Genomic DNA, 196074 nt, shown 5'->3' on the forward strand with positions numbered 1-196074 from the left:
GAATACAAGGACGACCTCGTCCTGTGCGTCCACAACTTCTCCCGCTTCGCCCAACCCACCGAACTCGACCTCAGCGCCTTCAACGGCAGGCATCCCGTCGAGCTGATCGGCGGGGTCCGCTTCCCCGCCATCGGTGAACTCCCCTATCTGCTGACCCTCGCGGGCCACGGCTTCTACTGGTTCCGGCTCCGCCGCGCGGTGGCCCCCAGCATCATCAGGCGTGCCTGACCGCGCCCCGTTCATCCCGGCCAAGTGCCCCGCAAAGACCGCCTGTCCCTGAAAGGACGTGTCGCCATGCAGCAGACCGCGCCGCACCGTCCGAGCGGCCTCGGCCCCGCTCCGCTGCTCACCTCGCTCGCCGAGCTGCTGCGCGCATGGCTGCCACGGCAGCGCTGGTTCGCGGGCAAGGGCCGCCCCGTCACGGATCTGACGCTGGTGTCGACGACCGAGCTGTACCCGGGGTGCCTGCACCTCCTGGTCCGCACCGAACACTTCGCGCTGCCCGCCCACGGCGGCACCGCCGCTCCGCCGCCGGACGACTGCTACCAGCTGCTCCTGGGCGTGGGGAAGGCCCTGCCGCCCAGCCTGGCGCACGCCGTCATCGGGCGCCCGAGCGCGGGTCCGCTCGCCGATCTGGTCGTGTACGACGCCCTCCACGACCCCAAGGCGGCGGGGATGCTGCTGGAGCGGCTGCGCACGCCGGGAACCGCCGGCCCCCTGCGGTTCGAACGCGACCCGCGGGTCGAGGTGCCCGGCGGGCTCACCCCGCGCCTCCTGGACGCCGAACAGTCCAACTCCTCGCTGGTGTACGGGGATTCGTTCATCCTCAAGGTCTTCCGCCGCGTCCAGAGCGGCATCAACCCGGACCTGGAGGTCCCGTCGGCGCTCGCCAGGCAGGGCTGCACCCGGGTCCCCGCCCCCGCCGCCTGGATCCGGACCTCGCACCCGCGCGAGGCCACGCTCGGAGTGCTCCAGCCGTTCCTGCGCGAGGCCGACGACGGCTGGACCCTGGCGCTCCAGTCCCTCACCTCGGGACGGGAGTTCACCGACGAGGCGTACGAACTGGGGCGCGCCACCGCGGAGGTGCATCTCGCCCTGGCCACCGCCTTCCCCGTCGACGCGCCGAGCCGACGCCAGAACCGGCGGCTCGCGGAGGGCATGACCGAGCGGCTCGACGCCGCCGCGCGCTCCGTGCCCGAACTGCGGCCGTACGCGTCCGGGCTGCGGTCCGCCTTCGACACGCTCGCCGCCCTCGACCCGGCGGTCCGTCCCGCCCAGCGCATCCACGGTGACCTGCACCTCGGACAGGTACTGCGGGCCGGCCGGGAGTGGTCGGTCATCGACTTCGAGGGTGAGCCGGCCCGCCCGCTCGCCGAGCGCCGCCGCGTGCAGTCGCCCATACGGGATGTCGCGGGCATGCTGCGCTCCTTCGACTATGCCGCCCGGTCCCGCCACCCGTGGCGTCCGCAGTGGGCGCTTCGGTGCCGGGAGTCCTTCTGCGCCGGTTACGCCGCCGAGGCGGCATGGGACCCGCGCGACGAGCTTGAACTGCTGCGCGCCTACGAGACCGACCGGGCCGTGTACGAAGTGCTGTACGAGGCCCGGCACCGCCCCGACTGGCTGCCCGTGCCCATGGCCGCGGTCGAACGACTCGCGGAAGGCGGCTGAGATGCGCAGGGCGACGATCCCCACCGATGTTCCCCATCCCCTTGAGGAGGCTGAAGCCGTGACAGTCCGCACCGCATCGGTCGGCGTTCGGCCGGCCCCTTCGCTCGACGCGTCGATCGACGTCTCACTGGACCCGACCGACCGGGCACGCCTGTTGTCGGGCGCCCACCACGATCCGCACGCGCTGCTCGGCGCGCACCCGGTCGCGGACGGCGTCCTGTTCCGCGCGCTGCGCCCGCACGCCCAGGCCGTGGCCGTGCTGGTGAACGGGCAGCGCAGTGAGCTGGAGGACATCGGTGACGGGCTCTTCTCCGGCGTACTGCCGCTCGACACGATCCCCGAGTACACGCTGTCGGTCACGTACTCGGGCGCGGAGCTCGAGGTCCAGGACCCGTACCGCTTCCTGCCCGCGCTCGGCAGACTCGATCTGCATCTGATCCACGAAGGGCGCCACGAGGAACTGTGGAGGGCCCTGGGCGCCCACCCGATGATCCACGAAGGGGTCGCCGGCACCCGCTTCACCGTGTGGGCGCCGAACGCCCAAGGGGTCAGGGTCTGCGGGGAGTTCTGCCACTGGGACGGCTCCGCGGGATTTCCGATGCGCTCGCTCGGCGCCAGTGGGGTGTGGGAGCTCTTCCTCCCCGGGATGGGCGAGGGTGAGCTCTACAAGTTCGACATCACCCGGCCCGACGGCTCCCGGACCCTGCGCGCGGACCCGATGGCCCGGCGCACCGAGGTCCCGCCCAACACGTCATCGATCGTCACGGCGTCGTCCCATACGTGGGAGGACACCGACTGGATGGCGGACCGGGGCTCACGTGCGGTGCACGAGGCGCCGTTCTCGGTCTACGAGATCCACCTCGCCTCCTGGCGACCAGGCCTGACGTACCGTCAACTCGCGGAGCAGCTCCCCGCGTACGTCTCCGACCTCGGCTTCACCCACGTGCAGTTCATGGCGGTGGCGGAGCATCCCTTCGGCGGGTCGTGGGGCTACCAGGTCACCGGCTTCTACGCCCCGACCGCCCGCCTCGGCACCCCCGACGACTTCAAGTACCTCGTCGACGCCCTGCACCGGGCCGGCATCGGCGTCCTCATGGACTGGGTCCCCGCGCACTTCCCGCGCGACGACTGGGCATTGGCCGAGTTCGACGGACGCCCCCTCTACGAGCACGAGGACCCGCTGCGCGCCGCCCACCCCGACTGGGGCACCCTCGAGTTCGACTACGGACGCCGCGAGGTCCGCAACTTCCTCGTCGCCAACGCCACCTACTGGTGCGAGGAGTTCCACATCGACGGCCTGCGCGTCGACGCCGTCGCCTCCATGCTCTACCTCGACTACTCCCGCGAAGCCGGCCAGTGGACCCCCAACGAACACGGCGGGCGCGACAACCCGGACGCCGTCGCCTTCCTCCAGGAGATGAACGCCACCGTCTACCGCCGCAACCCCGGCGTCGTCACCATCGCCGAGGAGTCCACCGCCTGGGACGGTGTCACCCGCCCGACCTCGGAGGGCGGCCTCGGCTTCGGGCTGAAGTGGAACATGGGCTGGATGCACGACTCACTCGAGTACGTGCAGCACGAGCCGATCCACCGCAAGTACCACCACAACGAGATGACGTTCTCGATGATGTACGCCTACAGCGAGAACTACGTCCTGCCGATCTCGCACGACGAGGTCGTGCACGGCAAGCGCTCGCTCGTCTCCAAGATGCCCGGCGACTGGTGGCAGCAGCGCGCCACCCTGCGCGCCTACCTCGCCTTCATGTGGGCCCACCCCGGCAAGCAACTCCTCTTCATGGGGCAGGAGTTCGCCCAGGGCGATGAGTGGGACGAAGCGCACGGACCCGACTGGTGGCTCCTCGACCCCGCCTACGGCGCCGAGCCCGGCCACCGGGGCGTCCAGGATCTCGTCCGTGATCTGAACGCCGTCTACCGCGACGAGGCCGCCCTCTGGGAACGCGACACCGACCCGTCCGGCTTCACCTGGATCGTCGGCGACGCCGCCGACGACAACGTCTTCGCCTTCATGCGCCACGCCGCCGACGGCACCCCGCTTCTCGCCGTCACCCACTTCTCCCCCGCGGTCCGCCACGACTACCTCATCGGCGTTCCCGAGGACATCCCCACCTGGCAGGAAGTCCTCAACACCGACTCCCTGCGCTACGGCGGCAGCGACGTCACCAACCCCGACCCGCTCAAAGCCGAACCCCACCCCACCCACGGCCGGCCCGCGGGCATCCGGCTCACCCTCCCACCGCTCGCCACCATCTGGCTCCGCCCCGCGTAGGGCATGCCCCTACACCCAGGGCGGCGGGCCCTCGGGAACGAGCTGGTGGACATCGAAGAGAACCGCCGACTCGACACCGAGGGCCGGACCGCCCATTCCCGCGGCCCAGGTGAGGAACGGCCGGGGTTCGAAGGCACCGGCGCCGAGGCCCTTGGTGTACTCGGCGTGGGCCTCCAGCGAGGCGATCCCCCGCTCCAAGGCGTCGCCCGTGACGTCCACGGCGTGGGTGGGCCGCTCGGGGCCCGCGAAGCACACCATGCGAATCCCGTTCCAGGGTTCGAGCCCCTCTTCGGCCAGTTCCGGGAAGATCCATCGGTTGCCCGCGTCCCGTGCCGCGTCCAGGGTGGCCAGGCCCACCGCACGGTGGTCCGCCTGGTTGGTGAGGCCGCCGATCATACGTACGGTGAACGCGCCCGACACCACGATCTCGGGCCGGAGACGGCGCATCGCCCGCACGATCTCACGCCGCAGGGCGGGCCCGTACTCGACGACGCCGTCGCGGTGATCGAGGAACTCGACCGTGTCGACGCCGACCTCACGGGCCCCGGCCCGCTCCTCCGCCTCCCGCAGCGGCGCCGCCCGGTCCGGGTGCAGGCTGTCGATGCCGGCTTCGCCACGGGTCGCCAGCAGGTAGGTGACGCTCTTGCCCTGCGCGGTCCAGCGGGCGACGGCGCACGCGGTGCCGTACTCGATGTCGTCCGGGTGGGCGGCCACGGCCAGACATCGCTGCCAGTCCTCCGGGAGTGCGGGAAGCGAGGGGTCGCCCGCGGCGCCCGGTTTGTCCTGTGTGGGATTCATGCACCAGATGATGACGTGACACACGCCGTCGCCGACAGAGGCGCGAGGAGGCCCTTTCCGCACGCCGGTGCACGCCACACCGAACCCCGCGCGGTCGGCCCCGGGTGAATCGCCGCGTGAATGCCCGCGTGAGCACCGCTGCCGCTTTCGCGCCAATGACCACCCCCCTGGTTCCAGCCCTCCGCGTCGTGATGAAGTTGGTGCGCTCACACCGCAAAGGAGATCTCTCGTGACCGGCGCTTCTCTTCCCTGGACCCATTCACCAGTCAAGGTCGGGCTCGTCGGCGCCGGGCCATGGGCGCGCGGCGTGCACGCGCGCGTGCTCGCCGCCGGACCCGAGACGCAGCTGACCGCGGTGTGGGCGCGCCGCGCCGAGGCGGCCCAGGAGACGGCCGCGCCCTACGGAGCCGAGGTCGTCGCGAGCTTCGAGGAGCTGCTCGACACCTGCGAAGCGGTCGCCTTCGCGGTTCCACCCTTCGTCCAGGCGGAACTCGCCTGTCGTGCCGCCGCGGCCGGCAAGGCGCTGCTGCTGGAGAAGCCGCTCGCGATGGACCTGCCGTCCGCGCAACGTCTCGTGGACGCCGTCGACACGGCGGGCGTCGTCTCCCAGGTCGTCCTGACGAGTCGTTACAACCCGGCCACCCGGCGGTTCCTGGCGGCGGCCCGGAGCGTCGAGGCCGTTGGAGCCCGGGCGTGCATGGTGACCGGCGCCTTCCTCGGCGGCGAGTTCGCGACGCCCTGGCGCCTCGAACACGGGGCGCTGCTGGACCTCGGACCGCACGTTCTCGACCTGCTCGACGCGGCGATGGGGCCCATCGTGCGGGTGCGCGGCACCGGAGACCCTCGCCGTTGGATCGAGCTCACCTGCGAACACGCGAGCGGTGCGGTGAGCCAGGCCTCGCTGTCGGGATCGGTGAACGTCGAGAACGGCATCACCCGGATCGAGCTGTTCGGCCCGCATCCCGAGCTCGTGTACGACGGCGCCGACATCGACCACGAGGAGAGCCTGCCCGTGCTGCGCCGGGAGTTCGCCACCGCCGTACGCACGGGCAAGTCAGGTGAGCTCGACGTGCACCGCGGACTCCACCTTCAGACCCTGATGGCCCAGGCGATGGAGGGATAGGCGGCAGCCGGGCTCACAGGGCGACGCCGTTCAGGCGAAAGGGCGCGCGGGGACGAGTGGTCGCCTCGGCGGCTGTCGACAAGACACCTGTGAGACTGCCCCGGATCGCTCCCATGCTCGCCACCCCCGGCGTCCTGCCGCCCGCCGCGCAGGACGATCGGTGGGCGTACGAGACCAAGCACGACGGCCAGCGTGCCGTGATCTATCTGCCCGGGGACGGCAGCGTCGTACTGCGTGCGCGGTCGGGGGAGGACATCACGACCGCGTACCCGGAACTCGGTGCGCTGGGCGGCGCCCTCGGCGAGACGCCGGCGATCCTGGACGGTGAGGTGCTGGTCCTGGACGAGCAGGGCCGCGGCGACTTCCAGCTCCTGCAGTCCCGTATGGGGCTGGCCCGGTCCCCCGCCAAGGCCGCCCAGCGCGCGGCGCGGACACCCGCGCACCTCGTCCTCTTCGACGTCATGCGGCTGCGGGACGACCTGACCTCACTCGCGTACGTCCGGCGGCGGCGGGCGCTGGAGGGGCTCGCTCTCAGCGGGCCGTTCTGGTCGACGCCGACCGCGCTCGTCGGACACGGGGACCTGGCTCTGCGGGCGACGAGCGAGAGCGGCCTGGAGGGGCTGGTGTGCAAGCGGCTGGACTCGGTGTACGAGCCGGGGGTGCGCTCACGCGCCTGGATCAAGATTCGCAACGTACGGGCCGTCGATGTCATCGTCGGCGGCTGGGTTCCCGGCCGAGGGCGGCTGTCCGGGCTGCCCGGCGCCGTGCTCGTGGGGATGCGTCACGCGGGGCGGCTGCGCTATGCCGGGAGTGTGGGGACCGGCTGGAGCGAGGCCGAGCGGTCGGAACTCGCCGGGCTGCTGCGAGCCGCCGAGACCGACACCTGTCCTTTCGACGGCGTCCCCCCGGTGAGCGGTGCCCGCTGGGTGTCGCCCCGGCTCGTCGGCGAGGTCCGCTACAGCACCTTCACGAGAGCCGGGCTGCTGCGACAGCCTTCGTGGCTGCGCCTCCGGCCCGACCTGGCTCCCAAGGACTCGGCGGCTGATCTTCCCTGAGGGCGGCGTCCGGGCTCACACCCGGTCCGAACCCTCCGGGCCGGTGCCGCCGCTGTCGCGACCGGAGCCGGCGCCCCAGCGCCGCCGGTTCTGGTCGTCGGCGTGCTTGCTCCCCGAAGCGTGCATCTGGGTCGGCTTGAGCCGCTCGCTCTCGTTCGCGGCGTGCGGCACCTCGTCCGGTTCCCGCCGTTCCCGCATCTCATGGGTCGGACCGGACGGAGGAAGAGTGGGCTGTTCTTCCGGTGTGGGCCGCGGCGGCTCCTGGCCCCGCACCTTGATGCCCAGCCGGACGGCCCAGATGAGGCCGGCGACGATGATGAGCCCCCCGATGAAAGCCGCGCCCGCCTTCATCGTCCCGCTCGCCGCAATGAGTTCGTAGCTCGCCGTGTTCATTTTGCTCGGGTACCCGCAATAGCGGTGAAAAATCCGCGGAGTACTCCGTTCGGCGACGCACGATCAGCCATATTCCGTCGAAATTCCGTCGAACGCTCTTATTCGCCGAAAGCGCTGTCTCTACCAGGGCCGGTGCGCGACCGCTCCGAACATCGTCACCGACATGTGCAGCGCTCCCCGCTCGGCGGCCTCCGTGATGTCCAGGTACAGGAGGTCGCGCTGTGCCTCGGTGATGAGTTCGCGGCGTACGGCGGAGTCGCCCAGCATGCGGATCAGTGGCCAGGCCACGGAGGTGTGGTCCTGGAGGAGCGCCTGTGATCCGCGGTCGTCGATCACCAGTCCGGCGGCCGTCAGCCGGCCGACCAGTTTGCGTCCGGAGTAGGGATCCGCCGCCGCGTCCAGCGCGCCCGAGGTGATCGCCGCGACGATCTCGGGGTCGCCGGGGTGCAGGATCGTGGTCGCCCAGTCGGTGTCGAGGAGAGCGACACGGCCGCCGGGGCGCAGCACCCGCGCGATCTCGGCGACGGCCTTCTCCGGCTCCAGGAGGTGCTGGAGGACCCGCTCGCACCACACGATGTCGACCGAGGAGTCGGGCAGGTGCAGGGTGAGCGCGTCGCCGTCCACGAAACGGGCCTGGCTGCCGGTCTCGACCGCGCGCTGCTCGGCGACCATACGGAGCCCGGCGTTCGGCTCGATGCCCAGCACCTCGCCGTACGGGGCGACGGCGGCCGCCAGTGCCTGGGTCTGCGATCCGGTGCCCGCGCCGATGTCGATCGCACGCTCGCCGGGGCGGGCGGCGACCGCGGTGTGCGCCCACGCGCGCAACCGCCCGACGCCGTCGTTCGTGTCCTGGGCGTCCAGGGCCGCCACCAGCCGTGCGACGCTCTCGACGGTGATGTTGCGCGCGTGGAAGTCCGAGGTAGGTCTTGTGTCCCCCATGGCGGTCACTCTATGACCAATCCGGGGAGCTCCGCGGTCAGATCGTGTAACGCCTCAGAGCCGGTGTGGCCGTGGCCAGCACGAGCGTGGCGGCGATCACCAGCAGCCCGCCGCCCACGACGGCGGCCCGGGCCCCGAAGAGCGAGCCCGCGGTGCCGTGCAGGACGTCGGCGAGACGGGGGCCGCCCGCGACGACGACGGTGAACACGCCCTGCATACGGCCGCGCATCTCGTCGGTCGCGGCGGAGAGCAGGATCGCCCCGCGGAAGACCATGGACACCATGTCGGCGACTCCGGCCGCGGCGAGGAAGGCCACCGCCGCCCAGAGACTGGTGCTCAGCCCGAACCCGGTGATGGCGGCTCCCCAGGCCACCACCGCGGCGATGACCATCAGTCCGTGCCGGCGGATCCGGGAGAACGTGCCCGAGGACAGGCCGCCGAGCACCGCGCCGATGGGGATCGCCGCGAAGAGCAGGCCGAGCGCGAGGCCTTCGCCGTAGGGAGCGAACGTCTGGGCCGCGAGTTGCGGGAAGAGGGCGCGGGGCATGCCGAAGACCATGGCGATGATGTCGGCGAGGAAGGACAGCAGCAGCACCTTGTGCCCGGCGATGTAACGGAAACCGGCGGCGACCTCACGCCATCCGGCCCGCTTGGACGCCGCGGCCGACAGCGGCGGCAGCGCGGGAAGCCGTACGACCGCCCACACGGTGACGCACAGGGCGACGGCGTCGATCAGGTAGAGCTCGGCCAGGCCGATGACGGGGATGAGCGCGCCGGCCAGCAGTGGTCCGGCGACCAGGCCCGTCTGCATGACGGTGGAGCCGAGCGCGTTGGCCGCGGGCAGTTCGTCCTTGGGAACGAGGCGGGCGATGGAGGCCTGGCGGGCCGGGGAGTTCAGGCCGAAGAACGCCTGCTGGAGAGCGAGCAGCACCATCAGCACGAGCACCGAGCCGAGTCCGGTGGCGGCCTGTACCCAGAAGAGGACGGACGTGACGGCCATGCCGGTGTTGGTGACGAGGAGCAGTTTGCGCCGGTCCACGCTGTCGGCGATCGCGCCGCCCCACAGGGCGAAGACCACCAGGGGCAGCAGGCCGGCGATGCTCGCGTAGCCGACCCAGGCCGAGGAGCCGGTGATGTCGTAGATCTGCTTGGGCACGGCGACCGCGGTGAGCTGGCTGCCGACGGCCGTGACGATGGTCGAGGACCACAGGCGGCGGAACGCCGGGCGTCGCAGCGGCCGGGTGTCCATCGCCCAGCGGCGCCATCCGCTTCTGTCCGCGGGCACCGGTCCCGGTGTCCGGTCGTCCGCCGCGGGATCGCTGTCCGTGTCGCTCTTGCTGGTGTCCACGCTCGTCCTGGTTGCTCGTTACATCTTTTTCCTTGCAGGGATCACTATGACCGAGCGGAAGGCGTGTTCGCCGACGGGGTTCGGCCTCGGACGCCCTGCCCCGGTGGTGTGCGGTGGGGTCAGGCTTCCGCGATCAGCATCGCGCCCATGGCGAGCATCGTCGTGGCGACCAGGCCGTCCAGCACGCGCCAGGACGACGGCCGGGCCAGGAAGCGGCTGAGCAGCCGGGCCCCGAACCCGAGCGCGGCGAACCAGCAGAGGCTGGCCAGCACCGCTCCGAGACCGAAGGTCCAGCGTGCCGGGCCGCGGTCGGCGGCGAGGGAGCCGACCAGGAACACGGTGTCCAGGTAGACGTGCGGATTGAGCCAGGTCAGCGCCAGACAGGTGAGCAGGACGCGGCGCCGTGAGCCCGTCGGTGTGGCCGCCGCCTCCAGGGCCGAGGGGCGCAGCACCCGTCGCGCGGCGAGGAATCCGTAGCAGACCAGGAACGTGCCGCCGATCAGACCTACCGCGGTGAGCGCCGCGGGCCAGGCCACGACCACGGCGCCGACCCCGCCGACGCCCAGGGCTATGAGGGCCGCGTCGGACAGCGCGCAGATCCCGACCACGGCGAGTACGGCGTCGCGGCGGATCCCCTGGCGCAGGACGAAGGCGTTCTGCGCGCCGATGGCGACGATGAGGGAGAGACCGGTGCCGAATCCGGCGGCCGCGGTGGTCAGTGCGTGTGTCATGACACCGACGCTAGAAAGCAGATCGTCAAGAGTACAGCTAAAGATTCTTACGTATCATTAGCACGTGTGATGACAGAACTCCCTTTCGATCAGGTCCGCACCCTCCTCTCAGTGGTCGACGAGGGCACTTTCGACGCTGCGGCGGGCGCGCTCCATGTGACGCCGTCGGCGGTCAGTCAGCGGGTCAAGGCGCTGGAGCAGCGCACCGGCCGGGTCCTGCTGACGCGGACGAAGCCGGTGCGCCCGACCGAGTCGGGTGAGGTCGTCGTGCGCTTCGCGCGCCAACTGGCCCGGCTGGAGCTCGACGCGCGTGCCGAGCTGGGTATGACGGGCTCGGGCGGGCCGACACGGTTGTCGATCGCGGTGAACGCCGACTCGCTGGCGACCTGGTTCCTGCCCGCGCTCACCCGGGTGCCGCGAGAGCTCGGGATCTGCTTCGAGCTGCGCCGGGAGGACGAGGACCACACGGCCGCGCTGCTGCGCGAGGGCGTGGTGATGGCGGCGGTGACCTCGTCGCCAGACCCGGTGCCGGGCTGTTCCGTCCGTGCCCTCGGCCGAATGCGGTACCTGCCGACGGCGAGCCCGGGGTTCGCCGAGCGTTGGCTCGGCGCCGGGACGGGCGCGGATCCGCTCGGCCTGATCGCCGATGCCCCGGTGGTGGTCTTCGACCGGAACGACGACTTCCAGGACGACTTCGTCCGCGGCCTGCCGGGCGCGTCCGGCGCGAGCGCGCTGCGCAACCTCGTGCCCACGTCGGAGGGGTTCGTCGCCGCCGTCGCCGCCGGAGTGGGCTGGGGGATGGTGCCCGAGGTGCAGGCCGAACCCCTGCTGCGCACCGGGCAGTTGATCGACCTGGCGCCGGACCGGGGCGTGGAGGTTCCGCTGTTCTGGCAGCAGTGGAAGCTCGACTTCCCCGCGCTCGCCGCGGTGGCCGAGACCGTGGCCGCCGTCGCCGCCGAGACGCTCACGTTCCGGTGACTCCGCGCCGACCCCGATTTCTGAATCACTCGCTTCCGAGCGGCTCCTGAACTCGCGTGCAGCCGGTATCTTCGCGCTGGGCACAACAGACCTCGGCCGCCGGAAGCGACCGGCGCGACCCGTGCCCGGGTGAGCGTCGAGGTGCGGTCAGGGGCCTGTCAGGCGCATTCTTGCTGTGACACCTCCCTGGCAGCGGGCGGACGAGGGCAGACCGATGAGTGGGAGCGCCGAGCGTGCGGGCCAGGCGCTGGACAGCCTGCCCGCCCTGCTGAGCGGGGCAGTGGCGGACGCGGTACGGGCGGCCCGCGGCTTCGCGGGAGGCGTCTACCTGCGTTCGAGCACCCCCGGCCTGCTGCGGATGGCCGTGCTCGCGGGCCTCCCCGGTCAGCTGTTCCGCCCCTGGTGGCGGATGCACGTGGACCTGCCGTTCCCCGTCGCCGACGTCCACCGGCTCGGCGAGGAGGTACTGCTCACCGATGCCACGGAAACGATGCGCCGCTACCCGCAGCTGGCGGCCGGACTGCCGTTCTCGTTCGGTTCCCTGTACGTCCCCGTCGTGGGCGCCTCGACGTCCTTCGGCGTGCTGACGGTGCTGCGCCCCTCGGCCACGGACGCGACCGAGGTGCTGCCGGACCGTGACCGGATGACGGCCGTGGCGGAGGAGCTGGGGGCCGCGCTGGCGGCGCTGGACAAGGACTGGCCCGGAGTCGTCATGTGGGACGACGAGCCGCTGTGCGTGCAGGCGCCCGCCGACGGTCCCTCCGCACGGTGCGTCGGAGGGTTCACCTGGAATCTCTCCGACGGCACGCTCACCGTGGACGACGCACTGTGGGAGCTCCTCGGCACCACCCCCGGCGACTTCGCCGGCACACCGGAGGCCCTGGCCGGCAGGCTCTCCCGGGAGGATCCGCGTCCGCTGCTCACCGCCCTGCGGGAGACCGCCGCCGGCCGGCCGCCCTCCATGCCGCTGCCGGTGCGCACCCGCGACGCCGGGCTGCGGCTGCTGGCACTGTGGACCTCGGGCGCGGCGCCCGGTCCTCCGTTCCGGGTGAGCGGTGTGCTCGTCGATCCGGGTCCGGGACCGGCCGCGGACCGAGCGGCGGATCTCCTGCCGGAGGGGGTGTTCGCACTCGACCGGCTCGGGCTGATCATCTACGCCAACCCGCACGCCGCCGAGCTGCTCGGCCGGACGCGGGCGGAGCTGCTGGGGCGGCCGCTGTGGGAGGCCGTTCCCTGGCTGGACCGGCCGTCGTACCTGGATCATGTGCGCGGTGCCCTGCTGTCACCGGATCCGGTGCACTTCCAGGTCAGACGCCCGCACGGGAACAGTCCCGGGCAGACACCGGGGCGGCACGGCGGTGAGTGGCTCACGATGTCCGTCTACGCCGGACCGGGCACCCTGACCTGCAAGCTCGTGCCCATGGGGCGGGTGGTGGACGCGGCGGGGGCCGACCCGTTCGAGGCGACGGAAGCGGCGGACGAGGCCGACGAGTCGGCGGACGGCACCCCCACGACGGCGGCGCTGTACCGACCCATCGTCCTGGCGATCGCGCTGACCGAGGCGGTGACGGCACGTCAGGTGTCCGAAGTGGTGATGCGCGAGCTGCTGCCCGCGTTCGGCGGACGCAGGCTCGCCATCTATCTGCTCCAGGACCGGCGTATGTACCTGGCCTGGGAGACCGGCTTCCCCGAGGGCTTCCTCGCCCCCTTCGACGGAGTCGGCCTCGACACCAGGCTGCCCGGTGTCGAGACGCTCACCAGCGGCCGTCCGCTCTTCTACGAGTCGATGCAGCAGCTCGTGGCGGCCTACCCCGGCATCGCACTGGACGCCGAGGAGGGCGCCCGCGCCTTCCTGCCGCTGATCGCCTCGGGGCGCCCGGTCGGCTCCTGCATCCTCGGTTTCGACCGTTCCCGCGCCTTCAGCACCGAGGAACGTACGGTGCTGACGGCGCTCGCCGGACTGATCGCCCAGGCCCTGGAGCGGGCCCGGCGCTACGACAACGAGGCGGCGCTCGCGCGCGGACTCCAGGAGGCGCTGCTCCCGCACCGCCTCTCCGCACACCCCCTGGTGACCACCGCCGGACGCTACCTGCCCGGCACCCTGGGCATGGACGTGGGCGGCGACTGGTACGACGTCGTGGAGGCGGGCGACGGGCTGGCCCTGGTCATCGGCGACGTCCAGGGACACGGCGTACAGGCCGCCGCGACCATGGGCCAACTGCGCAGCGCGGTAAGGGCGTTCGCGCTGAGCGACCGGTCACCGGACGAGGTGATGAGCGGCACCAACCGACTCCTCATCGACCTCGATCCGGGCCAGTTCGCGAGCTGTTGCTACGTCCGGCTGGATCCGGTCACGGGTGTCGCGCGGGCCGCCAGGGCGGGGCATCCGCAGCCGCTGCTGCGCCACCCCGACGGCCGTACGGAGGTCCTGGACCTGCCCGGCGGAGTGGTCCTCGGAGTGGATCCGCAGGCCCATTACCCGGTGACCGAACTGCTGCTGGAGCCCAGCGCGGTGCTGGCCCTCTACACGGACGGCCTGGTCGAGCGGCCCGGCACCGACATAGACGAGGGCGTGGAGTCCCTCCGCGCGACCCTGTCCCGGGCGTCCGTGCGGCGCGGCCGGGCGGGCGGGCCCTCCGTGTCCGCCGCGGCCGACCTGCTCACCGCGGAGGCCCGCCAGGCCACCGAGCGCCCGGACGACATCGCCCTCCTGCTCACCACGCTCCGGGCCGCGGGCGAGGGTGGCAGATAGGCCGGAGCGCGCCCGTCAGTGGGCCGTGTCGAGCCGGGCCCGCTGGTCCGCTGGCCCGCTGGTCCGCTGGTCCGCTGGTCCGCTGGTCCGCTGGTCCGCTGGTCCGCCGAGAGTTCCAGGTCCAGGGCCGCCAGGTTCTCCTCCGGTTGCGCCACGGAGGACGCCCCGGCCAGCGGTATCACCGGCAGCGGCCCGCCGATCTGCCAGGCGAGCACCACCTGGTTCACACTCGCGCCGGTCTCCCGCGCCACGTCCCGGAGCACGGCCAGCCTGGTTGGCGTTCCCGGGTGGTCGTGGTCGGAGGGGAACGGCTTGTCCTGTCACGTCTCCGACGGCGGCCCGGGTGGCGGGACGGGCGGTTTTGCTGGTTGCGTACCGCGGCGGGACGGGCGATGAGGCCGCGCTGCCCGCTGACTACCGCAAGATCCTGGCGATCGTGCGGGCTGCCGACGGCCCCGTGCAGGTCAGGGCCGTCGGCGAGGAGTTGGGCCTTGAGGTGACGGTGCGCGGGAAGCTGAAACCGTTGCGGGCGAAGATGACCAAGCTCTTAAGAGAGTCCCCTGCCTCGACGCTTCCTCAGAACCAGGCCTGTGCGGGGTCATTCACCGTGCAGCCAGAGAGATGCATGTATCCGCTGCTGGTGGACAGGCAATCCCCGTCGTATTGGTTTTGGAAAGCGATGCCGTTGGAATATCGGAGCACGTACCAGCTCGCTAGGGTGCTGGCATCGCAAGCACCTCCTACGATGGTGTCGCCTCCGAGAATGTTGTAGGAGAGACAGTCTCCCGTTGCTACGTTCTGCAGCTGCCTGGTGTTGTCGGCCCACACGTGGACTCGCCACTGCTGCCACGGGCCGCCGTTGCAGGGGTAGCTCCGCACTCCATCCGCTCTGTTGTAGTCGAGACACCCATCGTTGGCCCGGTTGCGGAAGGTCTGGATGGGATCGGCTTGAGGGGCTGCCGACGCTGTGCCGACAGTAGTGCTGGCGATCAGGCAGAACGCGGCCACCGCGCCCATGCGGCGCAAGGTGCGAAACATCCGGTAAATCTCCCAGGTGAGAAGCAAGTCCGTCTCGCGGATCGGACTCGGACGAGCGGCTCGGAAGTTCGAGCCGCTGCGAATTCTTCTGATTCCGAGGAGGAGCGTCACTGGTTTCGAACTCCTTCGAAACGACGGACGCGGGCAGGCAGTGGGCCTCATGGTCGGGGGTCGTCCGGGCATCCGCGGTTGCTCCCGGTGGGCGCGTTTCGTGGGCGGCATCTTCCTCTCCCTCTGGCGGTTCGGGGAGCATGCTGGTGAGCTGGTTCTTCCAGGCGTACAGCGCGCCCTGGGCAGCCTGGGTTGTCACGCACGCGTCGCCGTGGTGGGTCGTGGTGTCGACGTAGGTGACAACGCCCGAAGGACGTGCGCCGCCTGTACGGGATCTGACCCGTCGGCCGGCAGGCATGAGCGGTGATCTTCGGGATACTCGCAGGCCATGAGCATTCTGGCAGCAATCCGCAGGACAGACCGGCAGCTGGCCATAAAGCTCGCCGCCGACACCCCGCCCGTCCTGCACCGGACACTGTCAGCGGTGGAAGAGGCCGCGGAGAGCACGAAACTGTGGTGCGGCGCAGCGGCGGTGATGGCCGCGGCCGGTGGGTGGCGCGGCCGGACGGCGGCGACAGCGGGAGTGTCGGCCATGGTGCTGGCGCAGATGGTCTCCAATGGGCTGTGCAAACCGCTCGCCGACCGGGAGCGGCCCCCCGAGCAGTGGTTCCCGCACGACGAGACCAAGGACCGGCCCGAGTCGTCGTCGTTTCCTTCCGGGCACACGGCGGCCGCCATTGCGTTCACCGCGGCCACCGCATCGGCCTGGCCTGCTGCCGGGGCGGTTTGTGCGGTGCCTGCCGCCCTGGTGGCCGTGGAGCGGGTGCAGTCCGGCGCCCACTATCCCAGCGACGTCGCCGCCGGCGCCGCCATCGGTCTGGCCGCCGCCATGCTGGTGCGCCGCGCGCCGCGGCTCGTGCTGCGCTGGTGGAGCTGACTGGCAAGGTCCCGCATGACGGTGAACACCTCCGCCCGGTGCGGCTGAACCACACCGATTGACACTTGGCACATCGTTCGCAGAAGGAACAGGCGCCGGCGCCGCGCTGCAACCGGGGCAGGGTGTTCACCCAGACCACGGTGGCGATGCCCTTCACGTCGGCGGTGAGTGCCTGGCGGCGGTTGTCGAGAAGGTGCTCCTCCTCTCCCGCCAGGCCGATATGCAGCCGTGGGAAGCGCTCCGAGGGGGTGCAGTGGTGGCGCTGCCAGAGCGGGAACGTGCGGCCGTTGGTGGCGCGGGCTCCCTCCCAGACGCGGTGCCCGGCGTATCGCCCGTGGTCCCAGACCTCCTTCGCGAGGCGGGCCTGGGACATGGTGCCGTTTCGGAAAACCTCCTCGTCGGAGCAGGCACGGCCCGCTCCGGACAGTCTTCCCTACGTGCCACGGCGCTTGCCGAACAGTGCCTGGCGCAGGGTCATGTGGATCATCTGTCCGAAGCGATGCTCAACCTCGTGGCCATCAGCCGCCAAGAGACTCGGGACTTCCCCGATTGGGGAAGTCCCGCTCCATCGCAGGGATCCCATGTGGTGAGTCGGTCGTCCGGCTGGTTGTCAGTGGGTCCTGCCACGATGTGCCGCATGCTGAGTCGTGAGGAATTCACGGAAGCCGCGCGCGCGAGCGGGGTTTCACAGGGTGCCGTCGATGAGATTCTGCGGTGCCTGCGGCCGTGCGTAGTGATCAACAGGGACAAAGTGGGTGAGCCGGTCGGCAGGTGGGAGCACGAGGAAGAGGAAGAGATGGTGGTCTTTCTCGACTGTGCCGCTCTTCCGCACCGGCACCTGGACCTGGGGCTCGGGCTTCCCGGTTCGGGTTCTCTGGTGCTGGAGCCCGCGGCGTCACCGCGGTGGCTCCCGGGTTCCTACGCCGACGAGTTGACGGATTCAGAGGAGAGCGGGGAGCTGCACGCCTACGCGGCGTGGACGCTCGCGGAGTGGTACACGTACATCGAGGACAGAGAGCATCCCGCGACGATGCATCCCGCCCTTGAGGAAGCGATGGCGGAGTACCGGCGGTGTCACGGTCCCATGGAGCTGTTGGATAAAGGCTATTTTGCTCCCGACAGATCCCTGCAGCTCGGAGGTGCGATGCTCGTCTTCGCATCTGCGGGTCCGTTGGAGCTCGAAATGATCGATCTCGACGACGACTGGGACTGGAAATTCACTGACGAGGTGGTGCGGAAGGCGTCTTTCTGGAGACTCTTCGCCCATCTCCACCATGACAGCGGCTTCGAGTACCTGTGGCTGGTCCACCGCGAGGACACCGCTATGGAGCGCTACGACGAGATCGAGTGGATGACACATCTCGAATAACACCGCAGCACCAGCCCCTTACTGCTTCACTCCAGCCAGGCCAATCACCTGATATCGACTCAGGAGCTACTCACGCAATCCAACCGGCCGTTATCAAAGCTCCACGTCCCGACCGACACATCCACGTCGAAAAATCATCGCCGTCAAACCGATACAGCTCAACAGGTCTACGTAGCCGGGCGCGCCCTGAACGAAGAAGCGGGTCGGGAAGCCCTCGGGTGTCTGGACGCGATGCTATCGCCTACGCCTTCCCCATGAAGATTTGCCGCCCGGGTCCCGTGTCTGGGATCTTGTCCAGGCGGCGATCTCAAGCAACGCGCTCAGCCGTCGGCGCCACTCGCATCGGCCCCAACCCAGGCCTACTGATGGAGCCATGGCCAAGCCGCGAGCAGCAGATCTTCGGACTGTCCGTGGCCATACGAAGAAGGAGAAATAGCATGAACACCGAAAAAATTATGGCTCGACGCCTTACGGCCGAGGAGGTTTCAGAATTGGACCTCCAGCAGGAGATCTTCGTCTCGGCAGATCTGGACGATCTTTCTCTCGACTGCTACGCTCCGGCTTTCCTCACGAAGCCGGGAAAGTATTTCGATGGAGGATCCTTCATCGCAAGGACAATTTTCGGTAAGGAAATTCATGTTCTTCCGAACAATTCCGAAGAGCATGGGATATGGATTGCCGACGAAGCTGGGGAAGAAATCGAGGTCCTTCAGAGCGCCGGCGTCCTCCTGAACCTCGCTCTCTTCGTGCCCGACGGGAACAAGGAATCTCTGGAGTCGCTCTACACCGCCGCAAGAGAAGCATTCGGCGCGGGAATCGTTCAGCGCTGGAACGAGGAAGTCGTGGCGGTGCCGGACGTCAAGGTCGACCTGTTCGAAGAGCCGGCCCGCGGGCGGAAGAGCACGAGCGGCCAGAACCGCGACCGCCGCGCCTTGGACATCTACCCCACCCGAGTGCGGTTCATGGAGCCCAGCGCCGGCTGGAAGTTCATCGTCGAACCGCACCAGGAAGCCATCGACGACACGCCGACAATCTGAGCTGACAGCAGCCCGGAGAAGGTACGCCGACAGCTGCGATCTCTCACAGTCCGAATTCTGCACGCCCGGTGGTCGCCGCGCAGGCGGGGGTGTTCCGTCGGCGCGGCCCCCCTTCCGCTCTATGTGACGGTGGTCCCCGCGCAGGCGGGGATGTTCCAGTCGGGCATGCGGACCTGGCCACCGCGGCGCCCCCTGCGCGGGCGGGGGTGTTCCCTGCAGGTATGACGACGCCCTTCGAGATTGGTCACCCGCGGCAGCGTCAACTCCTGGACCCCGGCAGGCCAGATGACGCTGCGAGGCTCGGTGAACTGGCAATACGCCAGCACCGCCCGGTTGACCATGATCGTCACAGTTGGATCATGCCCTCAGCCAGGCATGACGCCTCATCCGCTATCACGTACCAACTCGTCAGGCGTCGGCGAGGAGGGGGTCGTACGGGGTGTTCGTGCGGCGGCCCGCCATGAAGGAGACGAAGTCGCCCACGAAGGCGCTCCGGATGTAGGCGCCGTCGGTGGTGGTGAGGTCGCGGTGGAAGGCGGTGCGGAAGAGGGTTCGGTATTCGTGCGCGTCGATGCTCCCGTTGCCGTCCTTGTCGGTGGCGTCGAAGAGGACCTCGGCCACGCGGATGAGCGCGGGGCCGGCGAGGGAGGGGACTGCGGTGGCGTACTCCTCGGCGCTGACGCGGCCGTCGCCGTCCGTGTCGAGAGCGGCCTGGAGCTCGCGCCACCAGGCGGCGAAGGCGTCGTAGAGCCGGGTCTCCTCGGGTTCGTCCAGGTCGAGGCGGGTGGCGAGTTCGCGTGCCATGGCGGCGAGGTCAGGCCAGTCGAGGTGTCCGTCGCCGGTCTGGTCCAGCACTCGGCGGAAGAACTCCTCCGCCGCGCGTCGGTTCTCTTCTGTGCCCGCCGAAGGGACCGGGTCGGGGAGGGTGTCGGCGCTCAGTGGTGTGAGGAGGCGGAGCAGGGCCGATGCCCGCTTCATGCGGGCGCGCAGGGCGGTTACGGTGCGGGCGCGAGGGTCGTCGCTGTCGGGTGAGAGCGAGAGGGCTTCGATGATGCTTTCGGCGTTGATCCAGCCCCTGGGCAGGAATCGGGCGAGCCCGGCGGCGAGGTAGGCGCCTTGCATGAGGGTGGGGGCGCCGGGCATCTCGGGCAGGCCGGCCCGGCGCCGGTAGGGCTCGGGGAGTGAGGCGACAGTGATCGCGCCGAGGAGCGGGCCGGCGACAGCGCGGCCGGCCGCCCACAGTGTCGGCGCGCCGTCGAGCAGCGCAGGGGCGGGCAGGTGGTCGAAGAGCCGGTAGAGAATGATGCGGGCCGCCTCGGTGTTCTCCAGCTCGTTTTCGACGACCCGGTCGAAGTATCGCCAGAAGTCGTGCAGTTCCTCGGGGAGTTCCGCCGCGTCGCCGTCGAGCGCGGCGAGGTAACCGCGGTACTCGGCGTACATCCGCTCCATCGTGTCCTGGTCGAGCGGCTGGCCGCTCAGCCGGCACATCGTGACAGCGCTCTCGAAGAGGGTGGCGACCACCCAGGCGCGGGTCGCGCGGTCCATCGCGTCGTAGGCGCGGCCTTTGGAGTCGGAGCCGCTCATGCGGGCGTGCAGCCGGTTGAGTCGGGCGGCCTCCCGTTCGCGTACCGCCGGGTCGGTGCCGAACATGCGCCGCAAGCTGAGGAAGGTGTTGCGCAGTCGGCGCCAAGGGTGGGCGACGAAAGTGGAGTTGTCGACGAGGGCGGCGCCGATCTGCGGGTGAGCGGCCTCCAGTACGGTGGCGCGGATCACGGCCAGAGCCCAGCGCGGATCGTCGAAAGAGACACTGAACTGCGATTTCGGGCCGAACAGTGAGAACTCGTCGGCCGTACCCGTGGTTTCGGTGGTCATGCTGGGTCTCCGTTCGTCCAGGCGGGCACGCCGCCGAAGCGGCGGTCTCGATGCCGGTAGGTGTTCAGGCAGGCGAGGAAGTCGGGGACCCGGAAGTCCGGCCAGAGCGCGTCGGGGAAAACCCACTCGGCGTAGGCGACCTGCCAGAGCATGAAGTTGGAAATGCGCTGCTCACCGGAGGTGCGGATGACCAGATCCACATCGGGGGTGTCAGGGAAAGGCAGGTGGTCCGCGAAGAGCTTCTCGGTCACCCCCTCGGCGGGCGTCCCGCTACGGATCAGCGACCTTGCCGCCTCGACGATGTCCCGGCGCCCGCCATGATCGAAGGCGACGGTCAGCGTCATGCCCCGGTTGTCAGCGGTCAGTGCCGCCAAGTCGCCGAAGTCCTGGGCGAGTTCACGGGGGATGCGCGGGTCGGTGACCCCGAGGAAACGGCAGCGGATGCCGCGCGCGAGCAGCAGCGGCGCATGCTTGCGCACAACCCGGCGCACCAGACGCATCAGGAATTCGACCTCGGGGCCAGGGCGGTTCCAGTTCTCGGTGGAGAAGGCGTACAGGCTGAGCCACTCCACACCGGCGGCCCGGGCCGCCTCGATGACGTCGATGACGGCGGTCTCCGCGGCCCGGTGACCCGCCGTACGGGGAAGCGAACGCCGCTGCGCCCAACGGCCGTTGCCGTCCATCACGCAGGCCACGTGCCGCGGCCCCATACGCGCCCCCCTGTTCCGTAGCTGCCCGCCGGGTCCGCCAGCGCGCTGTCGCTCGCCCGGCCAGTCCTCCGTCACCGCGCGTGCGCGCGGCACGCCGTGATCCGTCACGCCCCACCCCGTCCGGAGCGGCACGCCCAGAGCAGCACGACCGGCCGAACCGCGCTCGGTCACGCCCACCCAGCCCCGCCGCTCCCGCCTCGGCCGCGCCCCACCGGCGCGTTCCCTTCCGGGAGTCTGACAGCGCGAAAGGGCCCTGACCTGCCGAACGAAGAGCCGTCATCCTTGACTCGTACGATCGAATCCGTCCGAGTACCAGAGCGGTGAACTCACGCACAGGTCCTTGTCACAGCTCCAGTCGATGCGGGTCGGGGCGTGACCGCATCCGAGAATCCGCGAACTCGCGGGCTTCCGAACGGGCTTGGTCCAAGATCCGTAGCGGCGAGAGCGGTCGCGGCGGGGCGAGCGTCGCCTGACCGCCCTCCGTGCCCGGGTCCCGCAAGGCCGGCGAGCCGGGCCGGGCGTGCTTGGAGGAGGTTCCCGCAGACCGTCGGGCGCCGACCCGGAATGGGTCGGCCAGCACGGCCTGGAGATCGTCATGGCGGTGTCTCCGAGTTCCTGTCCTCACCGGGAACCGGCGGGCAAGCGGATCACCGTGACCCTCACCCCTGACGACGACCCCCGCGGGGACTCCGCCGACCGTCAGACCATGTGATCTGTACTGGGCAATACCCCGACCACAAACCCGACCTCGGCAGGTCTCAGCACCGCGCACCCCGCCAGGCCGGCGGGCCGTTGGCCCTGCATGACGTACACGCCGACCAGATCACGGGAGAGACACGGGCCAGGAAACCGGTCACCCGTCGGCTGAGGGGTCAGGATCGGGCGCCTCGCGGATGACCTTCGCGGAGAGGCCCTCGGGGTTGTCGGTGTAGCTGGTGCCGGGGGCCAGCGGCCGGGCGCCGAGCTTGGTGGCGATGACGATCTCGTCGCCGATGCCGCGGCTGCGGCGCCACCGGCCGAGCAGTGTCTCGCTCTGACCGCCCTGGCCGCCGTCGGCCCAGAACATGTAGTTGTCGGACGTGTCGATGAAGTTGCCGTCGGCCTCGACTTAGCGGTCCAGTACGGCGAAGGAGGTCTTCTCGTCCGTCAGCGAGCCGAACAGCATGGCGCCGAGCGCGAGCACGCTCACCTCACGGCGGGTACTCGGGTCGGTGCCGATCGTGCGGACTTCATGGGGTTCCCGTCCCGTTCGAGCCCGGCAGATCCGCGGGCTCGAACGGGAGTCTGGAACTTGAGGAGCACTTGAAGTCAAGTGCTCGCGTGCTTCGGGCCGGAGCCTAAGGCCCGTCGTCTCACGCCGCGGGGCCCTTGAAGGGGCCTTCGAGAGCCGCCCACTGCAACAGCATGATGGTCTTCGCGTCGGCGATCTCGCCGGTACGGATCATCTCCAGGGCCCGCCGGAAGGGCAGTTCGACGATCTCGATGTCCTCGCCCTCCTCGTCGAGACCACCGCTTTCGTGCGTACGGGTCGAGGGGCCGTAGGAGGCGGCGTAGAAGCTGACCCGCTCGGTGACCGACCCCGGACTCATGTAGACGTCGAAGACGTGCTGGACCTCGCCGACGGTGTGCCCGGTCTCCTCGATGACCTCGCGGCGTACGGCGACCTCGGGGCGCTCGTCCTCCTCGTCGAGCACCCCGCCCGGGGTCTCCACCAGCATCCCGTCGGGGTGGCCGTTGACGTAGACGGGGTAGCGGAACTGCCTGGTCAGCAGGACGGTTTCGCGCTCGGTGTCGTAGAGCAGGAGGGTGGCGCCGTTGCCCCGGTCGTGCGTCTCGCGCTCCTGGGTGCTCCAGGTGCCGTCGGCGTGCTGGAGGTCGAAGGTCGTGGTGCGGGTCACGTACCAATGGCTGGACAGGAGTGTCACGTCCCGGATCTTCACCCTGGGGTTGCCGGTCAGGTCGCGGCCGGTGCGGTCGAGTCCGGTGCGGCCCCGGCGGTCGGGAGTGTCGATGCCGGCGGTCATCGGACGCGGTCCGGGCGGGAGTGGAAAGGGTTGTTCACGCCCACTGTCTACCATCACGACCTCACCACAGAACCCACAGTCGGGGATCCCCCGTCTAGGCTCACGGCATGGAACAGACGGAGATCATCCTGCGAGCCATCGGCGTCCTCACCGAGACCAACGCGATGGTCCGCAGGATCGCGCAGTCCGATGACGATGCCGAGGTCGAGTCGACCGAGACCCAGCTCGGCGCGCTCGTGACGGAAGTTTTCCCCAGGGTCGAAGTGCCCTCCGACGCCGGGCCCGCCGAGGCCGGGCAGGCCGTCGCCGACGCCTACCTGCCCGCCACCATCTCGCTGGTGGGCGCCTTCGCGTTCCTCTTCTCCGAACTCGCCGACGTCCACGACTCCGGACGCACCGACGTCAAGACGGCCGACCTGCTCCAGGATCTCGCGCTGCGGATGTCCAGGGCCGACAACGCGTAGGAGTCACTCACCGGTGGTCAGCCGGACCACGTTCGACAGCTCCCCGTGGCGGAAGGCGCGGACGCGGTAGGAGGCCTCCTTCTCGGTGGGCAGGGTGATCAGTCCCGTGGAGTTGACGTCGGGATCGAGGACCACGAGGGGCTCGTACTCGGAACCTCCCCGGGTACGGGCCTCCAGGAGGAAGCCCGCTTCGTCGGAGGCGTGGTCGGTCCAGGTGAACAGGATGCCGTTCGCATGCTTGACCACGGCCTTGAATCCGGTGGGCGCTCCCGCACCGGACCCGGCGAGGGGGCGGCCCGGGACGACGCGTCCCGGGTCCTTGCGGGCGGGGAGCCAGGTGTGACTGGAGTCCTCGTCCGCTTTCGTCATCCCGCCCTGCGGCAGGGCGACGGTCAGGGGAGCCGAGACGGGGCCGTCGAAGGCGCGGAGGCGGTAGAAGAAGGTCGTGTGCGGCATGAGATCGGGGTGCCGGTAGGTCCGCACGCCGGCCGGCAGGTACTGGAGGACGGTCCATGGACCCGACTCCTCGGTGGCGAACTCCAGGCCGTGACCAGCCGGTTGTGGCTCTTCCTCCCGCCAGCTCAGATCGATGTCCGTGGGAGTGGTGAGAGAGGCGCGCAGTCCGGGTTCGTCGCCCGCCCGCTGCGGCACGGAGCAGGCCGACAGTGCCAGCAGGAGTACTGCCGGCACCGCGACGTGTACGGGTATCCGCATGCGGAAGCCGCTACTTGCGCCAGAACTTGACGTTGCTCCACACGACGGTCGCCGGTCCCGCCCCGCTGCTGGTGCGGTAGGCGCCGAACTTGTCGTAGAAGCTTCCGGAGGGGCTGGCGTAGGTGTGCTGGAGCGAGCCGTTGATGTAGGTGCGGTGCGAAGTGCCCACCTGGTGGACCGTGTTGACGCGGACGGTCGCTCCGACGGTGCCCGCGTTGGAGAGCGTGGTGCCTCCGTGGACGGCGTAGAGCCGGCCGCCGCGCTCGACCGCGAGCATGAAGTACGGTCCGGCCGCCGACTCGTTGAAGGTCTGCTTGAGGCTGATCCGGGTGCCGCTGAGGCTCGCGACCCTGAAGTAGCCCTCGAACTGCCGGGTTCCGCCGGTGTACGTGGCGTACCGGCGTTCGGCCCGCTGGTCCCCGCTCGCGGTGGAGCAGGTGAGCGTGAACGTCAGGCCGTCGACCTGACCGCACCCCCGCTCCTGGACCGTGTACGTGGGCGAGACCGATGTCCAGCCGCCGGGTTCCACTTCCGCGAAGGCGCCGGGTGCGGCCAGCAGCGACGAGGTGCACACCGCGCCGGCCACACCGAGTGTTCGAAGACGTGTGAGCATCCGGGCTCCTTGAGTGGGGGGTACCGTCGTTCACGTGAGTGAACAACGGTCCTGTCTTTGAACGGTTGACCAGGAAGGTAGGACTGGACCAACCGTTCGTCAAGGGGCCCGGTCAGCGGCGGGCGGGGTCACCTCTTCTGCTCGACGCGCACCCAGTCGATCTCGGCCTGCACTCCCCCGGCCGCGACCTTGTCCACGCTCGACTGCGGCAGGCCCCAGTACGGCGTGGTGACCTGGTTCCAGCCCGCCGGGTAGGCGCCGCCCAGGGCGAGGTTGAGGATGACGTACTGGTTGTGGCCGAAGACCCACTGGCCACGGGTCGACTCCAGCTTGTTGCGGGTCGTCTCCTGGACGAGCACGTCGTCGACGTAGAAGCGCATGCCTGTCGGCGTCCACTCCACCGCGTAGTTGTGCCACTGGTCGGCACGGCCGCCGTTGGGATAGGTCTGGCGGGCGCCGATGTTGCCGTCGGCGGAGTAACCCGGTCCGTGCAGCGCGGTGCTGGTCCAGTCCGCGTAGCCGATGTTCTCCAGGATGTCGGTCTCGCCGGACGCGGGCCACGAGACGTTCGGGTCGTCGACGTTGCTGCCGAGCAGCCAGAAGGCGGGCCAGAAGCCGTCACCGACCGGCATCCTGATGCGGGCGCTGACCCTGCCGTACGTGAAGTCGAACTTGGTGTTGGTGTCGACGCGCCCGGAGGTGAAGTCGAAGGTCCCGGCCGGCGTCGACGTGCAGTCGTTGCAGTACCTCGACTTCAGCAGGAGGCTGCCGTTCTGGGTGGCGATGTTGTTCGGGGAGTCGACGTAGGCCTGGGACTCGCCGTTGACCGGGCCCATCTCGTAACCGGTGCGCACGACCCGCCACTTGGAGCGGTCCAGGCTCGCCGTGGTGAAGTCGTCGAAGAACGCGGTCTGGTAGGTGCCCGGCTGCTCCCCGGGCAGGGCGGGGTAGGCGGCCGAGGCGCTGCCTCCGGTGCCCCAGACCTGGAACTCGTAGAGGGAGTAGCCGAACTGGGCGGTCGCGGGTGCCGGGTTGTAGAAGGAGCGGCGCTCCTTGCCGAGCATCCGCACATAGCGTCCGGTCGCGGGCTGCGGAAGCGTGACCGTGTCGCGGCGGCCCACCGCGTCCCCCGGGGACTTGACGTCGGCCCGGCGGGCGGCGACCTCCGCGGCTGACGGCTGGTACACAGTGCGCCAGTTCGCGTTGTCGTCGGAGACCTGGAGCTGGTAGTCGACCGCGTAGGCCGCCTCCCAGTACAGGTCGACGGAGCTGATGGTCGAGGTGGCGCCCAGGTCGACGGAGACCCAGCGGTTGGCGTTCCAGTCGCTGGCCCAGCGGCTCTGGTCGGCCTTCAGGTCGGCGGGCCAGCCGCCGTCGGTGACGAAGGCGGGTGAGTTGCCCGCGTGCTGGTAGAGGTTGGAGTAGGCGGGGTGGTTGAGGGCGAGGTTCGTGCGGGTCGTGGAGGCCGGGGCGGGCACGCCGCCGTAGACCTTGAAGGCGAACAGCGAGTACCCATAGGGAGTGGCGCGTTCGACGCCACGCAGCCGTACGTAGCGGCCGGTGGTCTCCTGCGGGTAGGTGTGCGCCGTGACCGATCCTCCGGTGCCCGCGGTCTCGGTGTAGAAGGGGGTCCAGTCGGTGCCGTTCCTGGACACCTCCAGGACGTACCTCTTGCCGTAGGCCGCCTCCCAGTCCAGGACGACGCGGTCGATGCGGAGGGTGGCTCCGAGGTCGACGCGGATCCAGGCGTCGTCGGCGAACGGGCTGGACCAGCGGGTTGAGGCGTTGTTGTCGAAGGCGAGACCCGGGGCGGTGCCGGCGTTCTCGCTTCCCGAGGCGGTGACCGACGCGGGGTTCAGGGTGTAGGCGGCAGCGGCCTGGTCGGCGTCCCAGGCCGCCACGGCCGCGACGGCCGCGACGGATTCCGCCGCCGGGCCGGCGAAGGCCTGGCCCGCCGCCAGCAGGGACAGCGCGGACAGGGTGGCCAGTGCGGTCATGAACGTGCGGGGGGTACGGGATGGCATGCGGCTCTCCTAAGGGAGTTGGGGGTGCCAGTGCTCCGTGCGGGTGTGCGGTGGTGCGTCAGGCCGACGTCCTGTGGTGCCGGGGAACTCGGACGTGAGCGTGCTCCGGTGCGGCCGGTGGTCTCCGCCCGGCGGTTCGGCGGTGGCTAGGCTGCCGGCGCCGACCTGCGCGTGATCATTTCCGTGGGGAGGACGACGGGAGCGGTCGGGATCTCCTCGCCCGCCAGGCGGGCGAGGAGCATGCGTGCGGCCGTCTCCCCCATCTCCCGCATGGGCTGACGGACCGTGCTGAGGGAGGGCTCGGTGTGCGGGGCCATCGGGATGTCGTCGAAGCCGATCACGGCGACGTCCTCCGGCACGCGGAGCCCTGCGTCCCGCAGGGCTCCCATGACGCCGACCGCCGCGAGGTCGTTGTGCGCGAAGACCGCGTCGAACTCCCGCCCCGCGGCGAGCAGTCGGCGCACGACCCGGCGTCCGTCGGTCTCGGTGAAGTCGCCCTCGACGACCAGGTCGACCTCGACACCGTGCTCGCCGCAGGTGGCGCGGAACCCGGCGAGCCGGTCGCGTACGCAGCCGAACCGCGCGGGCCCGGTGAGCACCAGCGGTCTGCGGCGGCCGTCCGCCAGCAGGTGGCGGGCGGCCGAGGCCCCGCCCTCGAAGTTGGTGGCCGTGACGGACGGGAACTCGGGATGGTGCCCGCGGTCGTCGATGAGGACGACGGGCAGGCCCTCGCGGTGCAGCGCCGTGAGCATGTCGAGGGTGTTCTCCGGCTCCACCACGAGCAGCCCGTCGAAGGCACGCGCCGACACCTGACTGGTGAAGCGCGTGACGGACTCGGTGCCCCGGTTGCAGGTGAACAGCAGCAGGCCGAAGTCGGCGGCCTCCACGGTGTCCACGACGCCCTGGAGCACCTCGCCCATCCACGGCCAGGTCAGCGAGGGCACCAGCATGCCGACGGTCCTGCTGTTGCCCCGGGCCAGGCCGACCGCGCCCGAACTGGGCACGTAGCCCATGCGGTTGATGACCTCGCGGACCCGGGCGGCCGTCGACGCGTCGACCTCGCCCCGGGTGTTGAGCACCCGGGAGACGGTCGTCTTGCTCACGCCGGCCGCATGGGCCACATCCGCGATGGTCACAGCCATGACTGCCTCCCGGAACACGGGGATCGCGCCTTCGCGCCCAGGTCCGACACCGGTACCGGAACCGGTTCCGGCGCTGGGCGGCGAGTCAACCGGACTGGCATGTTGCCGTCAATACTTCACGCCAGAACCACTGCGGACGGACCCCGACACGGCCGCTGCTTACGGGACTTGAACGTGCCGAAGGCGATGGTGGGGACGTCACCGGCAGGAAGCGTCGGTTGTCGGAAAACAGCAGGTCCCGGTCGGCCCGGTCCGGGGTGCGGTCAGAAACGCGGTCAGGAGTGCGGGACCACCGCCACCGGGCAGGGCGCGTGGTGCATCACGGCATGGGCCACCGAGCCGATCCGCGACCCCACCGCAGAACGCTCGGCGCGGCGCTGGACCACCATCAACTGGGTTCGCCCGGCCAGCGAGAGCAGCACCTGTCCGGCGCTGCCCATCTCGACGTACTCCGTCACGGGCACCTCGGGGAACCGCTCGCGCCAGGGCTCAACCGCCTCGGCGAGAGCCTTCTTCTCCGCCGGCTCCATGCCCCCGGCCTCGTCGAGCAGCTTCAGCGAGCCGGGGCTGTAGGCGAACACCGGCGGCAGGCTCCACGCGCGGACGACCCGTACGGAGGCGCCACGGGCCGCAGCCGTCTCGAACGCGAACCGGAGACCGGCGGCGCTGTCGTCCGGGGCGCCCTGCTGTCCGACGACGATCTCGCGGCCGGCCGCCTCGGACTCGGGACGGTCATCGGCGCGGACCAGCACCACCGGACCGGCCGCCTCGGCGATCACCTGCTGTCCCACCGAGCCGATCAGAAAACCGACGATCGCTCCGTGTCCGCGCGAACCGAGGACCAGCGCCTCGGCGTCGGCCGTCGCGGCGACCAGTGAATCGACGGGGCCGCCGTCCAGGACCTCGGCGGAGACGGACAGGTCCGCGTGCTGCTCGGTCGCCGAGCGCGCGGACGCCAGCGGCAGGGCCTGCGCCCAGTTCTCCTGTTCCGCGGCGTCCGGTCCGCCGACGGCCTCCGACGGACCGTGCCAGGCGTACACGATCCGCAGGGGCAGTCCGCGCCGGACGGCTTCCCTGGCCGCCCACGCCACGGCGGCCCGGCTCTCGTCCGATCCGTCCACGCCCACGGTGATCGGGTCCGTCATGCGTCCGCCTCTCTGTCGCCGGCTCGCACATCCCGCCGGCCTCTCCGTCATCACCGGGCTCCTGAGCCACATTTTCCCTCGTGGGAGCCCCGTCCAGTCCTCCCCGACCCTAACGGCCCGGCGTTTCGCCGCTGTAGAGCGCTCTCTGGCATGGCGTGCCGGACCGAGGAATGGGCGTCGGCGGCGGCCCCGAGGGCTGGACGAAGCCCGTCATTCGCGCACCTCTTGAATGCGATCGACGTCCGGCGGGAGGATCGCCTGAACCCAAACAGGCATGAAATCCCGCACAATACCGCCCAGTTGACGATTCATTAAGCAACAACATTCGGGACTCCGGTCACAACTCTTGACGCCTGGTTCACACGGATGAAGCATGCATCGGCAAGAGAGCGCTCCCCGCACCTTCCATCGTTCACTTCCTGAACCAGGAGAGTTGCCCCCCATGCCCTCTGCCTTCACAGATTCCCCGGACTCCGGCCGGTCCCCCGCTCGCAGGTCCGTTCTCGGAGCCATGGCCGCCGCCGCGGCCGCACCCGCTCTGGCCGGCCTGTCCGCCTCGTCGGCCGACGCCGCACCCGCCAAGCCGCTGGCCCTGCCGGGCGGCGGCGACCTCGGCCCGAACGTCATCGTCTTCGACCCCTCGACCCCGGGCATCCAGGCCAGACTGGACGAGGTGTTCCGGCAGCAGGAGTCGGCCCAGTTCGGCACGGGCCGCTACCAGTTCCTCTTCAAGCCGGGTACCTACAACGGACTCAACGCCCAACTCGGTTTCTACACCTCGATCTCGGGCCTCGGTCTGTCCCCGGACAACACGACGATCAACGGCGACATCACCGTCGACGCGGGCTGGTTCGCGGGCAACGCCACGCAGAACTTCTGGCGTTCGGCGGAGAACCTCGCGATCGTCCCGGTCAACGGCACCAACCGCTGGGCCGTCGCCCAGGCCGCGCCCTTCCGTCGTATGCACGTCAGAGGCGGTCTCAACCTCTCCCCCAACGGGTACGGCTGGGCCAGCGGCGGTTACATCGCCGACAGCCGGATCGACGGCTCGGTCGGGCCGTACTCGCAGCAGCAGTGGTACACCCGCGACAGCTTCGTGGGCGGCTGGCTCAACGCGGTCTGGAACATGGTGTTCTCGGGCGTCGAGGGCGCCCCCGCGCAGAGCTTCCCGAACCCGCCGTACACCACGCTCGCCACCACACCGATCTCCCGCGAGAAGCCGTTCCTGTACCTCAACGGCAGCGAGTACCGCGTCTTCCTGCCGGAGAAGCGCGTCAACGCGCGCGGCACCACCTGGGGCAGCGGTACCCCCCGCGGTACGTCACTCCCCCTGACCCAGTTCTACGTGGCCAGGCCCGGCGTCTCCGCCGCCACTCTCAACGAGGCGCTCACCCAGGGCCTCCACCTCATCCTGACGCCGGGGATCTACCACCTCGACCGGCCGATCCAGGTCAACCGCGCCAACACCGTGGTCCTCGGGCTCGGTTACGCCACGCTGATCCCGGACAACGGCGTCACCGCGCTCAAGGTCGCCGACGTAGACGGGGTACGCCTGGCGGGTTTCCTCATCGACGCGGGGCCCGTCAACTCGGCCACCCTGCTGGAGGTCGGGCCCACGGGAGCCTCGGCGAACCACTCCGTCAACCCGACCACCGTGCAGGACGTCTTCATCCGGATCGGCGGCGCGGGCGCAGGCAAGGCCACCACCAGCATGGTGATCAACAGCCGCAACACGATCATCGACCACACCTGGGTCTGGCGCGCCGACCACGGTGCCGGAGTCGGCTGGGAGACCAACCGGGCCGACTACGGCGTCCGCGTCAACGGCAACGACGTGCTGGCCACCGGGCTGTTCGTCGAGCACTTCAACAAGTACGACGTCCAGTGGTACGGCCAGGGCGGCCGCACCATCTTCTTCCAGAACGAGAAGGCGTACGACGCTCCGAACCAGGCCGCCATCCAGAACGGCTCGATCAAGGGGTTCGCGGCCTACAAGGTCGCCGACTCCGTGACCACGCACGAGGGTTGGGGCCTGGGCAGCTACTGCTACTACAACGTGAATCCGTCGATCCTCCAGCACCACGGATTCGCGGCGCCGAACACGCCGGGCGTGAAGTTCCACAATCTGCTCGTCGTCTCGCTGGGCGGCCAGGGGCAGTACGAGCGCGTCATCAACGACACGGGTTCGCCGACCTCGGGAACCACCACCGTGCCCTCCACGGTGGTCTCCTACCCCTGACCGCGCCGTCCGCGGAGCCTGGCCTCAGCTCAGCACGAGGTCAGGCTCCCGAGGTCGACCGCGTCGGCCATCGCCGCCATCCCCTTGTCATTGGGGTGCAGGTGATCGCCGTTGTCGAAGAACGGCGAGATCCTCTCGTGGTCGTAGGGGCTGCGAAGGATCCTGTCGAAGTCGGTGACGGCATCCAGCTCGCCGCTGTTCCTGACGAACTGGTTGACCTCCAGTCGTACGGACTCCGCCGCCGCGTCCCACTCCGACCAGCCCTTGAAAGGGCCGATGGTGGAACCGACGACACACCTGCCCGCCGCATGGGCCTGACCGATGATCTTCCGATAGCCGTCGATCATGTCCTGGGCGGTGACGCCCGAATGGGCCTTGATGTCGTTGACGCCCTCGAACAGGAAGACCGTGCGGACGCCGGGCTGGGAGAGCACATCGCGGTGCAGCCGGTTCAGCGCGCTCTGCCCGGCGCCGTCCGCCAGCACCTTGTTCCCGGATATCCCCTCGTTGGCGACGCCCTTGACGGGGGTGTCCGCCGCCTGGAGCCGGCGGGAGAGGTAGTCGGGCCAGCGCCGGTTCAGGTCGGTGCTGGACTGCCAGCCGTCGGTGATGGAGTCGCCGAGTGCCACCAGTGCGCCGACGGACGCGGAGGTCTCCACGTCGACGGCGTCCAGCCAGTACCAGGAGCCCATCGGGTCGGTCCAGTTGGCGGCGCCCTCCTCCGCCGCGTGGTCGCCCGCGGTGGCGTAGTTCGTCCGCATCGCCATGCCGTGACCGGTCGTCGGCCCCTTGGCACCGGTCACGTACAGGCTGATGACCAGGTTCGCCTGGGCGGCCAGCCTCCCCGGCAGCGGATCGCTGAGCACGGTCGCACCGGCCGGGACGGTGACCGACCGGGAGCCGCCGAAGGACAACTGCCGGTTGGATCCGCGGACCAGCTCCGCACCCTCCTTCTGGATCCCCGCGTACGCGTTCTCGAAGGTCACCGGGTTCTCGCCGAAGGCGTTGGACAGCCGTATCCGCAGGTTCGTGCCGCCGACGCTGGTGCGCACGATCAGCCGGTAACTGCGGTCGGCCGGCCCCTCGCTCTGCCGGTCGGCGCTCGCCCCCCAGGTGACCACGGAGTGCCTGCCCTCCGCGGCGGCCGGAGTCGCGGTGGCGTGCGGCACGGACACCCGCTGTGCCGCCGACGCGGAGGTCAGAGGTCCGCAGACCGCCATGACCAGCGCCGCGACGGCGCCCACGGCCAGGCGCCGGTAGGACGTGGCCCTCATCCCAGGTTCCGCAGCGTGACGGACTCACCGGACTTGAGGCTGATCCGGCGCGAAGTGCCCCCCGCGACCACGGTCGTGGCACGGCCGCCGACGCTCCGCAGCTTCAGCCGTGTGACCTTGCCGTTCTTCCAGCTGAGGTCGGCCACGAAGCCGCCGCGGACACCGACGCCGGACACCGATCCCGACGCCGCCCAGGCCGCGGGCAGCGCGGGCAGCGGCTCGATGTGTCCCGGGCGCGAGTAGAGGAGCATCTCGATGACCGCCGCGGCGGTGCCGAAGTTGGCCTCGATCTGGAAGATGCCCCGGCCTTTCTCGACCTCGTAGATGTCGAAGAGGTTCATCGCGCTGCCGTTGCCGCCGTCCACCGACGGCTTGAGGTTGGTGACGATCAACTGGTACGCCTTGTCGGCGTTCTTCAGCCGCGCCCAGCACAGACCGCGCCAGGCGTTCGCCCAGCCGAAGCTGTTCATGCCGCGCGCGGTGAGCAGGGCGGTGGCGCCGTCCAGGATGTCCTTCGGCGTGGAGTCGTCGGGGCGGATCCGGTCGCCGGGGAACAGGTTGATGAGCGGGGAAAGGTGCCGGTGCGTGGTCTCGCCGAGGTTGTCGGGCGACATCCACTCCTCCAGCCAGCCGGTGGTGGGGCTGACGACGGGAAGGTAGAGGCGCTCGCGCAGACCGTCGACGGTCTTCCGGTAGGCGGCGTCCCTGCCCAGCGACTCGGAGGCGGTGTGGAAGTTCCCGAAGAGGCCCCACACCAGTTCCTGGGCGTAGGTGAGGCCCTTGGCGTCCTGCGGGCCGTGCTCGGGCGACCAGTCGCTGTCGTCGACCAGGACCTCGCGCTCGGCCCCGGACGCGTCGGTGACGGTCGTGGTGACGAGGCGGGCCTCCCAGAACTCGACGGCTCCCTTGAGCAGGGGGTAGATCTTCTTGAGGTAGGCACGGTCCTGGGTGTACTCGTAGTGCTCGAACAGGTTCTGGCAGAGCCAGGCGTTGCCGGCCGGGTGCCACCACCAGCCGCTTCCGCCATAGGGGTTGGTGGAGAAGGCGACGCCCCAGCCGGCGACCTTGCCGGTGGAGTTGCGGAACCTGTTGGCGGGGTCGTTGAACAGCCGCTGCGTGACGTCCGTCCAGTCGGGCAGCTGCGTGACGCAGTAGTCCGTATAGGCGTCGAAACACTCGGACAGGCCTGCCCGGTCGGCCATCCAGTAGTTCATCTGGATGTTGATGTCAGTGTGGTAGTCCGCCATCCAGTCCGGGTCGTTGCCGTCCAGCCACGGGCCCTGGAGGCCCATCGGAAGGCTGCCGCGTGATCCGGAGATCATCAGGTAGCGGCTGAACTGGAGGTATGCGGCCTCCAGTTCCGGGTCAGGGACGTCGTCGCGGTAACGCGCCCGCACCCGCTCCCAGGTGTCGAGCTCGCGCTGCGCGGCGGACGACGTACCGAGGTCGATGTCCAACTGCCCGAACAGGGGGCGGAAGTCGGCGACATGGGTGTGCAGCAGCGTGCTCGCCGAGTGACGGGCCGCGTTCAGGACCTTGGTCCTGGCCAGCCGCTGCGGGTCCACCGAGGGATCGCGGTACTTCGCGGCGGCGTCGGGCGCGTAGTTGGTACCGCCGCTGAACACGACCGTGAGGTCCTTGCAGCCGCTGAAGGAGATCGACGTACCGTCCACGCGGACCCGGCCGGTCCCGCTGTACGCGGTGATGGCGGCGCCGTACTTCAGGCCGTTGGCGAACGCGGCGCCGAACGACGCGTACCGTCCCGTGCTGTTGGCGGTGGTGGTCTCGCCGTGGGTGCCGGCGAGGGACACCGTGCCGGTGTAACCGCCGCCGCCGTGCTGGGAGAAGTGCAGGACGATGGCGTCGTCGGGTCGGCTGGCGAAGACCTGGCGGCGGTAGGTGACGCCGGAGATCTCGTACGACGTGCTGATCAGGCCCTGGGCCAGGTCGAGCGTGCGGCGGTAGTCGTTGACGTTGCCCAGGTCGTGGTCGGGGATCGCGACGGTGAGATGGGCCAGCAGGGTCAAGGAGCCGAAGTCGGCGCGGCCGTAGGGGAACTGGCCGTCGCTCTCCAGCTTGTCGTTGAGGCCACCGGTCCACAGGGTGGCGTCACTGATCATCAGCAGTTCGCTGGAGGGGTCGTTGCTCGCGAGCGCGCCGAGCCGCCCGTTCCCGACCGGAAGACCCTGCTCGATCATCGAGTCGGCGGATCCGGGCGCCTGCCACCACAACTGGTTCTTCGCGGCGGCGGCCTCGGACAGCAGGGGCGACTCGGTGGGACGCAGCGGCGCCGCCGAGGCGGTGAAGGCGGGCAGCCCGCCCAGTGCGGTGGCCGCGCCGGCAGCGGCGGCGATGGCGAGAAAGCCCCTTCTGCTGGGCTTGTCGTCGCGGGATTCGGTGTGCTGGATGTCCACGGTTGTGCACTCCCTATCCGGGGGGAACGGCTCGTGCGGGAACGGCTGTGGAGAGGTGGAGGGAAGGGCCGTTACGGCCCGGCTCGTGTACGTGGGGGGCGGACCGCGGGTTTTCGGCCGGTTCCCGCGGGGCCCGGGTCGTCTCACCGGACCCCGCGGGAAGTGGAACAGCGCCTGTCTCAGAGGGACTTCGGTACGACGATCCTGTCGATGTCCGGTGCGTATCCGGTGCCGCTGTCGAAGGTGATCGTGTTCGTGCCCGCCTTCAGCGCCAGTTGGACGCTGACGGTCTCGGCGGTGCTCCAGTCGCCCGTGGAGGGGAACTTCTGGCCGCTGCCGTTGCCGCTGTTGGAGGAGACGTTCACCGAGCGGGCGTCGCCGCTGACGTAGGCGACCCTGACGGTGTAGATCCCGTCCTTCTTCACGGTGACGTCGTTGAACGTCACCTTGCCGCCGCCGTAGAGGTTGCCCACCTTCTTGCCGCCGGAGCAGGCGTCGCATCCGGCGACGGAGGCGTTGCCGGAGAGGGTGTTGGCCGCGTCCTCGGCCTCGTAGGCCGTCGTCGCCAGCGTCGTTCCCCCGGGCTTGACGGTGAACAGCCGCGAGCCGTGCGCGGGCAGCGTCGAGGTGATCCTGTTCTTGTGGGTTCCGAGGTTCGACCTGTTCCACAGGTCGCGCACGGAGGCGTTGCCGGTGAAGCCGAAGGAGGCCCAGTCGGCGGTGACGGAGGCCGGCGAGTCACCCAGGTTGAACAGCGCGACGGTGTAGCTGCCGTCGGCGTTCCTGGTGCCCCAGACCTGCTGGTCGTTGACCGAGGTGACCGGCCGCGCGACGGGCGAAGCACTCTGGTCGACCGCGATGACCTCCTTGTTGGTCAGCAGGGAGACGCCGTAGCTGTCCAGCTTGGTGAGGTCGTCACCGGTGTAGAGAGGCGACTTGCTGATGGCCCACAGGGTCATGTAGCTCTGCCGCTCGGCCTTGGTGAGGCCGTCCATCTCGCCGTTGCCGACGTCGAGGGCGTCGAGGTCGTTCCAGCCGCCGGGGCCCGCCTTGTTGCTCCACGCCGGGGCGTCGTCCCATCGGTCGTCGACCGAGTTCTCCCAGGTGACCAGGGTGTTGCAGTAGCACTCGATGTCGGTGTCGATGCGCCAGCCGTTGGAGTACTTCTTCCAGTCGGCGGCGTAGTTCACGTCGAGCGACCAGGACAGTTCGAGGTGGACCGGGCGACCGGCGGTGGCGATGGCCTTCTGCCAGGCGGCGACGTCCGCGACGTTGTTGTAGTTGTCACCGGACTTGAACGAACCCGGGCCCACGCCGTCCAGCTTGAGGAAGTCGTAACCCCAGTCGGCGAACTGCTGTGCCTGGGAGTCGATGTACTTCTGCGCGCAGGGGTCCGAGAAGTCGATCTTGTACGCGCTGTCCCAGCCGTTGGTGGTGCGCAGGTCGCTGTAGACGATGTCCGCCGTGGTGCAGCCGTCGGCGTTCCAGATCGGCGTCTTGCCGTCGTTGTACGCACCCTTCTCCAGACCGACCGGCAGGTAGATGCCGGCCTTGAGACCCAGGGCGTGGATGCGGTCGGCGACCGACTTCATGCCGCTGGGGAAGCGCACCGGGTCGGACTTCTGCCGCCCGTACTGGTCGAACCCGGACTTCCAGTCCTTGTCCATCCACCAGCCGGCGTCGATGTTGACGTGGTCGTAGCCGTACGCCTTCAGCTTCGAGGAGAGGGCCTTCGCCTGCTTGAGGACGTTCGCCTCGGTGAGGTAGCTGTAGTCGCCGTCCGGGTTGAGGCCCGGGTACTTGGACGACTGCATGCTCCAACTCGACCAGCCCATGTAGGGCTTGGCGGCCAGGGCGGTGCTGGTGGCGGCGGGGGCCGCGGTCGGGGTGTCCGCCTGGGCCGCCGGGACGGCCGTCGCGACACCCGCGGTGAGGGCGACGACGAGTGCGGCTCTGGTGGCACGGCGGCCGGAGCGCGAGAGGGCTCCGGGCAGGGCGAAGTACGAGGATGACCGCATGGGTCGGACCTCCAGGTAAGGGGATGGTGTCAGCGGGACGGTTGGGACACGGGGCGGCTCAAGCCCCTGCGTTCCGGCGGTTCAGCCCTTGCCGGAGCCGATGGTGAGTCCGCTGATGAACTGGCGCTGGAGCGCGAAGTACACCAGCAGCGTGGGGATCGCGGTCATCAGCGCACCGGCCGCGATCAGGTTGGGGTTGGTGAAGTACGCGCCCTGGAGGTTGGCCAGGGCGGAGGTGATCGGGCGCTTGTCGCCGGTCTCGATCAGGGCGAGCGGCCAGAAGAAGTCGTTGTAGATCCAGATCGACTCCAGCGTCGCGAGGGCCGCGAAGGCCGGCCGGCACAGCGGCAGGATGATCTGGAAGAACTGCCGCCAGACGGGGGCGCCGTCGACGAGCGCCGCCTCGGAGATCTCCTTCGGGATGGTCTTCATGTAGTTGCTGAGCACGAAGGTGCAGAACCCGCACTGGTAGGCGATGTGGATGAAGACGATGCCCCAGAGCGAGTTGTAGAGGAGCAGCGAGTCGGTCATCCAGTACGGCAGCGGGACCAGCAGGTACAGCTTGTAGAGCGGGGTGATGAGGACCTGGGCCGGCAGCAGGTTGCCCGCGGTGAACAGCATCAGCAGGACGATGTTCCAGCGGAAGTCGAAGCGGGAGACGAAGAAGGCGACCGCGGCCGAGAACAGCAGGGTGCCCAGGACAGCCGGGACGGTGATGAGGACCGAGTTCCAGAAGAAGTGCGGCATCCCGGACTGTTCCCAGGCGTCCGTGAAGTTGCCCAGGCTCAGACTGTGCGGCCAGGAGAGATAGCCGTTCTTCGCGGTGTCCGAGTAAGGGCGCAGCGATGTGTACACCGCCCACAGGAGCGGGACGAGCCAGAGCAGGGCGATGGTGCCGAGCATCAGGTGGCGGCCGGTCTGGCGACGGGGCCTGGAGGGTCCGTCGCCCGGGTGCGGTGGGCGCCGGGGCCGCGTCGGGGAGGCCGGACTCCGCAGGGTCGTGGTCACTGGTCCTCCTTGCGGATGGTCTGGACGAGGAAGGTTCCGATGGCCGCGAGGGAGACCAGGAGCAGGACGACCGCGAGGGCGGATCCGTAACCGATGTGGCTGGACTCGCCGATGATGTTGTCGGTGATGAGGAGGGAGAGCAGTTCCATGCCGGGTTTGCTGCCGACGCCGCCGCCGAGGACGTACACGATGTCGAAGGCCCGCAGGGACTCCATGACCGTGACGACCAGGATGATGATGTTGACCGGTTTGAGGGCCGGGAAGACCACGCGCAGGAAGGTCTGGCGGCCGTTGGCGCCGTCGAGCGCGGCGGCTTCCTTGAGCGCGGGGTCGAAGCCCTTCAGGCCGGCCAGGTAGAGGATCATGATGTAGCCGGTGTGCCGCCAGGCCGAAGCGACCAGTACGGCCCACAGGTTGAGGTCGGGGTTGCCGAGCCAGTCGATGTGGTGACCGGAACCGGCGGCGTTCAGTATGCCGTTGAGGAGCCCGGTGTCGGGGTTGTAGATGATCTCCCAGATGAAGCCGACGACGGCCAGCGAGAGCACCATCGGCAGGAAGATCGCGGTCTGGTAGATCCTGGTGAAGCGGATCTTCCGGTCCAGTTGGTAGGCGAGGAAGATGCCGAACGGCGTGGGCAGCAGGGCCGTGAACAGCAGCCAGATCACGTTGTGCCGCACCGCGGGCCAGAACGGCGGGTAGTTGGTGAGGATCTCCCGGTAGTTCGCCAGGCCGATCCAGTGGATGTCGGCCGGTTCGATGCCGTCCCAGGTGGTGAAGGACAGCGCCAGCGAGGCCAGTGCGGGCAGCCAGACGAAGAAGAGGAGAGCGGCGAGGGGGATGCCGATGATGACGGTCAGGAAGATCCGGTCACCGCGCCCCAGACTGCGGGCGCGCTTGCGGACGGTGCGGGGCGAGAGCGGGGACGACACGGTGCTGGAGACCTTTCCGGTCCTGGTCAGGCCGTGAAGTAGCGCGAGCGCTGCGACTCGATCTTCTTCAGGGTCTCGGCGCCGTCGTCGGGGTGGCTGAGCCACTCGGTCAGGCCGGGCAGTACGACGGTGGAGATGAAGCCGGGGTCGCTGTCGCGGTCGGCGAACTGGCTGATGTTCTTCGCGGAGCCGATGAGTTCGGCGGACTTCTTCTGGAGGGCGTTGTACGAGGTGGTGGCGGTCTTCTCGTTGACGCCGAGGTTGCTCGGGTCGACGCCCCCGTACAGTTCCTCGGCCTGCGCGCCGCCGAGGAACTCCAGGAACTTCCTGGCGCCGTCGTCGTTCTTCGGGCTGCGGCTGAGCATGAACCCGTCGGTGGGGGCCTCGACGGCGTCCTGTCCGTGGGCGGAGTCGATCTCAGGGAAGGGGAAGAAGTCGAGGTCGCCGCGGACCGTCTCGTCGGTGATCTGCTGGCCCAGGAAGAGGCCGGTCACCGACATGCCGGACTTCTTGTCCAGCAGGGACTGCGCGGCGTCCTGCCAGGAGCGGCCGCCACCGCTCGGCTGGTAGTAGGGGCTCAGCTCACGCCAGGTGTCGAGGACGGCGAAGGCGCGCTTGTCGGTCCAGGAGGTCTCGCCGCGCAGCAGCGACATGTGGAAGTCGTAGCCGTTGGCCCGGAGGTCGATGTAGTCGAAGGCGCCGAGGATGCTCCAGGTGTCGCCGCCGCCGTAACCGGAGGTGACCGGGGAGAGGCCGTCCGCCTTCATCTTCTTGGCGAGGGCGACGAACTCGCTCCATTTTCCGGGGACTTCGTAGCCGCGCTCCTCGAACACGCTCTTGCGGTAGAAGACCGCCCACGGGTAGTTGTACAGCGGAACGAAGTAGTACTTGCCGTCCTCGCCCTTCGAGAGCTGCTTGGCGGCGTCGCTGAAACCGCCGCCTATCTTGTCCCAGACGTCGTCGATCGGGGTGGCCAGGTTCTTCTTGGCGAAGTACTGCATGCGGTAGCCGGCGAACCAGGTGAAGACGTCGTCCGGGGTGCCCTGGAGATACGTGGTGATGCTCTTCTGGAAGGTGTCGTGGTCGACGGTGTTCGTCTTGACCTTCAGTCCGCTCTTCTCGGTGAAGGCGTCGGTGACGGTGGCGTAGGCCTTCTTCGGGGTGGCGTCGGCGCCGTTGGACCCGAAGGTGACCGTCTTCGGGTCGGCTCCCGGTCCCCCACCGCACGCGGTGAGAACGGGCGCGGCCAGGGCGGCGGCCCCGAGCCCCATCAGGCCACCGGTCACTCGGCGGCGGCTGGGTCCGCGCGCAGCCAAGGGGTTGCGGCTCTGCTGCGTCATCGTTGCTCCTCGGGCAGGTCGGTGCGATTCGGCGCTCAGCGGTGGCGCCAGTACGTAGTCGGTTCGTGTCAGTACGTAGTCGGTGCGCGCCGCCCGGATCCAGCGCATGTCGGTGCGTGCCGGCGCGGATCCGCGGTGTCGGTGCGTGGCGGTGCGTGTCAGTGGTGGGTTTCGGTGCGGCCGGGTGGGCCGGTCGTCACGTGTCGGCTCGGATGAAGGACTGGATGGCGGTGGCCGCGGCCCCGCGCGCCCACTCCTCGAAGGGCAGCGGGCGGGTCTGTACGTCACACCGCGCGGCCGACCCGAAGGCCGCCGCCCCGAAGGCGTCCCGGATCTGTTCGGCGAACAGGTCGTACGCCGCCAGCCCCTCGCCGGAGATGATCACCCGCTCGGGGCCGAGCAGGTTGGCCACGGTCGCGATGCCGCGGCCGATCGCCTCTCCGGCCCGCGCGTACACCTCCCGCGCGCCGGGGTTCCCGTCATGGGCGAGGTCCAGGGCCTCGGCGGCGTCGGCGACCTGGACGCCGGTCACCTCGCGCACTCGCGCGACGATCGCGGAGTCCGAGGCGATCGACTCCACACAGCCCCGGTTGCCGCAGTGGCAGAGGGGGCCGGCCGGGTCGATGGCCACGTGCCCGATCTCCCCGGCGACGCCGTGCGCCCCGGACACGACCTGCCCGTGCACCACGAGACCGCAGCCGATACCGGCTCCGACGGTGACCAGCGCGAAGGCGGACAGGCCGACCCCCGCGCCGAACCACTGCTCGGCGACGGTCAGCGCCCGGACGTCGTTGTCGACGGTGACCGGCAGGCCTGTCGTCATCCGGGCCAGATCGGCGAGGGGCACGTCGCGCCAGTCGAGGAAGGGTGAGTACCGCACCACGCCCGCCGCGCGGTCCACGTCGCCGGAGACCGCGATCCCCAGGCCCTGCACCTGGACCCCGAAGCCGTCGGCCTCCGTCAGGAGTTCCTGGACCAGCGCCGCGATGGAGGCCAGCACCGCCTTGGGGTCACGGGAGGTGAGGGGCACATGCCGGGCGACCCGGATGCGGCAGCACAGGTCGGTGAGCACGGCGATGAGTTCGTCGCCCGTCACCTTGATCCCGATGAACAGGGCCCTGCCCCCGTCCACCAGCACCGGGTTGGCGGGCCTGCCGAGCGAGGACTGCCTCGCGTCGTCCACCTCCTCCTGGAGGTAGCCGGCCTCGATCAGGGGGCGGACCGCCTTGGTGACCGCCGCCGCGGACAGCTGGGTCCGTCCCGCGATCTCCGACCGCGTGAGCGGGCCATGGGACAGCACGGTGGTGAAGATCTGGGAGACGGCCGGCGTGTGACCCGGGAACGCCTCTGTTCGACTGGTCGAGCGCATGGCCGGAACCTAAGTCCCTTATTTTCTGCTGTCAATAAAAGAAGCAGGATTATCTTGTGAGGCTTCCATGAGGTAGCCATCACCTGCAAAAGACAGATCTGGACAAGGTGTTGACACATGATCGAAGGTCAAGGTTGGCTTTCGACCATCTCGTGGCACCACTGGAACGTGAGGACCCCTGTCGATGATCTCCTTCGCCCCGGACACCGGGGTCTGGCTGCTGGCCACACCGAACACGTCGTACGCGTTGCGGATCGACGAGACCGGGGCCCCCTGCCATCTCGCGTGGGGTCCGCGGCTGACGCTCGCGGAGGCGGAGTCACTCGTCGTGCCGCCTGCTCCGGCGGTGAGCAGCTTCGAGGGGGTGCCTCCGGTCGGGGAGGAGCTTCCCGTGGACGGCGGCACGCGCTACGGGCCCCCGTCCCTCCAGGTCCGGTTCGCGGACGGATCGCGCGCCTTCGAGTGGCTGTCCACCGGCAGCCGGGTCACGGACGACGAGCTGGCGCTGTCCTTCCGCGACCGTCACTACCCGCTGCATGTGACGCTCCACTACCGCGTGCGGGCCGACACGGACGTCGTCGAACGCTGGACCGTCGTCCACAACGCCGGTGACGAGTCCGTCACGTTGCCGCGCACCGACTCGGCGGCCTGGACGCTGCCCCCGCTGCGGGACTACCGACTCAGCCACGTCACCGGCCAGTGGTCCGCCGAGAGTCAGTTGCGCCGCGATCGACTGCCGTACGGCGAGACGGTGTTGACCAGCCGCCGTGGTATCACGAGCCATCACGCCAACCCCTGGGTGATGCTCGACGCGGGCGAGGCCACCGAGGAGCACGGCCGGGTGTGGAGTGCCGCCCTTGCCTGGAGCGGGAGTTGGCGGATCACCGCGCAGCGCACCCCGGACGGCCGGGCCGGATTCACCGGCGGCATCGGCCACGACGGTACGAGTGTGCCCCTCGCGCCGGGCGAGGAGTTCACCACTCCCCCGTTCGCCGGCCTGTTCACCGACGGCGGGTTCGGCGCGGCCAGTCGCGCGTGGCACGCGTACACCCTCGCCCATGTCCTGCCGCGGGCCGACGAGATCGCGCCGCTGCTCTACAACTCCTGGGAGGCGACGGGCTTCGATGTCGACGAGGTCAGCCAGAAGGCGCTCGCCGAGCGGGCGGCGGAGCTCGGCGTCGAGCTGTACGTCGTCGACGACGGCTGGTTCGGGGCGCGCCGCAGCGATCACGCGGGGCTCGGCGACTGGACGCCCTCGGCCGACCGCTTCCCCGACGGGCTGACCCCGCTGGTGGAGACGGTGCACCGGCTGGGGATGAGGTTCGGGCTGTGGGTGGAGCCGGAGATGGTCAACCCTGACAGCGACCTCTACCGCCAACACCCGGACTGGGTCCTGCACTTCCCCGACCGCCCGCGCTCCGAGCTGCGCAACCAGCTCGTCCTGAACTTCGCCCGCCGCGACGTCGCGGACTGGGCGTACGGCTGGCTGACCCGGCTGGTCGGCGACCACGGCATCGACTTCCTCAAGTGGGACATGAACCGGGCGTTCAGCGAGGCCGGTTGGCCGGGCGAGCCCGACGGCGCCGACCGCCTCGGACCCCGGTACGTGCGCAACCTGTACGACGTCATCGACCGTCTCCGCGCGGATCACCCCGCGTTGCGGATCGAGGCGTGCAGTGGTGGCGGCGGGCGGGTCGACCTGGGCATCCTCGGCCGTACGGACCAGGCGTGGGCGTCGGACAACACCGACGCGGCCGACCGGATGGGCATCCAGCACGGCTACGGCCAGGTCTATCCCGCGCGCACGATGGGTGCGTGGGTGACGGACGTGCCGAACCAGCTCACCGGCCGGACGGTTCCGCTGCGTTTCCGTTTCCATGTGGCGATGGCCGGAGCGCTGGGCGTCGGGGGCGATCTCACCCGCTGGTCCGAGGAGGAGCTGCGGGAGGGCGCGGCCCTGGTGGCCGAGTACAAGCAGGTCCGCCATCTCGTGCAGCACGGCAGGCTCGACCGTCTGGCACCGCCGGCCGAGGACGCCGTCTCGGTGGTGCAGTACACCGCGGCGGACGCCTCGGAGACCCTGCTCCTCGCCTACCGGCGCGTCTCCCGCCACGGCGCCCCCCAACTGCCGGTCCGCCCACGCGGCCTGACCCCCGGCGCCCGCTACCGCGACACCCGCACCGGCACCGTCCACCACGCCGCCGTACTCGGCGAATACGGCCTGGCCATCCCGCTGCCCCCGGGCGACTGGTCCAGCACCATGCTGCACCTGGTGCGGGAAGGTGAGGCCTGACGCCTGCCGGCGGCGGGAGAGGCGGCACGGCACCGCCACCGGCGGGTCTGACGCCCGCCGGTGCCGCGGGGACGGACGGCTGACGCCGGTGGGTGCCGCGGGGTGTCGCTGGGTCCGGAAGTCTGACGCCGGCCGGGTGTCGCTGGGGGCCGAAGCCCGACGCCAGTCGGTGCCGTGGGGCAGAAAAGTCAGTACCGCTGAGCCTTGGCAAGCCGAGCCGTCAGTTTCGGCTTCAACGGCTTCGTGCTGATGGCGACCGGCTCGGCCCGCTCGCCGGGGTCGAGATCCTCCGCCCCCACGAACCGGGTCTCCACGACCTTGCCGTCCGAGTCCTCGAAGTCGACCTGCACGGCGTAGGAGGCCTGCTGGTCCGTCTTGTTGGTAATGGCGACGAGCACGGCGAGGAGTCCGCCGGTCTGGGCCGTGGGCACTCCGGTGATGGCCACGTCGGAGGTGGCGTTGCCGCTGCCCCGGACGTCCTTGAGTTCCTCCTCGGCCACCTCACCGGCCCGCGCCGTGTCGGCGTCGACCGAGGCCAGGAAACCGGAGGCGCGGGCGGACGCGGAGGAGGCCGCCGCGGAGGCGGAGGCGCGGGCGGAGTCGACGGCCGAGGCGGCCTCCGAGGCCAGGGCGGACGGCGCGGTCCCCGTGAAGGAGGACGCGTTCGGCGCGGAGGGACGCGCGCTGGCGGACGCGCCACCGTCACTGTCACTGTCCGTGCCGCACGAGACGAGTGCGGCACCGCACGCGAGCGTGGCCAGCAGGGCGCCGGCGATCTCGCGTGAGCGGCCAGGCCGGCCGGTGCCGTGGGGGGTGCGTCTGGTCATGGGGCTCGTCCTCTTCCTGCCGTACGGACTCCCTCATGCTCCGTGCCGACGCCCGGCGGCGCGAACGGCGTGGGCCTATCGGAGTACCCCCTCACCGCGGCCCGGTCGCCGGGACAGCCGACTTGGACCAGACCAATTTTGTGTGAACCGTTGACATGTACGCGGCTCGGCGCAATCGTGAGAGCGCTCTCAGAATTACCGGAGGCGCCCCGTCCGAAGGAGGAAGAGCGTGTTCAGAAGACTCAGATGGCGGTCCCTGGCGGTGGCCACCACCACCCTCGCCGCCGCCCTGTTGACGTTCGGAGCCCCGTCCGGGGCCGAGGCCGCCGTCCCGGCGACCATCCCGCTCAAGTTCACGAACAACTCGGGCCGCAGCGGCCCGGTCTACATCTACAACCTCGGAACACTGCTGACGACCGGACAACAGGGCTGGGCCGACGCGAACGGCACCTTCCACGCCTGGCCTGCCGGCGGCAATCCGCCGACCCCCGCACCGGACGCCTCGATCGCCGGTCCCGCCAGCGGCCAGTCGGTGACGATCCGGCTCCCCAAGTTCTCCGGCCGGGTCTACTTCTCGTACGGGCAGAAGCTCGACTTCCGGCTGACGACCGGCGGTCTGGTGCAGCCGGCCGTGCAGAACCCGAGCGACCCCAATCGCAACATCCTCTTCAACTGGTCCGAGTACACGCTCAACGACGCCGGGCTGTGGCTCAACAGCACCCAGGTGGACATGTTCTCGGCCCCCTACGCCGTCGGAGTCCAGCTCGCCGACGGGACGGTGAAGACCACCGGCCACCTCAAGGCGGGCGGGTACAACGCGGTCATCAACGGCCTGCGCGGTCAGTCCGGCGGCTGGGCGAACCTGCTCCAGACGCGGTCCGACGGCACCGTCCTGCGAGCGCTCGCCCCCGGCCACGCCGTCGGATCGGGCGTGCTGTCCGGCACCGTCATGGACGACTACATCAACCGCGTGTGGGCGAGATACAGTTCCGCGACGCTGACGGTGACACCCTTCGTCGACCAGCCCAACACCAAGTACTTCGGGCGGGTCTCGGGGAACGTCATGAACTTCACCAACAGCTCCGGAGCGGTCGTCACCAGCTTCCAGAAGCCGGACGCCGACAGCATCTTCGGCTGCCACAAGCTCCTCGACGCCCCCAACGACCTGGTGCGCGGCCCGATTTCCCGCACCCTGTGCGCGGGCTTCAACCGCTCGACCCTCCTGGTCAACGCCAACCAGCCGGACACCGGCTCGGCGAACTTCTACAAGGACTCGGTGACCAACCACTACGCCCGTCTGATCCACGCGCAGATGGCGGACGGCAAGGCCTACGCGTTCGCCTTCGACGACGTGGGCGCCCACGAGTCGCTGGTGCACGACGGCAATCCGCAGCAGGCCTACATCACGCTGGATCCACTCAGCTGACGAGGTCTCACCGCTGACAGGGCCTCACTTCCGGGCGGCCGGTGCGAGCATGCTCGCGTCGGCCGCCCTCCGCCGTTCCGGCTCAGACCGCGGAGGTGCTCCGGTTCACCAGGTCGCGCCAGCCGGACTCCAGGCGCTCAATGGGCATCCCGCACTGGCGGGTCAGGTGGTGGATGCGCGCGGGGTCCAGATACCCCATCAGCGTCTGCGCGATCAGGTCCGTGTCCGCCTCCGGGACGGCCGACCGCAGCAGCATCGTCACGTGCATCAGCCGGACGCGGTACGGCGCGGAGCTGAAGCGGTGACCGGCGTCCGGTTCGGCCGCGAGATACAGGTCGAGCTGCTCGGACGTCTGACGCAGCGAGGCGCAGCCGAAGGCGTGCAGACGCTCCACCGGTGAGGCGCCGGGGCCCAACGGCGCCGGACCACTCAGGAATCCGGCCTGGAACCGCTGTTCGGTGTGGTCCAGGAGCGCCGTCAGCAGGCCGGTGCGGTCGCCGAACCGCCTGAAGACGGTCCCCTTGCCCACCGCCGCCGCGCAGGCCACGTCCTCCATGGTCACGTTGGCCGCCCCACGCTCCTCCACCAGCCGGGCGGCGGCCTCCAGCAGACGAGCGCGGTTGCGCGCCGCGTCCGCGCGCAGCTGCGGCGCGTCCCGGGGCGTGAGCTCCATCAGGACCGGCTCGTCGGACGGTTCCTGTCCCTTCGGAAAAGGCGGCAGTGGAGTGGACATGGGGCCAGCGTAACGGCACGGGAGGGCAACTGGACTACGGTCCACTTCAGTGCTACAACTTTAAACGGACCTCGGTCCGCTTTATTGCAGCAATGTTTCAGCTCCGGGAGATATCCATGTCCGTACACATCCTCGCGCTCGTCGGCAGCCTGCGCGCCGGCTCCCACAACCGCCAGCTCGCCGAGGCGGCCGTCAAGCTCGCGCCCGAGGGCGCGGAGGTGGAGGTTTTCGAGGGCCTGGCCGAGATCCCCTTCTACAACGAGGACATCGACGTCGAGGGCGACGTGCCCGCCGCCGCGGCCCGGCTGCGTGAGGCCGCGGCCCGCACCGACGCCTTCCTGCTGTTCTCGCCGGAGTACAACGGCACGATTCCGGCCGTGCTGAAGAACGCCATCGACTGGCTGTCCCGCCCCTACGGCGCCAGCGGCTTCAGCGGCAAGCCGACCGTCGTGGTCGGCACCGCGTACGGCCAGTTCGGCGGCGTGTGGGCGCAGGACGAGGCCCGCAAGGCCGTGGGCATCGCCGGCGGCACCGTCCTTGAGGACATCAAGCTCTCCGTCCCCGGCTCCGTGGTCCGCTTCGCCGAGACCCACCCGGTCGACGACGCCGAGGTCGCCGCGCAGCTGACCGAGGTCATCGACCGCATCTTCGGGCACGTCAGCGCGCCCAGCGCCGTCTGATCAACTCCCCGCGGGGCCGGTCCGGTTCACCCGGGCCGGCCCTTCGTGTCGTTCCAGGTGGCCCAGATCCTGGCGGAACGGCACCCTCCGGGACAGGATGCCCGCATGAAGGGTGATCTCTTTTCCAGCGACCACATGGTGCAGCCCGCTCACGCGCCGGGCATGACCATCCAGAACACCAAGACGATCAAGTACGCCGTCAACGGCGACATGTTCGCGCGCCAGGGCGCGATGATCGCCTACCGGGGGAATCTCCAGTTCGAACGCAAGGGCCAGGGCGTCGGCGGCATGCTCAAGCGGGCCGTCACCGGCGAGGGGCTGCCGCTGATGACCGTCCGCGGCCAGGGCGAGGCCTGGTTCGCGCACGAGGCGCAGAGCTGTTTCATCGTCGACATCGAGCCGGGCGACGTCTTCACCGTCAACGGGCGCAACGTGCTGTGCTTCGACGCCTCGGTGTCCTACGAGATAAAGACCGTGAAGGGCGCGGGCATGTCCGGCGGCGGCCTCTTCAACAGCGTCTTCACCGGACAGGGCAGAATCGGCCTGATGTGCGAGGGAAGTCCGCTGGTCATCCCCGTGTCGCCGCAGCAGCCGGTGTTCGTCGACACGGACGCCATCGTCGGCTGGACCGCCAACCTGCACACCTCCCTGCACCGTTCGCAGTCGATCGGCTCGATGATCCGCGGCGGCTCCGGTGAGGCCGTGCAGCTCAAGCTGGAGGGCGAGGGGTACGTCGTCGTACGGCCCAGCGAGGTGACACCGCAGAAGGCGCAGCAGCACTGAGACCGGGACCGCGAAGGGTGCCCCGCCGGTGCGGGGCACCCTCCTGTTCGCGCGCTCCCCGTGTCCGCAGCTCCGACGCACGCCCATGAAACGCCGGTCGACGAGGCGCTCGTACGGGAGTTGTCGGCCCACGTCACCTCGGCCGGCGCCGTCAACGCCCTCTACGGCTCGGCGACGACATGGCCGTACGTTTCCCCCGCGCCCCGGAGGGCGCCGGTGGCGGGGAGAAGGAACGGCGGTGGCGCCGCTCCTCGCCCCGCCGCTTCCGCTGCCCATCCCCGAGATCCTCGCGACCGGCGTCCCCGGCGCGGGGTACCCGTGGCCCTGGAGTGTGCTCCGCCGGCTGGAGGGCGAGCTCCCGGTCCCCGGCGGTCTCACCGACGCGGGCGGGTGCGCCGCCGACCTGCCGACCTCGGGGGATTCGTCGCCGCTCCGCGAGGGGCCGACCCGCCCGAGGGACCGCCCGCCTACCGGGGCGGGCCGCCATCGTCCGCGGACGCCGAGCACGTGATCCGCGAGGTCCTCGACGATCCGGGGCTCACCGACCGACACATGGAACACACATTCGATTAAGGAGTACGCTGGACGCATGTCCACGCACCTCCAGGGCTCGCTCTTCGACCAGACCGACGAACTCCGCCTCACCCCGTTGAGGGGGACGCGCCGCACCGCGCTGGGCGACGGCGCCTGGATCGATCTGCTGCCCGGGTGGCTCACCGGGGCCGACGCCCTCTTCGCACGGCTCGTCGACGAGGTGCCGTGGCGTGCCGAGCGGCGGCAGATGTACGAGCAGGTGGTGGACGTACCGAGACTGCTCGCGTACTACGGCGACGGCGCCCCGTTGCCGCATCCGGTCCTGGACGAGGCGCGGGACGCGCTGTCCGCGCACTATGCCGAGGAGCTCGGTGAGCCGTTCGCCACGGCCGGGCTCTGCTACTACCGCGACGGCCGTGACAGCGTGGCCTGGCACGGGGACCGGATCGGGCGGGGTGCGCGCGAGGACACCATGGTCGCGATCCTCTCCGTTGGCGCGCCGCGCGATCTGCTGCTGCGCCCGCGCGGCGGCGGGAATGTCGTGCGGCGCCCGCTGGGGCACGGCGACCTGATCGTGATGGGCGGTTCCTGCCAGCGCACCTGGGAGCACGCCGTCCCCAAGTCGGCGCGCGCGGCGGGACCACGGATCAGCGTCCAGTTCCGCCCGCGAGGGGTGAACTGAACGGCCGGTCGCTCACACCGGGCGGGTCAGGTGGGCCTGCACGGTCGGGCCGTACCGGTCGACGATGTCCTCGATCGCGGTCGCGCGCAGGCTGGTGCCGCGGGCGATGCCGTACATGACGCCGAGGCCGAGCAGGGTGCTGACGGCGAGTTCGGCACGCAGGCCCGCGTCGGGGCCGGTGAGGCGTTCGGTGAGGCGATCGCTGACCTGGGTGCGGAAGTTGGCGCGCAGTATGTCGCCCTGTTCGCCCTGGAGCGGCGCGAAGACGATGCGCAGGACGGGGTCGGCGCCCCGCTCCGTCTGCCCGATCAGGAGCTGTCGGACCATGTGCCGGCCGAGGTCCTCCAGCGGCGCGTCCAGCAGCGTGGTGGCGTCGGTCTCGAAGGACATCACGCGCGCGAAGAGCGCGTCCTTGTTGCCGAAGTACTTGAGGATCAGCGGCGGGCTCACCCCGGCCCGGTCGGCGACCGCCTTGAGCGTGATGTCCGCGTGGGCGCGGCGGGCCAGCAGATGACGGGCCGCGCGGAGGATGGCCGCCTTCGTCGCCTCGGCGTCGCGGCGCGGCGCGGCGGTGGCGGCCGTCGCGAGAACGGGGGGCGGGGTGGTCACGGTGCTCAGGCTCCTTCGAGTGCCTCGTCGCGGGACGCCGCCGTACGGTCGCGAGCCTGTCCGGCGTCCTGGGAGGCGGGATCGGCGGGTATGGCGAGCGCCGCTGCACAGGCCACCAGGGCGACGGTACCCGCCATGGCGAAGGCCAGGAGATAGCCGTGCAGCGTCGCGATGGAGACGCCGCCGACGAGGCTGGTGTGGTGCACGAGTACCGCGGCGACGGCGGCGCTGCACACGGCCTGCCCGATGGTTCGCATCAGGACGTTGACACCGTTGGCGGAGGCGGTCTGCCCGGCGGGCACGGCACGGATGATGAGGGTGGGCAGGGCCGAGTAGGCGAAGGTCGTTCCGGTCGACACCACCGTGGCGCCCAGGATGATCACCCACAGGTCGCGGCTGTCCGCGATGCGCACGGCATATCCGAGGGCGATGATCGCGGCGCCGATGGCCAGCGTCACGCGCGGGCCCCGGGACACCGAGATGCGCGCCGAGACGGGCGAGAGCAGCAGCATCGTCACACCGCTGGGCAGCAGGCACAGGCCGGTCGCCACGATCGAGAGGCCGAGCCCGTAGCCGGTGGCCTCGGGCGCCTGCACGAGCTGCGCGGTGACCAGGGTGTTGGCGTAGAAGGAGAAGCCGGTCAGGAGCGCGGCCAAGTGCGGCAGCGCGACCCGCGGGCGGGTGGCCAGTCGCAGGTCGACCAGCGGCCCTCGGGCACGCAGCTGGTGCACCCACCACAGGGTCAGGACGACCGCGCAGGCCGCGAACAGCCCGAGGATCCTGGGGCTGCCCCAGCCCCACTGGCCGCCCTGCGACACCCCCAGGAGCAGGCAGACGAGGCCCGCGGCCAGTCCCAGCGCGCCCGGCACGTCGAATCGGCCCGGCTCGCGGACGGGCGACTCACGCACCGCCCACCAGGCGACGGCGAGCGCGGCGGCACCGAGCGCGGTCGTCACCCAGAACATGACGTGCCAGTTGGCGTACTGGACGATCAGCGCGGCGAGCGGCAGGCCGAGGGCGGCGCCGATGCCCAGGGTGGAGCTCATCATCGCCACGGCGGAACCCGTGCGCTCCGGCGGCAGTTCGTCGCGCAGGATGCTGATCGACAGCGGTACGACGGCGGCGGCAGCGCCCTGGAGCGCACGGGCCGCAATCAGTACGCCGATGTCGGAGGTGAGGGCGCAGACGAGCGAGCCCAGCGTCATCAGACCGAAGGCGATCAGCAGCACGCGCCGCTTGCCGTACATGTCCCCGGCCCTGCCCAGTACGGGAGTGAGCACCGCGCCGGACAGCAGGGTCGCCGTCACCATCCAGGAGACGGTGCCCGCCGAGGCGCCCGTCAGTCGTGGCAGGTCGGGCAGCAGCGGCACGACCACCGTCTGCGTGACCGCCATGAGGATCCCGCCGAACGCCAGCACAGGGACCGTCAATCGCTCACGCAAGGCCGCCACAGGTACTCCAGAAGTCCACGAAAAATGGGTGAATAGCAATTCACCATAGCTAGTGAATTGCTATTCACCCAAGGAAAGTCTTCGCAAACGGCTACCGGCGTGAGCGGGCCTGCACGGTACGGGCCAGCCGCGGGCCCAGCCAGCGCTTGAACCTGCGCAGTGCTTCCAGCTGCCCGGCGGCGCGGTCGATCCGGTAGTAGAGCTGCGGCGGAACGTACGGCAGCAGCGGCGAGTGGCGCTGCCCGAGCAGGGCGAACATCTGTGCCGGCGGGAGGTGGATGTAGCGCGGGAGGTTCTCGTACCACTGGGCGCTGTGGCGGGCCGCGCTCTGGATCGACAGGAGCGCCGCCCGACGCTCGCGCTCGTAGTGGGCGAGCGCCGCGTCCAGGTCCGGGATCTGGCGCAGCGCCCCGGCGAGCGACAGGGCGTCCTCAAGGGCGAGGGTGGTGCCCGCGCCGATCGAGTAGTGCGTGGTGTGGGCCGCGTCGCCCATCAGGACCAGATTGCCGCGTCGCCAGGTGCGGTTGGTCAGCGTGCGGAAGTTCAGCCATTGCGCACTGCCGTCGTTCTGCGCCCGCCCGATGAGCCCGTGTCCGTCCAGCAGGTCGGCGAAGAGCTTTTCGAGCAGTGCCAGGCCGTCGCCCTCGCTCGCGGTGTCCAGCCCCAGACCGGCCCAGGTCTCGGGCGAGCACTCGACGACACAGGTGCTGTGCTCTCCGCTGAACGGGTAGGCGTAGCACCAGATCCAGCCGTGCTCCGTCTCCACGAAGGAGAAGGTGAAGGAGTCGAGGACCCTGGTGGTGCCGAGCCAGAGATAGGTGTTGCGGCCCAGTTCGACCGCGCTGCCGAAGTGGTCGGCGTGGCACTCGCGCAGCGCGCTGTTGACCCCGTCGGCAGCGACGACGAGATCGGCGTCGGGCAGCCGGTCCGCGGTCACCTCGTGCCCGAAGTCGACGCGCACGCCGAGGGACCGGGCCCGTTCGGCGAGTAGGTCGAGCAGCTGGTGGCGGCCGATACCGAAGCCCTCGTCGCCGGGATGCACGGTCGCCTGCCCGCCCACCTGGGCGACACCCTCGCTCCAGCGGACCGAGTTCTCACTGACGGCGAGCGCGGACTCGGGGTCCCCCTCACGGAGCTTGTCGAGCAGGCCCGCCCAGTACGTCACACCCCAGCCGTAGGTCGACCCGGCCGGATTCCGTTCGAGGACGGTGATGTCGTGGGACGGGTTCTGGCGCTTCATCAGGATCGAGAAGTACAGGCCGGCGGGTCCGCCACCGACGCACGCGATCTTCACGCGCACTCCCTTTGTTGCACAAAGCGGTCAATTGACTGCGCAGCGTAACAGGGACCTTCGCGTCGGCCTGTTCGGATCACGGTCGCCCCGCATTCGACGATTTCTCCCACTCTCCGACGAACCGATAGGCATACGAGTCGTTCAACAGGGTCCGACACAGGAGGACTTCGTATGCGGGAACTCACCCGTCGCCGCGCCCTCGGTGCTGCCGCCACCCTGGCCGCCGTGGCCGCGTCCCAGCCCCGCGCCGCCTCCGCGGCCTCCGCCGCCGGACACGACCACGGCGGGCCGGAGACCTTCGACGAAATCTTCCGGGGCCGTCGCATCACGGGCGGCCCGGCCGCCGGGAGCGGGCACCAACACGGCGCCGGATACGCCGTGTTCATCGACGGCGTGGAACTCCACGTGATGCGCAACGCCGACGGCAGCTGGATCAGCGTCGTCAGCCACTACGACCCGGTCGCCACTCCGCGCGCCGCCGCCCGCGCCGCCGTCGTGGAACTGCAAGGGGCCCCGCTCGTCCCGTTCGACGCCGGCCGACCCGCCCCCGAGCAGACCGTGGAGTCCCGCACATGACCGTCCGCAAGAACCAGGCGAGCCTGACTTCCGAGGAGAAGCGGCGTTTCACCGACGCGCTGGTGGGGCTCAAGCGCGGTGGCCGCTACGACGACTTCGTCATGACGCACAACGCCTTCATAGTCGGCGACACGGACGACGGCGAGCGGACCGGCCACCGCTCACCGTCCTTCCTGCCCTGGCACCGCAGATTCCTCATCGAGTTCGAGAAGGCGCTCCAGTCCGTGGACGCCTCCGTCGCGCTGCCGTACTGGGACTGGAGCACCGACCGCTCTCCCCGTGCCGCCCTGTGGGCGCCCGACTTCCTCGGCGGCACCGGGCGCGACCGGGACGGCCAGGTGATGGACGGCCCCTTCGCGGCCTCGGCCGGCGACTGGCCGATCAACGTGCGTGTCGACAGCCGTACGTACCTGCGCAGGTCGCTCGGCGGCAGCGACCGGGAACTTCCCACCCGGGCGGAGGTGGAGTCCGTGCTCGCGATGCCGACGTACGACATGGCGCCGTGGAACAGCTCCTCCGACGGCTTCCGCAACCACCTGGAAGGCTGGCGGGGCGTCAACCTGCACAACCGCGTCCATGTCTGGGTCGGCGGCCAGATGGCCACCGGGGTCTCCCCCAACGACCCGGTGTTCTGGCTCCACCACGCCTACCTCGACAAACTGTGGACCGAGTGGCAGCGGCTGCATCCCGGCTCCGGGTATCTGCCGGTCAGCGGGACCCCGGACGTCGTCGACCTCGACGAGACCATGAAGCCGTGGAACGACGTGCGGCCCGCGGAACTGCTGGACCACACGGCGTACTACACGTTCGACACGGCCTGACGATCCGGGCGTGGCTCCGAGGCGGCGGGGTCCGGGGGCTACGCGTCCGCCGGCTGGGCCGCGGCGCAGTCGGGGTGTCCCCAGCCGGAGCCGTTCTTGGCGATGGGCTCGCCCGCCGCGTAGGGGCGGCCGCACATGCAGCGGCCGGGGAACTTCGCCTTGATGGTGCGGGCGGGGCCCTTGCCCTGCCGCGCGGTCTTCGCGGGGGCACGCCGACGCGCGGCGGCGGCCGGTACGGCGTCGGGGGCGGCCGGCGGCTGCGGGGAACCGAGGTCGCTGCCGGCCGGCTCCTGGACGATCGCCGCCTGGCTCGCGGCGCGGTCCGCGAAGTCGTTCAGGCGGTCGCCGTCGACCTGGTGCGCGGGGACGTAGCGGAACTCCACGGAGCGGCCGGTGAGGAGTTCGTCGATGCGGGCGACCAGTTCCTGGTTGGCGACGGGCTTTCCGGCGGCCGTCTTCCAGCCCTTGCGCTTCCAGCCGGGCAGCCAGGTAGTGACCGCCTTCATCGCGTACTGGGAGTCCATCCGGATCTCCAGCGGGACGTCCGCGGCCATCGCCGTCAACAGGCGCTCCAGCGCGGTGAGTTCGGCGACGTTGTTCGTCGCCGTACCCAGTGGTCCGGCCTCCCATCGGGTGGGGGTCTCGTCCCCGTCGGCCACGACCCAGGCCCATCCGGCGGGTCCCGGGTTTCCCTTCGAGGCTCCGTCACAGGCGGCCACAACGCGTTCAGGCATGCGCCCGATGATGTCACGGTCCGACGGCCGCTCCGGTACCGGGTCGCAGGCCGCCACCGGCGATGAGCCGCTGCCCGAGCGGGGTGGCCGTGTGCAGGACGCACTTGCCGTCACGGCGGCTGGCCACGAGCCCGCCGTCGCGCAGCACGCCGATCTGGTAGCTGGCGCTGGGCAGCCCGATCCCCACGGCCGCGGCCACCTCCGAGGTGGTCCGGGCGTACCGGCCCGCCACCTCGGCCAGTACGGCGCTGCGGGTCCGGCCCAGCAGGCGTTCAAGGCCGTCGCCCGCGGCGCGCGCGACGGTGAGGGGCGCCTTCCTGACCGGGTAGACGAGCACCGGATCCAGGCCGGGATCGGCGAGCGCGGTCGGCCGGCGCCAGCAGAAGAAGGAGGGGACGAGGAGCAGGCCGCGTCCCTCCAGATGGAGATCGCGCTCGACGGGGTACTCCACCTCGAGCACGGGCGGCTTCCAGCGCGCCAGCGGACGCAGGCCGTCGAGCAGCGCCCGGGTGCCGCCGTCGAGGAGGTCCCGGGAGCGCAGGTCGACGTCGTTCGCGACCGCGGTGCGGATGTGCGGCCAGTACGGCTCCAGGAGGGCGCGGAAATAGATCCCGAGAGCGTTCGCGAGGGATCTCAGCGGGTCGCCGCCCGGTCTGCCGAGCGAGCCCGCCCACTCCGGAACGGGGCGGGCGTCGGCCAGCCGGGTCAGGTCACGCACCAGCCGGGTGCGCGGGGTGCGCCGCAACTGGTCGAGGCCGGCCGGCAGGTCGCCGCCGGTGACCGGGGGCGTGAGGAAGTCCGGGATGTAGCCGGCCGCGGGGATCAGCGTCCGCAGCGGGCGTAACGCCCGGCCCGCGATCGCGTCCTTGGAGAGCCGGTCGCGGGCCGCGCGGCGCCAGTGGCCGAAGTCGAGCGGTCCCTGTCCGGTCTCCAGCCGGCAGACGCTGCAGACCAGTTCCCACAGCGGATCCGGCTGCCGTGCCACACGGATGTTCTGGAGGTCGTGCGACGTGAAGTGAATGCGGAGCATGCGGTCACTCGCGATTCCTGTGGGGGGTCGGTCACCCGGAGGTGCGGTGGCCACAGGAAGGGACGAGCAACCGCGTCCGCACGGTTGCCCGCAGGAGGGGCGGTTTCAGGACACGTCGGTCAACTTGGGCATGTCGCCTTCGGTGGTGTCGAGGTCGATGACGGAGAACGACGCGCCCTGCGGGTCGGTGACCGCCGCGAACCGGCCGAAGGGGCTGCTCATGGGCCCGAAGCGCAGAACGGCGCCGAGTTCGGTCGCCTTCGCCACCGCCGCGTCGCAGTCGTCGACGGCGAAGTACACGTTGACGTAGCTGGGGACCTCGGGCGGGAAGTCGTCCGTCATCTTCATCCGGCCAAGGACCGTTTCCTCGCCGACGTCGAAGGTCCGGAAGTCGTACTCGTCCCCCTCCATCTGCTTCGCCCTGAACGGGAAGACGGCGGGGAGGAACGCGTCGGTCTTCTCGGGTTCGCGGGTGAAGACCTCGGCCCAGGCGTATGTGCCGGGCACGGAGGTCGCCTCGAAGCCCTCGTGGACGCCTGCCTGCCAGACACCGAAGACGGCGCCGCTGGGCTCCCTGGCCAGCGTCATCGTGCCGAAGTCACTGACCTGCATCGGGTCCATCAGGACGGTGCCGCCGTTGTCCCGGATCCGCTGGGCGGTGGCCGCGGCGTCGGGCGAGGCGAAGTACAGGCACCAGGCGGACTGGCCCTCCTGTCCGGGCATCGGCGGGACGACGGCGGCCACCGCCTTGCCGTCCTTGTAGGCCTGCGTGTAGTTGCCGAACTCGCTGGACGACTCGCCGAACGTCCAGCCGAGCACGTCGCCGTAGAAGCTCTTGGCTCCCTCGACATCGCTGAACATCGCGTCCGCCCAGCAGGGCGTTCCCTCAGGTTGTACGGCCATGACGTCGACCTTCTCCGGTTGGGTGGCTGATTCCTGGTTCCTGGTCGGTTCCTGGTTTCACGCTAGTCAGCACCGGCTCGGGCCGCGCGCCGAGCGGGATGTTCCGGACGAAACGGAGAGTGACGTTGGTGGGACCGCAGGACCGGGCGTTTCGAGAGGGCCGTTGTGCTCGTGAACGACCTGCCGCCCCGTACACCGGTGGTCCGGTGGAGCGGCGCGGGGAGGACGTCGACGCCTCACTCGCGCGGCCGGCCGGGCTGCGGCTGCCCCCGGGGGCGGGCGTCGGCGAACTGTTCGATGACGTCCTGGTCCGCCTCGACGCCCGTCGGGCGGAGGACGACGTCGTGGTGCTCGCCGCCCGTTTCCGTCGCCGGGACCCGGCGTGGGCGCGCCGGGCCGCCGGAATCGACCGGCGTGAGCGGTTTCCCCCGTACGACGTCGGCGTCCGCCCCTCCGGCTTTCCGCTGTCCGAAACCGCTCTCCCGCGGCGGACGCCCCGCGCCAAGCGGCCGAGGTGTTCCGCCACCCTGTTCCGAGCCGTCCGGTGTCCACTTCGTGCCGTACGTGGGCCGCTCGCCCTGCCCGCGCCGAGCGGCGGCGGACATGCCGGGCACGGGTCCGTGCGGCGGTGAACGATCCCCGCACCGCACGAGCCCGCGCCGGCACTCCCCCCGGGCGGCTCCCCCTTGAACCGTGGGCAGTTCCTGTTCTACCTTCGCCACATGGTCGGGGCATCAACGCCCGCTCACCAGCGGCACAACGCGGGGGCGGCAGCGGGGCCGGGTGGTGGGGAATGCGTCCGCACCTCGCGCTGATCGAGGACGATCCCGACTTCGCACTGATGTGCCGTACGTATCTGACACGCGAGGGCTTCACCGTGGCGTGGGCCATCGACGCGCGGGCCGGGAAGGCCGTGATGTACGACGGCGGTGTCGATCTGGTCGTCCTCGATCTGGGACTGCCCGACGGCAGTGGCCTGGAACTGCTGCGGTCGCTCCGCTCCACCAGCCGTCTCCCGGTGATCGTCGTCTCCGGGCGGGGAGAGGAGGCGGACCGGGTCGCGGGGCTGGAGATCGGCGCCGACGACTACCTGGTCAAACCCTTCTCCCAGCGGGAACTGGTGGCCCGCATCCGGGCCGTGCTGCGCCGTTCGCAGCCGCCCGAGGCGCCGACGGTCCTGGAGGTCGGGCCGCTGCGCGTCGACACGGCGGCCCGGCGCGCCGACATCGCGGGCGTGCCGCTGGCGCTGCGGCCCAAGGAGTACGCCCTGCTGGAGCTGCTGGCCCGCTCCCCCGGCCGGGTCTTCTCCGCCGAACAGCTCCTGGAGCAGATCTGGGGAGCGTCCTGGCAGCATCCGGCGACCGTCGTCGAGCACGTCTACCGGCTGCGCGGCAGACTCGCCGGCCTGCCCACCGCCGCTCCGCGTATCACCACGGTGCGCGGCTTCGGCTACCGACTCGACCCCTGAGGGCGGCCATGGACGCGAGCACCCCGCACGCCACGCCCGACTTCCGGCTGCTGTTCGACGCGACGCTCTCCCCGTTGCTCGTGCTGGCGCCCGACTTCACGATCGTGGAGGTCAACCGCGCCTATCTGACGGCCACTCGCACCGGGCGGAGCATCGTCGGGCGCGTCATCTTCGACGTGTTCCCCGACAACCCGGGCGACCCGTCCGCCGACGGCGTCGCGAACCTGCGGCGCTCGCTGCGCACGGTGGTGGCCACCGGACGTACGGACACCATGGCGCTCCAGCGCTACGACATCCCCACCGGCGAGGCGGGCGAGTTCGTCGAGCGGTACTGGAGTCCCGTGAACACGCCGGTGCTGGACGGCGACGGGCGGGTCACGCACATCATCCACCGGGTCGAGGACGTGACGGACTTCGTGCGGTTGCGCAAGGCCGGGCAGGAGCAGGAACGGGCCGCCGCCGACGCCCGGACGCGCGCCCAGGGCATGGAGATCGACCTCTTCGTGCGCGCCCGGGAGATCCGCGAGGTGAACGAGCAGCTCAGCCGCGCAAACACCGATCTCGACGCGACGGGAGCGACCCTGCGGGAGGAGCAGCGGGCCAAGGACCGGTTCATCGCGACCCTCTCGCACGAGCTGCGCAATCCGCTGGCCGCCGCCACGGCGGCGGCCGAGCTGCTGGCGCTCGATCTACCGGACGGCAACCCGGCGTTGTCGGTCTTGGAACGGCAACTCGCCACGCTGGTACGGATGAGCAACGACCTCCTCGACGGAACGCGCGCGGTGACCGGCCGCATGGAGCTGGTGCGCGGACGGACGGATCTCCGCTCGGTCGTCCACAGTGCCTGCGCGGACATGCGTGGACTGTTCGGCCACGAGAACCGCACGCTCGACGTCGAGCTGCCCGACGACCCGGTGCCCGTCGACGGAGACCGGCTGCGCCTGGCCCAGGTACTGACCAACCTGCTGTCCAACGCGCTCAAGTACACCCTCCCGGGAGGCAGTACGCGGGTGCGGCTGTCGACCTCGGACGGGCGGGCGCGGCTCACCGTCGAGGACGACGGGATCGGCTTCGCACCGGCCCAGTCCGAGGAACTGTTCGGCGTCTTCATGCGGGCGGCTCCCGCGGGTCCCAACACCCCGGAGGGTCTCGGGCTCGGGCTCTCGGTCGTCCGGACGATCGTCGAACTCCACGGCGGCCGGATCACCGCGTACAGCGACGGCCCGGGAACCGGCGCGTCGTTCGACGCGCTGCTCCCCCTCGCCCGCCCGGAAACCCCGGAACCACGTCCTTCGGCGCCGGCCCGCGTCGCGCCGCGGCAACTGGCCATCCTGATCGTCGAGGACAACACGGACCTGGCCAACACCTACCGCGCCCTGCTGGAGCGGCAGGGGCACCACGTCACGGTCGTGCACACCGGTGGGGACGCGCTGCTGGCCACCGAGGCCGGGCTCTTCGACGTCGTCCTGTGCGATCTCGGCCTGCCGGACATCGACGGCTACGCGGTCGCCCGCGCGGTGCGCTCCCGGCCGCACGGCGACAAGGTGCGTCTCATCGCGGTCTCCGGGTTCAGCCGGGGCTCCGACCGCGGCGAGTCCCGGGCGGCCGGGTTCGACGCGCACATGGCGAAGCCGCTGCCGCTCACGGAACTGCTGGAGCTTCTCCCGGGAGCCGCCGAGAGCTGAGTGCCGCGCCTACTCCGCTCTCAACTTGCTTGTCAGTAACGTGAGTTGTGACCAAGTGGTGTCTTCCGCCGGGCGTCGGGCTGTGTTTGCCTGGGGATCCTTTCGATGGGCGGGGCGGGGGTTGCCGTATGCGCGGACGGTGGATCGTCGGTGCGCTGCTGGCCGGGCTGCTGCTCGGCGCCTGCGGCGATCCGGAGTCGGACCCCGCGGCGCCACCGCCCGCCCGCGCGACGCCGGAGACCTCGGCGACACCCACCCCGACGACACGCCTGCGCCCCGCCACCTCGCCGGACGCCACCGGCACCGGCACCGGCACCGGCACCGGCCCGGTGAAGTCCGCGAACTCCCCCGCGAAACCACCCACGGTGCTCTACCTCGGGGACTCGCTCGCGATGGAGAACCAGGACGTGCTCGGCGATCTGCTGCGCGACCGGCTGGACGCGCGAAACACGAGCGCCCCGTACTCGGGCACCACTCCGTGCGACTACCTGGAGGGCACCGCGGAGGACTCACTCGTGCCGCCCGCGGACAAGGCCGCCGCCCTGGTGCGCTCGCTGCGACCGGACTTCGTGGTGCTCCAGTTCTGGGGCAACTCCTGGGGCTACACGCCGTGCATGGACGGCATCACGTACGACGGGGCGAGGAAGACCTACTTCGCGCGGTACGAGGCCGACATGAAGCGGCTGGCCGGGCAGATCGCGGACGCGGGCGGCGCGCGGACGCCCCGCATCGTGTGGGTGCTCCAAGGCCCCGACCCGATCACCCCCGAGCGGTACGCGCCGTCAACGCGCTGTACGAGGAACGGGCGGGAGCCACCGCCGAGTTGGTCGCCGACGCCGGCCGGACCGTGAGCCCGGCGTCGGCCCGCGACACATGGGTCCAGTACCTGCCGTGCACGGCGTACGAGCACGAGCATCCGGCCTACTGCACCCAGCCGGACCGCGACCGCACCACGCTGCACCGCGACGACGACTACCTGCACTTCTGCCTGGCGCCCACCACGTCCACGCCGAAGCCGTGCCCGGTCCGCTCGCCCGGGATCCTGCGCCTCACCCGTGAGATCACCCGGGTGATCGCCGGGCAGACCGGCTGACGGTCCCCGCTCGCCCGGCACCGCGCCGCCTGCCGGGTGTAGTCGACCACGGGATGGGAAGTAAGCGCCTGCCCATCACTCGGCCACCGAGGAGGACCCGCGCCGATGGCGTCGTCCGAAAGACCGCTCGACCATCGCTACCGGGGCGAGCACCCGATACGCACCCTCGTCTACCTGTTCAGGGCCGACCGACGGCGGCTCGCCGTGGCGTTCCTCGTCTTCACGGTCAAGCACAGTCCGGTGTGGCTGCTGCCTTTGATCACCGCGTCCATCATCGACACCGTCGTCCAGCGTCAACCGGTCGGCCGGGTGTGGCTGAGCGCCGGGGCCATCCTGTTCATCCTGCTGGTCAACATCCCCCTGCACCTGCTCTACGTGCGCCTGCTCTACGGCAGCGTGCGCCGCATGGGCACCGATCTGCGGTCGGCCCTCTGCACGCGGATGCAACAACTGTCCATCGGCTACCACTCGCGGGTCAGCGCGGGCGTCCTCCAGGCCAAGGTCATCCGGGATGTGGAGACCGTCGAGCAGGGAGTGCAGCAGACCGCCGAGAACGGGCTCGGCGCACTCACCGTGCTGACCGGCGGTCTGGTCATCATCGCCGTCCGCACACCGGAGTTCCTGCCCGTCTTCCTCTGCGTCGTCCCGGTCGCCGCGCTGCTCGTGGCGCGGCTGCGGACCCGACTGCGTTCGCAGAACGAGGACTTCCGGCACGAGGTCGAGCATCTGTCCACGCGGGTGACGGAGATGACCCGGCTCATCTCCGTCACCCGGGCGCACGGTCTTGAGGGCAAGGCGCTGCGCCGCATGGACGGCACCCTGCGGCAGGTGCTCAGCTCGGGGCTGCGCCTTGACCTCCTCAACGGGCGGTTCGCCTCGCTGGCCTGGGTGTTCCTGAACGTCGTCGGCGTGCTCTTCCTCACCGGCGCGGCGCTGGTGTCGTACTACGGGTACTGGGGTGTCACGCCCGGCGACGTCGTCATGCTCAGCGCGTTCCTGACGACGCTCACCAACTCCACGACGACGCTGGCCGCGCTGGCACCGGTGATCACGAAGGGCCTGGAGTCCGTGCGGTCCATCGGCGAGGTCCTCCAGGCACCCGAACTGGAGGACAACGAGGGGAAGTCGGAGGTGACGTCGGTGCGCGGTGCCGTCACCTTCGAGGGGGTGGGGCACGCGTACGACGAGAACCGGTCCGCCGTACGGGACTTCGACCTGGCCGTCTCCCCCGGCGAGACCGTCGCCCTGGTCGGCGCGTCGGGGGCCGGGAAGTCCACTGTGCTCAATCTCGTGATCGGCTTCATCCGCCCGACGTCGGGCCGGCTGCTGCTCGACGGCACGGACATGGCCACGCTGGACCTGCGTACCTACCGGCGTTTCGTCTCCGTCGTGCCGCAGGAGTCGATCCTCTTCGACGGCACGGTCCGGGAGAACGTCGCGTACGGCATGGACGACGCCGGGGACGCGGCCGTGCGGGAGGCGTTGCGCGACGCCAACGCGCTGGAGTTCGTGGACCGGCTGCCGCAGGGGCTCGACACCGTGGTGGGCGAGCACGGGGCGCGGCTCTCCGGAGGACAGCGGCAGCGACTCGCGATCGCGCGGGCGCTGATCCGCGATCCCCGGGTGCTCATCCTGGACGAGGCGACCTCCGCCCTGGACACCCGCTCGGAGGCTCTCGTCCAGCAGGCGCTGGCCCGGCTGCTGCGTGGCCGCACCACGTTCGTGGTGGCGCACCGGCTGTCCACCGTCCGTGGCGCGGACCGCATCGTCGTGATGGGGGACGGGATGATCCAGGAGATCGGCACGCACGAGGAGTTGTTGCGACGGGGCGGCGCGTACACGGCTCTGCACAGCGGTCAGCTCGCCTGATCCTCGGGCCGGCTCGCCCTGCCCCCGGAAGGCGAGGCGGGCCGGGCACCGTGCGGAACCGTCTGGCCGGGCGCTGTGCGGAACCGTGCGGGGGTCGCCGGCCCGCTACTCGCCCGCGTACGCCTTCTCCAGGGCCGCGATGTCGAGCTTGCCCATCTTGAGCATCGCCTGGGTCGCGCGGGCAGCCTTCTCGGGGTCCAGGTCCATGATCATGTCGGTGAGCCGCACCGGGACGACCTGCCAGGAGAGGCCGAACCTGTCCTTGAGCCAGCCGCACGGGCCGGTCTCGCCGCCCTCGGCCAGCTTGTTCCAGTGGAAGTCCACCTCGTCCTGGTCCGCGCAGTCGATCTGGAAGGAGATGGCCTCGTCGAACTTGAACTGCGGGCCGCCGTTCAGAGCGACGAACCTCTGGCCGTTGGCCACGAACTCCACGGTCAGCACGGAGTCGGCGGGACCGGGCCCCGCCTGCGTGTAGCGGCTGATCCGGCCGAACTCGGAGTTCTTGAAGACCGAGACGTAGTAGTGCGCGGCCTCCTCGGCCTGACCGTCGAACCACAGACAGGTGGTGAAACCGTCGGCGGGCATGAGTACCTCCTGGGGCGGGAAACGTCGTCAGTCGATTGACTGATCCTCGCCCGGAAACTCATCGGTGGCCTGGCGGGCGCGGGGTCTCCTTCGACGTCCGCGCCCAGGACCGTACGACGACCGGGGCGCCGTCCTCGGACGGGAGGACGGCGCGGGGCTACTCGGGACGAGGGGGGAGGGACGCCCGGAGTGCCTCCTTGTCCACCTTTCCCGAGGCCGTGTGGGGCAGGGAGGCGGCCACCGAGTAGGACCCGGGGGCGTAATGCGAACCGAGGGCGTCGACCACCTGGCGGGTCAGCTCGTCCGTGTCGAGGTCCGACTCGTCGTACGGAACGACCACCACGTGTACGGACTCGCCGAACTCGGGGGCGGGCACGCCGAGGGCCGCTGCGTCCCTGACGGTGGGCAGGGAGATGAGGAGGTCGTCGAGGAGTCGGGAGTAGACGCAGTCGGCGGTGCGGCCCGTCACGATGACGTCCTTCACCCGGTCCACCAGGTACAGGTAGCCGTCGTGGTCCCGGTAGGCCAGGTCACCCGTGCGCAGCCACCCGTCCCTGAGTGCCTCGGCGGTCCGCTCCGGCTCGCGCCAGTACTCGCGCATCACCATGGAGCCGCGGACGTGCACCTCACCGATCTGCCCCGTGCGGACCACGTCGCCGTACTCGTCGCGCACTTCGACGGCCACGCCGGGCGCGGGACGGCCGCAGCTGGCCAGGAGCTCCGGCCTGCCCGGCTCGTGTTCGTGCGGCAGCAGTTGCGCGATCACGCCGCACTCGGTCGAGGCGTAGAACTGCCACAGCCGGCACGAGAAGCGGTCCATCGCCGCGCGGAGGCGGTCGGGCGCCGCGCCCGCGCCGACGTAGTAGATCGTCCGGAGCTCGGGAAAACCGCCGTGGCTGTCGGGGTGGTCGAGCATCTCGTACAGCGTCGCGGGAGTCACCATCATCCCGGTGATCTTCTGCTCGCCCATCAGGGACAGCGTCTCCCCCACGTCGGAGCCTTCCGTCAGGACGAGAGGCTGTCGCGAGAGCAGGGCGTGCAGCGCGGCGTGGTGGCCGCTGGAGTGGGTCAGCGAGGTGCACAGCAGCAGCCGGGGGTCGGCCGACTCCGTGTCGGCGACCGCCTTCGAGACGGCGACGACGTTCTCGTAGTAGCCGGGGCCGTGGATCACCAGTTTCGGTGGGCCCGTGGTGGCGCCGGTGGAGAGCATGGTGGCCAGGAGGCGGCCGTCCGCGGCGTCCTCGATGCCGAGCGGGGTCGCGTTCGCGCTCACCGACAGCCAGTCGGCGGCGACGGTGGACGGGCCCAGGGCGAAGACCTCGCGAAGCGGTGCCTCCCTCAGCAGACTTTCGGTTCGCTCCTCGAAGACCGGGTCGAAGACGAGCACTTCGACATCCGCCCGGCGCACGTACGCCTCCAACTCCCGCGTGCCGGGCTCGGGGGGAACGAACACCAGCCGTCCCCCGAGGAAGTGGACCGCGAGCTTGAGCATCACCGTCTCGGGTGTGTTGACCGTGAACAGGGCCACCCCGGTGCCCGGCCCGACCCCGGCCCGTCGCAGGGCTGCGGCGAAGCGCAACACCGTCTCACGCACCCGGGACCCGCTGATCCTCCGCTCGCCGTGGACGATCGCCTCGTGATCTCCCCGCGCCGCCAACTGGTTGAGGACATCTACGGAGTAATTCTCACTGCCGTCGGTTGATGACACGTTTTCCTCTCGGGGTTGCACGTCGCACAGCGGTTCCCCGTCTTGCATGTCAACACGGAGGGGTCCGACGGTCGTTACGACTGGAAACGGGTCGCGGAGTGCGACGGTTCACTCCGCCACGCGCAACCCCCTTGTCACGCAACCTTGTTCGACTGCGAAGCATTCGTGTGTGGGCCACGGATGAGCGGCGCCCGAGCCCGGGGGCGGGTACGCCCGATACGCACAAGGAAACTTACCGTGTGCGGTTGTTCAACTCCCCTGTACGTCAGACCCGTTGACGCCCCGCCTGCTCGTCACTACCTTCCGAGAGCGCTCTCATCCCTGTCCGAAGCCGCCTCCGACCCTCCGCTTCACCGGCGTCCTCCCCTCGACGACGGACAACGGCCCACGACAGGGCACGGAGGCATCCCCCTGAAAGGGAGGCCCCATGACTCCCCTGCCAAGATTCCGCTTACTCGCACGGCCGGCCACGGTGCTCGCCCTGGCGCTGCTCGCGGCCCTCGTCCCGCAGTCGGCGTCCGCTCTCGGCACCGGCGCGGCGGCGACCGTCTGCAACAAGTACTGCGACGCCCGTGATCCGGCCCTCGCCCCTGCCGACCGGACCGCGGTCACGGCGTCCGTCCACGGACGGTCGGTCGCTCTCCACTTCGACGACTCCGACGCGATGGGCTGGGCGTCCATCGGCAACGGCAGTCCGGGCGACGAGGTGTGGCTCGACCGTTCCTTCGACGGCGGCCGCACCTGGGGTTCGGACAGCAGACTCGGCAACACCGCGATCCCGGCGGGCCGACGCGACTGGCGCACGCTCATGTACAACGTCGACAACTGGAGCGGGCACGGTGTCGGCGCCCTGCGCGCCTGCGGCAAGGCCGGGGACCGCACCGAGATCGCGTGCACCCCCTGGGCCCGCACCACCTGGAACGCGGGCGACCGGCGCACTGCGGCGGCCACCGGCCTGATGACCTCCTACAACTACGCCACCGGCCTGTTCGACACCACCGGCTGGTGGAACTCCGCCAACGCCCTCAACGCCCTCGTCGACAACATCCGGGTGTCGGGCATGGCCAGTTACTCGTACGCGATCTCCCGCACCTACGACCTGAACCTGAACGCGCGCGACGGGCAGTTCCGCAACGAGTACATCGACGACACCGGCTGGTGGGGGCTCGCCTGGATCGCCGCGTACGACCTGACCGGTGACAGCCGCTACCTCGACACCGCCCGCGCCGACGCCGACCACATGGCCGCTTACTGGGACAACACCTGTGGCGGCGGGGTGTGGTGGAGCACCGCGAGGACGTACAAGAACGCCATCGCCAACTCGCTCTACATCCAGCTCAGCGCCGCCCTGCACAACCGCGTCGCGGGCGACACGACGTATCTCAACCGGGCCCGCGCCGGCTGGTCCTGGTTCCAGGGCACCGGCATGGTCAACGGCTCGAACCTGGTCAACGACGGCGTCGACCTGTCCACCTGCCGCAACAACGGCCAGGCGGTCTGGTCGTACAACCAGGGCGTCCTGCTCGGCGCTCTCACCGAACTGAACCGGGCGACCGGCGACAGCGCGCTGCTGACCCGCGCACGGCAGATCGCCGACGCGGCGACCACCACGTCCTCGCTCCACACCGCCGAGGGCATCCTGCGCGACCCCTGCGAGAGCGGCGACTGCGGCGGCGACGGACCGTCGTTCAAGGGCGCGCACGTGCGCGGTCTCGGCAAGCTCAACGCCGCGCTGGCGGACCATCCCTACACCGCCTACCTGAACCGCCAGGCGAACCGTGCCCACGCGAGCGACCGCAACTCCCTCGACCAGTACGGACTGCGCTGGTCGGGCCCGGTCGACACGGTGGACGCGGCGCGACAGCACAGCGCACTCGATCTGCTCAACGCCGCCTCCTGACAGAGGAGTTCACCGCACCACGACAACGTTGTCCGCCCATGGCGCACGTTCCCGCGTGCGCCGCCGAAACCCTGGAGCGATCCCCATGTCGATCCTGTTCCCCGACCCCGCCGCCCGACGCGCGCGGGCGAGAGAGACCTGGCGGCGTGTCACCACGGCCGCCGCCTCGCTCGCACTCGCCGTCACCGGCCTCCTGGCCTTCGGCGCACCTCCCGCCGACGCCGCCGCGGCCGCCTGGACCCCCAAGCCCGCGCCGATGACGACCCCGTGGACCAACCAGGTCCCGGTCGACAGCCCGCTGCCGGAGTACCCGCGGCCACAGCTCACCCGGCCCGACTGGGCCAACCTCAACGGCATCTGGGACTTCGCCGTGACCTCCCGCGACGCCGGGCAGCCCGCGACGTTCGGCGAACAGATCCGGGTGCCGTTCGCGCCGGAGTCCTCGCTCTCCGGCATTCAGCGCAGGATCACCGAGAACGACAAGCTCTGGTACAAGCGCACCTTCACGGTGCCCGCGGGCTGGAACGGTCGCCGCGTCCAGCTCAACTTCGGTGCCTCCGACTGGGAGACCACGGTCTGGGTCAACGGACAGGCGGCCGGCGCCGTCCACCGCGGAGGCTACGACGCGTTCTCGTACGACATCACCCCGCTGCTGAACGGCGGCACCAACACCATCGTCATCTCCGCCCACGACCCCACGCAGACCGGCGGTCAGGGAGTCGGCAAGCAGCGCATCCAGGACGTCACCCCGCACGCCGGGAACAGCATCTTCTACACCGCCTCGTCCGGCATCTGGCAGACCGTCTGGCTGGAGCCGACCGCCGCCGCGCACATCACCCGGCTCGACATGGTTCCGAACCTCCAGGACAACACCCTGCGGGTGACGGTGCGCGGAGCCGACGGCGCGAGCGTCAGGGTCAACGTCTCCAGCGGCGGCACGCAGGTCGGCACCGCGACGGGCACCGGGGGCCAGCAGATCACCGTGCCGGTGCCGGGCGCCCGCCTGTGGACACCGGAGGACCCGTTCCTGTACGACGTGACGGCCGAGCTCACCGGCAGCGCGGGCGCCGACAGGGTCGGCTCGTACGCGGGTATGCGGTCCGTCTCGGTGCAGGACGTGGGCGGCGTACGACGGCCGGTGCTCAACGGCTCGTTCGTGTTCCAGACCGGCACCCTGGACCAGGGGTACTGGCCCGACGGCATCTACACCGCCCCCACCGACGCCGCCCTCCGGTTCGACCTGCAGAAGCACAAGGACCTCGGCTTCAACATGGTCCGCAAGCACATCAAGGTCGAGCCGCAGCGCTGGTTCTACTGGGCGGACCGGCTGGGACTCCTGGTGTGGCAGGACATGCCCTCCATGGACACCGGCAAGAGCCCGTCCGGCGCCGCCCGCACCCAGTGGGAGAACGAGTACCGTGCCATCATCGACCAGCACCGCAGCTCACCCTCACTGATCATGTGGGTCGACCAGAACGAGGGCTGGGGCCAGTACGACCAGGCCCGCATCGCGGACATGGTCAAGGCGTACGACCCCTCGCGGCTCGTCAACAACATGAGCGGCGTCAACTGCTGCGGCTCCCAGGACGGCGGCAACGGCGACGTGGTCGACAACCACAACTACGTCGGTCCCGGGAACACCCCGACGGAGTCCGTACGAGCCTCCGTGCTCGGTGAGTACGGAGGCCTGGGCTTCCGCGTCTCCGGCCACGAGTGGTACCCGGGCGGCGGGTTCAGCTACGAGGACCAGCCGACGCTGTCCGCCCTCAACGACCGTACCGTCGGACTGCTCGACGGCATGCGGGAGAACTCCATGCCCGCGGGCGGCCTGTCGGCGGCGGTCTACACCCAGATCACCGACGTGGAGAACGAGGCCAACGGCCTGCTCACCTACGACCGTCAGGTCGTCAAGGTCGACGAGGCGCGCGTCCGCGCCGCCAACCAGGCGCTCATCGCGGCGTCCCGCACGGTCGCCCCGCCGGTCAGGCTGACTCCGGAGCAGTACGTCTCGATCAGGGTCACCACGCCGAGCTACACCGACCGCTACCTGCGGCACGTCGACGGGCTGGCCACCACCGAGGTGGTGAACTCCGCCAGTTCGGCCCTGCTGAAGGCGGACGCCACCTGGAAGGTGAAGCCGGGTCTCGCCAACCGGCTCTGCTACTCCTTCGAGTCCCGCAACTACCCCGGCGAGTATCTGCGTCACCGCGACTTCCGGGTCAGGCGCGACGCGAACGACAACACCGCGGTCTACCGGGACGACGCGACCTGGTGCCCGGTGCAGGGCAGCGGAGGCATCCGGCTGTCGGCCGCGGCCTACCCCCGCCAGTACCTGAGGCACATCAACGCCGAAGCCTGGCTGGCCCAGCAGGGCGGCACGCACACCTGGGACAACCCGGCCGGCTTCGTGCCGGACACCACGTGGGCGATCTCGGCACCCTGGGCTCCCTGACCGCGCCCACCCGGCGCGGCAGCGACCCGTCACGGCGGCCGTCCTCCACGGGCGGCCGCCCCTCCCCTCCTCGCACGGCCCTGCAGAGAGGCGGCACGTCATGTCGGCACGCACCCACCCCCTCCTCGGCGGACTCCTGGCCCTGTTCCTGGCACTGACCGGCCTCGTCGCCCTCCCCGGCCCCGCCCGTGCCGCGACGCCGGTCTGCGCGCTGGCCTGCGACGGCCTCGACCCCTCGAAGGCCCAGCAGGACGCGTTCCCGGTGCCGGACAGGAACATCAACGGCAGGATCCTGCGGCTGCACGTCTCCGACCCGGACAACATGGCCTGGGCGAGCATCGACAACGGCGTGGCCGGTGACGCGGTCTGGCTGGACCGGTCCTGGGACCGCGGCGCCACCTGGGAGGGCCTGCTCGGCAGGGCGACCGTCCCCGGCTCGTGGACCGGCACCCGCACCCTCATGCACAACATCGGCGATCCGGTCGGGCACCGGCGCGGCTGGATCCGCGCCTGTGGCGACGCCGCCGCGGTGACCTGCACCGACTGGGTGTACCCGCGGGTGTGCGACGGCACGTCCTGCGACGGCGCCGACCCCGCTACCGCGGCGGGCGACGAGACACCCGTACCGCCGACCACCCTCTTCGGGCGCACCATCAGCCTGCACGTGGACCAGCGGGGCGGCACGGCCTGGGGTGCCGTCACGGGCGGCGGCGCGGGCGACGAGATCTGGCTGGACCGCTCCTGGGACGGCGGCGCGAGTCACCCCGAGGGCTCCTCCCTCGGCCGTACGAGCGTGTCCGCCGGGTCGGCCTCGGCCAGGACCCCGATGTCCGTCACCCGGGACCCGCGTGGGCTGCTGTACGGCGGGGCGGTCCGCGCGTGCGGCCGTGAGGCCGCGCACCAGGAGGGCAGTTGCACGGCCTGGGCCAGGCCCGCACCGACCCGGGCGCGCGCCGCGGCGGACGCGCTGATGGCGTCGTACCGGACCGACGAGGGCTGGTGGCGCAGCAGTTGGTGGAACTCGGCCGTCGCGCTCACCTCGATCGTCGACTTCGCCCGGCAGAGCGGGCGGCACGACTACGACTGGGCGATCACCCGCACCTTCGAGCAGAACCGCGGTGTCTTCCCCGCCGGAGCGCGCGGTTCGGATCCCGTCGAGGGCCACTTCATCAGCCGCGCCATCGACGACGCGGAGTGGTGGGCGGTGGCCTGGCTTGCGGCGTACGACCACACCGGGCAGCGGCGCTACCTGGACGAGGCCGTCACCATCACCGAGTACGTGCACCAGTACTGGGACACCGGAACCTGCGGCGGCGGTGTGTGGTGGGACCGGGAGCGCACGTACAAGAACGCCGTGACCAACGGCCTGTACCTGTGGCTCACCACGTCGTTGCACCAGCGGATCGCCGGGGACACCGTGTGGGGCGCACGGGCGACCACGGCGGCCGACTGGTACCTCGCCCGCGGCCTGATCAACTCCTCGGGGCTGGTCAACGACGGCCTCACCTCCGGATGCGCCAACAACGGCCAGACGGTGTGGAGTTACAACCAGGGACTCGCCATCGGCGCCTTCACCGAACTGTGGCGGTCCACCGGCAGCGGCCGGTACCTGGACACGGCGAAACGCCTGGCCGACGCCGCGATCTCCTCACCCGCACTGACCCGTGACGGCGTGCTGACCGAGTCCTGCGACCTCGGAACGGCGTCCTGCGACGACAACCAGAAGCAGTTCAAGGGCATCTTCATGCGGCACTTCGCCGACCTGGCGTCCGCCACCGGCTCGACCGCCTACCGGGCGTACGTCGCACGGCAGGCCGACTCGATCTGGACCGCCGACCGCGACCCGCTCAACCGCCTCGGCCAGCGCTGGTCCGGCACCGGCACCAACCCCTCGGACTGGCGGACCCAGGCAAGCGCACTGGAGGCACTGACGGCCGCGGAGCGTCTGTCGGCTACGGGCTGACAGACCTCAGGCCGACAGGCCCCGGGCTGACCGGCCCCGGGTGCGGCTCACCGTCGCTGTCTGCCCCTGGCGAATCTGCTGTCGGCCGAGATGTGCGGTCTCCTGGCGTTCCGGGTCGGAGAGTGGGGATCGCGGCGACGAGAGCCGCGCCACGACGAGGAGGAACGATGACTCCACTCATGACCGGCTGGGAGCCGGGCCGCGCAGCGCGGGCGGAGGAGGGCGAGACGCCGGCGACCCGCTTCGACGACCATCTGGCCGCGCAGTTGCTCGCGCAGCGGATCGTCCTGCTCGGCACGCAGGTCGACGAGGTCTCCGCGAACCGGGTCTGCGCCCAACTGCTGCTGCTGTCCGCGGAGGACTCGCGGACCGACATCAGTCTCTACATCAACAGTCCGGGCGGATCGGTGACCGCGGGCCTGGCGATCTACGACACGATGCGGCTGATCCCGAACGACGTGTCCACGCTCGCCATGGGGTTCGCGGCCAGCATGGGGCAGTTCCTGCTGAGCGTCGGCTCGCCCGGCAAACGCTTCGCGCTGCCGAACGCGCGGATCATGATGCACCAGCCCTCGGCCGGTATCGGCGGAACCACCGCGGACATCGAGATCCAGGCGCGGAACCTGGAGTTCACGAAGCAGGCCATCGAGCGGATCACCGCGGAGCACACCGGCCAGAGCCAGGAGACGATCTCCCGCGACGGCGACCGCGACCGTTGGTTCACGGCCGAGCAGGCGAAGGACTACGGCATGGTCGACCGGGTCGTGGAGTCGCTCGACGACGTCCGGCCGGCCGCGTCACGACGACGGATGGGACTCTGACATGGGCAGTTACACGATTCCGAACGTCGTCGAGCGGACCCCGCAGGGCGAGCGCTCGTACGACGTCTTCAGCCGGCTGCTGTCCGAGCGGATCATCTTCCTCGGTACGGAGATCGACGACGGGGTCGCCAACGTCGTCATCGCGCAGCTCCTCCACCTGGAGTCGTCGAGCCCGGAGAACGAGATCGCGATCTACATCAACTCGCCCGGGGGATCGTTCACTTCACTCATGGCGATCTACGACACGATGACGTTCGTCCAGGCGCCCATCTCGACGTTCTGTGTCGGGCAGGCGGCGTCCACGGCGGCGGTGCTGCTCGCCGGCGGCGATCCCGGGCGGCGCTTCGTGCTGGAGCACGCGCGCGTGCTGCTCGGGCAGCCGGCGAGCGGCGGACGGCAGGGCACGGTCTCCGACCTCACCCTCCAGGCGAAGGAGATGCTCCGCATCCGCTCGCAGGTCGAGGAGGTCCTCTCCCGGCACACGGGTCATGAGGCCACGACGCTGCGCGCGGACATGGACCGCGACAAGATCTTCACGGCGCGGGAGGCCGTGGCGTACGGGCTCGCGGACGAGGTGCTGAGCCGGCGGTTCGCGGTGGTCTGACCCCGGGGGCGAGCGGCCACCGCGGGCCGGTCAGGCGGCGAGGCACATGCCGTCGTACCTCGAAGGGGTGCCGGCGCGGCTCCGTCCGGGCCCGACCTGGGCGAGGCGCGTGAGCTCGTCCTGGGCGAGCGAGAGCAGGTCCCCGAGGCCCAGGCCGAGGGCACGGGCGGCGGCCGCGAGGACTTCGGAGGAAGCCTCCTTGCGGCCGCGCTCCAGCTCCGAGAGGTACGGCATGGAGATCCGGGCCGCGTCGGCCACGTCCTTGAGCGTGCGCTCCTGGGCGAGCCGCTCGCGCCGCAGTACGTCACCCACCAGGTCGCGCCAGAGCGGCTCCCGGTGCGCTGGGGCCGGCGGCGACTGGCGGGGCGCGAGGACCGGCCGGGCCCGCTGCGGCACACGCGCCGGGGCTGAGGCCGGTGTCTGGGCCGGGGCCGGCGTCGCCGGCGGGCGCAGGGGGATGACGCGGGCTTCGTTCGGCGCTCGGTTGCTCACCTCCTCAGCCTAGAAGCGCTGAGCCGCATGGGAAGGCCCCCGCGTTCCGCTCTCGGGGGAATCGCGCGCCGCCGGTCCCCCGTCGGCGCGCGCTGCTGTCCCCGTCGGCGCGCGCTACTGTCCCACCCGTCCGTCGATCCGTTCGCGCAGGAAATCCGCGTGGCCGTTGTGCCTGGCGTACTCCTCGATCATGTGCACCAGGACCCAACGGAGCTCGACGGGTTCGTCGCCGTCCGTGCCGCTGATCGCGAGATGCGGGGCGCCCGCCACGAAGCGCTCGGCGAAGGAGACCTCGGCACGCCAGGTGTCCCAGGCCTCGGCGACGGCCTCGGGGTTGCCCGTCGCGCCGTCGAAGTCGCCGTCCGGATCGTCGTCGGTGCGGTAGTGCCGGGGTACGTCCTGTCCGGCCATCACCTGGCGGAACCAGTACTGTTCGACCCCGGCCAGATGCCGCACCAGTCCGAGCAGCGACAGGTTCGACGGCTCGGCCGTCCGCCGGGCCATCTCCTCCGCGTCGAGCCCGGCGCACTTCAGCTCCAGGGTGAGCCGCTGGTCCCGCAAATGCCCGACGAGCGTGGGCCGCTCCCCCACGAACCCCTGGTCGGACCGTGGGTCGTCCTGGGGACGCACGAATCTGTCCCGCCACCCGAAGTTCCGTTCCGGCTGGTCGTTACCGGGCTCTGACTCCGCGATGTCGGCCATGCCCATGAGCATCCGGCGCGGGCGAGAGATCCGCCACCGTATTCGCCGTATACACGGTCGGCGGAACACTCCAGCCGCTCACCGAAGCGGTCGACCTGCCTTCACAGTCCCGGGATGGCCGCGGCCTCGGTCACCAGCGAACCGGTCGTCGTCTCGGTCGTCGCCGCGGAGGACGCGTCGTCGGGTGCGGCGGACGAGGACGAGTCCGACGGTGTCGTCGGAGGCTCCGAGGACGGGGGCGGCGAGTCCGACTCGGACTCCGGCGGCGAAGAGGACGGCGCCGATGACGACGAGGAGGGTGCCGAGGGTGTCGAGGAGGACGGCGACGACCTCGCGCACAGGTCGGGCGAGCCGCTCGGCGTCGTACCGGGCGGCGCGGAGACGCACGACGACCGGGAGTCCGGCGCCGAGGACGAGTCGCTCTCCGACGGGAACGGCAGGCGCTCGGGCGGCTCGGTCTTCTCGTCGCGGTCGCCGGTGTCGCCCTTGTGCCGGGCGATCCACTCGTCGCTGTCGGGGTCGAAGATGACGAACACGTTGATGACCGTCGTCGAGGGCGCCACCACCACGACGTTCTGCGAGCGGTACGACGGCCACGAGTCGCCGGTCTGCTTGGGGGTGGTCTTCAGCGGGACCGGCTCCCCCAGCGGGTTGCCGCAGGCGCAGCGGACCCGGGGCAGGCCGTGGTCGTCGACGAGAACGGCGGTGCCCGCCTGGAGGACGGCCTGGTAGCTGGTGGCGGCCCCGTCGCGGTAGCCGTGATTGGTGACCCGGGTGTCGTAGCCCAGCTGTACCGGGGTGAGCGCGCGCAGATAGCCGGGGATCTGCGAGGTCCGCAGGCCCACGACCGAGGCGAACGCGGTGTTCTTCGCCGGATCCTCCTGGAGGAACCTGATCTGCTTCTCCACGTCACAGCTGGAGACGTTGCGGGTGCCGCCGTAGAGGCCGGGGGCCGAACCGTCCACGCCGCGCGTCACGTTGGCGGATTCCGACGGCGCGGACGTGGGGGTTTCATCGGACGGGGTGGAACTGTCGTTCGCCGTCGAGTCCGTGAACGGGTCGGGTCCCGACTTGCCCGCGGCCTGGAGGAAGACCTCTCCCCCGCTCGCGGAGGTCTCGCTGTCGCCGTCGCCGCGGGTGAAGACCAGGCCGAGGACGACGGCGGCCACCACGACGCCGGTGAGCAGCGCGACGCGCGGTGCCGATCTCCACCAGGGCCGGTCGGGGCCCTTGCCCTGCCTGTCCGGGCCGCCGGGCTCGGAGGGTCCGCCCGCCTCGGAGGATCCGCCGGGTCCGTGGGGCCCGGAGGGACCGCCCGTGCCACCACCCGTGCTGCTGCCGCCCGTCCCGCTCGGCGGCCCGGAGGGCACCTGGCCGCTCGGCCGGGTCGGACTCGGTTCGGAGGGGCCCGGCTGGGACGGGCCCGACAAGGGGCCGGAGGGCGGGCCGGTGGGGCGGCCTGAGGACGGCGGTTCGACGCTCACGAGCTCTTCTTCCCGGTGTAGGAATCCCGCGGCACTTCTCACGCTTTGTATGGCTTTCATACACAACGAGCCCATTGTGTGCTCCGGTCCCGCACCCTTCGCAAGCCGACGCGGTCGGCCCCTCCCGGCGGGCGGACCGCGTCGGCGCTGCTTAGCGTGACAGCGTGAGCACCAGAACCCCGTCCGACCAGGCAGTTGTCCGCTCCGGTGGCCGGACGGCCGCCCGCCACGGCTGGCTCCAGGCCCTCCTGACCGTGCTGGCAGGTCTGATCGTCATGGCAGTGGTGGCCGCGCTCGGACTGTGGGCGGCCGGTGCGGCCGACCTGCCCGACAACGCGTTCTGGCGGGTGGTCGCGGCCACCGTCGTCACGGCCGTGGGCGGCACCATCGAGCTCTCGGGCGACGCCGGAGCGATCGCCGGCACACAGGCGGGCCTGACGGTGATCCCCCTGTCCGTCACCCTCGCCGGCGCGCTGGTGTTCGCCGCCGGATTCCTGCGCCCACTGCGCCACCGGGCCGTCGCCGGAACCACCGAACTGGCCGGATGGGCCGGCCGCGTCGCCCTGCTGTGGCTGCTCGCGCTCATCGGCGTCGCGCTGCTCGCCCGGCAGGACTTCCGCGTCTCCCTCGGCGACGGAACGATCGGTGACCTCGGCGATCTCTTCGGCGCCACACCCGAGGTCGGTTTCAGGACCGACATGCCGCCGACGCTCGTCTTCGGCGTGCTGTGGCTCGCGGGCGTCCTCGTCCTCGCCCTGCTGGTCTCCCGCGCGGCCCCGCTGCCGCCCCGGCTGCTGCGCTTCCAGGAGTCGGTGCGTCCGGCCGCGTACGCCATGGTCGCGCTGCTGCTCGCCTACGTCGTCCTGGGTGTCGTCATCGCCCTGGTGACGGCGGTGACGCGCGGGCACGCCACCGAGACGTTCGCCGTGATCCTCCTGGGTCTGCCGAACCTCGTCTGGCTCGCCCTCACGCTGGGGCTCGGCGCCACCTGGACCGGGCGGGTCGACGGGCCCTTCGGGCTGCCGATGCCGGATCTCCTCGACGAGGTGCTGCGCACGCCGGACATCTCCACGCTCAACCTGCGCACCCTCGCCGAGCACGACGGCAGGGTGTGGTGGCTGCTGGTCGTCGACGCGGTGCTGCTTCTGGCGGCCGCGTTCCTGATGGCCGCCCGCTCGCCCGCCCGGATGCGGCTGTGGCAGCACGCCGTGCACATGGCGGTCGCGCTCACGCTGACCGTCCTCATGATCTGCCTCGTGGGCCGGATCTCCGCGAACTACGGCCTGTCGATCCTCGGCATCGGCGACCTCGGCGACGGCCTGAGCGGTGAGCTCTTCCTGCGGCCCGAACTGTGGACGGCGCTCGGGTTCGCCGTGCTGTGGGGGCTGGTCACCGGGTTCCTCGGCGGTCTGCTGGCCAAGCGCGTCCACCGGCGGGGCCGGGTCGGCACCGAGGAACCCGGGGTCCGGGCCGGCTAGCCGCAGTAGGTGTCGCGGGCCGGCCGCTCCCCCGTGGCCAGGTAGTGCGAGACGGTCCGGTCGCCGCACTCGTTGCCGTTGGCGAGATAGGCGTCGTGGCCGGTGGAGTTCACGGTGACCATGGTGGCGCGCCCGCCCAGGGCGTGCCGGAGCTTGAGGGCGCCGCTGAGCGGAGTGGCCACATCGCGTTCGTTCTGGATGAGCAGAATGTTGGAGGGGCCGCGGTCGGTGATGCGTACCGGGGGCTCCTTCGGCGGGAACGGCCAGGCGGCGCAGACCATCGCGTTCCTGGGCATGCCCGCGGTCAGCGGGTACTTCGCCCGGCTCCGGGCGACTCCCTCCTCGTACACGGCGGCGGACCTGGGCCAGGCGACGTCGTTGCAGAGGGTCCAGGCGCCGACCGCGGTGACGTTCTGGAGGACCGGATCCGGCGGCCCGGCGGGGGCCGGGGGTACGGTGCCCCGGCGCGCGGCGAGGATCAGTTGGGCCAGGCCCGGGAAGCGGCTGGGCGCGTAGAGGCTGTCCAGCATGGTCTGGCGCAGCACGTTGCCGTTCAGCTCCTGCGGGTTGGCACCGGGCCAGGGGATCGGTTCGCGGTCCAGCTTCGCGGCGAGGTCCAGGAAGAGCGGCCGTACCTCTCGCGCCGTGTCGGCCAGCCGGTCCGGATTGCCGGGCGCGGAGGCCCACTTGGCGAACTCGGGGAAGGTGTCCTCGACGCCCTGCTCGTGGCCGGCGAGCCAGGCGCGGGCGACCCGGGTGTGGTCGGGGTCGTCGTTGCTGTCCAGCACGAGGCGGTCGGTGCGCCGCGGGAACAACTGGCTGTAGACGGCGCCGACATACGTCCCGTACGAGACACCCCAGGCGGAGAGTCTCCGTTCGCCGAGTGCCGCTCGGACGCGGTCGATGTCGCGGGCGTTGTCGGCGGTGCTGAGGTGCCGGATCAGTTCGCCGCCGTTGCGCGCGCAGGCATCCGACAGTCGCTGTGCGGTGGTCAGGTTCTTGGTGATCGATCCGTCGGGGGCGGGCCAGGGACGCAGTTCGGAGGTGGCGAGGTCGGCGTGGTCGAGGCCGCAGGTGACGGGGGCGGAGCGGCCGACGCCGCGGGGGTCGAACCCGATCAGGTCGTAGGCGTCGCGTACTTCCTGAGGCAGCTTCTGGCCTTTGCCCGAGGGGTTGTTGAGGCTGGACCCGCCGGGCCCGCCGGGGATCAGCAGCAGGGCACCGCGCCGGGCCCGCGGGTTCTCGCTGGGGATCCGGGACACGGCGATGCCGATCTTGGGGCCGCCGGGGTCGGCGTGGTCGAGCGGTACCTCGACGGTCGCGCACTGTTGCCGGGGATCGAGCCCGCTCCCCTCGCACTTCGCCCAGTCGAGCGGCGCGGCCGCACCGGCGGTCGATGCCGACGCGCTGAGCGGTGCGGTGAGACTCAGTACGAAGGCGGAGGCGGCGAGCAGGGCGGCGTTTCGCTTGGTCTTCGTCATACGGACGAGCTTCGCCGACCCTCCTCCGCGGTCACATCCTGCCAACCGGCCTGTGCGCAGGGGGGTTTGCCCCACCGCATGCCGTATCGGTGCTCATCGGGCCGGGAACACCGGCCGGGCCCAGACCGGCGGCTGTGGGGGCGGGCCGAACTCGGGGGCGCCGAGGGCCCGTCCGTCCACCTGGGTCGGCGCGTGCCCGGCGGCCGTCGCTCCGGTCGCGGCGACCCGCAGCGCCGCGACGAACGCGAGGCAGGAGTCGTACCGGCCGTCGGGGCTCTTCGCCAGGGCCTTCGCGAGGACGGCGTCGACGGGGGCGGCGATGTCGGGCCGTTTCTCGGTCAGCGGCGGCGGTTCGTCGTACTGGTGGGCCCACAACAGCGCCATGTCGTCGTCGCGTTGGAAGGGCGGGCGCCCCGCCATCGTCTCGTAGACGACGCAGGCGAGGCTGTAGACGTCGCAGCGGCCGTCGACCGGCTTGCCCGAGATCTGCTCGGGGGCCACGTAGTCGAGGGTGCCGACGAACTGGCCGACGCTCGTGAACCCGGTCAGCGACAGCGACTTCTTCGTCAGGCCGAAGTCCGTGAGGTACACGTGCTCGGGGTGGTCGCTGTCGGTGCCCTGGGCGACCAGGATGTTGCCGGGTTTCACGTCCCGGTGCACCAGCCCGTGGTCGTGGGCCGCGTCGAGCGCGGAGGCGACCTGGACGGCGATCCTGGCGGCCACCTTGACCGGCAACGGGCCCTCGCGGTCGAGGAGATGACGCAGGTCGCGCCCGGCGACGTACCGCATGGCGATGTAGAGGACGCCGTCCGTCTCGCCGGCCTCGAAGACCGGCACGATGTTCGGGTGGTCGATGGCGGCGGCCACCCGCGACTCATGGGTGAAACGGCCGCGGAAGGTGTCGTTGCGGGCCAGTTCCGGCGCGAGCAGTTTGAGGGCGACGGTCCGGTCGAGCCGCAGGTCCTTGGCACGGTAGACGACGGCCATCCCGCCGCGGCCGATCTCCCGCTCGATGCGGTAGCCGGCGATCCGCCGGCCGATCAGGTCGGACGGGCGCCCGGAGAAGAGACTGGTGTCGTGGCGCCCGCCGTCGTCGTCCATGAGCCCTCACTCCGGTCGTCCAGTCCCCCGCAGGCCTCAGTCACGCCGGCCGCCTTCCTCGTACGTCACCACCCGCGTGGGTTCGCGGCCCACCGGGGCCTCCTCCCGTACCGGCTCCCGGGTGGCCGTCGCCGCCGGGCCCCGGTCGGTGGCGATGGTGCTCAGCCGCGTCCCGTCGCAGTACACCCACCGCTCGTGCTCGCCGTCGTACAGCCAGAGGGAATCGCCGTCGACGACGACCCCGATCCGCTGCCCCTGCGTACGGCCGTGGAAGGACGGTCCGTCGAGCCGCCCGGCCGCGAGATCCTCGGCGGCGCTCCGGTAGCGGGAGAGCGCCTCCTCCACGCGGGCGAGGAGCGGCCGGGGGTCGGCTGTGCGGGTGAGCGGACTGCTCGCCGCGGGCGGTGTCTGCGGTACGGCGACGAGCAGGCGGGCGTCGACCCAGGCCGACCAGCCGTTGGCGCACACGGCGCGGCCCCAGTCCCCGGCCCTTTCGGCCAGCTGGACCGGCAGCAGCGCGTCGAGCGCCACCGTGGGCCGGGAGACGTCGGCGGTCTCCCAGGCGGGCAGGCCGTCCCGGGGGACCACGTGGGTGGGGCGGAACTCGGGTGTCGTCATCGCGCCTACTTCCGCATGACAGCGGGTTCACGCCGCCGCAGCAGGCGGATCACGAGGTACCCGAAGACGACCGAGAGCACGACCAGCATGCCCATGTTGATCAGCCAGACGCCGGCCTCGTGCCGGAACAGCGGGTCGCCGGTCAGCTCCCCGGGGACGATCCGGGCCAGCCCGATGGTGGAGGCCATCGCGCCCAGCGCCCAGCGGGAGGGCACCAGCCAGGACAGCTGCTCGATGCCGGGGACGCCGTTCAGTTTCAGCAGCGCGCCGCAGAAGACCACCTGGACGATGGCCAGCAGCACCAGCAGCGGCATCGTGACCTCCTCCTTGCGGACCAGCGCGGAGACGACGAGGCCGAGCATCATTGCGGTGAAGGCGAGCAGCGCGACGGCCAGGGTGATCTCGACGAGCGGCGGCATGAGGACGCCCTCGCCGCCGGGCGAGCCGAGATCGACGCCGAACAGACCGACGAGGGTCAGCACCACGGCCTGGAGCACGGTGATCGTGCCGAGCACCACGACCTTGGACATCAGGTACGCCGATCTGGACAGGCCGACGGCCCGTTCGCGCTGGTAGATGACGCGTTCCTTCACCAGTTCGCGCACGGCGTTGGCCGCGCCCGTCAGGACCCCGCCGACACACAGGATGAGCAACGCGTTCATCGCCGTCTCCTGCGTCAGCCTGCTGCCGGCCAGTGCACGGGCCATCGCGCCCATCACGAACGGCAGCGCGATCATGATGACGAGGAAGGTCCGGTCGGCGCTGAGGGCGGCCACATAGCGGCGGACCAGGGTGCTGAGCTGAGCACCCCAGCTCTGCGGCTTGGGCGGTGGTCCGACGGCGGCGGGCGGGACGGGCTGCGCCTGGGACGGCTGGGAGACGGAGTTGTCGATGTACTGCCGGTGGAAGGCCGACGTCCGGTAGTCCCCCGCCCAGTCCCGGTCGTGGTCCCGCTCGAAGTCCTCGAAGGCCTCGGGCCACTGCTCGTAGCCGAAGAACGCGAGGGCGTCCTCGGGCGGTCCGTAGTAGGCGACCTTCCCGCCGGGCGCGAGCACCAGGAGCCGGTCGCAGACGTCGAGGCTGAGCACGCTGTGGGTGACCACGATGACCGTACGGCCGTCGTCTGCGAGGCCGCGAAGCATGTGCATGACGGAGCGGTCCATGCCGGGGTCGAGGCCGGAGGTAGGTTCGTCGAGGAAGAGCAGGGACGGCTTGGTCAGCAGTTCCAGGGCCACGCTGACCCGCTTGCGCTGGCCGCCGGAGAGGCTGTGGATGGCCTGGTCGGCGCGCTGTTCCAGGCCCAGTTCGCCGATCACCTCGTCGACCCGGGCCCGGCGCTCCGCCTTCGCGGTGTCCTGCGGGAATCGCAGTTCGGCGGCGTAGGTGAGGGCTTTTCGCACGGTGAGCTGCGCGTGCAGGATGTCGTCCTGCGGGACGAGGCCGATGCGCTGGCGCAGTTCGGCGTAGTCGCGGTAGAGGTCGCGGCCGTCGTACAGGACCGTGCCGAGGTCGGCGGGGCGCAGGCCGGTCAGGGCGTTCAGCAGAGTGGACTTTCCGGCCCCGCTCGGGCCCACGACGGCCAACAGACATTTCTCGCCGACCGGAAACGACACCTCGTCCAGAAGCGTCTTGCGGCCGTGGTCGACGGAGACCGTGAGGTCCTGCACGTCGAGGGAGACCTCGCCGGTGTCGACGTACTCCCGCAGCTGGTCTCCGACAAGACAGAAAGCCGAGTGACCTATGCCCACAATGTCACCCTGCGTAACCAACGCACGGTCCACAGGCTGGCCGTTCAGGAACGTGCCGTTGTGGCTGCCGAGGTCGACGATCTCGTACGACCCGTCCGGTCCCGCCCGCAGCTCCGCGTGCCGTCGCGAGACGATCAGGTCGTCGATGACCAGGTCGTTGTCGTCACCGCGGCCGATGCGGACGGTGCGGACGGGGAGCGGGCGCACGCTGGTCGGCTGCCGGAAGGTGCCGGTGGCCGCGGGCAGGGAGGGGGCGGAGGGGCGCTCCGGGGGCCGGTCGACGAGTACCGCCCTAGGGCCGTCGGAGGGGTTCCCGAAGCGGATGACACTGCCTGGTCCGACGCCCCACTCATGGACGCGCCGGCCGTCGGCGAACGTGCCGTTCGTGCTGTTCTCGTCCTCGATCGTCCAGTGGTCGGCCTCGGGGCGCAGTACCGCGTGGTGCCAGGAGACCCGGGCGTCGTCGATGAAGACGTCGCTCAGGGGGTCGCGGCCCACGTGGTAGTCGCGGCTGGGAGTCATCACCGTGGAGCCCGTCTCGGTTTCGAGTACGAGTTCGGGCGCGATGGGCACGACGGGCCGGTCTGCCATGCCCCAATTCTAGCTATTCGTCCATATATTCGCCTGGCGGATGCCGTGGCCGGCAGGCGATCGACGGGCGACGGGCAGGCGCGGGTGGCTCCACGACCTGGACGGGCGAGGCGGCACGGGAGGAAGGGAGGGCGGCGGCGTCCGAGCCGCGGTCAGGCCGCCGAGGTGCCGAGCACGGCCGCGGTCCGCTGCATGCGGCGCGCGTCCACCGACTCGGCCATCAGCTCGTACTCGGTGGTGTCGTCGTTGGTGGCGATGCGGACGAGCTTGCCTGCGGCCAACTCCTCGGCCACCAGCTCCTGTTGCAGCGTGTCGCCGCACCAGGCCCGCAGCACGGTCGGCACGTCCGGGACGGTCGAGCCCACCGGCGCGATCGAGTTCGGCGGGAAGGTCGGATCCTCGGGCTGCGGGTCCAGCCGCTCCGCCATCCACGCGGCACGGTCCCGCATCCACCACAGCGCCAGCGCCAGGGTGGGCGCGCGGTACGTGCCCAGGGGTACGCCGACGCGCTGACCGCCGCATATTCCATAGGCGGTGACATAGCACAGAAATTCGTCGTGCACGATCGCTCCCCCATCGCGTCACTCGCTGCCGGTACTGCCTCGCTTTCCCTGCGGCTCGCCTGCGGTGCATGATGGCGCTGTACGGGCTTGGCTGAATTGCCCGTGTTTTGAGTATCGCCACTCCTGACACTCTGTCACCACGCCATTCCAGCCAGTCTCCTGGCATATTCGACGCCGCCGTTGGCCGAAACGCACCGTGCCTGCCTTACCTCGGAGGTAATCGACGGCTCGAAGGGCCCCCGGGCATGGTTGCGGTACCGGATCCCAGCGGCGCACCGCCCACTGGATCCGGGCCCCGACCAGTGCGAACCCGTCCCGATGGAGGCTGAGCAACCATGTCCGCAAGCAACGACCGATACGAGAGTGCCGTCACCCGCTACTTCGAGGCCTGGAACGCCGGTGAGCGCGACGCGCTCGCGAAGGCGGTCGCCGCCGCGTGGGCCGTGGACGGCGGCTACACCGACCCGCTGGCCGAGGTCCGCGGCCACGAGCAGCTCGCCGCCGTGATCGCCGCGGCGCACGCGCGGTTCCCCGGTTTCGCCTTCCGCCTCGCGGGCCCGGTCGACGGACATCACGACATCGCCCGCTTCGGCTGGGAGCTGGTCGACGAGGCGGACGGTTCGGCGCCCGTCGCCGGATTCGACGTGATCACCCTCGACGACGAGGACCGCATCCGGAGCGTGCACGGATTCCTTGACCGCGTCCCGGCTCCGTGACCGCCGCGGCCCGGCGATGAGTTTCCCGGCCCGCGGGAGTCCCTTGAGCAGGACACCGCGGAGAGGGAGAGGCCCATGAGCACCGAGAGCAAGGTGGACGCGTATTTCACCGCCGTCCTGCGCAAGCGTCCCGAAGCCGGCAGCTGGACCTATGTGAAATGGCCCGAGTCCGTCGCGTTCTTCGGGACCCGCGGACTGGTCAAGGTCAGCGGCACCATCGACGGCCATCCCTTCCGCAGCTCCTTCATGGCGCTGGGAGACGGCACCCACATGCTGCCGGTGAAGGCCGAGGTGCGCCGAGCGATCGGGAAGGAGGAGGGCGCGACGGTGACGGTACACCTGGAGGAGCGGCTCAACGGGTGACGCGATCCCGTGCTCGGTGCAGGCCTTTGACGCACCGGCTCCTACGGCTCAGGACGTGGCCGCCGCTCGGGCCGCGTCACGGTAGCGCTTCGGAGCGATGCCGGTCGTGCGCTTGAAGGCGTTGCTGAACGCGCTCTCCGAGGTGTAGCCGACCCGCTGGGCGAGGGCGGACACCGACGACTCGCCGTCCCGCAGGGCGCGCCGGGCCAGGCTCATCCGCCAGTCGAGCAGGTAGGTCAGGGGCGGCACGCCGGCCACCGCCCGGAAGCGCTCGGAGAAGGTGGTCCGCGACATCGACGCCGCCCTGGCGAGTTCCTCCAGCTGCCAGGGGTGGCCCGGCTCGGCGTGCATCAGGCGCAGGGCGGGGGCGATGCGGTCGTCGGCGAGGGCCCTGAGCCGTCCGGCCGGGAGCGCGTCGGCGTCCGCGAGGTAGGCGCGCAGGACCTGGACGAACATCAGCTGGGCGAGCTGGTCGGACGCGAAGTCGGCCCCGGCGTGCCCGGCGGTCAGTTCGTGGACGAGCTGGTCGAGCAGCCAGCCCAACACGGGCGCCTCGTCCGCCGCGGCGCGGACGTGCATCAGCGGCGGCAGCGCGTGCAGCAGCAACTCCTCGCCGGAGCGCCCCAGTTCGACATGGCCGCCGATGGAGACGACGTCCGCGCCGTCGCCGAGCCGGACCATGGGTCCGGCCGCGTCGGCGAAGAGCGTCGAGGCGTCGGACGGCTCCAGCGCCGGATCGCTGGAGATCACGAAGGGCCGGCCGCCGTCGAAGACGGCCACATCACCGGCTTCCAGCAGCACGGCTTCGGGCAGGCCGTCGAGGGCCACCCAGAACCTCCCCCGGACCACCGCGGTGATCTTGAGCCGGCCGGGCCGGGGAAAGCGCAGGGCCCAGTCGCCGCCGGCGGTGAACCCGCCGGAGACGACACACCGGGCGTCGGTGAGGGCGAGGGTGTCGGACAGCGGATCGGCAGGCATATCCGTACTATCGCGCAAGTAATGCGGACTCGCAAGCATTCATCGTCCGGATCTTCGGTCATACGGTTGCGGGGACAGCCACTGAAGGAGATCCGAGTCATGACCACCGTCCAAGAACCCCTGCACTCCGGCTTCGGCGCCGCGTCCACCGCCGAGGACGTCATCAAGGGCCTCGACCTGACCGGCAGGGTCGCCGTAGTCACCGGAGGCTATTCCGGTATCGGCCTGGAGACCGCGCGCGTGCTGCGGTCGGCGGGTGCCGAGGTCGTCGTACCGGCGCGGGACACCGACCGGGCGCGGGCCGCGCTGAAGGGGGTGGACGGCGTGGAGGTCGAGGCGATGGATCTGCTCGACCCCGCCTCCGTCGACGCCTTCGCCGAGCGCTTCCTCACCTCGGGGCGACCGCTGCACATCCTCGTGAACAGCGCGGGCATCATGGCGACCCCGCTGACGCGCGACGCACGGGGCTACGAGGCGCAGTTCGCCACCAACCACCTCGGCCACTTCCAGCTGACCGCCCGGCTGCGGCCCGCGCTGCGGCTGGCCGGCGGGGCCCGGGTCGTCTCGGTGTCCTCCTGGGGACACCGCTTCTCCCCCGTGGTGTTCGACGACCCGCACTTCGAGCGCCGCGAGTACGACCGCTGGGCCGCCTACGGCCAGTCCAAGACGGCCAACATCCTGTTCGCGGTCGGCCTGGACGCCCGCGCGAAGGCCGAGGGGGTGCGGGCCTTCTCCCTCCACCCGGGGAGCATCGTCGAGACCAACCTCAAGAAGTACCTCGCCGAGGAGGATCTCAAGGCCGTCGGTGTGCTCGACGACGACGGGCGGCCGGTGCTGGACCCGGCACGCCAGCTGAAGACCGTCGAGCAGGGAGCGGCCACCAGTGTCTGGTGCGCCACCAGCCCCCTGCTCGACTCCCTGGGCGGCCTGTACTGCGAGAACAGCGACGTCGCACCCCCCATGTCACTGGAGGAGGGGCGCGCCTGGACCCTCATGAACAGGTCCTGGAACGCGGGCGTGCTGCCCTACGCCGTCGACCCCGAGGCGGCCGACCGGCTCTGGGAGCTCAGCGAGCGTCTCACTGACCGGCCGGCTTGAGGATCGCGTCGATCCGGGCCAGCTCCTCCGGGTCGAAGTCCAGGGCGCGGGTGGCCGTCACGCTGTCCTCCAGCTGCCGGGTGCTGCTCGCGCCGATGAGCGCGGAGGTCACCCGGCCGCCGCGCAGCACCCAGGCCAGCGCCAGCTGGGCCAGCGACTGGCCACGGGACTTGGCGACCTCGTCGAGGGCCCGCAGCTGTGCCACCAGGTCCTCGGTGAGCGTGTCCGCGGTCAGGAACGGGCTGTCGCTCGCCGCCCGCGAGTCCTCCGGGATCCCGTCGAGGTAGCGGCTGGTCAGCAGCCCCTGGTCCAGCGGCGAATAGGCGATGGAGCCGATCCGCAGCTCGTCCAGGGTGTCCAGGAGCTCTTCGGCGCGGCGGTCGAGCATCGAGTAGCGCGGCTGGTGGATGAGGAGCGGGGTGCCCAGTTCGCCCAGGATGCGGGCGGCCTCGCGGGTCTGCTCCGGCGAGTAGTTGGAGACGCCGACGTACAGCGCCTTGCCCTGCTGGACCGCCGAGTGCAGGGCGCCCATCGTCTCCTCCAGGGGAGTCTCCGGGTCGGGGCGGTGCGAGTAGAAGATGTCCACGTAGTCGAGGCCCATGCGGCTCAGGCTCTGGTCGAGAGAGGACAGCACGTACTTGCGCGAGCCCCATTCGCCGTACGGGCCCGGCCACATCAGGTAGCCGGCCTTGGTGGAGATGACCAGCTCGTCGCGGTAGGGCCCGAAGTCCGCCTTCAGGGCCTCCCCGAGGGCGGACTCGGCGGCGCCGGGCGGCGGGCCGTAGTTGTTCGCCAGGTCGAAGTGGGTGACGCCGAGGTCGAAGGCGCGGCGCAGGATCGCACGCTGGGTCTCCGCGGGCCGGTCGGGGCCGAAGTTGTGCCACAGGCCGAGCGACAGCGCGGGGAGCTTCAGACCGCTGCGTCCGGTGCGCCGGTAGGGCATGTCCGCGTAGCGGTCGGTGTGTGCGGTGTACAACGTGGACTCCTGAGATGCCGGGAAAATCAGGTCTCCACTCTCGCGCGCGGCCGGGGCAACGGTCCAACGGGAGAATCGGATGAGATTCAGCGCCGGTGCTTCTCAATCGGCTCGATCGACGACGCCGCCGGCCTGCCGGGCGGCGGCTACCCTTGCGCCTCATGGAACTGCGCCATCTCCAGCACTTCGTCGCCGTCGCCGAGGACCAGCACTTCACCCGGGCGGCCGAACGGCTGATGGTGTCGCAGTCGGGCCTGTCGTCCTCGATCCGCGCCCTGGAACGGGAGCTCCAGGCCCCGTTGTTCGTCCGTACCACCCGCCGCGTCACGCTCACGGCGGCCGGGCGGGCGCTGCTCGGCGAGGCGGAGCGGATCCTGGCTCAGGTGCGCTCGGCCCACGACGCCGTGGCGGCGGTCCAGGGCGTGCTGCGCGGCTCGCTCACCCTCGGCGCCGAACAGTGCATCGCCGGGGTGCACGTGGCCACGCTCCTCGCCGCGTTCCGCCGTCGCCATCCCGACGTCGAGATCTGCCTGCGGCAGGCGGGGTCCGGGGCCCTGGCCGAGGAGGTCGCCGCCGGGCGGCTCGACCTGGCCTTCGCCGTGCGGACCCAGGCGGACACCGACCAGCTGCGTTCGGTGCCGCTGACCAGCGAACCGATGACCGTGCTCTGCCATCCGACGCACCGGCTGGCGACCGCCGCGGTCCTCACGCCCGAGGAACTGGGCGGCGAGGACTTCGTCGACTTCCATCCCGACTGGGGACCGCGCCTCACCACCGACGCGGCCTTCGCCGCGGCGGGCGTCCACCGGACGGTGACACTTGAGGTCAACGACGTCCACAGCCTCCTCGAACTCGTCCAGGAAGGCCTCGGAATAGCCGTCGTGCCGCGGCACTTCAGCGTCAAGCGCGAGGCCGGCGGTCTCACCGCCCTCCCCTTCAAGGGCGTCATGGAGGCGTCGTACGAGACCGTCGCCATGCTGCCTCCGGTGGACGCCACCAGCCCGGCGGCGCGGGCCCTGATGGTCCTGCTCGACGCCCCGGACGAGAGGGTCTGACAACTCCCGGAGTGCCTCGCACGAGGGAGCCGGATGCGCGATGGTGGACACATGCATGCCAAGGACATCCTCATCGACGCGTACAGCCGGATCCAGGAAGAGGTGCACACCGCGGTCGACGGGCTGTCTCCGGACCGCCTCAACACCCCGCCCGCCGTCGGCGCCAACTCGATCTCCTGGCTGATCTGGCACCTCACCCGCGTCCAGGACGACCATGTCGCCGACGCCGCCGGCCTCGAACAGGTCTGGCTCGCCGAGGGCTGGGCCGACCGCTTCGCCCTGGGGCTCCCCGACGGGGACACCGGATACGGGCACACACCCGAGCAGGTCGCCCAGGTCCGGGTGGATTCGGGCGACCTGCTACTGGGGTACTACGACGCCGTGCACGAGCAGACGCTCGGTTTCCTGCGCGGATCGGCCGCCAAGGACCTGGAACGCGTGGTGGACGAGCGCTGGGACCCGCCGGTCACCCTGAGCGTGCGCCTCGTGAGCGTGGTGGCCGACGATCTCCAGCACGTCGGCCAGGCGGCGTACGTGCGGGGGCTGGTCTAGTACCGCGGAGGCGACGGCCGGACGGCTTTCAGAGCGCGGCCTCGTAGCCGGGCAGGACCACGTCTCGGATGAGGGCGTTGCGCTCGTCGAACGGGATGAAGGCGCTCTTGAGGGCGTTCACGGTGACCGTGCGCAGGTCCCGTACCGTCCAGCCCGCCTCCTCGACCAGCAGCGCCATCTCCCGGGTCATCGTCGTCCCCGACACCAGACGGTTGTCGGTGTTGAGGGTGACCCGGAAGCCGAGGTCGCGCAGGGCGGTGATGGGGTGCTCGGCGATGGAGGCCGCCGCGCCGGTCTGGAGGTTGGACGTCGGGCACATCTCCAGGGCGATCCGGCGGTCGCGGACCACGCCCGCGAGGCGGCCGAGCTTGCCGTCCACGATGTCCTCGGTGATGCGGACGCCGTGGCCGATGCGCTGGGCCCCACAGACCTGGAGTGCCTGGTGGATGCTGGCCAGGCCGTGGGCCTCACCGGCGTGGATGGTGAACAGCACGTTCTCGCGGCGCAGATGCTCGAAGGCGGCCAGGTGGTCGGCGGGCGGGAAGCCGTCCTCGGCGCCGGCGATGTCGAAGCCGACGACGCCGCCGTCCCTGAAGGCCACCGCGAGGTCCGCGATCTCCCGAGTCCGGTCGAACATCCGCATCCCGCACAGCAGCGTGCCGACACGTACCGGGGTGCCGGCGGCGGCCGCCTTGGCCATGCCCGCCGCCAGGCCCTCCTGCACGGTCTCGACGACCTCGGGCAGGTTCAGTCCGCCGTTCAGCATCAGCTCGGGCGCGTACCGGACCTCGCCGTAGACGACGCCGTCGGCGGCCAGGTCGAGGACGTACTCCTCGGCGGTGCGCAGCAGCCCCTCGCGGCTCTGCATCACCGCGAGGGTGTGTTCGAAGGTGGCGATGTAGCGCACCAGGTCACCGGAGTTGGCGGCCTCGAAGTACCAGGCCGCGAGGGCGTCCGGGTCGGTGGTGGGCAGGGTGTGGCCTACCGAGTCCGCGAGCTCCACGAGGGTGGCGGGGCGCAGGCCGCCGTCGAGGTGGTCGTGCAGGACGGCCTTGGGGAGCCGGCGGATGGTGTCGATATCGGTGCGGGGCGCGGTCATGCGTGTGTTTCCTCGGCAGGTCGGTTCGATGGGTCAGGCGTCGGGGGCGGGCTGGAGCAGGTCCCAGCGGTTGCCGTACAGGTCCTCGAAGACGACGACCGAGCCGTACGGTTCGTGGCGCGGCTCCTCCAGGAAGGTCACGCCCGCCGCGCGCATCCGGTCGTGGTCGCGGGCGAAGTCGTCGGTGTGCAGGAAGAAGCCCACGCGCCCGCCGGTCTGGTCGCCGACCCGGGCTCGCTGTGCCTCGTCCTTGGCGCGGCCGAGCACCAGCCCGGTGCCGTGGCCCGCCGCGTCCTCGCCGCCCGTTCCGGGTTCGACGACGACCCAGCGGGAACCGTCCGGCCGCGGAGTGTCCTCGACGAGCCGGAAGCCGAGGGCCTCGGTGTAAAAGCGGATCGCCTCGTCGTAGTCGTCGACCACGAGGGTGACCAGGGCGACGCGTCTCATCAGGGTCCCTCCGAGGAGTCAGGGGTTATACGTAACACGTAGGGTACGTCATTCCGGCGGGGCGGGTGATCGGCGGAGCCGCGGGCCGGGAGAAGCGGGCCCAGGTAGCCGTGGCATGGTGGAGATCGACTCGGGGCCGGTCCCGCCGTGCCCCACCTGACGCCACCCCCACAGGAGTTGACCGCCATGTCCGAGCTGCCGAAGTCGACCGGCGCCCCCGCCCGTCAGAACGTGACGTTCCCCAGCGCCGGGGACACCGCGCACGGCTATCTGGCGCTGCCGCCGTCCGGGCAGGGGCCCGGCGTGATCGTCATCCAGGAGTGGTGGGGTCTCACCGATCACATCGCGGACGTCGCGGACCGGCTGGCGGCGGAGGGTTTCGTGGCCCTCGCACCCGACCTCTACGGCGGCAACGTCGCCCACGACAGCGACGAGGCGCTGCGGATGATGAAGGAGCTGCCGGTGTCGCGTGGGGTGGAGCTGCTCTCCGGCGCGGTCGACCACCTTCTCGGGCTGCCCGAGGTCACCTCCGCCACGGTGGGTTCGGTCGGCTTCTGCATGGGCGGCGGCTTCGTCCTGTACCTGGCCGCGGCGGATCCCCGGGTCACCGCGGCGGTGCCGTTCTACGGTGTCATCCGGGGCGAACTGCCCGACTTCTCCGGCCTGAAGGCACAGGTGCAGGGCCACTACGGCGAACTCGACACGAGCATTCCCGAGGAGAGCCTCGATCGCCTGGGCGAGGCGATCGAGCGGCAGTCCGGCATCACCGCGGACCTGCGTCTGTACCCCGCCCAGCACGCCTTCTTCAACGACGGACGTCCGAGCGTCTACGACCCCGAGTCGGCCGAGAAGGCGTGGCAGAGCACGGTGGCCTTCCTGCGCGAGCAGTTGGGCTGAACCTCCTGAGCCTCCCCGAGGGGCCGCCCGCCTGACTGTGGTGGACCTGCACCACCTGGTCGGCGGCGAGACCGCGGCGAGACTCCGTGCGCGGTCGGCGAGGGTCGCGGCGCGGCTGCCACGAGGGGCTGCCGCGCCTCGCCCACGGAGTGCGGGTGCCTGCGGCCCAGGTACGGCGCGGTCGCCGGGGTCGCCGGGGTCGCCGGGGTCGAAGCGTGCCGGCAGACGCACCGCGAGGTCGGGGAGCTTGCGGGTACGCACCTTTCGGCGCCGCGCCGCCGAGCGTGCCGCGCGGTTTCTGGGCCGGCTCCCGGGCCACCGGTCGCACCGGCACGTTGTCAGTCGCTGTTGGTAGAACTGCTGCACGCGCCACCCCCTGACACATCGCACGGCAGGAGCAGCCCGGATGAGAACCCAGGACAGCCACCTCGACGAGCTGTACGGCCTCCCTGCCTTCACGTTTCCCTCGCCCGGCGAAGGAACAGGGCTGCCCGAACCCGACGTCGTGGCCTGGCGGATCGGCCACGAGAGGTGGAAATCCGAGGACCTGTGGGTGGAGGCCTTCGACTGTTTCTGCGCCGAAGTCGACATCACGCGGGTCCGCGCTCTGATCGTCGGGTGCTGGGAGGACCCGGAAGACACCGATCCGTCCGAGGTCATCGAAGCGCTGTTGGCCGTGCGTGACCGGATGCCCGCCCTGCGGTCGGTGTTTCTGGGGGACATCACGGACCAGGAGTGTCACATCTCCCGGATCAGTCAGACCGACGTCACACCGTTGCTGACCGGCTTCCCCGCACTGGAGGAATTCGGCGTGCGCGCGGGAGAAGGCAGCAGCCTGGGACAGATACTGAGGCTGGAGTTCCCCGCCCTGCGCCACGACGCGCTGCGCAGACTGACGGTGGAAAGCAGTGGTCTGCCGGTGAACGTCGTCCGCGGTGTGGGGGCGAGCGAACTGCCCGCGCTGGAGCACCTCGACCTGTGGCTGGGCGGCTCGGATTTCGGAGCCGACTGTGAGGCCGCCGATCTGGAGCCGATCCTGACCGATGCCCGGTTGCCCCGGCTGCGGCACCTGGCCCTGCGCAACAGCGAGATCCAGGACGAGGTCGCCGCCGCCGTGGCGTCCGCCCCGGTGGTCGCCCGACTCGAGGTGCTCGACCTGTCCATGGGCACCCTGACCGACGACGGCGCGGCCGCCCTTCTCCACGGCCAACCTCTGACCCACCTCACGAGACTGGACCTGCACCACAACTACCTCAGCGAGCCCATCAGGCAGCGCATACGCGGGACGCTCGAACCCGCGGGTGTCACGGTGGACCTCGACCAGGAAGACGCCGAGTCGCACACTATCTGTGTGGGCCCACTCAGCTACTGAGTGAGGGTGCGAGCGGCCGGGAAGCGGCTCGTGAAGGGGCGGGTCGGCTCACTTCCCTCGCGTGTGGCGCGCGTCGAGGCGGGCCGTTTCGGTGTCGGTGAGCCGCAGGGCGCCCGCGGCCACGTTCTCCGTGAGGTGGTCCGGGTTCCCGGTGCCGGGGATGGCGAGGACGTGTGGGCCCTGCCGCAGCGTCCAGGCGAGCCGGACCTGCGCGGGAGTCGCGCCGTGCGCACGCGCGACGGCGGCGACCTCGTCGTCCGCGGTGCCGCTCGCGCCCCGCGCGCCACCCTTGCCCGCGATGGCGAAGAACGGCACGAACGCGATGCCCTGTTCGCCGCAGGCCCGCACCACGGCGTCGGTCTCGGGGTCCGGGAAGTCGAGACCGTACTGGTTCTGCACGCTCACCACGGGCGCGATGGCCCGCGCCTCGGCGAGGTGCCTGGACTCGATCCCGGAGACGCCGAGGTGCCGGATCAGGCCGGCGTCCCGCAGTTCGGCGAGCGCGCCGAAGTGCTCCGCGATGGAGTCCTGCCGCATCCGGCGCAGGTACACGACGTCGAGGTGGTCACGGCCGAGCTGGCGCAGGTTCTCCTCGACCTGGCCGCGCAGTTGGTCCGGCCTGGCGGCGGTGCCCCACTCTCCGGAGAACTCACGGTGCGGCCCCACCTTCGTGGCGATGACCAGGCCTTCCGGGTACGGGGCGAGCGCGCTGTTGATCAGTTCGTTCGCGGAACGCAGCGAGGAGAAGTAGAAGGCGGCGGTGTCGATGTGGTTGACGCCGAGTTCGATCGCCTGCCGCAGCACGGCCGTCGAGCGCCCGCGGTCGCTCGGCTCTCCGTGGTGGAAGGCCGCGCTGCCCGTCAGCCGCATCGCGCCGAACCCGATGCGGTTGACGGGCAGATCTCCGAGATTCCAGGTGCCCGCGGCTGCCGCGGTGATCTGCTCTGAGGTCATCGCGGCAGCTTCGCACAGGACTCGCCGGGCCGGATACGCGCTCCGAATCCGGTCACGCGGACCGGTCCGGGGTCAGCAGTAGAGGTTGGCGCCGGGGCTGACGCCGAGGATGCCGGTGAAGCGGTTGTAGGCGTCGACGCGGCTCTGGACCTGCGCGGGGTTGCGGCCGTCGCACTCCAGGGAGCCGTTGATGGAGCGGATGGTCTGGCCGAAGCCCGCCCCGTTGACCATGGCGTTGTGCGGGGTCATCGTGCCCGGCCCGGACTGGGTGTTCCAGTACCACAGGCCCGTCTTCCAGGCGACCGAGGAGTCGTTCTGCACCAGCCAGGGGTTGTTGAGCAGATCGATGCCCAACGCGTCACCGGCGGCCTTGTAGTTGAAGTTCCAGCTCAGCTGGATCGGACCGCGCCCGTAGTAGGCGGCCTGCCCGGCCGGGCAGCCGTAGGACTGGCCCCAGTCGCAGTAGTGCGGGTAGTTGGCGGTGTTCTGCTCCACGATGTGGACAAGCCCGCCGGTCTCGTGGTTCACGTTCGCCAGGAACGCCGCCGCCTCCTGCTTCTTCACCGTGTCACTGCCCGCGTTGGCGAAGGCCGGGTAGGCGCCGAGCGCGGCGGTCAGACCGCCGTAGGAGTAGAAGGAGTTCCGGCCCGGGAACATCTGGTTGAACTGCGCCTCCGTCACCACGAAGTTGCCGACGGGGTTTCCGGGGCCGCTGTCGCAGGCGTAGGGCTCCCAGAACCAGGTGCTGATGATGGGGTCGTAGCCCGGGTTGTCGTGCTCGGCGATGTAGGCCTTGCCGTCGGTGTAGCGGACGACGTTGCCGGTGACGTACGACTTGCCGGCCACCCAGCTCGGGTAGCTCGAACAGGCCGCGGCGGAAGCGCTCGTGGCCGGCAGGAGGGCCGGTGCGGCGGTTCCGATGATGACGGCGGCCATGACCGCGGAGATGCGACGCCTCGACACAGGATCAACTCCTCTTCGGAGCACGGCCGCGCCCGGCCAAGAGCAATGCGGGGCAGAGCCTTGTCCGCACGCGCCGGTCGGGCCGGACACGGCGTCGGGGGCGGCCGTGGTGGGGGGTGTGGAAGCACACTCAACCCCTTTGGTCTGTACCAGTCAAGGGTCCAGACCAATCCCGGCCGACAACGTTGGCAGCGAACCGGCGGACATCGGACGGCACGGGAGGCCACGCCCGTTGCGGGGGATTTCCGACACCTGCCGACACGTCGACTAGGCGGTGGTCCGGGACGGTTGGGAACCGGCCGGACCACCGCCCGCGTCATTCGTCACGCTTGCCGTGTCAGGCGAGCGGCTTCTCCAGCACCGCCTTGCGGTGGCTGAACGTCTCGATGGAGTAGCGCCCGTGGTAGCTGCCCATGCCGCTCTCGCCGACCCCGCCGAACGGCAGGTCGGAGACGGTCAGATGGGCGAGCGGCAGACCGAGGCCGAGGCCGCCGGAGGAGGTCTCCGCGGCGAGCCGCCGCCGCGTGACGTCCGAGTCCGTGAAGGCGTAGAGGGCCAGCGGCTTGTCGCGGTCGTTGATGAAGCCGATGGCCGCGTCGAGGTCCGCCGCCGTGACGATCGGGAGAATCGGACCGAAGATCTCCTCGGCCATGACCGGCGACTCGGGGTCGACGTCGGCGAGCACGGTCGGCGCGATGTACTTGAGGGAGCGGTCGCTCTCGCCGCCGGTGACGGTGCGGCCGGAGCCGAGCAGCGCGGTCAGCCGGTCGAAGTGCCGCTCGTTGACGATCCGTCCGAACTCGCCGGACGCCTTCGGCTCGGCGCCGAAGACCGCCTCGACGGCCCGCACGAGCTCGGGCTCCAGCGCACCCGCGGTCTCGGGGTCGGTCAGGACGTAGTCGGGCGCCACGCAGGTCTGCCCGGCGTTGAGGAACTTGCCGCGGACGAGCCGGTCCGCGACCACGGCCAGGTCGGTGCCCCGGTCGACGAACGCCGGTGACTTGCCGCCCAGTTCGAGGGCGACGGGGGTGAGGTGCTCGGCGGCGGCGCGCATCACGACGCGGCCGACCGTGCCGTTGCCCGTGTAGAAGATCTGGTCGAAGCGCTCGGCCAGCAGGGCCGTGGTCTCCGGAACCGCACCCTCGACCACGGCGACCGCGTCGGTGTCGAGGTACTGGGGCAGCAGCCGGGCCAGGACGGCCGAGGTGGCGGGGGCCAGCTCACTGGGCTTCACGACCACCGCGTTGCCGGCGGCGAGGGCGCCGAGCAACGGGGTCAGCAGAAGCTGCACCGGGTAGTTCCAGGGCGCGATGACCAGGACGACGCCCAGCGGGTCGTACTGCGTCCACGCCTTCGCGTCGTCTCCGAGGCGCTCCGGGACCGGCGCGGGCTCGGGGCGCAGCCAGGTGTCGAGGTGGTCCAGGGTGTGGTCGATCTCGCGCACGGTGAAGTCGATCTCGGTACGGAAGGACTCCGTGGAGCTCTTGCCGAGGTCCGCGTGGAGGGCGGCCGCGATGTCCTCGCCGTGCGTGGTGAGCAGCTCGCGCAGCCGGCGCAGCTGGGTCGTACGCCAGGCGACGGGCTTGGTACGGCCGGAGCGGAAGGTCGCACGGAGCCGGGAGACGACGTGGGCGGGCGGCTCGGGGGTGGAGTGGTTCACGGTGCCTCGCTGGTCTGGCGCGGACGGGTGGGGCCGCCGCGCGGTGTACTCGGTGGCTGGACGTCGGGCGCGAGGTCCAGCTGGATGCATATACCAACCTTTCACCTGCCCAAATAAATTCCGGGTACGCGGGAAGACCCTCCGCGACCATGTCGGGACGGAGGGTGTCAGAGAGCGGTCTCGGTGTCCGCCCCTTCGAGCGTGTCCGCCAGGCGTGCCAGCAGGGCCCGCAGCAGTTCGTCGTCACCGTCGCTGAGCAGCGGCCAGCGGGCGCCGACCGCACGGTCCAGCCGCCGCCAGTACGCCTGTCCGCGCGGGGTGAGGTGGGCGAGGATGCGGCGCCGGTCGGCCGGATCGACCCGGCGGTGGACGAGGTTCTGGTCGACGAGCTGGTCGACGAGCTTGGTCAGCGTCGGGGGCGGCAGGAAGGCGGCCTCGGCTATCGCCGTCATGTGATGCCCCTGGCCGTCACCGAGCAGGGCGAGCACCCGCCACGCGTCGAGCGAGCAGCCGTCCTCGTCGAGCACGCTCTGGAGCCGGCGCGCGGCCAGCCGCTCGGCCCGCGTCAGGAGGTGTGCCAGCTCCTGGGGCTGACGCGGAGGTGGGGTCGGCATCCTGCTCCTCGGTCCCGGGGCTGTACATGGTATGAGACGGACTGGAGTTCACCGGGCGGACCCGAAATCATGACGCCATGTTCCGGGACGATCCATCTCCGCCCGACTGGTTCACGGCAGACGACTCCGTGTTCCGGGTGGCGCTCGTCTTCCCCATGCAGGGGTCGGCTGGGATCTTCGGACCGACCTGCGAACTGTGCGCACAGCTGGCCGCCGAGGAGGTCAACCGCGCGGGCGGCGTCCTCGGCAGGGAGCTGCGACTGCTGCCCGTCGACGGCGGCAGCGGACCGCGCGAAGTCGCCGCGCACGTCGAGGCGTTGGTGGACCTGGGAGTCGTGCAGGGCGTCACGGGCTGGCACATCTCCTCGGTACGGCAGGCGCTGGCGCCGAGGATCGCGCATCGGGTGCCGTACGTCTACACGGCGCTCTACGAGGGCGGCGAGAACACCGCGGGGGTGTTCCTGACCAGCGAGACGCCTCGCGATCAACTGCGTCCGGCGATGGGCCTGTTGGCCCATGAGCGCGGGGTGCGGCGCTGGTTCGTGGTGGGCAACGACTATGTGTGGCCGCGCCGTACGGCCCGGGCCGCGCACGCCTACGCGCGGGAGGCCGGCGGCAGGATCCAGGGAGAGGTGTATCTCCCCCTGGGCACCCACGACTTCGACGCGGTGCTGCGCCGCGTCGAGCGGTCGGACGCCGACGGTGTGCTCATGCTGCTCGTCGGCAGCGACGCCGTCCGCTTCAACCGGGCGTTCGCGGCCGCCGGTCTCGACGCGCGCTGTCTGCGGCTGAGCACGCTGATGGACGAGAACATGCTGATGGCGAGCGGCCCGAGCGCCACCGTCGACCTCTACAGCACCGCCGGGTTCTTCGCCTCGCTGGCCAACCAGGACACCCTCGACTTCCACGGCCGGTACGCCGGACGGTTCGGCGTCGAGGCGCCGGCGCTGGGGAGTCTGGGCGAATCCTGCTACGAGGGCGTGCTGTTGCTGGCCGCGCTGATCGGGCGGGCCAGGACGCTCGACGTGGCGGACATCGGGGCGGCGGCGGAGACGGTGTCGTACGAGGGTCCGCGCGGGCTGCTCCACCTGCGGGGCGGCCATGTCCGCCAGCGCATCTACCTGGCACGGGCGGACGGTGTCGGCTTCGACGTTGTCGCCCAGCTCGACCTTCACGGTTCCCGCCCTTGACATGGCCGCGCCCGCGCCAAGATACTTCCCACAGGAAGTAATCAGAATGCCTCGGGCGAATTGTGAATTCACATGTCGAATTCCGCCCCGGGCATTTTTTTGTTGCCCGGCGAACATCCCCCGAATGCCCCGCTATTTCCCCATGAGGGCTCCGCCACGACTCCATGAGAGCGGGAAGATACGGCTGGGAAAGTGTCCTGAAACGCCTTGGAAACAGGGTGACTTGAGGCTGTGGACCGCACTTCAGGAGGTCGTCTCCTCCACAGCCCGAGGGGGTTCTTTTGTCCAGCGGTTCACACGGTTCAAATGGTGCCGGCGATTCCAGTGGTTCCCGTATTCTCCGACGCCGGATGGCGGCCGGCGCCGTGGCTTTCGCGGCCGTCGTCGCGCTCTCCGCGTGCGGCGCGAAGACCGACGCGGGCGGTACGTCCGACAAGGCCGCGCAGGCGGACGTGAGCGGCGACACCGTCAAGGTCGGCCTGCTCAACTCGCTGTCCGGCACCATGGCGATCAGCGAGGTGACCGTACGCGACTCGCTGAAGCTGGCGATCGAGGAGATCAACGCCTCGGGCGGCGTGCTCGGCAAGCAGATCAAGCCGGTCAGCGAGGACGGCGCCTCCGACTGGCCGACGTTCGCCGAGAAGGCGCAGAAGCTGATCTCGCAGGACCGGGTCGCGGCCACCTTCGGCTGCTGGACCTCCGCGAGCCGCAAGGCCGTCAAGCCGGTCTTCGAGAAGAACAAGTCGCTGCTGTTCTACCCCGTGCAGTACGAGGGACTTGAGGAGTCCCCGTACATCTTCTACACGGGAGCGACCACCAACCAGCAGATCATCCCGGGGCTCGACTACCTCGAGAGCCAGGGCAAGAAGAAGATCTACCTGGTCGGCAGCGACTACGTCTTCCCGCGCACCGCCAACAAGGAGATCAAGGCGTACGCCGAGGCGAACGGCATGACGGTGCTCGGCGAGGACTACGCACCGCTGGGCTCCACGGAGTTCAGCACGATCGCCAACAAGGTGAAGGCGTCGAAGGCGGACGCGGTCTTCAACACCCTCAACGGCGACTCCAACGTCGCCTTCTTCAAGGAGTACAAGTCCGCGGGCCTGACCGCCAAGGCCATGCCGGTCGTCTCCGTGTCGATCGCCGAGGAGGAGGTCAAGTCGATCGGGGCGCAGTACCTGGAGGGCCAGTTGACGGCCTGGAACTACTACCAGACCACTCCGGGCGCCGCGAACACCAAGTTCGTGAAGGCGTACAAGGACAAGTACGGCCAGGACAAGCCGACCAGTGACCCGATGGAGGCCGCGTACACCTCGGTCCACCTGTGGAAGGCGATGGTCGAGAAGGCGAAGTCCTTCGACCCCGAGAAGATCAAGGCCGCCTCTGACGGGATCACCTTCGACGCGCCCGAGGGCAAGGTCACCGTGGACGGCGCCAGCCAGCACATCTACAAGACCGCCCGCATCGGCAGGATCGGCCACGACGGACTGATCGAACAGGTCTGGGACTCCGGTGAGCCGATCAAGCCGGACCCCTTCCTCAAGGGCTACGACTGGGCCGCCGGCCTCTCCTGATCACCCGCGCGCGGGGGCCCCTCGCGAAGAGGCCCCCGCGTCCCGCCTCCCCGGAGCAGCCGCATGACCGTGATCCTCGGGCAGATGTTCACCGGCGTCAGCATCGGTGCCGTTCTGCTGCTCATCGCGCTCGGCCTCTCGCTCACCTTCGGCCAGATGAATGTCATCAACATGGCCCACGGCGAGTTCATCATGGCCGGCGCCTACACGACCTATGTCCTTCAGAAGTCCATTTCCGGCGCGGGGATTTCGCTGCTCGTCGCGCTTCCCGTCGCTTTTCTCGTGTCGGGGGCGCTGGGCGCGCTCCTTGAATGGGTGCTCATCCGGCGTCTTTATCTCAGGCCACTCGACACTCTTCTCGTCACATGGGGCGTCTCACTGATGCTCCAGCAACTCGCCCGTGACATTTTCGGCGCCCCCAATGTGCAGACCCGCGCGCCCGACGTCCTCACCGGGAACATCACCGTCATCGGCGGCGACGACCCGCTCACCTTCGCCAACAGCCGCCTGTTCATTCTCGCCCTGGCGCTCGCGGCGGTTCTCGCGCTGGCCCTGACACTGCGGCTGACGCCGCTCGGGCGGCGCATCCGCGCCGTCGTGCAGAACCGGGATCTGGCCGAGGTCTCCGGCATCTCCACCGGACGCGTCGACCGCACCGCGTTCTTCATCGGGTCCGGGCTCGCCGGGGTCGCCGGAGTCGCCCTGACCCTCGTCGGTCCGATCGGGCCCACGATGGGCACCAACGTCATCATCGACGCCTTCCTGGTGATCGTGGTCGGCGGCATCGGACAGCTCAAGGGCACCGTGATCGTCGCCTTCGTCCTGGGTGTGCTCCAGTCCGTTCTGGAGTACTCCACCACCGTCAGCGTCGCGAAGGTGCTGGTCCTGGTGGCCATCGTCGCGTTCCTCCAGTGGCGGCCGCAGGGGCTGTACACGCTGCGTACGAGGAGTCTCGTATGACCACCACTCCCCCGGCATCGAAGCAACTCGCGCGCGCCAAGGGCAGGTTCACCGCCGCGCGCCCGGCGGCGGGCTTCGCCGTGGGTGCCGTCGTGCTCTTCGCGGTGGCCCCGGTCGCGCTGTCCGACTTCCGGCTCGGGCTGCTCGCCAAGTACCTGTGCACCGCGATGGTCGCCGTGGGAATCTGCCTGGCCTGGGGGCGCGGCGGACTGCTCACGCTCGGGCAGGGCGTCTTCTTCGGGCTCGGCGGGTACGCCATGGCCATGCATCTGAAGATCGCGGACGCCGGTCCCGGCAACCTCCCCGACTTCATGCAGCTGTACGGCACGGCCACCGAACTCCCCTGGTGGTGGCAGCCGTTCGCCAATCCGGTCTTCGCGCTGGCGGCGACGGTGCTGCTGCCGATGGGCGTCGCGGCGATCCTCGGGTCGTTCATCTTCCGGCGCCGGGTGAAGGGCGCCTACTTCGCGATCCTCAGCCAGGCCCTCGCAGCCGCCTTCGCCATCTGGCTGATCGGCCAGCAGGCCACCACCGGCGGCACCAACGGACTCACCGACATCCAGGGCTTCTTCGGCTACGACCTCGACGATCCGGTCAACCAGCGGATGGTGTATTTCGTCATCGCCGCGGCCCTGCTCCTGCTCATCGCCGTCGCCCGCCAGCTGATCAACAGCAGGTACGGCGAACTCCTGGTAGCCGTAAGGGACTCCGAGGAGCGGGTGCGTTTCCTCGGATACGACCCGGCGAACGTGAAGCTCGTCGCGTACGTCGTGGCGGCCGGCATGGCCGGGCTCGCGGGCGCCCTGTTCGTTCCCGCGGTCGGGATCATCTCGCCCGCGCTGATCGGGATCGTGCCGTCCATCGAGCTGGTCATCGGTGCCGCGGTCGGCGGCAGGTCGGTCCTGGTGGGCGCGGTACTCGGCGCGGTCGGGGTCGCCTGGGCCAGGACGGCGCTGTCGGAGGAGTTCCCCGCGGCCTGGACCTACTTCCAGGGCCTGCTGTTCATCGTGGCGCTGGCCTTCCTGCCGGGCGGCCTCGCCTCGCTGGTGGGGATTGTACGGCGCCGGCGCGCGTCCTCTGCGCCGGCCGACGGTCCGCGCCTCGACGAGAAGGCACCCGCCCTTCCTGTGGGAGAAAAGGTATGAGTGAACTCTCAGGTCTTGAGGTACGCCAACTGCGGGTCTCCTTCGACGGGTTCACCGCCGTCGACGGCGTCGACCTCGATGTGCGCCCGGGTGATCTGCGCTTCCTCATCGGGCCGAACGGCGCGGGCAAGACGACCCTCGTCGACGCCGTCACCGGCCTGGTGAAGGCGCGGGGGTCGGTGCGCTTCGGGGGCGAGGACATCCTCGGACGCAGCGTGCACCGGATCGCCCGCTCGGGAATCGGCCGGACCTTCCAGACCGCCACCGTCTTCGACGAGTTGACGGTCCTTCAGAACCTGGACATCGCGGCGGGCGCGGGTCGGAGCATGCTGACGATGCTGCGCCGCCGCAAGGGGGTGCCGGAGCCTGTCGCCCGCGCGCTGGAGACCGTGGGTCTGACGGACCTCGCCGACAGCCCGGCCGGGACGCTCGCCCACGGTCAGAAACAGTGGCTGGAGATCGGGATGCTGCTCGTGCAGGACGTACGGCTGCTGCTGCTGGACGAACCGGTCGCGGGCATGAGCCACGACGAACGGCAGGCCACCGGTGAGCTGTTGGAGCTCATCAGCCGGGAGCGGACCGTCGTCGTCATCGAGCACGACATGGACTTCATGCGCTCCTTCGCCCGCAGCGTCAGTGTGCTGCACGCGGGCAGGGTGCTGAGCGAGGGGACGGTGGCCGAGGTGCAGGCGGATCCGAAGGTTCAGGAGGTGTACCTCGGGCACGCGGCGGACACGCCGACCGCCGAGCCTCCGATCGGTGGGACACCGCCCGGAGGGACTTTGGACGGCGGGGCTCCGGGCGACCGGACCCAGGTGGACGAGGCCGCCGCGGGCGTCGCCGTGCGGGAGGTGTGAGCGGACATGATGCTGGAGATCGACGACGTACGCGTCGGCTACCACCGCAGCTCGGTCCTGCACGGGGTCTCCGTCGAGGTCCCGCACGACGGCGTGGCGGCGGTGCTGGGACACAACGGCGCCGGCAAGAGCACCCTGCTCCGAACGGCCGTCGGGCTGCTCACCCCGCAGAGCGGCACCGTCCGTCTCGACGGCGAGGACATCACCCGCCGCAGGCCCCATGAACGGGTGGCCCGCGGCATGGCCTACGTGCCCCAGGGGCAGCAGGCCTTCCCGCACCTCACGACCGCGGAGAACCTCCAGCTGGTCGCCGACGGGCGGCCTCGCGGCAGGACGGCGGTCGCCGAGGCACTGGACCTCTTCCCCGCGCTTCGCGCCCTCTCGGGCCGGCGCGCCGGGCTGCTCTCCGGCGGCCAGCGCCAGCAACTCGCCATCGCCCGTGCCCTGGTGACGGAACCCCGGCTGCTTCTTCTCGACGAGCCGACGGAAGGCATCCAGCCCTCGGTGGTCATCGAGATCGAGGAGACGATCCTCGCCCTCGCGGCGCGGGGCGGTCTCTCGGTGCTGCTGGTCGAGCAGCACGTCGGTTTCGCGATGCGGGCGGCGCAGCGGTACTACGTCCTGGAGGCCGGCCGGGTCACCTCCTTCGGCGAGGGCGGACAGGAGGCGGAGCGGACGGTGCGTGAGGCGCTCAGCGTGTGAGGGGGCGGTCCCGAGAGGGCCCGCCCGCACTCGACCGGTCGAGGCCCGGGTTCCCGATGCTCCCGGCGTGGAAGGTTGAATCGGCACCGGACACCTCGACACCGGGAGATTCCTCCGATGAGCACCGCACCGCATCCTCTCGTCACCCGCGCCCGCTCTCTCGCCGCGGAGGTGCTGGCACCCCTGGCGCAGCGGGTCGACCAGGAAGGTGTGCCCGCGAGCAGTGTCGAGGCCGTCAAGCGGTCCGGGCTGCTGGGGGTGAGCGCCCCGGTGGAGTACGGCGGGTCGGCGGCGCCCGCCCCGGTGGCCCGGGAGACCGCCGAGATCCTGGCCGGGGCGTGCTGCTCGACCTGGTTCGTGCAGACCCAGCACCACACTCCCGTGCAGACCCTCGCCAAGTCCCAGCTTCCGGTGCGGGAGCGGCTGTTGGGCCCGCTCGCTCGCGGGGAGCTGTTGTCGGGGGTGGCGTACGCCCAGTTGCGCGCCTATCCGCGCGTGCCGGTCAGGGTCACGCGGGAGCGCGGCGGCCGGCGCTTCTACGGGACGGTTCCCTGGTACACCGGCTGGGGGCTCAACGACATCATGCTGCTGGCCGGACTGACGGATGAGGACGAGGCGCTGTTCGCGTTCACCGAGGCGCGCGAGCAGCCCGGTATGCGCCCGTCACCGCCGATGCGGCTCGCCGCGCTCTCCGCCACCCGGACGGTCTCCCTGGAACTTGACGGTCTCTGGCTGCCCGAGGACGCGGTGGCTCTGCGTACCCCCTACGAGACCTGGGCGGCCACCGACCGTCCGAAGAGCACCAACGCCTCACCGGCCGTCTTCGGTGTCACGGCGTCCGCGCTCGACCTGCTGGAGTCGCCCGACGCCGATCCCGCCGCGAAGGAGACCGCACACGTCCTGCGCGGACGGCTGGACGAAGTCAGGCGACTGGCTTACGAGTTGGCCGACCACCCGGTGCCGGCCGAGCGGATCGACGAGCGGCTGGCGGCCAAGACACGTGCCTACGACGTCATGCGCGCGGCCACGACCGCGGCGATCGTGGCCGGTGGCGGACGCTCCATCGGTCTGGACGGTCCGGCCCAACGGCTCGCGCGCGAGGGGATGTTCCTGCTGGTGCAGGGGCAGACGGCCGAGGTGCGCGGGGCGCACCTCGGTTCCCTCGGCCGGCTCAGCTCGTGAAGGGCACCTGCGCCGCCGGAGCGGTCGGCGTCGCGAAGGGGTGCCGCCACAGCCCCTGTGCCGCCAGCCGCGGCAGGACGCCCTCGCCGAACCAGTACGCCTCCTCCAGGTGCGGATAGCCGGAGAACACGAACTCGTCGATCCCGAGGCGGTGGTACTCCGCGATGCGCTCGGCGACCTCGTCATGGCTGCCGACCAGGGCGGTGCCCGCGCCGCCACGGACCAGGCCGATCCCGGCCCACAGGTTGGGGTGGATCTCCAGTCCGTCGCGGCTGCCGCCGTGCAGCGCGAGCATCCGCCGCTGCCCCTCGGACTCGCTGCGCGCGAGCCCGGCCTGTACGGACTTCACGGTCTCCGGGTCGAAGCCGTCGAGGAGCCTGTGCGCCTCCGCCCAGGCGTCCTCGGAGGTGTCGCGGGTGATGACGTGCAGCCGGATCCCGAACCGGACTGTGCGGCCCTCCTTCTCGGCGAGGCCGCGTACCCACGCGATCTTCTCGGCGACCTGGGCGGGCGGCTCGCCCCAGGTGAGGTAGACGTCCACATGGCGGGCGGCGATCTCACCGGCGATGGGCGAGGAGCCGCCGAAGTAGATCTCGGGGACCGGGTCGGGCAGGCGGGCCAGCCTGGCGTCCTCGACCCGGAGGTGTTCGCCGGCCAGGTCGACGGTGCCGCCCTCCCACAGGCCTTTGACGATCTGGAGGAACTCGCCGGTACGGCGGTATCGGGCGTCCTTGTCGAGGAAGTCGCCGTAGGCACGCTGCTCGTGACTCTCGCCGCCGGTGACCACGTTGAGCAGCAGCCGTCCGCCGGTCTGCCGCTGGAAGGTGGAGGCCATCTGGGCGGCGAGCGTGGGTGAGACGAAGCCGGGGCGGAAGGCGACCAGGAACTTGAGCCGTTCGGTGTGCTGGCTGACCATCGCGGTGGTCAGCCAGGCGTCCTCGCACCAGGCGCCGGTGGGTGTGAGCGCGCCGACGAAGCCCAGGTCCTCGGCGGCCTTGGCGATCTGGCTCAGGTAGGCAACCGTCGGCGGCCGGTCGCGTCCCGAGACGGTGGCCGGGGTGCCGTGTCCGCCGCCGACGACATGCCGGCTGTCGCCGTTGGTGGGCAGGAACCAGTGGAAGGTGAGGGACACGTGAGGTCTCCGTTCAGAGCAGGCCGTGCCGAGGGGGCTTCGTGCCGTTGAGGACGTGACGGCCGATGTGCTGGATCTTCCAGCGCGCCGGGTCGTGCAGGGTGTGGGTCCGGGCGTCGCGCCAATGCCGGTGCAGGTTCAGGGCGTTGAGGGCCGAGCGGGTGCCGGACACCTCGAAGAGCGCGCCCGCCACCTCCACGGCGGTGGCGGCGGTGTGCACCTTGGCCGCGGCCACCGCGATCGACGCCTCGGCCGCCGAGTCCTCGGTCAGGTCCGCGCCGGCCGCGTCCACCGCGCGGGCCGCCGCGCCGAGCAGCGCCTCGGACGCCCGCACCTGGATGGCGAGTTCACCGAAACGCTGGATGAGCAGGGGGTCCTCGGCGGCTGTGTCCACGCCGCTCTCGAACCAGGGCCTGCTCTTGGTGCGGACGAACTCGACGGCCTCGGCGAGCGCGCCCGCGGCGATCCCGGCGTCGATGGCGGCGTGCAGCAACTGCGCGACGGCTCCGTGGAGCTGCGGCCCCTGGAAGGTGAGGTGGTGCGGGACGATCCGGTCGGCGGGGACGGCCACGGCGTCGAGGTGGACGGTGCCGCTGGCGGTCGTACGCTGCCCCATGCCGTCCCAGTCGTCGACGACCGTGACCCCGTCGGCGTCCCGTGGGACGTACGCGACGTGCAGGTTGTCGTCCTCGGCGCGGGCCAGGACGGGGATCCAGTCGGCGAACAGGGCTCCGGTGGAGTAGTGCTTGACGCCACTGAGGACGTACGAGCCGTCCGGGGCCGGTTCGAGCCGGGTGCGGATGTCCTGGACGTGCTTGGTGCCCGCCTCCGACTGGGCGTTGCCGAAGCGGCGTCCGGCGAGCACCTCGGCGAAGAAGAACTCACTCTGTGGCAGAGTGCCCTGACGGCGTATCACGTTCACGTACACGAAGTGGTTCTGCAGGATCTGGGCGAGGCTGGCGTCGGCGGCGGCGAGCAGGCGGAAGATCTCTGCGAGCGTCTCCTGGCGTACGTCCGCACCGCCGTACGCGGCCGGCACGGTGACGGCAAGCAGCCCGGAGGCGGACAGCCGGTCCAACTCCTCCCGCGGCAGCCGTCGTTCGGAGTCGCGCGTCGCGGCGCCGGTGCGGAACTCGTCGGCCAGTACGGCGGCGACGGCCAGTGCCTCGACGTTGTCGGTTATCACTTTGGCGGTCATGGGGTCAGCCTGCCGCAGCCAGCAGCGGCGTGCGGCCCAGCGCGAGGGAGAACTGGTCGACCACCTGGGCCAGCGCCTCGGCGGCCCCCGGCGCCACGGTGACGCCGCCGTCCTCACCGGCACTGATGTCCTTGTCGAGGGTGAACCAGCCCTGGACTATGTGCGCGGCGCCCATGGAGTTGAGGACCGGGCGGAGCGCGTAGTCGAGGGCGAGGACGTGTGCGGTGCTGCCTCCGGTGACCAGCGGCAGCACGGTCTTTCCGGTGAGGGCGTACTGCGGGAGCAGGTCCAGCAGGGCTTTCAGGACGCCGGAGTAGGCGGCCTTGTAGACGGGGGTGCCGATGACGACGCCGTCGGCGCGGGCGAACAACGCGGTCGCCTCGACGATGGCGGGGTGCTTGAAGTCGGCGCCGAGCAGCGCCTCCGCCGGGATCGTACGGACGTCGAGCGGGATGACCTGGTGCCCCTGCGCGGCCAGCCGGGTGTCCAGGTGACGCAGGAGCTTGGCGGTGCGGGAGGAGACGGAGGGACTGCCGGAGACGGACAGGACGGTGGCCATGGGCCCTCTTTTCTGCGGAGCGGGACGTCTCGGTCAGGCGTGGACGGCCACGGACTCGGCCTCGGAATCGGGCAGTTGGGCTTCCAGTTCGCGTACGAGGGGCAGCACCCGGCGGCCGAAGTACTCGACCTCCTCGTGGTAGTGCAGGAAGCCGAGGAGGAGCAGGTCGACGCCGAGGCGTTTGTAGGCGACGATCCGCTCGGCGATCTGCTCGGGGGTGCCGATCAGCCCCGTACGGAATCCGTCGTTGTACTGGACGAGGTCCTCGAAGCTGGAGTCCTGCCACATGCCCTTGCCGTCGGAGGTGGCCTGCCCCGCCTGCTTCACGGCGGCCCCGAACCCTTCCACGGCCTCGCTGTCGGCCTTGGCGACGATCTCGCGGAGTGTGTCGCGGGCCTCGGCCTCGGTGTCGCGGGCGATCAGGAAGCCGTTGAGGCCGAACTTCGGTGCCCGGCGGCCGGCTTCGGCCGCGGACCTGTGGACGTCGGCGAGTTGCTCGGTGGGTTTGGGCTTCAGGGTGAAGTCCCGCAACCAGTAGAAGTCACCGGCGAGTTCGGTGTGGTCCTCGGTCCAGACCTGCCGCAGGGCGCGGATGAACTCCTCGGAGCGGCGGTAGCGCTCGTCGTGCTCCAGCCAGGGTTCGCCGAGGGCGGTGAACTTGGCGAGGACACCGGGGTGCCACAGGCCCGGGTGGACGGCGGCGATCACCTTCAGGCGCTCGGTGGCGAGGACGGCGAGTTCGCGGTTGTACTCGTAACCCCAGTCGGTGCGTTGCTCGATCTTGCTGGTGACCAGGCCACCGCTGACGTTGGGTACCCAGTAGGCGAAGCGGACGGGTTCTGTCACGGACACAGAGAACTCCCGGATTTCTGTACGAGGGCATGACGAATTACGGGCCCGGCAATTCGCGGAGAACGCGGGCGCTGAAATGGGTGCGACGAGGGCCGGGGAACACAGAGGTGGGCCGTGCGGGAGAATTCACCGCCGCCGAGCCGGTCCGTGCGAAGGGGACCCTACCGTCGGGAGCGTCAGGCTTCGCGACAACAGAAGGAACTGGAGACACGCGCGAGGTCGACATGGCGTCGCCGCGTGAGGTCCGGTCGCATCTTCATGTCGTCGATCGTCGCAGCCCTCCGTCCGGACCGTCAAGGAACCACCGGCCGGTCTCGCATCCCGGACCGGCGCATTTCACGAAGGTGTGACAGGGAAACCCTTGAACATGACGGGCCGAGGACTGAATTCTGCTGAAGTGCGAACAGAGCAGCTGGAATACATCGCGGCGGTCACCCGGCTCGGTTCACTGCGCCGGGCGGCCGAAGAACTCCACCTCTCGCAGCCCGCGCTCAGCGAGACCGTACGGAACCTGGAGCGCGAACTCGGCGTCGACCTGCTGGAACGCAAACGGACCGGCGCGACGATGAGCGCCGAGGGGCGGGACCTGCTGCCGCACATCATCAACGTCCTGGACGCGGTCGACCGGTTGCGGAGCGCGGCGGGGGAACAGCACCGGATCAGCCGGATGGTCCGCGTCGGCACGGTGAACGCGGCCACCGTGCCGTTGCTCATCCCGACCGTCCGGGAGTTCCGCGCCACGCACCCGCTGACGCAGGTGGAGGTGGTGGGAACCCAGCAGTCGGACATCCACCGTGCCCTGTCGGAGGGCGGTTTCGACCTGGGGCTGGTGAACCACCTCGACGGCGACGACCTGCCCGCCGACTTCGAGACCACCGAACTGCTGCGCGGGCGCCCGGTGTTGTGCGTCCGCCCGGACAGTCCCCTCGCCGCGCTCGACACGGTCTCGGTGCCCGACCTCCTCGACGAGCGGGAGCCGCTGATCGCGATGCGCACCGGATACGTCATGCACCGCTACGTCCACCGGCTCCTGGAGGGGAACGTGCCGGCCTTCTCGTACTCCACCGACGGCGCCGAGATGGGCAAGCTGATGGTCGCCGAAGGGCTGGGCGTGACGGTCCTGCCGGACTTCAGCGTGCTGGGCGACCCGCTGGAGCGCCACGGCGCCATCACCTGCCGGCCGCTCGACGACGACTCGACGGAGGTGGTGCTGATGCTTCAGCGCCGCCGGGCGGACTCGGTGCCCCGGGCGGCCGACGACCTGCACGAGGCGTTCGTACGAAGGGCCCGCGAACTGGGCGGGAGACTCACCTCCGCCACAGGACCCGCTTGAAGCCGAGGCGCGTGCGATAGCGGTCCCGGGCGGCGAAGTCGGCCGTGCCCCACACCGCCGGACGGCCCACCTCGGCACTGAGGTGGAGGACCCGGCCCTCCCCCACGACCACACCGACGTGCGCGCCCCAGGCCTCGCCGGTGGAGTTGAAGAGGACCAGGTCCAGTGGCCGGGCGTGCGTCACCCGCTCGGTGAGTACGGTGTCGGCCCACAGGTCGCTCGACCGCCACGCGGGGACGTCGATGGCGAAGTGGCGGAGTACCTCGTAGGCGAAGAGCTGGCAGTTGGCGCCCTCGGCGAGGCCCGGCCGCTCGGCGACGGCCCGGGACCCCGGAAAACGTCCGCCGGCGTACGGCGTCGCCCAGACCCGCTCCGGCAGCCGCCTCAGCAGCTCGCTCTCGCCCACGTATCCCCCTCCGTCCGCTACACATAAAGAAGAAATAAGAGCATAATGGGACTAACCCGACACCTGCCGCGTATCGCAACCGGAGCGGTGGGGCCGCCAAGACCGAAAGAGCTCGAAGGAGACGAGTCATGGCCAACGTCTCGCACCCAAGAGGTGACATCGGCAGCCACCCCGACGTAGACGAGATGCGGGACCGGTACGCCCGCATGCTCGGCGGTCGCGACGTGGCACTCGTGGACGGACCGGTGTTCCTGCTCGGCCTGTACTGCGCGGTGTCCCCGTGGATACTCCACTACACGACCAGCCAGCCCGCCCTGATGACGCACAACCTCATCATGGGCATCGCGATAGGCCTGCTGGCCCTCGGATTCACCCTCGCACCGGAGCGGATGAGCGGCCTGAGCTGGGCGCTCTGCGCGATGGGCGCGTGGATGATCATCTCGCCGTGGATCGTCGGCAGCAGCCCGGACACCGGGGCCGTGCTCAACAGCATCATCATCGGCGTGCTGGCCGTGGTGCTGGGGGCGGTCTGCGCGATGACGGCTCGGGGGAGCACGCCTCGGGCATAGCCGGAGGGAATCGGCAGCCGGTCACAGAAGGGAAGGCGATCCGGGCCGGCCCGTGCAGGACGGGCCGGCCTCTTCTCCGCCCCCGTGCGCTCGTCAGGAGCTCGGCACCAGCCACGGCTCCTGCGGCAGCGGGCTGCCGGTCTCCAGCAGCGACTTCAGGTTGGAGAGCACCGCGGGCCAGCCGGAGCCCACGTCGCTCCGCGCACCCTCGTCGGCCAGGTCCTCGTGGGTCACGGTCAGCCGGACGATGTCGCCGTGCGGCCGGATGTCGAAGGTGACGCGGGAGTACCTGTCGTCCCGCCCCTCGTCCTCGGGCGCGGCCCAACTCGTCACGAGCCGCGTCGGCCTGTCACTCTCGACGACCGTGCCCACCGCGTCGGCGATGCCCGAACCGTCCGTACGCCGGTGTTCCCACCGGGAGCCGGGCTGCCAGTCCGAGACGTTGCTGTGGCCCCAGTACGCGGCGGTCAGGTCCGCGTCGGTGAGCGCGTCCCAGACCTTCTCGGGCGTGCTGCGGATGTAGATGACGTACACGAAGTTCGGCTTGTCGGTCATGGCTTCCTCGGCTCGTCGCTTGAGTGCGCCGAGCGCGCGCAGACGCGGGCGCTCGAACTTGTCGATCCACCGCTCCTGGACCTCGTGGAGCGGCACCGGATTGAGGTAGTGCAGCTTCTCCCGCCCCCGCCGCACGGTGGCGACCAGATTGGCGGCTTCCAGGACCGCCAGGTGCTGTGTCACCGACTGCCGTGCCATGTCGACGTGCTCGCACAGCTCGCCCAGTGTCCGGCCGTTCTCCGCGTGCAGCAGGTCGAGGAGGCGCCTGCGCGTCTCGTCGGCCAGTGCCTTGAAGACCTGGTCCATCCCTGGTTCTCGTTCCGATCGCACACCCAAAGTTATGCAGGCAATTACCTGCATGTCAAGGCGAGGGCGCACTCGGAGGTATACCGGGAGCCCGGTGTGCCCCGCTCTGGCACGCTTCTCGTATGGATCACACGGAGGCGCTGCTCATCGGCGGGCGCGCGGGCGTCGGCAAGTCCACGGTGAGCTGGGAGGTCTCGGCGCGCCTGAAGGCCGCGGAGGTCGGCCACGCGGTGATCGAGGGCGACTTCATGGGGTACGTGCATCCGGCGCCCGAAGGCGACCCGCACCGCGCCGGAATCACCGAGCGCAATCTCCGTGCCGTGTGGGGGAACTTCGCCGAACTCGGCCACCGGCGTCTCGTCTACACCAACACCCTCAGCGTGCTGGCCGAGTCGGCGAGCCTGTTCGAGCGGGCCCTGGGCGCGGACGTACGGATCGTCCGCGTGCTGCTGACCGCCACCGACGACACCACGGCCCGGCGGCTCAAGGGCCGGGAGATCGGCTCCGAACTGGAACGGGAGCTGGCCAACAGCGCCAACAAGGCCCGGCTCCTGGACGAACGGGTGCCCGCGGACACCGTGCGGGTGGCGACCGACGACCGCACGGTGGTGGACATCGCGCGCGAGGTGGTGGCCGCCACCGGGTGGATCCACCCGGCGTGACACGGGGTGGTCCTTCGCCGTTCGCGGCGGTCAGCTCACGTTCAGGGCCGTGTCGTCGAGGACGAACGACGTCTGGAGTACGGAGCCTTCGACGCCGGTGAACTTGACGGTGACCGTCTGCCCGGCGTAACCGGAGAGGTCGAACGTGCGCTGGGTGTACCCCGTCCCGGCGTTCAGGTTCGAGTAGGTGGCCAGGGTGGCGAGGACCGTGCCGCCGCTGTTGAGAACCTGGGCCTTGAGGGTGTCGTACGCGGTGCTGGTGGTGGTCTCGGCCGTGTCCACGTGGAGGTGGAAGCTCAGGGTGGCCGCGCAGCCGGCGGGGATGGTCACCGACTGGGCGAGGGTGTCCGTGTGGGCCGATCCGTAGCCGTTCAGCCAGGCCTTGTAGGAGCCGGTGCGGGCGGCCTGGCCGGTGTCGGTGGTGATGACCCCGCTGCTCGCGGTCCAGGACGAACTGCCGGACTCGAAACCGGGGTTGGCGAGCAACTGGGCGGCGGTGCAGGTGCCGCCACCACCGCCACCACCGTCACCGGTTCCGCCGGCCAGCCACTCGGTGGCGTTGAGGGCGAGGGCCGCGTTGGTGCCCGCGGTGTCGTTCCAGCCGTCGTACAGCGTGTTGCCCGACTGGCCGGTGCCGTCGTCGATGGGCGAGCTGTCGCCCCAGAACGCGACCCGTCCGCTGCCGAAGGTGCTGGTGGCGAAGAAGGCGCCGGTGCTGCCCGAGTAACCGGAGCGGTAGAGCAGGCCCTTGACGGCGGAGTTGGCGGTGGGGCTCAGCGTGGCCGTCGTGCCGCTGCGGATGATGCTGCCGGTGACCTTGCCGAAGGAACCGTTCAGGACCGGGTCGGTCGTGCTGGAGACGGCCCTCGGGTTCTCGGTGCCGACGTTGAGCGTGTCGACGGTGAAGCCGAACGGGTTCGTGGCGTCGACGCTGTTGTTGAACATCAGGTCGTTGATGACCTCGACCGCGTCCTCGCCGTCGTTGTTGCGGTCGGCCCCGGTGTGGTCGGAGACAAGGAAGAGACCGCCGCCGTTCTGCACGAACCTCATGACCGCGGTCTTCTCGGCCGTGCTCAGCAGGACGTTCGGCTCGGGCAGCACGAACGTGTCGAAGTTCTGGAGGTCGGTCGCGGCCGTGGTGCCGTACGTGATGCTGCCGCCCGAAGGGAGCGTCTTCAGCGAGTAGTCGCCGGTCCTCTGCAACGCGACGCCCCACGCGGAGATCGCCCCGGTCCAGTCGGTCTCGGCCGAGGGGGTGGAGTCCTGGCCCAGCGGGTCCGGCTGGCTGGTGCCGATGATCCAGTCGGCGTTGCCGGCGGTCTCCGCCTTGGAGTTGTCGAACAGGACGCGGTGCGGGGTCGCCGCGGCCGCCGCGGTGGCGGTGGCCGTCTGGGCGGCGGCGCCCGCGAGGAGCAGCCCGAACGCGGCCAGCGCCGTGGTGAACCTGTGGCGGGATCTTCTGAATCCGAGCATCCGGCGAACCTCCGTGAGGGGTGGAAGAGGCGGTGCGGGCGCCAAGTCTGCGCGCGTAGAACGGGAGTTGGCCATCCTCCGGGCGACAGGGATTTGAACTGTACATGACGAACCGAGAGGTCGGCGGAAGGCCCCGGCACCCACCCGTACATGTGCGCGAAGCCGGGCGGACTGCCTGCGCGACGAGGGGGCAGACGGTTGACAGTCAGGCGACGACAAGAGGGGCGGACATGGAGATCTCAGGCATTGTCAGTGCCATCATCATCGGCATCATCATCGGCATACTCGGCAGGCTGGTCGTCCCTGGACGCCAGCGCATCGGCATCCTGTGGACGATCGTGGTCGGCATCGCCGCCGCACTGGTCGGTGCCGCGATCGCCGACGCCTTCGACGTGGCCAGCACCAAGGGCGTCGACTGGATCGAGTGGCTCATCCAGATCGGACTGGCCGCGCTGGGTGTGGCGGCGCTGGACCGGACGAACGGGCGGAGCCGGCGTCGGGTTCGCCGCTGAGGAACGGGCGGGCGCGGTTGCCGTACGGCTTCGATGTCGAGGAGCGGGGCGGGCGCGGGTTCCCCGTCGAGAAGCGGGCTCGGCTTCGACGGCGAGGAGCGGGCGGGCGGGTGCGATTCCGGCGCGGGTTCGCCGTCGAGAGGCGCCGCGGGTCCGGGTCCGCGTCCGGGTCGCCGCGCCGCCGCCCAATTCGCTTGCGGCTCGCACCCCGTGACGGCTAGGTTCTGCGGGCTTCACCGCACCCGCCCCGCCGTCACGGAGAGCCCTTGCCACCGCATGTCACAGCACTGACCGATCCCGGGACCACACCGTCGAGCCGGCGCCTGGCGTGGCTGGTGTCCGACGCCGACGGGGTCCCGCTGGGCTCCGCCTACCTCCGGCTGTTCACGAAGGAGGGGCAGGAGCATCTCGCGGAGTTCGAGGTCGCCGTACATCCGCATGAGCGGCGGCGGGGAGTGGGCGGTCTCCTCCTGGACACGGCCGTCGCCTCGGCCCGGAGCGAGGGGCGGCGGTCCCTTCTCGCGCAGGCCCGGGACGGCTCCCCCGGCGACCTCTTCCTCGCGGCGCGCGGGTTCCACCGGGTGCTCGCGCTGACGTACGCGCGACTGCCGCTCCCCGACGTGGATCAGGCCCGGCTCGCCGAGATGGTCCATCTTCCGCACCCCGGATACGAGTTGACCCACTGGGACGGCCCCGTGCCGGCCGCGCTGGCGCGGTCCTTCGCCGCCTCCCGGCGGGCCATGGACGACATGCCGATGGAGGGCACCGACTACGGGAGCGTCGTGTGGGACGTGGAGCGGGTCCTGTCGGCGGCCCAAGTCATCGCCGGTCGCGGGGAGTCGCTGCACACGGTCGCCGCGGTGGACAGCTCCGACGGTTCGATCGTGGGGTTCTCCGAGCTGGTCGTGCCGGGCGACGGCCGCGGTGACGGTCAGCACTACGGCACCGGTGTCCTGCCCGAGCACCGCGGGCACGGCCTCGGGCTCTGGATGAAGGCGGAGTCGATCCGCCGGGCCCGCCTGCGGCACCCCGGACTCACGGGCCTGCTCACCGACACCGCGGACAGCAACGCGCCCATGCTCCGCATCAACGACACGCTCGGCTATCTGCCCACGCACAAGGCGGTGGAGTACCAGCTCACCCTGTGAGCGGTGCCGGGCGGCCGGCGGCCCTACGCGGGCCCGGTGGCGTCCGGCGTGAAGACGTACGGCGTCGTCGTGGTCAGCGGCTGGAAGCCGAGGCGGGCGAGAACCGGGCGGCTCTGGCTGGAGGCATCGACCTGGACGTAGCGGTAGCCGCGGTCGGCGGCGACGCGGGCGCGGTGGGCCACCAGGGCACGGTAGATACCGCGTCCGCGCCAGGCCTCGACGGTGCCGCCGCCCCACAGGCCGGCGAACCGCGCTCCCGGCAGAAGCTCCATACGGGCCGCGCTGACCGGGACGTCACCGGCGAGGGCGACCACCGCGACGACCGTGTCCTCGTCGCCCGTCAGCTGGGCGAGCAGTTGGCGGCGCAGCCGCGTGCCGTCCGTGCCGAACGCCTGCTCGTGCACGTCGGCCACGAGGTCCACACCGGCCCGGTCGGTGACGGGAAGCAGTCGTACGCCCTCGGGGGGCTCGGCGTCGAGTACGAGATCGCCCAGCTCGGCGATCATGAGTGTCTCCTCCGGCGCGGCGGTGAACCCGGCGTCCCTCAGCCGCTGCCCCAGGTCCTCCGGCTGGTCGTGCCCGTAGAGCTTCCACTCGAACTCGCCCCCGAGGCCGGAGAAGTACCGGATCTGCTCGGCGATCTCCGCGTCCGCGGTCGCCTCGTCGAGATCCGACCAGGTCACCCCGCTCCATCCCTGCTCGGTGCCCACCTGGCGCACCACCTTGCCGACGTGCTCGATCCGGGCCCCGGGGGCGTCCGGGCGCGCCCCCTCTCGCATGTCCCGGTCGAACAGGGCAAGTACCGCGACGTGATCCATGGGATCACTCCAGCACCCTGGGGCGGCCAGGGCAATGGCATACCGCGAAAGATCGTCCCAAGTCACCGGCCGCGCACCTGTCGTGGCGGACAGGCGTGGGGGCCGGACCCTCGCCGGGTCCGGCCCCCACGTGTCTCTCCCGCCCGCTCGGTCAGCCGGTCGGGGTGAGCTGCGGCGCGTTGGCCCTCGGCGTCGCCTGGACGCCGCGCAGGCCGGTCAGGCTGACGAACACCAGCGAGAAGACACCCGCGACGGAGAAGGCGACGAAGCCCGAGGTGGTCGAGCCGGTGGCGAGCAGCTGGCCGCCGAGCCAGGGGCCGAAGACGGCTCCGAAGCGGCCCATGCCCGAGACCCAGCCGACCGCGGTGGCGCGGTTCTCGGCGTCGGCGCGGGCGGCCACCGTCGCGTAGATCATCGCCTGGGCGCTGAAGAGGAACAGGCCGGTCAGGAAGACGACGATGTAGGTGAGGGCCAGCGGCATGTGGACGCTGAGCAGGTAGACGCCGATGGCGGTGGCGCCGAACCAGATGGCGGCGATGCGCGAGCCGCCGAACCTGTCGGTGAGCCGGCCGCCGATCAGCATGCCGACGATGCCGCCGAGGTTGATGACGATGACGAAGTTCAGCGAGGAGCCGAGGTCGTAGCCCGCGGCGCGCATCATCGACGGCAGCCACTGCGAGACGCCGTAGACCAGCAGGAGGCCGCCGAAGGAGGCCAGCCAGAAGAACAGGGTCTGGACCCACAGGCCGCCTCGGAAGAGGGCGGCGACCGCGCCCCAGCGCTCACCGGCGGCCTGACGGGCCTTGTCCTTGGCGGCCAGGTCGACGCCGTAGCGGTCGGCGAGTGCCAGGGCGTCCGTGTCGCGTCCCTTGGCCTGGAGGAAGGCCATCGACTCGGGCAGGTACTTGGCGGCCAGCGGGACACCGACGAAGAGCGGGATGACGCAGACCCAGAAGGACGTGCGCCAGTCGCCGGTCCACTTGGCGACGAAGGCGGCGACGATACCGCCTGCCTGGTGGGCGGTCATCAGGGAGCCGACGATCAGGGCACCACGGCCGCGCGGGGCGTACTCGGTGACCAGGGTGATCGCGCTCGGCAGCAGGCCGCCGAGGCCGAGGCCGGCGAGGAAGCGGCCGAGGCTGAAGGTGTCGAGGCTGTTGGCGGAGGCGCAGAGCGCGGAGGCCAGCGAGAAGACCGCCGTGGAGACGATGATCGTCTTCTTGCGGCCGACCCAGTCACTGACGGTGCCGGACGAGAGCGCGCCTATCAGCATGCCGAACGTGGCGTAGGAGCCGACGTCACCGGCCTTGCCCGCGTCGATGCCCAGCGCCTTGGTCTCCAGCATGTGCGGCAGCACGGAGCCGTAGATGAACATGTCGAGGCCGTCGAACAGGACGACCAGCCAGCACAGGCCCACGACCAGAAAGGCCAGCCTGGCCCCGCCGCGGGCAGGGAGAGCGGTGGAGGGAGACATCGTTGTTTCCTCTCGTCCGGGAGGCATGTCCCTGGAGGGAGTGCGGGGAGGGCCGTCGCGGCTCATGCGGCGGACCCCGGTTGGTGGGAGAGACGCTAAAGATTCACCAACCCGAGTGTCAACGATTTTGTTGACAATCTCAGAAACAATCCAGACACGGATGTGTGCCGCCCCGCCCGATTTCCGTGGCTTGTTCTCGCCGTACGAGACGGCCGCTACCGTCAGTCGACGGTGGGGGTGCCGTGCGTGTGGAACGACTCGATGGTCTTCAGGCCCCAGGCCTGCCCCTTCGCCCGCTCCTCCTTGGTCCAGGTGATCAGCGGCCAGTCGGGGGCCAGCACCAGGCGGGTGAGCGAGTTGCACAGCTCCACGCGGTTGCCGCCCGGCTCGTAGACGTACAGGAAGAACGTCTGCTGGATGGCGTGCTTGTGCGGGCCCGTCTCGATGAACACACCAGTGTCGATGGCGAGGTCGGCGGCGCGCAGGATGTCCTCACGGGTGTCGGTCGCGAACGCGATGTGGTGCAGTCGGCCGCGCGAGCCCGTCCAGTCCTCGGTGTACACGACGTCGTAGGACTTGTTGGTGAACGTCAGCCACTTCGCGGCGATCCGGCCGTCGTCGAGCCTGATCTGCTCGGTCGGCCGGGCTCCGAGGACGTGCTGGTGGAAGTCGGCGTTGGCGGCCACGTCGGCGGCGAGGTAGTTGACGTGGTCCAGGCGGCGTACGCCCACGCCGTGGCCCGGCTTCGCCTGGGGCTGGTTCTTCAGGCCCGGCCTGAGCTCCTCCGGGGCCCGGTACCACTCGGACTCCCAGTACAGGGCGAGTTCGTGGCCGTCGGGGTCGGTGGTGACGTACAGCGGGCCGATGCCCGGCTCGTCCTCGGTCCAGCGGCCCTCCTGGCCCGCGCTCTCCAGTTCCTTGACCCGCCGTCGCAGGGCCTCCTCGCTGGAGGCGCGCAGCGCGGTGCGGCGCATGCCGGCCGTCTCGTGGGCGGTGAGGACCAGACTGTGGTGCTCGTAGTCGTCCCAGGTCCGCAGGTAGTACGAGTCGCCGCTGTGACCGTTGACCGTCAGGCCGAGGTAGTCGGTGAAGAACCTCAGACTGCCGTCGAGGTCCGGGGTGAGCAGTTCGACGTGCCCGAGATGGGCGATGTCGCCAAGGGGCGGGGCCATGTGGGCCTCCTTACGGGTGTTGTGCGGCTCCGGCCGGCCGGGCGAAGACCGTGCCGTCGAAGATCTTTCGTGCGGTGCGGACGACGGCGGTGCGTCCGGCCACGGGGACGCCGTCGGCGCCGTACTCGATGCCGGCCTCGATGTCGAGGAATCCGGTGGGGTGCTCGATGCGCAGCCGGTCGCCCCGCTCGGGCAGACGCGCCACGCCCTGGCCGACACCGCCCTCGACGCGGAGTCCAGCCGCGACGCTCGCGGCGCCGAGGACGCCGATGGAGGTGTGGCAGCGGATCGGGATGAAGGTGCGGGTCGTGACCGCGCCGCCGTCCCGCGGCGCCGCCAGCAGGCTGAGCTTGGGCACCGTGGTGTCTTCGACGTCACCGAGTCCCATCAGCTTTCCGGCCTCCAGCCGGATCTCCCGGAGCCGGTCGGCGAGCGCCAGGTCCTCCTCCAGGTCCTTGGGGCTCTCGTAGCCGGTGATCTGGAGGGAGGAGGCGGCGATCAGGACGGTCGGCATCCCGTTGTCGACGCAGGTGACCGGGGTGTCGGCGACGAGGTCGCGGGCGTGGCCGGTGGGCAGCAGCGGGGCGGCGCCCCGCGGGAACTCGATCACCACCGGGGCCGCTGTCCCCGGCACGCCGGAGATCTCGGCCGTGCCGGAGTAGTCGACGTGCCCGCCGGGGGTGGGGAAGCCGGCGGCCGCGAGGTCCCCGGAGTTGACCATGCGGATCCGTACCGTCGTCCGCTCCTCCCCCGCCGCGACCAGTCCGCGTTCGACGGCGAACGGGCCGACACCGGCGAGGAGGTTGCCGCAGTTCTGGCCGTCGGAGACCTCCGGCCGGTCGACGCCGACCTGGAGGAACAGGTAGTCGACGTCCGCCTCGGAGTCCGCCGAGGCGGAGACCACGGCGACCTTGCTGGTCAGGGGGTGCGCCCCGCCCAGGCCGTCGATCTGGCGGGGGTCGGGGCTGCCCATCACGCGCAGCAGCAGATCGTCCCGCGCGCCGGGGTCGGCGGGGAGGTCCTCGGCCAGGAAATAGGCGCCCTTGGAGGTGCCGCCGCGCATCAGCATGCAGCGCACTTCGTCGGGGGCGGTCACGACTCCGCTCCGTCCCGCACGTGTTCGTCGTACGACTGGTAGGTCACGCCCAGCCGTACGAGGGTCTCGCGCAGGCCGTAGCGGTCGAGGCCGAGCTGGCCCTCGACGAAGGCCGCGCGGGTGGCGGCCTCCTTGTTCTCGCGGGCCTCGGACGCCTCGGCCGTCTGCCGGGTCCGCTCGCGGGGCACGCAGACCACGCCGTCGTCGTCGGCGAGGATCACGTCGCCGGGCCGGATGATCTGGCCGCCGATCACCACCGGCACGTTCACCGAACCGCCGGTCGCCTTGACGGTGCCCTGCGGGGAGACCGCGGCGGCCCAGGCGGGGAAGCCCATCTCGCGCAGCTCGGCGGTGTCGCGGATACCCGCGTTGGTCACGACGCCACGGACTCCGCGCTGCTTGAGCGCGGTGGCGAACAGCTCGCCGAACATGCCGTCGGTGGACGCCGAGGTGGTGGTGACGACCAGGATGTCGCCCTCGCCGCACTGCTCGACCGCGGCGTGGATCATGAGGTTGTCGCCGGGCCAGCTGAGCACCGTGACGGCGGTGCCCGCGACCCGGGTGTCCTGCTGGACCGGGCGCAGATGTGTGCCGAGCAGGCCGGTGCGGCCCATCGCCTCGTGGACGGTGGCGACGCCGTATCCCGCCAGCGCCTCGACGTCCTTGAGCTCCGCCTTCGGCGGGTTGGTGACGATCACGCCGCTCATGCCAGTTCCTTCGCGATCTGCGGGTAGGGGCGCATGTACGCCTCGGCCATGGTCTTGTGGGCGAGGCCCAGGTTGGGGCCGGCGTTGCGCTTGAGCTGGACTCCGCGGCGTACGGCGAGATCGGTGTAGTACTCCCACAGGTGCTGCTGGGCGCCGAGGCACTCCATCGCCTTGCGCTTGGTCTCCCAGACCTCGGTGATGTCGAGGAGCACCTCGGGCCTGAAACCGCTCATCTCGGGCTGGTGCGGCTCGAAGTAGAAGACCGGCGGGGCGCCGATGATCTCCCCCGGGCCGGGATAGCCGATGGCCTGGGCGAGGACGCGGGCCTCCAGGGCCATCCGGTTCGCGGCGGGGTGATCGCCGTTGTAGGGGTCGTCGACGGGGTGGGTGAGCACGACGTCGGGCTGGGTCTCGCGGTAGACGGCGACCAGTTGGTCGGTCAGCTCGGCGGTGGCGACCAGCGGGTAGTCGCCTGCGTCGAAGAAGCGGACCTCGGCGCCGAGGGTGGCGGCTGCCTTCTCGGCCTCCTCACGGCGTATCGCCTTGATCTCCTGGAGGTTCTTGCCGTCCCGCCAGGCCTTGGCGGACTCGCCGCGCTCGCCGAAGGTCAGACACGCGATGGTGACCTTCTCACCGCGGGAGGCGGCCAGGGCGATCGCGCCCCCGGCACGCCACACGAAGTCTCCGGCATGCGCGGTGACGACCAGCGTCGATCGTGGGGTGGCGGGCGCGTAGCCGTGCGTCATTGCTCAACTCTCCTTGGTGGACAGGTGTGCGCCCGCCTCGGCCGCGTCAGTCGCGCAACGCGTCGATCACGCTGCTGAGGTGGGCGCGGACGGCCGCCTCGGCCGCCTGCGGGTCCCTGGCCGCGATCGCCTCGATCATGGCCAGATGCTCGTTCAGGGACTGCTGTGGCCGGCCGGGCCGCAGCGCGAGCTGGAAACGATGGCGCACCAGCTGGGCGTTGAGCCGCTCCAGCAGCCCCACGGCCACTTCCTGGCCGCTGAACTGCCTTACCCGGGCGTGCACTTCCTGATTGAGCTCGGAGTAGGTGATCGGCTCGCCGTCGGCCACGGCCTTGGTCATCGCCCTGCCCAGGTCGGCCAGTTCGGCCAACTGGTCGTCGGTTGCCGCGACGGCCGCCTTGGCGGCGCACAGCCCTTCGAGCGCCATACGGCACTCGGTGATGGCCACCGCTTCCTCGACCGTCACGACCCGCACCCGTGAACCACGGTTGCGGATCCGCTCCACCAGTCCTTCCGACTCCAGCTCTATCAGCGCTGCCCGGACGCTGGCCCGTGTCACACCGAACTGCTCGGCGAGCTCGTTCTCCACCAGCCGCTGGGCCGGCGCCATGTCGCCGCGCAGGATCGCCTGCCGCAGCTGCGCGAGCGCGTGCTGCTTGGCCTGCTCTCCGGTGCTCGGACGGGCTTCCTTCGGCATGTGCCCTCCCTGAGTGAGTGCCTGTCGAACCTAAATCTAGTCCAACAAGATTGTCAACAATTTTGTTCTCCATGCTGACGTTCACTCGGTGGTCGCCCTGTGGAGGCCGCCTTGTGGCGAAGGACATACCCGTGGTGGGCGCGGTGACCGGCCCGGACATCGAGAAGGTGGTCCAGGCGAAGCCGGACGTCATCCTCGCCGGGCAACTGGCCGACGAACAAGTACTCGCGCAGCTACGGAAGATCGCCCCCACCGTCGTCACCATCGACAGCACCAAGAGCTGGAAGAAACCCCTCGAACTCACCGGCGAGGTGCTCGGCAGGACGAATGAGGCCGAGAAGTTCCTCGCCGACTACGACGCCGAGGTCACGGCCCTGAAGAAGGATCTCGGCTCCGGATCGGTCTCCAGCCACTTGCCGAGCAGGACCTTCTGCTGGTTGCCGCCGGAGAGCGCGGCCACCGGCGGGTTTCCGCTGAGGGCGACCACTCCGTAGCTGTCGCGGCGCGGCGCGGCCCGGCGGGCGAGTTCGCCGCGGCGGTGCAGCCTGCACCGGGTGAAGCGGTCGTCGGCCAGCATCAGGTTCTCGTCCAGGGTCATCCCGGGGACCAGACCGAGGCTGCGGCGGTCGCCGGTGACGCAGCGCAGGCCGCTGGCGAGGGAGGCGGGGACCCGGCCGAAGGGTACGGGCCTGCCGTCGACGCGCAGTTCACCGGCGTCGGGCCGCTGCCGTCCGGACAGCAGGTCGAACAGCTTCGACTGCGCGTCGCCCGCGGGTCCGAGGACCGCGACGATCTCGCCCCTGCGCACCTCGACGGTGAAGTCCTCGATGGCCCGGCCGTGGCTCAGGCCGCGTACGACGAGGCCCGCCTCGTCCTTGGGGGGGCGCTCGGGACGCCGCGAGACCACGTCACGGCCGACCATGCTGCGTACGAGCCCTGCCTGGTCCATCTCGGCGGCGGGCGCGCTGCGTACCACTCCCCCGTCGCGCAGGACGGTGAGCCGGTCGGCGACGGCCATGACCTCGTCGATGTAGTGCGAGATGTAGACGACGGCCACACCGTCGTCGCGCAGGGTCCGCACCAGGGCGCGGATCTGGCCCGCGGCCTCCGCGCTCAGACAGGCGGTCGGCTCGTCGAGGATCAGGATCCGGCCGCCGCGGCGAACCTCGCGGGCCACCTCGACCATGGTCTGTTCGGCGACGGTGAGCGAGGCGGCGGTCCGCGCCACGTCGATGTCGATGCCGAGGCCGGACAGCGCCCGGCGGGCCTCGTCACGCACCGCCCTCCAGTGCACGGTGCCGCGCCGGGTGGGCAGGTCGCCCAGCATCACGTTCTCCGCGACGGTCAGTCCCATGGCCAGTTCACGGCGCTGCGGGACGCAGGCGATGCCGAGCCTGCGGGCCTTGCGCACGGTCAGTCCCGACTGCGCCCGCCCGTTGACCTCGATGGAGCCGCCGTCGGCCTGGTGGACCCCGGAGAGGATCTGCACCAGCGTCGACTTGCCCGCTCCGTTCATGCCCATCAGCGCGTGGATCTCGCCGGGGTAGAGGTCGAGGTCGACGTCCTTGAGCGCGGCAGCCCCGCCGAAGTTCTTGGAGACGCCTCGTACGCGGATCACCGCCTCGGGGGCCGCGTGGGCACCGCCGGTGGGTGTGGCCGGTGTCCTGGGGGTCACGGCGGTGCCTCCCTGCGTGTTCCGGGCAGTCGGGGCTGTCACGGCTGCGGCCGGTCGCCTGCGGAGACCACACGCCCGTAGCCGCGGATGTCCGGGAACGGGGACTCCTTGTCGGCCTGGAGGTCGACCTGGAAGGTGTTGAGGCACATGCCGAGCATGGTGAAGTTGCCGAGCGCGCCGATGGTGTCGACCAGACCCTTGGAGCCGAGGTGGTCGAGCGCACGGGCGAACGTCTCGTCGGAGACGAAGTGGTCGTCCAGGATCTCCCGGCAGAACTGGTAGAAGGCCTGGTCGGCGTCGTTGTCGAAGACGGCGTCGCGTTTCTCGGCGATGGCCTTGACCGCGGCCTCCGGAATGCCGGCCTCGATCGCCTGGTGCACATGCGCGTTCCAGGAGTACTGAGCGTCCCAGTTCCGGGCGGCCATCAGGAGGGTGAGCTCGCGCAGGTGCTTGGGAAGGCCGCAGTCGAAGCGGGCGAACGCGCCGAGGGATTCGGCCCGTTCGCACATCTCCGGGCTGTGCAGCCAGACCCGGAACGGGCCGCGTACGGCACCACGCCGGCCGGCTATGCGGGCGGCCAGTTCCCGCTGGCGCGGATCCATGTCGTCATCGGCGAGAACGGGGAGCCTCATGTGGCCGATACCTGCCTTTTCTTTCCGGCGTGTTTCAGGCACGTACTGGGAAGCCGTGCGACGCCGCCGACGGTACAGCCGGGTTCGAGAAGCTCACCCACCTCGGAATGCAAGGTAAAGCTGCACGGTGGAGGGCACCCATTCGCGGGGCCGGGACCTAACGTCGTTCGACGCATCACCGTGAAGCGGAGAGGGCCCCCCGAGTGAGCACCATCATCAAGACCGCGTCCGTCCCCCTCCTCGACCGAGGCGGTTCCGTCGTGACGACACCGCTGATCACCACGACGTCGGCGGGCGGGGAGAACCGGATCACCAGCGGAATGAGCGTGTATCCGGTCGGTTCCGGGGCGCCGATGCACTCGCACAACTGCGACGAGCAGGTGTCCTGGCGGCGACGGTAACCGGCCGACCAGCCGGTCAGCAAGATCTGGAACAGAATCGTCGACCATGTCCGCCCACCGACGAGGCTGCGCCCCGCGGCACCGGATCCGCCGAGGTCAGCTCGCTGTCAGCCGCGGGTCAAGCGCTGGTCGGCTCCCGTGCGGTGAAGCAGCCGGAATGCGGTCGGGACGCCGCCGGGCGCGCGCGGTACCTTCGCCCTGAACGGCCGGGCTCGGCCGGGAGAGATCTCGATGTCGGGAGAGTCATGCGCGACGGGACGGCGGACGAGAAGATCGTCGAGGTGGCTCCCGGGGTCCACCTGGTCCACGGAGGCAACACGAACTGGGTGATCCTCACGGAGGGCGACGCCGTCACCCTCGTCGACACGGGCTATCCCGGCGACCGGCAGGCGGTCCTGGCCTCGCTGGAGACCCTCGGCCACTCCCCCGAGGCCGTCACGGGCGTGCTCATCACGCACGCGCACAACGACCACCTGGGTTCGGCGGAGTACTTCAGCACCACCGTCGGCAGGCCCGTGTATCTGCACGAGGCCGAACTGCCGCACGCGCGAAGGGAGTTCCTGCACCAGGTGAGCGTGGGCCAGGTGCTGCTCCGGGCCTGGCGTCCCGGCGTGCTCCCGTGGTCACTGCGCGCCCTCAGGTCGGGCGGCAAGGCGGACGTCCGCATGAGCAGGCCCGAACCGTTCCCCGGCGAGGGCGCTCTCGATCTGCCCGGCCGCCCGGTTCCGGTGCACACGCCGGGCCACACGGCGGGGCACTGCGTCTTCCACCTCCCGGACGCCGGAGTCGTGATCTCCGGCGACGCGCTGGTCAGCGGCCATCCCACGTCCCGGGTACGGGGGCCGCAGCTCCTGCCGGCGATGTTCGACGGCGAACGCGAGCGGGCCCGCGCCTCGCTGGCACGCATCGAGGCCCTCGCGGGTGACGTCCTGCTTCCCGGACACGGCCCCGTGCACCGCGGCCCCGTACCCGAAGCCGCGCGGCGCGCGCGGGAGTTGGCCGACTGACACCGTGCGAACCGGCCGGGACCGTCCACCCCCGGCCGCAGGACGGAACCGCCCCGGCCGACGCGTCCGGACCAGGCGGCGCCGATGTGCTCACCTCGCTGGAACGCCCAACAACGCCCGCACCTAACCGAGTTCGAGGGTGGTGACTCCGAACACGCGCTCCACCGGGAACGGTCTGACCGGGCCCGTGTACATACGGGCCGTGTCGAAGGAGGGGACGAGGCCGAACTCCTCGGCCAGGGCGACCGCGGCCGCGTTCGTTCCGGGCACGTCGATGGCGATCTCCCGCCCCGCGGCCTCACCGGTCAGCGCGGTGAACAGCGCCCGCGCGTCCTCGCCGGTGTCGGCGAACAGCGGGCCGACACGCAGGGCGTCACGGCCGGGTCGGATGACGCCGTACCCGCTGAGACGTCCGTCCGTGTGGCGGACGAAGGAGCGGTGGCCCGTGCCGCCGAGCCACGCCTTCAGGAAGCGCGGCCGGTCGGCAGGACAGCAGGCACTGTCGTACGCCGTGACGGCCGCGAGGTCCGCGGCCCCGGCGGGCCGGACTCCCGTCGGCGTCCCCGCCACCGGGACGGTTCCGCTGAAACGGGAGGTGCGGTGGGCGAGTTCGAAGCCGGAGCGGCGGTAGTTGTCCTGCTGCGCCACCACTCCGTCGAGACCGACGGTCCGCCCGCCCGCGTGGGCGAGGCCGGTCTGCCAGGTGGCGAGGCCGTAGCCGCGACCGCGCAGGTCGGGGCGTACGAGGTAGAAGCCCAGGAAGGCGTAGTCCGCGCCGTAGTTGACGACCGAGACGGCCGAGACCGGTTCGCCGCCGAGCCTGCCGAGGAAGAACCCGTCGGGATCCTGGGCGAAGAAGCTGTCGGCGTCGGCGAGGCCGGGGTTCCATCCCTCGGCCGCCGCCCAGCCGGAGACCACTCGCCAGGCGTCCGGCGAGGCCCGCGTGACGACGAGGTCCGCGGGTCCCGGAGAGGTCATGTGGGGCTCCAGTTCGTGAGGGGTGTCGGCGCGGTGGGGCTCGCGCGCGTGCGGAATGTCCGCCGGGCACCGGTGGGCCCCACCGGGCGCGCGACCAGTGGGGCCTGTCTCTACCGGTAGAGCCTCGGCCCTCGGGGAGAGGGGATCAGCGGGGCGCGACCGCCCGGGACCGCCGGTACAGGACCGCTCCGGCCAGGATCAGCGCGGCGCTCGTGGCGACCGCGGGGAGCGCCGGGTCCGCGCCCGTCTCCGCGAGGGCGGCCAGGTGCCGTGGCGGGGTCGGGTGGGCCGGCTCGCCCTGCGGCGCAGGCGCCTCGACCGGCGGGGCCGGGGGTTTCGGCGTGGGCGCGACGGGACGGACCGGACGACCCGGGCGCCCCGGACCGCCCTCGGAGACGTTCGCGGACTCGTTGCCGACCGCCGCGTTGCCGATGCCGACGGCGTTCACGGAGTTGCCCGTGACGTTGACGGGGAGATCGACGGGAAGCCGTACTCCGTTGCCGGAGAGCACACCTGCCGCATCCGTACCACCCCCGTGCGCGACGGCACCACCGCGTGGACCGCCAGGCTTCCTGGCCCCGGTGCCGTACGGACCGCCGGGCGCCTGCGCCCCCGTGCCGCTCACCGCGCCGCGCGCGCCGGACCGGCCGCCACCCTCGTTGGCACAGGTGTTGCCCGCCGCCGGGTTCAGGAGCCCGACGACGTTCACGGTGTTCCCGCAGACGTTCACCGGAACGTGCACCGGGAGCTGGATGGTGTTGCCGGAGATCGCACCGGGCGCACCCGCCGCGCCGCCGTCAGCCTCGGAGTCGGCGTGCGCCGGCACGGTCACGGCCATCGCGCCCGAGGCGGCGACTGCGGCGATCAATCCATTTCGGGTAACCCGTTTCATAGGGTCCCTGCCTTCCAGACATGGTCGCGGGCGGTCGCCCGCATGCCATAAAACGCGTGAGAACCATCCGAGTTATGGCTTATCGGCCTTTCACCCCATCGAGCGTCCTGCTTATCGAACTGGTGGGGCGGGTCGTGCGACCGGTGCCGACGGTCCCGAAACCCCTGGATCACGCGTCCGTCGGCGCGCAGGGTTCCGCCGGCGCGCAGGGTAAGGCACCGCGTCCCGTTCCGCTCGCCCGGAGGCGTGCCCCGGACCTCGCGCTTATCGTGAGCGAGGGGGCAGCCGGGCGTACCTGGAGGCATGCATGCTGTCCGTGCACCAACGCTGCGCGTTCGCCGGAGCGACCACCGTGACGCTGGCCCTGCTGGCGGCCGGAATGCCGTCGTCGGCGACGGCCGCCGCCGAACCCGACCTGTCCCGCTTCTACGGGCAGCGGATCAAGTGGTCCGCGTGCGAGGGATACGAGACGCCCGAGGACATGCAGTGCGGCAAGGTGACCGTCCCACTGGACTACGCGAACCCGGGGGACGGAACACTCGAGGTGGCGCTGGCCCGCTACCGCGCGACCGGTGATTCACGGGGGTCGGTGCTGCTGAACTTCGGCGGCCCCGGCGGCGCCGGAATACCGCAACTGGCCGTCGGCGGCGAGGACTTCATGGGCCTGACGAAGGGCTACGACGTCGTCACCTTCGACCCCCGTGGTGTCGGCCGGTCCTCGCCCGTCAGTTGTGGCGACGCCGCCGAGGAGGCCTACGGCATGACGGACGGCGCCGCCGAGGGCAGTGATCCACGGGCCGCCCTCGCCGCGTTGCGGAAGGCCGCCGGCGAGTGCGCCAAGCACTCGGGACCCGTGCTGCGGCACATAGGCACGGTCAACGCCTCCCGCGACATGGACGTGATGCGCCAGGCGCTCGGCGACAAGAAGCTCAACTACCTCGGTTTCTCCTACGGAACGCGGCTGGGCGCGGTGTACGCCGCCCAGTTCCCCGAGCGGACCGGCCGGTTCGTCCTGGACGGCGTGGACACACTCACCGAGTCGATGTCCGAGCAGGGACTCGTGGGCGCCCAGGGCCAGCAGACCGCGCTTGAGGACTTCCTCACCTGGTGCGCCAAGGACCTGGCCTGTCCGTTCGGGCAGGACGTGCGGAGCGCCCGCACCCAGGTCGTCCAGTTGATCGGCTCACTCGACGAGGACCCGGTTCCGGGCGACTTCGGCCAGGAGTTCTCCGGCCAGGACCTGGTGGGCGCCATCAGCCAGGCGCTCTACAGCCGCCAGATGTGGCCCACGCTGGAACAGGCCCTCAACTCCCTTCTCCAGGACGGCGACGCCCGCTGGCTCACGCAACTGTCGGGCGGCGCGGCCTTCCCCGGCACCGGCACCGGGACCGGCACCGGCACCGGCAGTGGGAGCGGTAGCGGCGCGGGCCGAGCCCAGCCGGACGACTCCCCCGCGATCGCCGCCCGGCGGGACGACCAGGTGACCGTGACGGCCGACCGCGACGGCGACCTGGTCGACCCGGTGGACGTACCCCTCGACAACCTCCCGGCCGCGCTGATGGCGATCAACTGCGCGGACGACCCCGACCGGCCCACCGCCGACCAGGTCACCAAGGAGATCGCCCGGCTCCGCACCGAGTACGCCGAGGTGTCCGCGGTCTTCGGCGAGTACCGGCTCACCCAGGTACTGATGTGTTACGGCCGCCCCAAGGGCACCGACTACATCCGCGAGGAGGTGCGTGACGTCGACACCGCCAAGCTGCTGCTCGTCGGCACCCGCGGCGACCCCGCGACTCCCTACCGCTGGACCCTGGAGACCGCGAAGCGGCTCGGCTCGTCCGCCGTCGTGCTGGACAACAAGGGTGACGGCCACACCGGGTACGCGTCCTCCGAGTGCGTGCACCAGAAGGTCGACGACTTCCTGCTGTACGGCTCCCTGCCGGACAGCGGCAGTTCCTGCGGGCCGCCGGAGTCCGAGGAGTGAACGGGGCGCGGGCACCGGAGAACTGCAACAGCCACGTAACACGGACAAGTCGGCTACAACCCCGCCAACCCTCCGGTGGTCACACTGAGCAGGCGTCGCCTGGACCGGGCACGCCGCGGTACCCGTAGACACGACCATCACAGGGGGAACACCACCGATGCGTATCCGTCCCGTCCTCGCCCTCGCGACCGCCGCCGCGGCGCTTGTCGTCGCCGCGCCCCAGGGCTCGGCCGCCACACCGCCGGGCACCACCGCCGCGAAGGTCGCCGCCTGCCCGGAGAAGACCCTGACCCTGGCGGCCCGGCAGTCCGCCGATCCCACCGTGGTGCGCATCAGCGTGACCAACCACTCCAAGCGGACCTGCACCGTCGACCGCATTCCGACCGTCACCTTCGGGGACCTCGACGGCGCGGCCCAGCCCGTGCCCGCCGGGGACAGCGGGCCCTACCGGATCGGCGCCGGCAGGACCGCCCACGCGGCCGTCCGCACCATCGGCGACCTCTCCGACCCCGAGGCCCGCCGGGTGGACTCGATCACCGTGTCCGCCGATCCCGCGCGGTTCGGCCGTACATTCACCGCGCGGCAGCTGGGCGCGGGCGACGAGGTCCTGGTGTGGGAGCCGGTAACGACCTGGTGGAAGCCGTCGGCGGCCGCCGCGGACAAGGCGCTCGGCCTCAAGTAGGCACTCGGCGGACACTCGGGCGTGTACCAGGGCCGGGGTGGCGGACGTACGGCCGCCACCCCGGCTCTTCACGCACGCCTCGCCCGGCACCCGGCCACCGCCCGGCACCCTTGCCTCGTCGAGGACCCCGCCGCTCTCCACGCCTGACCCGCCGACACCCCACCACCCGAATGCACCAAATGCCCGATAAGCGGAATAGTTCTATCGTGCAGGTATGGAGCACGCACTCAGTCCCGCGACCCTGACCGAACTGCGCAGGCCCCGGCCCTACCCGGCGGTCTCCGTGCTGACGCCGACCCACCGCCGTGAACCCGACAACGCCCAGGATCCGGTCCGGCTGCGCAATGTGGTCGCCGAGGCCAAGAAGCAACTGGAGGCCGATCCGTCGGTCACCCGTGAACGCCGGCTGGACATCGTCGAGCAGCTCGACCGGGCCCTCGCCGAGGTCGACCTGGCACACGCCGAGGACGGCCTCGTGATCTTCGCGGCCCCCGGCGAGCACCAGGTCTGGTCGCTGGCACGCACCGTGCCCGAGCGTGTGGTGCTGTCCGACACCTTCCTGACCCGCAACCTCGTCGCCGCGCAGGCCTCCGAGCGGCCGTTCTGGGTGCTGTCCGTCTCGGCGGACCGCGTCACCCTCTGGAACGGCGACGGCGAGCGTGTCGTCGAGGAGACCACCGAGGGCTTCCCGCTCACGCGCAGCCTGGAGGACCCGGACGCCGAGCGCCAGGAACGCGTCGGAGACCTGCCCAGCACCTTCCGCGACGAACAGACGCGGCACTTCCTGCGTGACGCCGACGCCGCCGTGGGCGCCGTCCTGCGCAAACACCCGCGACCGCTGTACGTCACCGGTGAAACCTCCGCCCTCTCCCTGCTCGACGAGATCGGCACCGTCACCAAGAAGGCCGCTCACATCCCGCACGGCGGCCTCGCGCACGGTACGCCCGACGCGGTGTCGCAGGCGGTCGGTCCGCTGATCAGCGCCGAGGCGAGGAAGGAAGTCGACGCGGTGACGCGGGAACTGGAGGCGGCCCGTGGGCGCAAGGCGTTCGCCGCCGGGGTGGACGAGCTGTGGCAGAGCGCGTCGGAGGGCCGCGTCCAACTGCTCGCCGTCGAGGAGAACTACCGCGTGACGGTACGCGACGACGGTGGCGACCATCTCGTCCCGGCCGAGAGCGGTGATCTGGACGCCCGCGAGGACATCGTCGACGAGATCGTCGAGCAGTGTCTGGAGACCGGCGCCGAGGTCCGCTTCGTCCCCGACGGCACCCTTGCGGAGACGAAGGGGATCGCAGGGGTGCTGCGTTACTGATCTCCCCGGCCGACAATGATCCTCGACTGTCGGCGGGAGAGGTGCGGAGCACGTGAGCGAACTACTGGGTGTGGCGGTCCTCGGCGCGGGACACATGGGTGCCGATCACGTACGGCGCCTCGACCGGGCGGTGAGCGGCGCCCGGGTCGCCGCGGTCGCGGATCCCGACACCGACCGTGCCGAGGAGGCCGCGGCCGGGATCGACGGTGTGTCGGTGCACGCGGAGGCGACGGCCGCGCTCGACGCACCCGGCGTACAGGCCGTGTTGATCGCGTCCCCCGGTCCCGCGCACGAGGAGGCGCTGCTCGCGGCCTTCGCGCGGGGGCTTCCGGTGCTGTGCGAGAAGCCGATGGTTCCGGAGTCGGCCGGGGCGTTGCGGATCGTGGAGGCGGAGGCGCGGCTCGGCCGGCGGCTGACGCAGGTCGGGTTCATGCGCCGGTACGACGCCGGGTACCAGCGTCTCAAGTCACTGTTGGACAGTGGGCGGCTCGGCCGTCCGCTGATGCTGCACTGCACGCACCGCAACGTCTCCTCGCCGGCCCACTTCACCACCGCGATGCTCGTCAACAGCTCCGTGTCACACGAGATCGACGCGGCGCGGTGGCTGCTCGACCAGGAGCTCACGGCCGTGACCGTGCTCCGTCCGCGCCCGTCCTCGAACGCCCCCGACGGTCTCCTCGATCCTCAACTCGTGCTGTTCGAGACGTCGGAGGGCGCGCTGGTCGACGTGGAGATCTTCGTCAACTCCGGCTTCGGCTACCAGGTGCGGTGCGAGGCCGTCTGCGAGAGTGGGAGCGCGCGGATCGGGGACGAGCACACGATGGTCGTGACGTCGGCGGACGGCGCGCGGGAGGAGGTCGCGCGGGACTACCTCGTACGGTTCGCGGACGCCTACGACCGGGAGGTGGGGGCCTGGGTGGACGCGACCCGCGAGGGCCGGGTGACCGGGCCGAGCGCCTGGGACGGGTACGCGGCCTCCGCCGTCGCCGAGGCGGGAGTCCGGGCGCAGGAGAGCGGCGGCCGGGTGACCGTCGAACTCGCCCCGCGCCCGGAGCTCTACGCGCGCGTCACCCGCTGACGCTCGCCGCCCCCGTCTCGATGTGCCCGGTGAACCGGCGCGACCAGCTGGCGTCGGAGTCGACGGTGACCGTGAAGTCGTACCAACCTCCCTGGTAGGCCTCGGCGTTGAAGTGGTCCTCCGCGGATCCGCCCGCGGCGACGGTGTATGTCCAGGGGCCGTCGCTGCGGTACTGGTTCGAGGTGATGGTGAACTTGACGGCCGCCGTGGCCGAGTTGGCCAACTTGAAGTAGATCGCGGTCTTCCCCGTGCCGGGTTCGGTGGCGTAACGGGTGCTGACCTCGGCCGACTTCCCCGCGAGCGTCGCGTCGCCCTTGAAGCGGCGCAGGAAGCGGTTGGGGCCGGCCATCGAGATGTCGTACTTCCCGGCGCCGTATCCGGTGCCGATGTTGAAGTAGTCGGAGGCGGTGCCGCCCGCGTCGACGGTGTACTGCCAGGGCGTGGTGTCGCGGTAGGCGTTGGGGTGGATGGAGAAGTGCGCGGCGTTCCTGGCCGGCGTGCCCTGGTTGGCCATGGCGAACCAGGCGAGGATCTTGCCCCCGGTGCCGAACTCCAGGCGGTCCAGGTAGCCGTTCGGCTGGTACGGGAGGGCGCGGGCGGGGCGGGTGCCGGACTCCTGCGCGGGCAGCGCGTTGGTCGTGGGGACGGGGTTGGGCAGCGGTCCGCAGGTGCCGAATCCGATGACGCCGGTCGCGGGCAATGGAGCGGTGCCGTACACGGGGTGGGCGAAGTCGAAGACGCCGGTCAGGTCGCCGGTGACCTTGCGGCGCCAGGCGCTGATGTTCGGACAGGCGGCGGGCTTGCCCAGCGCCCCCGTCCAGGTCTCCAGGAAACGCAGGACGGAGGTGTGGTCGAAGACCTCCGAGGAGACCCAGCCGCCGCGTGTCCAGGGTGAGATGACCAGCATGGGGACGCGGAAGCCGAGGCCGTACGGGACGCCGTTGAGGAACTCACCGGCGGTTCCCGCGGGCGGCGCCGGGGGCGGCACGTGGTCGAAGAAGCCGTCGTTCTCGTCGTAGTTGAGGAACAGGACGGTCGAGTCGAAGACGTCCGGGTCGGCGGCGAGGGCGCGGTAGACGAGGTCGACGAAGTGGGCGCCGTCGCCGGGTGGGGCGTACGGGTGCTCGGAGAAGGCCTCGTTGGCGACCACCCAGGAGACCTGGGGCAGCGTGCCCGCGAGGACGTCGGCCCTGATGGCGGCGGCGATGTCGTCGGGGGTGGAGCCGGTGACCGCAGGCACGGAGGCCATGCCTCGGTCGTGGAGGGGGTTGCCCGCCTTGGCGTCGGCGAACTTCCTGAAGTACGCGCAGCCGTTGTCGCCGTAGTTGTCCTGGGCGTTCTGGTAGACCTTCCAGCTCACTCCGGCGCTCTGGAGCGCCTCGGCGTAGTTCTGCCAGGTCAGCCCGGACTCGTCGCCGCCGTCGTAGCTGCTGCCGTCGACCTTGCCGCTCCACAGGTAGGTGCGGTTGGGGCCGGTGGCGCTGAGCGTGGAACAGAAGTAGGCGTCGCAGATCGTGTAGTTGTCGGCCAGCGCGTAGTGGAACGGGATGTCGGTCCGGTCGAGGTAGCCCATCGTGCGGACGTTGCCGACGCCCGAGACCCAGTTGTCGAGCCGCCCCTTGTTCCAGGCGGAGTGCTGGGACGTCCACGAGTGCGGAAGGTCTCCGTTGCACTGGGCGAGGGTCTCGCCGTCCGTGCCGCCCGCGTCGGGCGTGGAGCTGAGCTTCCAGGGGTACTGCCGGCCGGCGCCGTTCGGCTGGTTGAAGACGGAGTACCCGCCGGACAGCGTGATGCCGCTGCGGTCGGCGAAGCCGCGGACGCCCTTGAGGCGGCCGAAGTAGTGGTCGAAGCTGCGGTTCTCCTGCATCAGGACGACGACGTGCCGCACGTCCGAGATCGTGCCGGTCGCTGTCGAGGCGCCGGTCACCGTCACCGCGCCGCTCGCGGCGGCGGCCGGCCGCGGACCGATGCCCGTGGCGGCCCCTGCCGCGACGGTCGCGCCGAGTCCCACGAAGCCTCTACGGCTGATCGGTGTCATTCGCCCGCCCTCGTCCCTGGATGGCCCCTGCGGCACACCGCGCGCAAGCGTGCCCGCGGTGATCGTCAAGGTCCCTGCCCGGATGGTGAGGGGCGAGTGAACAGCGGTCGAACCTCCTGGCGCGCCCGGCCGGTCACCTCGCCACCGGACGCACGGAGGGGGTAGCACAAACGACCCTCGAACAGGAGAATGAACGAAGCGATCGGGCAGCCGCGAAAGCCGTCAAGTCACGTACTGTGCCTACGACTTGACCTTGCCGGGTGCGTACCGAACATGACGGGGGCAATCACCCCATAGGGACTGTGGCATATGCCAGAAGCACCACCGTATCGTGTGTTGCCAAATCCCTTACAGCGCGTCGTGGGCTGTGCGAGAGTCGTAACGGTCCTTCCGTCAGCCTTGGTCGTACCGTCCCCGCATCGGAGCACGTCATGCCCTCCCATCTCTCTGCGGACCGCTCAGCCGCCCAGCCGCCCCAGCGCGGCACGGTCGACGCGCTCATCTCGCAGACGCGACGGCTGCGCGGCGAGGTGGACGCCGTACGACGTGAGGCGCCCGCCGACGACGAGGACCCGCAGGGACGCTGGCAGCGCGCGCTGTGCAATCTGGCGCTCCACCAACTCAACGACCTCGACGAGCACTTGGCCCAGCTGCGGGACGGACCCCCGCCCGTACCCGCCCAGCCCGCGACCCTCCCCGCGGTCCGGGCCGTGCCGGTCGCACCCCGGCGCGGCTCGCTGCTCAGCCGGGTCGGCAGCGCCGAATGGAACCTGCTGACGGACGAGGCCACCTGGTCGGGTGAGCTCTACGAGATCCTGGGGCGCGACCCGGCCGCTCCCCCGCTCACCCTCGACGAGCTGCCCTCTCTGGTGCACGACGACGACCGGCCCAGGCTGACGGCGATGGTCACGGACTGTCTCATCGACGCCAAGCCCATCGACGGAGAGTTCCGTGTCCAGCGCCCCGACGGCGCGACGCGCACCGTGCACATGATGGGCGAGCCCGTGCTCGACGCCGGCGGCAGCACCGTCTCCATGTGGGCCGTACTGCGCGACGTCAGCGAACTGCGCCGCAGCCAGCGGACGGTGCGCGAGTCCCGTGACACGCTCCAGCGCCAGCGGCACATCGCGCAGACCGAGCACCGGCTGGCGGTGGAGCTGCAGGAAGCGGTCCTCCCGCCGTGGCGCGGCTCGCTGCGGTTCCCGCAGCGGGGTCCGGAGACTCTCGACCTCGCCGCCCACTACCTGCCGTCGTCGAGCCGCGCGCTGGTCGGCGGTGACTGGTACGACGCGCTGGAACTGCCCGACGGCGAGACGCTGTTGAGCGTCGGCGACCTCACAGGCCACGGCGTGTCCGTCACCTCGGGCATGGCCATGCTGATCGGCGCCCTGCGCGGGATGGCCGTGACCGGCACCCAGCCGGGCCAACTCCTCTCCTGGCTCAACCAGTTGCTCGACGCGTCCGTCCAGCCGGCGCTGGGCAGCACCGTCTGCTGCCGCTACCGGCCCGAGACCCGCACCCTCACCTGGGCACAGGCAGGACACCCCGCCCCGCTGCTGTTCCGCAGCGGGACGGGGCGCACGCTCGCCGCACCGGCAGGCGTACTGCTCGGCGCGACCTCGGGTGCCGTCTACGGGCAGGCCGAGGAGACCCTCGAAGACGGCGACCTGCTGCTCCTGCACACGGACGGCCTGGTCCCCGGGGGAACGGCGGCCGTGCCGAGGCTGCTCGACCTGGCCCCGCGCTTCGGCGGGGCGCGCACGGCCCAGGACTGTGTACGGACGGTTGTCGAGGAGTTCGGCGAGGCCGAGCGCGAGGACGACGCCTGCGTGCTCGTGGCCAGGGTCGCCCCCTGAAGCACTGAAGACCCGGGACTGCCCCTGAATACCTCTCTGAGATCCGGTCACCTCACCGGGTCTCCCCTGAAGGGCCTACGCCCGCGCGCTGTTGCCACCCTTCGGCTTGAACGTCCCCTTGGGAAGCGCGAGTTCGATCTGCTCACGCAGCTCGTGGATCTTCGGGTAGCTGGAGTACTGCCCGGTGAGCCGGTACATCTCGCGCAGCCGGTCCCAGGTGCGGTGGGAGGAGTTGGTTCCCATCGACGTCAGGGCGAGCCGCGCGTACCGGTCGGCCTGTTCGGGGTCGTCGGCGATGAAACAGGCGGACGCCAGGGAGATGTGGTCGAAGATCTGTGACCTCTCCCGGCCCGTCCCGCGCAGCTTGAGCGCCTCCTTCGCGTGGCGCTGCGCGGTGGCCGCCGCGGCCGGCTCGTGATCGGCGAGTGTGCGGTAGGCGAGGGCCTGCATACCGTGCATGTCGGCCTCGTCGAACATCTGCATCCAGCTCGGCGGAGACACGTCGCCCCGGTCGGAGACGAACAGGTCCTCCGCCTCGCCGAGGGTGCGCCGCATGGCCTGGCCCTTGCCCATGGATGCCTGCGCCCAGGCCTCGATGGTGTAGAGCATGGCCCGGGTGCGGGGCAGCACCTCCTCGCCGGAACCGGACTTGGCCAGCTTCATCAGGTCGAGCGCGTCGTCGGGCCGGCCCAGGTGCACCATCTGGCGAGCCGCCCGCGAGAGCGCCTCCCCGGCGCGCGGCCGGTCGCCGCCCTCGCGGGCCGCGTGGGCGGCGATGACGAAGTACTTCTGTGCCGTGGGCTCCAGGCCGATGTCGTGCGACATCCAGCCCGCCAGAACGGCGAGATTGGCGGCGACGCCCCACAGGCGCCGTTGCAGATGGTCGGGGTGCCGGTAGGAGAGCATGCCTCCCACCTCGTTGAGCTGGCCCACCACGGCCTTGCGTTGCAGCCCGCCACCGCGGGCCGCGTCCCAGGCGCGGAAGACCTCGACCGAGCGCTCCAGTTCCTCGATCTCCTGCGACCCGATGGGGGCGGCCTCGTAGCGGTCGAACCCGGCGGGGTCGGCGTGCAGGGGATCGTCGAGTTCGGGGGCGTCGGCCGCGAGGGCCGGATCGGTCTGCAGCCACTCGTGCATGGCTGAATTGAGTGCGGAGCCCGCGGCAAGCGCGGCACCCGCGCCCACCAAGCCGCGTCGGTTGAGCATGAGGTCCATTCCCGTGAATTCGGTGAGGACCGCGGCAGTCCGCTCGGGCGCCCACGGCATGCCGTCGGGATGTTCCACACTCCCGCCGCTCTGCCTCTTCCCCACGCGCCCGTGCCGGACCAGACCGAGATCCTCGATGGTCACGACACGGCCGAGACGCTCGGTGAACAGAGCCGCCAGCACCCGTGGCACCGGATCGCGCGGGATCTCTCCCGTGTCGATCCACCGCCGCACCCGTGAGGTGTCGGTCGCCAACTGGGGGTGGCCCATGGCCGCCGCCTGCCGGTTGACCAGTCTCGCGAGTTCGCCCTTGGACCAGCCGGCCAGGCCGAACAGGTCCGACAGACGAGCGTTGGGTTGTCCGTTCACGTCAAGCCCCCAGGTTCTCGGCTGAGTTGACAGTAACCGCCTGTCAGTTGCTGAGCGACTATTCGCCAGGGTTCGCCAGGGTGCGCCAGATGGTGTGCCACTGGGCGTCCGGTGTCAGGTAGGAAAGCGCCACCCCGACCCGGTCGCCCCAGGACATTCCCCAGGGTGCACCAGGGCGGCCGGGACGGGCGGCGCGGCATCTTGCAGGCACACGAAGGGATCTGTTTCGCCCATGTACACAGCATCGTCCTCCGTGTCCGCCCCGCCCCGGTCGCTGCACCCCCGCCCGGCGGGCAGCGGCCCCTACCTCGACCCCGCGCGTCCGGCGGCGGGCCCCGTGCTCGGCGCCGGCAGGTCGCGGCGCGTCCCGGGGCTCGGCACCCAACCGCTCAGCGGGAGACTCGACTTGTCCGGCCCTCAGGGCGCGCAGCTGCGTACGGCGCTCGCGTCGGTGCACCGGATCTGTCCGGAGTTCGCTCCGGTGCAGGTACTGCGCCGCAGCGGACGCTCCGTGCTCCTGGTCGGCACGACCGGACGCAGCACGGCCGTCGCGAAGTGTTTACTGGATCTCTCCCCCGTGTGGGCGGAGCGGGTCCGGCACGAAATAGCTGCCTACCGCTCGTTCGTCCGGCACCGCCCGCCCGTGCGGGTGCCCCGGCTGATCGCGGCGGACCCGGACAACTGCACGCTGGTGATCGAGCGGATGCCCGGCCGGGTGGCCGCGCTCCAGCGGCATCCGGTCGAGGCCCCGCCCCGGGCGGACATCCGGGCGGCGCTGGGCGCGATCTGCCGGCTGAACGCGTGGCGGCCGCCGGTGGGCACGTTCAACGCTCCGCTGGACTACGCGGAACGCATCTCCCGCTTCCACGAACTGGGTCTGCTCACGGACCGGGACATGGGCGACCTCCAGAAGCTCGTGCACGGCATCGCCGCCTCCTCGGGCCGCCAGGGCATGGGGCAGTTCTGCCACGGCGACGCCCTCCTGTCGAACATCCTTCTCTCACCGGCCGGTCCAGTGCTGGTGGACTGGGAGCACGCGGGCTGGTATCTGCCGGGGTACGACCTCGCGACCCTGTGGGCCGTCCTCGGTGACGCTCCGGTGGCGCGGCGGCAGATCAGTCAGCTCGCGCAGTCGGCGGGGCCCGCGGCACGAGACGCCTTCCTGGTGAACCTGATGCTCGTACTCACCCGGGAGATCCGTACCTACGAGACGGCCGTGCAGCGTTCGCTGCACGACGCGACCCCGGCGGCACCGGGCCCCGCCCACCCGGGTGCCGCACCGTCCGGCGAGGAACAGCGGTTGCTGCTGAGGCGGCTGCACGACGACTGCCAGATGGCCCGCAAGGCCGTCCGAGCGGCGGTCGGCACTCGCTGACGGGGACGCAGGTCCGCGGTCGCGCCCTCACCAGGGGGCACCCCGCGGACCTACGTCATGCCGATCCGCCGTCCAGAACGAGCCCTAGACACCGGCCCCCGCCAGGTCCGGCCCGGCCATCGCCACGCCCGCCCGCCGCCGCACACGGACAGGCCCACGGCCCGACCATCGTCACGCCCGGCCCCGTCCGGAGCGGGCCCTCAACGCGGCCTCCCCCAGGTCCGGCCCGGCCACCGCCACGCCCGGCCGCCATCCGGGGCAGGCCCACGAACCGGCCTCCGCCACGCCCGCCCGCCGCCGCCGCACACGGACAGGCCCACGGCCCGACCATCGTCACCCCCGGCCGCCGCCCGGAGCGGGCCCTCAACCCGGCCTCCGCCAGGTCCGGCCCGCCGCCCACGGCACACCCACACACCAGCCTCCGTCACACCCGCGCCGCCCAGAGCACACCCACGGCCCGGCCCACGTCACGCCCGGCCGCCGTCCGGGGCAGGCCCTCGGTCCAGCCTCGGCCACATCCGGCCCGCCGCCCACGGCACACCAACCCACCACGCCCGACCGCCCTCCACAGCACACCCACGGACCAGCCTCCGTCACATCCAGCGCCGTCCAGCGCACACCCGCGGCCCGGCCCGCGTCACGCCCGGCCGCCGTCCGGAGCGGGCCCTCGACCCGGCCTCCGCCACGTCCGGCCCGCCGCCCAGAGCACGTCCACGGACCCAGCCTCCGCCACGCCCGCCCGCCGCCCACGTGGACGACGGACAGACCCAGGCCGGCGCCGCACCCACGCACCAGCCCTCGTCACATCCGCCAGCCTCCACGGCACACCCACACACCACCCTCCGCCGCACCCGCACCCGCACCCGCACCCCCAGCACACCCACCCACCACCCCGAACCCCCACCCACCATCCGGCCCAATGGTCCACTCCACTGACGCGGCGCAGGCCGGAGGGGCGTTCGCCACGAAACCCGTGTGACCCTCGCTGACATGGGAAATCACCTGCGCCTGGGCATGATTGACGGATCGTCGGGGACCCGATAGCACTGACGAACGTTCAACCCCGCCCGACCCACCGCGCTCGACCGTCCCAGGAGGCTGCTTTGCGAGGACCCGCCACCGACCTCAGGACCACCACAGGGCACAGACGCGCGCGCAGGACCGCGGGCACCATCGCCTCGGCGGCGCTGCTGCTGCCGCTGCTCGGCGCGGCCCCCGCCGACAGCGCCGCGCCCGCCGGCTCGACCCAGTTGCAGGGCGCCTTCACCCGTGCCGCCGACCGGTACCACGTGCCGCGGAGCGTGCTGCTGGCCGTCTCCTACCTCCAGTCCCGCTGGGACACGCACGGCGGAGCGCCGAGCGTCACCGGCGGGTACGGCCCGATGCACCTGACCGACGCGCGTACGGCGATCGCCGGGGCCCCGCACCACAGCGAGGGCACGGAGGACGCGCGCGGCGACAGTTCGCGCGCGGCTCTGCACACCACCGCGTCGGTGCCGGAGAACTCCGAACTCCCCGCCCGCCTCAAGACCTTGACGAAGGCGGCCGAACTCACCGGTCTCCCCGCGGACCGGCTGCGTACGGACGCGGCGGCGAACGTGGCGGGCGGCGCCGCGCTCCTCGCCGACGCGCAACGCGACCTCGGCGAACCGCTCAGCGCGGACGCCGCGGACTGGTACGCGGCGGTGGCCCGCTTCTCGGGCGCGGACGACAGCGCGACGGCGGCGACGTACGCCGATGACGTCTACGACGTGATCCGCGGCGGCGAACAGCGCACCACGGACGCGGGTCAGCGGGTCCGGCTGGCGGCTCAGCCCGCGCTGAGCCCCGACACCGCCTCGCTCGGGCGAGCGGGTCTGCGTACGGCGAACGCGGCGGGCACGGAGTGTCCTACGACCGTGTCCTGCGAGTGGATCCCGGCGCCGTACGAGGAGTTCGGCGAGGGCGACTACGGAAACCACGACCTCGGGAACCGGCCCGCCTCGCAGAGCATCAAGTACATCGTCATCCATGACACGGAGGGCGTCTGGGACGGTGTCCTGAACATGGTCCAGGACCCGACCTACGTGTCGTGGAACTACAGCCTCCGCTCGACCGACGGTCACATCGCCCAGCACGTGAAGGCCAAGGACGTGGCCTGGCACGCGGGCAACTGGTACATCAACGCCAAGTCGGTCGGCCTGGAGCACGAGGGATTCCTCGCCTCGCCGGACGCGTGGTACTCGGAGGCCATGTACCGCTCCTCGGCACGGCTGGTGTCCTACCTCGCCAAGAAGTACGGCGTTCCGCTGGACCGCCAGCACATCCTCGGGCACGACAACGTCCCGGGCACGACGACCGCGACCATCCCCGGAATGCACACGGACCCGGGCCCGTACTGGGACTGGCAGCACTACTTCGAGCTGCTCGGCCGGCCCTTCCGCGCCACGCCGAAGGCCGGCGGCGGTCTGGTGACCGTGCTCCCGGACTTCGCCGCGAACCGGCCCGCCTACACGGGCTGTGTCACCAAGGGTGAGCCCTGCGCCGTGCACGGTTCCAGCGAGGTACGGCTGTACAGCGCCGCCGACGAGAACTCGCCCCTGATCAAGGACATCGGTCTGCGGCCGGACGGCAGCGGCTCGACGACCGACGTGAACGACATCGGTTCACGGGTCTCCACCGGGCAGCGGTACGCGGTGGCGGACCGTGACGGCGACTGGACGGCCATCTGGTACCTGGGCCAGAAGGCCTGGTTCAAGAACCCGCGGATGCAGCCGACGGCGGTGAGTGCGTCCGGGCTCGTGGTCACGCCCGCGCCGGGGCGTACGGACATTCCCGTCTACGGTCGCGCCTACCCGGAGAAGGAGGCGTACCCGGCGGGCGTACCCGTTCAGACGGTCTCACCTCTGTCGTACAAGCTGCTCGCGGGCCAGGAGTACGCGGCGGGTGACAGGGTGCCGGGCCAGTACTACTTCGCGCCCACGTTCGACACCACGGCGCACAAGGTCGTGACCGGCAAGGACATGTACTACGAGATCCAGTTCGGCCACCGGGTGGCGTTCGTGCGGGCCGCCGACGTACGGGTGCTGCCGTCGGCTCCGTAGTGGGTGTGTGGTGACGGTGGGGCCGGTCCGGGCCGGCCCCACGCCCACGACGGGACGCTCACGACGGGACGTCCGCGGCGGTGCTCAGCCCTGCTGGAACAGCTCCGCCGGCAGCGGCTTGAGCAGCGCGTACAGGTCGTCGGTGATCGGGCGGTCCCAGGCGGCGATGGTGACCAGCACCTTGTCGCTGCGGTCGAACTGCACACAGGAGATGCGGGTCTCGGAGAGCTTGAGACGGCGCACGATCAGAAGGTTGTCACCCTGCATGACCGGCATGTCCTCGGTGCCCACGACGGTGACCTCCTCGTCGTTCTCCAGCGCGAGGAGCAGCTGCGCCACCTCGAAGGGAACCTCTCCCTCGGCGACGTCACGGGCCGGGGAGCCCTCCGGCAGATTGCCGATGATCATCGCGGGACCCCGGCCGCCGAACAGGTCGTAGCGCAGGAAGACGCCCTGGCAGCTGCCATCGGGAGCGGGCAGCAGGCCCGCGCCGAGATTGCCCGGCCAGTCGCCCGGGTCCATGGCCAGGACATCGAAGTCGGGCCCGGCGGGGGTGGCGCTGCGGCGGCGGAGGAAGGACATGCCGCAATGGTACGTGCACGGCGGTGAACCGGGCCCCGGGGGCGCCCCCGTGAACGCCCTCGGAGATGGCTGCTCCCCCCATCTATCGGGCTGTCCGTTCCCCGGTGCGGCGCCGAGCCCCGCACGCTCGGCGCCCGCCTTCCGACAGACCGCCGAGAGCGGTCGTACGACGGTCCGCTCGCCGGTGTGCGGCTCCTCGGCGATCCCGGCCGGACCTCGACTCGGAGTTTCCTAGGCGCAGATGAGGCCCTTGACCTCTTGGAAGGCCTCGTACTCGGCCTTCTGGTCGACCGGCAGCTGGTAGAAGCCCGCGGTGATCTTCGGGACCGACGGAATCACGGACAGGCGGAACTTCTGGCCTTCCGTCGTCGAGACGTGGAAGCGGCCCTGGAGGTCGCGCTTCTTCGTGGCACCGCGGTTCGTGTCGGTGATGGTGACCGGGGCGCCGGCGGTGACCCGGCCGTTGTCCTCGTCGACCGGGACTATGACGAGTTCCGTACTGCCCGGTCTGAAGCCCACGGCGTAGTTGAGGACTGTGGTGCTGCGGTAGACGATGAAGTTCCGCTCCTTGATGTCCGAGGCGTAGACCTTGGTGTAGCCCGCGCCGTCGGGCACGGCGGCGTCGAACGCCGCGTGGATCTCCGCCTTGAGCTGTTCCTTGCTCACCACTGTGCGCGCTCCCCATTCGTGTACGTGAAATCCGTCTGGGAGGTCCGCGCCCTGAACTCGCGGAACTCGCGTTGACTGTACAGCTAGCCAACCAAAACCCCCAAGTTCATCTGCCCCTCAACCATGGCGAGTTCGACCGGCCGCACAGCCGGTGGCGATGTGCTGGAGCGAAGCGGCGACAATGGTCCGTGCCGGGCGGCACCAGCGCGGCGTGACCAGGGACGAGCGGGAATGGGGTGGCACGTGTCGCCACGGTCGGCGGAGGCCAACGAGGAGTTGAGGGCACAGTCGCGGGAGAGGATCCTCGCGGCGGCCCTGGAGGTCTTCGCCGAGAAGGGCTACCACGACGCCACCATCTCGGAGATCACCACGCGGGCCGGCGTCTCGCGCGGCCTGCTCACGTACTACTTCCCCGGCAAGCAGAATTTGGTGGACGAGCTGCTCGACCGCTACCTGGACGGGGTCTCCGCGCTCGTGGAGGTGACCGGCACGCCGGACGAGCGGCTGGCCGCGATGATCGACGGGGTTCTGGTCATGGCCGCCGTCACCGTTCCGGTGCAGCGGATCACGCTCAGCCTGGTGATCAACCCGGCGACCCACCCCTTGTTCGCGGCGGCGGAGGCGCGCAAGGAGGAGCGGGTGGTGGCGCTGGAGGACGGACTGCGCGCGCTGTTCGCCGCGCGCGGGGCCGAGGAACCCGCCGTCGAGGAGGTCCTGCTCCGCAGCGTCCTGGAAGGTGTGATCTTCAAGAACGCCGTCTACGGCGACCAGTACCCGGCGGAGGCGATCCGCCGCCGTCTGTACGCCCTCTACGCCCTCCCCGCGCCGGAGGCCGATCTGCCGCTGCCCGCCGACCCGCCCCGGACGGATCGGATGCGGGCCGCGCGGGCGATCGGCGGCTGAACACGCCGTCGGCAGGCGGGAAGTGCGGTCTCAGGCGCGCTGCTCGGCGCGGACCCGCAGAGCCTGCTCGACGGCGTCGCGGACGCGGGCGTCCTCGCGCCGCTTGCGGCGGGCACGGTCGCGGCGGCGGAGGAAGTACCCGGCCGCGGCCGCGGCGAGCAGGAGGACGACCAGCAGTACGAGGGTCCAGGGCACGGCCCATCCCGTGGTGGTTGCCCGGACGGGCTTGAGCGAGCTGGTCGAGCCCGCGGCGTCGGTGATGGCCGGGGTGACGGTGGCCTCGGCGGTGAGGCGGACGGCGGGCGTGACGTCGTCCACGGGGACCACGACCTTCCAGCGCTCGCCGGGGAGCAGCTCCGGTGGGGCGGCGATGCGGGCGGCCTGGGTGCTCAGGGTTCCGAAGGGGCCGGTGAGGGTGACGTTCTGGTCTCCGGAGAGCAGGGCGTTGCCGGTGTTGTGGAGCGTGTAGGTGACGGTGGCGTCGCCCTGGCCGAAGGGGTTGGCGGTGCCGTGGTAGTCGACGTGCAGGTTCTCGATGGCGAGTGCGGGCTTCAGGGCGCCGCTGACGCGCAGTTTGATCCGGATGCCGAGACGCCGGTCGACGGCGATGCCCTCGGTGTCGTCGGACTGCTTGAGTGACGTGAGGATGCCGCCGACGTAGTCGCCGGGGGTGGCGTCGCGCGGAACCGTGACGGTGAAGGGGATCTCGGCCGTCTTGCCGGGGGCGATCCGGACGCTCTCCTCGGTGGCGCGGACCCAGGCGCCGATGCCGACGGACTTCTTCTCCTGTGTGAGGAGGTCGAGTTGGCCCTTCTCCGTGGTGTAGCCGTCGGCGGCGTAGAGGGCGAGGCGGAGCGGACTTGCGCTGTGGTTGGCGACGACCATGGCGTCCTTGACCTGGCTGCCGGGGTTGACGCCGTAACTGAAGCTGGACCGGCCGTCCCCGTACCCGTTCGCGGCGGTGCGGACCGTCCAGGTCACGTCGCCGTCGGCCGCCCGGGCCGGGCCGGCGGACGCGCCGGCGAACGCGAGGGCCGCCAGCAGCGCCAGGACGACGGAAAGCACCGGGCCGGGGACGGTACGGCGGCGTGACGGGGATATGCGCATCGTGGGGCTCTCCTGGAAGGGGCGGGGCAGGCGGGCGGCGACTGACCGCCCGCCTGCCCCGCGGGTGGAGCGGGTTGGGTCAGCTGCTCAGTGCGGTGATGGTGAGGGTGGCTCGGTAGCCGCCCTTCTGGACGGAGTCCGGGATCTTGAGATCCAGGTCCGCGCCCAGCCTGGCCTCGCCGCGGGCGTGGCCCTGCTCGGCGGAGCTGAGGCCGCGCGAGACGGACAGGCCCTTGCCCTGGTCGTCGTAGCCCGAGGCCACGGAGGCACCGGCCTGGGCGCCGGCGCCCTGGTCGAGGACGTACGGCGTCCAGCCCAGGTAGGAGCCGGGGAACGTCTTGTCCGCGTCCTTGAAGTCGCTCACGTTGGCCGACACCGACCACGGGGAGAGCGAGCGGCGGGAGTCCGTGACGAGGATCGGGTTGATCTTGCCGGTGGCGGTGAAGTGGTCGCCGTCCTGCTCCTTGGCGGTACCGAGGTCCACCAGGCCGTTGTAGCCGTCGATGGTCCAGCCGAACTCACCCGGCGCCGGGGCGGGCACGTTGACCTGGAGGGACTGGCCGTCACCGTTGTACGGGTGGACGCTGACCTTGTCGACCACGGAGCCGACGGGCTGGTCGGCGGTGGTGTTGTTGCACCAGTCGCCGTGCTCGACCTCGGAGTTGGGTGCCGTGCAGGTGCCGCTGCGGATGTTCTCCACGACGAGCTTCTCGTCGCGCACCTGCACCTTGACGTAACTGCGGACGTGCTCCTGGTTCTGCACCGAGTTGTACCAGTAGCTGTCCGGGTTCAGCGGGTCGGCGCCGTTGCCCGCACCGCTCGTACCACTGCTGTCGGGCTTGGTGATGTCGTAGTACTTCGAGCCCGAGGCGGAGTTGGCGGTGACGTACAGGACGCCGCCGGGACCGGGGTAGACGTCGGCCGCGCCGGGCTGCTCGTCCTTGTCGGCCTTCTCACCGTTCTTGATGAGGTAGCTGCGGGAGTAGCTGTGGTCGTGTCCCTGGAGGACGATGTCGACGCCCAGCTTGGAAAACGTTGTCGGGAAGTCCACGCGGCGCGTCTTGTTGTCGCCGTCCTTGGCGTGGGACGCCGGGGAGTAGATCGAGTGGTGGTAGACGAGCACCTTCCACTTGGCTTCGGAGCCGTGCTGGTTGATGACGTCCGTGACGTACTTGGTGTGCGCCTCGTCGCCGCCGCCACCCTGCGAGCTGGTGTAGCTGTTGCTGTTGAGGTCGATGAACAGCACATCCTTGTAGATGTACCAGTAGTCGCCGCCGGACGTGTTGGAGGCCGGGTTGCCGTTCGAGTAGTACGCGCCCGAGCGGTCCGTGTTCGGCGTGGAGAAGTGCTGCTCGTACGCCTTGCCGCCGACGTCGTGGTTGCCGATGGTGGCGGCGAAGGGGATTTGGCGGAGCTGGTCGGGGGCGAGGAACGCGTTCCACTGGGACTCGTTGTTCGCGGTCTCGACCTGGTCGCCGCCGGAGACGAGGAGTTCGGCGTCCTGGTTCGCCCGGGTGGCGACGTCGAGGGTGTCCTGCCAGCCGGCCTGGTCCTTCGCGACGTCTCCGGACGAGCCGATCTGCGGGTCGCCCAGGAAGAGGAAGTCGTACTCGCCCTCGAAGTCCTGCGTCCTGAACGAGTACGCGGTCGACCAGTTGCCCTCGCTGCCGACGCGGTAGGAGTACGCGGTGTTCTCCTTGAGGCCGGTGATGGTGGCGTGGCGGTTGTAGCCGCCGCTGGTGGCGATGTTGGCGCCGCCCAGGGCGTCGAACGTGGCCGCGTCGGAGGGGAATTCGCCGGCGTTCAGCTGCCCGGTCGGGGCGACCTGGATCTTCTGGGCGGTGTCGGCGGAGGAGTACCAGCTGACGGTGCGCTGGGTCTCGTTGGCACCGACACCGAGGATGATGCCGGTGAGGGTCGCGGAATCGGCGGCGACCGCGGGGGACGCCAGTCCGCCGCCGAAGGCCAGGACCAGGCCCACGGATGCCGCGACGGCGGTACTGCCCACGCGGCGTCGCACCCGTCTGTCGACGGGTGCGAAGAGCTTTGTTCTCATGACGTGTCGTTTCTTCTGTGCACACGGTGTGTGCGTGCAATGGAGATCGTCAAGCTTTCGGTGCGAGGTAAACCCCGCATAAATGCGAGCTCGGGGTCTGCTGAACATCACGGACGTGCCGGGTCGCTCACAGCCCGAACGCGCGCTGCACGAACCAGACCAGCCCCATGGCGGCGACGCCCGCGCAGATCGTGCCGGTCGCCCACAGGCCCGCCCTGCGGGACCGGCGCCTCAGCAAAAGCAACAGCGGAAACACCAGGGCGATGATGGCCAACTGCACCGTTTCGATACCGACGTTGAAGACGAGCAGGGACCACAGCAGGGTCCACGACCATGCCGCGTCGATGCCCAGAGCGCCGGCGAAGCCCAGACCGTGGACCAGCCCGAAGCAGAAGACGACCCCAAGGCGCGTCCATCCGGCACGGTCCAGCGCGAAGTGACCGCCCTCGGGGACCGCCAGGTCGGTGACGTGGACGCCGCGTCGGCGGATGCGCCACAGGTGCCATCCTGCGACGACGGCGATGGAGAGCGCGATGACCGGTTCCACGACGCGTTCCGGTACGTCCACCACGCCGAGGGCGGCGAGCAGGAACGTCACCGAGTGGGCCAGCGTGAAACTGGTGGCCGCCAGGACGATTTCGCGCGGCCGGCGTGAACCGGCGATGAGCGCGAGCAGGAACAGGATGTGGTCGACGCCGGTCAGCAGGTGTTCCGCGCCGAGGCGGAAGAACTCCCAGAAACGCTCGGTCCAGGCCTGGCCGAGGGAGAACGACGGGTGCGCGGCGTCGAGGGCGGCGCTGCCGCTGTGCCCGTCGACCGCGTACGTGACGATGGTCTTGCTGCCTTTGACGTACTCCTCGGCGTCGGGGAAGAGTCCGCTGCGGATCTCGTGGTCCGCGTCGCCGTGTGCCGCGCAGGTCCAGTCGAGGGTCAGCAGGGCGTAGGGCACGCCCTCTTCGCGGCCCATCCGGAAATCACCTGCCTGGTCGGCCCTGCACGCACCCTCGTCGGTGGTGACCGTGAAGCGCCGGGTGACGTAGTCGACGGCCGTCGCGCGGTGGGAGTTGAGGGCGGCGGCCTCGGCGTCCGCGTCCCCGGCGGCGAACGCCTCGGTTCCGGCGCGGAAGAGGGGGTCGTCGTGTCCGGCGTCGGCGGCGGACACGACGAGAAGGTCGTACTCGAGTTTGAGCTCGGTGCGCAGCCGGCCCTCACCGCCGTCGGCGACGTGTACGTACACGGTCGAGGTGAAGCCGTGGGCGGAAGCGGGCTGGGCGAGGCCGAGCAGGACGACGAACACCGCCGCGGCGAGAACGGCCAGCGGGCGGCGAACAGGGTGTGACATGGGGCTCCTTGTGGTTGCCCGAGCACCGTGCTGGTCCGGGGTGAACCGGAGTCGGCCGTTCGGCGAACCATGTGAAAACAAACGTTCGATCGGGGCCGCGTGGCTGGAGATGTCCGAAAGCGGGAGCGCAGGATGGTGGGCACACCACCCCCCGCACCAGCCTCACCAGCCACTTCCGCGAGCCCGCCGCCGACGCCACACCGTGCCGGCGGCGGGCCGTGTCACGGAGGACGATCGTCTTGCGCCGCCCGCTCCCGGCCGCCGCCGCCCTGATCGCGGCCGCCGCTCTCGTCACCGGCTGCGGCCACGGTGACGACTGGTCACAGCCCCACCCGAAGCCCTCCGCCGTCGGCGACCTGGGCCGCGGCTTCGTCGCCCCGTCCGCCTCGCCTGCGCCGGAGGCGACCATCACCCCGCGGCCCGGCTCGTGGTCCGCGGTACGGCCCTCGGACGGTCTGCGGGTCGTCCTGCTGACCGCGGGCGACGACCGGCCGACGAAAACCCTCGTGACCGCGGTACGGGAATGGGCCGACCACGAGCGGGTCGACCTGCGCACGGTCACCGTGTCCGACGCCGCCGACATGATCCCCGCCGCCGACAGGGCGATCGGCATGCGGCCGGACCTCGTCGTCAGCGCGGGCAACGACCTGATCGACGCGCTGGCGACGGTCACCCCGAACCATCTCTCCCAGCAGTTCCTGGTGGTGGGAGCGGAGTTGGCGGAGCCCACCCACAACGTGACCGCGGTCGACTGGTCCGGAGCCTCCTTCCGCGGCGAGGGACTCGGGATGTCCTCGACCTACGACCCCGCGTCATTCACCGCGGCACGCTGCGCCGCCGCGATCCGGGCGGGCGCCGCCGCCGTCCTGTCGGGGTGGACGGGGATCGTGGTGTGGGTGGACGACTTCTAGTTCAGGGAGTCCCTGGACCGACCGGAGGCGGAGCCGGACCCGGTGGCACCCGGCTGGTCACTCCGCTCACTCGCGCCCCGCGCTCATGGGGTTCCGGCAGGGCGACGGGGAGCGCGCCGGACGTCGCCGCGGCCCGGAAGCGGGCCGGGCGCCGACGGGCGGCGCGGGAGGGAGGATCCGCCGGCGCGGCGGACCCATCCCGTACGGCGTCGGCTCAGGTCGGCTCAGGTCAGGTCGAACTCGCCCTCCCGCGCCCCCGACACGAACGCGCCCCACTCCGCCGGCGTGAAGATCAGGGAAGGGCTTTCGGGCCGACCGCTGTTGCGCATCGCGATGAAGCCCTCGACGAAGGCGATCTGGACGTCTCCCCGTCCTCGGCTGCTCGAATGCCACTCGGCCCTGCTGAGGTCAAGCTCCGGCTTGTCCCAGCCCGCGAACGGGTGCTGCTCAATGGTGCTTTCGGCCACGTCCGTGCTCCTCCCGGTTCGTCGTCCGCGGCCAGCCTAGCGATCGGTTCGGGCGGCGGACAGGCCACGTGAGGGGGACGGTTTCAGGAGGCGGGCGGCGCGGCCCCGACCAGCCACATCGAGAAGAACTGGGATCCGCCGCCGTACGCGTGCCCCAGCACCCTGCGTGCCCCGTCGACCTGGTGATCTCCCGCCTGCCCGCGCACCTGGAGCGCCGCCTCGGCGAACCGGATCATTCCGGAGGCGCCGATCGGATTGGTGGAGAGCACCCCGCCCGACATGTTGACGGGCAGGTCCCCGTCGAGCTCCGTCACCCCGGACTCGGTGAGCTTCCAGCCCTCGCCCTCCTCGGCGAACCCCAGGTTCTCCAGCCACATCGGCTCGTACCAGGAGAACGGCACGTACATCTCGACGGCGTCGATGTCCCGGCGCGGGTCGGCGATCCCGGCCTGCCGGTACACGTCGGCCGCGCAGTCCTTGCCCGCCTGCGGCGACACGAAGTCCTTGCCCGCGAAGAGCGTCGGCTCGCTGCGCATCGCGCCGCCGTGCAGCCACGCGGGCGGCCTGGGTGAACGGGCCGCCCCCGCCCGGCCGGTGAGGACCATCGCGCACGCGCCGTCCGAGGACGGGCAGGTCTCCGAGTACCTGATCGGGTCCCACAGCATGGGCGAGGCCTGGACCTTCTCCAGGGTGATGTCGTGCTCGTGGAGGTGCGCGTAGGGGTTCTTGAGCGCGTTGCGCCGGTCCTTGTACGCGACCAGCGAGCCGACCGTGTCGGGCGCGCCTGTGCGCCGCATGTACGCCCGTACGTGCGGCGCGAAGAAGCCGCCCGCACCGGCCAGCAGCGGCTGGGTGTAGGGGATCGGCAGCGACAGGCCCCACATGGCGTTCGACTCGGACTGCTTCTCGTAGGCCAGGGTCAGGACGGTGCCGTGGACGCGTCCGGCGATGAGGTTGGTGGCGACGAGGGCCGTGGAGCCGCCCACCGAGCCCGCCGTGTGCACCCGGAGCATCGGCTTGCCGACGGCGCCGAGCGCGTCGGCGAGATACAGCTCCGGCATCATCACGCCCTCGAAGAAGTCGGGCGCCTTGCCGATGACCACGGCGTCGATGTCGGCCCACGTCAACTCGGCGTCCGACAGCGCCCGTTGGGCGGCCTCCCGGACCAGTCCGGCGATCGACACGTCACGCCGGGCGGCCACGTGCTTGGTCTGGCCGATGCCTACGACGGCCACGGGCTCCTTGCTCATCGGGTATCCCCTTCGAGTACGGCGACCAGGTTCTGCTGGAGGCACGGGCCCGAGGTGGCGTGGGCCAGTGCCCGGTCGGACTCGGCACGGTGGATACGGGCGGCGGCCTCACCGATACGGATGAGTCCCGTCGCCATCACCGGGTTGGCGGCGAGCGCGCCGCCGGACGGGTTGACGTTCACCTCGTCCCCCAGGCGCAGCGCCTTGCGCAGGACGACCTCCTGGGAGGTGAACGGGGCGTGCAACTCGGCGGTGTCCACCGGGCGTTCGAAGGCACCGGCGTGTTCGGCGGCGAGGCGGGTGGAGGGCGAGTCGGTCAGGTCGCGCACGCCGAGGCTGTGCGGTTCGATGCGGTGGTCGATGCCCCGGATCCAGGCGGGCCGCGCGCACAGTTCGCGGGCCCGCTCCCCCGCCGCGAGGATCACCGCGGCGGCTCCGTCGCCGATGGGCGGGCAGTCGCCGACGCGCAGCGGACGTACGAGATAGTCGCCCTGCGCGACCGAACCGCGCAACTGGGCATGGGAGTTGGTGGACGCCGAAGCCCGGCTGCGGGTGGCGACCGCGGCGAGCGCGGGCTCGTCGGTCTCCCCGGCGTCGATGAGTGCCCGCGCCTGGAGTGCCGCGAGGGCGACGGAGTCGGGCCACAGCGGGGCCAGGTAGTAGGGGTCGAGCTGCCGGGTCAGGACGTCGCGTACGGAGCCGGGCGAGGACTTGCCGTACCCGTACACGAGCGCGGTGTCGGCGTCGCCGGTAAGCAGCTTCGTCCAGGCCTCGTACAGCGCCCACGCGCCGTCCATCTCCACGTGCGACTCGGAGATCGGCGGCCAGGCCCCGACCCCGTCGAGCGCCATGGTGAAGGAGAAGGCGCGGCCCGCGAGGTAGTCCGTGGAGCCGGAGCAGGTGAACCCGATGTCGCTGGTCCGCAGCCCCGTCTGGTCGAGGACTTCGTGCAGGACCGGGATGAGCATCTCCACCTCGGAGTGCTCGTCGCTGGTGCGCCGGTGGTCGGTCTGCGCGAAGGCGACCACGGCGATCTCACGCGTCACAGCAGCTCCTTGTACGTGTCGTAGTCGGCGTCCGGTTCGCCGGTCGGCCGGTAGTGGTCGGGGTAGCCGCCGCCTTCCGTCCACACCGGTTCGACGCGCAGGCCCATCCGCACCTGGTCGTAGGGGATGCCGCCGATCCGGCCGTGCAGGGCGAGGTCGGCCCCGTCGAGGGCGATGTGCGCGTAGACGTAGGGCACTTCGATGTCGAGGTTCTTCGCCTTGATGTTGACGATGCAGTACGTCGTGACCGTGCCGCCGGGGCCCACTTCCACCCGCTCCGAGGTGGCGACCCCGCAGGTGGGACAGGCGCCGCGGGGCGGGACGTACACCTTGTGGCAGGACGGGCAGCGTTCGCCGACGGTGCGGCGGTCGGCGAGGGCGCCGATGTAGGCCGACTGGGCACGGCCGGGCGAGTAGACGTAGTCGAGGCGGGCGGGGGCGACGATGCCGGTCACCATGTCCTCGAAGCGGCCGTCGTGCCCGGTCGCGACGCCCGGCCCCGGTTCGCCGTCGTACGGCTCGAAGCAGGCGATGTCCGTGATGGCGCCGGAGCGTTCCCCGGCCCAGCGGATCCGGACGCGCATTCCGGTGCGCACGGCGTCGGGGCCGGGGGCGTCGAGGGCGTGCAGGAGGCCGGTGTCGGCGCCGTCCAGCCGGACCAGGACCCAGGCGAAGGGGGTGTCGAGGGGCTGGCCGCGGCGGGGGGCGTGGTTCCAGGCCCAGGTGGTGACGGTGCCGGTGGGGGCGACCTCGACGAGGTCGCGAATCTCCTCGGCGGTGACCGGGTCGTACTCGACTGGCGGTACGAGCGTCCGGCCGTCGCCGGTGCGCACACCGAGCACGACGCGCTCGCGCAGGCCGGTGAGGAAGGCGCTCTGGACGGGGCCGAGCGAGCGGGTGAAGGGGAACTCGACGACGAGGGGGGCTTTGAGGACTTCGGGCATCCCAGCTGTCTCCTTCGGAGTTCAGGCGCACCGGGATCGGAGGCCGGGCGCATCGGGGCGGAGCCGGGCGCGCCTGTGGACGGAGGTCAGGCGCGCCGGTAGACGGGCGGGCGCTTCTCGGCGAAGGCCCGGGAGCCCTCCTTGGCGTCGGCGGTGTCGAAGACCGGCCAGCCGCGGGCCAGTTCGGCGGCGAGTCCGTCGGTCTCGGTCATCTCGGCGGTCTCGTACACGGACGCCTTGACGGCCTCGACGGCCAACGGGCCGCAGGCGTTGATCTGTTCGGCGATGTCGAGGGCCTTGTCGAGGGCGGTCCCGTCGGGGACGACATGTCCGACGAGGCCGATGTCGGCGGCTTCCCGCGCCGTGTAGGGGCGGCCGGTGAGCAGCATTTCGAGGGCGTGGGTGCGCGGGATCTGCCGTTGCAGGCGGACGGTGGAGCCGCCGATGGGGAACAGTCCGCGCCGCACCTCGAAGAGGCCGAAGGTGGCGGACCGGCCGGCGACCCGGATGTCGGTGCCCTGGAGGATCTCGGTGCCGCCGGCCACGCAGTGCCCTTCGACGGCGGCGATCACCGGTTTGCGGGGGCGGTGGTGGCGGAGCATCGCCTTCCAGTGCAGATCCGGGTCCGCCTTCATCCGGTCCCGGTGCTCCTGGCCCTCCATGCCCTTTCCGGCAAGTGCCTTGAGGTCCATCCCGGCGCAGAAGGCACCGCCCGCGCCGGTGAGCACGATCGAGCGGATCCCGTCGTCCTCGTCGGCCTCGATCCAGCCGTCGTGCAGGCCGACCAGCATCGGCAGCGACAGCGCGTTCCTGGCCTCGGGCCTGTTGAGCGTGAGCACCAGTGTGGCGCCTTCGCGCTGCACGGTGAGGTGTTCCGTCCCACCCATGGGGTTCCTCCCGTCTCGGGCCGTTCCGGATGCGAGAACAGGTTGCAGTAGGCGCGATGGCAGTACAAGAGTTTTCTGACAGGTAGTCAGATTTCTTGTGCGCGGGCCCTTCACAGTTGAGGGCGCCTTTGCTCTGATGACCGTCGAGCCGAGGGCGTCGAGCCGATGGCGCGAGCCGCTGGGCGGTCACGATCGTCCGAGGTCAGGAGGAGCGGTGGAGTACAACCTTGCCGACCTGTTCGAGTCGGTCGTCGACGTGGTCCCCGACCGCGAGGCGCTCGTGTACATCGACCACCCCGGTACGGGCGCGGAGCGACGGCTGACGTACGCGCAGCTGGACGCGGCGGCGAACCGTGTCGCGCACCACCTGGTCGACTGCGGTGTCCGCCCCGGGGAACACCTCGGTCTGCACCTCTACAACGGCATCGAGTACCTGCAGACCGTGCTCGGCTGCCTGAAGGCCCGGGTCGTACCCGTCAACGTCAACTACCGCTATGTGGAAGAGGAGTTGGCCTACCTCTACCAGGACGCGGATCTGGTGGCCCTGGTCTTCGACGCGGAGTTCTCCGAGCGGGTGACGGCGGCGCTGCCGCGCACTCCGGGTCTGCGCCATCTCGTCCGGGTGGGAGAGCCCGTACCGGACGCCACCGAGCCGCCCGCCGTCCCTTTCACCGAGGCCGAAGCGGCGGCCTCCGCCGAGCGCGGGTTCGAACGGCGCTCGGCGGACGACCAGTTCATCATCTACACCGGCGGCACGACCGGGATGCCCAAGGGCGTGATGTGGCGCCAGGAGGACCTGTTCTTCTCCGGGCTCGGCGGCGGCGCACCGACGGGCGACCCGGTCGGGCGCCCCGAGGAACTGGCCGAGCGGGTCGCCGCGGGAGGCGAGGGGATCACCTTCTTCCCCACTCCCCCGCTGATGCACGGCACGTCCACACTCACGGCCTTCATCGGCTTCAACTTCGGCCAACGCATCGTGATCCACCGCAGGTTCGCGCCCGAGGAGGTGCTGCGGACGATCGAGCGGGAGCAGGTCACCAGCGTGTCGCTGGTCGGCGACGCGATGCTGCGGCCACTGATCGACGCGCTCAACGGCCCCATGAAGGGCACCGACTGCTCCTCGCTGTTCAGCGTGTCCTCGTCGGGCGCGATCATGTCGGAGACGGTGCGCGAGCAGTTCCAGGCTCTCGTCCCGAACGTCATGCTGCTCAACAACTTCGGCTCGTCGGAGTCCGGCTTCAACGGCACGGCCACGGCGGACTCCGGGCCTGAACGCGGCTTCCGGGTGCGGGTCAACGCCCGTACACAGGTGGTCGATCCGGCCACCCACGAGCCGATCGCCGTGGGCGAGATCGGCCGCATCGCCCAGCGCGGCCACGTGCCCCTCGGCTACTACAACGACCCGAGGAAAACCGCCGAGACCTTCTTCCAGCGGGACGGCGAACGCTGGGTGCTCCTCGGCGACATGGCCACCGTCGACGAGGAGGGCATCGTCACCGTCCTCGGCCGCGGCTCCCAGTGCATCAACACCGGGGGCGAGAAGGTCTATCCGGAAGAGGTCGAACAGGCCCTGAAGTCCCATCCCGACGTCTACGACGCGCTGGTCGCCGGGGTGCCTGACGAGAAGTGGGGCAACCACGTGGCGGCGGTGGTGCAGCTGCGACGCGGCGCGGAGCAGCCGTCCCTGGACGACATCCAGACCCACTGCCGCTCCCGCCTCGCCGGCTACAAGATCCCCCGTCAGCTCGTCATCACGGAGACCATCCAGCGGTCACCGAGCGGCAAGGCCGACTACCGGTGGGCACGGTCGGTGGCCACAAAGGCGGCCGGCTGACGTTCCCGGCGCACCGCCCGCCACTCGGGGCCTGCTCGGCACTACAGTGAAACGGTGAGTTTCCTGCCGGAGCGACCGACGACGCGGATCACCGAACACGACCGCGACACGGCCGTGCTGCGCGTGCAGGAGGGGTACGCCGAAGGGCACCTCTCCCACGAGGAGATGGACGAACGCCTGCACCAGGTGCTGACCGCGAGGACGCGCGGCGAACTGGTGTCGGCGCTGGCCTCGCTCCCGGAGAAACCCGCGGAGAGCACGGTCACGATCGGCGCCGCGGGCGGACGCATCAAGCGGCGCGGAGCCTGGCGGGTGCCTCGGACGCTCAAGGTCGAGTCCGCGTTCGGACGGGTGTACCTGGACCTGTCCCGGGCGGTCGTCGAGCACCCGGTTCTGGACATAGAGCTGCGACTCGGCACCGGCGGGGCGACGATCAAGGTGCCCCGCGACGCGGTCGTCGAGATCGAGGGTCTGCGCACCTGGTGGAAGGACTCGCACTACCAGAGCCCGCGGCGCACCCGCCCCGGCGGACCGACCATCCGTGTCTCCGGGGCCATGGGGTTCGGCAGACTGAGAATCCGCCACGCACGGTGGTGACCTACGGGTCACGCACGACGGCGACCCACGAGTTACGCACGACGGTGAGCCACCAGCCACGGGTTCGCTGTAACTCACCCGCCGGGACCCGCCCTCAGGCGAACCGCTCCCGCAGCTCCCGCTTGAGGATCTTCCCGCTCGCGTTGCGCGGCAGCTCCTCCACGAAGAGCACCCGCTTGGGCGCCTTGAAGTGGGCGAGCTTCTCCCGTGCGTGCGCGAGGAGTTCGGCGTCGGTGACCTCGCCCCTGGGCACGACGACAGCGGTGACGGCCTCGATCCAGCGCTCGTCGGGGAGGCCGATCACCGCCACCTCGGCGACCCCGGCGTGGGTGTAGAGGACATCCTCGACCTGGCGTGAAGCGACCAGTACACCACCGGAGTTGATGACGTCCTTGACCCGGTCGACGACGGTGAAGAAGCCGTGGGCGTCCCGCACGGCGAGGTCACCGGAGTGGAACCAGCCGTCGCGGAAGGCCTCGGCCGTCTCCTCGGGCTTGTCCCAGTAGCCCTCGCACAACTGCGGTGACCGGTAGACGACTTCACCCTGCGTCCCGTCGGGCACGTCACGGCCGTCCTCGTCGACGACCTTCGCGTCCACGAACAGGACCGGCCGGCCGCAGGAGTCCATCCGCCCCTTGTGCTCGTCGGGACCGAGGACGGTGGCCAGCGGGCCGATCTCGCTCTGGCCGAAGCAGTTGTAGAAGGCCAGCTTCGGCAGCCGCTCGCGCAGCCGCTCCAGGACGGGCACCGGCATGATCGACGCGCCGTAGTACGCCTTGCGCAGCCCGCTCAGGTCACGGTCGGCGAAGTCGGGTCGGTTCGACAGGCCGATCCACACGGTGGGCGGCGCGAACAGACTGTCCGCGCGGCCGGACTCGATCAGGTCGAGGATCCGGTCCCCGTCCGGCGCGTCCAGGATGACGTTCGTCGCACCGACCGCGAGGTAGGGCAGCAGGAACACGTGCATCTGCGCCGAGTGGTAGAGCGGCAGGGCGTGCACGGGCCGGTCCCCGGCGCTCAGGTCGAGGGCGGTGATCGCGCTGAGGTACTCGTGCACCAGGGCCCGGTGCGTCATCATCGCGCCCTTGGGGAGCGCGGTGGTGCCCGACGTGTAGAGCAACTGCACGAGCGTGTCGCCGCGCGGCTCCTCACCCTCGTACGGGACCGCCGCGTCCAGCCGTGCGAGCAGCGAGTCGTCGGCGTCCCGCAGCGCCATCGTCCGTACGCCGTCCGGGAGTCGCGCGGCGAGGCCCGGGTCGGTCAGGACCAGTGAGCTGCCGGACTGGCCGACGATGTAGGCGAGGTCGTCGCCCGTCAGGTTCTGGTTGACCGGCACGTGCACGAGTCCCGCGCGGGCGCAGGCGAGGAAACCGATCAGGTACGCGTCCGAGTTGTGGCCGTAGGCGCCGACGCGATCGCCCGGGGCCAGCCCCTCGTCCAGGAGGACGGTCGCCGCGCGGGAGACGGCCTCGTCGAGTTCCGCGTACGTCCAGGAGCGCTCGCGGTAGTCGACCGCGCGCCGTGCCGGAGTGCGCCGGGCACTGCGGCGCAGTACCCCGTCAACCGTACTGCCGTGTCCAGGCGTCATGACACGTGATCCTCGATCCGCGGAAGGGGGAGGTCAAGTCACCGCACGGAGAGGGGTGGAAGACCGGACGGAGACCGGGACGGACTCACCACCCGCGCGCATACCCGTTGGTACGCTCAACCGCCCCTTCCCCCAATGATGTTGGGAGGCACGATGCGCACCCGCCTGAGACGGCTCGTCGTCACGGCCGTCGCCCTGCTCACCGCCGCCGGCACCCTGCCCGCCGCCGCGGCCGACAACCGGCCCCGGCAGCAACACCCTTCGCACGGCGGCCTTTCGGCCGTCGTCCGCTACACCGAGTACGGCATTCCGCACATCGTGGCCAAGGACTACGCGAACCTCGGCTTCGGCACCGGCTGGGCGCAGGCCGCCGACCAGGTGTGCACGCTGGCCGACGGATTCGTGACCCTGCGCGGTGAGAGGTCCCGCTACTTCGGGCCCGACGCGGCGCCCGACGGTTCGCTCTCCTCGGCCGCCAGGAACCTCTCCAGCGACCTGTACTTCCGCGGCGTACGGGAGGCCCGCACGGTCGAGAAGCTGCTGGCCGAGCCCGCGCCGCGGGGACCCAGCCGTGGCGTCGAGGACCTGATGCGGGGCTGGGCCGCCGGCTACAACGCCTGGCTGGCGCAGAACCGGGTCACGGATCCGGCGTGCCGTGGGGCCGACTGGGTCCGCCCGGTGACCCAGGTGGACGTCGCCGCGCGCGGGTTCGCGCTCGCCGTGCTCGGCGGCCAGGGCCGCGGCGTCGACGGCATCACGGCCGCGCAGCCGCCCACGACGACGGCCGGTGTCAAGGGCGCGCCCGACGCCAGGAGCACCGCAGCCGCGGCGCGCGAGCTGTTCGACACCGCGGACATGGGATCCAACGCGGTCGCCTTCAGCGGCGCCTCGACCGCGAACGGCCGGGGCCTGCTGCTCGGCAATCCGCACTACCCCTGGCAGGGCGGCCGCCGCTTCTGGCAGGCGCAGCAGACGATCCCGGGCGAACTCAACGTCCAGGGCGGCGCGTTGCTCGGCACCGCCACGATATCCATCGGCCACACCGCGAAGGTGGCCTGGAGCCACACGGTCGCGACGGGCGTCCCCCTCAACCTCCATCAGCTGACGCTCGATCCGGCCGATCCGACGACGTATCTGGTGGACGGCAGGCCGGAGCGGATGACACGGCGCACCGTCACCGTCCCCGTGCGGGACGGTGACGGTGCGCCGGTGACCCGTACCCAGTGGTGGACCCGGTACGGCCCGGTCGTCACCTCGCTCGGCGCACAGCTTCCGCTGCCGTGGACGACCACGACGGCGTACGCGCTCAACGACCCGAACTCCGCCAACCTGCGCGCCTCGGACACCGGGCTCGCCTTCGGCAAGGCCCGTGACACCGCGGGCGTCCTGGCCGCGCTCAGGCGGACGCAGGGGCTGCCGTGGGTGAACACGATCGCCGCCGACGCGCGGGGCCACTCGCTGTTCACCCAGGCGCAGGTGCTGCCGCGCATCACCGACGAGTTGGCCGAGCGCTGCTCGACACCGCTGGGCAGGGTGACGTATCCCGCGTCCGGGGTCGCCGTCCTCGACGGCTCGCGCGGCGACTGCGCGCTCGGCAGTGATCCCGACGCCGTGCAGCCGGGCATCTTCGGTCCCGCGAGGATGCCGGTGCTCAGGGACGCTCCGTACGCGGAGAACTCCAACGACAGCGCCTGGCTGGCCAACGCGGACCAGCCGTTGACCGGGTACGAGCGGGTGTTCGGCACGATCGGCACGCAGCGTTCGATGCGTACCCGTGGGGCGGTCGAGGACGTGGCCGCGCTGGCGGAGAAGGGCGATCTGACCGTACGGGACCTCAGGGCGCAGCAGTTCGCGAACCGGGTGCCCGCCGGTGATCTCGTCGCGGACGACGCGGCGCGGGCGTGTGCCGCGCTGCCGGGCGGCACGGCGACGGGCAGTGACGGCACGGTGGTCGACGTGTCCGAGGCCTGCGGGGTGCTAAGGGCGTGGGACCGCACCATGGACACCGGCAGTCGGGGCGCTCTCCTCTTCGACCGCTTCTGGCGGAAGCTGACGGCCATCGTGCCGCCCGCGCAGCTCTGGAAGGTCCCGTTCTCGGCGGCGGACCCGGTGCGTACCCCGAACACGCTCAACACCGAGGCGCCGGGTCTCGCCAGGGCACTCGCGGACACCGTGACCGAACTGCGTGCCGCGGGCGTCGCGCTCGGCGGACGGCTCGGTGCGAACCAGTACGTCGTGCGCGGCGGCGAGCGCATCGCCGTGCCGGGCGGCACGGAGTCCCTCGGGGTGTGGAACAAGGTCGAGCCGGTGTGGACTCCGGCGGCCGGCGCCTACACGGAGGTCACCACCGGCTCCAGCTACATCCAGGCGGTCGGCTGGGACGGCGGCCACTGCCCGGTGGCGAGCACGCTCCTGACGTACTCCCAGTCGTCGAACCCGAACTCGCCGCACTACAGCGACCAGACGCGGCTGTTCTCGGACGAGCGGTGGGTGAGGTCGCGCTTCTGCGAGAGGGACATCCTGTCCTCGCCAGGACTGCGGGTGGTCCGGGTGAGCGAACGCCGCTAGCGCGCCACGGGAAGCACCCCACGACGCTGTTGTGGTCCCGCTCCATCATGGCTGGGCCACAACACCGTTGCCGGGAAACGGATTTGGGGTCCCGCTCCACAATGGCGGGGCCCCAACCCCGTTGCCCAGCCGCCGATCCGCCCAGAGTCACACCACCCGCTCGCGGTCCTCCCAGTACGGATCGCGCAGCCGCCGCTTGTAGAGCTTGCCGTTCGGGTCGCGGGGCATCGACTCGATGAAGTCGACGCTCTTGGGGCGCTTGTAGCCCGCGAGTTGACGCTCGCAGTGGTCGAGGATGGCCGTGGCGAGGGCGGCGTCCGGTTCGTGTCCGGGGGCGGGTTCCACCACCGCCTTGACCTGCTCGCCCCAGTCGTCGTGCGGGATGCCGAAGGCGGCCGCGTCCGCGACGGCGGGGTGGGTGAGCAGGGCGGCCTCGATCTCGGCCGGGTAGATGTTGACGCCGCCCGAGATAATCATGTCGATCTTGCGGTCGCGCAGGAAGAGGTAGCCGTCCTCGTCGAGGAGACCGAGGTCGCCGACGGTGAAGAAGTCGCCGATGCGGTTCTTCCTCGTCTTGGTCTCGTCCTTGTGGTACGAGAATCCGCCGGTGCTCATCTTCATGTAGACGGTGCCGAGTTCACCGGGCGGCAGCCTGTTGCCGTCGTCGTCGAAGACGGCGAGTTCGCTGATCGGCCAGGCCCTGCCGACGGTGCCCGGCTTCTTCAGCCAGTCCTCGGCGGTCGCGAAGGCTCCGCCGCCCTCGCTGGCCGCGTAGTACTCCTCGACGCTGTCGCCCCACCACTCGATCATCGCGCGCTTCACGTGGTCCGGGCACGGAGCCGCCCCGTGGATGGCGTGCCGCATGGCGGAGACGTCGTAGCGGGACCGCACCTCCTCGGGGAGTGCCAGCAGCCGGTGGAACTGGGTCGGCACCATATGGGTGTGCGTGCACGCGTGGGTGTCCATGACCCGGAGCATCTCCTCGGGCGTCCACTTGTCCATCAGCACCAGACGGTGGCCGATGTGCAGGGAAGCGCCCGCGAACTGGAGGACGGCGGTGTGGTACAGCGGTGAGCAGACGAGGTGCACGTTCTCGTCGAACGGCTTGATGCCGAAGATGCCGAGGAAACCGCCGAGATACGTCTCCTCGGGGAGCTTGCCGGGCAGTGGGCGCCGGATGCCGCGTGGGCGGCCCGTGGTGCCCGAGGTGTAGTTCATGACCCAGCCGAGGGTGCGGCCCTCGGGCACCGACTCGGCCTGTCCGTCCAGGAGTTCGGCGTACGGCCTGAAGCCCTCGGCCGGTCCGACGGCGTAGCGGTGGGTGGCCGGGAGCCCGGCCTCGTCGGCGGCCTGGCGTGCCGGGTCCGCGAACCGTTCATGCGCGATGAGCACCTTGGCGCCCGAGTCCCCGACGATCCAGGCGATCTCGGGGCCGACCAGGTGGTGGTTGACGGGGACGAGATAGAAGCCGGCCTGTGAGGCGGCGAGGAAGGCGACGAAGAACTCGACGCCGTTGGGCAGGACGACCGCGAAGGCGTCCCCGCGCGTGAGGCCCGCGGCACGCAGTCCGTGGACCAGTTGGTTGGCCGAGGCGTGCAGCCGGCCGGCGCTCCACTCCTCTCCTTCCGGCGTGATGAGGACCGTGCGGCCGGGGTCCGCCGCGGCCTGGGCCCAGAAGCCGTTCGGCGGTGTGCTCGCAACCGTGCTCATGACTGGTCGCTCCTTCCCGCGATGCGGTTGATCCGGTCGACGGCGTGCTCGAAGCCCCGGGTCAGGTCGTCGAAGACCTCCTGGACGCCGCGTTCACTGTTCATCCGGCCGACGATCTGGCCCACCGGGGTGCCGAGCAGTGGTTCGACCTCGTGCTTCTGGATCCGGGAGAGCGCCTCGGCCACCAGCAGTCCCTGCAACGGCATGGGCAGCGTGCCCGGCCCGTCCGGGTCGTCCCAGGCGTCGGTCCACTCGGTGCGCAGTTGCCGTGCCGGTTTGCCGGTCAGCGCGCGCGAGCGGACGGTGTCGCCGGATCCCGCGGCGAGCAGCTTCCGCGTGACGGCGCGCGAGTGCATCTCGGCCTCGGTCACGGTCAGCCATACGGAGCCGAGCCACACGCCCTGGGCGCCGAGGCTGAGCGCGGCGGCCACCTGCCGTCCGCTGCCGATGCCGCCCGCCGCGAGGACGGGCAACGGGTCCACGGCGTCGACGACTTCGGGCGTGAGCACCATCGTGGCGATCTCCCCGGTGTGGCCGCCGGCCTCGTAGCCCTGCGCGACGACGATGTCGATACCGGCCTCGGCGTGCTTGCGCGCGTGCCGGGCGCTGCCCGCGAGGGCGGCGACGAGCACCCCGCGGTCGTGGGCGCGCTCGACGACGTCGAGGGGCGGCGACCCCAGCGCGTTGGCCAGCAGTTTGATCGGGTAGTCGAAGGCGACGTCGAGCTGGTCGCGGGCGACCTGCTCCATCCAGCCCGTGATCCGCCAGCCGGACGCCTCGCCCTCGTCGAGGTCGGCGACGCCGTACTTCGCCAAGGTGTCCCGCACGAACCGCCGGTGCCCCTCGGGGATCATCGCCTCGATGTCGGCCTCGGTCAGGGCCCGGCCTCCGGTGGCCTCGACCTTCTTGGCCGGCATGACGACGTCCAGGCCGTAGGGCATGCCGTCGACGTTCGCCTCGATCCAGTCGAGGTCTCGTTTCAGGTCCTCGGGGGCGGTGTAGCGGACCGCGCCGAGCACGCCGAATCCGCCCGCCCTGCTGATGGCCGCGGCGACGGCGGGGAACGGCGTGAAGCCGAAGACGGCGTGCTCGACTCCGAGTCTGTTGCTCAGCTCCGTCTGCATGGCCGCAGGATGCCGCAGTCCTCCGGACGAGGGAAGACCTTTTCTGATGCTCCGTCAGATTCATCGGAGCCGCCTGCCATGGTTGACACATCAGCGGCCTGACAGGAAAGTTTCACCCGCACGGCGAACCCGGAAAGATACTTTCAGGCGACGCGGCGGGAGACTCCTCGATGACCGAACCGACCACCCCTTCGACGACCGACTCGACAGTGGACGGCACAGGTGGCGCGCTGAGCCGTCGTCAACTGGGCAGACGAGCGCTGGCCTTGGGCGGCGCCCTGGCCATCGCCCCCTTTCCCGCGGGGCCCGCGGCGGCCGCAGCGCCCGACGGCGGCGGGCGGCCCACCCTGCGGCACGGATCGGCCGAACGGGCCGGTCTGCTGCCGGACCACCTACGGCAACTCGTCTCCGACGCCGAGGCGTTCCTCGGCCCCTCCCCCGCACACCCCTGGTACGCGGGCGCCGTGCTCCTCGCCGGGCGCGGTGGCACCGTGGCGCTGCACCGGCCTATCGGCATGGCGGTGCGCTACGCGGCGTACGACGAGAAGACCGACACCGGCGTCGAGTTCCCCGCCGCTCAGCAGATCGCGGCGGCCGAGGACACCGTCTACGACCTGGCCTCCGTCTCGAAACTGTTCACGTCGATCCTCGCGGTCCAGCAGATCGAGCGCGGTGCCCTGGCTCTGGAGCAGGCGGTCGCCTCGTACCTCCCGGAGTTCGCGGGCGGCGGCAAACAGGACATCACGGTCCGCCAACTCCTCACCCACACCTCGGGTTTCCGCGCCTGGATCCCGCTCTACAGCGCGCCCACCCACGAGGGGAAGCTCCAACTCATCTGGAACGAGGCCCCGCTCAACCCGCCGGGCACCAGATACCTCTACTCGGACCTGAACCTGATCTCGCTCCAGCTCGTCCTGGAGAAGATCACCGGCCGCACCCTGGACGCCCTCCTCCGCGAGGAGATCACCGGCCCGCTCGGCATGCACCGCACCCGCTACAACCCGCCCGCCTCCTGGAAGCCGAGGATCGCCGCCACCGAGGACGCCCGGCTGCCCTGGTCAGGGCTGAACCGGGGCCTGGTGTGGGGCGAGGTGCACGACGAGAACGCCTACTCGCTGGGCGGCGTGGCGGGCCACGCGGGCGTCTTCTCCTGCGCCTGGGACCTGGCGATCCTGGGCCGTACGCTGCTCAACGGCGGTGCGTACGGCAAAGCGCGCGTCCTGGAACCGGAGACGGTGGACCTGATGTTCACCGACTTCAACACCGCCTTCCCCGGCGACGAGCACGGTCTCGGATTCGAGCTCCACCAGCACTGGTACATGGGCGCGATGGCCACCCCGCGCACCGCGGGCCACACCGGCTTCACCGGTACCTCGCTCGTCCTCGACCCGACGACCGACTCCTTCCTGATCGTCCTCGGCAACTCCGTGCACCCCTACCGAGGTTGGCGGTCCGGTTCCGCTCCCCGGGTCGCCGCGGCGAACAGCCTGGCGCGCGCCGTGCCGGTACGTCCCGCACGAGGCCGCACCTCCTGGTTCTCCGGCATGGCGAGCACGACCACGGCCACGCTGGCGCTGCCCGCGCTCGACACCGGCACCGGTCCGGCGCGCCTTCGCTGCGCCCTGTGGTGGGACACCGAGCCCCTGTCCGACCTCCTCTTCCTGGAGGCCTCCACCGACGGCGGCGTGACCTGGCAGCGGCTTCCCTTCACGACCACGGGCCCGCACGGCGAGGAACCGGTGGAGCACCCCACCGGTACGGCCACCGGCTGGTCGGGCCGGGTCTGGCACCGGCTCACCGCCGACCTGCCCCCGGCCCGGCAGCTCACCGCCCGCTGGCGCTACACGACCGACCGGCTGTACGTCGGTCGCGGCGTGTACGTCGACGCACTCCGCGCCGAGACCGCCGGCCGCGTCCTCTTCGACGAGGCACGGCCGGCGGACGCCGCACGGATCGAGGCGGTGGGCTGGGTGGAGTCCGCCGACTGAGGTCGTCGCCTACCGCCGGCGAGGGCCCGCGGGGTTCCCCTCCTCCAGCACGGCCATCGCCGCGTTGTGTCCGGGCACCCCGCTCACCCCGCCGCCGCGCACCGCACCCGCGCCGCACAGCAGGACGTTCGGATGGCGGGTCTCCACACCCCAACGGCCCGTGCCCTCCTGCGCGTACGGGAACGCGAGATCCCGGTGGAAGATGTTGCCGCCGGGCAGCCGCAGGTCACGTTCCAGGTCGAGCGGGGTCTTCGCCTCGATGCAGGGCCGGCCGTCGGCGTCGGTGGCCAGGCAGCTCACGAGCGGCTCGGCGAGGTGGGCGTCGAGCTGCGCCACCGTCGACCTGAGCAGTTCGTCGCGCACGGCGTCGTTGTCCCGCTCGAAGAGCCGGGCCGGTGTGTGGAGCCCGAAGAGCGTGAGGGTCTGGTAGCCCTGCTCGGCCAGGTCGCGCCCGAGAATGCTCGGGTCGGTGAGCGAGTGGCAGTAGATCTCGGAGGGCGGCGCGGTGGGCAGCTCACCGGACGCGGCCTGCGCGTGGGCGGTGGCCAACTGCTCGTATCCCTCGGCGATGTGGAAGGTTCCGGAGAACGCCTCGCGCGGGTCGACGGAGGTGTCGCGAAGCCTCGGCAGCCGCTTCAGGAGCATGTTCACCTTGAGCTGGGCGCCCTCCGCGGGGGCGGGCGCCTCGTCGCCGGTGAGGCGCGCGAGCTCCTGCGGCGAGGCGTTCACCAGGACGTGCCGGGTCGCCACGACGCCCTCGCCGTCCGCGCCGCGGTAGGTGACCTCGGCGGCCCGTCCGTCCGTCTCGATCCGCACCGCCTCGTGGCCGGTGGCGATCACCACCCCCGCGTTGCGCGCCGCCGTGGCGATCGCGTCCGTCAGCGCGCCCATGCCGCCGACCGGCACGTCCCAGGCACCGGTGCCGCCGCCGATCACGTGGTAGAGGAAGCAGCGGTTCTGGCGCAGCGAGGGGTCGTGGGCGTCCGCGAAGGTCCCGATGAGGGCGTCGGTGAGGACGACACCGCGAACCAGGTCGTCCGCGAAGTACTCCTCGACCGCGGCGCCGACCGGCTCCTCGAAGAGGACCCGCCACGCCTCCTCGTCGTCGATCCGCCCGCGCAGTTCCTCGCGGGTGGGCAGCGGCTCCGTCAGCGTCGGGAACACCCGCTGCGCGACCCGGCCCGTCATGCCGTAGAACCGCCGCCACGCCGCGTACTCGCTGTCCGATCCGGTGAGCCGCGCGAAGGCCTCGCGGGTGCGCCGTTCGCCGCCGCCGACGAGCAGCCCGGTCGGCTTCCCGTCCCGCTCCACGGGGGTGTACGAGGAGACGTTGCGCCCACGCACCCTGAAGTCCAGGCCGAGATCCCGCACGATCTTCCGGGGCAGCAGGCTGACCAGGTACGAGTAGCGCGAGAGTCGGGCGTCGACCCCGGCGAACGGCCGCGTGGACACCGCGGCGCCGCCCGTGGTGCGCAGCCGCTCCAGCACCAGCACCGACCGCCCCGCGCGGGCCAGGTAGGCGGCGGCGACGAGTCCGTTGTGGCCCCCGCCGACGATCACGGCGTCGTATCCCTCGTGTGCAGGCATGCTTCTTGGTAGCACGCGATGATCTACGACGGCCAGGGGTACGCGGCAGGCGGCGGGCGCCCGTTTGGGCGCGTGGGCGTGCCGGCCGGTCAGTGTCCTCCGGACGCCCGCTGCTGGCGCAGCGCCGCCACCCTCCGGTACAGCTCCACCGCCTCCTGGCCGTGCCCCAGCTGTTCCAGGCAGTGGGCCTCGTCGTTGCGGCTGGCGAGGGCGTCGGGATGGTCGGCGCCCAGGACGCGTTCGCGGGCGGAGGCGACGGCGCGGTACTCGGTGAGGGCGTCGGCCCAGCGGCCGAGCCAGCCGAGGCCGACGGCGACCTCACGGCGGCTCACCAGGGTGTCGGGGTGGTCGGCGCCCAGCACGCGTTCCCGGATGGCGCACACGTCACGCGACTCCGCGAGGGCCTCCTCCCAGCGGCCCATGCGGCCCAGGTTGACGCCGAGGCCGTGCCGGGCGCGCAGGGTCTCGGGGTGCGCGGGACCGTGCACGCGGACCCGGTCCTCGATCAGGTCGCGGTACAGGTCCAGGGCCTGCGCGCTGCGGCCGAGGCGGCCCAGGCTGATGCCGACCTCGTAGCGGGCGGCGAGGGTGTCCGGGTGATCGGGCCCCAGCGCCTGCGCCCGCGCCTCGGCCACCTCCCGGTAGGTGTGCAGCGCTTCGGGCCACCTGCCCAACTGGCCGAGCGCGTAGGCGACCTCGTACCGGGTGACGAGCGTGTCGGGGTGCGTCGCGCCCAGCACCCGGGCGCGGACGGAGGCCACGTCGCTCGCCATGCGGTACGAGTCCTCCAGGCGGCCGAGTCTGCTGAGGTTGAAGGCGAGGTTGTGGCGGCAGCGCAGGGTGTCGGGGTGCTCGGGGCCCATCGCGTGCTCCCGGGCGGCGAGCACGGACGTGTACGCCTGGTGGGCCTCGAAATGGCGGCCGAGCTGCCCGAGGACGTACGCCATCTCCTGGCGCGCGGCGAGCGTGTCGGCGTGCTCGGGGCCGAGCACCCGTTCCCTGGTCCGGGCCACGTGCGCGTACTCGCGCAGCGCTTCGGCGGGGCGCCCGGTACGGCTGAGGGTGAAGCCGACCTCGTAGCGGCTGGCGAGCGTGTCGGGGTGGTCGGGCCCCAGGACGTGTTCCCGCTCGGCGGCGACCGCGCGGTGCACCTCGCCCGCCTCGGTCCACCGGCCGAGCCGCCCGAGGCTCAGTCCCGCGCTGTGCCGTCCGGCCAGCGCGGTGACCACCGCCGGTGCGGGGGTGGGGCGTTCGACGCGGTCGGGCACCCGCGCCAACGCCGTCGACGGACGCGCGATCCACTCTCCGGTGAGGCCCGCGGAGGCGTCCGGCGGTGTGACGCGCAGCCCGGCGCCGGTCGCCTTGTGGCCCGTGGTCATCCCGCGGGTCCAGGAGGGCAGCCGGGGCTCGCGGGACGGCGGCTGTCCCGGACGCGACTGGACCGAGGGGGCCAACGGGCCCTGACCCGAGCCCGGTTGGACGAGGGCGGGCGTCACGACGGTCGGTACGTACATCGGCGTCGTACGGCCCGCGCTGATCCGGCGGCCCAGGTCGCGGGCGTCCTGCGGGCGCCCCTCGGGGTCCTTGACCAGCAGGTCCAGGATGATCTTCTCGAAGTACTCGGGGAGTTCGGCCCGGTGGCGGCGCGGCGGTTCCGGAGGGGTGTCCCGGTGGCCCACGAGGACCGCCCACGCGTCGTCGAGGTCGAACGGCGGCGCCCCGGTGGCGATCTCGTACAGCACGCACCCGAAGGAGTACAGGTCGCTGCGCTGGTCGACATGGGTGCCGCTGATCTGCTCCGGCGACATGTAGTGCGGGGTGCCCATCGCGATTCCGGTGCCGGTCAGCCGTGAGGTGAACCCGATGTCGTGAGCGAGTCGCGCTATGCCGAAGTCGCAGATCTTCACCGTGCCGTCGGAGAGCCGCATGATGTTCGCGGGCTTCAGGTCGCGGTGCACGATGCCCTGTTGATGGGTGTAGGCGAGCGCCGAGGCCACCTGGTCGGCGACATCGACGACGTCGGCGACGGGCAGCGGGTGCTGTTTGTTGTCCTCCAGGAGCTGGCTGAGGTTCCGCCCCTCCAGCAGTTCCATCACCAGGTACAGCACCCCGTCGGACTCGCCGAAGTCGTGGACGACGGTCACCCCGCGGTGCTGGAGGGCGGCGGCCACCCGGGCCTCACGCCGGAACCGCTCCCGCAGGACCCGGGTGAAGGACTGATCGTGGTGCGGGCCCAGCGGCTTGAGGCACTTGACGGCCACCTGCCGGCCCAGCGACTCGTCCCGCGCCCGCCACACCTCGCCCATACCGCCGCGCCCGATGAGATCGAGCAGTCGGTACCGGCCCTGGATCAGCCTCGTCTCCGCCATCTCCCGCGACCGCCCCCGTCGATGCTCACCCCGCGCCCTCCCCGGCCCGTCCAGTATGGCGAGTTATCTGTCGACTTTGTACGGCGCCGGGCGCGAGCCGGGGCCGAGTCGTGACATGGCGCGCAGAATGTGTTTGGGCGGAAGTTGCCAGCGCAGACGTGCGGGAACACAGCGCAGCGTGGTGCCGGTGACACGCAGACGCCGGGTCACCGCGGCGGGCGACGGAGCCGGTCTGCCGTACAACTCGTGGGCGTACGGCGGCAGGGCGGCGTACGCGAGTCCCGCCACGCGCCGCCACAGCACAGCGCGCGCCGGCAGAAGCAACGGGTGTGTCGGGGGGCGCCTCAGGAAGTCGTCCACTTCACGCGCCTCCGGTCCGGCCGCCAGTTCGGGCAGCACCTTCTCGAAGTAGCGGGCCAGTTGGGCCCGGTCGGCGGGTACGTCCTCGGGGTCGAGGCCCACCAGCCGTGCGCTGACCCGCTGTTCGCCGACGTAGCGGTCGGCCTGCGCGTCGGTGAGGGGGAACCCGGAGTGCCACAGGACGTGCAGATAGGAGTCGATCTCCGCGCAGTGCACCCACAGCAGCAGCTCCGGGTCGTCGATCCGGTAGCGCTCCCCCGTCTCCGGGTCCGCCGCGGTGAGCATCGTGTGAATCCTCCGTACGCGCGCCCCTGCCTTCTCCGCGGCCTCGGCGGTCCCGTACGTGGTCGTCCCCACGAAGTTCGCGATGCTTCTGAGGCGGCCCCACGCGTCGCGGCGGAAGTCGGAGTTCTGCATGACGCCGCGCACCGCGCGGGGGTGCAGGGCCTGGAGGTAGAGCGCGCGGATTCCGGCGACCCACATCATCGGGTCGCCGTGCAGCTGCCAGGTCACCGAACCGGGGGTGAAGAGTCCCGGGTCGCCCGGCTGGGAAACGTCCACTCCAGCAGGCTAACGCCGCACTCGCGGCATCCCCAGTCCGATCCACGAGATGATCTCGCGCTGGATCTCGTTGTTGCCCCCGCCGAAGGTGAAGATCACCGCCGACCGGTAGCCGCGTTCCAGTTCGCCGTGCAGGACCGCGCCCGCCGAGCCCTCCCTGAGGGACGCCGGAACGGCGACGACCTCCATCAGCCAGGCGTAGGCGTCCCGGCGGGCCTCGGAGCCGTACACCTTGACGGCGGAGGCGTCCTGCGGGGTGAGGGTGCCCTGCTGGACGGCGTTCACCATCTGCCAGTTGAGGAGTTTCATGGCGTCGAGCCTGGTGTGGGTCTGGGCGAGGCGGCGCCGCACCCACGGCAGGTCGATGACGCGGCGCCCGTCGGCGAGCTTGGTCTCCATCGCCCAGTGCTGCACGTCGTGCAGGGCGCGGATGGCCATGGTGCCGTGCGCGGCGAGGGTCACGCGCTCGTGGTTGAGCTGGTTGGTGATCAGCCGCCAGCCCTTGTTCTCCTCGCCGACGCGCCGGGAGAGGGGGACGCGGATGTTCTCGTAGTAGCTCGCGGTGGTGTCGTGCGAGGCGAGGGTGTTGATGAGGGTGCAGGAGTAGCCGGGGTCCGAGGTCGGGACCAGGAGCATCGTGATGCCCTTGTGCGGCGGGGCGGCGGGGTCGGTACGGACGGCGAGCCAGACCCAGTCGGCGGTGTCGCCGTTCGTCGTCCAGATCTTCTGGCCGTTGACGACGTAGTCGTCGCCGTCCCTGACGGCCTTGGTCTTCAGGGCGGCCAGGTCCGTGCCGGCGTCCGGTTCGCTGTAGCCGATCGCGAAGTCGATCTCACCGGACAGGATCCGGGGCAGGAAGTACCGCTTCTGCTCCTCGGTGCCGAACCGCATGATCGTCGGACCGACCGTGTTCAGCGCCATCAGGGGCAGGGGTACGACCGCCTGGGCCGCCTCGTCGAAGAAGATGAACTGTTCCATCGGGCTCAGGCCGCGCCCGCCGTACTCCTTGGGCCAGCCCACTCCCAGCCAGCCGTCCGAGCCCAGGCGGCGGATGGTTTCACGGTAGAAGCGCTTCTGCGCGGCCGGTTCGGCGTACCGGGCGTAGGAGTGGTCGGGCACCAACTCGGCGAAGTAGCCGCGCAGTTCGGTGCGCAACCGCTGCTGCTCTGGCGTGTATTCGAGATGCACGGCGCCTCCTGGCTCCCACTGACTGAGCTGGTTCTCCCGGGCTTGACGGCGCACACGGTAGAACGCGTTGCAGAAATTGGGAATGCCGGTGACGGCCTCACCCGAGCCGGGCTCCGGTCCGCCGCGGAGCCACAGGAACGGCGCGCAGCCCCAGGAACGGCAGGGACCGGGCGGTGCTCAGCTCAGCGTGGCGATGAACTCCACGCACACCTGGGCGCATTCACGGCTGGCCTTCGCCGCGTCCTGCGCCCCGCCGTACTCGTCGAAGACCTGTGCGCTCTGGAGGCAGATCGCCCGGCACCACTCCAACTGCGCGCGGATTCCCGCCTCGTCCTGATGGACCTGCTCGGACAGCGCCCGGCAGGTCGCGTCACACACCTCCGCGCACAGAATGCCTTCACGTCGCATGAGTTGCTGTTCCTTCGGCCCGTCCGGGTTCATGGAACTCGCACGCAGCGCACAGGTCCTGGCACATTCGCTACAGGCCTGGGCGCAGGCGAAGCGGTCCTCCAGAAACCGGAAGAGCTCCTCTTGGGATGCCGTTGTCGTCACAACACCCGGGTTGCCGATGGGGATCGAGCCAAACCCCGCGGGGCCGAGAGGCCGTGGTTACGCGCCCGCCGCCTCCCGCGTGATCCGCTCGAACTGCGCCCCCATCGCCTCGGCGAGCGCATGGGCGGCCGACAGCGGACGGACCATGACCGTCAACTCGTCGATCCTGCCGTCGTGGTCGAGGTGCAGGAAGTCGCAGCCCTCGATCTCCTTGCCGCCCACCGTCGCCTTGAAGACCAGCGCGTGGTCACGGCCGCCCGCGTCGGCGATCTCGCGGACGTAGCGGAAGTCGGTGAACACGCGGGTGACGCCGCGCAGGATGGCCGCGGTGATCGCCTTGCCCGGGTAGGGCTTGAAGACGACGGGGCTGGTGAAGACCACGTCCTCGGCCAGCAGGTCCTCGATCGCGGCGAGGTCGCCCGCCTCCACGGCCTTGCGGAAGGAATGCATCACGCCCGCCTTTCGTACTCGACTGGTCATACTCAACTAATTGATTAGGTGCCGAACAGATTAGTCGCGGCGGTGAGTGACGTCTAGCCTGGAGCCATGGCACTGCGCAACGCGGTTCTGGCCGCGCTTCTGGAGGGCGAGGCGTCCGGGTACGACCTGGCCAAGGGATTCGACGGGTCGGTGGCCAACTTCTGGATGGCGACCCCGCAGCAGCTCTACCGCGAACTCGACCGCATGGAGTCGGAAGGACTCATCGAGGCCCGGCTCGTCCGGCAGGAGCGCCGGCCGAACAAGCGGGTCTTCTCCCTCACCGACGCCGGCCTCGGCGCCCTGCGCGACTTCACCGCCGAGCTCCCCAGGCCCACGGCCATCCGTGACGAGCTGCTGGTCAAGGTCCAGGCCGTCGACGCCGGGGACGAGCAGGCCGTACGGGCGGCCGTCGCGGAGCGCCTGGAGTGGGCGCGCGCCAAGCTGGCCCGCTACGAGCGGATGCGCGACCGCCTGCTCGACGGCCGCGACGAGGAGGAGTTCCTCATGAAGAGCGAGCGCGTCGGCCCGTATCTCACACTGATGCGGGGACGCGCCTTCGAGGAGGAGAACATCCGGTGGGCCGAACGCGCCCTGCGGGTTCTGGAGCGCCGGGCCGCCGTGCGGCAGCAGGCCGGGCCATTGGATGTCCTATGACCGCCACCGGGTTGCCTATTGGTCCGCCGGCCGCGGGCGGCATAGCGTCGAGGACATCGCCGCCCTGACGAGGTGAACACGGACGAGGTGAACACGGAGTGTCAGGGCATGCGAGGGAGCAGACCCATTCGCCGCCCGTGCCCGTCAGGGCCCGCACCCCCCGGAGAAATGCACCATGTCGAAGATCCTTTTCGTACTGACCGGCGTCGACCACTGGACGCTCGCGGACGGCACCCAGCATCCGACGGGCTTCTGGGCGGACGAGGCCGTCGCGCCGTACGAGGCGTTCAGGGCCGCGGGCCACGAGATCGTCGTCGCCACACCGCGCGGTGTCGTGCCGACGGTGGACCAGGGGAGCCTCGCGCCCGAGGTCAACGGCGGGCAGGAGGGCGCCGACAGGGTGGCGGCGGCCCTCGCGTCGTTCGACGAGCTCCGCAAGCCCGTGAAGCTGGAGGACGTGGACCTGGACGGCTACGCCGCGGTCTTCTACCCGGGCGGTCACGGGCCGATGGAGGACCTCGCGGTCGACGAGGAGTCCGGCCGGCTGCTCACCCGCGCGCTGGAGTCGGGCAAGCCGCTCGGCGTGGTGTGCCACGGCCCGGCGGCTCTGCTCGCCGCCGCGGGGCCGGACGGCGCCAACCCGTTCGCGGGCTACCGGATCACCGGCTTCACCAACGTCGAGGAGTCCCAGGCCGGCTTCGCCGACAAGGCCGAGTGGCTGCTCCAGGACCGTCTCGTCGAGGCCGGCACCGACTTCCAGGAGGGCGCGCCCTGGGCCCCGCACGTCGTCGTCGACCGCAATCTGGTCACCGGCCAGAACCCGGCCTCCGCCGCCCCGCTCGCCGACGAACTCCTCAAGAAGCTGGTCTGAGGGAGCCGGAGACGTCGCCTTCGCCGTCGCCCGGACGTACGGGGTGTCGGGTGACGTCTGTGACGCGGGCGCCGATGGCCTGATCGGACCGGTCCTCCGGACTCCCCCGGAGTGGGCAACCCAGCGGGCGGCGGGCCCGCTGGGGCGTAGCCCGCCGGGGCAGGCGGCCCGCCTGCCTCACCCTGGGGACCGGCCTGGAGCCGGGACCACGACGGCGGACGCAGACGCAGACCGGCCCCGGCGGTCGCCCGACACCGACCCGACGCGTTCAACGCCCGCCCGCCGACGCGCTCCTGACGGGTCCGCCGGGCCCGACAAGCCGATCTCCCTTCGGCGGGCGGGAGTTGCGGAACTCCGACAACCGGGCGGCCCGTCAGCCCGCGCTCTCCTCGTCGAAACTGGCGAAGTAGGCGGCCGCCATGTCCTCGTCCGCGTGCCCCTGCGCCTCGGCGCGGGCGAGGCGTTCGGCTCCGGCGGCCGCCATGTCGAGGCGGATGCCGTTCCGCTCGCCGGCCTCGACGATGAGCCGGGCATCCTTGGCGGCGGTGGACACGGAGAATGCGGCCGGGGTCAGCTTGTCCTCCAGGATCAGCCCGGCCTTCGCCCGCAGGTAGCCCATGTCGAGGGGACCGCCGGCGATGGCGTCGAAGAAGCTCTGCGGATCGACGCCGAGGGCCTTGGCCAGGGCCAGCATCTCGCCGGCCGCGTTGTTTGTGGCGAGGACCCAGCTGTTGGCGACGAGCTTGAGCCGGGTCGCGCTGCCCTCCGCGCCGTCCTCGCCGGTCCACACGGTACGGGCGCCGACCGCGTCGAAGACGGGCTTCACGGCGTCCCGGCCCTGGCTCGGACCCGCGGCCAGCACCAGCAACTGCCCCGCCTCCGCGGGCTGTCGGGTGCCGAGCACCGGGGCGTCGAACAAGACCAGCCCGTGCTCGCGCGCGAAGTCGGCCAGGTCGCCGACCGCCTCGATCCCGGCGGTCGTCGACTGCACCCAGGCGACACCGGGGCGCAGGGCGGGCGCGGCCTGCCGGATCACGTCCAGCGCGGCCGGGCCGTCGTAGAGCATCGTGAGGACGACGTCGGCGCCCTGGACCGCCTCGGCGGGGCTGTCGGCGACCGTCACGCCGTCCTCGGCCAGCGGCTCGGCCTTGTCCCGGCTGCGGTTCCAGGCGCGGACGCCGTGCCCGGCGCGCGCGAGGTTGCGGGCCATCGCGGCCCCCATGATTCCGGTGCCCAGGACACTCACGGTGAGCTTGTCGGTCATGTCATCAACTTCCCTGTCAATGGGGTGCGTTGGAACTTACTGATCAGCCGGCTGAGCCGGTGGCCAGGGGACGGCCGAGGCCTAGCCCGACGCCTGGCCGCTGTCCCGGAGGCCGCCCCACCCGTGCCAGCGGTCGACCTCGATCCACGCGCTGACGCGATCGCGGTCCCGCTGTGCGTAGGGCTGACCGAGGTACCGCCGTGACAGCCGGTCGATGTCGGCCATCCCCTCGTCGTCGCGCATCTCGACGACGCGACCGATCAGCGTCACGTGGGTGTACCAGTCGCCCTCGTCGAGCACCGTCAGCGTGACGCGCGGGTCGGCGCGCATGTGGTCGAGCCGCTTGCGGCCCTCGTCCATGTTGACCAGCACCCGTCCGTCCTCCCAGAGATACCAGGTGGCCGTGGACACCGGCTGTCCGTCGGACCGCAGGGTGGTGATGACGGCCGGGTTGGGCTTGCCCAGCATGGCGACTGCGGCCTCGGGAAGCGGTGGCTTTGACACGGATCTCCTCTTTCGTCGTCTTCTTCGTCGTCCCGCGCGCGGCCCGCGGCGGTCGCGCACGGTCCCGCGAGGTTGATCCACGGGACACACGCCCACGCTGCCACACACCCGGAGCGGGACTCCGCACCGTCCCGCCGAACGTTCGCGGGTGTTACGCCGTCACCGGGCACCGGGCACGGACGGGCACGCCTCGCTGGAGCCTTCGGTGCGCCAGGCATCGGGGACCGTGACGGTCACTTCCGTCGACGCCTCGCCGGTGCCCGGGGCCGCGTCCGCGGAGCGGCGGGCGTCCACCACCGTGCAGGTCAGCTGGGCGATCGCGAGCTTGCTCAACGGCCCGGTGCCCCAGGGCAGTTCGACGAAGACCCGGGCGCCCTCCGTCCGGACCGTCACCATGCCGACGAGGGGCGGCAGCTCGGTGATCACGCCCTTGCGGCGTTCCTGGTCGTCCGGGCCCTGGAACAGCATCTCCAGCGCCGCCTCGATGCCGCCGGGACCGGAGGCCTGACGGCGGACGGCGAGCGGGACGCCCTCGCTGACGAAGTAGAGGGCCCGGGCCGGCCGGATGCCGGTGGCGGGTTCCCCGGCCTCCACCACCCCGGTCTCGGGGATACCGCAGGAGGAGAGCAACAGCGCGGTCGTGAACAGCAGCGCCGGCCGGCACCACCGACGTACGGACCTCATGACTCCTCCTGCCCCAGGGGGAGCTCGACGATGAAGGCGGCCCCGCCCTCCGCCCGGTTCACCGCCCGGATCGTGCCGCCGTGCAGCTGGACGTTCTCGGCGGTGATCGAGAGCCCGAGCCCGCTGCCCTCTGTTCGGGTCCTGGCGGTGTCCGACTTGTAGAAGCGGTCGAAGACGTGCGGCAGGACATCGGCGGGGATGCCCGGCCCGCTGTCCAGCACCTCGACGACCGCCCGCACCGACACGTCCGCGGACACTGCCCCCCGCACCGACACGTCCGCGGACGCCGCCCCCCGCGCCGGCCCGTCGGCGGACGCTGTCTCCCGCACCGACCCGACCCCGGACGGTATCTCCCCCGCCGACCCGTCCGCGAACGGTATCTCCCGCGCGTACAGGCGCAGTTGTATGGGCCGTTCCCCGTGCCTGAGCGCGTTGCCGACAAGGTTGGCGACCACCACGTCGAGGCGGCGCGGATCGACCCGGGCCCGCAGTTCTCCGGGCGGGGGAAGCCGCGTGTCCACCAGGTCAAGCCAGCCGCGGGCGGCGAGGGTGCGGCGGAGGGACTCGGCGAGGTCGAGGTCGTCGAGCTGGAGTCCGGCCGCTCCCGCGTCGAAGCGGGAGATCTCCATCAGGTCGTCCACCAGGCGGGCCAGCTTGACGGTCTCACCGCTGATGAGCCGTACGGCCGTCGCGGTGTCCGGGGTGAGGCGGGCCGCGTCCTCGTCGAGGATGTCGGTGACCGCCGACATCGCGGCCAGCGGGGTGCGCAGCTCGTGCGACACGTCCGCGACGAAACGGCGGGCGCGGGCTTCCATGCGGCGCAGTTCGGCCACGGACTCCTCCAGCGCGGCGGCGGTCTCGTTGAAGGTGTGCGACAGGTCGGCGAGTTCGTCGGAGCCGTTGACCGCGAGCCGCGTGTCGAGGTGCCCCTCGGCGATGCTGCGGGTGGCCCGGCGCAGCTCCCGTACCGGGCGCAGCACACCGCGGGCGGCCAGCAGGGCGAGCAGGACGGCCAGCCCGAGGGCGGGCACGACGGCTCGCCCGATGGCGGTGACCAGGGCGTCGACGTAACCCTGTTCGCCGGTCTGCGGCACCGTCAGGAAGACCGCGACGCCGGACGCGAGATGTTCCTCGGGGGTCCCGAAGGTGACCGGCAGGCCGACGACGAGCGAGGGGCGGCCGTCCGTCGACACGCGCTGGAAGACGGCGGCCCGCCGCCCCGCCACGGCCGACCGCATGGCGGACGTCAGTTCGGTGAACCCGTCCTGCGGAGTGGAGGTGGCGCGCAGTTCGCCGTAGGTGGCCAGGACGCGCCAGTTCTGCGCCGGCTCGGCGCGGGCCACCTCCGTGGCGACCCACTCCAGATCGGCCCGGGTCGGAGGGTAACTGATGCCCACCGCTATGGCGTTGACGTGATAGCGGAGGCGTTTGATCACGGCGTCCTGGCTCTGCTGGAGCACTCCGGTGCGGGCCTCCCGGAAGGTCAGGGCGCCCGTGGTCAGGGTGGCGACGGCGGCGACGAGCACGAACGCCACGAGGAGCCGGCCGCGCAGGCCGCGCATCGGGAGCCTCACCGGGACACCCGCTCGTCCGAACTTCCTTCCGCCCGGCACCCGTTCACCGGGACCGGAACCGGTAGCCGAAGCCGCGTACGGTCTGGATGTACCGCGGCTGCCCCGCCGGCTCGCCCATCTTGGTGCGCAGCCGCTTGACGCAGGCGTCCACGAGCCGTGAGTCACCGTGGTAGCTGTGCTCCCAGACCGCCTCCAGCAACTGCTGGCGGGTGAACACCTGGCCGGGCGAGGCCGAGAGTGTCAGCAGGAGCCGTAGTTCGGAGGGGGCGAGGGCGACCGGCGCCCCCTGCCGGGTGACGGTCAACCCCGAGCGGTCGATGGCCAGTTCGCCGCGCTCGCCGTGGGTCTCTATCTTCGGTATGCCGCCGGCGGCGGGCGCGGCGCCGACCCGGCGCAGGACAGCGTGGATACGGGCCTCCAGTACGCGTGCCCGCACCGGCTTCACGACGTAGTCGTCGGCGCCGGATTCGAGCCCGACCACGATGTCCGTGTCGTCACCCCGGGCGGTCGCCATGATGATCGGCACCTGGTCCTCGGTACGGATCCGCCGGCACACCTCCAGCCCGCTCATGCCGGGCAGCATCAGATCGAGCACGACGACGTCCGGGCGGAACGACCGCAGCCGGGCCAGCCCCTCCTCGCCGGTCCCGGCGGTGCTGACGTCGTGCCCCTGACGGCGCAGCGCGAGCAGCATGCCCTCCCGCACGGCGCGGTCGTCTTCGATGAGCAGGACACGTGGCATGCGCCCAGTATCCGTACGGATGAGATGACTCGAAGCGGGGAAGAGCCCCGGCCGGGGAACTGTTACGGGACGATCACATAGCCCGGACCACGACCGCCCGTTACCGTTTCGTTATCAGCCGGGCCAGGTCCCATCACATCGCGCGCACAGCCTTGACGGCCATGACCACGACCCACCAGCGTGCGACGCCTTCGACCTCGCGTGCCCACCGCCGTCGCGGAGGCCCCGCGCACCGCGGCAGGAGGGGCCGCGGGAGACGGCCCCTGCTGTGGGGCCTGGCCGCGCTCGCCGTGTTCGCCGCCCTCGCCGCCCTGGCTATGACCCGGACACCGCCCGGCGCCTCCGGAACCGGCGGCGGTCCCACATCGGCGGCCGTACGTCCCTCGCCCCCGCCGCCGTCCCGCTCCCCGGAGCCGAGCGGGACGGCGACCGGCACCGAGGACGGCGGCAGGACGGACGGCGAACCCGGCGCCGCGGGCTCCACGTCCGCCATCCCGGCGTCGGGCCCCGGCACGTTCACCGTCGCCGGCGGTGGGAGCGAGACCGTGGGGCGGGGCGGCCGACTGCTGTGGTACGAGGTCGTCGTCGAGGACGGCATCGAGCAGTCGGCCGCCGATGTCGCCCGTCAGGTCGAGGGCGTACTCGCCGACCGGCGCGGCTGGACGGCCGACGGCGAGTCCGCGTTCCGGCGGGTGTCCGGCGGTACGCCCGACTTCGTCGTACGGCTCGCCACCCCGGCAACCGTGGACGAGATCTGCGGCAGATACGGGCTGGACACCGGTGGCGAGGTCAACTGCAGCGTGGGCAAGGACGTCGTGGTCAACCTGAGGCGCTGGCTGCTGGCGACTCCGGTGTACGCCGAGGACGTGGACGCCTACCGGGCGCTGATCATCAACCACGAGGTCGGCCACTTCCTCGGCCACGGCCACGTGACCTGCCCCGGCCCGGGTGAGCCGGCTCCGGCGATGATGCAGCAGATCAAGGGCATGCACGGCTGCGTCCCCAACGTATGGCCGTACGACACCGAGGGCCGCCTCATCACCGGACCGGCCGCACGCTGAAGGGCGACGGTCACACAGAGTGTTCTTTCGGGTGTCCGGCGTGCCGGATGGTGTGGACGGGGCCAGCCTGGACAGGTGGACGCAAACTCCTGAACCCAGCAGAAAGGTGCGCACCATGGGGAGTCGGAACGAGGACGACGTCATGGGCGACGAGGTCTACCAGCCCGGGGGCCCCGACGACCGGGACGACGAGGGCATCCTCGATTCGGAGGACACCCTCAGCAACCGGGAGAGCGACCCCTACGACGAAGGCTGGTCGCCACCCGAGCGTCCGCTCGGGGTGGACCACCAGGGCACCACCGCGCGTGAGCAGCGCGAGGGCGAGAGCCTGGACGAGCGGCTGGCCGAGGAACGCGCTGATCCCGCGCTGGAGGAACCCAGCCCCGACGACGACGGCCTGGGCGACCTGGAGGACGGGGACGGCGAGGCACTGGACGGCGAGGTGGGCGCGGCCAGGGCGGGCCGGCTCATCGCTCCGGACGAGGGCGCGCACGAGGACGCCGAGAAGGACATGCTCGCCGAGGACGTGGGCATCGACGGCGGCGCGGCCTCGGCGGAGGAGGCGGCCGTCCACCTGATCCCGGACGAGGACGACGACCTGCCGCGGTAGCACTCGTCACCCGTCACCGGTCGCGCAGACCCCTCGCGTTCGGACCGCGCCGCCCCCGTCCCCCCGGCGGTCCGAACGCCCCCACCGGTCCGAACGCCCTCCACCCGGCCCGAACGCCCCCTACGTACGGGAGACCCCCCATGGATCGCGACCCCGCTGAAGACACCTCCACCCCACCAGACCCCCACTCCTCAGTGGTCACACTGCGGGTGAACGGCAGACCGCACACGCTCACCATCGACAACCGCACGGTGCTCCTGGACGTGCTGCGCGAGGAACTCGACCTCGTCGGGTCCAAGAAGGGCTGCGACCACGGCCAGTGCGGCGCCTGCACCGTCCTGGTAGACGGCCGCCGGGCGAATGGCTGTCTGCTGCTCGCCGTCTCCCTCGACGGCAGCGAGATCACCACGGTCGAAGGGCTCGCCGGGGACGGTGACGACCTGCATCCCCTCCAGCGCGCCTTCCTCGACCGCGACGCCTTCCAGTGCGGCTACTGCACCCCCGGACAGATCTGCAGCGCCATCGGCGCGCTCTCGGAGGCCGCCGCCGGCCACCCCTCCCACGTCACCGACCCCGCCACCCCCTCGGGGCAGCCCGTGCCGCTGAACCGGGACGAGATCCGCGAGCGGCTCAGCGGCAACCTCTGCCGCTGCGGCGCGTACCCGCACATCGTCGAAGCCGTCGAGGACGTGATGTCATGAAGTCCTTCGCCTACGTACGCGCGGGCAGCGTCGAGGAGGCGGCCGACGCGTACGCGTCGCGCCCCGGCGCGCGGTACCTCGCCGGGGGCACCAATCTCGTGGACCTGATGAAGCTCGGGGTGGAGCAGCCCGCGACTCTCGTCGACGTCAGCCGGCTCCCCCTGGACACGGTGGAGGAACTGCCCGACGGCAGGCTGCGGATCGGGGCGACCGTCCGCAACAGCGACCTCGCGGCCCACCCGATGGTCCGTGACCGCTATCCGGTGCTCTCGCAGGCGCTGCTGGCGGGCGCCTCCGGACAGTTGCGCAACCTCGCCACCACCGGCGGCAACCTTCTCCAGCGCACCCGCTGTCCCTATTTCCAGGACACCGGCAAGCCGTGCAACAAGCGCGAACCGGGCAGCGGCTGCAGTGCCCTGGACGGCGTCCATCGCGACCACGCGGTCCTCGGCCACTCGTCCCGGTGCATCGCCACCCATCCCTCCGACATGGCCGTCGCGCTGGCGGCTCTCGACGCGCACATCGAGTTGTACGGGCCCGACGGCGAACGCGCCCTGCCCGCAGCCGAGTTCCACCGGCTGCCCGGTGACCATCCGGAGCGCGACACCGAGATCCGCCCCGGCGAACTGATCACCGCGGTCGTTCTTCCCGCCGCCCCGGCCGGGCTGCCGTCTCTCTACCGCAAGGCCCGCGACCGTGCCTCGTACGCCTTCGCCCTCGCCTCCGTCGCGGTGGTGCTGGAGACGGCGGACGGCGTCGTCCGGCACGCCGGGATCGCCTTCGGCGCACTGGCACCGCGACCCTGGCGCGCCCGGATCGCGGAGGAGGCGCTGCTCGGCGCCGCGCCCACGGCCGCCGCGTTCGAGCACGCCGTGGACCTCGAACTCGCCGCCGCACAGCCCCTGCGCGACAACGCCTACAAGGTGCGCCTGGCCCGCAACCTCGCCCTCGACGTCCTCTCGCGGCTCGCACCGGCCACGGCCTGAACCGGTTCCCGACAGGACCTCGACCCCGGCATTTCCAGGAGGACTCCATGGCCGACACCGACAACGCGCTGGGCGCGCCCGCCGAACGCCGGGAGGGCCGTGACAAGGTCACCGGCGTGGCCCGCTACGCCGCCGAACACCCCGCCCCCGGCCGGGCACACGGATGGCCCGTGGCCGCTACGATCGCCGCCGGTTCGGTACGCGCGATCGACACCGCGGCGGCACTGCGGCTCCCCGGCGTCCTCGCCGTGCTCACTCCCGAGGACGCCCCACGGCTCGCCGAGCCCGACGACCCCACGCTCGCCGTCCTGCAGAACTCCCGTGTGCCGCACCGCGGTTGGCCCGTCGCCCTGGTCGTCGCGGAAACGCTGGAAGCGGCCCGGGAGGGCGCCGCCGCGGTCCGGGTCGAGTACGCCGAGCGGAACCACGACGTGACACTCACCGTGGATCATCCCGCGGGCTATGCCCCCGAGGAAGCCAACGGCGGCTATCCGGCGGAGCGGGAACACGGCGATCCGGAGAGCGCGTTCGAGTCCGCGGCCGTCCGCGTCGACACCGACTACCGGGTGCCTCCCCTCCACAACCACCCCATGGAGCCGCATGCGGCCACGGCGCGGTGGACGCAGGACGGCAGGCTCGTCGTGCAGGATTCGAGTCAGGGGGCCACGACCGTACGCACCGTGCTGGCCGCGTTGTTCGAGGTCGCCGAGGACCGGGTCACCGTCATGTCCGAACACGTCGGCGGCGGCTTCGGGTCCAAGGGGACACCGCGACCCCAGGTGGTGCTGGCCGCGATGGCGGCGCGACGGACTGGCCGCCCCGTCACCGTGGTCCTGCCCCGCCGCTTCCTGCCCGGCGTCGTCGGCCATCGCGCACCCACCCTGCAACGGATCCGCCTCGGCGCCACCGAAAGCGGCCACCTCACCTCGCTGCGGCACGAGGTCACCACCCACACCTCCCGCATCAAGGAGTTCGTGGAGCAGGCCGCCACACCCGCCCGCGTCATGTACGCGGCACCGCACAGCCGCACCAGCCACCGCGTGGTGCCGCTGGACGTGCCCAGCCCGTCCTGGATGCGCGCGCCGGGTGAGGCACCGGGTATGTACGCCCTGGAATCGGCCATGGACGAACTCGCCTCCGCCCTCGGTATGGACCCCGTCGAGCTGCGCGTCGCCAACGAGCCGGAGACCGAACCCGACAGTGGCAAACCGTTCAGCAGCCGGCACCTGGTCGAGTGCCTGCGCGAGGGCGCCCGGCTCTTCGACTGGTCGCACCGCGATCCCCGTCCGCGATCCCGCTCCGAGGGCCCCCTGCTGGTGGGGTCGGGGGTCGCCGCCGCCACCTACCCGGTGCTGGTCTCGCCCTCCACCGCGGGTGTCCAGGCGTTGCCGGACGGGAGCTTCACGGTGCGCGTCAACGCGACCGACATCGGCACCGGCGCCCGTACCGTCCTCGCGCAGGTCGCCGCCGACGCCCTCGGCGTCCCGCTGGACCGGGTCCGTACCGAGGTCGGAAGCAGCGATCTCCCCTCCGCTCCGCTGGCCGGCGGCTCCTCCGGCACCGCCTCCTGGGGCTGGGCGGTGCACGAGGCGTGCACGAGGCTGCGCCGCTCGCTGGCGGACCACGCGGGGCCGCTGCCCGCCGAGGGCCTCACCTCGACCGCCGACACGGAAGGGACCGCGGACGCCGAAAGCGCGTACTCACGGCACGCCTTCGGCGCCCACTTCGCGGAAGTCACCGTCGACACGGTCACGGGTGAGGTCCGGGTACGCCGCCTGCTGGGCGTGTACGCCGCCGGGCACATCCTCAACGCCCGTACCGCCCGCTCGCAGTTCATCGGCGGCATGACCATGGGCCTGGGCATGGCCCTGACGGAGGGCAGCACCATGGACCCCGCGTTCGGCGACTTCACCGAAGCGGACCTGGCCGCCTACCACGTGCCCGCGCACGCCGACGTACCCGCGGTCGAGGCCCACTGGATCGACGAGGACGACCCCCATCTCAACCCGATGGGCAGCAAGGGCATCGGCGAGATCGGCATCGTCGGCACGGCGGCGGCCATCGGCAACGCCGTACACCACGCCACCGGTGTCCGGTTCCGCGAGCTGCCCCTGACCCCGGACCGGGTGCTGTCCGGCCTGACGGACTGAACCCGGGGTTCCGCCCGGCGCGGACCCTCGGGTGTCGCCACGGGTGACCGGCACCCCCCGAGCGCCGATACTGCCAACCAGTAGGGATATTGGTCAGCGGTTAGGCTGAAGATCTCACCTGGAGGTACCCATGAAGATGCTCATCAACGTGGCGGAGACCGTGGTCGCGGACGCCCTGCGGGGTATGGCGGCGGCCCATCCGGAGCTGACGGTCGACGTGGAGAACCGGGTGATCGTACGGCGGGACGCTCCGGTGGCCGGCCGGGTGGGCCTCGTCTCCGGCGGCGGATCGGGGCACGAGCCGCTGCACGGCGGTTTCGTGGGACCCGGCATGCTCTCGGCGGCCTGTCCCGGCGAGGTCTTCACGTCACCGGTGCCGGACCAGATGCTGCGGGCCGCGGCCGCCGTGGACAGCGGCGCCGGCGTGCTGTTCGTCGTGAAGAACTACACGGGTGACGTGCTCAACTTCGACATGGCGGCCGAACTCGCCGAGGAGGAGGGCATCCGGATCGCCAAAGTCCTCGTCAACGACGACGTCGCCGTGACCGACAGCCTCTACACGGCGGGGCGGCGCGGCACGGGCGCGACGCTGTACGTGGAGAAGATCGCGGGCGCCGCCGCCGAGGAGGGCGCGCCCCTGGAGCGGGTCGAGGCGCTGGCCCGCCAGGTCAACGAGAACTCGCGCAGCTTCGGCGTCGCCCTCAGCGCCTGCACCACCCCCGCCAAGGGCAGCCCCACCTTCGACCTGCCGCCCGGGGAGCTGGAGCTGGGCGTCGGTATCCACGGCGAGCCGGGCCGGGAGCGCCGCGCGATGATGACCTCGCGGGAGATCGCCGACTTCTCGGTGGACGCGATCCTCGAGGACCTCGATCCGCGCAACCCGGTGCTGGTCCTGGTCAACGGCATGGGCGCCACCCCGCTCCTGGAGCTGTACGGCTTCAACGCGGAGGTGCAGCGGGTGCTGACCGAGCGCGGGGTCGTCGTGGCGCACACCCTCGTCGGCAACTACGTCACCTCGCTCGACATGGCGGGTGCCTCGGTGACGCTGTGCCAGGTCGACGAGGAGCTGCTGCGGCTGTGGAACGCGCCGGTGAAGACCCCGGGCCTGCGCTGGGGTGTCTGACACCGCCGGCCTGCTCAACGTCCGTACCACGCAAGGAGATTCCGTGCTCGACGCCGATTTCTTCCGCCGTTGGATGACGGCCACCGCCGCGTCCGTGGACCGCGAGGCGGAACGGCTCACCGCCCTGGACTCGCCGATCGGCGACGCCGACCACGGCAGCAATCTGAAACGCGGGTTCACCGCCGTGGTGGCCACGCTGGAGAAGGAGGCCCCGGACACGCCCGGCGCTGTCCTCACGGTCACCGGACGGCAGCTGATCTCGACGGTCGGCGGCGCGTCCGGACCGCTGTACGGCACCCTGCTGCGCCGTACCGGCAAGGCGCTCGGGGATGCGGCCGAGGTCACCGAGGAGCAGTTCGCCGACGCGCTGCGCACGGGTGTGGACGCCGTGATGACGCTGGGCGGAGCCGCGCCCGGCGACAAGACGATGATCGACGCGCTGGTGCCCGCCGTCGACGCGCTCCCCGGCTCCTTCGCCGCGGCGAAGGCCGCCGCCGAGGAGGGCGCCGCCGCGACGACCCCGTTGCAGGCCCGCAAGGGCCGCGCGAGCTATCTGGGCGAGCGCAGCATCGGGCACCAGGATCCCGGTGCCACCTCCGCCGCGCTGCTGATCGCCGCACTCGTGGAGGCGGCGGGTGAGTGACTCACTGGTGGACGCGAACGCCTCCACCTACGCGCAGGACGGCACGGCCGGGCTGGTCGGCATCGTGCTGGTGTCCCACAGCGCGGCCGTGGCCGCCTCGGTCGCCGAGCTGGCGACGGGTCTGGCGGGCGGCGGTACGACGGCTCCCGTCGCTCCGGCGGGGGGCACGGCGGACGGCGGGCTGGGCACCAGCTCCGAGCTGATCTCCGCCGCGGCCGCCGCCGTGGACCGGGGCGCCGGCGTCGCCGTCCTCACCGATCTCGGCAGCGCGGTCCTCACCGTGAAGGCGCTGCTCGCGGAGGGCGACGAACTCCCGGCGGACACGCTCCTGCTGGACGCCCCCTTCGTCGAGGGCGCGGTGGCCGCCGTGGTCACGGCCTCGGCGGGCGCGGATCTCGACGCGGTACGGGCGGCCGCGGCGGAGGCGTACTCGTACCGGAAGGAATGACGGCGGTCCCTCCTTGGACCGACCCGGGTGGAAGGGCTCTGCCGTCCCGGGTGGGGGGGCGCTCAGTTCTCCTTGAGGAACCTGCGCGCCCGGCTCTCGCCCAGCGTCGCCGCCGCCCGGAGGCTCTCGATGGGTGAGACCCGCGAGTCCTTGAACACCAGGTAGGTCACCCCCGCGTCCGTCCCGCCGCCGATCGGGTCGGGGCGGATGCCGAGGGCCTTGGCGGTGGCGTAGGAGGCCTCGCCGATGATGTGGGTCGGGCCGATGTCGCCGACGACCGCGTACTGGACGCGGTCCTCGTGGATGACGGCGGCCACCGAACCGGCACGGACGTCGTGGTCCCGGTGGTTCCAGATGTCGCTGACGCCGGGGACGACGATGTACGGCAGCGTCTCGGCGTCCAGCTCGCGTCCGTCGGACTGCTGGTAGGCGGTCGCGTCGGAGAAGACGGGGTCGGTACGGCTGTTGCAGAGCCGGCCGGGGCGCCCGTCGCAGTCGATGTCCATGTCGGCCTTCCAGAACACGGCGCCCCGCTTTCCGCAGACGGGGATGTCGGCGCGGGCACCGTCGTCGCTGCGATAACGCCCGTTCGAGATCTGGGCGCAGCCTCGTACCTTCGCGAGCAGGTCGGCGGCCCGGACGTCCCCCTCGGGCGCCACCGCGGGGGCGGGCGCGGCCGGGCGGGCCGCGGCGGCGGGACGCACCGCGGGACCGGGAGACGGAGCAGGAGCGTGAGCGGGAGCAGGAGCGGGGGCGAGCAGGGCGGCGCCGGCCAAGGCCAGCGTCAGCGACTGGACACGCACGATGGGAGACCCTCTCCTGGGGGGACATTGACGGTCACTCGCCCAAATGTGGTGCGTGTCTGACGGTCCGTCCACTGGGAGGGGCCCGGACGGTGCACGGCTCCCCCGACAGGCGGTGTGCGGCCGAGGGCCCGAGCCTCGGTCGGCTCCGGCCACTCGACCGCCTTCGCCGGCGCGGGGACAGCGACGACAGCGGTCCGCGCCGTGGGCATGAACTCCCCTGTGAAAGGGACGAGTTCATGCCGCGTCGCCATCAGCATACGTACCCCGCGGAGGTCCGACGAACGGCCTCCGCCCTCTTGATGCGATCGCATCAGCGGTGCCTTAATAGGTACAGACCAATCCCGTCTAGGGAAGGCAGCACCGTGCGACGCGTCCCCCACGCGCTGATCTGCGGCTCACTGCTCGCCCTGACGTCCTGCGGCTGGGGCGGACAGAGCGACGACCAGGGCGTACGGCTGCCCCCGGCACCGATGGGCGTCACGGCCGCGGCGGGCAGCGCGACGAGCGTGCACGTCATGTGGAACCGCGCCTCCGGCGACCCCCAGGTGTCCCGGTACGTCGTGTACCGCGGCATGACCAGGCTGAAGGAAGTACCCGGCGAGGAGTACATGGTGGACATCACCAGGCTCAAGCCGTCCACGACCTACGTCTTCACGGTCCGCGCGCTCAACACCGACGGGAATCCGGGGCCGCCCAGCAAACAGGTCCGCGCCACCACGCCCGCGGCGGTCGCGGCCGACGACAAGGCCCCGGCCCGCCCCGGCAGTCCGAGCGGAAAGACCATCGGGAGCGGGTCGGTCCAGCTGTCCTGGGAGAAGTCCACGGACGACCGCGGCGTGGTCTCGTACGACATCTACCAGGGCGACTCGAAGATCCACAGCGTCGGTGGCGCGCAGACCGCGACCGTGGTGACCGGGCTGCGACCCGGCACCGGCTACGCCTTCACCGTGAAGGCACGCGACGCGGCCGACAACGTCTCGCCCGCGAGCGGCACGGTCCGGCTGACCACCGCGCCCGGTTCCGACGACGGCAAGGGCACGGCGCCGACCGGCTTCCGTGCCACCACACACCGCGCGGACGGCGCGTACTACCTCGATCTGGCCTGGGTGCCGCCGGACGCGGACGGAGTGATCACGGAGTACCGGATCCATCTCGACGGGGAGGACGCGACCTCGCTCGTCTGGGGTGGCTCCGCGCCCAGCGAGGAGGCGAAGTACAGCTTCTACGTGGGGCGGGAGGCCGGCGTCACGCACCGGGTGCGGATCCGGGCGAAGCTGCCGGACGGCACGTGGGGCGGGTTCTCACCGGAGCGGACCGTGACGACCGGTGTCCAGGGATAGGCCCGGCATATGGTGACCCGTATGCCCCATAGGGAACCCCATACCGCGCCGCTGGACCTCTCCCTGCTGCGGACGTTCCTCGCGGTGCACCGTTCGGGATCGTTCACGGCGGCCGGGCGGCTGCTCGGGCTGTCCCAGCCGACGGTGACGACGCAGATGCGTTCGCTGGAGGGGCAGTTGGGGCGGGAGCTGTTCGAGCGCGGGCCGCGCGGGGTGCTTCCCACGTCGGTGGCGGACGAGCTGGCCTCCCGGGTCGCCGCGCCGCTGGACGCGCTGGCCGTGGTCGCGGACCGCGGCGGCGCCGAGCAGCCCCCGGAACCGGTCCACGTCGCGGGCCCCGCCGAGCTGCTGTGCACCCGGGTCGTTCCCGCACTGGCACCGCTGACCGCGCAGGGCGTACGGCTGCGGGTGAGCGCCGGCCTGACCGACGAGCTCCTCGACGGGCTGCGCGGCGGACGCTACGACCTGGCGATCGCCACGAACCGGCCGCGCGGGCGCACCCTGACGTCCGTGCCGCTGACGGACGAGGAGTTCGTCCTCGTCGCCTCCCCCGCGTGGGCCGAGCGTCTGGGCCCCGACCGGGTGGCCGCCAACGGGCCGGCCGCACTGCACGGGGCGCCGCTGGTGACGTACTCCGACGATCTGCCCATCGCCCGCCGCTACTGGCGGCATGTCTTCGGCGTACGGCTGACCGGGCAGGCCGCGATCACGGTGCCCGATCTGCGGGGCGTCCTCGCGGCGGTCGTCGCGGGCGCCGGTATCACCGTTCTCCCCCGCTATCTGTGCCTCGACGAGCTGGCCTCCGGCGCCCTGGTACCGCTGCTGACCCCCGAGGACCCGCCCATCAACACCGCGTATCTCACCCAGCGGCCCGGCGCGTCGGACAACCCGCACGTGGTGCTGGTCCGGGAGCGGCTGCTGCGAGCGGGCCGCACCTGGTGAGGACCGGGCCGCCGGGTTACGCCTCGTCCGGGGCGTGACGGGCGGCCGGATCGTCGGCCGGACGATGGAACCCGTCACCTGCCCGGTCCCCGTCCGCATGCGGGCCGGGCCAAAGGCACGTTGGCTCTCCCCTGAAGGCAGCACGGGCCTTTCCGATCCTCGGCGGCGCATGGGACGTTCCGCCAACCGTGCCGCTGGAGGGCAGTCCTATGCGTACTACTCAGCTACTCATCCGCTCCGGCCTCACCGTGGCCGCCGCCGCTGCGCTTCCGCTCACCCTGGCCGCCGAGTCGGCCGCCGCCGTGGGTTCGGGCATCTCCGTGAGCACCAGCGGTTCCACGGTCTCGGTCACCACCAGTGCCTGTCCGAGCAACGGCAGCAGCTTCGGCAACGCCTCGCTGCTCTCCAGTGGACAGGGAAGTTTCGCCCAGGGGCGGCAGGTCGCCCTGACCGGAACGAGCACCAGTCAGGCCGCGTCCTGGTCGACCGTGAGTGCCGGTACCTACACGGTCATCGTGGTCTGCCAGGACGGGACGACGGCGGGCACCCAGTCCATCATCGTGTCGGCCTCCGCGACGCCCCGGGTCTCCGCGACACCGTCGCGCGGGGTCATGGGCGGTCTCGGCGGAGCGGCCCAGGACCACGGCACGCTCACCCTGGTGGGCGGCGCGGCCCTGGCCGCCACGGGCACCATCGCGGGCGCCTGGTTCCTGCGCCGCCGGTCCAAGCCGCACCGACTCTGATCCGGGTCGGTCATCACGGCGCGGCCGTCCGTCCGACTTGGGTCGGGGGACGGCCGCGCCGCGTTGTCGCGGTCGTGCGCGTGGGCGTGCGCGTGGTCGCGGTCGGCGGGGCGGGGGCTTCGGCGGCGAGGACGGCCGTGCCGGGCGCCCGACGGCCTAGTCGCGCGCGGGTAGCCGCCGCTCCGGAAGCTGCTCGAACTCCTCCAGCGCGTGGGCCAGCCACCGCGTCCAGAACGTCTCCAGGTCGATTCCGGCGCGCAGGACGAGGTGCCGCAGACGATCCTGCGCGGTGTCCGTGCCGGGCGGGAAGTCGCGCTTCTCGATCTCCTCGTACTCGGCCAACTGCTCTTGATGCAGGTCGAGATGGCGGCGCAGGTCCGCCTCGACGCCCGCGGTGCCGACGACCGCCGAGGCGCGCAGCCGCAGCAGCATCGTGTCGCGCAGGGGCTTCGGGTCCTGGGACGCGGCGGTCCAGCGGGCGAGTTCGTCCCGGCCCGCCGGCAGCACCTCGTAGCTCTTCTTCTGTCCCCGGGCCGGCTGTTCGGACGGCAGGGCGCGGATCTGGCCCTCGGCCTCCAGTTTGCCCAGCTCGCGATAGATCTGCTGATGAGTCGCCGACCAGAAGTAGCCGATCGACCTGTCGAACCGCCGGGTCAGCTCCAGGCCCGAGGACGGCTTCTCTAGCAGGGCGGTGAGGATCGCGTGCGGGAGTGACATGGGGTCATCCTAGGGACGGTTCACGGGCCCTCTAGAGAGCCGCCGCCAGCTCCGTGCCCTGCTTGACGGCACGCTTGGCGTCCAGTTCGGCGGCCACGTCTGCGCCGCCGATGAGGTGCGCGTTCCTGCCCGCGCCGATCAGCTCGTCGTAGAGGTCGCGGCGCAGGTCCTGTCCGGTGCAGAGCACGATCGTGTCGACCTCCAGGACGCTGCTCCGCCCCTCGACGGTGACGTGCAGACCGGCGTCGTCGATCCGGTCGTACCGGACGCCCGGGACCATGGTCACGCCGCGGTGCTTGAGTTCGGCGCGGTGGATCCAGCCCGTGGTCCTGCCGAGGCCCGCGCCGACCTTGGACGCCTTGCGCTGGAGGAGGTGGACGGTGCGCGGCGGGGCGGGTCGCTCGGGAGCGGCGAGGCCGCCGGGCAGGCGGTAGTCCATGTCGACGCCCCAGTTCCGGAAGTACGTCGCCGGGTCCTCGCTCGCCTTGTCGCCGCCGTCGGTCAGGTACTCGGCGACGTCGAACCCGATGCCGCCCGCGCCGAGGATCGCGACCCGGTCTCCGACGGGGACCTTGTCGCGGAGCACGTCGAGGTAGCCGACCACGCTGGGGTGGTCGGCGCCGGGGATCTCCGGGGTGCGCGGGCTGACGCCGGTCGCGACGACGACCTCGTCGAATCCGGCGACGGTCCCGGTGTCCACGCGGGTGTTCAACCTGACGTCCACGCCGTGCAGTTCGAGCTGGGTGCGGAAGTAGCGGATCGTCTCGTCGAACTCCTGCTTGCCGGGGACCTGGCGGGCCACGTTGAGCTGGCCGCCGATCTCGGGAGCGGCGTCGAACAGTGTGACGTCGTGGCCGCGTTCGGCGGCGGACACCGCGCAGGCCAGGCCGGCGGGACCCGCGCCGACCACGGCAACCCGCTTGCGCAGCTTGGTCGGTGAGAGGACGAGCTCGGTCTCGTGGCAGGCGCGGGGGTTGACCAGGCAGGAGGTGATCTGCCCGCTGAAGGTGTGGTCGAGGCAGGCCTGGTTGCAGCCGATGCAGGTGTTGATGGCCTCCGGCCGCCCCGCCCGCGCCTTGGCGACGAAATCGGGATCGGCGAGCATCGGGCGGGCCAGCGACACCATGTCCGCGTGACCGTCGGCGAGCAACTGCTCGGCCAGTTCCGGGGTGTTGATGCGGTTGGTGGTGACGAGGGGGATGGAGACGGCACCCATGACCTTCTTGGTCACCCAGGCGTAGGCGCCGCGTGGCACCGAGGTCGCGATGGTGGGGATCCGGGCTTCGTGCCAGCCGATGCCGGTGTTGATGATCGTCGCTCCGGCGGCCTCGACCGCGCGGGCGAGCGTGATGACCTCCTCCAGGGAGGAGCCTCCCGGTACCAGGTCCAGCATCGACAGCCGGTAGATGACGATGAAGTCCTCGCCGACCGCCTCGCGCACCCGTCGGACGATCTCCAGGGGGAAACGCGTGCGGCTCTCGTAGGACCCGCCCCAGCGGTCCTCGCGCCTGTTGGTCCAGGCGGCGATGAACTCGTTGATCAGATAGCCCTCGGAGCCCATGATCTCGACGCCGTCGTAGCCCGCCCGCCGCGCGAGGCGGGCGGCACGCGCATAGTCCTCGATGGTCCGCTCGATCTCGGCGTCGCTCAGTTCGCGGGGCACGTGCGGGCTGATCGGCGCCTGCAGGGCGCTCGGTGCGACCAGGTCCCGGTGGTAGGCGTACCGGCCGAAATGCAGGATCTGCAACGCGATCCTGCCGCCCTCGCCATGCACCGCGGCGGTCACCTCGGCGTGCTGATCGGCCTCCGCCTCGGTGGTCAGCTTGGCCCCGCCCTCGTACGGGCGGCCCACCTCGTTCGGCGCGAAACCGCCGGTGACGATGAGGCCTACGCCGCCACGGGCACGGGCGGCGTAGAACTCCGCCATCCGCTCGAAGCCCCGCTCGGCCTCCTCCAGGCCCACATGCATGGAGCCCATGAGCACGCGGTTGGGCAGCGTGGTGAAGCCCAGGTCGAGCGGGGTCAACAAGTGCGGGTAACGGCTCATCGGACGGCCCTCCGTGCGCGGTGTCGTGCCTCTGTTGTAGACGACGGAACGCGCATTGTGCAACTAGTTGCACAATGCGGTGGCTCACTCTCCGAGGCGCGAGGACGCGGCACGGTGGTGCACCGTGGCGTGCCCCTGAGTCGGCAGGGCGGCACCGCGCCCGTCGGATCAGGACGGCGAGAGCCTTACGCCTTGGTGCCGATCACGACGTTGGCGTACAGCTCGTCGGAGACGGCCAGCCGGCCGGTCAGGCCGCCGCGCGCGACGGCGTTGAGCGCCAGAGGCGCCTGGCGTTCACTCGTCTCGACGAGGAGGCAGCCGCCGGGGGCGAGCCACCGCGCGGCCTCGGCGGCGACGCGCCGCAGGACGTCGAGCCCGTCGGAGCCGCCGTCGAGAGCGACGAGAGGTTCGTGATCGCGGGCCTCCGCCGGCAGCAGGCCGACCTCGCCTGTAGGGACGTACGGCACGTTGGCGGCCAGGATGTCGACGCGGCCACGGAGGCCGCCGGGGAGCGCGTCGAAGAGGTCGCCCTCGTGGACCTGGCCGGCGTAGGGCGCGACGTTGCGGCGGGCACAGCGCACGGCGGCCGGATCGATGTCCGCGGCGTGCAGTTCGGGCCCGTCCAGGGAGGCGGCCAGGGCGGCGCCCACCGCGCCGGAACCACAGCACAGGTCCACGACGAGTGACGCGTCACGCGCCTGGGCGACCGCCCGGTCGACGAGGAACTCGGTGCGGCGACGGGGCACGAAGACGCCCGGTTCCACGGCGATGCGCAGGCCGTGGAAACCGGCCCAGCCGAGGACGTGTTCGAGGGGAAGCCCTTCAACGCGTCGGTCCACCATGGTGGCGATCTCGTCCGGGGTACGGGCGGTGGAGAGGATCAACTCCGCCTCGTCCTCGGCGAACACACAGCCTGCGGAGCGGAGCACGGTGACGACGGAGGCGAGCAGCGGGGGCAGAAGAGGCATGGGAGCCCGGGGCCTTTCGGTGAGCCGAAGGGCGCTCTCGCGGCTGCCGCCTACAGGCGGTGAGCCGTGTTGCCTTGAGGTGAGAGCACCCGACCTGACCTAGCGGTAATGGGTCTCACCTCCCGCGGCTGCTCCTTGGCCGGGGCGATCCCCGGCCGACGCGGCAAACACTAACAGGATCGGCCGGACGGCGACCGAGTCCTCCTCGGCTTCCGCCACGGGCTCCGGCCCGGCCCGTACGGGGGGCGGGTCGAAGGCGTCCCTGCGAGCGGGCCCGTTCAGGTTGTAACGTACAACTATCGGCGCGAGGAGGTTTCCATGAAGACCGTCGAAGGTCCCGGTCGGAGCGAGGCCGCCGGCGGCGCCGACGCGGCCGTCGAGACCATCCAGCGGGAGATGACGTCCTTCGCCCGGCGCGCGAGAGCCGCCGCGGGCCGGGTGCATCCGGAGCTGTCCCTGGTCTCGTACACGCTGCTCGGACATCTGGAGGAGCGTGGCGGCTGCCGCGCCACCGACCTCGCCGCGCACTACGCGCTGGACAAGTCCACGGTGAGCCGGCAGGTGGCCGCGCTGGAGCGGTCCGGGCTCATCGAGCGACGGCAGGATCCGGCGGACCACCGGGTGCAGGTGCTGGACCTGACGGAGACGGGCACGGCGATCCTCGCCCAGGTGACCGCGAGCCGCGCGCTGGTGGTCCGCGAGCGGCTCACGGGCTGGCCGGAGGAGGACCTCGTCCGTTTCGCCGCGTACCTGCTGCGCTACAACGCGGCGGGCACGGACGGTCCGGTCACCGGACCGCCCACTCGCTCCTAGTGAGCTGGTTTTGAGTTCTCCCGTCGCCACTTGAGTCGTGTTCTGTTTCGGATTGTGGCTTGGGCGGTGACGGGGCTGGTGGTTTGCGGTC

Annotated in this window: 175 protein-coding genes and 4 pseudogenes; 79 read left to right on the forward strand and 100 right to left on the reverse strand. The window is 71.0% G+C overall.

Annotation, left to right across the window (positions count from 1 at the left end; translation table 11 throughout):
* From ACIP79_RS35940 to glgB, 3 genes are all read left to right on the forward strand, one after another.
* On the forward strand, positions 1–228 hold a 228-nt coding region (locus ACIP79_RS35940), incomplete at its 5' end, for an alpha-glucosidase C-terminal domain-containing protein (protein WP_401230440.1).
* A gap of 66 nt (positions 229–294) precedes the next feature.
* Positions 295–1668, forward strand: coding sequence for a phosphotransferase (locus tag ACIP79_RS35945; protein WP_401230442.1), 1374 nt, complete (start codon positions 295–297; stop codon positions 1666–1668).
* A 1-nt stretch (position 1669) separates the two neighbouring features.
* Positions 1670–3955, forward strand: coding sequence for a 1,4-alpha-glucan branching enzyme (gene glgB / locus ACIP79_RS35950; RefSeq protein WP_401230445.1), 2286 nt, complete (start codon positions 1670–1672; stop codon positions 3953–3955).
* Between the two features lie 9 nt (positions 3956–3964).
* On the opposite strand, the gene ACIP79_RS35955 is transcribed toward glgB, so the two are convergent.
* Positions 3965–4753 carry a PIG-L deacetylase family protein gene (locus ACIP79_RS35955; protein WP_401230448.1) on the reverse strand — a complete coding sequence of 263 codons (789 nt, stop codon included), beginning with the start codon at positions 4751–4753 and terminating at the stop codon, positions 3965–3967.
* Between the two features lie 229 nt (positions 4754–4982).
* Between ACIP79_RS35955 and ACIP79_RS35960 the strand changes: the two genes are divergently transcribed.
* Both ACIP79_RS35960 and ACIP79_RS35965 read left to right on the forward strand, forming a co-directional pair.
* On the forward strand, positions 4983–5876 hold the full coding sequence (locus ACIP79_RS35960; RefSeq protein WP_401230451.1) for a Gfo/Idh/MocA family protein: 894 nt from the start codon (positions 4983–4985) through the stop codon (positions 5874–5876).
* A gap of 113 nt (positions 5877–5989) precedes the next feature.
* Positions 5990–6931: an ATP-dependent DNA ligase gene (locus ACIP79_RS35965; RefSeq protein WP_401230454.1), complete on the forward strand. Its 942-nt coding sequence runs from the start codon at positions 5990–5992 to the stop codon at positions 6929–6931.
* Between the two features lie 15 nt (positions 6932–6946).
* Here ACIP79_RS35965 and ACIP79_RS35970 read toward each other — a convergent pair whose 3' ends face one another.
* From ACIP79_RS35970 to ACIP79_RS35985, 4 genes are all read right to left on the reverse strand, one after another.
* Positions 6947–7324, reverse strand: coding sequence for a DUF6479 family protein (locus ACIP79_RS35970; protein WP_401230456.1), 378 nt, complete (start codon positions 7322–7324; stop codon positions 6947–6949).
* A 120-nt stretch (positions 7325–7444) separates the two neighbouring features.
* On the reverse strand, positions 7445–8263 hold the full coding sequence (locus ACIP79_RS35975; protein WP_387186693.1) for a methyltransferase domain-containing protein: 819 nt from the start codon (positions 8261–8263) through the stop codon (positions 7445–7447).
* A gap of 37 nt (positions 8264–8300) precedes the next feature.
* Positions 8301–9611, reverse strand: a complete 1311-nt coding sequence (locus ACIP79_RS35980) for an MFS transporter (RefSeq protein ID WP_401230459.1) — start codon at positions 9609–9611, stop codon at positions 8301–8303.
* A gap of 119 nt (positions 9612–9730) precedes the next feature.
* Positions 9731–10342, reverse strand: coding sequence for a LysE/ArgO family amino acid transporter (locus ACIP79_RS35985; RefSeq protein WP_401230461.1), 612 nt, complete (start codon positions 10340–10342; stop codon positions 9731–9733).
* A gap of 66 nt (positions 10343–10408) precedes the next feature.
* Here ACIP79_RS35985 and ACIP79_RS35990 point away from each other — a divergent pair, with 66 nt between their 5' ends.
* Both ACIP79_RS35990 and ACIP79_RS35995 read left to right on the forward strand, forming a co-directional pair.
* Positions 10409–11320 carry a LysR family transcriptional regulator ArgP gene (locus ACIP79_RS35990; protein WP_401230463.1) on the forward strand — a complete coding sequence of 304 codons (912 nt, stop codon included), beginning with the start codon at positions 10409–10411 and terminating at the stop codon, positions 11318–11320.
* Between the two features lie 214 nt (positions 11321–11534).
* On the forward strand, positions 11535–14072 hold the full coding sequence (locus ACIP79_RS35995) for a SpoIIE family protein phosphatase (RefSeq protein ID WP_401230465.1): 2538 nt from the start codon (positions 11535–11537) through the stop codon (positions 14070–14072).
* Positions 14073–14167: 95 nt separating this feature from the next.
* Here ACIP79_RS35995 and ACIP79_RS36000 read toward each other — a convergent pair.
* Both ACIP79_RS36000 and ACIP79_RS36005 read right to left on the reverse strand, forming a co-directional pair.
* Positions 14168–14389: pseudogene (locus tag ACIP79_RS36000) on the reverse strand (aldo/keto reductase); the annotation flags it as partial.
* A gap of 259 nt (positions 14390–14648) precedes the next feature.
* Positions 14649–15221, reverse strand: coding sequence for an RICIN domain-containing protein (locus ACIP79_RS36005; RefSeq protein ID WP_401230467.1), 573 nt, complete (start codon positions 15219–15221; stop codon positions 14649–14651).
* A 328-nt stretch (positions 15222–15549) separates the two neighbouring features.
* Here ACIP79_RS36005 and ACIP79_RS36010 point away from each other — a divergent pair, with 328 nt between their 5' ends.
* The 3 genes from ACIP79_RS36010 to ACIP79_RS36020 all read left to right on the forward strand — a co-directional run bounded on the left by ACIP79_RS36010 (position 15550) and on the right by ACIP79_RS36020 (position 18504).
* Positions 15550–16098 (forward strand): phosphatase PAP2 family protein, encoded by a 549-nt coding sequence (locus ACIP79_RS36010; RefSeq protein ID WP_401230470.1) that lies wholly within the window; start codon positions 15550–15552, stop codon positions 16096–16098.
* Between the two features lie 637 nt (positions 16099–16735).
* The gene (locus ACIP79_RS36015) at positions 16736–17467 is read left to right on the forward strand and encodes a hypothetical protein (RefSeq protein ID WP_401230472.1); all 732 of its coding nucleotides are present in this window, start codon (positions 16736–16738) and stop codon (positions 17465–17467) included.
* 437 nt (positions 17468–17904) lie between these two features.
* Complete coding sequence (locus ACIP79_RS36020) at positions 17905–18504, forward strand: hypothetical protein (protein WP_401230475.1); 600 nt, start codon at positions 17905–17907, stop codon at positions 18502–18504.
* A 119-nt stretch (positions 18505–18623) separates the two neighbouring features.
* Here the strand turns inward: ACIP79_RS36020 and ACIP79_RS36025 are convergent, their stop codons facing one another.
* From ACIP79_RS36025 to ACIP79_RS36045, 5 genes and pseudogenes are all read right to left on the reverse strand, one after another.
* A complete protein-coding gene (locus ACIP79_RS36025; RefSeq protein WP_401230477.1) occupies positions 18624–18854 on the reverse strand; it encodes a hypothetical protein in 231 nt (76 codons plus the stop codon).
* Between the two features lie 58 nt (positions 18855–18912).
* Entirely contained in the window at positions 18913–20376 is a 1464-nt protein-coding gene (locus ACIP79_RS36030) for an oxygenase MpaB family protein (RefSeq protein WP_401230479.1), read from the reverse strand.
* Complete coding sequence (gene uppS / locus ACIP79_RS36035; protein WP_401230482.1) at positions 20373–21086, reverse strand: polyprenyl diphosphate synthase; 714 nt, start codon at positions 21084–21086, stop codon at positions 20373–20375. The genes ACIP79_RS36030 and uppS overlap by 4 nt, the downstream gene beginning before the upstream one ends.
* 877 nt (positions 21087–21963) lie before the next feature.
* Positions 21964–22350, reverse strand: a pseudogene (locus tag ACIP79_RS36040) (aldo/keto reductase); the annotation flags it as partial.
* An 88-nt stretch (positions 22351–22438) separates the two neighbouring features.
* Entirely contained in the window at positions 22439–23110 is a 672-nt protein-coding gene (locus ACIP79_RS36045; RefSeq protein WP_401230485.1) for an NUDIX domain-containing protein, read from the reverse strand.
* Positions 23111–23217: 107 nt separating this feature from the next.
* On the opposite strand from ACIP79_RS36045, the gene ACIP79_RS36050 reads away from it, so the two are divergent.
* Positions 23218–23574: a hypothetical protein gene (locus ACIP79_RS36050; RefSeq protein ID WP_401230488.1), complete on the forward strand. Its 357-nt coding sequence runs from the start codon at positions 23218–23220 to the stop codon at positions 23572–23574.
* A gap of 3 nt (positions 23575–23577) precedes the next feature.
* Here ACIP79_RS36050 and ACIP79_RS36055 read toward each other — a convergent pair whose 3' ends face one another.
* The 5 genes from ACIP79_RS36055 to ACIP79_RS36075 form a co-directional block, all read right to left on the reverse strand.
* Positions 23578–24288 carry a fibronectin type III domain-containing protein gene (locus ACIP79_RS36055; RefSeq protein WP_401230491.1) on the reverse strand — a complete coding sequence of 237 codons (711 nt, stop codon included), beginning with the start codon at positions 24286–24288 and terminating at the stop codon, positions 23578–23580.
* A gap of 10 nt (positions 24289–24298) precedes the next feature.
* Complete coding sequence (locus ACIP79_RS36060; RefSeq protein WP_401230493.1) at positions 24299–24901, reverse strand: hypothetical protein; 603 nt, start codon at positions 24899–24901, stop codon at positions 24299–24301.
* Positions 24902–25029: 128 nt separating this feature from the next.
* Entirely contained in the window at positions 25030–26925 is a 1896-nt protein-coding gene (locus ACIP79_RS36065) for a discoidin domain-containing protein (RefSeq protein WP_401230496.1), read from the reverse strand.
* 146 nt (positions 26926–27071) lie between these two features.
* A complete protein-coding gene (locus tag ACIP79_RS36070) occupies positions 27072–28067 on the reverse strand; it encodes a LacI family DNA-binding transcriptional regulator (protein WP_401230499.1) in 996 nt (331 codons plus the stop codon).
* A gap of 275 nt (positions 28068–28342) precedes the next feature.
* A complete protein-coding gene (locus ACIP79_RS36075) occupies positions 28343–29212 on the reverse strand; it encodes a universal stress protein (protein WP_401230501.1) in 870 nt (289 codons plus the stop codon).
* Positions 29213–29654: 442 nt separating this feature from the next.
* On the opposite strand from ACIP79_RS36075, the gene ACIP79_RS36080 reads away from it, so the two are divergent.
* Positions 29655–31451: a coagulation factor 5/8 type domain-containing protein gene (locus ACIP79_RS36080; RefSeq protein WP_401230504.1), complete on the forward strand. Its 1797-nt coding sequence runs from the start codon at positions 29655–29657 to the stop codon at positions 31449–31451.
* A 29-nt stretch (positions 31452–31480) separates the two neighbouring features.
* Here ACIP79_RS36080 and ACIP79_RS36085 read toward each other — a convergent pair whose 3' ends face one another.
* From ACIP79_RS36085 to ACIP79_RS36115, 7 genes are all read right to left on the reverse strand, one after another.
* Complete coding sequence (locus ACIP79_RS36085; RefSeq protein WP_401230507.1) at positions 31481–32725, reverse strand: SGNH/GDSL hydrolase family protein; 1245 nt, start codon at positions 32723–32725, stop codon at positions 31481–31483.
* A complete protein-coding gene (locus tag ACIP79_RS36090) occupies positions 32722–35139 on the reverse strand; it encodes a glycosyl hydrolase family 95 catalytic domain-containing protein (protein ID WP_401230509.1) in 2418 nt (805 codons plus the stop codon). The genes ACIP79_RS36085 and ACIP79_RS36090 overlap by 4 nt, the downstream gene beginning before the upstream one ends.
* 179 nt (positions 35140–35318) lie before the next feature.
* A complete protein-coding gene (locus ACIP79_RS36095) occupies positions 35319–37157 on the reverse strand; it encodes an alpha-galactosidase D (RefSeq protein WP_401230512.1) in 1839 nt (612 codons plus the stop codon).
* A gap of 81 nt (positions 37158–37238) precedes the next feature.
* The gene (locus ACIP79_RS36100) at positions 37239–38153 is read right to left on the reverse strand and encodes a carbohydrate ABC transporter permease (RefSeq protein WP_401230837.1); all 915 of its coding nucleotides are present in this window, start codon (positions 38151–38153) and stop codon (positions 37239–37241) included.
* Between the two features lie 8 nt (positions 38154–38161).
* Positions 38162–39094 carry a carbohydrate ABC transporter permease gene (locus ACIP79_RS36105; RefSeq protein ID WP_401230515.1) on the reverse strand — a complete coding sequence of 311 codons (933 nt, stop codon included), beginning with the start codon at positions 39092–39094 and terminating at the stop codon, positions 38162–38164.
* Positions 39095–39120: 26 nt separating this feature from the next.
* Positions 39121–40434, reverse strand: coding sequence for an ABC transporter substrate-binding protein (locus tag ACIP79_RS36110; RefSeq protein WP_401230518.1), 1314 nt, complete (start codon positions 40432–40434; stop codon positions 39121–39123).
* 196 nt (positions 40435–40630) lie between these two features.
* Positions 40631–41803 carry an ROK family protein gene (locus ACIP79_RS36115; protein WP_387186712.1) on the reverse strand — a complete coding sequence of 391 codons (1173 nt, stop codon included), beginning with the start codon at positions 41801–41803 and terminating at the stop codon, positions 40631–40633.
* Positions 41804–41987: 184 nt separating this feature from the next.
* On the opposite strand from ACIP79_RS36115, the gene ACIP79_RS36120 reads away from it, so the two are divergent.
* Positions 41988–44096 (forward strand): alpha-galactosidase, encoded by a 2109-nt coding sequence (locus tag ACIP79_RS36120; protein WP_401230521.1) that lies wholly within the window; start codon positions 41988–41990, stop codon positions 44094–44096.
* A 188-nt stretch (positions 44097–44284) separates the two neighbouring features.
* Here ACIP79_RS36120 and ACIP79_RS36125 read toward each other — a convergent pair whose 3' ends face one another.
* Complete coding sequence (locus ACIP79_RS36125; protein WP_401230524.1) at positions 44285–44923, reverse strand: hypothetical protein; 639 nt, start codon at positions 44921–44923, stop codon at positions 44285–44287.
* Between the two features lie 229 nt (positions 44924–45152).
* Between ACIP79_RS36125 and ACIP79_RS36130 the strand changes: the two genes are divergently transcribed.
* Positions 45153–46349 carry a glycoside hydrolase family 64 protein gene (locus ACIP79_RS36130; RefSeq protein ID WP_401230527.1) on the forward strand — a complete coding sequence of 399 codons (1197 nt, stop codon included), beginning with the start codon at positions 45153–45155 and terminating at the stop codon, positions 46347–46349.
* Positions 46350–46431: 82 nt separating this feature from the next.
* Here the strand turns inward: ACIP79_RS36130 and ACIP79_RS36135 are convergent, their stop codons facing one another.
* Complete coding sequence (locus tag ACIP79_RS36135; RefSeq protein ID WP_401230529.1) at positions 46432–47082, reverse strand: TetR/AcrR family transcriptional regulator; 651 nt, start codon at positions 47080–47082, stop codon at positions 46432–46434.
* Between the two features lie 116 nt (positions 47083–47198).
* On the opposite strand from ACIP79_RS36135, the gene ACIP79_RS36140 reads away from it, so the two are divergent.
* The 4 genes from ACIP79_RS36140 (at position 47199) to ACIP79_RS36155 (ending at position 49761) form a co-directional block, all read left to right on the forward strand.
* Positions 47199–47762 carry an NADPH-dependent FMN reductase gene (locus ACIP79_RS36140; protein WP_401230532.1) on the forward strand — a complete coding sequence of 188 codons (564 nt, stop codon included), beginning with the start codon at positions 47199–47201 and terminating at the stop codon, positions 47760–47762.
* A 105-nt stretch (positions 47763–47867) separates the two neighbouring features.
* Positions 47868–48545 carry an AIM24 family protein gene (locus ACIP79_RS36145; protein ID WP_383688036.1) on the forward strand — a complete coding sequence of 226 codons (678 nt, stop codon included), beginning with the start codon at positions 47868–47870 and terminating at the stop codon, positions 48543–48545.
* Positions 48546–48783: 238 nt separating this feature from the next.
* Positions 48784–49056 carry a hypothetical protein gene (locus ACIP79_RS36150; RefSeq protein ID WP_401230535.1) on the forward strand — a complete coding sequence of 91 codons (273 nt, stop codon included), beginning with the start codon at positions 48784–48786 and terminating at the stop codon, positions 49054–49056.
* 78 nt (positions 49057–49134) lie between these two features.
* Positions 49135–49761: an alpha-ketoglutarate-dependent dioxygenase AlkB gene (locus ACIP79_RS36155; protein WP_401230537.1), complete on the forward strand. Its 627-nt coding sequence runs from the start codon at positions 49135–49137 to the stop codon at positions 49759–49761.
* Positions 49762–49773: 12 nt separating this feature from the next.
* On the opposite strand, the gene ACIP79_RS36160 is transcribed toward ACIP79_RS36155, so the two are convergent.
* The 3 genes from ACIP79_RS36160 to ACIP79_RS36170 are packed head-to-tail and all read right to left on the reverse strand — an operon-like array spanning position 49774 to position 53115.
* Positions 49774–50379 carry a TetR family transcriptional regulator gene (locus ACIP79_RS36160; RefSeq protein ID WP_401230840.1) on the reverse strand — a complete coding sequence of 202 codons (606 nt, stop codon included), beginning with the start codon at positions 50377–50379 and terminating at the stop codon, positions 49774–49776.
* On the reverse strand, positions 50376–51860 hold the full coding sequence (locus tag ACIP79_RS36165; protein WP_401230540.1) for an MFS transporter: 1485 nt from the start codon (positions 51858–51860) through the stop codon (positions 50376–50378). Before ACIP79_RS36165 ends, ACIP79_RS36160 begins: the two co-directional genes overlap by 4 nt.
* Positions 51861–51912: 52 nt before the next feature.
* A complete protein-coding gene (locus tag ACIP79_RS36170; protein ID WP_401230543.1) occupies positions 51913–53115 on the reverse strand; it encodes an FAD-dependent monooxygenase in 1203 nt (400 codons plus the stop codon).
* A gap of 171 nt (positions 53116–53286) precedes the next feature.
* Between ACIP79_RS36170 and ACIP79_RS36175 the strand changes: the two genes are divergently transcribed.
* Positions 53287–53691, forward strand: a complete 405-nt coding sequence (locus ACIP79_RS36175; protein ID WP_401230545.1) for a tyrosinase cofactor — start codon at positions 53287–53289, stop codon at positions 53689–53691.
* Positions 53688–54512, forward strand: coding sequence for a tyrosinase family protein (locus ACIP79_RS36180; RefSeq protein ID WP_401230548.1), 825 nt, complete (start codon positions 53688–53690; stop codon positions 54510–54512). The genes ACIP79_RS36175 and ACIP79_RS36180 overlap by 4 nt, the downstream gene beginning before the upstream one ends.
* Positions 54513–54550: 38 nt before the next feature.
* Here the strand turns inward: ACIP79_RS36180 and ACIP79_RS36185 are convergent, their stop codons facing one another.
* The 4 genes from ACIP79_RS36185 to ACIP79_RS36200 form a co-directional block, all read right to left on the reverse strand.
* Positions 54551–55258, reverse strand: coding sequence for a ribonuclease H (locus ACIP79_RS36185; protein ID WP_401230843.1), 708 nt, complete (start codon positions 55256–55258; stop codon positions 54551–54553).
* Position 55259: 1 nt separating this feature from the next.
* The gene (locus tag ACIP79_RS36190) at positions 55260–56276 is read right to left on the reverse strand and encodes an ArsR/SmtB family transcription factor (RefSeq protein ID WP_401230551.1); all 1017 of its coding nucleotides are present in this window, start codon (positions 56274–56276) and stop codon (positions 55260–55262) included.
* 105 nt (positions 56277–56381) lie between these two features.
* Positions 56382–57179, reverse strand: coding sequence for a VOC family protein (locus tag ACIP79_RS36195; protein ID WP_401230553.1), 798 nt, complete (start codon positions 57177–57179; stop codon positions 56382–56384).
* Positions 57180–57415: 236 nt separating this feature from the next.
* A complete protein-coding gene (locus ACIP79_RS36200) occupies positions 57416–57784 on the reverse strand; it encodes a hypothetical protein (protein ID WP_401230555.1) in 369 nt (122 codons plus the stop codon).
* A 188-nt stretch (positions 57785–57972) separates the two neighbouring features.
* Between ACIP79_RS36200 and ACIP79_RS36205 the strand changes: the two genes are divergently transcribed.
* From ACIP79_RS36205 to ACIP79_RS36220, 4 genes and pseudogenes are all read left to right on the forward strand, one after another.
* Entirely contained in the window at positions 57973–58647 is a 675-nt protein-coding gene (locus ACIP79_RS36205; protein ID WP_401230556.1) for a response regulator transcription factor, read from the forward strand.
* A gap of 8 nt (positions 58648–58655) precedes the next feature.
* The gene (locus ACIP79_RS36210) at positions 58656–60332 is read left to right on the forward strand and encodes an ATP-binding protein (protein WP_401230559.1); all 1677 of its coding nucleotides are present in this window, start codon (positions 58656–58658) and stop codon (positions 60330–60332) included.
* A 128-nt stretch (positions 60333–60460) separates the two neighbouring features.
* Positions 60461–61425: pseudogene (locus ACIP79_RS36215) on the forward strand (SGNH/GDSL hydrolase family protein).
* Between the two features lie 105 nt (positions 61426–61530).
* Positions 61531–63294 carry an ABC transporter ATP-binding protein gene (locus ACIP79_RS36220; RefSeq protein WP_401230561.1) on the forward strand — a complete coding sequence of 588 codons (1764 nt, stop codon included), beginning with the start codon at positions 61531–61533 and terminating at the stop codon, positions 63292–63294.
* Positions 63295–63399: 105 nt separating this feature from the next.
* Here ACIP79_RS36220 and ACIP79_RS36225 read toward each other — a convergent pair whose 3' ends face one another.
* Positions 63400–63879, reverse strand: coding sequence for a VOC family protein (locus ACIP79_RS36225; protein WP_401230564.1), 480 nt, complete (start codon positions 63877–63879; stop codon positions 63400–63402).
* A gap of 157 nt (positions 63880–64036) precedes the next feature.
* A complete protein-coding gene (locus ACIP79_RS36230) occupies positions 64037–65587 on the reverse strand; it encodes an AMP-binding protein (RefSeq protein WP_401230567.1) in 1551 nt (516 codons plus the stop codon).
* A gap of 427 nt (positions 65588–66014) precedes the next feature.
* On the opposite strand from ACIP79_RS36230, the gene ACIP79_RS36235 reads away from it, so the two are divergent.
* The 5 genes from ACIP79_RS36235 to ACIP79_RS36255 all read left to right on the forward strand — a co-directional run bounded on the left by ACIP79_RS36235 (position 66015) and on the right by ACIP79_RS36255 (position 73327).
* The gene (locus ACIP79_RS36235) at positions 66015–67487 is read left to right on the forward strand and encodes a glycoside hydrolase family 76 protein (RefSeq protein WP_401230570.1); all 1473 of its coding nucleotides are present in this window, start codon (positions 66015–66017) and stop codon (positions 67485–67487) included.
* 85 nt (positions 67488–67572) lie between these two features.
* A complete protein-coding gene (locus ACIP79_RS36240; RefSeq protein ID WP_401230573.1) occupies positions 67573–69939 on the forward strand; it encodes an AbfB domain-containing protein in 2367 nt (788 codons plus the stop codon).
* A gap of 100 nt (positions 69940–70039) precedes the next feature.
* The gene (locus ACIP79_RS36245; RefSeq protein WP_401230576.1) at positions 70040–71902 is read left to right on the forward strand and encodes a glycoside hydrolase family 76 protein; all 1863 of its coding nucleotides are present in this window, start codon (positions 70040–70042) and stop codon (positions 71900–71902) included.
* Between the two features lie 167 nt (positions 71903–72069).
* Positions 72070–72723, forward strand: a complete 654-nt coding sequence (locus ACIP79_RS36250) for an ATP-dependent Clp protease proteolytic subunit (protein ID WP_401230578.1) — start codon at positions 72070–72072, stop codon at positions 72721–72723.
* Position 72724: 1 nt separating this feature from the next.
* Complete coding sequence (locus tag ACIP79_RS36255) at positions 72725–73327, forward strand: ClpP family protease (RefSeq protein ID WP_401230581.1); 603 nt, start codon at positions 72725–72727, stop codon at positions 73325–73327.
* A gap of 30 nt (positions 73328–73357) precedes the next feature.
* On the opposite strand, the gene ACIP79_RS36260 is transcribed toward ACIP79_RS36255, so the two are convergent.
* The 3 genes from ACIP79_RS36260 to ACIP79_RS36270 form a co-directional block, all read right to left on the reverse strand.
* Positions 73358–73819 carry a helix-turn-helix domain-containing protein gene (locus ACIP79_RS36260; protein ID WP_401230584.1) on the reverse strand — a complete coding sequence of 154 codons (462 nt, stop codon included), beginning with the start codon at positions 73817–73819 and terminating at the stop codon, positions 73358–73360.
* Positions 73820–73933: 114 nt separating this feature from the next.
* Complete coding sequence (locus tag ACIP79_RS36265) at positions 73934–74521, reverse strand: DinB family protein (protein ID WP_401230587.1); 588 nt, start codon at positions 74519–74521, stop codon at positions 73934–73936.
* A gap of 101 nt (positions 74522–74622) precedes the next feature.
* The gene (locus tag ACIP79_RS36270; protein WP_401230590.1) at positions 74623–76005 is read right to left on the reverse strand and encodes a DUF6777 domain-containing protein; all 1383 of its coding nucleotides are present in this window, start codon (positions 76003–76005) and stop codon (positions 74623–74625) included.
* A 164-nt stretch (positions 76006–76169) separates the two neighbouring features.
* Here ACIP79_RS36270 and ACIP79_RS36275 point away from each other — a divergent pair, with 164 nt between their 5' ends.
* Positions 76170–77483 (forward strand): streptophobe family protein, encoded by a 1314-nt coding sequence (locus tag ACIP79_RS36275; protein WP_401230592.1) that lies wholly within the window; start codon positions 76170–76172, stop codon positions 77481–77483.
* On the opposite strand, the gene ACIP79_RS36280 is transcribed toward ACIP79_RS36275, so the two are convergent.
* The 5 genes from ACIP79_RS36280 to ACIP79_RS36300 all read right to left on the reverse strand — a co-directional run bounded on the left by ACIP79_RS36280 (position 77480) and on the right by ACIP79_RS36300 (position 83585).
* Positions 77480–78964 (reverse strand): alpha/beta hydrolase, encoded by a 1485-nt coding sequence (locus ACIP79_RS36280; protein ID WP_401230595.1) that lies wholly within the window; start codon positions 78962–78964, stop codon positions 77480–77482. The genes ACIP79_RS36275 and ACIP79_RS36280 overlap by 4 nt on opposite strands.
* A gap of 93 nt (positions 78965–79057) precedes the next feature.
* Positions 79058–80065, reverse strand: a complete 1008-nt coding sequence (locus ACIP79_RS36285) for a serine/threonine-protein kinase (protein WP_401230597.1) — start codon at positions 80063–80065, stop codon at positions 79058–79060.
* Between the two features lie 36 nt (positions 80066–80101).
* Positions 80102–80683, reverse strand: a complete 582-nt coding sequence (locus ACIP79_RS36290; protein WP_401230600.1) for a hypothetical protein — start codon at positions 80681–80683, stop codon at positions 80102–80104.
* Between the two features lie 5 nt (positions 80684–80688).
* Positions 80689–83022 (reverse strand): FHA domain-containing protein, encoded by a 2334-nt coding sequence (locus tag ACIP79_RS36295; protein WP_401230602.1) that lies wholly within the window; start codon positions 83020–83022, stop codon positions 80689–80691.
* Positions 83023–83174: 152 nt separating this feature from the next.
* Positions 83175–83585: a hypothetical protein gene (locus ACIP79_RS36300; RefSeq protein ID WP_387186738.1), complete on the reverse strand. Its 411-nt coding sequence runs from the start codon at positions 83583–83585 to the stop codon at positions 83175–83177.
* A gap of 335 nt (positions 83586–83920) precedes the next feature.
* Here ACIP79_RS36300 and ACIP79_RS36305 point away from each other — a divergent pair, with 335 nt between their 5' ends.
* Together ACIP79_RS36305 and ACIP79_RS36310 are read left to right on the forward strand one after the other, a co-directional pair.
* Complete coding sequence (locus tag ACIP79_RS36305) at positions 83921–84301, forward strand: nuclear transport factor 2 family protein (protein WP_401230606.1); 381 nt, start codon at positions 83921–83923, stop codon at positions 84299–84301.
* 75 nt (positions 84302–84376) lie between these two features.
* Positions 84377–84664, forward strand: coding sequence for a DUF1905 domain-containing protein (locus tag ACIP79_RS36310; protein ID WP_401230609.1), 288 nt, complete (start codon positions 84377–84379; stop codon positions 84662–84664).
* 48 nt (positions 84665–84712) lie between these two features.
* Here ACIP79_RS36310 and ACIP79_RS36315 read toward each other — a convergent pair whose 3' ends face one another.
* Positions 84713–85642 (reverse strand): AraC family transcriptional regulator, encoded by a 930-nt coding sequence (locus ACIP79_RS36315; RefSeq protein ID WP_401230612.1) that lies wholly within the window; start codon positions 85640–85642, stop codon positions 84713–84715.
* Between the two features lie 99 nt (positions 85643–85741).
* Between ACIP79_RS36315 and ACIP79_RS36320 the strand changes: the two genes are divergently transcribed.
* Positions 85742–86740 carry an oxidoreductase gene (locus ACIP79_RS36320; protein ID WP_401230613.1) on the forward strand — a complete coding sequence of 333 codons (999 nt, stop codon included), beginning with the start codon at positions 85742–85744 and terminating at the stop codon, positions 86738–86740.
* On the opposite strand, the gene mgrA is transcribed toward ACIP79_RS36320, so the two are convergent.
* A complete protein-coding gene (mgrA, locus tag ACIP79_RS36325) occupies positions 86721–87716 on the reverse strand; it encodes an L-glyceraldehyde 3-phosphate reductase (RefSeq protein WP_383689538.1) in 996 nt (331 codons plus the stop codon). The genes ACIP79_RS36320 and mgrA overlap by 20 nt on opposite strands.
* 161 nt (positions 87717–87877) lie before the next feature.
* On the opposite strand from mgrA, the gene ACIP79_RS36330 reads away from it, so the two are divergent.
* Entirely contained in the window at positions 87878–88771 is an 894-nt protein-coding gene (locus ACIP79_RS36330) for a LysR family transcriptional regulator (protein ID WP_401230617.1), read from the forward strand.
* 51 nt (positions 88772–88822) lie between these two features.
* Positions 88823–89323 carry a DUF664 domain-containing protein gene (locus ACIP79_RS36335; RefSeq protein ID WP_401230619.1) on the forward strand — a complete coding sequence of 167 codons (501 nt, stop codon included), beginning with the start codon at positions 88823–88825 and terminating at the stop codon, positions 89321–89323.
* A 28-nt stretch (positions 89324–89351) separates the two neighbouring features.
* Here ACIP79_RS36335 and ACIP79_RS36340 read toward each other — a convergent pair whose 3' ends face one another.
* Both ACIP79_RS36340 and ACIP79_RS36345 read right to left on the reverse strand, forming a co-directional pair.
* Entirely contained in the window at positions 89352–90422 is a 1071-nt protein-coding gene (locus tag ACIP79_RS36340) for an adenosine deaminase (protein ID WP_401230621.1), read from the reverse strand.
* 33 nt (positions 90423–90455) lie between these two features.
* The gene (locus tag ACIP79_RS36345) at positions 90456–90869 is read right to left on the reverse strand and encodes a VOC family protein (RefSeq protein WP_401230623.1); all 414 of its coding nucleotides are present in this window, start codon (positions 90867–90869) and stop codon (positions 90456–90458) included.
* A gap of 186 nt (positions 90870–91055) precedes the next feature.
* On the opposite strand from ACIP79_RS36345, the gene ACIP79_RS36350 reads away from it, so the two are divergent.
* Positions 91056–91766: a dienelactone hydrolase family protein gene (locus ACIP79_RS36350; RefSeq protein ID WP_401230625.1), complete on the forward strand. Its 711-nt coding sequence runs from the start codon at positions 91056–91058 to the stop codon at positions 91764–91766.
* Between the two features lie 406 nt (positions 91767–92172).
* Positions 92173–93138, forward strand: a complete 966-nt coding sequence (locus tag ACIP79_RS36355) for an STM4015 family protein (RefSeq protein ID WP_401230628.1) — start codon at positions 92173–92175, stop codon at positions 93136–93138.
* Between the two features lie 48 nt (positions 93139–93186).
* On the opposite strand, the gene ACIP79_RS36360 is transcribed toward ACIP79_RS36355, so the two are convergent.
* From ACIP79_RS36360 to ACIP79_RS36375, 4 genes are all read right to left on the reverse strand, one after another.
* On the reverse strand, positions 93187–94092 hold the full coding sequence (locus ACIP79_RS36360) for an aldo/keto reductase (RefSeq protein ID WP_401230631.1): 906 nt from the start codon (positions 94090–94092) through the stop codon (positions 93187–93189).
* A gap of 72 nt (positions 94093–94164) precedes the next feature.
* A complete protein-coding gene (locus ACIP79_RS36365; protein WP_401230633.1) occupies positions 94165–95055 on the reverse strand; it encodes a glycoside hydrolase family 19 protein in 891 nt (296 codons plus the stop codon).
* Between the two features lie 337 nt (positions 95056–95392).
* The gene (locus ACIP79_RS36370) at positions 95393–96805 is read right to left on the reverse strand and encodes an aldehyde dehydrogenase family protein (RefSeq protein ID WP_401230635.1); all 1413 of its coding nucleotides are present in this window, start codon (positions 96803–96805) and stop codon (positions 95393–95395) included.
* A gap of 77 nt (positions 96806–96882) precedes the next feature.
* A complete protein-coding gene (locus ACIP79_RS36375) occupies positions 96883–97329 on the reverse strand; it encodes a MarR family winged helix-turn-helix transcriptional regulator (RefSeq protein ID WP_401230638.1) in 447 nt (148 codons plus the stop codon).
* A 77-nt stretch (positions 97330–97406) separates the two neighbouring features.
* On the opposite strand from ACIP79_RS36375, the gene ACIP79_RS36380 reads away from it, so the two are divergent.
* From ACIP79_RS36380 to ACIP79_RS36410, 7 genes are all read left to right on the forward strand, one after another.
* Entirely contained in the window at positions 97407–98519 is a 1113-nt protein-coding gene (locus ACIP79_RS36380) for a substrate-binding domain-containing protein (RefSeq protein ID WP_401230640.1), read from the forward strand.
* A 350-nt stretch (positions 98520–98869) separates the two neighbouring features.
* Positions 98870–100093: an urea ABC transporter substrate-binding protein gene (urtA, locus tag ACIP79_RS36385; protein ID WP_401230641.1), complete on the forward strand. Its 1224-nt coding sequence runs from the start codon at positions 98870–98872 to the stop codon at positions 100091–100093.
* A 63-nt stretch (positions 100094–100156) separates the two neighbouring features.
* The gene (gene urtB / locus ACIP79_RS36390; protein WP_401230643.1) at positions 100157–101053 is read left to right on the forward strand and encodes an urea ABC transporter permease subunit UrtB; all 897 of its coding nucleotides are present in this window, start codon (positions 100157–100159) and stop codon (positions 101051–101053) included.
* Positions 101050–102198, forward strand: coding sequence for an urea ABC transporter permease subunit UrtC (urtC, locus tag ACIP79_RS36395; RefSeq protein WP_401230646.1), 1149 nt, complete (start codon positions 101050–101052; stop codon positions 102196–102198). Before urtB ends, urtC begins: the two co-directional genes overlap by 4 nt.
* The gene (gene urtD, locus ACIP79_RS36400; protein ID WP_401230649.1) at positions 102195–103055 is read left to right on the forward strand and encodes an urea ABC transporter ATP-binding protein UrtD; all 861 of its coding nucleotides are present in this window, start codon (positions 102195–102197) and stop codon (positions 103053–103055) included. The genes urtC and urtD overlap by 4 nt, the downstream gene beginning before the upstream one ends.
* 9 nt (positions 103056–103064) lie before the next feature.
* On the forward strand, positions 103065–103757 hold the full coding sequence (urtE, locus tag ACIP79_RS36405; protein WP_383687756.1) for an urea ABC transporter ATP-binding subunit UrtE: 693 nt from the start codon (positions 103065–103067) through the stop codon (positions 103755–103757).
* A gap of 117 nt (positions 103758–103874) precedes the next feature.
* Positions 103875–104939: an acyl-CoA dehydrogenase family protein gene (locus tag ACIP79_RS36410; protein WP_401230651.1), complete on the forward strand. Its 1065-nt coding sequence runs from the start codon at positions 103875–103877 to the stop codon at positions 104937–104939.
* Here the strand turns inward: ACIP79_RS36410 and ACIP79_RS36415 are convergent.
* The 5 genes from ACIP79_RS36415 to ACIP79_RS36435 form a co-directional block, all read right to left on the reverse strand.
* The gene (locus ACIP79_RS36415) at positions 104929–106071 is read right to left on the reverse strand and encodes an LLM class flavin-dependent oxidoreductase (RefSeq protein ID WP_401230654.1); all 1143 of its coding nucleotides are present in this window, start codon (positions 106069–106071) and stop codon (positions 104929–104931) included. The two genes, ACIP79_RS36410 and ACIP79_RS36415, sit on opposite strands and share 11 nt — an antisense overlap.
* Before the next feature lie 13 nt (positions 106072–106084).
* The gene (locus tag ACIP79_RS36420; RefSeq protein WP_401230657.1) at positions 106085–107269 is read right to left on the reverse strand and encodes an SfnB family sulfur acquisition oxidoreductase; all 1185 of its coding nucleotides are present in this window, start codon (positions 107267–107269) and stop codon (positions 106085–106087) included.
* A gap of 4 nt (positions 107270–107273) precedes the next feature.
* Complete coding sequence (gene ssuE, locus ACIP79_RS36425) at positions 107274–107828, reverse strand: NADPH-dependent FMN reductase (RefSeq protein WP_387187774.1); 555 nt, start codon at positions 107826–107828, stop codon at positions 107274–107276.
* Positions 107829–107861: 33 nt separating this feature from the next.
* A complete protein-coding gene (locus ACIP79_RS36430) occupies positions 107862–108674 on the reverse strand; it encodes an LLM class flavin-dependent oxidoreductase (protein ID WP_401230846.1) in 813 nt (270 codons plus the stop codon).
* A 182-nt stretch (positions 108675–108856) separates the two neighbouring features.
* Positions 108857–108940 (reverse strand): putative leader peptide, encoded by an 84-nt coding sequence (locus ACIP79_RS36435; RefSeq protein WP_383691535.1) that lies wholly within the window; start codon positions 108938–108940, stop codon positions 108857–108859.
* A gap of 137 nt (positions 108941–109077) precedes the next feature.
* Between ACIP79_RS36435 and ACIP79_RS36440 the strand changes: the two genes are divergently transcribed.
* On the forward strand, positions 109078–110013 hold the full coding sequence (locus ACIP79_RS36440) for a LysR family transcriptional regulator (protein ID WP_401230660.1): 936 nt from the start codon (positions 109078–109080) through the stop codon (positions 110011–110013).
* Here ACIP79_RS36440 and ACIP79_RS36445 read toward each other — a convergent pair.
* Entirely contained in the window at positions 109988–110419 is a 432-nt protein-coding gene (locus ACIP79_RS36445) for a hydrolase (protein ID WP_401230663.1), read from the reverse strand. The two genes, ACIP79_RS36440 and ACIP79_RS36445, sit on opposite strands and share 26 nt — an antisense overlap.
* A 128-nt stretch (positions 110420–110547) precedes the next feature.
* On the opposite strand from ACIP79_RS36445, the gene ACIP79_RS36450 reads away from it, so the two are divergent.
* Positions 110548–110988 carry an SPW repeat protein gene (locus tag ACIP79_RS36450; protein ID WP_401230666.1) on the forward strand — a complete coding sequence of 147 codons (441 nt, stop codon included), beginning with the start codon at positions 110548–110550 and terminating at the stop codon, positions 110986–110988.
* Between the two features lie 93 nt (positions 110989–111081).
* On the opposite strand, the gene ACIP79_RS36455 is transcribed toward ACIP79_RS36450, so the two are convergent.
* Complete coding sequence (locus ACIP79_RS36455; RefSeq protein ID WP_401230669.1) at positions 111082–111849, reverse strand: ArsR/SmtB family transcription factor; 768 nt, start codon at positions 111847–111849, stop codon at positions 111082–111084.
* 122 nt (positions 111850–111971) lie between these two features.
* On the opposite strand from ACIP79_RS36455, the gene ACIP79_RS36460 reads away from it, so the two are divergent.
* Positions 111972–112511 (forward strand): hypothetical protein, encoded by a 540-nt coding sequence (locus ACIP79_RS36460; RefSeq protein WP_401230671.1) that lies wholly within the window; start codon positions 111972–111974, stop codon positions 112509–112511.
* A 30-nt stretch (positions 112512–112541) separates the two neighbouring features.
* On the opposite strand, the gene ACIP79_RS36465 is transcribed toward ACIP79_RS36460, so the two are convergent.
* Positions 112542–113984, reverse strand: coding sequence for a hydrolase (locus ACIP79_RS36465; protein ID WP_401230674.1), 1443 nt, complete (start codon positions 113982–113984; stop codon positions 112542–112544).
* A gap of 230 nt (positions 113985–114214) precedes the next feature.
* Here ACIP79_RS36465 and ACIP79_RS36470 point away from each other — a divergent pair, with 230 nt between their 5' ends.
* Positions 114215–114496, forward strand: coding sequence for a GlsB/YeaQ/YmgE family stress response membrane protein (locus ACIP79_RS36470; RefSeq protein WP_401230677.1), 282 nt, complete (start codon positions 114215–114217; stop codon positions 114494–114496).
* Positions 114497–114762: 266 nt separating this feature from the next.
* Positions 114763–115644, forward strand: a complete 882-nt coding sequence (locus ACIP79_RS36475; protein ID WP_401230680.1) for a GNAT family N-acetyltransferase — start codon at positions 114763–114765, stop codon at positions 115642–115644.
* A 23-nt stretch (positions 115645–115667) separates the two neighbouring features.
* On the opposite strand, the gene ACIP79_RS36480 is transcribed toward ACIP79_RS36475, so the two are convergent.
* The 7 genes from ACIP79_RS36480 to ACIP79_RS36510 all read right to left on the reverse strand — a co-directional run bounded on the left by ACIP79_RS36480 (position 115668) and on the right by ACIP79_RS36510 (position 122354).
* Complete coding sequence (locus ACIP79_RS36480; RefSeq protein WP_401230683.1) at positions 115668–116462, reverse strand: GNAT family N-acetyltransferase; 795 nt, start codon at positions 116460–116462, stop codon at positions 115668–115670.
* A gap of 151 nt (positions 116463–116613) precedes the next feature.
* Entirely contained in the window at positions 116614–117936 is a 1323-nt protein-coding gene (locus ACIP79_RS36485) for an MFS transporter (protein ID WP_401230686.1), read from the reverse strand.
* A gap of 221 nt (positions 117937–118157) precedes the next feature.
* On the reverse strand, positions 118158–119108 hold the full coding sequence (locus tag ACIP79_RS36490) for a catechol 2,3-dioxygenase (protein ID WP_401230689.1): 951 nt from the start codon (positions 119106–119108) through the stop codon (positions 118158–118160).
* 10 nt (positions 119109–119118) lie between these two features.
* Positions 119119–120177, reverse strand: a complete 1059-nt coding sequence (locus ACIP79_RS36495) for a 4-oxalomesaconate tautomerase (protein ID WP_401230850.1) — start codon at positions 120175–120177, stop codon at positions 119119–119121.
* A 23-nt stretch (positions 120178–120200) separates the two neighbouring features.
* Positions 120201–120911, reverse strand: coding sequence for a 4-carboxy-4-hydroxy-2-oxoadipate aldolase/oxaloacetate decarboxylase (locus ACIP79_RS36500; RefSeq protein WP_401230691.1), 711 nt, complete (start codon positions 120909–120911; stop codon positions 120201–120203).
* The gene (locus ACIP79_RS36505) at positions 120908–121657 is read right to left on the reverse strand and encodes a PIG-L deacetylase family protein (RefSeq protein WP_401230694.1); all 750 of its coding nucleotides are present in this window, start codon (positions 121655–121657) and stop codon (positions 120908–120910) included. Before ACIP79_RS36505 ends, ACIP79_RS36500 begins: the two co-directional genes overlap by 4 nt.
* A 46-nt stretch (positions 121658–121703) precedes the next feature.
* Positions 121704–122354 carry a GntR family transcriptional regulator gene (locus tag ACIP79_RS36510; protein ID WP_401230697.1) on the reverse strand — a complete coding sequence of 217 codons (651 nt, stop codon included), beginning with the start codon at positions 122352–122354 and terminating at the stop codon, positions 121704–121706.
* A 116-nt stretch (positions 122355–122470) separates the two neighbouring features.
* On the opposite strand from ACIP79_RS36510, the pseudogene ACIP79_RS36515 reads away from it, so the two are divergent.
* Positions 122471–122749, forward strand: a pseudogene (locus ACIP79_RS36515) (ABC transporter substrate-binding protein); the annotation flags it as partial.
* Here ACIP79_RS36515 and ACIP79_RS36520 read toward each other — a convergent pair.
* Positions 122707–124029 (reverse strand): sugar ABC transporter ATP-binding protein, encoded by a 1323-nt coding sequence (locus tag ACIP79_RS36520; protein WP_401230700.1) that lies wholly within the window; start codon positions 124027–124029, stop codon positions 122707–122709. The pseudogene ACIP79_RS36515 and the gene ACIP79_RS36520 sit on opposite strands and share 43 nt — an antisense overlap.
* A gap of 38 nt (positions 124030–124067) precedes the next feature.
* Complete coding sequence (locus ACIP79_RS36525; protein WP_401230853.1) at positions 124068–124631, reverse strand: carboxymuconolactone decarboxylase family protein; 564 nt, start codon at positions 124629–124631, stop codon at positions 124068–124070.
* A 233-nt stretch (positions 124632–124864) separates the two neighbouring features.
* Between ACIP79_RS36525 and ACIP79_RS36530 the strand changes: the two genes are divergently transcribed.
* On the forward strand, positions 124865–125062 hold the full coding sequence (locus tag ACIP79_RS36530; protein ID WP_401230703.1) for a hypothetical protein: 198 nt from the start codon (positions 124865–124867) through the stop codon (positions 125060–125062).
* Between the two features lie 245 nt (positions 125063–125307).
* Positions 125308–126069 (forward strand): MBL fold metallo-hydrolase, encoded by a 762-nt coding sequence (locus ACIP79_RS36535; protein WP_401230706.1) that lies wholly within the window; start codon positions 125308–125310, stop codon positions 126067–126069.
* A 123-nt stretch (positions 126070–126192) separates the two neighbouring features.
* On the opposite strand, the gene ACIP79_RS36540 is transcribed toward ACIP79_RS36535, so the two are convergent.
* Together ACIP79_RS36540 and ACIP79_RS36545 are read right to left on the reverse strand one after the other, a co-directional pair.
* On the reverse strand, positions 126193–127047 hold the full coding sequence (locus tag ACIP79_RS36540; RefSeq protein ID WP_401230709.1) for a GNAT family N-acetyltransferase: 855 nt from the start codon (positions 127045–127047) through the stop codon (positions 126193–126195).
* 145 nt (positions 127048–127192) lie between these two features.
* A complete protein-coding gene (locus ACIP79_RS36545; RefSeq protein WP_401230711.1) occupies positions 127193–127939 on the reverse strand; it encodes a chaplin in 747 nt (248 codons plus the stop codon).
* 307 nt (positions 127940–128246) lie between these two features.
* Here ACIP79_RS36545 and ACIP79_RS36550 point away from each other — a divergent pair, with 307 nt between their 5' ends.
* The 4 genes from ACIP79_RS36550 (at position 128247) to ACIP79_RS36565 (ending at position 132995) form a co-directional block, all read left to right on the forward strand.
* Positions 128247–129923 carry an alpha/beta hydrolase gene (locus ACIP79_RS36550; protein ID WP_401230714.1) on the forward strand — a complete coding sequence of 559 codons (1677 nt, stop codon included), beginning with the start codon at positions 128247–128249 and terminating at the stop codon, positions 129921–129923.
* Positions 129924–130080: 157 nt separating this feature from the next.
* Positions 130081–130605 (forward strand): DUF4232 domain-containing protein, encoded by a 525-nt coding sequence (locus tag ACIP79_RS36555; protein WP_401230717.1) that lies wholly within the window; start codon positions 130081–130083, stop codon positions 130603–130605.
* Positions 130606–130819: 214 nt separating this feature from the next.
* Positions 130820–131917 (forward strand): chemotaxis protein, encoded by a 1098-nt coding sequence (locus ACIP79_RS36560; protein WP_401230720.1) that lies wholly within the window; start codon positions 130820–130822, stop codon positions 131915–131917.
* A gap of 52 nt (positions 131918–131969) precedes the next feature.
* On the forward strand, positions 131970–132995 hold the full coding sequence (locus ACIP79_RS36565; protein ID WP_401230722.1) for a Gfo/Idh/MocA family protein: 1026 nt from the start codon (positions 131970–131972) through the stop codon (positions 132993–132995).
* Here ACIP79_RS36565 and ACIP79_RS36570 read toward each other — a convergent pair.
* Complete coding sequence (locus ACIP79_RS36570) at positions 132985–135033, reverse strand: phosphocholine-specific phospholipase C (protein ID WP_401230725.1); 2049 nt, start codon at positions 135031–135033, stop codon at positions 132985–132987. The two genes, ACIP79_RS36565 and ACIP79_RS36570, sit on opposite strands and share 11 nt — an antisense overlap.
* Before the next feature lie 431 nt (positions 135034–135464).
* Between ACIP79_RS36570 and ACIP79_RS36575 the strand changes: the two genes are divergently transcribed.
* A complete protein-coding gene (locus ACIP79_RS36575; RefSeq protein ID WP_401230728.1) occupies positions 135465–136889 on the forward strand; it encodes a PP2C family protein-serine/threonine phosphatase in 1425 nt (474 codons plus the stop codon).
* A gap of 75 nt (positions 136890–136964) precedes the next feature.
* Here ACIP79_RS36575 and ACIP79_RS36580 read toward each other — a convergent pair whose 3' ends face one another.
* Complete coding sequence (locus ACIP79_RS36580) at positions 136965–138464, reverse strand: hypothetical protein (RefSeq protein WP_401230731.1); 1500 nt, start codon at positions 138462–138464, stop codon at positions 136965–136967.
* Between the two features lie 232 nt (positions 138465–138696).
* Here ACIP79_RS36580 and ACIP79_RS36585 point away from each other — a divergent pair, with 232 nt between their 5' ends.
* Together ACIP79_RS36585 and ACIP79_RS36590 are read left to right on the forward strand one after the other, a co-directional pair.
* The gene (locus tag ACIP79_RS36585) at positions 138697–139839 is read left to right on the forward strand and encodes an aminoglycoside phosphotransferase family protein (protein ID WP_401230733.1); all 1143 of its coding nucleotides are present in this window, start codon (positions 138697–138699) and stop codon (positions 139837–139839) included.
* A 1103-nt stretch (positions 139840–140942) separates the two neighbouring features.
* Entirely contained in the window at positions 140943–142922 is a 1980-nt protein-coding gene (locus ACIP79_RS36590) for an N-acetylmuramoyl-L-alanine amidase (RefSeq protein ID WP_401230736.1), read from the forward strand.
* An 84-nt stretch (positions 142923–143006) separates the two neighbouring features.
* On the opposite strand, the gene ACIP79_RS36595 is transcribed toward ACIP79_RS36590, so the two are convergent.
* Positions 143007–143504 carry a hypothetical protein gene (locus ACIP79_RS36595; RefSeq protein WP_387187884.1) on the reverse strand — a complete coding sequence of 166 codons (498 nt, stop codon included), beginning with the start codon at positions 143502–143504 and terminating at the stop codon, positions 143007–143009.
* A gap of 231 nt (positions 143505–143735) precedes the next feature.
* Positions 143736–144170: a hypothetical protein gene (locus ACIP79_RS36600; protein WP_401230739.1), complete on the reverse strand. Its 435-nt coding sequence runs from the start codon at positions 144168–144170 to the stop codon at positions 143736–143738.
* 246 nt (positions 144171–144416) lie between these two features.
* Between ACIP79_RS36600 and ACIP79_RS36605 the strand changes: the two genes are divergently transcribed.
* A complete protein-coding gene (locus tag ACIP79_RS36605; protein ID WP_401230742.1) occupies positions 144417–145076 on the forward strand; it encodes a TetR/AcrR family transcriptional regulator in 660 nt (219 codons plus the stop codon).
* Between the two features lie 30 nt (positions 145077–145106).
* On the opposite strand, the gene ACIP79_RS36610 is transcribed toward ACIP79_RS36605, so the two are convergent.
* The 3 genes from ACIP79_RS36610 to ACIP79_RS36620 all read right to left on the reverse strand — a co-directional run bounded on the left by ACIP79_RS36610 (position 145107) and on the right by ACIP79_RS36620 (position 149581).
* A complete protein-coding gene (locus ACIP79_RS36610) occupies positions 145107–146183 on the reverse strand; it encodes a WxL protein peptidoglycan domain-containing protein (protein WP_401230744.1) in 1077 nt (358 codons plus the stop codon).
* Between the two features lie 79 nt (positions 146184–146262).
* A complete protein-coding gene (locus tag ACIP79_RS36615) occupies positions 146263–148239 on the reverse strand; it encodes a fibronectin type III domain-containing protein (RefSeq protein ID WP_401230747.1) in 1977 nt (658 codons plus the stop codon).
* Positions 148240–148366: 127 nt separating this feature from the next.
* Entirely contained in the window at positions 148367–149581 is a 1215-nt protein-coding gene (locus ACIP79_RS36620; protein WP_401230749.1) for a HupE/UreJ family protein, read from the reverse strand.
* Between the two features lie 239 nt (positions 149582–149820).
* Here ACIP79_RS36620 and ACIP79_RS36625 point away from each other — a divergent pair, with 239 nt between their 5' ends.
* Entirely contained in the window at positions 149821–150492 is a 672-nt protein-coding gene (locus tag ACIP79_RS36625; protein ID WP_401230751.1) for a hypothetical protein, read from the forward strand.
* Between the two features lie 224 nt (positions 150493–150716).
* Here the strand turns inward: ACIP79_RS36625 and ACIP79_RS36630 are convergent, their stop codons facing one another.
* From ACIP79_RS36630 to ACIP79_RS36650, 5 genes are all read right to left on the reverse strand, one after another.
* Positions 150717–150959, reverse strand: a complete 243-nt coding sequence (locus tag ACIP79_RS36630) for a DUF397 domain-containing protein (protein ID WP_383688685.1) — start codon at positions 150957–150959, stop codon at positions 150717–150719.
* An 83-nt stretch (positions 150960–151042) separates the two neighbouring features.
* The gene (locus ACIP79_RS36635) at positions 151043–152209 is read right to left on the reverse strand and encodes a thiolase domain-containing protein (RefSeq protein WP_383688684.1); all 1167 of its coding nucleotides are present in this window, start codon (positions 152207–152209) and stop codon (positions 151043–151045) included.
* Positions 152206–153255, reverse strand: coding sequence for a thiolase domain-containing protein (locus tag ACIP79_RS36640; protein ID WP_401230755.1), 1050 nt, complete (start codon positions 153253–153255; stop codon positions 152206–152208). The genes ACIP79_RS36635 and ACIP79_RS36640 overlap by 4 nt, the downstream gene beginning before the upstream one ends.
* Positions 153252–154199: a Zn-ribbon domain-containing OB-fold protein gene (locus tag ACIP79_RS36645; protein WP_401230758.1), complete on the reverse strand. Its 948-nt coding sequence runs from the start codon at positions 154197–154199 to the stop codon at positions 153252–153254. Before ACIP79_RS36645 ends, ACIP79_RS36640 begins: the two co-directional genes overlap by 4 nt.
* An 86-nt stretch (positions 154200–154285) precedes the next feature.
* Entirely contained in the window at positions 154286–155086 is an 801-nt protein-coding gene (locus ACIP79_RS36650; RefSeq protein WP_383685155.1) for a crotonase/enoyl-CoA hydratase family protein, read from the reverse strand.
* Between the two features lie 214 nt (positions 155087–155300).
* On the opposite strand from ACIP79_RS36650, the gene ACIP79_RS36655 reads away from it, so the two are divergent.
* Complete coding sequence (locus ACIP79_RS36655) at positions 155301–156920, forward strand: acyl-CoA synthetase (RefSeq protein ID WP_401230760.1); 1620 nt, start codon at positions 155301–155303, stop codon at positions 156918–156920.
* Between the two features lie 54 nt (positions 156921–156974).
* On the forward strand, positions 156975–157517 hold the full coding sequence (locus tag ACIP79_RS36660) for a DUF1707 domain-containing protein (protein WP_401230763.1): 543 nt from the start codon (positions 156975–156977) through the stop codon (positions 157515–157517).
* A 94-nt stretch (positions 157518–157611) separates the two neighbouring features.
* On the opposite strand, the gene ACIP79_RS36665 is transcribed toward ACIP79_RS36660, so the two are convergent.
* Positions 157612–159105: an acyl-CoA synthetase gene (locus tag ACIP79_RS36665; RefSeq protein WP_401230766.1), complete on the reverse strand. Its 1494-nt coding sequence runs from the start codon at positions 159103–159105 to the stop codon at positions 157612–157614.
* A gap of 153 nt (positions 159106–159258) precedes the next feature.
* On the opposite strand from ACIP79_RS36665, the gene ACIP79_RS36670 reads away from it, so the two are divergent.
* On the forward strand, positions 159259–161673 hold the full coding sequence (locus ACIP79_RS36670) for a penicillin acylase family protein (RefSeq protein WP_401230768.1): 2415 nt from the start codon (positions 159259–159261) through the stop codon (positions 161671–161673).
* 147 nt (positions 161674–161820) lie between these two features.
* Here ACIP79_RS36670 and ACIP79_RS36675 read toward each other — a convergent pair whose 3' ends face one another.
* Both ACIP79_RS36675 and ACIP79_RS36680 read right to left on the reverse strand, forming a co-directional pair.
* Positions 161821–163383 carry an acyl-CoA synthetase gene (locus tag ACIP79_RS36675; RefSeq protein ID WP_401230771.1) on the reverse strand — a complete coding sequence of 521 codons (1563 nt, stop codon included), beginning with the start codon at positions 163381–163383 and terminating at the stop codon, positions 161821–161823.
* Positions 163380–164507 carry an NAD(P)H-dependent flavin oxidoreductase gene (locus tag ACIP79_RS36680; protein ID WP_401230773.1) on the reverse strand — a complete coding sequence of 376 codons (1128 nt, stop codon included), beginning with the start codon at positions 164505–164507 and terminating at the stop codon, positions 163380–163382. The genes ACIP79_RS36675 and ACIP79_RS36680 overlap by 4 nt, the downstream gene beginning before the upstream one ends.
* Before the next feature lie 170 nt (positions 164508–164677).
* Between ACIP79_RS36680 and ACIP79_RS36685 the strand changes: the two genes are divergently transcribed.
* On the forward strand, positions 164678–166495 hold the full coding sequence (locus ACIP79_RS36685; protein ID WP_401230776.1) for a serine hydrolase: 1818 nt from the start codon (positions 164678–164680) through the stop codon (positions 166493–166495).
* Between the two features lie 9 nt (positions 166496–166504).
* Here ACIP79_RS36685 and ACIP79_RS36690 read toward each other — a convergent pair whose 3' ends face one another.
* From ACIP79_RS36690 to ACIP79_RS36715, 6 genes are all read right to left on the reverse strand, one after another.
* On the reverse strand, positions 166505–168082 hold the full coding sequence (locus ACIP79_RS36690) for a phytoene desaturase family protein (protein ID WP_401230778.1): 1578 nt from the start codon (positions 168080–168082) through the stop codon (positions 166505–166507).
* Positions 168083–168171: 89 nt separating this feature from the next.
* Positions 168172–170451: a tetratricopeptide repeat protein gene (locus ACIP79_RS36695; protein WP_401230781.1), complete on the reverse strand. Its 2280-nt coding sequence runs from the start codon at positions 170449–170451 to the stop codon at positions 168172–168174.
* A 63-nt stretch (positions 170452–170514) separates the two neighbouring features.
* The gene (locus ACIP79_RS36700) at positions 170515–171297 is read right to left on the reverse strand and encodes an oxygenase MpaB family protein (RefSeq protein ID WP_401230856.1); all 783 of its coding nucleotides are present in this window, start codon (positions 171295–171297) and stop codon (positions 170515–170517) included.
* Between the two features lie 84 nt (positions 171298–171381).
* Positions 171382–172560, reverse strand: a complete 1179-nt coding sequence (locus ACIP79_RS36705; protein WP_401230783.1) for an acyl-CoA dehydrogenase family protein — start codon at positions 172558–172560, stop codon at positions 171382–171384.
* A gap of 177 nt (positions 172561–172737) precedes the next feature.
* Entirely contained in the window at positions 172738–173112 is a 375-nt protein-coding gene (locus tag ACIP79_RS36710; RefSeq protein ID WP_401230785.1) for a ferredoxin, read from the reverse strand.
* A 57-nt stretch (positions 173113–173169) separates the two neighbouring features.
* Positions 173170–173562, reverse strand: coding sequence for a nuclear transport factor 2 family protein (locus ACIP79_RS36715; RefSeq protein ID WP_401230788.1), 393 nt, complete (start codon positions 173560–173562; stop codon positions 173170–173172).
* A gap of 96 nt (positions 173563–173658) precedes the next feature.
* Here ACIP79_RS36715 and ACIP79_RS36720 point away from each other — a divergent pair, with 96 nt between their 5' ends.
* Entirely contained in the window at positions 173659–174246 is a 588-nt protein-coding gene (locus tag ACIP79_RS36720) for a PadR family transcriptional regulator (protein WP_401230790.1), read from the forward strand.
* Positions 174247–174421: 175 nt separating this feature from the next.
* The gene (locus ACIP79_RS36725; protein WP_401230792.1) at positions 174422–175117 is read left to right on the forward strand and encodes a type 1 glutamine amidotransferase domain-containing protein; all 696 of its coding nucleotides are present in this window, start codon (positions 174422–174424) and stop codon (positions 175115–175117) included.
* 373 nt (positions 175118–175490) lie between these two features.
* Here ACIP79_RS36725 and ACIP79_RS36730 read toward each other — a convergent pair whose 3' ends face one another.
* From ACIP79_RS36730 to ACIP79_RS36750, 5 genes are all read right to left on the reverse strand, one after another.
* Entirely contained in the window at positions 175491–176381 is an 891-nt protein-coding gene (locus ACIP79_RS36730) for an NAD(P)-dependent oxidoreductase (protein ID WP_401230794.1), read from the reverse strand.
* Between the two features lie 81 nt (positions 176382–176462).
* Positions 176463–176885, reverse strand: a complete 423-nt coding sequence (locus ACIP79_RS36735) for a PPOX class F420-dependent oxidoreductase (protein ID WP_401230797.1) — start codon at positions 176883–176885, stop codon at positions 176463–176465.
* A gap of 159 nt (positions 176886–177044) precedes the next feature.
* Complete coding sequence (locus tag ACIP79_RS36740) at positions 177045–177569, reverse strand: hypothetical protein (RefSeq protein WP_401230799.1); 525 nt, start codon at positions 177567–177569, stop codon at positions 177045–177047.
* On the reverse strand, positions 177566–179131 hold the full coding sequence (locus ACIP79_RS36745; protein WP_401230859.1) for a sensor histidine kinase: 1566 nt from the start codon (positions 179129–179131) through the stop codon (positions 177566–177568). The genes ACIP79_RS36740 and ACIP79_RS36745 overlap by 4 nt, the downstream gene beginning before the upstream one ends.
* Positions 179132–179186: 55 nt before the next feature.
* Entirely contained in the window at positions 179187–179885 is a 699-nt protein-coding gene (locus tag ACIP79_RS36750) for a response regulator (protein ID WP_401230802.1), read from the reverse strand.
* A 161-nt stretch (positions 179886–180046) separates the two neighbouring features.
* Here ACIP79_RS36750 and ACIP79_RS36755 point away from each other — a divergent pair, with 161 nt between their 5' ends.
* The 8 genes from ACIP79_RS36755 (at position 180047) to ACIP79_RS36790 (ending at position 187607) form a co-directional block, all read left to right on the forward strand.
* On the forward strand, positions 180047–180946 hold the full coding sequence (locus ACIP79_RS36755) for a DUF3152 domain-containing protein (RefSeq protein WP_401230804.1): 900 nt from the start codon (positions 180047–180049) through the stop codon (positions 180944–180946).
* A gap of 115 nt (positions 180947–181061) precedes the next feature.
* The gene (locus ACIP79_RS36760) at positions 181062–181556 is read left to right on the forward strand and encodes a DUF5709 domain-containing protein (RefSeq protein WP_401230806.1); all 495 of its coding nucleotides are present in this window, start codon (positions 181062–181064) and stop codon (positions 181554–181556) included.
* Between the two features lie 140 nt (positions 181557–181696).
* Positions 181697–182257, forward strand: a complete 561-nt coding sequence (locus ACIP79_RS36765) for a 2Fe-2S iron-sulfur cluster-binding protein (RefSeq protein WP_401230809.1) — start codon at positions 181697–181699, stop codon at positions 182255–182257.
* Complete coding sequence (locus tag ACIP79_RS36770) at positions 182254–183243, forward strand: FAD binding domain-containing protein (protein ID WP_401230810.1); 990 nt, start codon at positions 182254–182256, stop codon at positions 183241–183243. Before ACIP79_RS36765 ends, ACIP79_RS36770 begins: the two co-directional genes overlap by 4 nt.
* 47 nt (positions 183244–183290) lie before the next feature.
* Positions 183291–185393, forward strand: coding sequence for a xanthine dehydrogenase family protein molybdopterin-binding subunit (locus tag ACIP79_RS36775; protein ID WP_401230812.1), 2103 nt, complete (start codon positions 183291–183293; stop codon positions 185391–185393).
* A gap of 130 nt (positions 185394–185523) precedes the next feature.
* Complete coding sequence (dhaK, locus tag ACIP79_RS36780; RefSeq protein ID WP_387177223.1) at positions 185524–186516, forward strand: dihydroxyacetone kinase subunit DhaK; 993 nt, start codon at positions 185524–185526, stop codon at positions 186514–186516.
* 43 nt (positions 186517–186559) lie between these two features.
* Positions 186560–187159 carry a dihydroxyacetone kinase subunit DhaL gene (gene dhaL, locus ACIP79_RS36785; protein ID WP_401230815.1) on the forward strand — a complete coding sequence of 200 codons (600 nt, stop codon included), beginning with the start codon at positions 186560–186562 and terminating at the stop codon, positions 187157–187159.
* Positions 187160–187166: 7 nt separating this feature from the next.
* Entirely contained in the window at positions 187167–187607 is a 441-nt protein-coding gene (locus ACIP79_RS36790) for a PTS-dependent dihydroxyacetone kinase phosphotransferase subunit DhaM (protein ID WP_383688097.1), read from the forward strand.
* Between the two features lie 62 nt (positions 187608–187669).
* On the opposite strand, the gene ACIP79_RS36795 is transcribed toward ACIP79_RS36790, so the two are convergent.
* Entirely contained in the window at positions 187670–188410 is a 741-nt protein-coding gene (locus ACIP79_RS36795) for a glycoside hydrolase family 75 protein (RefSeq protein WP_401230818.1), read from the reverse strand.
* A 365-nt stretch (positions 188411–188775) separates the two neighbouring features.
* On the opposite strand from ACIP79_RS36795, the gene ACIP79_RS36800 reads away from it, so the two are divergent.
* The 3 genes from ACIP79_RS36800 (at position 188776) to ACIP79_RS36810 (ending at position 191438) form a co-directional block, all read left to right on the forward strand.
* Positions 188776–189753: a fibronectin type III domain-containing protein gene (locus ACIP79_RS36800; RefSeq protein WP_401230821.1), complete on the forward strand. Its 978-nt coding sequence runs from the start codon at positions 188776–188778 to the stop codon at positions 189751–189753.
* 21 nt (positions 189754–189774) lie between these two features.
* Complete coding sequence (locus ACIP79_RS36805) at positions 189775–190695, forward strand: LysR family transcriptional regulator (RefSeq protein WP_401230824.1); 921 nt, start codon at positions 189775–189777, stop codon at positions 190693–190695.
* Between the two features lie 209 nt (positions 190696–190904).
* Complete coding sequence (locus ACIP79_RS36810) at positions 190905–191438, forward strand: hypothetical protein (protein WP_387177233.1); 534 nt, start codon at positions 190905–190907, stop codon at positions 191436–191438.
* 156 nt (positions 191439–191594) lie between these two features.
* Here ACIP79_RS36810 and ACIP79_RS36815 read toward each other — a convergent pair whose 3' ends face one another.
* The 3 genes from ACIP79_RS36815 to ACIP79_RS36825 form a co-directional block, all read right to left on the reverse strand.
* Positions 191595–192155: a PadR family transcriptional regulator gene (locus ACIP79_RS36815; RefSeq protein ID WP_401230826.1), complete on the reverse strand. Its 561-nt coding sequence runs from the start codon at positions 192153–192155 to the stop codon at positions 191595–191597.
* A gap of 31 nt (positions 192156–192186) precedes the next feature.
* A complete protein-coding gene (locus ACIP79_RS36820) occupies positions 192187–194202 on the reverse strand; it encodes an FAD-dependent oxidoreductase (protein WP_401230829.1) in 2016 nt (671 codons plus the stop codon).
* A gap of 185 nt (positions 194203–194387) precedes the next feature.
* A complete protein-coding gene (locus ACIP79_RS36825; RefSeq protein ID WP_401230832.1) occupies positions 194388–195170 on the reverse strand; it encodes a putative protein N(5)-glutamine methyltransferase in 783 nt (260 codons plus the stop codon).
* Positions 195171–195488: 318 nt separating this feature from the next.
* Here ACIP79_RS36825 and ACIP79_RS36830 point away from each other — a divergent pair, with 318 nt between their 5' ends.
* The gene (locus ACIP79_RS36830) at positions 195489–195983 is read left to right on the forward strand and encodes a MarR family winged helix-turn-helix transcriptional regulator (protein WP_401230834.1); all 495 of its coding nucleotides are present in this window, start codon (positions 195489–195491) and stop codon (positions 195981–195983) included.
* The last annotated feature ends 91 nt before the right edge of the window (positions 195984–196074 follow it).

The organism is Streptomyces sp. NPDC088747, from assembly GCF_044751025.1.
In the GTDB taxonomy this organism is placed as follows: Bacteria; Actinomycetota; Actinomycetes; order Streptomycetales; family Streptomycetaceae; genus Streptomyces.

Coding starts and splice junctions, on each gene's coding strand:
- ACIP79_RS36075 (WP_401230501.1), bottom strand. CDS start 29,212: ATGACGGACCCGATCACCGTGGGCGTGGACGGATCGGACGAGAGCCGG.
- ACIP79_RS36135 (WP_401230529.1), bottom strand. CDS start 47,082: ATGTCCACTCCACTGCCGCCTTTTCCGAAGGGACAGGAACCGTCCGAC.
- ACIP79_RS36690 (WP_401230778.1), bottom strand. CDS start 168,082: ATGCCTGCACACGAGGGATACGACGCCGTGATCGTCGGCGGGGGCCAC.
- ACIP79_RS36360 (WP_401230631.1), bottom strand. CDS start 94,092: ATGACCTCAGAGCAGATCACCGCGGCAGCCGCGGGCACCTGGAATCTC.
- ACIP79_RS36380 (WP_401230640.1), top strand. CDS start 97,407: ATGTTCCGGGACGATCCATCTCCGCCCGACTGGTTCACGGCAGACGAC.
- ACIP79_RS36285 (WP_401230597.1), bottom strand. CDS start 80,065: ATGGACGACGACGGCGGGCGCCACGACACCAGTCTCTTCTCCGGGCGC.
- ACIP79_RS36665 (WP_401230766.1), bottom strand. CDS start 159,105: ATGACGCCTGGACACGGCAGTACGGTTGACGGGGTACTGCGCCGCAGT.
- ACIP79_RS36725 (WP_401230792.1), top strand. CDS start 174,422: ATGTCGAAGATCCTTTTCGTACTGACCGGCGTCGACCACTGGACGCTC.
- ACIP79_RS36210 (WP_401230559.1), top strand. CDS start 58,656: ATGGACGCGAGCACCCCGCACGCCACGCCCGACTTCCGGCTGCTGTTC.
- ACIP79_RS36115 (WP_387186712.1), bottom strand. CDS start 41,803: ATGCGCTCGACCAGTCGAACAGAGGCGTTCCCGGGTCACACGCCGGCC.
- ACIP79_RS36015 (WP_401230472.1), top strand. CDS start 16,736: ATGCTGAGTCGTGAGGAATTCACGGAAGCCGCGCGCGCGAGCGGGGTT.
- ACIP79_RS36205 (WP_401230556.1), top strand. CDS start 57,973: ATGCGTCCGCACCTCGCGCTGATCGAGGACGATCCCGACTTCGCACTG.
- ACIP79_RS36140 (WP_401230532.1), top strand. CDS start 47,199: ATGTCCGTACACATCCTCGCGCTCGTCGGCAGCCTGCGCGCCGGCTCC.
- ACIP79_RS36120 (WP_401230521.1), top strand. CDS start 41,988: ATGATCTCCTTCGCCCCGGACACCGGGGTCTGGCTGCTGGCCACACCG.
- ACIP79_RS36055 (WP_401230491.1), bottom strand. CDS start 24,288: ATGCGGATACCCGTACACGTCGCGGTGCCGGCAGTACTCCTGCTGGCA.
- ACIP79_RS36555 (WP_401230717.1), top strand. CDS start 130,081: ATGCGTATCCGTCCCGTCCTCGCCCTCGCGACCGCCGCCGCGGCGCTT.
- ACIP79_RS36010 (WP_401230470.1), top strand. CDS start 15,550: ATGAGCATTCTGGCAGCAATCCGCAGGACAGACCGGCAGCTGGCCATA.
- ACIP79_RS36225 (WP_401230564.1), bottom strand. CDS start 63,879: ATGCCCGCCGACGGTTTCACCACCTGTCTGTGGTTCGACGGTCAGGCC.
- ACIP79_RS36265 (WP_401230587.1), bottom strand. CDS start 74,521: ATGGCCGACATCGCGGAGTCAGAGCCCGGTAACGACCAGCCGGAACGG.
- ACIP79_RS36670 (WP_401230768.1), top strand. CDS start 159,259: ATGCGCACCCGCCTGAGACGGCTCGTCGTCACGGCCGTCGCCCTGCTC.
- ACIP79_RS36435 (WP_383691535.1), bottom strand. CDS start 108,940: ATGAAGATGCGACCGGACCTCACGCGGCGACGCCATGTCGACCTCGCG.
- ACIP79_RS36050 (WP_401230488.1), top strand. CDS start 23,218: ATGGAACAGACGGAGATCATCCTGCGAGCCATCGGCGTCCTCACCGAG.
- ACIP79_RS36760 (WP_401230806.1), top strand. CDS start 181,062: ATGGGGAGTCGGAACGAGGACGACGTCATGGGCGACGAGGTCTACCAG.
- ACIP79_RS35970 (WP_401230456.1), bottom strand. CDS start 7,324: ATGAACACGGCGAGCTACGAACTCATTGCGGCGAGCGGGACGATGAAG.
- ACIP79_RS36720 (WP_401230790.1), top strand. CDS start 173,659: ATGGCACTGCGCAACGCGGTTCTGGCCGCGCTTCTGGAGGGCGAGGCG.
- ssuE (WP_387187774.1), bottom strand. CDS start 107,828: ATGGCCACCGTCCTGTCCGTCTCCGGCAGTCCCTCCGTCTCCTCCCGC.
- ACIP79_RS36030 (WP_401230479.1), bottom strand. CDS start 20,376: ATGACCACCGAAACCACGGGTACGGCCGACGAGTTCTCACTGTTCGGC.
- ACIP79_RS36615 (WP_401230747.1), bottom strand. CDS start 148,239: ATGAGAACAAAGCTCTTCGCACCCGTCGACAGACGGGTGCGACGCCGC.
- ACIP79_RS36370 (WP_401230635.1), bottom strand. CDS start 96,805: ATGCATCCAGCTGGACCTCGCGCCCGACGTCCAGCCACCGAGTACACC.
- ACIP79_RS36730 (WP_401230794.1), bottom strand. CDS start 176,381: ATGACCGACAAGCTCACCGTGAGTGTCCTGGGCACCGGAATCATGGGG.
- ACIP79_RS36635 (WP_383688684.1), bottom strand. CDS start 152,209: ATGAGCAAGGAGCCCGTGGCCGTCGTAGGCATCGGCCAGACCAAGCAC.
- ACIP79_RS36350 (WP_401230625.1), top strand. CDS start 91,056: ATGTCCGAGCTGCCGAAGTCGACCGGCGCCCCCGCCCGTCAGAACGTG.
- ACIP79_RS36740 (WP_401230799.1), bottom strand. CDS start 177,569: ATGAGGTCCGTACGTCGGTGGTGCCGGCCGGCGCTGCTGTTCACGACC.
- ACIP79_RS36375 (WP_401230638.1), bottom strand. CDS start 97,329: ATGCCGACCCCACCTCCGCGTCAGCCCCAGGAGCTGGCACACCTCCTG.
- ACIP79_RS36510 (WP_401230697.1), bottom strand. CDS start 122,354: ATGCCGAAGGAAGCCCGTCCGAGCACCGGAGAGCAGGCCAAGCAGCAC.
- ACIP79_RS36765 (WP_401230809.1), top strand. CDS start 181,697: ATGGATCGCGACCCCGCTGAAGACACCTCCACCCCACCAGACCCCCAC.
- ACIP79_RS36685 (WP_401230776.1), top strand. CDS start 164,678: ATGACCGAACCGACCACCCCTTCGACGACCGACTCGACAGTGGACGGC.
- ACIP79_RS36200 (WP_401230555.1), bottom strand. CDS start 57,784: ATGTCCGCCGCCGCTCGGCGCGGGCAGGGCGAGCGGCCCACGTACGGC.
- uppS (WP_401230482.1), bottom strand. CDS start 21,086: ATGGGGCCGCGGCACGTGGCCTGCGTGATGGACGGCAACGGCCGTTGG.
- ACIP79_RS36255 (WP_401230581.1), top strand. CDS start 72,725: ATGGGCAGTTACACGATTCCGAACGTCGTCGAGCGGACCCCGCAGGGC.
- ACIP79_RS36290 (WP_401230600.1), bottom strand. CDS start 80,683: ATGACGACACCCGAGTTCCGCCCCACCCACGTGGTCCCCCGGGACGGC.
- ACIP79_RS35985 (WP_401230461.1), bottom strand. CDS start 10,342: ATGACACACGCACTGACCACCGCGGCCGCCGGATTCGGCACCGGTCTC.
- ACIP79_RS36315 (WP_401230612.1), bottom strand. CDS start 85,642: ATGCCTGCCGATCCGCTGTCCGACACCCTCGCCCTCACCGACGCCCGG.
- ACIP79_RS36080 (WP_401230504.1), top strand. CDS start 29,655: ATGCCCTCTGCCTTCACAGATTCCCCGGACTCCGGCCGGTCCCCCGCT.
- dhaK (WP_387177223.1), top strand. CDS start 185,524: ATGAAGATGCTCATCAACGTGGCGGAGACCGTGGTCGCGGACGCCCTG.
- ACIP79_RS35975 (WP_387186693.1), bottom strand. CDS start 8,263: ATGGGGGACACAAGACCTACCTCGGACTTCCACGCGCGCAACATCACC.
- ACIP79_RS36775 (WP_401230812.1), top strand. CDS start 183,291: ATGGCCGACACCGACAACGCGCTGGGCGCGCCCGCCGAACGCCGGGAG.
- ACIP79_RS36340 (WP_401230621.1), bottom strand. CDS start 90,422: ATGACCGCGCCCCGCACCGATATCGACACCATCCGCCGGCTCCCCAAG.
- ACIP79_RS36535 (WP_401230706.1), top strand. CDS start 125,308: ATGCGCGACGGGACGGCGGACGAGAAGATCGTCGAGGTGGCTCCCGGG.
- ACIP79_RS36335 (WP_401230619.1), top strand. CDS start 88,823: ATGCATGCCAAGGACATCCTCATCGACGCGTACAGCCGGATCCAGGAA.
- ACIP79_RS36585 (WP_401230733.1), top strand. CDS start 138,697: ATGTACACAGCATCGTCCTCCGTGTCCGCCCCGCCCCGGTCGCTGCAC.
- ACIP79_RS36180 (WP_401230548.1), top strand. CDS start 53,688: ATGACCGTCCGCAAGAACCAGGCGAGCCTGACTTCCGAGGAGAAGCGG.
- ACIP79_RS36155 (WP_401230537.1), top strand. CDS start 49,135: ATGTCCACGCACCTCCAGGGCTCGCTCTTCGACCAGACCGACGAACTC.
- ACIP79_RS36070 (WP_401230499.1), bottom strand. CDS start 28,067: ATGGCTGTGACCATCGCGGATGTGGCCCATGCGGCCGGCGTGAGCAAG.
- ACIP79_RS36650 (WP_383685155.1), bottom strand. CDS start 155,086: ATGGGTGGGACGGAACACCTCACCGTGCAGCGCGAAGGCGCCACACTG.
- ACIP79_RS36830 (WP_401230834.1), top strand. CDS start 195,489: ATGAAGACCGTCGAAGGTCCCGGTCGGAGCGAGGCCGCCGGCGGCGCC.
- ACIP79_RS36485 (WP_401230686.1), bottom strand. CDS start 117,936: ATGTCTCCCTCCACCGCTCTCCCTGCCCGCGGCGGGGCCAGGCTGGCC.
- ACIP79_RS36550 (WP_401230714.1), top strand. CDS start 128,247: ATGCTGTCCGTGCACCAACGCTGCGCGTTCGCCGGAGCGACCACCGTG.
- ACIP79_RS36175 (WP_401230545.1), top strand. CDS start 53,287: ATGCGGGAACTCACCCGTCGCCGCGCCCTCGGTGCTGCCGCCACCCTG.
- ACIP79_RS36450 (WP_401230666.1), top strand. CDS start 110,548: ATGGCCAACGTCTCGCACCCAAGAGGTGACATCGGCAGCCACCCCGAC.
- ACIP79_RS35955 (WP_401230448.1), bottom strand. CDS start 4,753: ATGAATCCCACACAGGACAAACCGGGCGCCGCGGGCGACCCCTCGCTT.
- ACIP79_RS36810 (WP_387177233.1), top strand. CDS start 190,905: ATGCGTACTACTCAGCTACTCATCCGCTCCGGCCTCACCGTGGCCGCC.
- ACIP79_RS36020 (WP_401230475.1), top strand. CDS start 17,905: ATGAACACCGAAAAAATTATGGCTCGACGCCTTACGGCCGAGGAGGTT.
- ACIP79_RS36295 (WP_401230602.1), bottom strand. CDS start 83,022: ATGGCAGACCGGCCCGTCGTGCCCATCGCGCCCGAACTCGTACTCGAA.
- ACIP79_RS36095 (WP_401230512.1), bottom strand. CDS start 37,157: ATGCGGTCATCCTCGTACTTCGCCCTGCCCGGAGCCCTCTCGCGCTCC.
- ACIP79_RS36525 (WP_401230853.1), bottom strand. CDS start 124,631: ATGGATCCGCGCCAGCGGGAACTGGCCGCCCGCATAGCCGGCCGGCGT.
- ACIP79_RS36305 (WP_401230606.1), top strand. CDS start 83,921: ATGTCCGCAAGCAACGACCGATACGAGAGTGCCGTCACCCGCTACTTC.
- ACIP79_RS36820 (WP_401230829.1), bottom strand. CDS start 194,202: ATGAGCCGTTACCCGCACTTGTTGACCCCGCTCGACCTGGGCTTCACC.
- ACIP79_RS36495 (WP_401230850.1), bottom strand. CDS start 120,177: ATGCTGATGCGCGGCGGCACCTCCAAGGGCGCCTATTTCCTGGCCGAG.
- ACIP79_RS36645 (WP_401230758.1), bottom strand. CDS start 154,199: ATGCCCGAAGTCCTCAAAGCCCCCCTCGTCGTCGAGTTCCCCTTCACC.
- ACIP79_RS36355 (WP_401230628.1), top strand. CDS start 92,173: ATGAGAACCCAGGACAGCCACCTCGACGAGCTGTACGGCCTCCCTGCC.
- ACIP79_RS36420 (WP_401230657.1), bottom strand. CDS start 107,269: ATGACCGCCAAAGTGATAACCGACAACGTCGAGGCACTGGCCGTCGCC.
- ACIP79_RS36235 (WP_401230570.1), top strand. CDS start 66,015: ATGACTCCCCTGCCAAGATTCCGCTTACTCGCACGGCCGGCCACGGTG.
- ACIP79_RS36250 (WP_401230578.1), top strand. CDS start 72,070: ATGACTCCACTCATGACCGGCTGGGAGCCGGGCCGCGCAGCGCGGGCG.
- ACIP79_RS36280 (WP_401230595.1), bottom strand. CDS start 78,964: ATGACGAAGACCAAGCGAAACGCCGCCCTGCTCGCCGCCTCCGCCTTC.
- ACIP79_RS36465 (WP_401230674.1), bottom strand. CDS start 113,984: ATGCTCGGATTCAGAAGATCCCGCCACAGGTTCACCACGGCGCTGGCC.
- ACIP79_RS36595 (WP_387187884.1), bottom strand. CDS start 143,504: ATGTCCTTCCTCCGCCGCCGCAGCGCCACCCCCGCCGGGCCCGACTTC.
- ACIP79_RS36695 (WP_401230781.1), bottom strand. CDS start 170,451: ATGGCGGAGACGAGGCTGATCCAGGGCCGGTACCGACTGCTCGATCTC.
- ACIP79_RS36310 (WP_401230609.1), top strand. CDS start 84,377: ATGAGCACCGAGAGCAAGGTGGACGCGTATTTCACCGCCGTCCTGCGC.
- ACIP79_RS36680 (WP_401230773.1), bottom strand. CDS start 164,507: ATGCAGACGGAGCTGAGCAACAGACTCGGAGTCGAGCACGCCGTCTTC.
- ACIP79_RS36745 (WP_401230859.1), bottom strand. CDS start 179,131: ATGCGCGGCCTGCGCGGCCGGCTCCTCGTGGCGTTCGTGCTCGTCGCC.
- ACIP79_RS36770 (WP_401230810.1), top strand. CDS start 182,254: ATGAAGTCCTTCGCCTACGTACGCGCGGGCAGCGTCGAGGAGGCGGCC.
- urtE (WP_383687756.1), top strand. CDS start 103,065: ATGCTGGAGATCGACGACGTACGCGTCGGCTACCACCGCAGCTCGGTC.
- ACIP79_RS36505 (WP_401230694.1), bottom strand. CDS start 121,657: ATGACGCACGGCTACGCGCCCGCCACCCCACGATCGACGCTGGTCGTC.
- ACIP79_RS36330 (WP_401230617.1), top strand. CDS start 87,878: ATGGAACTGCGCCATCTCCAGCACTTCGTCGCCGTCGCCGAGGACCAG.
- ACIP79_RS36460 (WP_401230671.1), top strand. CDS start 111,972: ATGGATCACACGGAGGCGCTGCTCATCGGCGGGCGCGCGGGCGTCGGC.
- ACIP79_RS36560 (WP_401230720.1), top strand. CDS start 130,820: ATGGAGCACGCACTCAGTCCCGCGACCCTGACCGAACTGCGCAGGCCC.
- ACIP79_RS35945 (WP_401230442.1), top strand. CDS start 295: ATGCAGCAGACCGCGCCGCACCGTCCGAGCGGCCTCGGCCCCGCTCCG.
- ACIP79_RS36545 (WP_401230711.1), bottom strand. CDS start 127,939: ATGAAACGGGTTACCCGAAATGGATTGATCGCCGCAGTCGCCGCCTCG.
- ACIP79_RS36410 (WP_401230651.1), top strand. CDS start 103,875: ATGAGCACCGCACCGCATCCTCTCGTCACCCGCGCCCGCTCTCTCGCC.
- ACIP79_RS36540 (WP_401230709.1), bottom strand. CDS start 127,047: ATGACCTCTCCGGGACCCGCGGACCTCGTCGTCACGCGGGCCTCGCCG.
- ACIP79_RS36805 (WP_401230824.1), top strand. CDS start 189,775: ATGCCCCATAGGGAACCCCATACCGCGCCGCTGGACCTCTCCCTGCTG.
- ACIP79_RS36750 (WP_401230802.1), bottom strand. CDS start 179,885: ATGCCACGTGTCCTGCTCATCGAAGACGACCGCGCCGTGCGGGAGGGC.
- ACIP79_RS36570 (WP_401230725.1), bottom strand. CDS start 135,033: ATGACACCGATCAGCCGTAGAGGCTTCGTGGGACTCGGCGCGACCGTC.
- ACIP79_RS36085 (WP_401230507.1), bottom strand. CDS start 32,725: ATGAGGGCCACGTCCTACCGGCGCCTGGCCGTGGGCGCCGTCGCGGCG.
- ACIP79_RS36195 (WP_401230553.1), bottom strand. CDS start 57,179: ATGGCCGTACAACCTGAGGGAACGCCCTGCTGGGCGGACGCGATGTTC.
- urtA (WP_401230641.1), top strand. CDS start 98,870: ATGGCGGCCGGCGCCGTGGCTTTCGCGGCCGTCGTCGCGCTCTCCGCG.
- ACIP79_RS36755 (WP_401230804.1), top strand. CDS start 180,047: ATGACCACGACCCACCAGCGTGCGACGCCTTCGACCTCGCGTGCCCAC.
- ACIP79_RS36490 (WP_401230689.1), bottom strand. CDS start 119,108: ATGGCCCCGCCCCTTGGCGACATCGCCCATCTCGGGCACGTCGAACTG.
- ACIP79_RS36675 (WP_401230771.1), bottom strand. CDS start 163,383: ATGAGCACGGTTGCGAGCACACCGCCGAACGGCTTCTGGGCCCAGGCC.
- urtC (WP_401230646.1), top strand. CDS start 101,050: ATGACCACCACTCCCCCGGCATCGAAGCAACTCGCGCGCGCCAAGGGC.
- ACIP79_RS36470 (WP_401230677.1), top strand. CDS start 114,215: ATGGAGATCTCAGGCATTGTCAGTGCCATCATCATCGGCATCATCATC.
- ACIP79_RS36060 (WP_401230493.1), bottom strand. CDS start 24,901: ATGCTCACACGTCTTCGAACACTCGGTGTGGCCGGCGCGGTGTGCACC.
- ACIP79_RS36065 (WP_401230496.1), bottom strand. CDS start 26,925: ATGCCATCCCGTACCCCCCGCACGTTCATGACCGCACTGGCCACCCTG.
- ACIP79_RS36825 (WP_401230832.1), bottom strand. CDS start 195,170: ATGCCTCTTCTGCCCCCGCTGCTCGCCTCCGTCGTCACCGTGCTCCGC.
- ACIP79_RS36455 (WP_401230669.1), bottom strand. CDS start 111,849: ATGGACCAGGTCTTCAAGGCACTGGCCGACGAGACGCGCAGGCGCCTC.
- ACIP79_RS36500 (WP_401230691.1), bottom strand. CDS start 120,911: ATGAGCGGCGTGATCGTCACCAACCCGCCGAAGGCGGAGCTCAAGGAC.
- ACIP79_RS36480 (WP_401230683.1), bottom strand. CDS start 116,462: ATGGATCACGTCGCGGTACTTGCCCTGTTCGACCGGGACATGCGAGAG.
- ACIP79_RS36715 (WP_401230788.1), bottom strand. CDS start 173,562: ATGCATTCCTTCCGCAAGGCCGTGGAGGCGGGCGACCTCGCCGCGATC.
- ACIP79_RS36575 (WP_401230728.1), top strand. CDS start 135,465: ATGCCCTCCCATCTCTCTGCGGACCGCTCAGCCGCCCAGCCGCCCCAG.
- ACIP79_RS35995 (WP_401230465.1), top strand. CDS start 11,535: ATGAGTGGGAGCGCCGAGCGTGCGGGCCAGGCGCTGGACAGCCTGCCC.
- ACIP79_RS36190 (WP_401230551.1), bottom strand. CDS start 56,276: ATGCTCCGCATTCACTTCACGTCGCACGACCTCCAGAACATCCGTGTG.
- ACIP79_RS36110 (WP_401230518.1), bottom strand. CDS start 40,434: ATGACGCAGCAGAGCCGCAACCCCTTGGCTGCGCGCGGACCCAGCCGC.
- urtB (WP_401230643.1), top strand. CDS start 100,157: ATGACCGTGATCCTCGGGCAGATGTTCACCGGCGTCAGCATCGGTGCC.
- ACIP79_RS35965 (WP_401230454.1), top strand. CDS start 5,990: ATGCTCGCCACCCCCGGCGTCCTGCCGCCCGCCGCGCAGGACGATCGG.
- ACIP79_RS36700 (WP_401230856.1), bottom strand. CDS start 171,297: ATGATGTGGGTCGCCGGAATCCGCGCGCTCTACCTCCAGGCCCTGCAC.
- ACIP79_RS36320 (WP_401230613.1), top strand. CDS start 85,742: ATGACCACCGTCCAAGAACCCCTGCACTCCGGCTTCGGCGCCGCGTCC.
- ACIP79_RS36145 (WP_383688036.1), top strand. CDS start 47,868: ATGAAGGGTGATCTCTTTTCCAGCGACCACATGGTGCAGCCCGCTCAC.
- ACIP79_RS36345 (WP_401230623.1), bottom strand. CDS start 90,869: ATGAGACGCGTCGCCCTGGTCACCCTCGTGGTCGACGACTACGACGAG.
- glgB (WP_401230445.1), top strand. CDS start 1,670: ATGCGCAGGGCGACGATCCCCACCGATGTTCCCCATCCCCTTGAGGAG.
- urtD (WP_401230649.1), top strand. CDS start 102,195: ATGAGTGAACTCTCAGGTCTTGAGGTACGCCAACTGCGGGTCTCCTTC.
- ACIP79_RS36045 (WP_401230485.1), bottom strand. CDS start 23,110: ATGACCGCCGGCATCGACACTCCCGACCGCCGGGGCCGCACCGGACTC.
- ACIP79_RS36245 (WP_401230576.1), top strand. CDS start 70,040: ATGTCGGCACGCACCCACCCCCTCCTCGGCGGACTCCTGGCCCTGTTC.
- ACIP79_RS36620 (WP_401230749.1), bottom strand. CDS start 149,581: ATGTCACACCCTGTTCGCCGCCCGCTGGCCGTTCTCGCCGCGGCGGTG.
- ACIP79_RS36220 (WP_401230561.1), top strand. CDS start 61,531: ATGGCGTCGTCCGAAAGACCGCTCGACCATCGCTACCGGGGCGAGCAC.
- ACIP79_RS36240 (WP_401230573.1), top strand. CDS start 67,573: ATGTCGATCCTGTTCCCCGACCCCGCCGCCCGACGCGCGCGGGCGAGA.
- ACIP79_RS36815 (WP_401230826.1), bottom strand. CDS start 192,155: ATGTCACTCCCGCACGCGATCCTCACCGCCCTGCTAGAGAAGCCGTCC.
- ACIP79_RS36125 (WP_401230524.1), bottom strand. CDS start 44,923: ATGACCAGACGCACCCCCCACGGCACCGGCCGGCCTGGCCGCTCACGC.
- ACIP79_RS36610 (WP_401230744.1), bottom strand. CDS start 146,183: ATGCGCATATCCCCGTCACGCCGCCGTACCGTCCCCGGCCCGGTGCTT.